The following is a 230,686-nucleotide window of genomic DNA, read 5'->3' on the forward strand; positions in this document are numbered from 1 at the left end:
GCCTATTGTCAGCTTGGTAATACAATTTGTTTTTATTTAAAGCGTTATGCTTTAGGTATACTGGATTTTGCTGACAAATTTTAAGTGAGTATCGATGAATGATGTAGTGCCTGAAATTAGCTTTAGGGATACCAAGCTTCCGGATGTTGGCTTTGAGGTTATTGAGCTTTCAAGCTTATATGCGAAAGCTAACAAAGGAGAGATAAATTTTATAGGTAGGCCACATCGAATAGATTTTCATAACCTGATCTTCTTTACGGGGGAGCAGGGAGATCACTTCGTTGATTTTAATACTATTCAGGTGAGTAAAGGTAGCGTAGTACTGGTTAATAAAGGCCAGGTGCATGCTTTTGATCTTATAAACCAACCCGCTGGTAAGGTAGTTATTTTTACGGATGACTATTTAGATAGAGTGGCTGCCGCCATCGACATTAAAATTTTTGCTCCCACTCACTTAGTGGCTTCATATCTGCAAAACTTCAGCTTATCTGTCGAGCAAGCCGCCTCATTAATCAGTTTGATGGAGTTAATTTTTACTGAGTATGGGTTAACCAAACCTAATGTAAGTTACCTACAGGTGCTATTTGCTGCGCTGCTCACTAAAGTGAGTGAATCCAGACCTGATATTTATCACCACCAGATGACACCGGCTCAAATAAAGTGTTTTGATCGCTTTACTGGGGTGCTTAACGTAGCCTTTACTCAGACGCGAGATGCTAAGGCGTTGGCCTTACAGATCGGTACGACATATAAGACACTTAATAAAGTTTGTAAGATGGCAACCAACCGAACCGCGAAGCAGTTGATAGACGCTTATACCATTTTGGAGGCTAAGCGACGTTTGTCTATTGATAATATTCAAGTTCAGCAACTGTCTGACTATTTGGGGTTTGATGAGCCTACCAACTTTATTAAGTACTTCAAGAAACATACGTTGATGACGCCTAGTCAGTTTAAACGGATAACTTAAGGTTCGATATTTACCATTTGTCAGCTTGATTTCACCTGCTCAACGCCGTGAGCAAACCCTACAATGCCTCCGAATTCAATTGTTAGGGATACACAATGAAAACCCAATTACTTGCAACATTACTGGTTAGCACAAGCCTATTGGCAGGCTGCTCAACTCTTTCTACAGATTCGGAGTCAACAATGGATATTTCAAATAAAATAAAAGCAGTAGCCTTACTTAACGCAATAGAAACAGGTGACAGCAAAGCCATCGGTTATGTGAATTCGAATAACTACACCCAACATAATTTAGCGGTTGCAGACGGTTTAGCTGGATTTGGCGAAGTTTTACAAGCGCTGCCAAAAGGCAGTGCAAAGGTTAATGTGGTACGTGCATTTGAAGATGGCGACTATGTCTTTACGCATACAGATTACAACTTTTTCGGGCCAAAAGTAGGCTTTGATCTATTCCGATTTGAAAATGGTCAAATTGTTGAACATTGGGATAACTTAGCTGAAAAGGCTGAGCAACCTAACCCAAGCGGTAGAACACAATTAGACGGTACAACGACGATAGTAGATTTGGATAAAACGGCAGAAAATAAGCTATTAGTCGCTGACTTTGTGGAGACTATTCTGGTTAATGCTGAGTATAACAAGCTTGCTAAGTATTTTGATGGCGACAATTATTTACAGCATAACACCGCAATCGCTGATGGCTTATCGGGATTAGGTCAAGCAATTGAAGCTATGGGTATACAAGGGATCACCATGGAGTACAGCAAAAGCTATAAAGTACTCGGTGAAGGTAATTTTGTATTAGCCATAAGTGAAGGGCGTTTTGCTGGGGAAGCTACCGCCTATTATGACTTGTTCCGTGTTGAAAATGGTAAAATTGCAGAGCATTGGGATGTAATGGAAACCATATTAAATAAAGAACAATGGAAAAATACTAACGGTAAGTTCGGCAACTTGTAGTCTTAAGTCATATTCAAAGTATGCCTACTCACTGAGTTTAGGCATACTTTGTGTTGGGGAGGGAGGTTTCACTAGTTTTTATCTGTGTTGATATTTACCTCTAGCAGTAATAAAAACTTAAGAGGAATAAGGGTGTACCTATTTGTAGGTATTACTAAATTAGTATGCAGTGATGATCTTGCTCACAATTGCGGAAACAATAATGCAATCATTTAGTAACATTGTTCTAGATCACGTTTTCAAACTGGCATCAGTTTTATAACGTCTCTTGAGAATGATGAAACTAAAGGATTAAAATAAATGAAAGTCAACGCCCTAGCATTAGCCGTACTTGCAAGTTTAACTTCTACTGCCGCCACAGCCGACACGGTTGATCCACTAAAAAAAGCCTTTATTGATGACTCAAAAGTTAAAGTTCAGTTCCGCCTTCGGTTTGAAGATGTCGATGTAGCCAACGTTGACCAGCAGAATCAAACCACCTTGCGTACACGATTAAACTACCAAACTGGCGATATCTATAACCTGTTTGCGGTTGCTGAGATTGATGATGTTCGCTCTACGGATAATGAGTCACTTATTGCCGATTATGCTTATACACAGATTAACCAAGGGTTCATTGGCTATAAAGGTCCAGCCGAAACACTGGCTAAGTTTGGCCGTCAACGTATTCTTCTCGATAATCAGCGTTTTGTTGGTGGCGTAGGTTTCCGTCAGAATGAGCAAACTTATGATGCATTTTCAGTAAAAAATACCGCAATTGAAGGTCTAACAGCTTACTACGCTTATGTTGCTACGGTTAACCGTATCTTCCCAGAAGGCTCAGGTAAAGATGAGCATGAGAATGAAACCAACCTGGTAAACATTAATTACTCAGGCTTAGACTTTGCAAAAATAACAGGTTATGGCTATTTAATTGATAATCAAGACGTTGCAGCGTTCTCAACCGATACCTATGGTATTCGTGCAACGGGTGATGTGAAATTTGACGCACTTAAATTAACTTATGAAGCGGAGTTTGCACAGCAATCTGAAGCGGCCGACAACCCTGTTAGTTATAGTGCTTCTTACTATAAGTTAGCTGCGGGTATTAATTTAGCTAGCTTCGGTTTTAAAGCTGGCTACGAAGTACTTGGTTCTGACGACGGCAAGGCTGGTTTTATCACACCGTTAGCGACCCTACATGCTTTTAACGGTTGGACAGATAAGTTCCTATTCGGTGGTAAAGGTAACTGGGAAAATGGTCTTGTTGATGCCCATGTTATTTTGACGGCAAAAGTTGCAGGTTTAAAACTATTAGCTAAATATCATAAGTTTGATTCAGATTTTGGCGATATCGACATGGGTAAAGAGTGGGGTGTAGCCGCGACTTATCCGTTTGCTAAGCATTATAGTGTTGGTGTTAAGTACGCCAGCTTTAGTGGCGCAGATGCAGGATATGGCTTTTCAAATGATACCGATAAGCTTTGGCTAACTTTACAAGCTAAATATTAATAAGTAATAGATTTGCAGCTGCTAGTATTTCCATGCTGAGGTATAGGATCAATCTAGTTAGCTGCTTGCGCTCCCTTCAGAGCAGGATGGTTATTTTGTTCCTGCTTTTTTTCGTTGCTTTAAAGTTGAAATGTATTGTTGGAGCACTGCCAGATTAAGCTGCAAGGTTTATAGGGCTAACACATTCATTATCAGAGAGTTGATTCTGTTATGGGGAGTTAGATTAGTGTAGCCAAGTTGTGGGTGTTACTATTGCAACAGATGTTCTTGTTGAGAGTATTGTTGAATGGTGTTTGTCATTGAAGTTTAATTCAATCCCTCTTCTCTCTATTGCGAGCTTTATCTTTTTAGCTCCCGTTTTTGCTGCTGACAAAGCATTGTTAGAGTATGACACGCACGTAAAAGCTAACCGTAAAACCGATGCCTCAGATATAACACAAAGCTCGACCGCTGAGAGTGCTATAGACAGCAGTGCGGGTGTAGCACAACAAGATCCCTGTTTTAGCCTATCGCAAAATGATCATGCTATTGATCGAGCCTTTGATTACCTCAACACTAAGTTTTGCCAGCCCGCTATTTGGTTTGATAGTTTTTTTGTCGATGAAAGAGTAGAAGATGATGCGAGAGCCGGTACCATTATTCGCTGGTTTAATGACTTCTCTTTTTACCAGAAGGAGGACTTTAGTTACCGAGCCAACTTTAGTGCGCGCTTAAACTTACCGGGTGTCAATAAACGTCTCAAATTGGTATTAGAAACGTCGGATGAAGACGATCCATTTGCTCCCTCTAAAGGGCCTAATACAGAAAGAGAAGCGGAAGTTGGCCTTCGTTATGACTGGTATGCTAAAGGACGTAGCAGCTTTAATATTCAAGCTAGCTTTAATCCTAAAATTGAGGCTCGCTGGCGCTACACTTATCCATTATCAGAAAGCACCATCACTCGTTTTACCCAAAAACTATATCAAGATAAAAAGGTCACCGGAGAGTCTAGTGAACTGGATATAGAGCATTCATTTAATGAAACTTTCTTAATTCGCTGGAGTGGCGCCGCTCAATACGAATCTCGTGGTATTGGCTGGGAGTTAGGATCGAGCGTCCAGCTTTATCAATATATCAGCAGCAAGCAGGCGATTAGTTATCAAGGGGCAATACACAGTGTCGATGAGTCCTACTACTACATTAAGAACGCCAATATCGGTTTAACTTACAGGCAGAATTTTGCCCGAGATTGGCTGTTTTTTTCAGTGACACCGGAATATAACTGGAGCAAAGAAAATGCCGAGTCTGAACGTATTAATCAGGTAGTCATCACCTTAACGTTAGAGATTTTATTTAACAATGTATAGCCATCGCTGGATCTTGATTGTCATCAGTCCACAATAATGACAGCGTCGGATATTACAATTTGATCTAACTCTGGCTCTAACTCTGCTTCCTGTGATGGCGGTTGCTGTGTTTGTTCAGCTAAAATAACCAAGCTATCGGTATAGGAAAATCCATAACCATAACCACCTTCGGTCGTGACGCCACTGCCAAGCAGATGATTATCACTGACGTGATCACTAAAATGATAATCACCTGAGGTTATCGAGGTGATCTGCATAACGCGATAACCTTGTTGATTTAGGCTTTCAATCGCTTGTTGCAGGTCATTATTCAACCTTTCTGAGTCGACCTTACAGTTTGAGTATTCCCATTCAGAGGTTTTAGGTTTAGCAGCCCACATCTCTTCACGCTTATCAGTCTCAATTTTTGCAAAGTAGCTCTTTACTAATATGCTCTTTTGTTTCATGTGCTTGTTCATTATCTCGTTAGATTTGTTGTCTAAATCTACCCTATTTGGATGAGCGTAGGAATGATTTGCTTAATGTTATGTTGAATTTTATCGATTGAGTTTTTTACATCAGAGATAAACACTTATTTAACGTCAGTCGTTAATCGGCGAGTGTGATTATTTTTAGGTTTAGGTATTTCATTATCTAAATAGCAAATTAAATATTCTATGTTAAAAAATGGAAAATGCGAACCCGACCTAGGTCTAACACTTTGTTACTTGACCGCACTATAGGATGTGCCTGACACTTTAATCACAATAATTACCCTACAAAAAATGGATTAACAAAAAATGCTAATTTTCTTTATTTGTATTGCGCTGTTAGTGCTCGCTTACAAGTTCTACAGCCCGTTTGTAGAGCGCCAAGCAGGGATAGACCCTAAAGCTCAAACGCCTCAAGCTCGTTTTGACGACGGGGTGGACTACGTCAAAGTTCATCCTGTTAAAGCTTACCTGATTCAATTTCTGAATGTGGCTGGTGTAGGACCGATATTTGGGCCTATCTTAGGCGCATTGTATGGACCCATAGCACTGGTATGGATAGTGCTAGGTAATATCATTGGTGGTGCTGTACATGACTATTTCTCAGGTGTTTTAAGCATTAAAGAGGACGGTAAGAGTCTTCCTGAAATTGCAGGGCACTATTTTAATGTTTACTTCAAAGGCGTAATGCTCGTCTTTACCGCGATGTTGTTATTCTTTGTCGGTGTTGTATTTATCATGAGCCCTGCCGGGCTGTTAAGTAGCTTGGATTACTTTGAAGGTACTATTTTTGCCAATAATACTTTTTGGGTGTTGGCAATTTTAGGTTATTACTTTTTAGCGACTATGTTACCTATCGATAAAATCATCACTAAGCTCTATCCATTCTTTGGTTTATTGATGATAGTGATGACTCTCTCTATTGCAGTGGCACTGCTAATTAGTGCGCCACAGCTACCTGAGGTTGGTGATATTTTTGCTTACTTCGACCATAGTCATTATAACAATGATCTTTTAGCGCCTAATCCTGATGGTTTACCTGTGTGGCCGCTGCTATTTGTGACGATTACTTGTGGTGCGATTAGTGGCTTTCATTCAACCCAAGCCCCGATCATGGCGCGTTGTTTAACCAATGAGAAATATGTTCGTCCGGTTTACTATGGTGCGATGATGTCTGAAGGTATTGTAGCTTGTGTTTGGGCGTTGGCGGGTATTGCGGCGTTCCCTGGTGGCTATGTAGAGCTTAAGAGTATTCTCGATGCTGGCGGCCCAGGTCTTGTTGTGAATCAAGTCGCTTCAACTTACCTCGGTGTAGCTGGTGGTATTATGGCGATTATCGCGGTGGCGATATTCCCAATTACTTCGGGTGATACTGCATTCCGTTCATTACGTTTAACCATTACAGACGCATTTAAGATCCCACAAAGCATGCGTAACCGTTTGCTTTTAGCTATTCCAATTTTAATCATTGCCTATTTTATGACTAAAATTGATTTCTCATTGATTTGGCGCTATTTCGCATTCTCCAACATGCTGCTGTCTACTAGTGTGCTGTGGTTAGCGACTAAGTATTTGTTCGACCGCGGCACATTCCACTGGATCGTGAGCTTACCAGCTATTGTTGGAACGAGTATCACTGTGTCATATATTATGACGGCAGGGATTGGTTTAGGCTTGCCTCAATCCATGAGTCAGCCAGCGGGTATTGCAGTGGGGGTGATTTGTTTAATTGGACTGGTTTTAGCCCACCAAAAACGTAAAGTTATCGCCGAGTCATAACGCAACCTCTATGTGTTAAAGGGCTGCCATGGCAGCCCTTTTTATTATCACTTATATTAGCCATTAACCCAGTGATTGATTATTGAGTTACTCTTGCAACATGGATTGTTTACTAGAGGAGTACTGCTTGAAACTTGCCCTATTTGATTTTGATGGCACGCTAACCCGCCATGACATGTATACGCGTTTTATCCTTTATTCAGCTAGCCCTGTGCGTCTGGTACTCGGTTCTATTTTCCTTTCTCCTTTGTATGCACTTTATCGGTTACGGATCATCCCCGCGAGAAAGCTACGACCTTTGGTTAGCTACTGTGCTTTTGTGGGCAGAGATAAAGCGGTTATAACCACTCTGGGTAAACAGTACGCGCTCAATGTTATTCCGCTCTCTATTCGCCCCGAAATGCTCGCTGCGCTAAAACGGCACCAAGCCGAGGGTGCTGATGTGGTATTGGTATCAGCCTCGTTAGATCTCTATCTACGACCATGGTGTGAATCAATGGGAATAACGCTAATCTGCAGTGAAATGTCGGTTAAGAGGGGACGCTACAGCGGGTTTTATGTCTCCGGTGATTGTAGCTGTGAGATGAAAGCAACCAAGGTGCAAACCCAGTTTACATTGAGCGATTATGCTGAAGTTTTTGCCTATGGAGATACCGACGAAGATTTGGCTATGTTAGCAATAGCGGATCATGCCTTTATGAATGGTATAAAGCATGGATCTAATTGACCGGCTGGGAGTAAGAGTTCGCCGGCATAACATCACCTTGTGTAGAGTCGTAAAACATCAAATGCAGTTTGATGCCTTACTCACTCATAATACGGCCAAAAAATTTAGTTTGCCGAAAGCGGCTGTATGAATCTAACTAATAAAGTTACCGCTTACATTTCTTCAGTAACAGTACAAAGGCCAATAACAGCGTCTTCGCCGTAGACTTGTACTGTTGCGCGTAACGCGTGGTCAGCGAGTGGATACTGGCTGTAGTATAGATAGGTAGGTGTTTCGCTAATGTCTTTACCATCAACGCCATCGATGCGGTAGATGTTACTTAGCACTGCTGATTTGTAACCACCATCAATCTTAACAATTGACTCATTTGAACGTAAGATTTCAATATTGGTCATATTGATATCGTCACCACCGGTGACCTTACATTTTAGATCACTTGCCTGTGCAGTACCTGTTATCGCTGCCATGCTCAAGGTTGAAGCGAGTAGTAGTTTATTGAATGTGTTCATTGGGTGTTACCTCATTATTTTAAATTGGTTCATATCTGACATGGTAGCTTGCAATGCTAACTAATATTAGCCTTGAATTACGCTAGTCGAAAAAACTAGGTATTAGTCAAGCTGAATATTCGTTAAAGCTTATCTATTGCTTTGATGTTACTTTAAAAATAGCTTATCGCACCATGCTTAGCCCTGTTTTGTGAACTGAGTCATCAGCTAAGCTGCATTTAAATTGAATGTTAAGTTAAGAGGCTGAAAATAGGGCATATAACCGCATTAACCCTAGGGGGATTTAAACAATCAGTCTCCTCTTTTTAATCTTAAATTCAGAAGTCAGTTCGAATTGGCTTTAGGGTTTATAGGTCACTAAATTATAGACATGAAAAGCTGCTAGAGTGTTTTTAAGCAGGCTATCAAAGTTAGCGCCACTCCAAGACTCGAACTGCATTAGTTGATGACGATTATGCTCTTTGGCTTAGCTGCGTTTCCCCAGCCTAGGAATTCCAGACATGAAAAAGCCGTATGAATTTCTCCATACGGCTTATCAAAATTGGTGGCCCTCCCAGACTCGAACTGCGTGCATTGATGACGATTATGCTCTTTGGCTTAGCGGCGTTTTCCCAGCCTAGGAATTCCAGACATGAAAAAGCCGCTTGAATAAATTCAAGCGGCTTATCAAAATTGGTGGCCCCTCCCAGACTCGAACTGGGGACCTGACGATTATGAGTCGTATGCTCTAACCAACTGAGCTAAGGGGCCGACTTAAGATAGTCGTCACTACCGAAAGCGAAAAGAAGTATACGAGGTTTAAAAGCGCTTGTCACCTGAGTTTTTCGTAGAATCCACCTCTAACTGCTCAACTGCTTATCTGTTAATCAATATCCAGCCGATTCGCTTGAATTGATACAAAAAAAGCTGCCAATTGGCAGCTTTTTAATCAGACTTTGAGTCTTGAGTTTAAGACTATTCGCCCTAAGTTTAAGGCTACTCGTCTCTTACTCTTAGACTATTCGTCTAGGAAAGACTTCAAAATCTCTGAACGAGAAGGGTGACGCAATTTACGTAGCGCTTTCGCTTCAATCTGACGAATACGTTCACGGGTTACATCAAACTGCTTACCTACTTCTTCCAACGTGTGGTCGGTGTTCATGTCGATACCGAAACGCATACGCAGTACTTTAGCTTCACGAGCGGTTAAGCCAGCAAGTACTTCGTGTGTTGCATTACGCAAGCTTTCACCTGTCGCTGAGTCCAATGGCAACTCAAGAGTCGTATCTTCAATAAAGTCACCTAAGTGCGAATCTTCATCGTCACCAATTGGTGTTTCCATGGAGATAGGCTCTTTAGCAATCTTTAGTACCTTACGGATCTTGTCTTCAGGCATTAACATGCGCTCAGCAAGCTCCTCAGGAGAAGGTTCACGGCCCATCTCTTGTAACATTTGACGAGAGATACGGTTTAGCTTGTTGATCGTCTCAATCATATGTACAGGAATACGGATGGTTCTTGCTTGGTCAGCAATTGAACGAGTGATAGCCTGACGGATCCACCATGTTGCATAAGTTGAGAACTTATAACCACGACGGTATTCAAACTTATCAACCGCTTTCATCAAACCGATGTTACCTTCTTGAATTAGATCCAAGAACTGTAGGCCACGGTTGGTATACTTTTTAGCGATAGAAATTACTAGACGTAAGTTCGCTTCAACCATCTCTTTCTTCGCACGACGAGCTTTTGCTTCACCGATGGACATACGACGGTTAATATCTTTTATCGCACCAATAGCTAGGCCAGTTTCTTTCTCAATGGCATCAAGCTTTGAACGACAACGTTGCACGTCAAACGAGACGACTTTTAAGCCTTCAGCATATGACTTGCCAGATGCGAGCTCTTCGTTGAACCACTCAATGCTGCTTTCGTTGCTGGTATAAGCCTTAACGAAGTTTTTCTTTGGCATTTTTGCTTGTTCGACACAAAGTTTCATGATCAAACGTTCTTGAACACGGACTTTGTCCATCATGGCGCGCATGCTTTTAACTAAGCGGTCAAACTGCTTAGGCATTAAGCGGAACTCTTTAAAGATCTCGCCGATTTCAAATAGTGCGACAGTCGACTCTGGGTGACCACGACCTTTTATCGAGATGATCTCTAATGCTCTTTCATGAGCTAGACGAAGCGTAGTGAATTTCTCTTTAGCTTCTTCAGGATCGGGACCTTTTGGACCTTCCTCTTCTTCATCTTCGTCGTCATCTTTGTCATCAGCATTTTCTAATTCTGCTTCAGACAGAGCTGAACCGACGTGAGTTGCTGCTGGAGCAACATCTTCAGCATTTGGATCGATAAAGCCAGAGATGATGTCAGATAGTCTAACTTCTTCCGCTTCATAACGATCGAATTGCTCAAGGATCATCGAAATTGCTTGCGGGTATTCGGCGACCGAAGCCTGAACCGTGTTGATCCCTTCTTCAATACGCTTAGCGATTACAATCTCGCCTTCACGGGTCAGTAGTTCAACGGTACCCATTTCACGCATGTACATACGTACTGGATCGGTAGTACGACCTAGTTCAGCTTCTACTGTAGCCAGTGCGGCGGCAGCTTCTTCGGCAGCATCATCATCGGTGCTGTCTTCAGACATCATGATTTCATCAGCATCCGGAGCCTGTTCATAGACTCGAATACCCATGTCATTGATCATCTGGATAATATCTTCGATCTGGTCTGAGTCGACCATGTCAGCAGGTAGGTGATCGTTCACTTCTGCATAGGTTAAATAACCTTGCTCTTTACCTTTAGCAAGCAACAATTTAAGTTGCGACTGCGGAGTATGATCCATAGATATCATCCAAGTTGGGAAACAGTTAAAACGACGGGCAAAAAACAGCCACGCAAGTCGTTAATTATAGCCTTCGGTTCTACGCTGTGCTAGTCCAAGTGTTTACTTTTGAGGCAGAAACTACCTTTAAGCTTGCTTTTGGATCACTGCGATTAGCTTTTTAAGCTGCAACCGTTCTTCTTTCGTGTGGTTCTGTTTTAAACTCAGCTGTTGATAACGTTGCTCAATATACTGGTTATTTAGCCACACGAGTGTACCTTTTAACTCTCGGAGCAAGTTTTCGTCCGCCACTTGATGATCCCATTGGGTCAGTTTTTTTAGGGTGCTGAATTTATTATCGCCCCTGAACTGTTCAAGTAGTTGTGCGCTGCTCATGACTTTGCCGCGAGTTAAATCTAATACAAGGGTTAGCAAATCAATGCCAGCCATCTGTATATGTTTTAGCGCTGGTTGCTCTGGTAATTTCTCACCCAAGCGTGGATGTTGTACCAACAATGCGATGGCTAATCTCATTGGGGTGCCACGTCCTTTTAACGCTTTGTGCTGTTTAGGCTTATCGGCCGTCTTAGTCGAAAAGTTAAATTTCCGTTTAAGCTCGTCAGCACCGTTCATTCTTAGCTTGTGTGCCAAATCTTCAAGCAGTAGACTTTGTAATACAGTGTCTTGCACTTTTTCTATAAGTTTAATGGCATTTTTAGCCAAAACACTTTTGTCTTCTTTGCCAAATTTTTTCGCCAAGTTTTCAAACATAAACTCAGGTAGCGCCATGGCTTGGGCTATATTTTCTTCGAACTTCTCTTTACCAATCTGTCTAACTAGCGTGTCTGGATCTTCGCCTTCAGGCAGGAACATAAAGCGAACCTGATTACCTGGTTTCAATAGTGGTAACGCAGTTTCAAGCGCACGCCAAGCCGCCTCTTTACCCGCTTTATCGCCGTCGTAACAGCAGATCACTTCTTTGGCACTACGTAACAATAACTGAAATTGATCCGCCGTTGTCGACGTGCCTAATGAGGCTACTGCATAATCAACGTCAAATTGTGCCAGTGCAACCACATCCATATAGCCTTCAACAATGAGTACTTGTTGTGGATCACGGTGACGCTGCTTTAGCTCATATAATCCGTAGAGCTCATGGCCCTTATGAAATATGGGCGTTTCTGGAGAATTCAAGTACTTTGGCGTACCTTCTCCTAAAACTCGACCACCAAAGCCGATGACTCGTCCACGTCTATCCCTGATTGGGAACATTAGTCGGTCGCGGAATCGGTCATATCGCTTACCACTGTCATTTTCAATGACCATACCGGCAGTAAGCAGTTTGTTCTGTGAATCTTGATTCTGACGATAGCGGCTTAACAGGCCATCCCAACCATCGGGGGCAAAGCCAATATTAAAGTGTTCAACTACGTCTTTTGAAAGTCCTCGATGAGATAAATAATCGAGCACTTTTTGTTTGTCATTGTGTTGTCTTAGCTGACTTTGGAAGAATAAACTTGATTCCTCCATCAGTTGGTATAAATCGCGACTTAACTCTTGATCGCGAGGCTTACCTGTACCTTGTTCCTGAGGAACTTCAAGTCCTAGCTGTCCGGCGAGTTCTTCAATCGCATCCACGAAGTCGAGTCGGTCATATTCCATGACAAAATCAATAACATTTCCGTGTGCGCCGCAGCCAAAACAATGATAAAACTGCTTGTCTCTGCTAACGGTGAAAGAGGGAGATTTTTCGCTATGAAAAGGACAACAGGCAGAGTGATTTTTACCCGCCTTCTTTAGGGGCACTTTAGGGTCGATTAAGTCGACAATGTCGGTGCGAGCTACTAGCTCATTGATAAAATCACGAGGTATCGCCATTAGTGTTGTTAAATGCCGCCTTTAATTACGTGAAGTTAAATTAGAGAAAAACGAAAACAAACAAGCCGCGCAAAAGCACGGCTCATTCATCATTAAAACTAAAACTACTTGAGTTTTGCACGGATCATAGCGCCAATTGCCGCCATATCTGCTCTACCCATTACTTTCGGTTTTAATGATCCCATCACTTTACCCATGTCCGCCATGGAGGATGCGCCCATCTCTAAGATGCTAGCATCAACTAACGCAACAATTTCCTCTTCAGTAAGAGGCTGAGGCAAGAAGTCTTCAAGTACTTGAATCTCTTCTGCTTCTTTTTGCGCTAATTCGTCACGACCTGCTGCTTCATATTGAGCAATAGAATCGCGACGCTGTTTAACCATTTTGGTTAAGACCGCTATAGCTTGGTCGTCATTCAAAGATTCGCGGGTATCCACTTCAATTTGTTTGACGGCGGCTAGTGCCATACGAATAGTCCCCAAGCGTACCTTTTGTTTGGCACGCATGGCGTCTTTCATCTGTTCTTTTAGCTGATCAATTAGGCTCATAATGAGATTAGTATAAACGTACGCGACGTGCGTTTTCGCGAGAAAGCTTCTTAGCAAGACGCTTGATAGCAGCGGCTTTAGCACGTTTACGTGCAGTAGTTGGCTTCTCGTAGAACTCACGAGCACGAACGTCAGCTAAGATACCAGCTTTTTCACAAGAGCGCTTGAAACGACGTAGAGCTACGTCGAATGGTTCGTTTTCACGTACTTTAATAATTGGCATTAGCCATCACCCCTTAGGTGTCGGTTGCATTGAGACAATTACTTGACTCAGATAATTTAAAAATGGTGCGGAATTCTATACCGACTCTGCCCCAGTTGTAAACCCCTTATAGCGATCAGAATGACGTCTATTTAGCAATAATGCGCTTAGAACGTTATCGGGCTATGGAGTAATTAAAGCACAGCAGGTAGAATTGGCGGCAATTATATGAAGTAAAGATGAGAGAAAATGCGGGTTTTAGGAATAGAGACATCTTGTGATGAAACAGGAATAGCAGTTTATGATGATAACAAAGGGCTTCTGTCACATACCCTTTATAGTCAGGTAAAATTGCATGCAGACTACGGCGGCGTAGTGCCTGAGTTGGCGTCTCGGGATCATGTTCGTAAAATAGTACCGTTAATTCGTCAAGCATTGGCTGATGCCGATATGACGATTGAAGATATCGATGGTATCGCTTATACCAAAGGCCCCGGACTTATTGGTGCGTTACTCGTTGGGGCATGTGTTGGTCGCGCGTTAGCTTTCTCCTGGGATAAACCTGCCATTGGGGTGCATCACATGGAGGGGCATTTATTAGCGCCAATGTTAGAAGATGACGCTCCAGAATTTCCCTTCCTTGCGTTGTTGGTTTCCGGTGGACACTCGATGTTGGTCGGTGTTGAAGGCATCGGTCGCTACGAAGTATTAGGTGAGTCAGTTGATGACGCCGCGGGTGAAGCATTCGACAAAACAGCTAAATTGTTAGGACTCGATTATCCCGGTGGGCCGAGATTGGCAAAATTGGCCGCTAAAGGTGTTGCAAAGAGCTATCGCTTTCCAAGACCAATGACTGATAAACCTGGGCTTAATTTTAGTTTTTCTGGTTTAAAAACCTTTGCAGCCAACACAATTGCAGCAGAACCTAAAGATGAGCAAACCCGCGCGAATATAGCTTGTGCCTTTGAAGAAGCGGTTGTCGACACGTTAGCGATAAAGTGTAAACGCGCATTAAAACAGACAGGTTATCAACGTTTAGTGATAGCGGGCGGTGTTAGCGCTAATACTCGCTTGCGCGCCTCGCTCGCTGAGATGATGCAGAACCTCGGTGGTAGAGTGTATTACCCTAGAGGTGAGTTTTGTACTGATAACGGCGCTATGATCGCATATGCGGGCTTACAGCGCTTAAAGGCGGGTCAAACTGACGACTTAAGCGTTAAAGGTCAACCAAGATGGCCTTTAGACACCTTAGAGCCTATCGATTGATCTCGCTTAGTCGATAATGACGGCGCTGTTAAGCGCCGTTTTTTTATGCCGTTTTCTAGTGCAGGCTTGGATATTTAGTTTGGCTTAAGAAGTTTTATTGCGGCGCTTGCGTGACACTTTAGACTCTTCACCTTTAAGTAAACGCTTAATATTGTCTTTATGACGGATAACGATCAGTGTCGATAGCATTGCCACTGGGATGGTAAATCTATCGTCAAGCCACCAGGTGTATACTGGCGCGAGCAATGCTGTGCAAATAGCCGCAAAAGAGGAGTAGCGAGTGATTAGCACTATTACCGCCCATGTCAGCATCAAGAAAAGTGCAAGAAAGTGGCCAATGGGAGCCATAGCGCCAAATGCTGTCGCAACACCTTTTCCGCCCTTAAATCCAAAAAAGATGGGAAAGATGTGACCTAGGCAGGCAGCAATAGCGATAACTCCGAGCGCGATGGGATCGACACCTAATCTAAAGGCAAGATAAGCAGGGGCAGCGCCTTTGAGCATGTCGAAGAAAAGTACCAGTATGGCTGAACTAGCGCCGCCAATTCGCAGTACATTGGTGGCTCCGGGGTTGCCTGAACCTGCGGTTCTGGGATCGGGTAGACCGCGCATTTTACACACGAGTACAGCACTCGATATTGAGCCTGCCAAATAGGCGCCCACTATCATCATTATTGTTAGCACTGTTGTGGTCAAATTGGTTTCCTTATCCGTCTTAGGGTATTATCGCGCCACACAAAAAAATGCTCTTTAGACTCAGCTGACCGGCTTGTATATTCGTGAGCTAATTGGAGCACTAAAGACAGCTTCTGAATGCTTTATTCGCTACCTTGCATATAAAGCTGCTGTTTTTATAAATTCTTTGTTTACGGGAAATTATCCTACTTGGATTTTCTCTCGTTCGAAAGAGCCATAGAGTAATATCTTAGCTTTGCGACGGATTATATCCTTTTTGTTCGCTTTAGCTTATCAGACCTCAGTGGCAAATATTAAGGTTTTGGAGGGAACGTGGATAAAGTACTGATTAGAGAGCTTAAAATAGAAACCGTCATTGGGATCTATGACTGGGAAAAGCAGATCCATCAAACCTTGTTACTGGATTTAGATATGGCTTGGGATAATCGCTTAGCCGCTGCGAGTGACGCTTATGAAAATGCGTTGTGCTACGAAACCGTGTCAAATCGACTCACGGCTTTGATCACGGAAAAGCCTATAGAGCTTATTGAGACGGTTGCTGAGCGTGTCGCACATTGCGTTATGTCCGAATTTAACGTGCCATGGGTAAAGGTGAAAGTAATGAAGCCAGGCGCGCTACCTACGGCTGTGGCTGTTGGTGTTGAAATTGAAAGAGGTCATGCATAGATGGCTAGGGTTTACATTAGTTTAGGCAGCAACATTGAGCCTATTCGTTATCTTAAGGCGGCCTTAATTGATCTGGAACTCCATTTTGATGAGCTGCAGCTTTCATCAGTTTTTGAAAGCGAAGCGGTAGGGTTTGACGGTACCAATTTTCTTAATATGGTGGTGGCAGCGAGCACGACGCTGCCAATAGAGGCTGTTGTTGCGAGGTTTAAGCTGATTGAACAAGACCATGGCCGTGTTAAAGGGGCTAAGAAGTTTGCTGCAAGGACATTAGATCTCGACTTGCTACTTTATGATGATGTGGTTTGTCAGGCACCAATAGCGTTGCCGCGAGCAGAGATTTTGTACAACGCATTTGTGCTTTGGCCGCTGGCTGAAATTGCACCGCAGCTAACTCACCCCGTAACAAACGAGTCATATCAAATCCTTTGGGATAAATATGACAAGACTCAACAAAATTTATGGCCTATTGAGTTCGACTGGTCAGCATAAAGCGCTGTTAGATATAGGATAGTTATGGACACTTTTCAGGTGATTATATTGGCGCTGATCCAGGGCCTCACCGAGTTTTTACCGATTTCAAGCTCTGCACACCTTATTTTGCCTGCTCAGTTGTTGGATTGGCAAGATCAAGGCTTATCGTTTGATGTTGCAGTCAATACTGGCTCGCTGCTGGCCGTGGTTATGTATTTTCGTAAAGAGCTACTTTCCATGTTTAAGGCGTGGACTGGCAGCATTGTCAGTGGTAAGCAAACCGAAGAGAGTAAGTTGTCTTGGTGGATTATCTTAGCCACCATTCCAGCTGTAATTGTTGGCTTTACGGCAAAAGACTTTATTGCAACTCATCTGCGTAATATAGAAGTGATAGCGGCAACGACGATCATTTTTGGTTTACTACTTTGGTGGGCTGATAGAATGCAGCGCCAGGGCTTTAATGAGTTTCAAGTGGGTTGGAAGAAGGCGCTTATTATTGGTGTAGCACAGGCGATGGCGCTTATTCCAGGTACATCACGATCTGGCGCTACCATTACGGCAGCGTTGATGCTTGGCTTAAGCCGCGAAGCTGCAGCAAGGTTTTCATTTTTAATGTCGGTACCTGTTAGCCTAGGTGCGGCAATTTTAGTGACTAAGGATCTTATTTCCAGTGGTCAGGCTATCGACTATCAAGCGCTAGGATTAGGCATTGTCGTGTCATTTGCAGCAGCCTATCTTTGCATCCACTATTTCTTGAAAATAATCAGCAAAATGGGCATGACGCCGTTTGTTATTTACCGTCTAGTTTTAGGGGCGGTATTGTGTGGCTTTATCTTCCTATAAAGCTAGATACTTTTATCTCTTATTTTTTTAAACAGCGAGCGTGTCATGAACAGTATCTATCTTTGTCCTACTTGCCAATCACCATTAATGGTGCACGAAGAGTCAAAAGGGCTGCATTGTGAAAACAAGCACCACTTTGACAAAAATGAGCAGGGCTATTGGCTCTTTGGGCAGGTAAAAAAACCTAAAATAGACTCTCGAGCGGTTATGCGTGCTAAGCGTTACGTGCTTGAGTCTGGGATCTATGTGCCGCTGGCAGAGAAGCTGGCTGAGATGATAGCTAATCTGCCTCAGTTTGCAGCAGAAGCGACATTATCGCAGTTAGATTATGATTGTGGCGAAGGTTATTTTTTAAGAACAGTTAAGGATATCTTAACTGAACAACAACCTGAAACAGCGCTTGAACAAACAGGGATCTCAGAGGCGGAAAATGCCATCTTCGCGGCGGCAAAGTCACAAACCGGGCCAACGTATATCGTTTCAAATTTAAAACATCTGCCGATAAAGGATGAAAGCTTTGACCTGATCACCTTAATCGACAAGCCTCTTAAGGGAAAGGAGCTCACTCGAGTGCTTAAGCAGGAGGGGATTTTATTGCAGGTCGCAGCAGGCCCTAGACACTTATGGCAAATAAGAGAGTTTATCTACCCAGATCTGAGTGAAAAGCCTGTTAGTAATAATCTACCGAAAGAGCTTGAACTATTAAACAGTGAACGCCTATCGATCACAGTGAATGTCTCAGGAGAGCAAGCTATCGCACTTCTTGAGATGACGCCCTATGCCTGGCGTGCTAATGACAATGTGCGGCATCATATCCAAAATGCAAAGTTTGACTCGTTAGAGATAGACTTTGTGATTAACTTGATGACTAGAAAATAGTCGCGACTCAGGGTAATCTTTATATATACCCATCCCACTGAATCCTGCATTTACAGGTAAGATGGGGATACATATTCACTCCAATGGAACTCTAAATACTGATGATGCGTATATTGCTGTTGTTCATCTTAGCTGCTTCGCCGCTATTTTCATTTGCTAATGTTTATCAAATTCCCCAAGGCGGCAGTCGTTTGGTTGGCGACTTACAAGAGCATTTGGTTAAAAAGGGTGACTATTTTCAAACTATCTCTAAACAGTACAACATTGGTATTTTGGAGTTAATGGAATCTAACCCTGGCGTTGACCCTTTCCTACCAACGCCTGGAAGCCGCTTATTGATCCCTACGCAAATGTTGCTACCGGATGTACCTCATAAAGGGGTGGTGATTAACTTGGCAGAACTAAGACTGTACTACTTTCCAAAAGGCGGTCAGGAAGTACATGTTTTTCCAGTAGGAATTGGAAGGATTGGCCGTGAGACACCGGAGATGGTGACTAAGATTAAATCTCGCATTCCGAATCCAAGTTGGACACCACCAGCAAGCATTCGAAAAGAGCATTTAGAAGAGCGCGGCGAAGTGTTACCAAGAGTGGTGCTTGCTGGTCCTGATAATCCGCTAGGCAAATTTGCGATTCAGCTGTCTTACGGTGATGGAAGTTATCTTATTCACGGTACCAATAAAGACTTCGGCGTTGGCATGCGTGTGAGTGCTGGTTGTATTCGACTTAATCCAGATGATATTGAATGGTTATTTAATAAAGTTAAGTATGGTGAAACTGTCACTATCATTAACCAAACTGTCAAAACCTCAGCAGAACCTGACGGGCAGCAATTAATCGAAGTTCACTCGCCATTGTCTGAATCTGAAGAGCAAAGTAGTCGATTGATTGAGATGAATCGCGATGTGGTTGAGTTTATTGGTCAAGATGATGTCGATTACACCAAAGCCAATGATGCGTTACTGACGCAAAGTGGCATTCCAACTAATATTCAAATCTAGCGTTAACGATAGATTGATTAAGGCGTCCATCTTGGGCGCTTTTTTATGGTTGCTGGAAAGTGAACGCTTGGGTCAAGAGGATTGAGAGGCTGTAGTTTAGAGCTGATAAATTTAAGGCTTGGTCAAGTTACCTTGAGCCAAGCCTTGGGGAGTAGCTTAATGACTAAGCTAGTTCCTAAACGTAATTACTTCTTGTAAGAAGATGCTACGTTGTCGATACGGTCGTTAGCACGCTTAGCTTCTGCTTGTGCGTCCATAGCTGCTGCTTTTGCATCATTGATGTCAGCAGACATTTTGCCGTGATCTGATTTTAGAGAGCTAACTTCAGCAGACAGCTGGTCAACTTTGTTACCTAGGTTTGCAACGCTTTCTTCAAGAGCAGTAGTGTTTGCACAGCCACCTAGAAGGGCAGTCATTGCTACACCAGCAATCAAAAGTACTTTTTTATTCATCGGGAATTCCCTTTATGTAGGTTGGATTTAGTCAGCACAGCTGTACAAAACAACTGAACAAGTTAATTATGTCATAGACAAAAAAATTTGCTACGCATTTTAACGCTAAGGTCTGAATACCTTAGCGAATATTTGCTCAATTGCAAGCTAAGTACAATTTTAATGCTATGTAGCACAAATTTAATATTAGACTATTTATACAATTCAACGATTAGTTTTTGAATTTTGCCTTAAGTTGGAAGGCTGTTTTTAATATTTTGCACTGCTGCAATGCGTTTAATTGTCAGCTGCTCTCTAATCTCAGCGCCTTTAAAACCGTCATCAATGATGCTCTTTACCGCGACAGTTGATGCGGCATCAAAGCACCGTAGTATATAGTTCGCTTGAGGGTAGTCATTTAGCTCAAGACCTTTACGACCTCGAGCATCAGCTTCACAACTGAGTAATAACTGCTCTATGCGTTGCGGTTTACGCCAAAAATCAGCTTTGTCGAACAGCTTAACAATGGTGTCAGCCCGTAGCTCCATCGCATTGTGGATGTTTTGATGTTGGTCGCTAACCAGTAGTGCTAAATCCCGGTAGTCATTTGGCACTCTAACGCGATTACAGAGGGCTTTGATCAGAGACAATCCTTTTTGGCCGTGACCATGATGTTTCGGTAGCGACTCTTTAGGGCTTAATGCCTTGCCTAAATCATGTACCAGCGCAGCAAACCTTACGGCATTGTCATTAGACAACTTGGCCGCTTGCTCTAGTACCATTAACGTATGGATACCAGTGTCGATTTCAGGGTGCCACTGCTTAGGTTGGGGCACGCCAAACAGTGCATCAATCTCTGGAAACAGTATACTCAAAGCACCGCACTGTTTTAGCACGGCAAAGAATACCTGCGGGGCATCGCTCGATAACGCTTTATCTAGCTCTATATAGACTCGCTCTGGTGTTAAGGCTTCGAGCTCACCACTTTGGCTTATTTCACCCATTAACGCGAGAGTCTCCTCTGCAATGGTAAAACCCAGAGTATGAAAACGTGCAGCAAAGCGAGCAACCCGCAGTACACGCAGTGGGTCTTCTACAAATGCCTCAGACACATGCCTTAGTACTCTGCTATTAATATCGGCAATACCTAAGTACGGATCATATAGCTTGCCATCATCATCCTGGGCGATTGCATTTATGGTCAGATCCCTGCGGAGCAAGTCTTGTTTTAACGTCACATTAGGCGCAGCATCGACGCTAAAACCGCCATATCCCGCCGCCGTTTTTCGCTCGGTTCGAGCAAGGGCGTACTCTTGTTGGCTACTGGGATGCAGAAATACCGGAAAGTCCTTGCCGACTTGCTTGTAGCCTTGAGCTAGCATCTGCTCCGGCGTGGAACCTACCACCATATAGTCACGATCTTTTATCGGCAGGTTTAGTAAATTATCGCGGACAGCGCCGCCAACGAGGTAGATTTTCACAACAAAACTCACTTATGGACATATACTCATCTTACCTGAATCCAGCATCTTCAGATAGGATGGGTATAGGCCGTTAGACCTCTTACTTTAGCGGTTTTAATTGTAGCAAGTTTTGACAACTGATCAGCTTGGCTTTAACGTGAGTGTAATTTCTAGATTATTGTCAAAACGTAGAGCGTTAAACTGATAGGTTAGCTGCACTCAGGTGCAACATTTCAGTCATTCAAACGTTTTCTAAATAGCAGAGTGAATAATAGCTCAATAGGCTGTTAAGCCCTTCTAACAAGGATTAAAAGCAGTATGTATAAGGCTTTTTTTGGGTTGAATGATAACCCTTTCTCTATAGCGCCAAACCCACATTACCTGTTTCTGAGCGATCGCCACAGAGAAGCGTTAGCACATCTAACCTATGGATTAGGCGAAACGGGGGGCTTTGTGTTGCTGACGGGCGAGGTGGGTACCGGAAAAACCACAGTGTCGCGTTGCTTACTTAATCAGCTGCCAGAGAACACCGACACCGCCTTTATTCTCAACCCGTCTTTGACTGAGTTAGAGTTACTAGCGACCTTATGTGATGAGTTAGAAATAACTTATGGTGAATCACCCAGCCTTAAGCAGTTGACGGATCGAATTAGTTCATTTCTACTTACTAATCATAGTAATGGCCGTAATACCGTACTGATCATTGATGAGGCACAGCACCTTAGGGCTGAAGTGCTTGAGCAATTGAGGTTACTGACAAATTTAGAAACCGATACCAAGAAGTTATTACAGGTGATTTTAATTGGTCAGCCAGAGTTACAGCAGTTGCTTAGACGTCAAGAGTTACGTCAGTTAGCACAAAGAATAACAGCACGTTATCACCTGCTGCCGCTAACACTCGAAGAGGTCGCACTCTATGTTCAGCATCGTTTGCAAGTTGCAGGCCGACATGAACCTTTATTCCATAAGAGTGCCATTAAAGCGTTACATAAGCACAGTGATGGCATTCCTAGACTGATTAACCTGTTATGCGAGCGTGCCTTAATGGCCAGTTACGCACAATCAAAAGTGCCTATTGATAGTAAGATGATCAATATGGCGTCACGGGAAGTGTTAGGCGAAGAGCCAGAAAAGAAAAACATCTGGCTGCCAACGGGTTTAGCAGCATCAATCGTATTGACCTTTTCGGCAGCGCTTTACCTTTTTAGCCAACAATCAGCCGAACCGACGAATTCAGCTATTAACAACCAAACTGTTGCACCTGTGGCTGATAGACGTGCAAATGACGACATGGAGTCGGTGAATACAGCGGCAGCTAAATTCAATAGCAGCCAGCAAGCACTGAGAAACGCCATTGGGCAAAGTCGCGATATCGATAGTGCATATGCCAGTATCCTAGGGCTTTGGGATAAAACACCTTATATCGGCTTGTCAGCCTGCCAATCAGCGAAACAACAAGGCTTAGCTTGTTATCAGCAGCAAGGTAATTGGAACTCTATCGTAAGGTTAAACTTTCCTGCGGTGGTTTACCTTGTAGATAGTCAGCAACAAGCATTTTATGGCACCGTAGTCGCAAGACAAGGTGAGCAGATGCTGCTGCAACTTAATGAGCAGCAGCTATGGGTTAAGCGTGATTGGTTTAATCGACACTTTAGCGGCACCTTTGAAATACTGTGGCAAGCGCCTAACAATCAAGTGAGTGAAATAGGAAAATCTGCTAATCAAGCGCAATTGCAGTGGTTGGAGAATAGTTTAGCCATTGTGAGCGAGTCATCACCTCGATTAGTGTCTGAGTTTGACAGCCAGTTAGAGCAAAATTTAAAGGCATTTCAGCGTCAACATGGGTTAACTGCTGACGGAATCGCAGGCGCACAAACACTAGTACAATTAAATCTCTATTTGAGTGATGTTGGGCCGCGCCTAGGTCAATCTAAGAGGTTGTATTAATGTCAATTTTACTTGATGCTGTCACGCGAGATAAACAGCAATCACAAGGCATACAACATGATGTTGTATTAACACCTCGCGCACAGTACCAGGCTGTTAATCATCAACATAAAGCAGCTAAGCGTGCTGCTATATTCGCGCTATTGTTATTATTAACAGTTGCTGTAGCTTGGTTGTTGAGCCAAGTAGTGATGCAACAAAACTTGGCGAACTCAAAGCTGGCGGTGGCATCTGAGCAGAACGTAGCGAGTACGCAGTTTAATCGTCAATCAGCGTCGAGTGATCAGTTTCAGGCGAATGACAGCAGCGTTAAACTTGCCGGGAAAGTTGCGCTGCCTGTCGCACGAGCTATGCCCTACACTGGAACTCCAGTCAGTCAAATATCGTTGTCAGCCACCAGTAATCAGCTAAAGCCAAGCGACACTGTGGTAACACAAACTAATGCCGAAGGTAACGATTTACTGGCGGCATTACTTAAAGCGCAACAGAGTGTTGAAGCAGGCGAAAGTCCCGCTCAAGTTAATCCGCAAGCGATGAGTAATGAGGACGCCATTATATTGGGGGCAAACGCTAACCAACGCGGTCAAGATATGTTGGCATCGCTGCAATATGAGGTCGATCTCGCCGCTGCAGACGTTGGTTTAGATTCAAAAGCTAAACCACAAAGTGACAACAATCTCGTTGCCGCTTTTGAAGCCGCACTTAAAGATATTGAGCGAGAAAATGCGATAGCCACGCCAGTGACGCAGCCAGAATTAGACCCTATCCCGACGACGTCTAAAGTTGACGCCATTCCTAAATATGGGCAGTTGCCGGCAGGTTTACAGTTACAGGTACCTGAATTTACAATTAATGCCCATGTATACTCAAGTGTTGCGGCAAATCGCTGGTTGAATGTGGACGGCGCTGAGCTGCAGCAGGGGGATGCGATCCAAGGTAAGTTAACAATTGTGGAGATTAGACCTCGGGATGTCGTGCTGTCTATACAGGGCACCGAGTTTAAAGTACCCGCTATCTAGCATCAATTAACACTCACTGAAGATAGCTATAAAAAAGCCTAACAACTGTTAGGCTTTTTTAATGCTTACCACTTTTCGTTGTTATGCATGCTAGCCATAGAAATGGTAAGCCATCAGTAAGGTAAGGGCGTAACCAACTGAATAGCAAAGAGCAAGCGCGGGCACATACCTAAGGTAGCTAACGAAGGTGAGTTCCTTTACTTTACTCATGGCGATAATGCCAGCAGCTGAACCGATAACGAGTAATGATCCGCCAACACCAACAGAGTATGTTAATCCTAACCATTCAGGCGTATTGAGTACGGGGTCGGCTTTTAACAATGCAGCGGTGAGCGGCACGTTATCGAGCAGTGCAGAGCCAATGCCAGCGACAAAGTTAGAGATGTTTGGGTCGAATTGAGAATAAACCTGAGTTAATAAATCCAAGGTGCCAATCTCTTTAAGCATGCCGACAAGCAGTAAAATGCCTAAGAAGAATAATAGCGTGTCGTATTCCACTTGACGGATGTACTCGAGGATCTGCAGTTCCTCTTTATTGCTGCGGGTAGTATGTCCAACAAGGAACATCACTGACAGTCCGGTCAAAAAAGTAAGTACTGGCGGGACCCCATACAGAACATTAAGCACCATAGTCATCACAATCGTGCTAAAGAAAATGATTGCGATGAGGATATCAACAGCGCGAACTTCGCGTTTTATTGGCGTGGTGCTGACTTCCCCTTCAGCTTTAAGCGAAAATAGTACAGCCAATAACATGACGCTAATTGCGGCGGGTACAAATAGCAGCAGTAGTTCTGACATATTGACATGGCCACCAAGGAAGATCATCAAGGTGGTCACATCACCGGTGATAAGTGCAACGCCGCCAGAGTTTACGGCGAATATGATGAGTACCGCCATACGCCGACGCATCTGCTTCTCGAGCTTAAAAGTGGTGAGTAAGCCTAAAGAAACCAGTGTCGCGGTCACATTGTCACAAATGGCGGAAAGCACCAGTGAAAATAGTGCTACTTGCAGCATTAACATCCGCACCGATACCCGTTGAGGGAATAGCTTTTGTACCAGTATTTGGATCATCCCTTTGGCATTAAGGTAGGCAACAAAGGTCATGGTAGACATTAGAAATAACCACAAGGTGGCAATTTCGAGTAGGTTTTCGTTTAGCTGTTCTTCAATTAACTTTTCATGGCTGGGATCTCCAGCGGCCATAAATAGCACGACCCAAGAGATACATCCAAAAAACAGCGTCGTTTTAGCTTTATTTAGATGGGTAACTTCTTCAAACACAATACTCAACAACGCGAGTACAGCTAGCGATATTAAAAATGCGTACAACATAGGGCTACTCACAGACAGATTTTTATATTGGATACTGAAATCAGTACTACTTTGCTGCAATTTAAGGTTTGTTTAAGCTTTCCTTGGTAGAGCGCGGCGATCAGACCACAGTGAAAAAAGGAACGCAACTGTTATCTGTGTCAGGTTTGCTGGGAAACTGTGATGTAAGTCTGTGCTGGCGGGGTTTTGTTGCAGCGATCTTCTTAACTAGTTTTTTTGCAGTTGTATGTACGGTATAACTAATGGTTGTTATGCGTTGAGGTTGTTGGGGATAACCTGAGGCAGCGATGAACGACAATTGCTAACATGAGGATAAACAAAAAAGGAACACGTTAGTGTTCCTTTTTAGGTGTATTGCCGAACCACCAAGTGTTGACTTAGCTTTTAGCCATTTTTGCAAAAACGCGGTCTGCAGCTGCTAATGTCGCTTCTAGCTCAGCTTCACCGTGGGCAAGGGATAAGAAACCAGCCTCATAAGCGCTTGGTGCTAAGTAAATACCTTCATCTAACATGCCATGATAAAACACTGGGAATTTATCAGCATCGCATTTAGTGACCTGCTCAAATGAAGTGACTTTTTCTTGGTCTGTAAAGAAGAAGCCAAACATGCCGCCAACGTAGTTGATTGCCATTGGAATGCCATGCTTGTTTGCCGCAGCTTTAAAGCCTTCTGCAATATATTGAGTTTTTGCAGCTAGTTGCTCATAGACGCCATCTTCACAAAGTGCTTCCATCTGCGCTAGACCAGCAGACATTGCAATTGGGTTACCAGAAAGCGTACCCGCTTGATAAACAGGGCCTGTAGGAGCAATAAACTGCATCACATCTTTACGGCCACCAAAAGCACCGACTGGCATACCGCCGCCAATCACTTTACCCAATGTTGTTAGATCTGGTGTTACGCCGTAGTGGCCCTGTGCGCCGCTCTTAGATACACGGAAACCAGTCATTACTTCATCGATAATCATCAATGCACCGTATTGGTCACAAATAGCACGTAGGCCTTGTAAGAAACCTTCAACTGGTGGAATGCAGTTCATGTTGCCTGCAACTGGCTCTAGGATGATGCACGAAATCGCATCTGGATATTGCTCGAATAGTGCCTTAACCGACTCAAGGTCATTATACGTTGCTGTCAAAGTGTGCTTAGCAAAATCTTCAGGAATACCTGGAGAGCTCGGCTGACCTAACGTCAATGCACCAGAACCTGCTTTAACCAGTAAACAGTCTGCGTGGCCGTGGTAGCAACCTTCAAACTTAAGAATTTTGTCACGGCTAGTGAAGCCACGAGCAAGACGAATCGCACTCATAGTTGCTTCAGTACCTGAGCTCACCATACGAACCTGTTCCATTGAAGGCACCATTTCGATAACTTTCTCAGCCATAGTGACTTCAAGCTCGGTTGGCGCGCCAAATGATAGGCCATTTTCAACCGCAGCAAGTACAGCTTGACGAATTTTTGGGTGGTTATGACCTAAGATCATTGGACCCCAAGAACCGACATAATCGATGTACTTGTTACCGTCGGCATCAAAAATATATGCGCCATCGGCTTTTTCAATAAAACGTGGAGAACCACCCACACTACTAAATGCACGGACTGGAGAGTTAACGCCGCCTGGAATAGTTTTTTTAGCCTGTTCAAAGAGTTCGTCGGAACGGGTCATTTTAGATCCTTAAAAGTCAGTAGCCTGATTAAAATTCAGCTTTTCGTGAATACCAATTAACTGGGCGCTCATATTGCTCTAATTGAGAGTCAACACCAAGCGTCAGTGCAAACAGTGCCATACGAATTAATAAACCGTTATCAGCCTGCCTAAAAATGGCGAGGTTAGGGTGGTTATTAAGATCGTTATCCAATTCATTTGCTTGCTTACGAGAATCTCGTGGCAGCGGATGCATGATCACTGTGTTCGATTTACAATGCTTTGTATAAATACTCTGGTTTAAGCGGAATTTACCACGGTATTTATTTGCTTCATCTTGTGAAGGGAAGCGTTCTTCTTGAATTCGCGTTAGATAGAGTATATCAGCGCGATCTAAATTGCCTTCAAGTTGGTCTGTTATTGTGATCTTATGCCCAGCATTTTCAATGTCATTGATCACATAGTCAGGCATTGCTAGCTCCTTAGGTGACACTAATGTGAAGCTGACATCTTTATACATGCACAACAAACGAGAAAGCGAGTGCACGGTACGACCAAATTTCAAATCACCCACCATAGCGATATGCATACCGCTAATATCACGTCCGCCAGATGCCAGTTCTTTTTGAATGGTAAATAGGTCTAACAGTGCTTGAGTCGGGTGTTCATTTGAACCGTCACCGCCATTGATGACTGGAACACGGCTGCCTTCTGCAAACTCTTTTACAGAGAACGCTTCAGGGTGACGCATCGCAATGACATCAGAATAGCTCGATAGCACTCTGGCGGTATCGTATAGTGATTCGCCTTTTGACAAAGAAGATGACGCCATACCAACGGTTTCATTCACCTTGCCACCAAGCAAACTAAACGCGCAGCCAAAGCTGATGCGGGTACGCGTACTGGGTTCAAAGAAAAGATTACCCAACACAGCCCCGTCTAAAACGGTGGTGCGTTTCTGCCGTAGGGCATAGGGGGTCATTCGGGTGGCAACATCGAATATGTTCTGTACGGAATCCAAACTAAGTTGGTTTACCGAAAGGATATGTGAACCTTGAAACTGAGTCATCAGCCTATATTTCCAATTTCTGGGGGGCTTTATAGCACGCATTAAATCGCGGCTCGTTAGCCCTAAATTTATGTAGGGTGGCTGAGGCGGCACTATAGCAAAAAATCTGTTGTAGTGGAATATCTGCGGTAAGTAACAGAAAGGTGAAGTCGTCAATTTTTCGGCAATTATGGGACTGCTGAAACATTCTGTTGCTGCAAATGTCGCTTAGCGCTTGCTAAATGCTTTCTGGCGCGTAAAACTGCGCATAAGAAATCATATTTACGATGTAAACCAACACACTTGGAAGGTTAAATTTGGACCATTTTATTTGGAATGTAGATCCTGTAGCGATTAGCTTTATGGGGCTTAAAGTACATTGGTACGGCATATTGTTTGCGCTGGCTATCGCCTCAGGTTTTCAGGTAATGAAGCGCATATATGTGCGAGAAAAGCTACCAGTGGAGTCGTTGGATAACTTACTGATGTATTGTGTGGTGGGTATTATTGTTGGGGCGCGTTTAGCGCACTGCCTCTTTTACGATCCAGCCTATTACCTTAGCAACCCACTTAAGATATTTGCCATATGGGAAGGGGGACTTGCAAGCCATGGTGGTGGTGTCGGTGCTATCTTGGCACTCTATTATTACCAGCGTCAGGTTAAGCTGCCGTTCCTGTTTCTACTCGACCGCTTGGCGATAGCAACTGCCATTTTTGGCTTCTTTGTACGCATGGCCAACTTCGTTAATTCAGAGATCTTGGGATTGCCAACAAACGCGCCGTGGGGAATTATATTTGAGCGAATTGATATGCTGCCTCGTCATCCTGCACAGCTCTATGAAGCGATTGCGTATTTATCCATATTCCTATTGTTATGGGCTATTTATAAACTGACAGAGATGAAACAGAAGCATGGTGCTATCTTTGGTTTGTTCTTGGTTTTAGTCTTTAGTGCGCGATTTGCTATCGAGATGGTTAAGGTCAAGCAAGCTGTGTATGCCGATGCATGGACATTTAGTGCCGGGCAGCTACTGAGTATTCCGTTTCTGTTGGTGGGTGTTGTGCTATTAGTTCTACCCTATGTGCGCAAAGCCAAAACGGGTTAAATAGAGCAACAGTCCAATAGGCAATAGAAATTGAGCAATAAAAAAACCGCTAGCGCGATGCGCTAGCGGTTTTTTTTATTTAAGCCGCTTAAACAGCGTTTAGAAAGGCAGAGTAAAACCTATGGTTGCTGTGCGGCCCATGCCTTTAAAGTAGCGGGTGTCTTTACCCACTGTTTGTGAGTAGTAAGTGTAATAGTCTTCATTAAGCAGGTTTTGAATACCAATGCTTAGGGTGCCGTCGTAGACTGGGATTGCGACAGATGCATCGACGGTGGTGTAGCCATCAAAATTGGCATACACATCGTTATCAGCGTTTTCGAAGTCTTTATCCATATAGAAGTTTGCTTGTATACGTGTGGAGATGTCGTTGTCGAAATTATGTGTCCAGAACAGGTTAATACGGTTTGGTGAGATATTGGCACCGTCTAAATCAGTATCGACGCTTTGATCGTCATTGGAATCATATTCACCATTTTGAATGGCAATATTAACGCCTACATCATCATGATCGCCTAGATAGGCTGTGATGTTTGACTCGATCCCTTCGATAACACTCTTTTCGCGTTTAATAACGAAAGAACCGCTACCATCGCCTTTATCGACCATGCGTGCGCCGTAATCACTTGAAGAGCGGTAATAGGCTATTTTTGCGGAGAAGTATTCACCTTGGTAATCAGCACCAAATTCAATATTATCGGTAATAATAGGATCTAATGCTAAGGTATCCTCAATGCTTGGATTTGCACCTTGGAAATTGTCGCCATCACGTAGCACACGGCCGACATCGGGCATACCAAAGCCTTGGTTGAAGCTGGTGTATACTCGCAGTGAAGAGTTTACTTTGTAAGAGGCGCCGATATTAAATAGTGTTTCAGTAAAATCAGGGCTGCCGCCTTCAATGTGCTTGTCACCATAACCATAAAGTGTTTTATAGTCATCGACATTGAGCTTGGCGTATTCATAACGCATACCGCCAGATAGCGTTAGATTGTCGATGATGTCGTAATCTATCTGAGCGAAAGGTGCAATGTTGTCGTAGGTACTTTCTGGTACCCAAGATGCGCCGCTGACAACCATATCTTGTTCTGTGGTATCACGGAAAACATCTAAACCGTAGGCAATGCTAACACCTGAGTTAGCGATATCTGTTGCAAGCATCGAGGCTTTCATGCCCCACTTAACTGACTTATTACGCGATTGTTCATAATAGAGTGACTCGCCATTACTGCCAGTGCCACATACGGTGACTTGATCGCTGCCTTCCATGCTCGGATCGTAGAAATCAGCCCAACAGCCACCGCCATAAACAGCTTCAAAGTTTTGATTGAAAAATTGTAGGTTTAACTGTTGGCCGGCAATGTTTTGATGGGTGTAAGTTAGGCTCGTGGTGGTGACTTGATTGTTCGCCGCTTCCCATGGTTGCTCTTGTTCAATAGCACCGGTTGGAATGTCATTTTCTTTATCGCCTTTAACGGCCATATAGTCACCATTATTTTCCATGTTGTAATGGTTGACCATTAGCTCAAGGCGCGACTCATCGAAATTGTGACCTAACTTAATAAAGAAATCCGCACTCTGGCTGTCCATCGACTCACCTTGAGTGGTATCAACACCAATCATGTCGTCGTTTGCATCGTAGTAAACGCCATTATTGCGGTAACTGACTGACCCAATCATATCTAAATTTTCAGATTCACCTGAAAACGCATAGCTAGTACCAAAACTAATCCCATCACCATCAAGGCTGTTAGGGACGGTGACATCGAAACTAACCTGATGCTCATTATCGCCAGTCGGTTTTTTGGTAATGTAGTTGATGATACCGCCTTGTGCGCCAAGACCATGCATCGCATTTGCACCATGAATGATCTCAATTCGAGCGATCATCGCTGGGTCGATAGTTTGACCAGAGCGTCCGCCACTGCGTAGCGGGTTTGACTGTGGTACGCCATCAATCATGATCAGTGGTGCTCTACCGCGTAATGTTTCACCGGTATTGCTCATTTTTTGACGGCTTGGAGAGAAGCTAGGCGCTAAGTTACCTATGATGGTTGAGAGATCCCTAGTGGTTCTAAACTGCTCTTCGAGCATATCTTGACTGATGATAGTCACAGTATTTGGGATAGAACTAACCGGTTTGTCCATTCTACTGGCGGTCACGGTAATGACTTCAATATCTTCATCTTGAGCTTGAGCGATATTGGGAAGAAGTGCAGCTGAGATAGAAAGCGCAACTAAGGAGGTCTTAAACTTCATGATAGATCCCGTTTACGTGGCGACACTATAGTAAATCAAGCTAATCCTTTGGCGAAGCAATCCCTGTAAGTGTGTTAGCCACTTTTTATAAATGATAATGATTATTGTTGGCGGCAGTATGTCGAAGCGTATTTGTTGAGTCTATGAAAAGTTCAACCTGTTTAATGCAAATGATAAGAGTTGTGATTTAGATCAACGAATAATGTGGTGTTGCTCATGTTTTAGTCAATATTAACTATTCACTGATACATTAAGCTGGTCATCGCGTTTTCTATCCCCAGTTCACGATTACAGGTGCTTATGATAAAGCGGTAATTATATCCATTCTGTTTTAGTTACTTTGTCGCTATGCTGTCGATAGACTGATTTAAGATTAAGGCGGAACTTGCGATATGAGACATAAACTACTCCTGCTAATGCTGCCATGTTTGCTGCTTTTACAATCGTGCCAAGAGGCGAATATTGCGCCTTTGTCGGCAAACGCCACCGTTGTTGCATTCGGCGATAGCTTAACCGCAGGTGTTGGAGCATCACGGCAGCATGACTATCCCAGTCAGCTTGCCGTTTTAAGTGGTCTAAACGTGATTAATGCTGGCGTGTCGGGAGAGACGACCACTGAGGGTGCAAAGAGATTGCCGACAGTGTTAGCAAAATACTCTCCAGAACTGCTCATTTTGCTTGAGGGGGGTAATGATTTTCTAAGAAATCAGCCTAAAGCGGGCACTAAAGCAAATTTAGCGGCAATGATTGAACAAGCTCAATCGCGAGGAGTGACAGTATTACTCATTGCGGTGCCGCAAAAAAGTTTGTTTCTGTCACCATCGCCCATTTATGCTGAGTTGGCCGAGGAGTACCAGATAGTATTGATTGAGGACGCCCTTAGCGAGCTACTGAAAACTGCGAGTATGAAATCTGATGCAATTCACCTCAATGATAGCGGCTACCTAGGACTTGCCAACGCCATATTGGCAAAGATAAGGTAAGGATAATGTATGCAAAGTGTGAGATGGTAAGTAGTGTTATCGATTTTAAATAGCTAAAATACTCAATATAAATTTCGATTTATGCTCAGGGGTAAATGAATTTTGGTGTATTGCTCCGTGATACTCCTGAAGTGGAGCTTTATTACTTGGGGTTGGATCTTTAAGCACTCTTTCTTTGGATTGCTGTTAGAATCACAGAACTATTAACTTGCGAAATTAAATGCGCAAAAGATGGCCGAAACTTGCTAAGCTAGTGGCAGAGGGGCAGGCCCCAAATGCCAATGGTTAATCGTTTTGAGCTGATTGCGCATATAGATAAATTCAATAAAAGGTTTAACGCTTCAAATGACAGATCTTGAGCAGCAGGTATTTACTCAAGTACGCGCTATTATCGGCAATGAAGAGCAGGTAATCGGCCGTAGGGGGATACTAATCCCGTTAAAAAAAGCCATCATTGCTGATGGTGATATCCGCAATGTGATTGACATTGTCTCATCAGATCCGGCGCTATCGGCACATTTATTGTGGCGCAGCAGCACGGCTAACCAGATCACGGCTCAATCAGTAAAGAATCGTTCATTGAAAGATGCTTTGGTGAGACTGGGGCAGGTGAATATTTACCGCTATGCATTTACCTTTTATTTGAAAGAAAGATTAGATGAGTTACCAGAACCCTATAAGAAGTTAATTCATGGCTACTGGGCACTAACGGAAGCTATCGCAGCTGACGCTGTCGATAGTCTCCATCAAATGAATAGTTTTGATATCAGTCCTGATGAAGTGCAAACACTGGCATTGTTTAGCGTATTTGGTGACATCATAGCGTTGACTGCTTTTGCTTATTTAAATAATGATAATGATGAGCCGTATTCGCTTAGCGTGCTTAAAGCGGTTATTGAAAACCAGCAACAAACGTTGACAATGGAAGCCTTTGAATCTTTGGGGCTCGATGAAGAGTTACGTGATGAGTTTTTAATAGCGCATAATTTACGTCAAACACATAATGCTGCGTCGCCCGGACTTGTTCTTAGGCGCACGCTCGCCAAAAGAAAGCTATTGCTACGACCGCTGTAACTTAAAAAAAGCCTGCTCGAAGCAGGCTTTTTAGTGGTTAAATTGGCTCGTTTATCTTTTGTTTAGAGATCCCTTCCTTTGCCACCATCTCTAGCCAGTGCTGCGCTAAGCGTGCATTGGGCCCATTTCTGCGGTAAGCCCCAAACAAAGGCCTTTTCACCCCCTCTGGACCGAGCTTGATACTGACTAAGTTTAAGCCATGACTTTCACTAATCGACCAGTTTGGCAGTGCCGCAATGCCGTCTTTGCATGCGATGCGCTGTAGTAACATCATTGTTAGGTCGCACTTGATCACCGGCCCCGCTTGAATACCGGCTGGCTCCATGAAATGACGATAAATGTCTAAACGTTCTAGCGACACCGGATAACTTAAAATAGCCAAGTTTTCTAGCTGTTTTGGTGTGACGTATTGCTGTGTCGCAAGCGGGTGATCGCTTGCGACAACAAGCCGCACTTCAAAGTCAAAAAGATGCTGATAAGCAATTGCTTGCCCCGGTACCGGATCTGACGTTAACACCACATCAAGTTCGCCTAACTCAAGCGCATTGAGAGAGTCGAAAAGATGGCGGCTAGAGAGGTCTAGATCAGCGAGCGGATACTCCTGTCTGAATTGTTCAATAACAGGCATTAACCAGCGAAAGCAGCTGTGGCATTCTATACCGACACCTAGTTTATTATCACCCTCTTCAAGTCCTTTTTTAAGGTCAAATTCCGTCTCAATGACTTTAGGTAAAATATCTTCAGCAAGGTTTAGCAATCTAGCCCCCTCTTGTGTGAAAGAGAGGGGCTTACTCTTACGCACGAAAATGGATGAATTAATCCTTGTTTCAAGTTCCTTGATCTGATGAGACAGTGCCGACTGTGTGACAAAGCGTTTCTTGGCAGCCCCTGCAAGGCTGCCACTTTCCTTTAGGGCAACTAATGTACGTAAATGTCTAAGCTCTATCATTTTATCCTCACATGAAGTTTTCTCATGTTGCTCTTGAATTCATTTCGATTGCGATGAAAGAGACTATCACAATAAACTTCTAGACGTCCAGACTTCCATATCGAGACTGAAATAATGAAATTCAGATGGACGGGTGTCTGAATTTTACTCATCTTAACACTAAAGGGTATACAATATGCAATTAAATAGTTTGGGTTTTCCTAGAATAGGTCGTTTACGTGAATTAAAGTTTGCAGTTGAAAAGTATTGGAGAGGGGAGAGTAGTCAAGCTGAACTAGTTGATATTGCCAAGGAATTACGTGAAAAACATTGGCGCTGGCAGGCCGATTCTGGTGTGTCATTAGTCCCCGTGGGAGATTTTGCATATTATGATCAGGTGTTAACATTAACTGCAACTTTAGACGTAATCCCAGCGCGTCATCGTGGTGTAAATGGTATCGACCTAGACACTTTGTTTAGAGTGGGGCGTGGCCGAGCTCCCACTGGAAAAGATGCCCCTGCTGCAGAAATGACAAAATATTTTAATACTAATTACCACTATATCGTGCCAGAACTTACTGAAACTCAGCAGTTTGGCATCGGCTATGAGCAGATATTCGAAGAGGTCGAAGAAGCACAAGCGTTAGGTTATCAAGCTAAACCTGTATTGCTTGGGCCTGTTTCGTTTCTTTATTTAGCCAAAACGGTCGATAGTGAGTTTGATAAACTGTCGTTACTTCCACAATTGCTCACTGCTTACAGTCAAATATTGGCCCGCTTTGCGGCGCAAGGTGTAGAGTGGGTGCAGTTAGATGAACCGATTTTAGCGCTTGAGTTAGACACAAACTGGGCTGATGCGATAGCGACTGCGTATCAAGCATTATCGAGCAGCGAGGTGAGTATTTTACTCGCAAGCTATTACGGCAGTATTGAGCATCACCATGCTTTAGTAGCAGCGTTACCCGTTGCAGGTTTACACCTCGACCTTGTGACTGCGCCTGAGCAGTTAGCGCCTTTTGTAGCCACATTAGGGGCAACGCAGGTGCTATCTGCGGGGGTGATTAATGGCCGCAATGTATGGGCGGCAGATCTGGACAATATTGCTGCATCAATCGCTAGCGTCGCCAATGATCTTAAACAACGATTCTGGTTAGCGCCTTCATGTTCACTATTGCATAGCCCTGTCGATTTAGATGTGGAAACTAAATTAGCCCCAGAGCTGAAACTGCAACTTTCTTTTGCCAAACAGAAACTAACAGAACTGAGCAAGCTTAAACTGCTGTTAACCGAGCCTAGTTCATCGCAAAGCCTTGAGATTGTTAAAGAGTGTGAGGCACGCAGAACTGCTCGAGCAAAGGCCGCTAATAAAGAGGTTATCGAAAGAGTAGCCGCGTTAAGTGTTGATGATTATCAACGTGATGATGAGTTCAGCGTACGTCAAACAGCACAACGGCAGAAATATAAATTGCCACTATTACCGATGACGACCATTGGCAGCTTTCCACAAACCCCTGCTATTCGTGGCTTACGTAGTCGCTGGCGTAAAGGCGAAATTACACTAGAAAACTACAATGAGCAATTACGTCAAGTCACCAGAGATACGGTTGAACGGCAGTTAAAACTCGGTATCGATGTGTTAGTGCATGGCGAGGCTGAACGAAATGACATGGTGGAATACTTTGGCGAGCAGTTGGATGGCGTCGGCTTTACGCAGTTTGGTTGGGTGCAAAGCTATGGCTCTCGCTGTGTTAAGCCGCCGCTTATCTATGGTGATGTGTCACGCCCAAGTGCAATGACGGTAGAGTGGGCTGAATTTGCCCAAAGTCTGACGGAAAAACCGGTCAAAGGGATGCTAACGGGTCCTGTTACCATCCTACATTGGTCATTTGCCCGTGAAGATATTAGCCGTGAACAGATAGCGACCCAGATTGGTTTAGCTATTCGTGACGAAGTGGTCGACCTGCAAAATGCGGGCATCGGCATTATTCAAATCGATGAACCGGCATTTCGTGAAGGGCTACCGCTTAAAAAGAGTGACTGGAAGCACTATCTAAACTGGGCTGTTAACGCCTTTAAATTGAGTGCAGCCGGCGTGGTCAATGAAACGCAGATCCATACTCACATGTGTTATAGCGAATTCAATGAAACCATCGCCGCAATAGCAGCCATGGATGCAGATGTGATCACCATTGAAACCTCACGTTCACGGATGGAGCTGCTAAACGCATTTGAAGATTTCAATTATCCAAATGAAATCGGTCCCGGTGTTTATGATATTCATAGTCCCAATACTCCATCAGTAGATGAAATTGTGGCATTAATGGAAAAAGCAGCGACGAAAATAGATGTACAACAGCTGTGGATCAACCCTGATTGCGGCCTTAAAACCCGTACTTGGGATGAAGTTGAGCCCGCGTTAGTCAATCTTGTTGAGGCAACTAAGTTACTCAGAAGAAAGCTGAGTTGATTAAAGTCGCATTTAGTTGACCGTTTTTGCTTCGCTCTAATGGTTAAAGAGTCCAATATTGTTCGGTTTTGTTGAGCTTATACTCGTCCTACTTGAATATGCACCTTCAGGTAAGATGGGTATTATTTATCGCCACTGCAAACTATTTTAATTTAGTGATGAACTAAATCTGCTAAAGCTCGGTCTTATCTTTTGCTGGCGCATGACGCCGGTAATAATTGACCGTTATGGAGTCCGCCATCCACTTTTTTTGCAGAACACAAACCGCTAAAAATTTGATCGTCATGGTATTTACTATGTTGGTCTTTTTGTGTTTGATGCAAAACAGTGGAATATTGCGCAGCATAAATCAGATTATTAGCAAAGTTGCACCGCAGATGAGCACGCAAAGCCAGACTGAATATCAGTCTTTAGAGGAGTTAACGCTAAAGCCTTGTGAACTATCTGAAAAGTCACTGCGGATTTGCATGGATGAACCCAATCTAAGTCTTGTTCTTTTATTGCTGTTTTTTATCCCGCTATTACCGATCGCTTTTCGCCAACTGCCTCGAATTCTCGATGTGCCGATTTTGCCTAAACCACGGCGAATACATCTCTGTTTCTGCCGTTTTCAAGAATAACCTCCTAATCAACATATACAGCCATTAGCTTTACGGCTAGATTGGCTTGATATAGCTTTTTTACCCATTTTATCAATATATTGTGCGCTTGCTATTACGAGCAGGCCTTTTAAAAATGCACTGATGGCATTTGATACCAATCAAATTAATAACAGAGTTATTGATGGCGATTGGTATCAGACTCAGCTCAAAAGTTCAGCCTCTTCATCAATTAGAGAGCTGAGGTTATGCATTGTTACGGAGACTAAATTGAAAATTATTAACCCCTTTTTACTGATGTTGAGCTTGTTATTATCGAGCTCAACTTGGGCGCAATCTACTGGGTGGATTGAAAACCCGAATCACCCACCAGTAAAAGTTAAGTTTATGCTGACTGGTGAGTTAGATCCGGTGAGCCAGACATTACCGGCTGTTTTAGAAGTTAAGCTTGAGGATGACTGGAAAACATATTGGCGCAGCCCTGGAGAGGGCGGAATCGCTCCCAGCATTAACTGGGACAAATCAGACAATCTTGCCCATGTAAGCTGGGATTGGCCCAAGCCTGAAGCCTTCTCGCTGCTTGGTTTGCAGACATTTGGTTATAAGCATGATGTGATATTTCCGATGCAGCTGCAGATAAAAGATTTTAATCAGCCGCTTAACCTAAAAGGACTGCTCACTCTGTCGAGTTGTACCAATATCTGTGTGTTAACCGATTATGAAATAAATTTAGATATTGATCTTAAGAGCATGACTGCGGACCCTGGTGCTATGTTTGCCTATAACAAGGCAACATCGAGCGTGCCGCAACGTAAAACAAGCGCAGATATTAATCTTGGTTGGGATCAAGCAAAGCAACAACTCGAAGTGGTCATCAACGAGGGCGATTGGCACTATCCGCAATTGATTATTGATGGTGAACCAGACGTTAGCTTTAAGCTTAAACATGTAGAAACAAATAGCGATGAACAGGGGAATAAACAGCTTAAAGCCATTTTTGATGGTAGTAGCTGGTTAGGTGAAACCGATGTTGTTGGTAAAGCGCTGAATGTCACGGTGATAGAGGCCGACACAGCAATTGAGTACAGTGCTGCTGTAACTTCGGTAGACATTATTGATAATGGCTCATCATTATGGACTATGTTGCTGATAGCGTTACTCGGCGGTTTGATATTGAATGTCATGCCCTGTGTGTTGCCTGTTCTCGGGATGAAGTTAAGCGCTGTTGTAGCGGCACCTTCGTTCAATAAAACTAAAATTCGCCAGCAGTTTTTGTCCTCCGCTTTGGGTATTCTGGTCTCGTTTTGGTTGTTAGCAGGCTTTATCTTTACCCTAAAAATCACCGGGCAAGCAATCGGGTGGGGCGTGCAGTTCCAAAACCCGTGGTTTATTGGCTTTATGGCACTGGTCACCTCAATTTTTGCAATAAATATGTTAGGTGCCTTTGAAATCAATCTTCCTTCGAGTGTGCAAACCAAGCTTGCGACCACTGGTGGCAATGACAACCGTGGTCACTTTTTACAAGGGATGTTCGCCACGTTATTAGCTACGCCTTGTAGCGCTCCCTTTTTAGGTACTGCAGTCGCATTTGCACTAGGCGCAGATGCCATCAGTCTATTTGTTATCTTCACCGCTCTAGCTGTCGGCATGGCGTTACCATGGTTGCTGGTGGCTGCAGTTCCTCAGGTGGCCAATTACTTTCCAAAGCCCGGGCGCTGGATGAATGTAGTTAAGGTCATTTTTGCTGGCTTACTGTTGATCACCAGTCTTTGGCTAATTAGTTTGCTAGCAAACTTTATTGCCATAACTATTTTATGGTTCGCCGCGGTGATACTAGTGCTGCTATTTATCACCTTGATGGCAAAGGTACATGGCTCAGCCGCGGTGATTGCTAGTATTAGCATGGCTATTCTTATTAGTGCGATAACCGCGTTTGCCACATCTGATAATTGGGCGAGTCCATTACCCACAGATCTTAGCTGGACTCCACTGCAACAAAGCGACATCCAAACAAAGGTTGCCAATGGGCAAACCGTTTTCGTTGATGTGACCGCCGATTGGTGTATTACCTGTAAAGCCAATAAAGTCGGGGTGATATTACAGGACCCGGTTTATAGCCGCTTAAAGCAAGCAGATATTGACCTTGTGATCGGTGATTGGACGAAACCCTCAGCACCTATTACTGACTATTTGCAACGTCATAATCGTTATGGGGTGCCGTTTAATGTGGTTTATGGACCCAATGCACCCGATGGGATCCAGCTCCCCGTCATCTTGACTGCGAAACAGGTGGTTGATGCTATCAATCAAGCTTCTGCTAAAGCTCCATTTTAGTTTATCCGACAAATGTAGCTTACTCGCTAGTGCTTGATTCAATAGCGCTAGCAGGCAAAACCCTAATGAGTGAGAACGGCCCAAGGGCCGTTCGAACATAGAATTTTCAATAGGGTCTTTGAAGAAAAACTTTTGCAGAGTTTGTTAACAAGAGTTTGTCGAAGACCGTTTGCGAAAATAGTATGTGACAGAGAGTATTCAAATGAATTTAACGGTAAAAACCAAGAGTATAATGGGCGTGACTCTAGCAGTCATGTTGGCATTTATCGCGATTGTAGCGATGAGTAGTACAAGCGTTAAAGCCGATGACAACAGCTTAAGCACAGCTCAGCAGCAACAGGTCAGAGCGATATTGAAAGAGATGTTGATCAATGACCCCGAACTACTAAAAGAGGCCATTATCGCAATGCAGGTACGGGAACAGGGATCCCAGCAAGCGAGTTCGACATCACTTATTGAACAACAGCAACAAGCACTGTTTAATACTAAAACCGATCCATGGAAAGGCGCTGAGTCACCAGAGTTCACCATGGTTTACTTCACCGATTTTAACTGTCCTTATTGCAAGCAACTAGAGCCTGAACTGGAGAAGTTAATGGCTGAGTTTCCGCAATTGAAAATCATCATAAAAATGGTGCCACTACAAGGACAAGGCGCAGTAGAAGCGGTTGAATTGGCACAAACAGTTTGGTTGAATGAACCCGAAAAATATATCGCGCTAAAAGATACCTTGATGTCGGCGCCTCGCAGGCTCGATTCGGCCACTATAGCTAAAGTAGCTAAGTTAACAAACACCCAAGGGTGGCTGAATAATAGTGATAGCAGAGTGGACGAAATTGTTGATAAAAATCTGCAGTTAATGCGACATCTTGGCATTCGAGGTACACCAAGTATGATTATTGGAGATCAAATTATTCCCGGTCTAGTACCATTTGAAACGCTTAAACAATCGGTTGAAAAAGCACTTGAGGAGCAGGGTTAATGACTAATCAATCTCCTTCAAAGTCTATGTTAAGTAGGGTACTTAATGGGGGAAAACAGATAGCCATTATGTTGGTGGTTTTTACCCTGTTTTCTGCAGCAATCGATTTGTGGCGCAGCAGAGATATTGTCACCGATAATCTACCGGACTTAAAGGCGATGACGCTTACTGGAGACTCTATTGATATCCTTGCAATGAGTCATCAAGAACCGGTTTTGTTGTACTTTTGGGGGACATGGTGCCCAGTGTGCAGTTTTGTTAGTCCATCGGTGGATATTATGGCGACACAATATTCAGTGGTAACGGTAGCGATGAGCTCTGGTAACAATGAAAAGCTTGCCCAGTATTTGCAACATAAACAATACGAGTTCCCGGTGGTTAATGATGATAAAGGGCTACTGTCCCATGATTGGTCTGTTAATCTTACGCCGACGTTGATGGTGATAAAAGATGGAGAACTACAGTTTTATACTAGCGGTTTTACCAGTCTCCCCGGGATGTGGTGGCGGATGTTGTTAGCTTAAACTGAGCCGGTAACGGTTTGATTGAATAAGCCCACAAACAAAAGCCACACGTATTTGTCTATACCCATCTTCAAGTAAGATGGGTATATGTGGCTTTATTGCTTTAGTGCCAGCACTAGATAGTCGATAAACGCGCGGATCACAGGCCGCATATGTTTGCCACCGCTGTAAAGAGCGTAGATATCGCCACTGGAATGCTCTGATAAAGAGGGCTGCCAATCAGGGAGGCAACGAACTAAGCTGCCGTCAGCGATTAAGTTGTCCATCATCCAACTTGATAATTGCACTATACCGCCATCGTGGATGGCCGCCTCCAAAATAGGGGTTCCTCCTCGTGAGATTAAATTGCCACGCACGGCAACCTTTTTATATTGCTTAGATTTACGAAAGTGCCAATAGGTCCGTTGCCTGTCTCGATCAAGTAGTAAGCAGTTATGTTGTAGCAGATCATCAGGTTTTTTTGGGGTGCCAAATTGGGCTAAATATGCAGGACTAGCGCAGAGCAAGGTTTGGTTTTCCATCAGCATTCTAGCATGCAGGCTTGAATCTACAGGGTTACCGATCCGAATGGCGATATCGACGTTTTCAGAGTGCAGATCGACGAGTTGATTATCCAAATCTATTTCAATTTGTACTTGCGGATATTTTGCTAAAAAACCTGACAAGATGGGGCATACCTTTACTCGGCCGAACCCCTCAAAGACTGAAATTCTTAATACACCTTCAGGCTGCTTATCTTGCTCTGATAGCGATGCTTTTAATGCTGCTTCATCGTTGACCAATTTGCGTGCGCCTGCTAGAAATTGTTCACCAGCTTCGGTGAGTAATAGCTGCCGCGTACTGCGTTTTAATAGTGTCGCGTTAAAATCTCGCTCTAGATTATCGATATTACGAGCGACACTAGAGGGTGCCATATTGAGTACATCGGCCGCCTTGGAGAAGCTGCCAAACTCCACCACTTTGATGAAAACCCGCATTTCACTGAACATGATAGCCTTAACGTTTATCTTTGCGTTATATGCAAAGGTAAAGCAGTTTTACCGTGTATTCCAGCTTTATCGTGTGTATGGATAATAGGGCGTGTTCAGTTAACTTAAATTATTCAAAAGGTGAAATAGATGACTCAATCGATTAATAAAAATCTTTCTATCACGGCACCGCTAAGTAGCGCACAGGTCTCCGGCAGTGTGATGGCTTGTATGCTAAAGACAGAAGAGCATGTTAATAACAGCGGCATTGAGTACGCTTTATTAGAACTGATTCGTTACCGCGTATCGTTAATCAATGGCTGCGCCTATTGTATCGACATGCATTTTAAAGAAGCCTTAGCCGCTGGTGAAACCGCCCAGCGAATGGCGTCGTTGTCCATCTGGCGTGAAGCACCTTACTACACCGATAAAGAACGTGTGCTATTGAATTGGGCCGAGGCTCTCACAGATCTACCCCATGGCGGTGTTACCCATGAAGAGTTTCGTTTGCGTGAAGCAACTATGGCACTGAAGGCATATTTTTCTGATAAGGAAGTCAGTGAGCTTACCTTGGCTGTGATCCAAATAAATGCATGGAATCGCTTAGCAAAAACGTTTGACTTTGATGTTGGCAGCTTTGAGGTGGCGGGCTAAATTATGTTGCATATTGGTCGGCAACATGGAATAAATCAGTGATGACCAATAGCGTTTTAGGCTAATGTAAAACGAGCTAACGCTATCGTTTATCCTTGAGCCTGACTAATACTGATGTTGTCCTATACTTAACATCATTATTTGAATCACCGTTGGAGCTAGTAATGAGTCATACCTACAAAATTATTGAGCTTACAGGTTCATCGCCGATCAGTTCGGATGATGCTATCAAAAATGCCATTGCTGCGGCAAATGAGTCTATACAACATATGCGTTGGTTTCAGGTGACGGAAACTCGGGGTCATTTGGAGGAGGGGATGATTGCGCACTGGCAGGTGACAATCAAAGTCGGCTTTACACTTAATCCCAAATAATGTTTAGAATACAAGGGCAGTTCTATTTTGAGCAGCCCTTTATGCATCTCGAGGTAACCCTTTCTCTACACTACGAATAACTCGCTGTGTTTTGCGGCTCAATTGACTCTGTTTAGCGCTTTGTTGTTCGAGTGCCCAGTCAATATGTTCTGCTACCATCTCATCAGCTTCAGTTGATAATTTACGCGCTTCAAGTGCCGATATGATCGATGGGTCGCTCGGTGCATTACCGAGTGCAATGGCGATATTTCTCAGCCAGCGTCGATGACCGATACGGCGGATGGCACTGCCTTCGGTTAACTTTAAGAACTCGGCTTCAGTCCAAGCAAATAGCGTTAGTAACTCAGGTTGCAGCAGAGGCGTTCGAGTATGAAAATCCTGCTCTGCAGTGATCGGTGCCTGACGATTGATAGGGCAGATAAGTTGGCAGTCGTCACAACCGTAGATTCGATTACCTATGGCTTGGCGAAACTCGACAGGAATCGCCCCTTGAAGCTCAATCGTAAGGTAGGAGATACAGCGACGACCATCAACAATATAGGGTTCGACAATGGCATTGGTCGGGCAAGATTTGATGCAAGCAACACAAGTATTGCAGTCGGCACTGATCGGCACATCAACGGGTAAGGGCAGATCAATAAACAGCTCGCCTAGAAAAAACCAACTTCCCGCTTCTTGATTGAGTAATAAACTGTGCTTACCTGTCCAGCCAAGGCCTGCTTTATCAGCGAGAGGGCGTTCTAGCACCGGGGCTGAATCGACAAAAGGACGGGAGTTGGACTTACTGAAGCCCATCTCTTTAAGCTCTAACTCTATGCGGTCACCTAGCTTTTTGAGGCGACTACGGATCATCTTATGGTAGTCACGGCCACCGGCATATCGAGAGATATAGCCCAAGTTGGGATCTTTTAGATTAGTGGCGAACCCGGCGTTAGGTGGCAGATAATCTAATCTTGCCGAGATAACTCTTCGGGTACCAGGGTGTAGTTCATGTGGCCGAGCACGCATCATGCCGTGATTAGCCATATAACCCATTTCGCCATGGTAGTCGTTGTCTAGCCACTGCTGCAATTTAGGCTCTTCAGCCGTTAAATCGGTATCGCAAATACCCAATTGAGCAAAACCTAGCTCTCTTCCCCAGGTTTTTATCTGTTCAGCAAGCTGACGCAGTGCGGCAGGAGTGAGCTCTGAGGTTGGTGCTAGATTATCGGTTGAGTTCGGCGTTGAGTTAGACATAGATACAAAAGCGATGAAGAGAGACGGCTAATAATAGCAGTATTTACTTCTAGGCAGTAATCTACAGCGATAAATAAAAAGATTACCATCAAGCCAACAGTAGGTAACGGCGGCTATGGCGTGTATATTAGCGGCTCTTTCTAGGCCGTATCGAAGAATTGTAATAGAGATTAAAAAATGACTGAAGTAAACGCTGAATATAGAGCTCGTGCTGAGCTGGTGGCTTTAAACGTGTGTAATACCGTTATGCCAATGGATCAGATCCCAGAAAACTTGTTGGAAGCCTATGCCAACCTCTGTAATGAGCTGATAGAAGATACTGACCTTAAGTTCAACAGCGGTTGGGACGCGTTACCTGCTAGTGCTAAAGCGCTATTGCCGAAAGAGGACTTTCACGGCTTCTATATCGCTAATGCTTGGTTTCAATTGAGCCGCGTTGCACAAGATATTGCCGAGATGGCTGACTCTGATGATGAGATCGCCGAGAAAGAATACAATGGTATTTTCACTCGTTTGTCTGAGGCATCGCTTAAAGAGAGTGTACGTAAGCTTAAAAAGGCTCGTACCGATCGCTCAATGCTAAATAGTATAAAAGCGGTTATCGAAGGTAAGTAAGCACTTTCGATTTTGCGATATGAGGTAAAGATAAAGGCCACGGGAAACCATGGCCTTTTTTGTTGCCGATACTCGTCTTCAGCTCGGCTGGCTATCCATGCTTTAATTTACAACAAGCGTTTCTTGTTTCGAAAGCAAGTGCATAAAATCATCAGTAGATTTAACTTTTAGATCTATATGCATAAAATCAGCTAAATCACTAATGCTACTGTTAACATTTTCATCGTTATCAATGGCGTTACTCATACGTTCAGAGATAGCCCTAAATTGAAGCCTATCCTTTGCGAGTTTTTCAATAGAAGCGCCTTCAAAGGCATCGGTATTTTCCTTTACTTGCCTAATGCGCATCGCAAAAACTTCATTAACTCGCTGAGTTCTTAATTCTGCTTTTGTTGAAAATAGATCTAGTTTATCTAGAAAGTACACAACTAAGCTCGAAGCAACTCCTGAAACCATCAATGTAATTATATCTTTAAGCATTTCGAAAGGTGTTCCACTTAGAAAACCAATCAATTGCTCTTGGAAGTATTCAATAACTAATGTGACTACGGTTGTTGCTAAAAGTTTTAAAATTGCATCTGCTTTTTGGGCTTGAGTTAGCTTTTTATCTTTACTAAAAGCTATTTTTATAGCCTCCACAATAGCTTTAAATCCCTTTATCACAAGAGAGATCGCTGTGGTAAATAAGGCAATAACGAGACCGCCTAGTGCGGTAAAGAAAAATGTAACAAAATCGCTAAAAAAACTTTTTAAGCTATCTAAGGCAAAAGGGATAACTTCCTTCATTAAAAAGTTTGAAACTCTTTTAAATCTAAACATGATTGCTGCAATCGCATCATCGGTACCAGTGTCATGACACAATCCATTTTTAAAAATATCTGAAATTTCAAAATAAAGCGGCTTAAAGCACAATAATATTAAATCGCCAACAGCTCTTGATTTTGCTTGGTTTATCGACGCTAACCCAGCAGCTGCTGAAGTTGAAACAGCACCCGCCTTGACGTCCTTGCCAAACATCCTCAATTTTTGCTCTGCCGAATAGCCTTCCCAGCTATTGTCTTTTTTACCTCTTAAGGCAAACTGTGTTGCGGTACTATCATTCTTACTAATATTATCCCCACCGACCATCATGGCATAGTTTTGTTCGATGTTTATGATGCTTTTAAGGTCATCATCGCTTAAGGGAAGATTTTTAAAAGCCTTATGCATTTTACTGCCAGGAAGAATGTGATCTACATGCGTTTTTTTAGCGGTGTTTTCTTGTCGATATTCATCAAAATCATCTTCAAACTGATCGCGATGAGCATCCATTTTTTTGTTATCTCTAAAATCTTTATAACCTTTATCCTCTTCGCCTTTCTCTACAGATTTATTATAGGAATCTTTGTTGCCATAATATTCATGTCTGTTTTTCTGTTGTTCCAGATCTTCATTTGAATATTTCCACTTGTCTATGTTTTCATGTTTTTTATATTGACTATAGTTGAAGCTCATTACTTCAGTTATGACTTTGCTAGGTGTTAAATTATGTTTTTCAGGTTGAAATATTTTTTTTAATTTCGGATGTTGAAAAGAAGCATCAATAATATTATAAAAAATGGGTGTTACTAACTGATCAACTACACTCGTTCCAGTGTCAAAATCGTCATAAATCTCTTCCAAAATCTCAATCGATGAGCGCTGATCATGCAGTTCCATATCAATCAACACACGACTAGCCTGAAGAGGAGAAGTGTTAGTTAATTTTGCTAACACATCCTCGGTAGTCAATTGCGGTTGATTATATTTGCTATTGTCAGACATTTAGCCATCCTTCTAGTTAAGCACACGCTTTTGATGCTACTGCTTGCTCAAATAAACTCACGGCCGCTTTTTTATCATCCTCGATAAGTTCGCCCGCTGCGTTCAAGTAGCCCAATGTTGCCATTTGCTTTAACACTATGGATAAATTGAATAAAGCCTGAAACTCTTCAATGTGCACTATTGGCATATGCTTGAAGTTTAACTTAAGTTCAAACACATTATCTGCTTGCGACATCTTCTTAAAACGCTGCGTCTGTATACCAAACTCAAAACGCTCTAATAGTGATTCGTAATGAGTAATTAACTGCTCAAAATACTCAACCACGTTGTCTATAGATTCAGCAATAACAGCCAGTTTCGTCTGCTGAGATCTCATCGTTTCAATTTCAGCGTTAACTCTAATCTGCTCCTGTTTTACTTTTTCTAACGACTCTTTTGCTTTTTTTCTACTAAAAAAACCTAGAGTTAAAATCATTCCAGCGGTATCTAAGAATCCCATTTTATTAAAATCTATTAAAAATAGGTCTTGTTTATGGCTAACACCGGTTTCATTTTTTATTTCTAAAATCGAATCATCAAATAACTCTGTAAATGGGACACCTTGCACTGTGACATTGTGAAGTCTGCTTGCAATTTTAATAAATCGATTAAAATGCTTTTGGTAAATATCAGTTTTAAAATTATTCAGATGACTAATTTTACTTTCGATACTATCACCCATTATTTTGACTGCGTCTTCATACTCTATTTTTGACTTCTTATACTTTTCATTGATCTCATCATAAATAGCCTCTGCTTCATCAGTATAGTATTTACCCGTAAAAGCATTCCAAACTTTAGATACCGTTTCTTTTACCTTGTCGATAACATTAGACACGGCATTTTTTATTGAGCGACATTTACTTGCTGCCCAGCTAAATAACCCCATAAATCACCCCTTATTTATTAAGTTATATCCTTCACTTACAATATCATTCATGGCCTCAACCCATCGTTGATAGCGTTTATATTCATAACTTTCAACATCGAAAGCATTGGCTAATTTAGTCATGAAAGCTTCTTCTTTGTCGCATATATTCCCATCAGCCAACAGTATTCCAAATAGCTCGATAAGTATAATGCGCTTCATTTTAGTTGCTGATTTAGCAAGCACTTTAATAACGTTATCAATGTTGTCTTGTTTTTGTAAGTCGTAAGACGATAATCCACACTCATAAATAAACGAAGTGAATACTTCAAGCTCTTCCTCTTTGTATTCACCGTTTAATCCCATAGCGTACTTAGTGATTTCTAGGAAGTTCTTCTTCTCACCAATATTTAATTCTGATAAATACATGATACCGTTCCTTTAATAAGTTTTTTCAATTTGTTTACTTTTTTTACCTGTGCCATCGTAGCTGAATTCAATACGCTTACTAATTTCACCTGCATCATCATATATATATTCAAAGGTGGTATTACCTTCAGAATCAAGCTCTATACCACGTTGTGCCTTACCTGTTGCATCATAAAACATTTGATACTTTAAGTTTTTGCCGGCAAAGGTGTCAGTACTTCTTTTTATGCCATTTTCATAATAAACCTGAGTGATTTGTCCCGAATGGATATCCTCAATTTTCAATACTTTACAATCACCAAGGTGCTTAATGAAATCAGAAGTCTCTACTTTTAGCTCATTATGTTTACCAAGCTCATTGGTTAACTCGATAACATTTTCAATCCTTAATGTTTTTACAAGGCTTGATAGTTGAGCTAGATTGGAAAGTTGCTCTTGTTTACTTGAAAACGCATTGGTTTTTTGTTCTTTTTCAGATTCGTTAAAACGCTTTTGTATATTTTTCTCGGTGGTTTTCACGGCTTGGTTTACATCGTTTAACTTCGAGTCTAAGTCTAAAGCCATTTTGTTTACTGCTTTATTTAGAGCTGCATTATTCTGTTCTAAGTTTGAATTACTTTTGTCACTAAGTTCATTCCATCTCTTAATAATGGACTTCATTTGTTCCTGGCTTTGGATTTTACTGCCTTTAAATTCAGACTGTAAGCTACTTTTAAAATCTAAAATAGTTTCATTTTGCGCTATTGTTAGTGTTTCAAATAACTTTTTAATGTTTGAATTTAAATCAGTTTGTACATTGATTAGTTCATTTCCTAACATCTGTGAATCAGATTTATTTTGTTGCTGAAGCTTTGTTTCCATTGATAGGACTTTATTTTTTAGAGAAAAAATGAAAGCAAGGTTAATAAGCCCTAGTGCTATTACTGCTGAGAATACGTACGTTAAATTAATTTCCATAAAAACCTCTGTTTATTTTATGTATTTCACTAAGTCTTCTTGAAGTTATTGCTTCGGTGATTTAGGTGTAATTGTGTGAATATTAGGAATCCACCCTTTTGTCAACGGAGGTTTTCGCTCATTATCTGAGCAAAGACAACGCTTGATTGCTGTATGTTTTTAACTCGCCAATGTCGATTGAAATGCCTCCAATTTCGATATTGTTCAGAAAGTAATGTCGTCCCTCTTTCTGAAGGAGTAATGACCAATGAATAAATAGCAGCTAAGGTTGAGATCGATAAACACGTTAAAAATTCTACATACAACGACTAAATATAACGTTAACTCTTTTGAGTAACATTAATATATTCTTTTGATAAAGTACAACGCTTATACTCATACAATTATGATTTATATCTACTTTTTGAGGATAAATGTTTCAGGTACTCTAATGTGTTCCCTCTCTACAACCCTGACAAAAAATCAAATTAGCCGTTAATCCGATAACGTTCGCACATAATGAGGCTGTTGCTTACTATCAGCTACCTTTTGTCACGTGGCGGTAATGGTGTCTTTCTGAAACATCCCAAGTATGGAGGTAATGCCAAGTTCTGTCGGCAACAGGGGTTGGCCTTGTCAGCTTGATAAAACGTATTGTCTTCGATGCCCGTCGCTGTATCTGTACTGGATTAGCAAAGTGTAATGGCACGTGAGTTAGCGCTAGAAACAGAAGAGGTAGATGCTCAACCCGGCCTCATTATCAAAAGTATCACTTGTGATAGTGAGGCGGAAGATATGCCTAGTTAAAGTGTCGTTGTAGACTCTGCCGTTTTTGTTTGTGATTGTTGTTGAATTTGAGCTTTTAGCGCTGGATCAGAAAGGATCTGTAATAATTGGTCATGATAAGCACGCAGAACGTTGTTCTGAGGTGACTCATTAGCCTCTTCCTCAATGACATCTCTTTCTTGTGTGCTCTTTTGATAAGTTAAACCTTGTTTTTTATCAAATAGGTACGTATCAACATTGGTGTCAAAATTAAATGATGAAACCCAGTTTAAATTGATGCTAAAGAACCATTCTTGCAAGTCGAGTACTAGAAGATGCTGTGAGTCTTGCTCTGTTAACGTATAGCTCGCTATCGTTTCAGTAGGTACCGTTTTGAAATCAGCGGGTTTTACTTGCCATCCCTTTTCAGTTAATCCTTTCACGATTCGGTTTTGTAGCCACTGACTTAAGGTTAATGATTTATCGTCTTTCTCAGTTGCCAATACGGTATTAACATCCCAGTCGACAGGAATACCAAAAGTTGCATGTACGCGTCCAATGAAGGTTTCAGGTTTGCCCTCTTTAACCTTTACACGGTTGTCGATAACACTGATAAGAATAGGCTTGTCGTTATTATACTCAGGGGTAGGGGTTTGCTCTTGTAAAGCCATTGGAGAAACGCAGCCCGATAACGTTAACATGGCAAGTGCCACTAATAAGATCTTGTACATTGTAAGTCCTTTTTCATTTGTAATTAGATTGTTATAGCGGCGATAATTATATACAACAAAATACTATTAACTCAATTTTATTAGTGCGTTACTGTGATTTTAGTCATCTATGTAGGGTGGGGCTGCAGGAGATTATGCCAGAACCTCATCACAGCAGGTCAATTGCCCTATGGGTTAGATATGAATCAATGGCTGTATAGACAATGAGAGGTGAAGTGGTGCAGTGTGCTCTGCCGTTAAGCGCTATCTCTAATATCAATGTTGCCGCCAATAAAAAGCTGTCAGTAAATACTGACAGCTTTTTTAGCTCAAGTGGCTAGCTTAAATTCAAGTCGCTGAGAGCAATCGCTCAATGCTAAAACTTAGAACGAAGTTCGTTTATAACGACGATACTCTGCCGTCCAAAAGTTATCTTCGATTGCCTGAGTCAATAACTCATCACTACTTGGTAGTGCATGACCCTCTTCAACGGCCACTTTAGCCACTGCAAAGGCGATATGTTTACTTACACTATGGATATCTTCAAGCTGTGGTAGTAAGGAGCCTTCACCATTAATTGCAAGAGGTGAACACTCTGCTAATGCACGGCTAGACGCCATTAGCATTGCATCACTGACACGCGAAGCACCAGCAGCTAACACACCAAGGCCGATGCCAGGGAAGATATAGCTGTTGTTGCACTGGGCTATTTCAAAGGTGGTATCATCAACTACAACGGGCTCAAACGGGCTACCGGTAGCCACTAATGCTTGGCCTTTGGTCCAATGCAGAATGTCTTTTGGCGTGGCTTCTACGCGACTTGTTGGATTCGACAGTGGGAATACAATTGGGCGTTCACAATGACTATGCATTGCTTTGATGATCTCTTCACTGAATAACCCTGGTGAGCCAGATACACCAATCAACACGGTTGGCCTAGCGTTACTGACGACATCGAGTAGGGATATGTTGTCGCTGAAATTACTCCAGCTCTCTACATCGCAGCATTGTTGTGCCAGTTTTTGTTGAAAAGGCAGTAAGTTGGGCATGTTTGACTGCAACAATCCCCAACGATCGACCATGAATACTCGTTGACGTGCTTGGGTTTCACTAATGCCTTCAGACACCATTTGCGCCACAATCGCTTCGGCAATACCACAACCAGCAGAGCCCGCACCTAAAAAGGTGATACGTTGCTGACAAAGTTGAGTGCCAGCCGCCTTACAGGCTGCGAGAAGTGAACCGACCGTCACAGCGGCAGTGCCTTGAATGTCATCGTTAAAGCAGCAGTATTGATCTTTGTAACGCTCAAGCAGTGGCATGGCGTTCTTTTGTGCAAAATCTTCAAATTGAATTAGCGCATCTGGCCAGCGGCGACTAACCGCTTGCATAAAGGCTTCGACAAACTCTTTGTATTCTTCGCCGCCAATACGTTGGTTACGCCAGCCCATGTACATAGGGTCTTCAAGCAGGTGTGGGTTATCGGTACCGACATCAAGCGTGATTGGCAAAGTGTAAGCGGGGCTAATACCACCACAGCTGGTGTAGAGCGAAAGCTTACCAATCGGGATCCCCATGCCACCAATACCTTGGTCGCCAAGACCTAGAATTCGTTCACCATCGGTGACTACGATGATCTTTACTTTTTGGCGAGTTGAGTTGTTTAGGATATCGTCGATACGATCTTTGTTCGGGTAAGAGATAAATAGCCCGCGGTTGCGACGGTAATCTTTAGAGAAACGTTCACACGCCATACCCACTGTAGGGGTATAGATAATAGGCATCATCTCAGAGATGTGATTTTGCACTAAACGATGATAGAGAGTTTCGTTAGTATCTTGAATGTTCCTAAGATAGATGTGTTTATCTAAGTCATTAGAAAAATTCTTATACTGATCATAGGCGCGTGATGCTTGCTCTTCGATCGATTCAATCACATGGGGCAATAGACCTTCAAGATTGAAAAAAATACGCTCTTCGTCGGAAAATGCGCTGCCTTTGTTAATCAAAGGTGCTTCAAGAATGGCAGGACCGGCAAAAGGAAGATAGAGCGGGCGTTTATTATCGTCCATTAGAAACCTTTTCTCTGTTTTTGTTAGTTTAGGGGGAGTGATGCTAATCACGGAAGATTAACACAAACCGTGATCGTTGTTGCGTTTTGTCTGCCGATAAGATGAATTTTTTAATGACGCTACTGTTTTAAACTGCCGCCAACGACAGATACAAAAAAGCACAGCAAATGCTGTGCTTTATCACCTAACTCAGGCTCAAACTAAAGCCTAAGCTTCAGCTGGTTTTGGACGATACTTTAGGGACAGACCCATTAGGAAGTTTCGCAAAACTTGATCGCCGCAAGCCTTATAGTGCTTGTGGCCAGGTTTTCTAAACAGTGCGCCAAGTTCCGATTTAGACATGTTAAATTCGGCTAGGGTCAATGCTTCAATAATATCGTCTTCACGTAACTCAAAAGCAACTCTTAGCTTTTTAAAGATAAGGTTGTTGGTTAGCTGTGATAATGGCTCTGGTACTTCTGCACCTGGCTTAAGTCCACGCTTATAAATCACGAGTCCATCAAGGAACATACACATGATTTTGTCGTTACAAGGCTGGTAGCCCTCTTCAGACTCTTTTTTCAACATGTTGATGACTTCTTCTTGAGTGATTTCGTGCTTAGCCTTAGCGAAAATGCGCAGCATTTTTGCATTGCTTAAATCAAGAATGTAGCGGACTTTACGTATTATATCGTTGTTAATCATATTGGTATTTTCTTTATGCTATTTGATTGCGCGGCTGCGTAATCATCGCTGCGTATTATAGCAGAGTCGTTTACTCATCAGCAATCAACGTGGCTGTGATAGCCTCTTTACCAGCTTGGTATAGCTTGGCCACCGGTCTATCTTCTAACGCCACAAGTTTACTGCTAATGCTATTGCGGATCTTGTCGTGTAGCCCAAAAGTGCGCTTGATATCGTGCAGATCCCAAGAGGTATTCTCTAAAATAACCACGTTGACGTTTGATTGTGGGTAATAGAGTGCAAGGCTGACATAACCTTGCAAGTATCCGCTATGGCTATACTCGGTGATGCCCTTTATGGTACTGATTTGAGTGCCATAACCATAACCGAGTGCTCCCCAACGATGAGGACGAGTGCTATGGACGTTGGTCATATCTTGCAGGCTTTTATCGCTAATGAGTTGACCTGTGAATAGTGCATATTGAAAATGACTATAAGCATCAGCCGAGGCTATCATGGCCCCTGCGCTGATCAGCTGCTGATTAATCTCTACATCCGATGCTGCGTAGTTTGAGACTTTATTACCGTCTGGTTGCTGTTGCCTTGTTTCTTCTCGGCCAAGTAACAGTCGAGGGAAGGTCTTCTTGATGGTCGATGTTTTACCTATGTGTGCAGCTAAGCCTTCGAGACCTGCTTGCTGGTTGAGTGTATTTACCTGCGCCGTTATCGGTTGATTATTGATATTTTCAAGTATTTCGCCAAGTAGAGCATAACCATAGTTAGAGTATTTAAACTGACTACCTGGCTCAAATAATGGTGGCTTACCCGCAGCAACTAACCCTGAGGTGTTGCTCAATAGGTGAGAGATTGTGACACTGGCGGGGATGTTATTGTGGCTGATTTTTGTGGCAAGGTATGTATTGGCGGATTGGTCTAACGCTAGCTTGCCGTTATCAACAGCTTTAAGCACTAAAGTGGCGGTGACCTGTTTAGACAATGAGGCAATAATAAACTCAGAGTGCAGGCTAACCTCATCACCGGATATATAGGTAAACAGGGGTTGGTTATTACGCTTTACCATAATAATGCCGTTAAAAGGGCGATCATTTTGTGTGATGATCGTCGGTAACTGTTTGGCTATATCACTGCTGGCTATGCGATTTGCACTGGCTTTGTTAGCAGCCCATAGGCAAAGTGTTAGTAATATAATGCTTAGAATTGTTTTAGTTATAAATTGCATTGCAGGTATCGTGGTCCGTTATTTAATCAACATCCAGTAGATGAATAAAGCCGTAAAACCAATAAGGTAAGTTAAGTTAAGCCAAACAATGAGACTACTCTCATCGCGCTAGCATACCTGTCTTCAACAGGAAGTGCAGTGCTTATCATCAACTTATAGTTAAGCCACGGGAAAATGACTGTGGATATAAATGCGAGGATAGTAGCAAATTCCAACCAAATTCAGCATCTTCTCCAGTAGATGCAAACCCACTAGAGGCATCAATGGTTATGGCGGCTATTAACAGCTTCAGAACCATGGCAGAGCCCACTGGAAAGGGGCTCAGGCGGGTCTTTTAATCTATATGTTATGGCTGTTTTTCAATGCGTTTAAGGGTATCAGAGATCTCTTGTAAAAGAGTGACCACATTGGTGTCATTATTTTCATCTGCCACAGGGCCACTCTCAAGTTGGTTGAGTGTTTCTTTTTGAGCTAAAACCAAGCTTCTGAAGTCGGCAGCATCGATAATCCCGGTTAAATTTAGTAGCGCACCACTCCCTGATTGCCCTGCGGTTTCAATCGTTAGCTTGTGTAGCTTAAAGAATCGCATCAATGGTCCTTGAATGAGTGCCATATCGGTGATCTTATCCAGTGGGACAGTGTTCTCAGTGCGGGTAAAAATCCCTTTGCGAACGATGAGCTTTCTGTCTGTGAGTTCGGTACTCATGTTGGCAATGTAGCGGCGGGTAAAAATACCTCCTATAGGGAGCCACAGTAGTAACAGTGGGATCCCAATGATGGATACGGTCAATACGATGGTTACTGGCGTTAACCAATATTGCCCCAAATTGCCGACAAACTGTGCATGTTTGATGCTTTTTTCTTGGCTATTTTGCATGGTATATCCTTCTGTTCTGATATTGGTATCAGCTAATGTCGGTGCGAACTCTGCTATTGATGTGGGCGTTTTTACAGTCTTGGGTTAACTTAAGCAAAATCGAATCTAATTTGAAGTTTTTTATCATTTTAGAATAACTTGCTGGTTTCAATCTTGCTGCCTTCGGAGTAGGTTAATACCAGTAAACACCATTCATGTTAAAGCAGCAAAGGAAGCGAGAAATGATTACTTTATATGGGGTTCCACGTAGCCGCTCACTGAGAGTGTCATGGACTTTAGAAGAGTTGGGACTCGAGTGGGAATATAGGTTCATCAACTTTTCAAAAGGCGATAGTCGCCATGCTGATTTCTTGGCCATTAACCCGTGCGGTAAAGTGCCAGCGCTGATCGATAATGGTAAAGCGATGACGGAATCGGCTGCGATTGCAGTTTTCTTGGCTGAAAAGTATGGTGAGGGTCGATTGCTACCTATAGCGGGCTCGGATGCATCGGCGCAGCATCACAAGTGGATAAGTTTTATCACCAATGAGCTTGAGCAGCCTTTGTGGACTATTGGAAAGCATAAGTTTGCCATACCTGAAGAGCTTAGGCTTGAGGCGATGTTTAAAGTGGCTAAATGGGAGTTTGATAAAGCGGCGGCCATTGCTGAGCAGTGGTTACCCGACACGCCATTCTTGCTCGGTGCTGAGATCAGCGTTGCCGATATCCTACTAGCACACACGCTGTTGTGGGCGACGCGATTTGAGCAAGCCATTCCGCCAAAGCTGGCTGAGTATCGTGATCGTGTTACCGCGAGAGAGGCGATGAAAAACGCATTAGCGAAAGAGGAAGCCGGAGCGGCGGCAAGCACTGTAGAAGAGTAGATATGACCAATAAAAAAGCATCCAAATGGATGCTTTTTTGTTTTTTAGTTTATCTAGAACCTAGAACCTAGAGCCATCTTTAATCTTTTCCGTCTCAGATTTTTCGGCAGTTCCGTCTTAGTTTGTAGTGTCTTTGCTTGTTCCTAGAACCTAGCTTTTATAACTTTGCTGCAGCCCATTTTGCACGATTTTCACGGCTCTCTTTTAGGCCGTCTTTATCGCGATAAGCTTTATAAGATTCGAAATCAAGCGCGACTAGGACGACTTCAACTTCAAGCATCAGCTTACACTCTTTTTTAATACGCCAAGCTGAAGTGTTGTACAATTCAGCTAGCGGTAAGGTGCCTAAAAATTCAGGATTATACTGTGCGTATAGTGCTTGCGTTGGGTAGACGACAAAACTTAAGGTGCGCTTAGGTTCTTTAGCAAAGAGTGCTTCAATACCATCACAAGTATTAAGTACCTGCATTTCAATCGCTTCATCAATCTCTATCAGCTTCTTTTGTGTTGGTACATGAGCTGGTTTTTCACCTGCTTCCCAAGCGATAACATCCGCTTCTGATACTTTGCCTATTTCAGCTACTTGCGCAGTGGACAGCGCTAGAGAGTGGCGAAGGTACTGCATTTCAATGGCATTGAGGCCAAGATCTTTAGACATGGTAGTTTCCTAATTAATTTTTATGGTGCAAGTGATTAGCTACGCATCCAAACATTCTCGGCCCATTCCCAAAATGTTTCCCAGCTGTCTTCATGGATTTCATCGTCTTGCCATAACTGCACTTCGCCCTCTTGGGTGATGAAGAAGAAACTATCACCCTGCTGACAGATAGGGATATATTCACGCGGTAAACCGATAGACCAGGCGTATGCAGTAACCTCTGATAAAAAGGTGTGCGAATGAGGATCGCTGGCGGTCACAGGCTCTAAGCTGCCAACGATAAGATCACTGGCTTCAAGTAGGTACTCTTTCAATGCCAAAGGAAGCGGCATTAAAATCTCCTCTTCTACTTCAACAATCTGTTCAAAGGTTGCAAGTTCCAACGGTACAGGAACTGTCTCACTCATCTCTTGTAGCTGCTCAATGATATCGTTCATAATTTTTTCGTGTGTTAAGGCTATTGGGCGGGAGTATAGACTTTTATCGAGAAAGGCACAAAGAAGCAGTGCAGAGAGTATTTGGGAGCAACGAGTGCTCCCGTAATTGACGTTATGCCGCGGTAAGCATATCAGCTTGGTCTAGACGCTTATATTTGAGCCATGCTTTGTGGTATTGCTTGTGTGATTCTTGACGTAGTTGCACGATTTTTGTGGATTCAAGCTCACTTAAATCACGTTGCTGCTGCAGGGCGTTATTTTGTATCTGCTGCACCTGCTCGTAAACCAAGTGCTCATCGCCGCTTTTTATCTCTGCAATATCGGCTAAGTGCAGTTGGATTTCGGCAATCATTTGCGATTTTGGCAGCTTAACGAGCAAGTTCAAATCTCTATATCCGGAGTCTTTAGGGTCAGCAAAACGATTTTTAACTTGCACTATTTGACTGTCAGATTTTACCAGTGCATAGGCTTGCATTAGATTATAGATATCTTTACTGACGATACTGGCTCTTACAAGATCTGTGAGTTGGCTAGCATCATTGCTGAGTTTATTTTGCAGTTTCATTTGCGCTCTGTCGCGACTTTTTATATCTGCAAGGATAGCGCTAGTTTGAGTTTGATTAGTGATATTGCCCAAGAGTTCAGCTAACTCTTGTTGTGCGTCAGGGGCAGTGGCATAAAGCGTATCGAGGTTGGCACTGGTTTGTCTTGGTTGTTGATATTGCATCGACTCAATCGCGGCGAGTCCATCGAGGTTGCTAGCGAAAGTAAGCTTGGTGCAAGAGTTACAGTTTGCGCCGTGAGCATCCTGCGCCAATGGGAACGTCTGTGCAAAAGCCGTGCGAGTCGACAGTAATAATAAGAAGATAAAAAATGTTCGCAATAACCGGTTCATAGCAGTCCTTTTTTGTGGCTGTGGACTTAATCTACATCGCTAATGCTTAAGCAATGCTGAATGACAAATTAACCTTTGTTCATAATGTGATCTATATACAGTGCAAATAAAAAGCCGTTGATGAGGAGTGTCATCAACGGCTTGTTGGCGTCAGATATTCTTAGATAGAATTACCAGATTTTTACACGTTTTTCCGGTGCGATGTACATAGCATCTGTCGGTTTCACATCATAAGTGCTGTAGAACTCAGGCATGTTAGACAGTGCACCAAGAGAGCGGAACTGTGCAGGTGAATGTGGGTCTGTTGCAACGCGGTTACGCATTGACTCTTCTTTGATTTTTGCACGCCAAATTTGCGTGAAACCAATGAAGAAGCGCTGATCGCCCGTAAGGCCATCAATCACTGGTGCTTCTTGACCGTTTAGTGACTTCTTATATGCACGATAAGCGATTGTTACACCTGATAGATCACCGATGTTTTCGCCTAGCGTCAATTCACCGTTAACGTTTAAGTCATCAAATACAGCATAGCCGTTATACTGTTCGATAAGGGCTTTACCACGAGCGGAGAACTCTTTTAAGTCCTGCTCTGTCCACCAATCGCGCATGTTGCCTTCGCCATCAAACTTAGCGCCTTGGTCGTCAAAACCATGGCCCATTTCATGACCGATGACTGCACCGATACCGCCGTAGTTTACTGCATCATCAGCTTCCATATTAAAGAATGGTGGCTGTAAGATAGCGGCAGGGAATACGATTTCGTTCATTGTTGGGTTGTAGTAAGCATTAACGGTTTGTGGTGTCATGCCCCATTCCCATGTGCGGATTGGACCACCTAGTTTTTCAAGATCTTGCTCATGGCTCAACTTGCTTGCGCGCAAGTTGTTACCCAATAGATCGTCAGCTTTAATCGCTAGTTTGTCGTAATTTTCCCAACGGTCAGGGTAACCAATCTTAGGGTTAAACTTCGCTAACTTATCTTTAGCAGCCACTTTAGTGTCTGCACTCATCCAGTCTAAAGACTCGATGCTGTCACCGTATGAACCGCGCAGATTTTCAACCAGCGTTTGCATACGTGTCTTTGCTTCAGGCGTAAAGTGACGCTTAACATAGACCTTACCAACAACTTCACCTAGCAGACCGTTTACAGATGCAACGCCACGCTTCCAGCGAGGCTGTTGCTCTTCTTGGCCGTTGAGTGTTTTAGAGAAAAACTCGAAGTTTTCAGTATCAAGTTGCTCGCTTAGGCTGCTTGCTGCATGAGTGAGTACCTGCCACTGCATGTAGGTCTTCCAAGTATCAAGATCAGTATTCTTGATAACGTCATTGAGACCTGAGATAAAGCTAGGCTGATTGATAATAATGTCAGCTTGCTTATCAGCCCCCAGTGTTGACAGGTAACCGTCCCAATTGATGTCAGGTGCAAGAGTCGCTAGGTCTTTAACTTGGTATAAGTTGTAAGTCTTAGTGCTATCACGAGTTTCAACCACATCCCAATGCTTTTCAGCAATTGAAGTTTCAAGCGCAAGTACCGCTTCGGCACTGGCTTTAGGGTTAGCAAGACCTGCCAAGGTGTACATCTTTTCGATGTGCTCTACAAATGCTTTACGGATGTTGACGAAGCGTTCGTCTTGGTTAAAGTAGTAATCTTTTTCTGGCAAACTGAGGCCGTACTGCCAGATATGCGTAGCATAACGGCTAGAGTTTTTAGCATCGACACTAATGTAAAATGCCATTGGCGTGCCACCACCAACAATTTGGCTACGAGCAAAGTAAGTCACGAGTTCATCTTTTGACTTAATCGCGCTGACATTATCAAGTTCGCCTTGGATGGGCTTTATGCCTAATTTGTTGAGGGTTTCAACATCCATGAATGAACGATAAAGATCAGCAACTTTTTGTTCGTCACTGCCAGCCTTTAGGTTTGGAGTGGCTGCAACTTCTTCGATAATAGCTTTTACATCATCACGTGACTTTTCGCGAAGATCGTAAAATGCACCTGAACTCGTGCGGTCACTCGGGATTGTCGTATTCTTTACCCAAGTGCCGTTAACGTATGAATAGAAATCATCCTGCGGGCGAACTGACTTATCGAAATTCGCAAAATCGATGCCTGATGAAAGGGCTTTTTGTACGGCAACAGCCGCTTCTGTTTTAGTTGTGTCTGGTGCCTGTGGTGCTGGCGTGTCGCTATTACAAGCACTTAGGCCAACGATAAGGGAAGCGCATAAGCCCCCAACGAGTACTTTTTTCATTTTTCTTCCTTTTCTATACCGTCAATTTGTTTTTATTTTTGAAATCAATGACAACTAAAACGCATGTTAATAAACATACAGGTTACATCGAGTCACACATGTTAAGGCTTTTTCCTTTGCGTAAACAAGTTTATGTTGATCACAACGCTAGATAATCGACAGATGATCTGTAAGAAAAGGTTTCCTTGAGGTCATTTTTCTCAATAAGGCCCTGGTAATCAGTTTTATATCGACTTCAGCCACTTTGCAGGGTTTCCAGCAACGACAGTCGCCGTTGGGACATCTTTAGTGACAACAGACCCCGCTGCAATCACTGCATCATCACCAATACGTACACCCGGTAAAATTATCGCGCCTCCACCAATCCACACTCGCTCTCCAATATGAATTGACAGTGCCGTTTCCAATCCTTGGCAGCGCAGTGTTGGGTCTAAGGGATGGTTGGCAGTGTAGAGTTGTACATTTGGGCCTATCATCGTTTGACGGCCAATGTGGATTGGGGCGTTGTCTTGCAAGGTAACGTTGGCATTAACAAATACTTGTTCGGCAATGAAAAGGTTAATGCCGTAACTGATAAAGAAAGGTGTTCGGATCACGCAGTCTGTCGCAATGTTAGGCAGCAAATCTCGGTTAATTTCGCAGGAGAGATTAACTCGATGATTAAGAGCCTGTTGCTGTTGCCAATAGCTTGATAGCTCAGGATCAAAACAATTGTATTGTTCACCCTTCACCATTTTATCAAATTGTTTATTTTTCACTGGAGTAAGTTGTGGTGTCATCTATCAATCCTTGTTTAGCGCTAGGCACAATAGTCTGTTCGTTGGAGACGTTATTAGCAAATCTTTGCCCTTTAGCCCTACTGGCCCCATAATGTCGGTCATTATGGTCCTATAGCTGAGTGTTACAGTGCGTTTAGATAAATATATTTGTGAGTCAACTTCCCATTCTCGTGTTTCAGCCAAAAAAGCGCTGCATCGTGGCGATGTCACGTGTAACGGTGAGGTGGTTAAAACCTCGGGGTTTAAAGTCACAGACGAGCACGAAATTCGTTTAGAGGGTGTGATACTTAAAGTTATTGGCCCACGTTATATTATGCTCAACAAGCCTGTCGATACTATCTGCTCAACGATTGATGAAGAGTATCCGTCAGTGATTGGATTATTAGATGTTATTCGACCTGAAGATCTGCACATTGCTGGCCGTTTAGATGCCGACACCACAGGTTTAGTCTTGATTACGACCGACGGTAAGTGGTCTCACAAAGTCACCTCGCCTAAGAAAGAGTGTGGCAAGCGCTACTTGTTAGAGACCGCAGAACCGCTTGCTGCTGAGTTGGTTGAACAGTTTGCCACTGGGTTACAACTCAATAATGAAGATGGTTTAACTAAACCTGCAATCCTTGAATTGTTAGGCACTCATCAAGCGCGTTTAACGATTACTGAAGGTAAATACCATCAAGTTAAACGTATGCTGGCGGCTGTTGGTAATAAGGTGACTAAATTGCACCGTGAAAAAGTGGGCGAAATTGAGCTCGATAGCACACTCGAGTTAGGTGAATGGCGCTTTTTAACTGACGTTGAAGCCAAGTCAGTAAAGTAAATCAGTAAAATAAGCTGACGCTTTTCGGATAAGTAATATCAGCTTACCCGAGCGCATAGTGGCAAATTAGATAGAGCACTGCACGTGGATACGTGCGGTGCTTTGTTGTATCTGGAGGCATCATTTGTCATTAATCAACCGCACGAGTTGATGAACTCCCTTTTTTAGTATGGAACAAAGCAGATAAAAAAAGGCCCTCAAAAGAGGGCCCAATGACAAGGTTAAGCAAATCGCAAATGCTTAACGTTAGTGCTATTACTGATTAATGTAGCTTCTTACGTGAGCTAGCCAGTAACCCAAGTAATGCTAGTGCTAGGAAACCTAAGCTACCACCTGAATCATTCGACTCACCTACCTCGTCATCTGGTGTTTCTGTCGCTGGTGGTGGAGTAGGCTCAACCCCATCAGAGTTAACCGTCAACATGAAGCTAGTGCTGGCTTGGTCAGAAGGGTAAGCCATATCGTGTACTGTTACTGTCACTTCAGTGGTACCGTGCCAGTCAGCATCAGGAGTAATGGCAAATGTTTCACCTGTAATCACAGCTGTGATGTTGTCACCAGTGACCGTCATGCCATTTGCTGTTCCTTTCACGTCGTTGTACATCACGCTCAAGCCTTCGATAGTGCTATTTTCTTCCATCACCATATCTGACATTGCTGCAACAGTTATGTTGCTTGGTGTTGATAAAGTGTGAGAGACAGAAACTAGCTCTGAGTCGGCATATTGAGTGTCAACCGCTACTATGTTGTCGCTACCAATTGCGGCAGCTGATACACGGGCAGAGAACTTAAGTGACAGGGCCGTTTGCTCCGGACCGCGGTAATCGGCACAAACCACCATACCTTCACTGACTTTTTCATCTACGTCGTTGAACGCAAATCCATCATTCAAATACCCACCTAGTGGACCAAATGGCGTCCGTTCACCCCAGTAACCGTGCAGACCAACTGAACCAAAGTGACCATTCGCTGATTTGAGTGTTTGATAAGCAAAGATCATCTCAGGTGTTTCAGGGTCAAAGCTAATTGAGTTTGAAATAATGGTTTGAATGTTAAACTTAGCATCAGGATCTGGGTTGGTGTTACCGACCAAGAAGCTGTTCCACTCTTCACCACCATCCCACTGGAAGATGTAGTGATCGTTAGTGACTACACCATATACCACGTTGATATAGCGGAATGTTGCCCAGTCAATCGAGCCCTGTGGCATCTGCACATCACCGCGCCATAGTGGAGCGATTACTGTGTCTGGGAAGGTTTGGAACATCTCCGTGAAGGGTTGGTTATAGTTCCAGAACTCAGGATTTTGATCCAGTTGGATATAACCGAATGGCGATATTCCTAGCGTATTCTGAGCAAAACGCTCAGGGTTTGCGTATAGAGGAATGTGGGGTAAACCATTTTCTTCCATTGGAATATATAGCATTTGGTTAGAAAGACCTGAAATACCTAAATCTTGAAAGCCTTGCATAGGTAAATCATAGAATGTCTCATCGTCGCCATAGGGCACCTTACAGGTCGCATCATCTAAGTTAGTGGTATAAACGTAATGACGCTTCATGTCACTTGAAGAGGCTTGAGCGGCGCTGATGCTGATAGCATTGCCATTCACTGTCAGGCCTGCTTCATAGTCACCTACACCACCGACAACGATCGAGTCTTCAATTAACTGCATCCCTTCAGAGATGGTTGCATTCAATGTGAACTCTCGCTCTGCACCCACTAGGTTTGGCGCTAAATCGATAACATAGTTAACCACGTCACCTACCTTGGCGGCAGTTTGTGATGCTGTAATTTCAGTGTCAGTGCCCATATGTTGTAACTTAACCGCGAAGTCGCCTAAGTTAGTCGCGTTATAGTCATCACTACCTAGTGCAACAACACCATAGTAAGTGTCACCATCGGTAGCACCTGGCAAGTTGTAGTTAAGCTGTAGCTGGTATGGAGTCATACCATCTGTTGTTGCTGGGCCTTCAACTGTCATGTTGGCTTCATCTGACTCACCCACAATACCTAAGCTAAGAACAAATTCATCAGCAAGGTTTTTAGGATCTTCAAAATCATATTTCCAGTTGGCCGCAATTGCCCAATAACGACCCGGAGCCGGGTTGTTGATGGCACAGAAATCACCGTTATCGGTAAAGGAATAGCAGATAGCTTCATCTAGCCATTGAATTTCACCATCTTCATTGATATCCATACCAAGATCGATAGAGGTATAGGCGTGTTTTGGTGCTGAGAGCATTTCCCAAACAATGCGTTGTGTGCCGGCTGGCACATCAAAGAAGTGAACTTTTGCACCGCCATCGGCTTCTATCTCTTCTACGGTTAAACCGTCAGAATAGAGACGTGCTTCAGCTCTTGGTAGTGCGTAGGTAAATGTTTCACCTTTAGTTAGACCAAAGACCTTAGAGTTAAGTGACTGGATCTCATCGGTGTTAAGCATTGGCGTTAAAGTATGCCCTTGCTCACGGTGGATGATCCCAGATACTTCTGGTGGTAAGTTGTCGCCGCTATAGCGTACGCCTACTGGTAGATGCTGCATTGGGCTGCTGCTATTTGCCGGTGTTAACTTAACAGAGCCTGTGAGCTGAAGCCCCGATGAATCGGCGCCAATAGCCTCAACTTCAAGTACTTTTGCTTTTAGGCTAATAGACTGAGACTCACCAGCTTTTAGGGTAAAGGTCTTTGGTGAAACCTCAAGCTCAAGCATAGGTGCGCCATCCATAGTGCCAGCTGTCGCATCAACCGTCCAAGTGCCATCTTCTGTCGCAGTAACCGTACGCATCCAGCTACAACTTCCCGCACAGTTATCTTGATAGAAATAAGGCAGGTTCAAAGTGTGGATGTTACCGCCATTATTCGGGTTGGCTGCGCGGTAGTTTTCAGCTGTCTCGCTTAACAATAAACCAGCATTATTAGCACGTGCTACGTTAATGACTCCGCTACCCGCATCACTATATCCTGCGGGCACAGGATCATAGGGAGAACCATCGCGCGAGCGAGTGGCATTATCCAATGAGGCTGTTGTCATCAATGCAGATTGAATTTGAGCGGGCGTCCACTCTGGATGAGCCTGAGTCAGCAAAGCCATTGCACCTGCTACGTGAGGCGCAGCCATAGATGTACCGCTAATTGCGGCGTAATCTGCTGGCATGCCTTGCATGCTAAATGGCATTTCATCTGCCCAAGCAGCAAACACGTCAACGCCAGGTGCAGCTAAGTTTGGTGACATCACATCAGGTGCTTCGAGGTTGGGACCACGGGATGAGAAATCTGCTACATAATCAGCGTCTCGTTCATTGGCAACAACTTCCGAGGCTGTAATGGTGATGCTGTGGTTATCACCAGCAGCAAGCCAATCTTGTAGTCCGAAATAGCCATTTTGGTAATTACCATAGTAAGCGTTGTAATCAATATGGATCCCTGGAATTGAGTAAGGATCATTGGCTGTGGTTTCGGCATAACCTGAGTTCCACAGAATAAAGCCACCAGCGCCGCCCTCCTCAACATTCGTCGCTTTGGTCACGCGGGCAATATCACCACGCTTACAAACCACAATTGGCGCAGTGGCGAATGGGTTTCCATCAGGATCTACCGAGAAAAAATCTGCAGGGAAGGGGTCGTTACATTTTTCAAATTCACTACCGTAAGCTTTAGCTTCAACAACTGGGCCTGTATAAGCGCCAGTAATGCCACCACCGACTAATTCAAGAGGTTGCTCTCCACCAATCGCATTGGTAAGTGTTTTACCTTCAACCGCTATTTCGCGGCCGTGGGTGGTGGCTGCTACAGAGGTGATCCAAGGTGAAAAGTGATCGATAGCCCCTCGAGCTTGGCTGGCATATTGCGGTGCATAGGAGTTGCCCGCAGACGCGGAAACCGAGATTCCAGCTTCACGTGCAGCAAGGAAACCCATCTCCATTGGGTCGTCCCAAGGGAAGGTGCCAAAAGGACTACCGATGGAGTAGTTAATTACATCAACGCCATCGGCAACCGCATCCTCAATGCCAGCAAGTAGGGCAGAACCTGGACAGCCACCATAGTTATCACCATAGCTGCCATCGCCTGGGTAGCAGACTTGATACATGATGATGTTAGCGCGTGGTGCAACGCCAGATATCTTGTCAAATTTAAGTCCTGTAGGAATTCCATCACCAGTTTCGCCCGTCATTGCGACAACATGTTCTACATTAAACAGTTCATTACCGGCTGCTGTTGAGGCTGTATGCGAACCGTGACCATTGTAATCTTCACCGTTTTGAGGGCGCTTAGGATCCGTTATATTCCAAGAGGGTTGATCGGGTTGGAAAGCGGCATCCATATAGCTTTCGGTGATGCTCTCATACGAGCGAATACCGATAAGTTTATCGTTACACATGCTGGCAAATTCAACTTTCTCACAGTCACCTAAGTAACTGTTATAGCGATCGGGCATTTTGTGGGTATAGCCATCGCCCGCAATCGCTGCAAAAGAGGCATGGTCGGAGTTGATACCTGTATCGAGTACCCCTACGACGATGCCTTCACCTTTGTATTTGTCATCTGCAGCACTTCCTGTCCAGATACCATCGGCGCCTATGTGTCCAGGACCGTTATCTGTGTGTAATTCGTACACTTTTTCAAGGCTAACATTACGAATGCCCGGAAGATTGGCAACATTAGCTGCTTGCTCCTGAGTCATGCGCAGTGCCATACCGTTAAACGCCAATGTATAGCGGTTTTTAATATCAAGGTTTGCACCAACCGTTGCTGATATTTGGCTAAGCAGCTGATCTTGTTTACCTGTTAGGTATTGACTGTATTGCTTAACAGAGCTGCTATTGGTATCGAGCTTGTTGTGGCCGCGAGGGCTCAGCATGCTCGGGATAGAGTTTAGGGTAGGGGATGTTGCTTTAAACTGCTCAACGCCGCCGCGATAGAGTGAAACTGGTTTATCGCTCAATTCTACAATATAAGTTTGCTGACCTTGCAGGCCTGCATGATGTTTAAATGGCGCTTTGCTGTTTTGGTTTGTTGCGATCGCCCGATGAATGTTTTGTGTGTTACTCGCTGGACGGTTTACGGTGTTACCGGCTCTGCTGTTACCACTTCGGAGCTCTTCATTATATTTGATAATAGCATCGGTAATTTCGATGCTGCGCATATTGTTATTATCATTGCCTGAAGCGGCAACGGAGCCTGCACCAGCTGCATATATCGCAGCTATTGTCATCAGACTTATTTTTTTAAGTTTCATTATTTCGCCTTCTGGTTGCATTTTTGCAACTAGATTGTTAACCGGAAGTTAACCCTGTGGCGAATAGGCAAAACGTATTATTCAATAGGTAACATGTATTTATAAAAAATATTAAGCGCAAAGTGAGTTTTCAATAGGCATTATTCTTCAGTTTAATATTTTAGTGCTGAGGTATGACTTTGTTGTGTCTTATAGGCTTAGCAATAAAACCCTTAGAAAGTTGTAATTTAAATAAACAAATATACTACCGATACACTTGATTCAATTTGTAACATCTTAAAATTGCGTCGCTTGTACTCAAGCGTTTTTTACAATAGTTTAAGGGCGACATTTCACGGTCTAGCAACTCTTTTACAAATAGAGGTTCTTGCTTAATAGCGACTTAAGGATTAGCTGTTAGAGTCTATATTCTATTTTTACACATTAAATTTTATTACAAGAATTAATCAGATTTTGGGAGGGGAATATGGAATTAAGACATATAAAACATTTCGTAGCGCTCGCAGAGTCTAGGAGCTACAGCGTTGCAGCAAGTAAACTCGATATTTCCCAACCCTCTTTAACTCGTAGCATTCAAAAGATGGAACAGAGCTTAGGCGTAAAGCTATTTATAAGGGACTCTAGACGGGTAGCACTGACTTACCATGGCGACTTAGTGTTAAAGCACAGCGACAAAATCCTTAATACAGTTTGTAATTTAGAAGCCGATATTAAAATTAATAGTGGCCGTTCAAGTGGTAGGTTAACGATTGGTGGTGGTACGCTTGCTTCTAGCAATATATTAAATGACATACTGCATAACTTTTCAAAACTGCACCCCAATGTCAGTGTCGAATTAAGAACACGTGATGTTGACGAACTGTGTTCATTACTATCAAAAGGTGAAATAGATCTCTTTATTTCAGAGATTAAAATATCTGGTCTCGCTGAAAGAGAGGAGTTACAGGTCATTAGTTATAAAAAATCTAGAGGAGTATTTTTTTGTCGGCCAGGCCATCCGCTGCTAAATGACAAATATCTTTATACTCCACGGTTAAAAGATTTTCCTATCTCTTTACCTAGAGCCACAACATCAGATATTGAGAGTTTATTTGGCGATCTTTTCGATGTGAACCGCAGCGCATTCTCAGGTCTATTTAAATTTGAATACTTTCATTCAGTGAGTAAAACGATTGCAGAAAGTGACATGATTGGATTAATACCTGAGATTGTAATTGCCAGCGAATTAGCTTCTGGTGAATTAGTTCTTTTGGATGTTATAGATATGCCAGATATTAAAGTTGATTATGGAGTGGTCTTTCATAAGTCTAGAGTTCCTGATGGGACTAACAAATTGTTTCTTGAATTTTTTAAGTCGCTTGTATCAAGTTCTTGCCACTGATTAAGCTCAAGGAAAATCAACACATAAACCAAATGGCATTATTTTCTAGTCAGTCGTTGTCTATGATAAGGCGCTTAATGGTGTGTTTTAGCGCCTTATCTTAAGCCTGCACTTTTAGAGTCTATCTGTGCTGCAGTTGTTGCTAGTTAGAGAGCTTGATATCACCGCTAATGGTTGAAGCATTGAGATCCGCGCTACCGTCTCCCGCTTGGAACTTTAGATATGTCTGCGGTGAATATTGCTCTTTTGAAACTTTATCTCCGCTGAGATTATTAGTGATACTGCCACCAGGGCCACCATTGATGTCGAACGAAACATTGATTTCATTGATAAAGTGAATATCAATATTGCCACTGACGCTGCCGAGTTTTGCTTTGTCTTTAAGACTGGCAATGGAAAGGTCTATATCACCGCTGACGGTCTTAATACTAAGGCTATCAATATTGGCAAGTGCTACCGTGGCATCACCCGATACCAGCTCGACGGCGACTTGAGTTGCAGTTGTGTTTGCCGTTAACTCACCGCTGACGAGGCGATAACCGACCTTACCTGAGCTATCGGTATCTTTAATTTCACCCGATACCGTTTCTAACATGATCTTGCCAGCGAGTTCACGGCTACTGATATCTCCCGATACCGTATGCAGCATGACTTTATCTTTTAACTGATTCGCCTTAATGTCACCGCTAACCGAGCTAATATCCATTTTACCGGTAAATGCATCGATACGAAAATTGGCCGATACCGCTTCTGCCTGAAGTTTAATTTGTCGTGGCAACATGATGGTCAGCTGAGAGCCATCTTTATTATTGCTATTATATTGCCTTGGCATCTTGTCTTCGATAACCACATGACTTCCTTTAACAGTAAAGGTTAGCCCTTCGCTTAGCTCATCTAGCTCGCCTTTAACGCTAATTTCGTTCTTGTCCCATGACTTAAAGACGATATCACCTCGTTGTACATTGACACTGACCTTGGGGCTTCCTTGGATCTGTTGAGACTGATCGACAGCGGTAGCTGCAAGTGCGGTTTGGCTGACAAACAGTGCAGTCAATGCAAAGCTGATAAGCGGTGTTTTATTCATATTAATGCTCCCTGATTTTGGTCGGCAATGGGCAGTTTCTGCCCTTGCTGCAATAATTCAATTTCTCTTTGTTGGGTCCAAAGCCAAAGCTGCCATAGCTCTTTGTCATGGGGTGTTTTAGTCAGTGTTTGGTAGATTTTTTCGGCCGCTTTTCTCAACTGTTCAATGCCTTTCTTCAGAGGTAAACCAAGCTCAGTGGCTTGCCAGTTGACCTTATGACTCTGCTGCAATAGTGCGACTTGTTGCTCGTGTTCTTGTTTGATACTCGTAAGCGTCATCAATAACGGAGAGTTAGCTGCTTGCGCCGTATAGGTAGGTGTTATAGCACTGTTATTCCACATCAAAGAGCCTAGTATTCCGCCCAACAAAATCACGCTAGCCACCGCAATGCGTCGCCAGTGACTGGACTGAGTATATTCAGGTTTATCGAGTTGCTTCTCTATATCGCTCCAAAGCTCGCGCTCGGGCGCTAATGATTTAGGTGCTTTGGTTATTAATTGCTGCAACTTATCTTGTGAATGACTCATCTGTGCATTCCTTTTAAACAATATTTAATTCAGTGCTTAAGCCAGAATTCAACCCAACATTTCGGCGAGTAGCTTTTGCGCTCTATGGTATTGCGCTTTACTGGTGCCTGAGGCTATTCCCATTAGCTGACCAATCTCTTCATGCTTGTAGCCTTCAAGTGCAAATAGTACAAAAACAATTCGAGCTCTTTCTGGTAATCTAACTAAGATCTTGTCGAGATCTTCGTATTCATCTTGTGCCGCTTCAACATCGATCTCAGCTGCTACAAATCGAGACCAGAAAGAACGATGTTTCTTCAGACTATTGAGTGCTTGATTCACTGATAGCGTGTGTAACCAAGTGGTAAATTGGCTTTGGCCTTTAAACTGTGGCAACTTTTGCCACAAGGTGACAAAGCAGTCTTGGGTGGCATCTTCTGCTAATGCGACTTGGCCAGTAATGCGAAAGCACAAGGCATAAACACGTCGATGGTGTTGTTGGTAAAGCTGTTTAAATGCCGCTTTGTCGCCTCTCTTAGCGCTATCGATAAGGTCAGGCTCATTGAATGAACTCTGCTCCAAGACCTTTATTTGTGCTGTCACTACATGTTCCTTATGTGCTCATCGATATAGATAAGACAAAGCTAACCCATAAAAAGGTTTAAACAGAAATAAAATATATTCTTATTGGCAGCATAGACGCTTTAACAAGTGAGACAAAATACGCTTTGATGGTAGGAGTTAAGGTTTAGCTAGATGAGAAATTGATGCATACAGTGAAGCTGGTAACATCAGCTTCACTGTATGAAAACACTTATAGTGGGTCTTGAGTCATTTTAGCGTAGACCAGTTGCGCACCGACAAGATCTGACAGTGCAGTGCCTACTGTTTTAAAGAGGGTGATCTGTTCAGCACTTTCTCTCGCCGATACAGTGGACTGGCATAATTGTGCCAGTTCACCCTTGACCCCATCGAGCGAGAATACACCCTCTTCAATCGGGATGAGCAGCTCTCCCGCCTCAGCAAATACATTGATTTTTGAATCAACAAATACAGCCGATTTTTGGATGAGGCTGCTGTCGCATTCACGGCGGTCATGGTTGTGGTTGCCAACGAAATCAGTATGAGTACCCGCTTGAACCCACTCTCCTGGGAATAGTGGTGCTGGCGAACCTGTAGCGCAGCTAATGATGTCAGCATCCCGCACACTGGCCTCTAGATTGTCACAATAGATCACCTCAACATCAGGGCGTTGATCACGGATAAGTTCGATAGTTGCTCGTGCTTTAGCTTCTGTTCGTCCCCACACTGTGATTTGCGTGATAGGACGCACACTTGCATGAGCCAGTGCCATAAAAGAGGCCAAATTACCGCTGCCACACACCAGCAACTTACTTGAGTCTTCACGGGATAAATAACGACTTCCCAGCGCTGAAACCGCTGCGGTGCGCCAATAGGTCACGCTGGTGCCATCGACCAATGCCTGTGGCTCACCCGTAGCTCGGCTAAAGATTAAAATTTTAGAATAGAGGCTGGCAAGTTGAGGATCTTTTTGTGGGTTTCCTGGAAAGTAGGTAAAAGCTTTAACGGCAATCGTCTTGTCGTTCCAAGAGGGTAATACTGCAAATGCATCACTATGGCTTGAAGACTCATCTAAACTGAACACTTGCCTTTGAGGCATTCCAGCGGGACGAGAGAAGGTTTCGTCGAGCGCATCGACAAGTTCGTTGAAATTTAATGACTGGTGCACAGACTCGGCATTGATAACTAACATGAGGGCTCCTACAGGAAGGTATATTTTATATTGTTTTGCATGGCAGTATGAGGCAATCAGCTTCATATTGCTATCCGATCACATGAACTTCAAACTATGGCGTACAAAAAACATTCAAATCAAAATGACCTATGTTGGTATTTATTGGAGAACAAACTTCTTTCAGATGTAAAAGCATGGGCTAAAGTTAAATTATTGGGTGTTTTTTTAACCATGAAAATAAATTTAAACTGCCTATGACTCAATATGTTAGTTTCGTTTAGCTCGCTGTTACTTTAGTGCTTAGCGCTGTATAAAACTGCCATGTTTACCCCAAGCAGTGTTAACGATTAAATATGCGGTGATAACTGGTTTAATGTTGTAGAATTGCGCCCCTCGTTAATGTTACTCACTAGATGTTCTCATCTTGCTGTTGGGGGTTATATGTTGATCCGTCACAAGTTACTTTTAAGCGCCACAGTGTCTATTACCGCACTCGCTGCTATGTTTGCTTTACAGCTGTATTTTGGTCAAGTTCAATCTGAGCTGTCTCAAGCATCTCAAGGGATCTCTAGTCTTAAAAGCGAAGTATTAAGCCTTCGCCGAGACGAGAAAGACTTTCTTGCCAGATTGGATCTTAAATACGTTGATAAGCACAAATCGAACAACAATGACATTGAGTCACTTACCCGTGAACTCGAGAGTGTATTTTCTAAGTACAAAATTCCGACTAAAGCTCTGACTAACTTCAACAATGATCTTGCTATATATAGCAACAGCTTTGGCAAGGTCGTTGTGTTGAATCAACAGATTGGTTTAACCCCAAAGACAGGTTTATACGGCACACTGCGTAATGCAGTACATCAAGTTGAGTCTCTGGTTAAGCAATATGACCAACCCGCTTTGATGGTGCAGATGTTGCAATTACGTCGAGCAGAAAAAGACTTCATGCTCAGGCGTAGCGAAAGTTATGTGGCAAAGTTTGATAGCAGTTTAAGTAATTTTGAATCGGTATTAGCCCTATCGACACTAGCACCGACGGCAAAGCAGCAAATCTCGATGCTGATCAAGCAATATAATACTGACTTTAAAGAACTGGTGTTAAAAGAGAAGCAATTGGGTTTATCTATAACCCAAGGCCAAATGGGTGAGTTAAGGCAAGCTGTTGCTAATACTGATAGCGCCTTGGCACAGCTTGAAGCTTTAGCAAGCACAGCGATTCAAGATAAAACACAGTCTGCATTTTACCTAGGTTTATCAATAGCAGTACTCATCGCACTGGCTTTAGCTGGGGCCACTTTTTTGATTATCCGCAGCATTATTGACCCTGTTAAGCAGATCACCGCGGTGATCACCCACATCGAAGTGAATAAAGACCTGTCGATGCGATGTGATGCTAGTAGTGATGATGAACTTGGACAAATCGCTAAACACTTCAACAGTATGGTGGAAAGCTTTCAAGAGCTGATTGAACAGGTAACGACATCTGTCGACAGCATGAATCAGTCTTGCCAAGATCTCGCCAGTAACGTGACCCTTGCATCCAATGGTGTCGCCAGTCAATTAAACGAAACAGATATGGTCGCGACCGCAATTACCGAGATGGGGGCAACGATTGAAGAGATCGCTAAAAATACTGAGCTTGCAGCAAATAAAGCCAGTACAACCCATGATAATGCCTTACTTGGTCAAAGAAGCGTTGAACATACCATTGAAAAAATTGAGTCTTTGGCACAGCAAATTAATGAATCTTCACTGGTCGTTAATGAGCTTGAAAATGATAGCGAAACCATTGGTCGCGTGCTTGGGGTGATTAAATCGATAGCAGAGCAAACCAACTTACTGGCGTTAAATGCAGCTATTGAGGCTGCTAGGGCTGGTGAACAAGGTCGTGGTTTTGCCGTCGTGGCTGATGAAGTTCGCAGTTTAGCGATGCGAACGCAAGAGTCTACCGAAGAGATCTCAGCCATTGTGCAGACCCTACAGCGTCGAACTCGCTCTATTGTACAGGTGATGGAAGCCAGTCGAGTACAAGGCGATGAAAGCGCGGTACAGGCAGCGTCTGCTGGGGCACTTCTACAGCAGATCAACTGCGATGTGACCAATATTATGGATATGAGCACGCAGATAGCCGCAGCGATTGAAGAGCAAAGCATGGTGGCAAGTGAAGTGAATAAAAACGTGGTTGTGATTAGAGATATCGCCCAGGAGACAGCTGATACCGCGCTAGATAACTCATCAGCGACAGAGAGTGTAAAAGAGCGGGCTGAGTTTTTACTGCAGGCTGTGAGGAAATTTAAGGTGTAGCTTCTTAAGCGCAAAGCTTTATGAAAAAGGGTTAGCCGAATAAGCTAACCCTTTTTTACATGTGTAGTGCTTTAGCTGAGTGCTACGACGTTAAAAACAGCACTATTGTTCAGCATTATTGTTCAGTGCCAGAGAGAAGGTGTAGTGGCGCAGAGTCACTTAAGTAAGCTTCGTCAACTTGGTCTAACTTGTTATAACTGATCATCTGCCGGATCCCATCTATGTAGGCTTGGCCTCTTTCTGAATATTTGTCTAAAGTACCCGCCAGCTCAATACCGGTGATAGGTGAGTTGCTAGCACGTAATTTAGCCCTTAGGCTACGCAACTTTTTATAGGCATTATTGGTGTTTAGATTAAGCATGTAGCCCTCAACAGATGCCAAAGGCGTATCGAAACGGGCTAAACCATAATTGCCAAGCTCTTTACGTTGTTGTTTGGGGATCATGCCGTTGCCACTAAAATCCCACTGGCCGAAAAATGCATTACCTTCAACAGTAAAGCGAGAGGTTGCCCAACCACTCTCTTCAGCGGCTTGTGCTAATACCAATGACGGTGGCAGTATGTCAATCTCCTCTAAAAGCTGTTGCCTTTGCTGCTCCGTAATCGTTCCATCTACGCTTTTTATAATGCGATATTTAACGGCAATGTTGAGCAATACAATGTCATCTAAAGGTGCTGATTCGATAAGGCGCCTTTCGAGTAAAATATTTTCATTTGCGACTAAAATCAGCGGCGCAATTAACCTAAAAAACACCATCTTCTTTTGTTGTACAGGAATGTTGTTCGAGGTCTCTTGCCAACGTTCGCTAACCGATTCAAATGTCAGTCTCGGCACCTCTCGATTGCCATCAATCCAGCTTTGAGTATTATAATTTAGTGAATCAAACAGGGCCGACAATTCATCGAGTGAGTTTAAACGTATCTCTTTAGGTGCTTTGGTTGGCCTGTCATCCGAGACGTTAATAAAGCTCATCTGGGTTGTAGTAGAATCTGCTGCAGTAGCAAGGTCTGCAGCTACTATGGGCTGCTCATTTAGTGCCACATTATCTGATTCAGATCTATTCTTATGCTTGTGGCTTTTGGTGATTAACTCTGAGTTTTCGGCTGGCTCAGTAGTCTTTATTACCGCACTACTATTGTCGGGGTTATACTGAGAATTAGCAGCATAAAGTAGCAATAGGACTGCAATCGTGAGCAGCGCAATTTGGGTTTGAGGTTTTCTAAGCATCGAAGCGTCCTTTCCGTGATAGCTATGAGGCGACATCAATTAATCGTTACAGTCTAAATTTAGTCGATCCTTATCCAATATTCCTTCATTGTTATCAACTTCTATGATTGCAGTTTTAATCTGGCTGAATATGCCATTAAACCTGTCCTGAACGAATCTCTTTTTGCAACATTGTCCAGTTGATGACACCGACAATATTGTCTCTATTTTCTTGGTAAATATACACTTCACCTCGCCGCTCTTTAGACAGCAATAAATACACTTCATTGAGCGTTGCGGTATCAGATACTCCTAGAATGGGGTGGCGAGTCAACGTTGTTGCATCATCACTGGCTTGAAGTTCAAGTTGTATCATTTCAACTTGGTTCATGGCATTACGGACTAATACCGAGCGACCTTCGGCTCGCTTAAGTACTTCTAATAGTAGCTCATCGTTGTCACCGACAATAATAAAACGCTTATCCATAAGGTGGCGAACGCCGACTTTTTGTAGCCCTAAGTTAACCGGAGCCACTTTATAACCTAGACCCATAATCTCAAGCTGTTTAAAGAAGATAGACTTGGTCTTAAAGCCTTGGTGTGAAATCAAAAATGCAGGGATAACCACAAACATTGACGGTAAAATAATAGAAGCATTATCCGTCAGCTCTATGAGTGCCACTAATGCGGCAAGTGGAGCGCTCAAACAGACGCCCATCATGCCCGTCATACCAATGATGGTGTATAGGCCAATATAGGGCGCAATGGATGGGAACCACATGGCGCAAACGAGCGCCAAAATCGTGCCGAGCAGTGCGCCTATGCCATAAAGGGGGCCGATCAAACCGCCTGGGATCCCCAATCCAATAGCTGCAATCGTAGCCACCATTTTGCCGATTAATATCGCGCCTAGAAACAGAATGCTGGGGTGTTCATTAATAGTTTCGGCAATGGCCAGCTCGCCGCTACCAATCGCTTCGGGCAAGATAAGGCCAACCAGGGTTGTGATAGCGCCTGCCAGCAATAATCGCTGCAGTAGTGGCCATTTTTGTCCTACGGCAGTCACGCTAAGTAGGCTGCGATTGAAAAAGGCGGCAATGCAACCCAAGACAATTCCAAACAGTGCCAGTAAGGGGTACTGGCTAAGAGGAATGACGGCTGCGCCAATCTGTTCAAATTCATGGATGTTGCCAAAAACAACTTGGCTACTGAGTGCACCGCAAATAGCAGATAACATCACTGGGAAGAAGTAGTGAATTTTGTATTCACGTAATACTACTTCAAAAACAAAAATCACCGCGGCAAGTGGGGCATTAAAGATAGCGGCGATACCTGCTGCAATACCACTGGCGCACATAATGCGCACACTGTTATCGGGCAGTTTGAATTTTTCAGCAAGAACACTCGCGCTAACAGCGCCAAGATGAATTGCGGGACCTTCTCGGCCGACAGAGAAGTTTGTGGCAAGTGCAAACAAGGCTTGGAAGAATTGGCCAGGGGCTGATTGCAGTGGAATTTTTCCATAATGCAGCTTAACGCGATGGATGACATAGGCTATTCCCATGCGTTTATAACGCTTGGATCCCATTTTTGCCACTCCCCAGATTAAAAAAGATCCAAAAAGTGGCAATAACACTCGCCAGTCATCGATGATATCCGTAAAATTCAGGGCTTGAGTCTGGGTATAGGTGTCAAACCACACTAAGAGCAATCTAAAAAGCAGGATGACACCTGACGCAAACAACGCAAAAAGCAGAGCGAGTAAACATAGCTGAACACTGACCTTCGCTTGAGAAAGCGTATCTTTGAGGTTGGTGTTTAGATACTTTTTAGTTTGCTGGCGTATTTTGACGATAGTTTGATACACAGACATTTCCAAAATTTTTGATTGTCACATTTAAATCAAAATGTGAGACTTTTATTAAGGGGCTGTTACTTAATGGCAAATTATCATCGTTGGATCGATCGCTTGCAAGTGATTGAGCGACAATTTCGTACCTCCAGCGCATATTTATCTTTGTTGATCGTGGTTTCATTCGTATTAGGGGCATTGTGCTTTGATGTTGGTTCGCCCTATTTTACCCCGAAAGTAGCACAGCAAATTGACCGAACAGTAGAGTTCTCGGAGCAGTTACAAGCGCAAGCCAATACGTTAGCCGCCCGTAATATTGAGTTGGCATTAGAGCGAGAGGCTAATGTTAATATGCAGGCGATGTTTGTTGAGCAAGAGAGCAAACAGAAAGAGTTAGCGCGAGAGCTGGCCTTTTATCGCAGCGTGATGGCGCCAGAAAACAGCGCCGATGGGGTTGCCATTAACGGCTTAGAGCTAACAGCAGCGTTGATGCCGCGCCAGTATCGACTTAAGTTAGTGCTTACCCAACTCGAAAAGCGTAAGCGTTCATTGTCTGGTCGCAGTGAAGTGACATTGATTGGACTTGAAGATGGCAAGCCTAAGTCGATTAAATTATCTGAATTAAGCGATGCCTCGTTTAAATTTAGGTTTAGATATTTTCAGGTGTTAGAGGCCGAATTTACTCTGCCTGCGGGCTTTGTCTTAGCCAGAGTTAAGGCCAAAGTTGTCGTGCCAGCAAGCCGTTGGACCAAAGGTTCACAAACCGAACAAGAATTTAGTTCACAAGAATTACTTGTGGATGAAAAAGAGCAGGTCATAATACTTGAACAAAATGGTCAGGTATTAGATAATTCTGCACAGCAATTAGATGTAAGAGGTAATAATGACTGAACAAGCTGAAGATGCTCTGCCAATCCGTTTTACTGATGCGGCAGCATCAAAAGTAAAAACCTTGCTTGATGAAGAAGAAAATGATGCACTTAAGCTACGTGTATACGTAACGGGTGGCGGTTGCTCAGGTTTCCAATATGGCTTTACTTTTGATGAAAAAGTAAACGAGGGCGACTTTACGGTAGAGAAGCAGGGTGTTCAGTTAGTTGTAGACCCTATGAGCCTACAATACCTTGTTGGTGGTGAAGTGGATTACACTTCCGGCCTAGAGGGCTCACGCTTTTTTGTGAAAAATCCGAATGCGACAACAACCTGTGGTTGTGGTGCCAGCTTCTCAGTTTAAACTGTTGAAAGCGCCAAGCACTTATGTTCATTCAATAAAAAAGCCGTCAATAGACGGCTTTTTTGTGTCTGCTAACTAACTAACTAACTAACTAACTAACTAACTAACTAACTAACTAACTAACTAACTAACTAACTAACTAACTAACTAACTAACTAACTAACTAACTAACTAACTAACTAACTAACTAACTAACTAACTAACTAACTAACTAACTAACGCATGATGTTGAGATTCACTTCTCGATTAAAGTATTGTCCGACTTTACGAGTGAAGGCTATCCACACTTGTATGATGGCTAACAAAATCAAAATGCTAAATATTATCCAGTCAGGAACATTTGCCTTAAAGCTGCCGATAGCGAAACTTGATGGGCCAGAGGCCGCTAGGTTTTCAGGATCGTAAAGAACCAAGGGTAACATGCTTACAATAGCCAGCTGCAAAGAGGTGTAAACGCGCAGCATGATTAAGCCAGCTTTTTGCTTGCCGATGATGGCGACCAGCATAAATAAGGTGAGAATACAAAACAGTACTCCTTGCTGAGCAATCAGGCCACTGACTGAGATCAGTAGCAGAAAAACGAGTAGGGCGATAAGACGTTTCGGCATGCTAACCTTGCTAAGCCTATTGGGATCTGCGGCAGTGTTATTAGTATCCACTTTGTATTCTCTTTTAGGCTGGCAAATAGTGTGACAGCGACTAGCACTACAGTGCTAGTCATGAAGCTTGGCTAAACTAGTGACGCTTTTTAGGCGCAAGGCGCTCTTCTAGCTCAAACGGTGCAATAACCACACCTAAGTCTTCTTGTACTGGGAATACGGCAACGAAAAGATCGTCATCTTGCATACCCGGAACCCAGCGCTCTAACCACTCATCAAGCGGAATGGCCAGTGTTTGGCAATCTTGCCAGTCATCAACAGCCCAAAGCGCAGCAGCTTCTTCTGTTGGCCACATAGGGATGCAATCTTCATCGTCGGTGGTTAGCATTACGCAACCGTCTGCATCTTGTAAAGACCACAATGTTTTGTGCTCTTTAACTTGCTCTACTAGGTAGTCGTAACGAGATTCTGGCGTCATTTCAGTAATCTGCTTTATGCTTTTGCTTTTGTTGCTCATGGTCTACATCTCTTCATTTTAAATGGGGCGGGCGTAAGCTATGCACTCAATGCGCCGAATTGAAACGGATAGTAACATTTAGCCGGGGAATGAAAAAGAAAACAGAGCCGAATAGGCTCTGCTTTTTATTATCAATCTGTTTTAGTGTTAAAGAACTTATAGATTACACCCGCTAATATTGCGCCGATTATCGGTGCAACCCAAAATAACCACAGCTGAGACAGTGCCCAATCACCGACAAAGAGCGCTGGCCCCGTGCTACGAGCTGGGTTTACCGAGGTGTTTGTTACCGGAATACTGATGAGGTGAATGAGGGTTAGGCCTAGACCTATGGCGATAGGGGCGAAGCCTTTCGGCGCGCGCTCATCAGTAGCACCCAGAATAATAATCAGAAAAAAAAGCGTCATCACAACTTCGCAAATAAGCGCAGCGGTTAAGCTGTAACCGCCAGGTGAATGCTCACCATAGCCATTTGAAGCAAAGCCTGCTGATAAGCTAAAGCCATCTTGGCCCGATGCAATGAGGTACAAAATACTAGCGCCTGCAATACCGCCTGCCACTTGAGCAATAATGTAGGGTGCTAGATCGGATGCTGGAAAACGTCCACCCGCCCATAGACCGAAAGAGACGGCAGGATTTAAATGGCAACCTGACACGTGACCAATGGCAAATGCCATGGTGAGTACGGTAAGGCCAAAGGCAAATGAGACACCGAGTAAGCCAATACCTACTTCAGGAAACGCGGCTGCTAAGACAGCGCTACCGCAACCACCTAATACTAACCACAAGGTGCCGATAAATTCGGCCGTCATTTTCTGAGACATATTCATAAATCTTAATCCTTTTGATTTGACCTACATACCTCAATGAAAAGACAGCATTAACGATTCACTATGTGGTTTAAGTATAAAACTTGCGCACTGGTTATTGAATATAAAGCATAATTCAAAGAAATGTTAATTTGATGACATTCGCCACGCTTATTTGAGTGCAAATATAAGCGTGACAAAGCGAGGGAGGTTAGCGGGCTATCATCTGCATCAAGGTGGTGGCGATATCGGTATTATCTTGATGACCGATAAAGGCATCTGAACCCATACCATAAGCAAAAACAGGCACATCGACAGCGTCGTGACCACTGGTCGTCCAGCCGGTAAAGGTGACTTCATCGATGAGTTTTTTGATTGAGGAAGTTAGTTTTCTTGTCGGTTCTGTTGCCGATTTAGCGGTTGCGATATTGGCTGTTAACTGCGTTTGCTGCTCCTTAGTCAGCGGTAATTGAGTCGCTTGTTGCCAGAGGGTAAGTGGTTGCTCAGATTTAAGCAGGCTTGCTGCAATAGCACTAGGCATCATGGTGACGTTTTTTAATAACTGCCCCTTCCATTGATAAGTACCGTCTCTACCCAAGCTTAATCCCCCAGTAGAATGATCTGCGGTCATAACCAATAAAGTATCAGGGTGAGTATCAATATAGGCTTTGATGACGTTGACAGTCTGGGATAGGTCATCCATTTCTGCCATGGCACAACTAATGTCATTACTGTGGCCACACCAATCTATTTGACTGGCTTCCACCATCATCACAAAGGGCTTTTTACTTGCGCTAACAAGTTGCAATGCTTTTTTTGTCATCTGCATTAAACGCACAGGGTATTTGCTACCTAATGCCGGCTCTAAGCCTTTTTGGGAAAATAGACCGAGGGCTGGCAACTGATCCAGTTGATCTAAATCCGCGATACTATCGATGTAGTGATAGCCATGCTTGTTAAAGCTTTTAGTGAGATCTTTATCATCGCGTACAAAATATTGCTGTCCGCCGCCAAGCATGAGTTCGGCAACAGGCTGACCATTAATTAGGTTAGTTAAATAGCTATCGGCAATTTCATCGTAGTTTCTTCGACTTTCATTGTGGGCTAAAAAGCTGGCTGGCGTAGCATGGTTTATCTGCGAGGTCACAACGATAGCTGTTGTTTTGCCCATCTCTTTTGCCACCTCCATCATAGTGGGGAGAGAGTCGTGCTGGTGATCGACAGAGATAGCACCATTATAGGTTTTGATGCTGGTGGCCAAAGCCGTTGCCGCCGCTGCCGAGTCGGTGACATAAGTATCATCATCGGGGTAGGTGCTGGACATGCCCACAAGAAGTTGGTCGAAAATCGTCTTTTCAACGGCTTTGGTATCGGGTCTATCGGAAAAATATCGATATGCACTGGTATAAGCTGGCCCCATGCCGTCCCCAATAAGATAGATGATATTTTTAGGGACCTCTTCATCCGGGATAGGGGTTTTATCATCGGCAGATAACGTAAAGCTAAGGCTGGCACTGATAGTGCCAATAAATAGCGCTAATGTGCTGATCGCTGACAGGCGAGGTCGGGGGTGGCTGAACTTAACTGCGTTCATAATGTGGCTCCAGAAATTGAGCGTTGAGCATTAATTTATGGCATACAGCGTCTATGTCTCACGCTGTATGCTGCTTTTGTTTAATACTTGTTTGTATAATGAGTTCGAGTTAATGGAAGCTAATCTAATGAAAACTGACCTTAGTTTCAGGCGCGCTAGGCTTATGACTGACATGCTTATCTAGCCACTCCTCCTGCTCCCACAACATATGCAGTATCGACTGTTTAGCTTTGTAGCTGTGACTCTCATAGGGGAATGTCACTAGCCTTGCCTGGCCACCAAGTCCTCTAATCGCTTTAAATAACCTTGCTGATTGCATCGGGTAGGTGCCGGAGTTTGAATCCATCTCGCCATGCATGATAAGAAGAGGTTCATCAATTTTATCGGCATGGGTAAATGGCGATATCTGCTGATAGAGGCTTGGAGCCTCCCAGAAGTTTCGCTTCTCATGCTGAAAACCAAAGGGTGTGAGGCTGCGGTTATAGGCACCACTTCGCGCGATTCCAGCGGCGAAAAGGTCTGAGTGTGCTAATAAATTGGCCACCATAAAGGCACCATAGGAGTGACCGCCAATGGCTATTCTTTCTCTATCAGCCACCCCCATCTCAACTAAGGTATCGATGGCCGCTTTCGCATTATCAATGAGTTGAGTACGAAAGTTATCGTTAGGCTTCTCCTTGCCAACACCAATTATTGGCATAGCCACTCGGTCAAATACTGCAAAACCTTTAGCGACAAAAGGGACGGGTCCCTTAGGGCTGATGTAACTGTATTGATTAGGAGAGTAGTTTACTTGGCTAGCAACTTCTGCATTTTTATACTCTCTAGGGTAGGCCCACATGAGTACGGGTAGGGGACCATCACTTGGTTGGTAACCTTGAGGGAGATAAAGGTTACCCGATAGAGGCAGGCCATCTGCACGCTTGTAAGTGATCAACTCACGAGTCATCCCCTTAAATGTGCTTAGTCCAGTTTTAGCAGGCTCAATCACGGTTTCAGTTTTAGATTGTTCATTGATAAAAACAAGGTGTGATGGGGTGTCTTTTGCCTGTCTATTGATAATCAGTTTCAGCGGCTCAGTGCTAATGACATAGCGGATGGTTTCAAGCTTATCAACTGATGATTGCCACAGTGTCTTTGAAGTATCTATGAGTGGTTGAGCCTTTGTAGACTGCAGATCTACTGCTAATGTCTTGAGGAAGGGCTGATAGCCTTTTGGTGAGGCACCGAGACCATAATGCAGTAGCTGATTGTTTTCTACCGTAAATAACCGACCAGCCTGCTGTCCATCAATCATCGCTTTATGGGAGACAAGCTTGCCAAGGTCTTTGTAGCTATCTCTTAATGCTTTTTGATACCAAAGCTTTAGTGGTGCATGTTGCTGAGTATTAAAAAAACTGACTCGCATCTGTTTTTTGGCGGAGTTTCTCTCTGTGATTAAACCAAGCTTGTCTTCGCCCCATTGAATATTGGCGATTCTCCAGGGGGTTTTTACTCGCTCAACGCCTTTATGGCTAAATGGTGCCGATAGCTCCATCAATTGATCGCGAAATGGCGCTTTTATGCTGCTATCGCCTTTATCTAAGGCCATGACATAAGCCAATGTAGCCGCTTTATCTGCGCGCCAGTGAATTAGTCGCGGTCCCTTTCTGACTGAATCACTACCAGAGGGTCTAAATTCGCTGCTTTCAAGTTTAGCGAGCGTCTTAAGGTGATCCCCACTAAGGCTATAGAGCTCAACATTTTGTGAAAAATCTCTGTACTTAACCACATGGGAGAAGGGGGGAGCGATCTGTTTAACCAGAATATACTCATTATTGGGTGATACTCTGTAACTGATATTGATATCTGGCGTGCCTATTGCGGTGGCCTTCCCCTCTAGAGAGATCAGGGTGAGTTGACTGCGGGTTAATCTGTTAAAGAGTTCATCATCTTGTGCATTTTTCAATAGATCTTGATAGGTTCGTCGAGGGGCTTTTTGGGCGTTGGTGACACTGATATTTGGTCCAACGTCACTGCTAGCTTCAGCCATAGGTGCAGTGTTAAGTGCAATGTTGGTGAGTAGACCTTGACTGTTATATAGCCATTTGTAGTTCAGGCCAAGCGTGGCATTTAGTCGACTCGGATTGAGTTTTTTGGTTTGCTTCTTTTTGATGTCATAGAGATAGATATCTGCGCCATGATCTGCAAGGGCGATAAAGCTTATATATTGACTGTCGGGTGAGAACTCTACCTTCGCAATTGATGTGGTAGGTAGCTTAATGGTTCGTTTCACGGGCTCACTATTTTGTGCGCTTGCAGCAAGCTCAATAGTCGATAGCTCGATAAGCTCTAGTTTTAGATACTGGGTTTTAAGGCGGCTTGGGACTAGTTGGGTTGGAGATAATCTAAGCCCGGCAAGTTTAAGCTCTGGTTTGGCCAATGACTCAATATCTTTGTGTGTCTTCGGGGTTAGCAGTGCCAACCACTGTTTATTATTCGATAGGCGAGTACTGACCTTTTTTTTCTGCTCTACCACCTGTTTAAGTGCTTGAGAGGGAACTTGATATTCTGCTGCTATGCTAGATGTGCTAAAAAAAGCTATCAGGGAATACATAAAGATGGACATACGAGACATTTTTATCTCCTGACAAAAGGGGGACTTAACTGTGGTAAGGGAGAATAAGCGCCCTTTGCAGGGCGCTACAACTTAGAGACTTCTTTGATTAATTCGTGCTTTGTGTAAATCGCACTTTGATTAGAACTTCTGTGAGTAACCTAAGAACAAGCTACGACCCTTTGCAGAGTAGCTGCTGTTATCGTCCTCATAGTATGGCCAGTCGTTGTGTTCGTCGTTACGAATATCGTAAAGTGGTGGCATCTCATCAGTCAGGTTTTTAACGCCCGCGGTGAATTTACCTTTCCAAGGTGCGTAATATGACAGTGTGATGTTGATAGTCTGGTATGGATCTAAAGTATCGGTCTCAATCGACTCGACATCCTCTCCATCAGCATCTACATATTCGAACAGATCGGTACCAACAGCTTCACCAGTGTAGTAGTAAGCAACTGTTGCTCTGAAATCTTCATAGCTCCAGCTTAGGCTGGCATTACCTTTCCACTTAGGGAAGTAATCTGTCTCAGTCTGCTCCTCAATCTCATCACCCTCTCTCTCTTGATACTCTTTCTTGAGTAGGTAAGAGGCTGCAAGCTTGAACTTAAACTCACCAGCAGCGGTTTCAGGGAATACGTAGTTGAAACTAGCATCGATACCTTCCGATGCTTCATAGGCGCTGTTGATAGGACCTTTGCGCATACAGGCGATATTTTGAATACCGTCATCATCAAACTCTGTCAGGTAACCTACTTCTGGCATTGTTGAGCAATCGGTATATTGACCATCCTTGTTATAGCTTGGGTCTTCTAGCATCTCGTCAGTTGAGATAGTCTTAACCGCACCCTCAAGTTCGATATTCCACCAATCAACAGTCAGATCGGCATTCTCTGTGATATTTGCAACTAAACCTAAGTTCCAGAATTCGCCCTCCTCTTCAGTAAGGTTAAGATTTCCTGAGTTAAAGCCGTCATAGCTATCTTCATAGATCTCATTTGGAATAGTTGGGTGGTCAAATGATGTACTACCAAAGCTTCTTGTTAATCCAGAATAGAGGCGATGCATATCGGGTGCTCTAAAGCTCTTACCCCAGTTTGCACGTACCATTACCTCTTCAATTGGGCGGTAACTAAGGCCAACTTGAGGTGTAGTTGCTCCACCAACATCAGAATCATCGAGATATTGGTCATAACGAAGTGCAGCCGAAAGATCCAATGACTTAACGCCTGTGATGTCAGCAAGTAGTGGGATCTGCAGTTCGCCAGCAACAGCAACGCGGTCACGGTCACCTTTACCGCCGGTACCACCCATACCGATAAAGCCACCACTCATGGTGGTTTCATCGAGGGTATCTTCATAGCTTTCACGTGCCCATTCGGCAGTGGTTGCAAAACCGACAGTACCCGCATCTAGCTCCATTAGGTCGCCAGTAAATACGGCTTGTAGCTGGTGCATGCTAGAATCTGATTTTTTGGTTGAGTCACCAATAAGCGCTTCGGCTTGCTCTGTGGTTAATTTGTTGTTTGGGTACCACTTTGAAGCATCAGTATTGTTAGGGTCGAAAGTTATCATGCCAAGTAGCGCATCTGCACTGACCATATGGTGGTTTTGTTTTTCATACAGCGCATAGCCACTAGACCAAGAGACATCTAACTCATAATCACCAATGATACCGTTAGCACCAAAAGCCAGCGATGCCTTGGTATTTTGAGTATCATAAGTACGTGGTCCAGGATACTCCTCCATACGGCGGCGCATCTGGAATTTGTTATCATCTTCAAATTCATACTTATCGTAGCTGTATGCACCTGTGACTTCATCTTGGTAGAAGTAATCCCCAAAACCTTTCTCATCTTTGTATTTTGTTGATTCTTTGTACGATGCATTTAGCATCCCGTACAACTGCCAATCATCGTTAAGATCGTAAGTGCTGTTAACCACTAGGTTAATTCTGTCATATTCAGATTGTAGGCCACGTTCGGCATACTTATCGTAGTAACAATCATAAGTACCTGCTTCTACATATATGCCTTTATCACCGAATAGGTTAGTACATTGAGCCTCATCGAGCGGGCTGTACTTATCATCGGTATAAACCTTTGAGTAATCTCTCACCCAAGATGCCCAGCTTGATGGTGATGAGTCACCATATGGACCAGAGCCCCAACGTGTATCACCATCTTCATCTTCATAATAGGCTGGGCTGTATAGGCCATCACGCTGATAAGTTTGAATCGCTTCAACCTTACGGTATTCAAGCATGATCAGAGTTTGGCTGTTTTCTGTGTTGATCCCCTGCAGGTACGATAGGTCTGACTGCGCACCACCACCTTGGGTTGTATCTGAGTATTTAGCTTCTACTTTTGCACCATCATATTGCTTTTTAAGAATAATATTAACAACACCACCAACGGCATCTGAGCCATAAATAGCAGATGCACCACCAGTAAGGATCTCAACACGGTCTACGGCAGCAGTTGGAATATCGGAAACATCAACAAAGTTTGAGGTACCGCCTGCCGCTGATGGGAATGAGGCTTGGCGACGACCATTAATCAGTACTAGCGTTCTGTTGGCTCCCATACCGCGAAGGTTGACTGAGCTTGCACTATCGGTGAAACCATCGCTGTCACCGTTAAGAGAACCACCAGTATTTGCCACTGACGCTTGAAGCACCTCAGCGATAGAAGATAGACCGCTATTAGCGATATCTTCAGCAGTGATCACCGTAACTGGCGCGACACCTTCAAAGTCGGCGCGCTTAATACGTGAGCCAGTCACTGCAATTTTTTCAATCTCTTCATTATTAGCGTCTTTACCTGCAGTTTGTTCTGCAGCTTGTAGCGATGACGTTGTTAGCGCAGCCATAGTCATGGCCAATGTCAAAGCTGATAATTTCATCTGATTTTTCATCTAATTCCAGTCCTTTTTTTTATAATTTTCTAGGAGTTTTAGTGACGTCCCCTAACTAGTTATCGCTGTCGATCTGCAAAATTTGACCTCATTCTGTCAGTTGCATTCAGTTGTAAAGAAAATGTTGATCTCAAGCAATGACCTGCGTGTCGTTTATATGCTGTTTATATGTCTATTTAATATCTATTGTTTTTATTATTAAAGTGTTATGCGCAGTTTCTTGCTGTTGTAAACACTTGCGTTTACGTGTTGACAGACTGTAAGCTGTTTATTGCCGAGTTGAGGTTTTATCAAAAGTGGCTGCATTAAAATTAAAAAATGAGCTTGGTGCTATTTGCGGAGAAAAGATGATAGAGATTAGAAAGGAGGCGGTTTTTACTTTAGCCGGGTGTGAAGTTACCCCTAGCGATAACAGCCTGAACTTTAAAAACTGTGCTCAGTTGGAGACCGGTTTAGAGGGCAGTGTATCGACAGACAAGATCTCTCTACAGCCAAAATTCATTGAATTATTAAGTTACCTTGCTAGGCAGTATCCAAATGTTGTTACTCGAGAGGAGTTGATCGAGAGTATCTGGGAGGGCAATAGCTATGTGGGTACTAAGGCGCTGACGAATGCGATATGGAACCTGAGAAAACACCTAACTCCATTAGTTGAGGACAGTGGTACTGAAGCGATAGAGACGGTGAGAAAGACAGGTTATCGTTTATTGATAGAGCCTGAGTTTAAGCCTGATGATCTTATTTCTAAGCCCGAAGTTTTAGAGGTCGAGCAAGCAAAGGTAAAGGCGCTACAAGAGAAGCTCCATAGAGGTGGGATTGCCATTGTTATATTGTTTATCCTTGTTGGGGTGGTGGGGGGCTTTCATCTGTACCAAGATGCTAAGCAATTAATGCAAACTGAACAAAACAGGCTAACAAGAGCATCAGGTGCTGAGTTATACCCGGCTGTCTCTCCCGATGGACGTTGGCTAGTCTATGGTAAAGGCTCAGACCTTTATTTGAAAGATCTGCATTCATCGACCGGTACACCAAAGCGTTTAACCTCTAACCGGACCAAAGAGCTAAGAGCTATTTGGACCCTTGATGGCAAGTCGTTACTTTATCCCAGTGAAACTCGTCAAAATGGTGAATGCCATCTGTCGCAATTTATTCTTGCTAGCCATGAAGTTGTTCATCTTGCACCATGCTATTCCTATAGTTCGGCATTAGATATATCACCTGATGGCGAGGCTATTATTTACATCTGGCATGATGAGCGCTATGAATATAGCGGTTTGTATGAGTTGGCGTTATCCGGTGATACAGACCCAGTTAGGATCTCATGTAAAAAAGGCTGTGACTACCGTGATCGTGACGTAGCCTATAGTCCAGATGGCCGCTGGATCGCTATTTCGAGGCGGTTTGGTAATATATCTGAAGATATCTTTATCCGAAACAGAGGCTCGGGTGATGAGATAAGAATTACTCAAGGTTTAGAGGATATTAGAGGACTAAGCTGGCACCCAGATAGTGATAAATTAGTGTTCAGCACCGAAAATTCTGGGGTGAGAGATGGATATCTAGTGGATATTAATAGTAAGAAAATATCAAGCTTATCTCTAGTTGGTTTTAGCTATCCGAAATTTGTACCTAACTCTACAGAACTGGTATTTTCTAAGTACATCAAAGACTTTAAACTTGCCTATTTAGAGCTTGATCAGGTAATACCAACAACGATATTCCCCCTATCTAACTCTGAATTTAGCCATAGGAATCCTGATTACTCCCCAGTCACTAAGCGTATTGTCTATGTTTCAAATGAAACCGGGAACAATGAAATCTGGAGCTCGGATGTTAATGGAAAAAATAGAAAACAGCATACAGACTTGAAAAGACGTGTTGCCTACCCAAGCTGGTCGCATGATGGTGCTAAGTTAGCGTTTCTTGCTCCTGATGATAAAAATGAGGGCAATAAAATCCATATTTTAGATCTTGCAACTGGAGGGATAAGCATACTCGCTTCTAAGTATCTCGATCACAGAAGGCCAAGTTGGAGTCAGGATGATAAGCGAGTACTTTCATCTACCTATGATGGATTACTGGCCTTTTCATTAACCAACAGCCGTCCGCAGTTGATCACTTCAACAGAAGTGAGGCTTGCTAAGATGGTTAATGGCTCTCAGATAGTGTTTACAAGAATCAGTAAGCCAGGCCTATGGATTTTAGATATTAACCAAGCGGATAACATGAGGGCATTGATCTCTTCAGAGGTGTTTGATGAGGATTATAATTGGGTTGTTACCGATAAAGGGGTGTATTTTAGAGAGAAACACTCCAGTTATCAGCTAATCAACTTTTGGAGCTTCAATACCCAGTTAATAACACCAATATTAAAACTGCCTTCCAGTAGCTTAACCTCATACGGTGCGATGAGTTTCATTGCCGATAAAAGGCGTCTTTTGATGACATTATCAGAATACTCAAAACGAGATGTGATATTGCTAAATCATAAATTGCTGCATTAACCATAGCGCAGACTTAACTTTAACGCCTCAATGAGGCGTTAAAGTTACTTGCTCTTAACCTGCGGGAAACAGAGCACCGAGTATTGCCTCTCTGCTTGCTCCTGTTACAGCAGGCAAATTACCTGGAAGTACTAAGTGGAAGCGCATAGCAAGCCAGGCAAAGGCAATGCCTTCAACCCATTGTGGGTTAATGCCAAGCTCAGCTGTGGTCACTAGCTTATAGTTTGGTAACAATTTTTGTAGGCGGTACATAAGCTCGGTGTTGTATGCACCGCCGCCGCAAACGTACATCTCAGCCTCTGTTGTTAGTGCTAATGCATCATTGGCAATGCTGTAACAGGTTAAATCCAGTAGGGTAGACTGAATATCGGCTTCAGTTAAATAACTAAACTCGGCAAGTTGCTGCTCTAACCACGCCTGATTAAACAGTTCTCGGCCAGTGCTCTTAGGAGCTGCTAAGGAAAAATAGGGGTGCGATAGCAGATGCTGTAGCATTTTTTCATCACTGGTCCCAGATTTTGCCAAAGCTCCCTCTTTATCATAGGGAAGATCTTGCTGATGCTGGATCCATGAGTCCATTAAGGTATTACCGGGACCGGTATCAAAACCCGTTACCGCTTCGGTATTACCGGGCAGGTAAGTGATGTTGGCGATGCCGCCAATATTGAGAATAATACGTTTATGGTTAGGCGTTGCGAATACGTGTTGATGAAAGGCGGGCACTAGTGGCGCACCTTGGCCGCCAAGTGCAATATCTTTACGCCTAAAGTCAGCGATCACATCAATACCTGTTTCGGCTGCTATGGTGTTTGGATCGCCAATTTGTAGGGTAAAACCCATCTCTAAATTCGGCATATGACGGACGGTTTGGCCATGGCTACCGACGGCAATAACCGCAAGCTTATCGACCCCCGCTTTCTCAAGTAGAGCATTGACGGCTTTCGCAAAGAGTTTTCCTACTGCGCGGTCTAGGTGCCCCAAGCGGTTTATCTCATCATTTCCAGGTAAACAGAGCTTCTGTAAGTTCTTTAGTAGCGGTGCAGGGATGGCTTCAGAGTGATGCTCAACCAAAGTAGGTGTGTCAGCGGAAAACTTAACTAGTACGGCATCGACACCGTCCATACTGGTGCCTGACATTAGGCCAATGTAATAGCTTTTGTGCATGGTATTGAACTCTTATGTTGGCGTTGATTAAATATATACCCAAGTGAATTTAAGTATAAAGACACGCTAATGCGATGCTATCTGTACCTGCTTATTATGCTCAAGCTCTGTCATCAGTTTTTTACTGACGATGGCAAATGGCGCTTTCTCTTTGCTAGCAATAGCTTCTGACTTAGGTAGTTTGACTGTGCGTGGGTTACGGTGAACGCCATTAACGATAAATTCGTAATGCAAGTGTGCGCCAGTGACACGGCCAGTAGAGCCAAGTGTACCTATGATCTGTCCCTGCTTAACTGAAGCGCCCGTTTTTACTTTGCGCTTTTTAAGGTGCAGGTACTTAGTGGTGTACGTATCGTTGTGCTTAATAAAAACGTAATTACCATTGTATTGATTATAGCCTGATTTTATGACTCGGCCCTTACCTGCAGCTTTAATAGGAGTGCCTACTTTCGCAACATAATCGACGCCGCGGTGTGCTTTTACTTGACCTGTAACAGGGTGTAAGCGACGCGGGTTAAAGCTTGAACTGACATATTTGAAATCAACTGGTGAGCGCAAAAATGCTTTACGCATGCTGCGGCCTTCGGCAGAATAATAGCTACCGTCTTTATACCTAACCGCAGTATAACTGTCACCTTGGTTGCTAAACTCAGCGGCAAGAATGTTGCCGTTGCGTAAGAACTCACCGTCAGCGTATTCCTCTTCAAAAAGTATCGCAAAGTGATCGTCTTTTCTTAGATCTAACGCAAAATCAATATCCCAACCGAAGATGGTCGCCAGCTGCATGATCTGATTTGGAGTTAACCCTGCAACAACGCCCGCATTCCAAAAATTACTCTTAATGGTGGCGTTGGCAAATTTATTGCGGATTTCAACTGTTTTGCTGGCGATACTTTCTTTATAGCCGTTATCGACGCGATTAACGACTAAGGTTGATATCTTGTCAATATGGTAGCGAAGTTGTACCAATTGGCCATCATCATTTTTAGCTATAACCAGCGCATCGCCAGGCATGATCTTTAGCAGGTTCTTTTTGGCTTTTGGTAGTTGAGTCACATCATAAACATCTTTCGCTGTTAGGCCCGCGCGGCTAAATAACGCAGCTAATGTGTCACCACTCTTAACTTGGAAGTGCTTCTCGTTTAATAATGGCGCAACGTCGGCCTGTGTGGCAACTGGGTTAGTCGTAGTTTGAACTTTGCGATGCACCGAAGGCTGTACTAATGGTTGCTTTCGTGACTCGGCATTTTCCATGCTAATGGCTTCAGAGCCAGAGGGTGGCGTGGGAGTACGAAAAGCTAGCGGCACTTCATAACGAGTATTTAAGCCGTATTCCCCGTTTGATGAGACCGTCTGCTTAGATGCTTGGACATCATCCGATGGCATTAAGATAATAATTAGCGTGACAAAAACTAAGATACATAAGAGTATTTGATGTAATTTTGGCAGTAATTTAAATAAAGTTATAACCTTTCCCATTGACCTTGGTACCAAATTCGCGCTTTCTTAGTGATCCCCTTAGTGTACACACTTTCATTTGTGCTGGCTAACAAGTAACATTAGTCCCCAGATTTTATGATTAGGCTCCCAGGAGTAACCGCCGACATGGCTGATTTAGAGCAAGCATTAGCAGAAATTAAACGTGGCACCGACGAAATTTTACTTGAAGCGGATCTACTGGAGAAGTTAAAAGAGGGTCGTCCACTGAAGATCAAATTGGGCGCCGATCCAACCGCACCCGATATTCATCTTGGTCATACCGTCATTTTGAATAAAATGCGTACCTTCCAAGAACTCGGTCATGAAGTGATTTTCTTGATCGGTGATTTCACCGGTATGGTTGGCGATCCAAGTGGCAAAAACAGCACACGTCCTCCGTTAACGCGTGAGCAAGTACTCGCTAATGCCGAAACTTATAAGCAGCAGGTTTATAAGATTTTGGATCCAGCAAAAACACGTATCGAGTTTAACTCTACCTGGTTAGAGCCACTCGGTGCCGCTGGTATGATCCGTTTAGCGTCGCAACAAACGGTTGCGCGCATGATGGAACGTGACGATTTTAAAAAGCGTTATGGTTCTGGTCAGTCGATTGCCATTCATGAGTTTATGTATCCACTACTACAAGGTTATGATTCAGTCGCACTTGAGGCTGATGTTGAGCTCGGTGGTACGGATCAGAAGTTTAACTTGTTGATGGGCCGCGAGCTGCAAAAATCTTCCGGGCAAAAGCCGCAAACTGTGATTATGATGCCACTGCTAGAAGGTTTAGACGGCGTTAAGAAGATGTCTAAGTCGGCGCATAACTATATTGGTGTCAGTGAGCCAGCCGGTGAAATGTTCGGCAAAATCATGTCTATCTCCGATGAGTTGATGTGGCGTTACTTTGAACTATTGTCGTTCCGCCCGTTAACTGAGCTTGAGCAGTTTAAAGCTGACGTTGCAGCTGGCGCTAACCCGCGTGATATTAAAATAGCGTTGGCAAAAGAGATTATTGCTCGCTTCCATGATGAAGCTTCAGCAGATGCTGCGCATCAAGAGTTTATCAATCGCTTCCAAAAAGGCGCAATTCCTGAAGATATCGAAGAGCTTGAGATTGCTGCTGGCGAAGGGATAGCGATTGCTAACTTACTTAAAGAAGCAGGCTTAGTTAATTCAACATCTGATGCGATGCGCATGATCAAGCAAGGCGCAGCCAAGATAGACGGGGATAAGATTGAAGATACCCGTATGCAGTTAACAGCCGGTACTACTGGTGTATTCCAAGTGGGTAAGCGTAAGTTCGCTAAGATCACCTTGGTATAAAGCGCTTTGTTGTAAAAACGGAGGTTTATTGTGCTTGGTGAATTAATTCGCTGAGCGCGTTATACCTGTTGTTATACTGATACTAAGTAAGCTGTTTAGTATTTTAACAACGGTCTGTACCAAAATGCAGACCGTTTTTACATTGCCAAGTTAACTTGGCACCCTCTAATGTCCACAAGCCTTTCTGTTTCTCCATAGACAAAATTAATAGCATTTTTGGATGTTTGTCACTTTGCTGGCTGACACTATAGGTGACAACCTTTCCCTGAAAGTTTTTAACTCTGGCTAAGGAAAAATTTTCTCCTGAATAATGAGCTGAAATAGACTCTGGCGCTTGAGTCCACTTAAGTGACTCTATTTGGGCCTGACTGAGTTGTTGATTAAAGTGGTTAATCGGCTGCACCGCATAAGATACAACCATCGGTTGTTCATAGGCAGAAGCGGAACTACAAAAGAGTACTGATACAGCAAAAATGGTGCGACGGATGTTCATAACGACCTACAGCAAAAAATAAAGTCCCTACTATTTTGACAGGCTGAATTGAAAAAGTTTCCTACAAAACACCTAAATGCGATCTAGCGCCCATTAAGGTTGAATTGATATGCTGCTGTAGCGGTGAAGTATTGAGCTTGCTATTGTGAATTCACCCTAGTTAATGATTATTTACTGAGTTGATAATTGATCGGACATAGTTTGGTAGTCCATTAAATCTTGGTGCTCTTTGATGCGGTTGTTGGTCATGTCGAGACTCAAGGTGGTCACGCCGGGAATGGCGATATCAATGATACGCCCAGGCTTGCCGAACTGCTCCCCTGGCCCCTTGTAACGATAGTTTCCTATTAGCACGACTAGAGAGCCCGAATTAAACATATGTTCAATACTAAAAGTGTATTCAAGTACGCCTTGATGGGCGCGCTTCAAGAAGCTTAATATATGGCGCTTACCTGTGTATTTCCGGCTAGCAGTTCTGTCATTAAACACACTGTCACGATTATAAAATGAGGTTAACTTTGCATAATCTTGGCTAGTAAAAGCCTGAATATACTTGACCGCTAACTGTTGCTCTTTGGGCATGTCGCCGCTGTTAGCAAAGGAAGGAAGGCTGAAAAAAACTAAGATCAAACTGAAAAATCGTAATTTCATTATTGTTGCGTCTTTAAGTCAAAAGCGGGTAAGGACAGATGCCAGCGAATTGCGGCTAATCTAATGATTAAGGCGGTTGCCATTGCAAACAGCAACGCAAACATATCGGGCGCTCCCCAATATAAGCTAACGCTGTAACAGATTCCACCGATTATTGATGCCGTCGCATAGATCTCAGTGCGCAGCACCATAGGTACTTGTTGGCAAAGTAGGTCGCGAATAATGCCGCCGCCAACCCCCGTGATAAGCCCCATTACCACTGCGATCATGCCGCCCAGTTCTAGGCTTAAGGCTTTCTCTGCACCAATAATGGTAAACAGTGCCAGTCCAAATGCATCAGCGACAGGGAAGATATACCGAGGTACTCGTTTCGGCTGGCGCACAAAAATAAATGTGAGTAGCACTGTGGCTAAAATGACAATGATATAGTTGGGATCTTGGATCCAAAAAACTGGCGTTGCGCCCAATATGGCATCGCGAATACTACCCCCACCGATAGCCGTTACCGACGCTAATACAATCACGCCAAACGGATCCATTTTGTGCCGACCAGCGGCTAATGCCCCCGACAGTGCAAATACTGAGGTACCACATAAATCAAAGAAATAGATCCAATCGATCATCTGTCCAGCTCTTTTAGATGGATGTTTAATGCATCAACAGAGATGCGGATCTCGATAACCGATAACAATAGAGAGTAAAGCAGTAATAGCAAACTACAGCCAAAAATAAGCGAGCCGACTTTATTAAAGCCAATATAGATAAAGATCATGCATAACACGCACAACGCAAAACTTAGAACACCTGACTCCTGCATGCGTTTGATAATGCTAATACGCTGACGCAAATTCTTAAGCTGGCTATCGTGAATAGGTTGGCCATCGGAGCTTAAGCTACGAATAAGCGCTGCTAACGCAAAGAAACGGTTGGTATAGGCCAGTAATAGCAAAGAAATTGCAGGAAAGAGCAACGCAGGTGTTGTGAGTGACACATGAATGTTATCTAACAAACGGATAAGCCTTTAATGAGATATTGACCAGAACAAGAATAATACCAACGCCAACAATTTATACAAGATGGTGAACTTTATCTGAGGAAATTAGTATCTAAGTGGTTAATTATAAGCCACTGAAGTCGTTACTGTGGTTTAACCGTTCAATACTCGCAGTGCTCCCCAGATAACAGGTAACAGCACTATCGAAATAATCCACAAGCCAAATGCTATCGAATTGAGCTTTAGGGCACGCTGAATATCACCATCTGCTGGCAGTGGCCCATATTTTAACTTTGGCATGCTGACCTTTTGTTCTGCACTTTTACCGGCCGAGAATTTAGCTGGGCCAGCGAGCTCAATATTTAATGCACTGGCGATAACAGCATTGGTTTGGTACTCAATAATCGGTGTGGCATTAATACGTGGGTTACACAGGGTGGCCAAGCTTTTTGGTCCACCTTGAATGGCAAGGGTAAAGCTCCACAGCTTGGCAGGGATAAAGTGAAGCACTGCACTGAGTGCATACGCGGGCATGCCAAAATAGCGATATTGAGGATTATTAACAGGCCAAGTACTGTCCAGCTGTTTTATCATTCTCGCTATCAGCAGCAGCGGGACTCCGCCAATACAGTAAAAAAATGCCGTGGATGCAATGCCATAAGTCGGGGTGTTGGCAACACGCTCTATGGTGACTTTACTCAGCCCGACACTCGATAGAGATTGGGTGCTGCGATTGAGCCAAGGCAATAGTAGCGCGCGTGCGCGTGCTTTATTGTCACGGCGGATTGAAATCGCCACTTCATTGGCGATATATCTAAAGTGATCATCTTGTAAGCAAACATAGATAATCAAGGCTTCGAAAAACCATGGGAATTCGGCGAGCTCAATGAAGAAGCTAATGATCAACCAAAAAGGCAGGACTAACAGTATTGTCGACAGCATGCCGGCTATGAATTGCTGCGATGATGCTCGATGAGTGTGGTTTACTTTGAGACTTAAACTCTTGGCTAGGTCCGTTAACCACTCTAATGGCTGTAACTGACGTGGCAACGGCGCCATTCTGGCGATAAGAATCGACATTAACAGCACTATAGCACCGATATAAAGTTGACTATCTTGCGAGAAGATTTTCGTAAACTCCGGAACCATAGCGTCTGTTATATCCTTAAATTTCTTCGGTAAGCGTTAGCTAGCTAACTGCTCAATAAGTGCGATAACCATTAATGCTGAATGGTGACCCGCTTTAACAATGTACTCGTCAAAATCGACAGCAGAATCGTCGTTAGCATTATCTGAAAGCGAACGGATAACCACAAATGGCATAGCAAACTGATGACAAACTTGGGCAATTGCAGCCGCTTCCATTTCGCATGCCGCCATTGTTGGGAAGTTTTCTAACATGGTCTTAGTGCGTACTGGGTCGCAAATAAAACTATCACCAGTACAGATTAAGCCTTCAATGGTTTTAACTTCGCCAAGGCTAGCAACCGCTTTTTTGGCTGCTGCAACTAACGCTGCATCTGGAATAAAGGCGGCTGGCTGCTGCGCCATTTGGCCAATTTCATAACCAAAAGCGGTTACATCAACATCGTGATGACGCACTTCAGACGAAATGACAATATCGCCAATCGTTAGGCTATCGACGAAACCACCTGCAGATCCGGTGTTAATTATCGCATCAGGTGCGTACTTTTCGATAAGTAGCGTAGTGGCAATGCTTGCGGTCACTTTACCAATACCAGAGCGAGTAACAATAACCTCTTTGCCAGCTAATTGACCAGTGACAAACTCGATACCCGCAATAGTGGTAGAGGTCGAGTTTTCCATCGACTCAACTAAATGCGCAACTTCTGGCTCCATAGCGCCAATAATACCGATTTTCATGAAATAACCTTTTAACTGCCTGAATGAATATGGGCGCTAATATACCACGGTGATCGGTTTTAGTGAAAAAGCCTTATGGGTAAGGTGGGAGGTTGTGCAAAGTATCGCTTTGCACATGTGCTGGCTAGCGGTAATTGGAACCGCTTTTGCTAAAGTTTAACCCAATAGTGCCCGAAAGAGTGCTGGCTGCTCTATCAGCAATTGTTTTTCCAAATCTAAATCCAAGTCGTGGCGCTTCCCCCATTCTTGTAATCAAGAGTCGAGCCAAGGGGTAAAGCGCTTGTCCCCACTGTTGATTTCACAAGAGTCAATCCCACAGCGCCCCGGCGAAGTTAAATGCATTAGATACGGGCCTCATACTCCAATAAAAATCGCCTAACGCTTCCGATGGGACATCTGATGTAAATGGAGTTACAAATGCCGTGATGGCATGGATGCCAAGGAACGGCCTGTCCCGCGAAAGCTATGCCCACATCCCTGATGGCTCTACGGCATTTTTATCTGCGCACTTCAGCAACTTCGATGGGGAATGGGTGTTTTCTGTTAGCGAGAAGTACTCACCTAGATCTCGGTCTTTAAATTTGAAAACTCAAATGCAGAGAGTTTGCGCTTTTCAAACTCAGTGTAGTCCGGCTGAGGCCTTCGGTTTCAGGGCCAATTCTGTTCCTTACAGAATTTGGCATTTCCTCCATCCCTGGAGGTCTGACGGCGCAAAGCGAGCCTCAGTTGCGTCTGCACATACGCTGACCGCAGGTCTTTGGAACCACTTTGGTCAGCAGCTAACGCATTTATGCCCCATTACGTGTTATCTCCAATAATTTGCCCTATGCAGCACTGACCTCTTTGTAATACTTTTTCTCATCAGTCGGAAAGGTATGGGTTCCGCCTAGCGAGAACCTTTTAGTTAACCAATGCTTGTACTTTTATACAGTAGTATCGGTTTTGTGCGGTTAATCTCTAAATTTTGCGTAATCAGTTCACGGTTTGCTATTGAGTGAAAAGAGAAATAGGCGTAAATTCAGTAAGATGTAAGTGTGCGTTCATGAAAAGTTCAGATAACCGGAAAGCAAAGTGTGCGACTCACTTTTCTCCCTAGGTGTATTGGATACAATCTTAAGCGTAAAGGTTTAATAAGCTGTTATTAATGAACTTTTCAGACTTTTTACTGTGCACGCTTTCTCAACATGGTTTGGCAAAACGCGCACGCCGTATATTAAAATGTTAAAGACGTCTGGGTAGCTTATTTTCGGCATTTGTAAAATCAGTTTTAGACCTATAAACAGATATTTCAAGTCGAAAAGGTGATTGGAAGCGGTCGTGTAAATATGCTAGCTTGACGCAACTCGTTTGCGCCGTTGAACGGGTTCAAAAGGACACAACGAGCACGTCAAGTAAGGATACTCCCTGAAGACAATAAGCTTCCCAGAGGGGCTTCAGTGGAACATCTATTTTTTAGGGATGAAATAAGTTGAACATAGCCTGCAGGCTTGCACTCCAGTCATCCTTAACAACTCGCTTCACGAGACCTGCGGCTCGTGAGCTAGATCGTTATGTTTCTTCTTCTCGGCCGTGTTCAATTAAATAGTAGGATAAAATGGTTAATACTTCTTCTTATCAATCTGACAGTTATGACAGACAATCTCAAAGGTTTGTAATTCCTTTATACACGAAAGACGAGCTTGGTAACTACCTATTCTCATCAACAGGAACTCTGGCAAAATATAAAGGTCATCACTATATCCTATTTGCGGCACATGCATTAAACGACGGCGTTAATTTTGAAAGTATGTATACGTTTGGCCTTGATGGTGATTTTTATCAAATTCTTGGCTTCGCAATAGGCCATCAAGTATTTGAAGACGAAGATTTAGTAATTGTTGATTGCTTCAATCAAGCTTTAGAAAGCAAAAACTATTTCAATTTGGATGAAACGAGTCTAAAAGGGTTTGAAAGAAAGGGATTTGCATGGACAGGTTTCCCTGCAAGTAAGTCAAAATCTAAAAAAGTTCACAAAAGCCATTCTAAAGATGGCTTAGCCAGTAAATTCGTTTACATTGACGAAAGCGGTAATTATTTTAAGAATGCTCGTTATTTTACAATAATTTCAAAAATTCATAAAAATAACAATGTAGAAATCACGGGGGAGTATATCCGTGAAAAGGTTAACTTGAAATATCAAGGTGATGTGAGTACAGGGCCTCATCCTCAAGGGATGAGCGGCGGCCCTATGTATTTCTTCTCTAAGAACCAAGAGTTAAAGGATTGCTTAGATGAAACTTTTAGATTCGCAGGCATAGGCATTGAATATAAAAAGGATAATACAATTATTGGTATTCCAAGAATTAAAGTTATCGAGCTTATCGAAAAGTTTGATAAAGAGAATCCATTGCAATTTTCTGTAGTCCCAGCGGGTGAAGTAGAGCAAGTATTAAGCGAAACATAACAAGCGCTTTAAACGGAACAAAAACAGTTGGTTAGGTTCCGCTTCGCTTCACATTATAACCAACAATTTTTGTCCGCTTAAGCGGGCGTTAGGTGCACATGGGTTCTCCATATCGAGTGCGACTAAAAACTAAGGTGAAAGTTAAATGGTTTGTTCTATTTGCCTTTGTCACAGCTTTAGTTTCAATAGTTATATTCAGATTTGGGAGCATAGGGACTTATTCTGTTTCTGAAGGCTTGTATTTTAAAACCGAAATTCTCTCTGTTAAAGAACACAGTGCAACTGGACCAGCTAGAACAGGATTTTCCGCTAAGTTAAATTTTACAGCTAAAGTGTTAAATGCAGAAAAAAAGCGGGTTGAAGTTGGTGGTATGTGGCAAACGGAAAAAGGTGATATTGTTTGTATTGCTGAATTAATTAACTCCGAAAGTAAAAAAGTAGTTAATTACCTTATAGTTACGGATGAAAAGTGCACCTAACAAGGCGCTCAAGAGGGAAAATTTACAGTTGGCTGTTTTCACTCCGTTCAACAATTTTAGCCAACTACAAATTTCCCCTTAGCGGGGCGTTATATTCTTAGAGGCATTATGAAGCAATTGCTACTCCTTTTTATATCGATGTCTTTTTATGTATCAAGTGCTTTTGGGTGCTCCCCTGGTGTACGATCTCACTTTTATGTAGATTTAGATGCGGAAATAGAATGGAATAGTCATTTATACCCACCTGACATAAAAAACTTAGATATTGTAAGAGGTAAATTTCCTTGTCAGTTTGGAAAAATTAAAATTGAAGTGTCATTTCCAAAAGATAGCTTTTATCTAATTTCAGACGTTGGTTTTTATTTCGTTCAAGAGAATGTTGATATTTTAGACTCTATTTTCCCTAGTTCTCCTTTGATTGCGGTTAAAGATGAAAATGGGAAATTCTACATAGAATTCGAATGGTCTGACTTTAAATTGGATACTAAATTAAATACTTCATTTCGGCTTATGACTGTACTTAAAGATTCAAGAATAAGTAGCGTAAGTAAATTAATGGTAGTTAGCGGCTAAGCCGAATATAACAAGCTAATAAATAAGGACAAATAACAGTTGGTTTTTGCTCCTTCGTCGCGTATTTTAACCAACTGAATTTGCCCATTATTAGGGCGTTAAAGACGTCTGGGTAGCTTATTTTCGGCATTTGTAAAATCAGTTTTAGACCTATAAACAGATATTTCAAGTCGAAAAGGTGATTGGAAGCGGTCGTGTAAATATGCTAGCTTGACGCAACTCGTTTGCGCCGTTGAACGGGTTCAAAAGGACACAACGAGCACGTCAAGTAAGGATACTCCCTGAAGACAATAAGCTTCCCAGAGGGGCTTCAGTGGAACATCTATTTTTTAGGGATGAAATAAGTTGAACATAGCCTGCAGGCTTGCACTCCAGTCATCCTTAACAACTCGCTTCACGAGACCTGCGGCTCGTGAGCTAGATCGTTAGGTAAATAGGCAAACACGGAGTGTTATGAAGTCACCAAAGGATGAAGCAGATAAAAAGTTTTCAGTTCGAGATAACTTAATACTACTTGTTATTGCTTTAGTGTTTGCTGGATTAGCATTCCTCAATATTATTGATGGCTATGCTTTAGGTCGAAATGGCAGGTATTACTTATCGGAAGAGCCTGTCATGTTTTATATCGTTGTAGCACCTAAAATTATTATTTCTTTTATGTGTTTCTATTACGCAGTAAAAAACCATTTAAAGTTTAGAGTATAAATTTACCTAACAAGCTAATAAATAAGGACAAATAACAGTTGGCTGTTTGCTCCTTCGTCGCTTATTTTAGCCAACAATTATTTGCCCATTATTAGGGCGTTGGTATGACTCCCCACGTCAAGCAGAACATGACGATACCGGCCTAAATACTTAAGCCTTTATCTTTTCTTCTCATCCAAATTGGATTGAGCTAACACAGTCGATGAAGCAAGCAATTTCGTCGGTTGTCATGCTGATATCCGTGGATTACTTATCTTTCAATAAGCAGCGCCTACCTTACATAATCCGTCGTGACACCTGTCTTCAGTCTATGTTCGTGGTTCAATACAGAGTTAACCGTATTGCCATCCTAACGCCCTCGGTGATCGTGTCACATCCGATGCTTGACCCACTGTATTAGCTCAAAATCGTTCATCATGCAGGTACTCTCGACAACCGTAGTTTAGGGTTAACATTTGTCAGTACCACTTCTCGTGAAATAGCCCAAATATAAGCAATAATTTCTCTGGCTATGGCTGTCACGACTACGTTGTTATGTTTACCTTTGTACGTGAGTTTTTGGTATCGACGACAAAGCCTAAGCTGCGCTTGCCATGCAATATCAATGATTTCTTTCGGTAAACCTTCTTGTCTTATTTGCATCTCGGTTGAGATCTTAGCGGGGTAGCGATAGGAGTGAGCCCCTTCGACTAATAGCCGCCTTGCTCGACCATTGCCGCATTTCGTTATCGCACCCACATGCCGCTTTCCACCACTTGAGTGTTCCGATGGAACTAGGCCTACATAACTCATTAGTTTTCGGGGATGATCAAAGCGAGTTAAGTCTCCCAACTCAGCAATGACACCTGCAGCAACCAGTAACCTCACTCCACGTAATGCTTGTATGGCTTTGATGACCGGATAGTAACGCCACTTTTTAACGTGATGCTCAAGTTCATTGTCTAGCCGTTTTAGCCTCGCGATCCGCTCTGAAATGGTTTGTAAGTATTCTTGCAAGACAATCTGTTGACTCGGGTGCGGCAATATCAGTTCAGTCAGCCAGCGTAAGTGCTTTAGCGACCAATTAGCGGTGCCCTTATAGTTGATGTTATTTCTAAGCTGAAGCGCTTTAAGCTGGTATTTGGCGTCTTTTAAATCTTTCATCGCGGTCTCACGAGCACGAGATAAATCGCGGATAGCTTCATCTTCAGGCTCTGGAACATAAATCGCGGTAAGATCTTCCGACTTAAGCAGCTTTGCTAATTTAAGCGCATCACGTTTATCGGTTTTAATTTTCTCACCAGGCTTTTTGGGAATAAGTGAAGGGGCTATAACATAGCAACAGTGACCTAGGCTGGTAAGCAATCGGTAGATCCAGTAACCGCAGGGTCCTGCCTCATACACAAAGTGTAAGGTTGCTTCTGGATACTTAGATTGAAACTGCCTAGCAAGTTTGATTATAGACGCTTTGGCACTTGAAACTCGCCCAAAATGAACCGCTTGCGCTCCTCTTTGATCTTCAATATAAGCAACTTCTACAAATTCTTTATGTGTATCAAGGCCAATAAAAAGTATGTTATGTTTATTCATGCTGATCTCCGATTTAGTTTCTTTAACAAAACTATTATGGCTCTGGCTTTCAGCTAACCCACGATTGATTGGAGATCAGCATCTTTAGTGGGGAGTCATTATGTCTAGTAGCCAAGGAGGGGGCAATTGAAGTTTGACGATTTGAAGTCAATTATTGACATAGAAAACGATCTTGAATTGAACCTTATATCTAGTGATTGGGCAATGATTCAAGGTGAAAATTCAGAGCTAGACAATTGGCTAACCAAAGAAGATTTTGAACAATTATTCTCACCCCTCCCTGAATTTAAGAGTAATGAGACTGTATTTGCTTTTGAGACATTTGAACGGATATATAAGTCTACTGGTGAAATCAGGCGGTTGAGTGGTAGCTTTCATTTAAATTGGAAAGATTTTTCTGATTTTCAGGATACTACCGATATTTTGTGTTTCTATTTAGTATCCCCGAAGCTTAGCTGGGTTTTATATGCAAATAGAGATGTTTGGCTGTTTGCAAAGGCTACTAACAAGCCTCTGAATTAAAATTCTCCAAGGCTGTCATGCCATTTGCTGAGCAAATCGCCCGCCAGCACATGGTTCACTTATTAGAGGGGCGTTAGGTATACAAGGAGAGTATGATGAAAAAATCTATATTAGTGTTATTTGTCTTTCTTTTTTCATTTTCTAGTCATGGAAAAGATAATTACACGCCAGAGCAATTAATCGATAAAGCTAAAGCATTTGTCGCAGCTAAAAATGCTCGTCAACAACCCAACACCACAATCAAAGAAATAGAAAATTATATCTCGCTACTATCAGATGACTTCATTGATGAACACGTTAAGTTTAAGTTTACTTACACAGATAAGGCTAAACTCCGCGAGGATATGATCAATAAATTGAAAGATGAAGTCATACATAGCTCAATCGAAGTAAATGAAATAATGGTTGGTGCAAATGTGGTTTTTGTAAAAATGACTGAATCAGGTAAAGTTAAACCTTCTCATATAGACAAAACTATCGAGTACAGTAAAACTAATATTGTCTCACTTGAATTTGATAAATCAGGCTTAGTTAAACATATCCGTCGACATCACGGATAAGTATACCTAACAAGCTAATTAATAAGGACAAAAAACAGTTGGCTGTTTTCGTTCCTCAACATTTTAGCCAAGCATTATTTGCCCATTATTAGGGCGTTAAATAACAAAGAGTTGAAGGCATATTCGGAACGCTTAGCATTTAAGGGGTAGTGATGACGGCACAATAGCTTAGGTTCAGTGGTTCAATGGTTGAGTTACTCACAACTTGACGCAGCGTTACCGCATAATATTTGAGTGCCATACTTTCCCTAATGGCTATCGTTGCATTCAAAGATTAAGTACTAACCAATTTCTGTCCAAAAGTGAGTCGCACATGGTATGTCTATAGTAGGATATTAAAGTCAAAGAGTAATACTCAAGTTTGATGAATAACAAATCTGATGTGGCTACTAAAACCTAAAACCTAAAACCTAAAACCTAAAACCTAAAACCTAAAACCTAAAACCTAAAACCTAAAACCTAAAACCTAAAACCTAAAACCTAAAACCTAAAACCTAAAACCTAAAACCTAAAACCTAAAACCTAAGGCTAATATGCAGATCCGAGTTGGACAATTAGATAGTGAGCAAGTGCTGGTTCTATTACTGGAACATCATCAAGATATGCTGTCGCACTCTCCCGCAGAGAGTGTGCATGCGCTGGATATTAGTGGGCTCGAAGCTGATAACGTCACTTTTTTTGGACTGTGGCAGGGCGAGTTGCTAGCTGGTATTGGGGCACTTAAACAACTTGATAAGCAACATGGCGAGATCAAATCAATGCGCACTTCGGCGGACTTTTTAAGGCAAGGCGTGGCGCATAAAATCTTAGCGCATATTATTACCGAGGCTACGCAACGCGGTTATCAACGTTTAAGTCTTGAAACGGGCTCAATGGCCGCCTTTGAGCCTGCTAAGAAGTTATATCAACAGTTTGGTTTTAAGCAATGTAAGCCGTTCGCTGATTACCAAGAAGATCCCTATAGTGACTTCATGTCTAAATCAATGGCTAATCTACTTTAACTATATTTTTCATGCTCATATAGCATCAGGGTGAGGGCGCAAGCCATTCACTCTGTAGTTTTAAATATGCTCAACGTCAAATATCTGCTTTACTGTTTATTTTTTCTATCAACTCATTCTCAAATTACTCTCTACCCACGCTTAACTCACTTTCACCTTGTCTCGACTTACTCTGGTTTTAACTTCTGGATTGAGCTGAGCTGTCCACTAAGCTGTCTATTACCATTACCCTCAGAATAGACAAATTACGTAAATGCTAAACAAGTAAATTATGTAAGCGGTATTTGAGATCTCTGTTTAACCATGTTAGATTTAAATGATAATCAATATCATTCGCATTGGGTTGGTGGTTAGATGGAAAAATGGCAAGATGTTATGCAGTCGGGAAATCAGCACTATAAAGAATCTGCTTGGATAGATGCTCAATACTGTTATCAACTTGCGGTCTCGATGATTGAGACACAATGGTCGACAGAGGAGGGTGATCGGCAACTGTTGTTTGCATGGATTGCGGGCATGCATAACCTAGCTCATCTGCACGAGCGTCAGCAGCAAAGCGAGATGGCACTACATTTCTTAAAAAATGCCCACGAAAAAGTACTGCAGATGTCGTCTGACAACGCGTTATCTGATCACATCCGTAGCTCAGCATTCCAAAGTTTAAGTTTAACCATTCCTGCGTTGCTTGATTTTGCTAAGCGTCATCCCATTTGCGACTCTTGTGTCGATGCTTTAGAGCAATCCGCTGCGCGAATTGGTGCAGGAACAGCGCAGCTGCATTAACCATAAGCAGTCACCGAAGGGCTTTAAAAGGTCCTCTATTGATACGTTTACATAAGGATTATTTATGAATAATTTCAAAGCTATACCTTTCTTACTTTTGGCATTAACGTCGTCATCGGCGATTGCGCATCCAGGCCATGACCATAGCGCGCCATCTGCTGACTTACTGCACTTATTGTGGGCGGCACCTGTGGCACTGGCTGTTGTTGCAGCAATAGTGGTGATAAGAAAAAGATTAGCTTTAGCAGTACACAAATAGGAGAGCCCATGTTAGCTAAAATACTAAGCAAAATAGATGCGCTTTATCCGCTTGAAACTGTATCTGCACATTGTGATATTCCCTGCAAAATCTACGATCCTATTAGTGCGCAGCTTGCGGTATTAACCATGATTAGAATGGTCGACTTGTTAGATGAGTTACCACAAGGGTCGATGCTAACGGCTAATCAGCAAGCGCAGTTTAGCCGCCTAGTGGCAGATAAAGAGCAGCATGGCCGCAAAGTAAAAGAGGAGATAATAGTCATCTGGGGTGATTACATTAAGCAGCCTCAACTGGAAGCCTACCCAGAGTTACATGAGTTAGTGCATAGCATAATGTTAGCCGCGTCAAAGGCTAAACAACATATCGACAGAGAGGTGACGCTAGATCTACTAACTAAGGTTAACCGCTTTGCTGAAATATTTTGGCTCAGTAAAGGTATAGATGTGTATCGTGCAGTGAGCCCCTATCCGCCTGCGGAGCATGTTGTTTATCCGAAACTGTAATAGGGTATTGAAAGTATGTTTGGTCTTAACGTCAATAAAGTCTCAGGTGACAGCATGTTTCCTAGGCTTAAAAGCGGTAACTTTGTTCTACTTTCTAGTCACTTTAATCTACAGCGATTAAAAGCTGGCGACATTATTAAACTGTTTCACCCTCGCTACGGCTACATAGTCAAAACACTGGTTGGCGTTGACCACTCAGGGCGTTTCTGGTTTAAGGGCGAGAATAAATACAGTGTCGGTATCGATGACATCGGCCCGGTTAATGCCTCGCAAATAAAGAGCAAAGTGATATTTGTGCTGGGTTAATATATCCAACTCAACTAACTCTTAGCAGCGTCATCCGCTTGAATTTGGCCAACCAATAGAACGGGGGCTGCATCTAGCTCATTGGCATCCATCATCGAGGCGATACGCTCAACCGATGATAGCAGTTGGCTTTGCTCCCACTGTTCAAGGTTTTGATAGTGTGTAATAAAATGCTCTTGCAGCGGTTTTGGCGAGCTACTTAATAAGGTTTTACCTGATTCACTTAATGAAAGGTGAACTCTACGCTTATCGGTTTCGCTGCGGGTTCTTATAACTAACTGACGACTTTCCAATTTATCGACTATCGTGGTGACAGTTGCGGGGCTTAGAGACACCTCCTTGGCTATCTCTTTTGCCAATGGCGCATCAAGCTGCTCAATATTTTGCATCACCATCAGCTGCGGGCCAGTTAGGCCTGACTGCTTATTTAATTGGCGTGAATGGATATCAATGGCACGGATCACTCGACGCAATGAGATCAATAATTGTTCATACTTTTCCATAACTTTCCCATGCAACTGATATTAAATTGAAGGCACTATGATGCCATATATAAAAATACGGTATAACGACAGAGCGTTATACCGCATTTTTGACTGCAGGTACAAGAGTATATCGAGTACTGGACTAGTTAAAAGTTAAAGGTTCTTGCAACCGACAATACTGCACGGGTATCGGCGGTGTCGATATCCATACTGGTGTCTTCAACGGCGAGGTTAAAGTCAAAACCTTTCCAGCTGGTCATATACTCAGCACGGTAATGGTTATAGGCTTTTTCGCCATCCCATGCCCACTTGTTCTCATCTGTCGATGTTGAACGGTCAAAGCTGATACGAATATCATGACCATCAGCGACAGTAAATGTGTGTGCAGCCATCATGATGTAGTGACCAGTATCAACACCAAAGTAATCCCATGTGTACCAGAAGTTTAACTCTGACTGACCCAATGAAGAACCATAACCAAACTTAGTATAAACCTCAGGATACTGGTACTCGTCTGAGAATGAGTCGCCATGGTAAGTATAGTAAGCAATACCGGCGTCAAGAGACACGCTCTCACTTAGCTGGTAGAACATGCCGCCGTAAAAATCTAGCTCTAACCAAGTGTCATCACCTGAGCCGTAATCAACGTTTGATGCCCAAGTTCCTACATACCAACCTGCGTCAGCAGCGTAATCAAGGCTAGCCTGTAAAGCGGGGCCATTATCTGTTTGGCTCACACCGTTAAAGGTGTAATCAGATGTTGCGTTGATTGTAGTACTAACGCCTGCAAATGCAGTTGTTGGCAAGGCAATAAGCCCTACTAGTGCAAGATTTTTAATTGTAGTTTTCATCATTTCCCTTTGTTTCTTATTAGTTAGCTAATTCAATTTTGCTAAAATCAATTTTGTTTTCTTTTGGTGAACGCTCAATAGCGGCTACTTTCTTATACTTAGTGGCTAAGATATAACCGAAGCAAGCCAGTATCAGACCAATCGCTAGCGCACCTACCCACTGAATTTCTAGGAAATTTAGTTGGAACAATAAAGTCAGGCCACTCATCAATACGATATTGCCGATGATGTATTTAGTCTTGCCGAATCGCTCAACGGTAAGGTTAAGGTTGTCGGTATAGAGGCGGATCAAGGAGTCGAGTGAGTTGACCACAAATGTGATGCCGACAAACACCATGGCGAGGTTGTAGAAACCTGTGGTGGCGATCTCATTGGCGCTGTAGTAATAAAGCACGGTAAACCACACGGCGATTGGCAGTGATGGGAATACCATCATCGCTATCAACACTTGATAAGTTCGCATCCCGCCAACAAAGCGTGAGGTGAACTGGCCGATCATGATGCTCCAAGCAAACCACCAGAATAGATAAAACTCATGGTAGTCATTCAGTGGCAGTACAAAGTGATGGATATTGCCAAAATAGTCGCCAATCAATGCAAAGGTTGAAACAAACTCACCAATACCACTACCGTCAGATAGGAAAGCGCCAGCCCACATAAGTCCGATCAAGCCTATAAATAACCAAGTACTGGCTAAGCTAAGAATGCGTACATAGCGAATGCTGGTGCTTGAGTACACGGCTACCGCAATAATCACAAATACGATGAGATAGAAGCTGCTGACAATGGTTTCGCCGTCGCCCATTTCGGGTAGATACCAAGGCAAGTTGGTTAATAACAGGTATGCGGTAAAGGCACAGGTACCAATAATCACTACGTTGTTAATAAACTTGATCAGCGGAATTTCGAAGAACTTCACTCTTGGTTCTATGACACAAAAATAGAAACAAGTTAAAAAGTAAAAGGCCCAGATTAGAAATGCCCAGAAGCCAAACTCAATCGCTAATGGGTTGGTAAAACCATATTCTGGACTGGCACCTAAATCGGCATAACCAGCAAACTCTGTTAATGGGAACATGATCAGTCCCACATCTAAGCCTGAGGTAAATAAGATAGCGATAAAGGTAAAGGTACGTACTGGTGTAACACCAACACATTTCACATTACCCCAGCGATAAATTACAAAGGCGATGGCGGCAAAAGTGAATAATATCCCGATAGTAAGCCAAGTAGTCATTATTGATCTCCCAACTTATTCTTAAGATAAAACATAGGTTTAAATCCTTTTTTATTTTATATTTGCCACTTAACAGTAAATTTTGGCTGCAAAAATCCCTCAAGCCTTAACTATCGTTTTAACGAAAGTTAAGGTTTGATAAATTAAACGTGGCGATTAAGACCATTTAGCCCTACTTGGCTTAGGCTGGTCAGTTGCCCATACCCAACAATTTGAAGATGCAGCAGAATGATTGCCGAGCATCTTCAGGTCGTTGGGGACATCGTATTAATTTGCCAATGCAAGGCACTGATAAATTATACGCGCTATCTTGTTGGTGCCTTATTCCGCTGTTGCTGTTGCCAGCCATTAGCGGTAATAACAGCCGCACTACTTGGTGCAAGTGGTGCTTTACCCAAAATCAAGTCTGCGGCGCGTTCCGCTAACATAATGGTGGGTGAGTTTAAATTGCCGTTGGGAATGGTAGGGAATATTGAAGAATCTACCACTCTCAGGTTTTGTAATCCGTGTACTCGCGTTTGCGAGTCTACGACTGCCAGCGCATCTTCGCCCATTTTGCATGAGCATGATGGATGGTAGGCGCTTTCAACTGAGCTTCTAACAAAGCTATCGATCTGTTCATCGGTTTCGACCGCCGTACCCGGTTGGATCTCTTCGCCGCGGTATTCATCCAGCGCAGGTTGATTGATGATCTCGCGAGTCAGGCGCACACAAGCACGGAACCCTTCGATATCATCTTGATGCGATAGATAGTTAAACTGAATACTCGGGGCAACATGAGCATCTTTTGATACTACTTTAACGCTACCACGGCTCTTAGGCTTGTTATGGCCAATATGCACTTGGAATCCGTGACCTGCAAAGGCTTCTTTACCGTCATAACGCATCGCTGCAGGTAAAAAGTGGTATTGAAGATCCGGCCATTCAAGACCCGCTTTAGAGCGGATAAAGCCGCAAGACTCAAAGTGATTGGTCGCGCCAAGTCCTGATTTATTCAATATCCAGCGAGTGCCAATAAACAGCTTGTTCAGTGGGTCAAGTTTGCCATTAAGTGATATTGGTTTTAGGCACTTAAACTGGAAATAGAACTCAAGGTGATCTTGCAAGTTCTCGCCAACACCAGGGAGCTCGTGCACCTGTTCAATGCCTGCACTCGCCAGTGTTTTTGCCGCGCCAACACCAGAGAGTTGCAGTATATGTGGTGAACCAATAGAGCCTGCAGATAACACCACTTCTTTATTGGCATTAACTTCTAGTTGCTTACCCTTTCGCTCAAAATGAACACCAACCGCTTTTTTACTCTCACCAGCTTTGGTTGAAAACAGCACCTTGTGCACCAAAGCATGGGTGATAACGGTGAGGTTTTCACGCTTCATTGCCGGTCTTAAGTAGGCGTTAGATGTTGACCAGCGCACGCCATTTTTAATGGTCATGTGCATTGGGCCAAAGCCTTCTTGCTGGGCGCCGTTATAGTCTGCCGTTGCCAGATAACCCGCATCCACTCCCGCATCGACAAAGGCTTGGTACAGTGGGTTTTTCATGTTATTGCCGTTATTGACCGCTAAAGGTCCGTCAACATCACGATAGTCATCTTTGCCAAAAGCCCAGCTTTCCGCTTTTTTGAAGTAGGGGAGGCAGTGGGCATAATCCCAATCTTTAGCACCCTCTTGCTGCCATTCATCGAAATCCCGCGCATGACCACGTACATAGACCATACCGTTAATCGATGACGAGCCGCCCAATACTTTACCGCGTGGGCAATGCATACGACGATTATCAAGATGTGGCTCAGCTTCAGTTTCAAACTGCCAAGCATACTTACCCGTATTCATTGGAATTGAAAGCGCCGTGGGCATCTGAATAAAGATGCTTTTATCGCTACCACCCGTTTCGAGTAACAATACCTTGTTACTCGCATCTGCCGATAAACGGTTAGCCAGCACACAACCTGCGCTGCCAGCACCGACAATAATGTAATCATATTCTGAGTTATTAGATTGGGTCATGTTAGCTCCTTAAAATGGACTTTCAAGAGGCTGCATACCAACATATACGGCTTTGATTTGGGTGTAAGCTTTGAGTGTTTCACTGCCATTTTCACGGCCAATACCAGACATCTTAAAACCGCCTACTGGCATTTCAGCAGGTGATGCACCATAGGCATTAATCCAGCAAATGCCTGCCTGCATTTGATGAATAACGCGATGGGCGCGAGTAATGTCTTGGGTAAATACCCCAGCGGCTAAGCCTAAGCGGGTGTCATTGGCGCGGCTAATGACTTCATCTTCATCGCTAAAAGGCAGTACTGACATTACTGGGCCGAAGATCTCTTCTTTGCTCAAAGTCATCTCATCGGTGCATTGACCAAAAATAGTTGGTGCAACAAAGTAACCGTTAGGGCTGTTGTCTGGGGTGAGTGCGTGGCCACCGCTAAGTAGCTCAGCACCTTCACGCTTGCCAATTTCAATAAGGCTAAGCACTTTTTGTTGATGCGCTTTTGAAATTAACGCGCCAAAGTTAGTCTCTGGATCCATAGGATCGCCACAAACAATGTTGTCTCTGGTGCGTTGCAGTAGTTTTTCAATAAAGCGAGGGTAGATATCTTGCTGCACAAACACTCGGGTGCCGTTAGTACAGATCTCGCCTTGGGTATAAAAGTTGCCTAGCATGGCGGCTGAAACAGCGTTGTCGATATCGGCGTCATTAAAGATAATTAGCGGTGATTTGCCGCCAAGTTCCATGGTGACATCTTTAAGTGAACTTGCCGCTGCGGCCATCACTTTTTTACCGGTGCCAACTTCACCAGTGAAAGACACTTTAGCAATGTCTTCATGGTGAGTAAGCCAAGCGCCGACACGGCCATCTCCCTGTACCACATTAAATACGCCATCGGGAATGCCTGCGGCGCTAAAGATTTCAGCCAGCTTTAATGCGCCCAGTGGAGTTTCTTCCGATGGCTTAAAGATCATCACATTTCCGCAAGCAAGCGCAGGCGCTGACTTCCAGCATGCTATCTGTAATGGGTAGTTCCAGGCGCCAATGCCGGCACAAATGCCCAGAGGTTCGCGGCGAGTGTAATAAAAATCATCACCAACGGTTTGTTGATTGCCTTCGATACTTGGGGCTAGTCCGGCAAAAAACTCAATAGAGTCTGCTCCGGTAACAACATCAACCACTGAGGCTTCTTGCCATGGCTTACCAGTATCTTGTACTTCAATGGCGGCTAGCTCATCGTTACGTTCTCGAAGTAGCGCAACGGCTTTAAGCAAGATGCGGCTACGTTCTATAGCGGTCATCTTTGACCAAGTTTCAAAACCTAATTTGGCACTTTTAATGGCGGCTTGTTGGATCTTCTCATCGGCGATTTCGACTAAGTAGCTCACTTCACCATTGGCTGGATTGATGACTTCAAAGGTTTCGCCTGTTTCATTGGAGAGCGCCTGCCCGTGGACGTAATTTGGGTAAACAACTAATGACATCGATTTGCTCCGTACTGCATGATAACGGCCTCGATAAAGGCTTTACATAATATTTGGGCCTGTTCGAACTCTTTCGCTGGAGAGTGACTTAATGCACTACGTAACCAAAAGCCATCGATCATCGCTGCGGTCTGTTTAGCAGCAGCGGTGGCATCATCTTGAGGAAGTAGTTTTTTAAAAGAGAACAAAAGGTTGCTGTATAAACGTTGACTGTTGATATGTTGCAATCTAGCCAGTCCTGGCTCGTGCATCGCTTGCGACCAAAAGCTCAACCAGGTTTTTGTTGCCGGTCGAGAGCGTTGTAGCTCGGTAAAGTTGGCTTCAACAATCGCGTGTAACCTCGCCAGTGGCAGCAGATTTTTATCTGCTGTTCTACTCAATAAGGCCTGTTTCAGCTGATCGAGTAGGTATTTCTGCGTCGCCTCGATTAACCCCTGTTTACCGCCAAAGTAATGGCTAATCAATCCCGATGATAATCCTGCCAAGCCACTAATGGTATTGATGGTGGTGTTATGCAAACCATGTTGCTCAACAGAGACTAATGTAGCGTCTATGAGCTGTTGCTGTCGGACTGTTTTCATTGGTGGGCGCGGCATAAAAGAGGGGATCCTGAGCACTATTATTATTGGCTAAATGTTAGCTATTTTGTACGTTTAATTGTTAATTGAACGTTCAATTAATAACAACTCTAATGGTTAGAGCTGTAAGTATCAACCTTTATTAAAATTTGAGACTTGTGTCACGGATTTATTTTGCTGATTTATGCTTGGAGTGGTGGTGTCGCAAGTCTTTGTTTAATAACAAACAAAACTAGTGGCTGATAATTATCCAAAACAGATAAGTAAGGGGAAAATAAAGTTTGAGTAAAAATTAGTTTCAACCGAAATCTTTCTATAATTTTTAGGTTTGGACTAAATTGCGAATTAGCCGCATGGAAGCGGTATCAATGCAAGTGAGTATTTTTCTGGGCGCTATAGCGAGCCGACATCAACTGGTCTTTCTAATTTGGATGGAGGTGTGAGGTGCCATTAACTATGGCTGCTATTGAGTTAAAATAGGGCGCGTTAACACGAGTGGTTAACTGGTGCGTAACATTTTGCTTACAATTGATTTGAATAAAGTATACAGTATCCTTGATGTTGAAAGTTGATCACTTCGGTAAGTGAGAGAACATCAAAATCATCAAAAGACTAATTATAAGTCTGAATAACCAATAGACCTTGTAATCAAATTACATTTTAAGGAATACTCATGAACACCCGTTTTATTGGATTAATGGCCGCAACTCTGCCATTGCTATCGTATGCAGGCGATACTTCTCAAGCGAACATAAATGGAGCTAACTCAGCTAGCTCTTCAGTGATTAGCTGTGGTACGGACGAGAACGGCCAACTTTGGCAGTCTAGCAACTTCACTCCCCAGCAACTTCAAAAATTGGATGCAAAAAAAGCCGGGCTAGATGTAGCTAAAAGCTCTGTGGCACAGTTGAATGCTGTCGATCCAATGGCAGCTGAAAATCGCTACTACATTCCGGTTGTTGTACATGTATATGGTCAAGATGTACACAACTGTACTGCTGATGATGACAGTTACACTTGTGTGACTGACGAGACTCTTATCGATGCCCTCAATAAGACCAACGAGGACATACAGGGTCTTAATACGCTGGACGGCCCCATATTGGCTGAGTTTCAGGAGATTCGAAGTAATCTTAATGTGGAGTTTGTGCTGGCAAAGGTTGACCCTGATGGCAACCCCACTAACGGCATTATCCGTCATAACGACGGTTTGATCTCTGGTTATGGAGATAGTGATAAAGCCGACATTAATGCAGCAATCGCAGCTGATGCTTGGGATAATTACAAGTACATGAATGTGTACGTACAGCATGACTTGTATAACGATGGCAGTAAAACCAACTCTGGTGTTGCTTGGTACCCATCGGAAGACATGTCAGACAAAAATCTTGCTCGTGTGGTTTACAATGGGGCTTACCTCGGCACAAATGCTGAAGTAAGAGGTGGAAGTCGAGACGTTCCTTATGGGGAGAACTTTCGCTCGGTACTGACGCACGAATTCGGTCATTGGCTAAACCTAAAGCATACCTTTAATGGTGAGAGTTGCTCGACTGAAGATGCACTATTTTGTGGTTTATCTGGTGATAACGTCTGTGATACCCCACAGGTGGACTGGAGTGGTTATCAAGACAATTACAAAAACTGCCTTGGTCAAAACACTAACACCGAAAACTTTATGCATTATTCCGACAACTACGCTATGTTCACCCAAGATCAGAATAAGCGTACTACGGCGGCTCTGCATCATCCGGCACGACGCACATTGTGGAGCGATGACAACCTAATCGCAACTGGCCTTGGCGAATATGCTGCCATCGGAGAGCATGAATGGGACGGCAGCGGTTTGGACGAAATGCCTGAGGGCACGCTGCTATTTGAAGCCACGGAACTCGCTGCTGATAAAGATAGCATTACACATTACCCTGTTGTTGTTGATGAGAGTGTTGAACTGCTTGCTGTCTTTTTAGACAACTACACCGAAGACCCTGATATGTACGTTCGTTTCGGTACTGAAGCCGTTTTAGGTGACGATGATAATTGGACCACTGACTTTACCTCTTTTGCCGCTGGTGGTAGCCCAGAGTTTGTTAAAGTTTTTGCGCCTACTCCGGGTACGTATTATACAACTGTGCATGCTTTTAGTGAGTACTCTAATGCGAGATTACGTATCGTCGCTTTGGACGATCCAACCCTTTGTGAAGGTTGTACCCGAGTAAAGCTGCTAACCGAAGACATAAAAGCTAATAACGGTGACGAGCCGAAACTCTACGAATTCAGCATACCTGAAGCTGCAGTTCGCGTTAATTTTCAGATTCCTAATGGCTACGATGGCGACCCTGATATGGCTGTTAAAATCGGTACCGGCGTTATCATGGATGAAGATGGTAACGATTGCTTGCCATATTCAGCTCCTGGCATTCTGGAAGACTGTATATTTGATGAGCTCGCATTAGGTTCAGACGGCGAGCCAGTAGTGCCAGCGGTTGAAGTTGGCGGCCTATACAGTGTTATGATCGACCCCTACAAAGATTATAGTGGTGCCAAGTTCCTCGTCACTTACGACCTACCTTGGTCTGAAATGCCGCTTGCCAATGCTAATGGTCCCTATGCAGGTGTAGATAAAGACCCAATTAGCTTTAGTAGTGCAGGGTCTAATTATGACAGTGGGATTATTGAAAGTTACTTGTGGGAGTTTGGAGATGGTGTCAAGAGTATAGAAAGTAATCCACTGCACACTTACGCCGATGCTGGGGTTTATACTGCAACGCTAACGGTGACCAATAACTTTGGTGCCAGTCGTATTGCTACAGCACAAGTAACTGTAGCAGCTTCAAAATCACCAACGGCGAACATAGTCGTTGTTGGCGAAGCAGAAATTGGCGAAGCGATAGCATTTTCAAGTGAGGGTACTCAAGCGGGAGATGCTGAGATAGTGTCTTATCTGTGGGAGTTTGCCGACGGCTCAAGCTCTGATAGAAAAGATCCTATTCATTACTTTGCTGTTACGGGAGAGTACGAGGTGACGCTGACAGTTAGCGATGAAAAAGGTAATCAAGGTGCGACTAGTACCGATATCATAATAAGTAAAGCTAGTGTGGAACCTACAAAGAGTGATAATGATTCAGGTGGTAGTACTGGATTGCTAAGCTTGATTGGTCTGTCATTAGTCATGTTACGTCGACGAACCGTGAAATAACGAGCTCTAATTAAATTGGATGAGGTGTCTCTACCTCATCCATTTCGCATTAAGCTTTAGTTATTATATAGCTTTGCTCTAAGTGAACCATGGCAGTTAAATTTTGTATTTTAGCACTAGTGCTAAAAGCCATTTACAATCTCTATAGCAGGCGCCAGTCGCTTAGTGCTGCGTGATTTTTTGTGTGGTGATGAGTGAACTGCTGCATATAACAAAGTAAAGCGTGCTCAGACAGTGAGGTTGTTGAGTTACATGGACGACGTCATTTTTAAAATCGTCGTCTGTATATGCAAGTAGGTCAGATACCAAGTCGCTAGCTCAAAACTACTTTCCTGAATGAAGTCGCAGATTCAACATCTTAAATTTTTTTACTCCTTACCTCTCCGCTTTCTAGAGCTATTTTGCTGCGACTATATTGAAAGCGGCAGGGATAAAATTGAATAGACACTGAGCGTTAATATCGGTTAGAAAGCTAGTTATGTTATCGACTATTTTGGTTTGGCATTTCATCTGTATTGGTGCTAGCAATATGGGTAGCTTAAACTCACCAATCGACTGCCATTAGCGCGATAACGCTATGGCGAACACCTAAACGACGCATTCAGCGCTAGCCGTGTGAGGAGCTCGTATTTGCCCAGGCCGGTTTTGAGACTTGGTAGACGATACCTTGGGTTAAACGAACTTAGTTGTTCTCTTTTTTGCGGAAGTTAGCGCATCTATCACACTCATTGTTTGGTTCTACTCGTATAATTTTTTGGCTCCACTCGCATATTTAGCTATCTGGAGTAGGGTATGAGCTAACACTTATTTGCAGCAATAGGCGATAACTTACCTATGGTGCTTAAGTCGATGCTCAATAAGCATGCTTAAGCTGCTAGACTTTTTATTAATGCATTCTTTACCTTCTTTTAACCCTAAGCAGGGAGCTAAAGAATGAAACATGTATCAATTGATATACCAATTAACAGGATGATAGATTCAATGGTAAAAAAAATAATACTAGACACAGATCCGGGTATTGATGATGTTATGGCGATCCTGTTCGCTGAAGCGCATCCGGAGATTGAGCTCAAAGCCATCACCACAATATACGGCAATGTGACCATTGCAGGCGCGACCCACAACGCGCTTTATCTGAAACAGAAATATGGCTTTGAAGCCGATATAGCCGAAGGTGCAGGCAAGCCCTTGGTTAGACCTCCAGTTGGCCCTACTGTTGCAGTACACGGCGAGAGCGGTTTCGGTGATGTTCAAGTGCCAGCCGAGGTTGAAGGTAAGGCAGACTCTCGTCCTGCATATCAATATATTATCGATGCAGTAACGGCAGAGCCGAATGAGATCACTATTGTGGCTATCGGCCCATTAACTAACTTGGCCTTAGCGCTGCAAGCCGAGCCTAATATTGTCAATTTAGTTAAAGAAGTTGTCATCATGGGCGGCGCATTTGGTGTTAATGATCACCGTGGCAATGTGACCCCTTATGCTGAAGCGAATATTCATGACGACCCCCATGCCGCCGACATCGTGTTTGGCGCTTCTTGGCCAGTAGTGATTATTGGACTCGATGTTACTGAGCAAAGCTTCTTCACGGCAGAGTACCTAGATAAGTTACGTGATGATGCAGGTGACGTCGGCCAATTCATCTGGGATGTTAGCCGTTTCTACCTTAAGTTCTATAAAGAGAAGGTCGGTTTAGATGCTTGCCATGTGCACGACCCGTCAGCAATTGCCTATGTGATAAAGCCTGAGCTGTTTACCTTAAGAGAGGGGCCAGTTCGCGTAATCACCGATGGCCCCGCTGAGGGCATGACGGTACAGAAGTTTGATGGTCGAATTTATATGCATGATGAATGGGAAACCCAGCCATCTCAGCGCGTGGGAGTTGCGGTGAAAGATGCCGAACTACTAGACATTTACCGCCAGAGCATTATCGATTACAGCCATAAAAAGGCGTAGTGGTCTGAATCCAAGTGGGCTTTAAAAGGGTTTTAGTAAAGCTCTTTTAGGAGCATTTGGTAAAAGCACTCTGTAAGAGTAAGTAGAACAAAAAAGCGTAGTGCTTAGCACTACGCTTTTTTATTGAGAGGAGTTATCTGTTTGCTAAAAGCCGCTATAGCCGTGCAGCAACTAAGCTAGCATCTGGCATATTCGCCGCACCTTCACGTTCAACTGCCAAAGATGCGTATGCATTAGCGTATTTTGCCGCTTCGAATAGTTTGGCTCCGGTTACCATTTGCGCCACTAGTGCGCCGTTAAAGGCATCGCCTGCACCCGTAGTATCAGTGACTACGCATTTTATCGCGGCAACTTCGCTGAAACGCTCGTTTTCATACAGCAACACACCTTGCGCGCCACGGGTGATAACCACGGTATTAACGCCCATCTGATTAATCTTCTGTGCCGCCAGTTTGGCGCTGTTAAGGCTGTTCACTTCAATGCCCGTCATTAAAGAGGCTTCAGTCTCGTTGGGAGTGATCACATCGACATACTTTAATAATGATGGGGTGTCGTCATGATAGGGCGCGGGATTCAGTACCACTTTAACCCCGTGGGCATGGGCTATCTGCATCGTTTGCTCGATGGCGTCGATATTGTTCTCTAGCTGCGTCAGTAGCAGGTTAGCACCGATAATATGTTGCTCGGCCTGTAAAACCTCATCTTGGGTGACTTCGGTATTAGCACCAGAGTGCACCGCAATCATGTTTTCGCCAGTGGCTTCACAAACATAAATAAGCGCGTTACCGGTGGGGCTGATATCGGATTCGACGATAATGGTTTTTTCTATGCCTGTGCTGGCGAGATGCTCTTTGGCAAAGTGGCTGAACTGATCTTTGCCTATCTTGGTCATGAAGGTAACGCTCGCGCCCGCTTTGGCTGCGGCGTAGGCTTGGTTTGCGCCCTTGCCACCAGCGCCGATATTGTTACTCAGTGAATGCAGTGTTTCACCGGGTTGTGGGAATCGTTCCAATGTAGAGACGATATCGACGTTAAAGGAACCGAGTATAAAAACCTTATTATTCATTTTGTTGACCCTATTGTTAATGGGAGTCTGGGACATAAGACCCGATAAGGTGTTGCTGGAGGTTAGTTGAGAGAGCAAACTATCCAGGCAATATTTATCGGCATCAAATTGTGCAGAAATTTGAACACCACCATGTGTCCTTATCACTTGTTGCTCGCTTTCTAGGTACACCAGATCACAACGAATGGTCTTTGGCGTTACCTGCAGTAACTTGGCAAGTTGTGCATTTGATAAGGTTTTATGTTCGCTGAGCAGTTTTAAGATAACAGTCAGTCTTTCATTTCGGCTTAGTTTGTTCATAGGGTCGAATATACGCGTAGCGGTTTAAAGAGGCTGTGATTTAGATAAAAGCTTAGCATGGGAAACGCACCAATTGGTTTGTTTTTTAGCAAGGGTGCTAATATCCTTTTGGTTAGTCTACTCATAGGTTGAACGTTGTTGGTAAAGGTTTAGATAATTGGGTGTTCTACTATTCGTGATTAAAGCTGCGGCCTTACGGCCGAGGTGAGTCGTGGCGCTTCGCCCACATCCGAGGCTGAGATAATCAAACTTCGTTTGATAAAGGTCGTGAGCTTTCAGCTCACACTCGGCCAAAAGGGGATCAACAGCAACCCCCTCTTGCCTAATTCTTTCATAAAGAGTCCCTGCCGCCCCGACGAAGTTACATGCGTTGAGTACAGGCCTCATACTTCAACAAAAATCGCCTAACGCCTCAGATTGTACATCTGATGTGAATGGATTCACGAATGCCGTGATGGCACGGATGCCAATGAACGGCCATGTACCCCCGAGCCTGAACCATCATCTGATAGGCAGGATGCCTGAATGTCTTGAAGTGCATGGATGCACGAGAAAGCCCATGATGGTTCTACAGCATTTTTGTCTACGCACTTCGGCAACTCCGATGGGGAATTGGTGTTATTCGATAGCTTTGGGCTCCGTTTTGAGTAAGTGGGGTCTGAGTATGGGGATCGTACAGGGTCAGAGTAAAATTTAACCTTATATTCTACCAATTAGTCATAAACCAAGGTTGGGGACTGGTCTAATTCGGACGTAAATCGTCAGTGAAATTAAACGTTAAGGCCTTCTTTGACAACATTGCTATGTGCTAAAAATGTCAGGGGTTAAATCCACAGATTTACATAGGGACGGGATATCAATCAGCGTCATATTATTACCCGATTCAATGATATGGCCACCGGCTTTGAGTTTTTTTATTGCTCTTGAAAGCGTTTCGGGAGTCATACCTAACTGCGTCGCCAGCAACTTCTTAGTGACCAATAGGGAGACGCGGCCCTGCTTGATATTTTGTGAGCGGTAAATATCTGCAAGTTTCATTACCAGTCTCTGGTTAGCGTTCACCTGAGTAAGAATGTTCATCGTATCCATTAGCTGGCAGATTTTATTACTCATAAATGCCATTACCTTCACCGAAACCTCTGGTGAGCTCGATACGATACTGAGAATACTCTGGTAACAAAACGCGGAGAGTTCGCTGTCCTGCTCGATTCGGGCACTCATAGGATAGGTTCTTGGCTGCATAAACATCGCCATCTCTGCGATAAGCTCTCCGGCCAGAAACACCTTGAATAGTTTCTCATCGCCATTTGGCATCAGGCGATATATTGAAACCTTGCCTTTATCCACCAGATACATGTTGTCTGCACTGTCTCCCTGATTAAAAAGCTGATAGCCCGAGCTGTACTCGACCTTTTTGCGGCTTTCAAATAACTGCTTTTTTTGCTGTTTATCAAGTAAAGAGATGATGGATTCCGGCACGTTAAATTCCTTGGCTTGATAATAATCAAGCGGTGAACCTTCTTACGTAAGATATAGTGCAAATGATAATCATTATTAATAATAGTGCAACACGTAAAAGGAGCTGCTATGAAAACGATAAGCCCTGCTTTTCGATGGATAAGCTTTATAGCGACGATGGCTATATTGATCCCTGTTGTACTTTTTGCCTAGGAGTCGATATGTCAGAAAAGCTGGCTATGCCAAATGAAAACAGAAATGTATCAAAAACCCCGGGGCATTGGGTACTTGCTCAGTTAGGTAAAAAGGTGCTTCGTCCCGGTGGTAAAGAACTCACTGAAAAAATGTTGCAGGCGTTAAAAATATCCCCTGTTGATCGTGTCGTAGAGTTTGCTCCGGGCATGGGGTATACAGCACGCCTTTGTCTGGAAAAGGCGCCGCTAAGTTACACTGCGATTGAGCAGAATGAGCAAGCTGCTGATATTGTTCGATCCTATTTAAAGGGCGCAGAGCAGCAGTGCAAGGTAGGAAATGCCCAGCAAACAGGACTTGAAGAGGGGGTCGCGACGGTTGTTTATGGTGAGGCAATGCTAACCATGCAATCTGATAGCCGAAAAAATGAAATTATTGCTGAAGCGTCGAGAATTCTGGAGCAGGGCGGGCGCTATGGTATCCATGAGCTGTGCATCTCCCCGGATAGTATTGATCCCAGTGTAAAACGTGCCATCCAGAGGGAGGTTTCTGAGACGATTCAGCATCCTGCAAAACCCGTAACGCCGGCAGAGTGGAAACAACTGATGCTGGATAATGGTTTTGAGATTGAATTTGAAGCGGTTGCACCTATGCACTTGCTGGAACCGAAGCGAATGATCGACGATGAAGGTGTGATGGGTTTTCTCAAGATTGCCAAAAACCTGCTTACTAAGCCTGATGCGCGGGCGCGGGTCATTGGTATGCGTAAGGTGTTTAATAAATACCAACAAAACCTGGCAGCGATTACTCTGGTAGCGAAGAAAAAGGAAAACTAATCAAGTTTGAATACGACTATATGTTTAAATAACTGCAAATCATTTGCAGAAAGATTCCGTTTAAAGCGATTACATCACATTTGTTCAAAAAATGAGTTTTCTAATCGTGAATTCAATGTTGAATTTACAGACCCCCAGCCTTAATGGTGAGTGTTGAGTTGCCTACTAAGCTTGACTGATGAACTTCAGTAGAAAGTTACTATGGCCAAGGTCAAGAGGAGCGCTGATTCGCAGTGAAGTTTCCATTTAACAAGTAGAGCATATTCCAAGGTTAAAGCGTCATTTGTTAGAATCTTAGCTCTAACAAATAGGAATCGTTGCCGCGCAACCGACAGCTTTAAGAACACTTTTCTCTGCTAATCCTAAGGGGAAGTGGTCTACATCCCCAATCTCACTATTTCACTGCTTTACCGGTATTCATCTGCGGCAACTCTATTGAAAATAGTTGAAGTTCCTCTTCGGTAAGGTGTAAAGCTGAGTCTACGTCTTTAGCTTGCCATTTATATCCCCATCCTCCTGAATCCTGCATCTTCAGGTAAGATTGATATTGAGAATGATCCGCTTTGTAAGCTTGGCTTTCCAGTTTCACCTTGCTGCTTATTTTTCTATAAATGATCTCGATCAAGCTCTATGAGCCTAATAACAACTAGCCTGCCGACATTATTATGAACAGCGGGTGGCTTGTGGCGACATCAATCGAACAAAATTTTGGCAATGAATATTACCGTCAACTGCCCCTTTTAGGCGCAAGTTTAGGTGAGCTATTCGCTTTTTTTGGGGTTAAGCGAACCTATGGCGTTGGTGGTGATTTCGTGGCGAATTTAATTAATGCGCTGGAATCTTATGTGGAAGTATTACCGTCGAGCAACGAGATGCATGCCGGCTTTAGCGCCTGCGCTCAGGCAGAGTTAAACCCATTAGGCGTTTGTATGACGACCTATACGGTCGGTAGCTTACCTTGTATCAGTGCTGCAGCATTGGCCAGAACCGAAGGGTTACCCGTGGTTTTTATCTCCGGTGCGCCAGGGGAAAATGAGATAAACAGCCATGCACTGCATCACAGTGTCCACCCGCATACGGCATGGGCTACCGATCTCGATGCGGCACTCAACGCCTTTCGAGCGCTTGGGATCCGCGCAGAGCGTCTTCAAGGGCAAAGACACAGTGGCCAACCCAATATTGCGGCTGAGCAGTGTCTAGAGCTGCTCACTTATGCATACTTGAACCGCCAACCAGTATTTATTGAGATCCCACGAGATTTAATCAGTCAGCCGACACAGTCTTTACATCTACCTAAGCATGTTACTCAGCTAAGGCGAGTGCAGCCCTTGAGTTTAAGTGGTGCCGAGCTAATTGCGAGAGAGATTGAATTTAAATTAGCTCAAGCTAGATCTCCTTTGGTCTTTCTAGGGGAAAAACTGAGATTAAATCAAGAGCTACTCGAGCAAATAATCTCATTTTGTCAGCAGTTAGGTTTGCCCTATGCAACGAGTTGGTTTGGCAAAGGGATGCTGGATGAAAGCGACCCCCTCTGTTTAGGCAGCTATAACGGTGCATTTAGCGACATTGAGGGAAAAGCCTATATCGAGTCAGTCGCGGATTACGTGCTTGAGCTGGCAACGGCTATTTCCCCAAGTGATACCAACAATGCCTTTAGCAGCCAAACTCACGCCGTGGATAGTCATCCCAATAAAACCATGCTTAAAGGGACATCGAAATGGGAGCAAGATATCTCTGTGGTGATGACTTACCTTCAATCTGCCGCTTTAGCACCCAGAACATTGCTAGTTGAGCCCTCAAGCACTGTTGCCGCTGCCAAAACAGCAAGCGTTTTACTCGGGTATCATAACTTGGCGGCGACCATAAACTTAGCGCAGCAAGCATTATTTAAGCCCTATATATTTGTTCCTGAAGTCGGCAACTCCTTATTTGCTAGCTTTGAACTTGAGGTGCTATCGAGTGATATTGGCCGAAGTTACCTGGCTAATCCTTGGTATGCTGCAATGGGAACAAGTTTGCCCTATGCTCGAGCAATTGCAGATCAGCTGGCTGAAGTGGATAGTAGCCAACCTGTACTGGTGTTAACTGGAGATGGGGGGTTTAACTTCCAAGCCAATGAGCTAATCAATCTGCAGAAGCTCGGTGCGAATGTCACCATTATCTATATGCGCAACAATATCTTTCATTTGGGTAAGGCTGGAGATGCGCCGGTATATGAGTGTAACCACCTTGAGTTTGACCCTAAATTATTGATCTCTGCCTATGGTGGACAGGGTCACTTATGTGAAACGACTGGGCAGTTAATCGATAGTCTTGTACAAACCGCAACGGCAGGCGGATTGCACCTGATTGAGATACCGACTTCTACGGAACCTGAGCATCAGAGCGAGATCACTAAGAAACTTAATACCTATATTGGTTTTCGAAATGGTGATGTCGCAGCAACATCAGCCTGGAATACATTATGTGAGCGATAAATGCAGCTTGCTCACTCTTTAGTCTTTACGCAAAAAAAAGCGCTCCATTCGGAGCGCCAATCACAAACTGTAGAACTTAACGCTTAATCTTCGAAGGTGTTGAGGATCCCGAGCGCGGCATCGCGACCTTCGGCAATCGCGGTGACCACTAAATCAGACCCTCGGACCATATCGCCTCCGGCAAACACTTTCGGGTTACTGGTTTGAAATGGATTGTCGGCGACTTTTGGTGCTTTAACTAAACCCCAATCATTGAGCTCGATATTAAAGTCAGCTAACCACTTGGCAGGGCTAGGCTGGAAACCAAAGGCGATAATGATGGCGTCAGCTTCAAGAACCTGTTCGCTGCCCTCAATCGGCACTGGACGGCGACGACCACTGGCATCGGCTTCACCGAGCTGAGTTTCAATGCACTCAATACCGACCACTTTGCCATCGACTGTTTTAATCTCGCTTGGCTGACGGTTAAAGAGAAATTCAACCCCTTCCTCGCGAGCATTTTGCACCTCGCGGCGTGAACCGGGCATATTGGCTTCGTCACGGCGATAGGCACAAGTCACTTTAGTTGCTCCTTGACGCACTGCTGTACGAACGCAATCCATGGCGGTATCCCCACCACCGAGTACCACCACTCGCTTACCTTTAAGGCTGAGGTAAGGGTTGTCGCTGCACTCAGTGCCCATCACATTATGGGTGTTACCGATAAGGTAGGGCAGTGCTTGATGTACGCCTTGAGCATCTTCGCCAACAAGGTTAGCTTTCATCGCGGTATAGGTCCCCATACCGAGGAAAACCGCATCGTAGTTTTCAATCAACTCTTTAAAATCGATATCTTTACCGACGGTCACGCCGAGCTTAAATTCGATGCCCATGCCTTCAAGCACGTTGCGGCGAACTTGCATCACCTCTTTGTCGAGCTTGAACGAGGGGATACCGTAAGTCAGTAGACCACCAATCTGCACGTTTTTGTCATAAACCACAGCCTGCACACCGTTACGGGCGAGTATGTCGGCGCAACCTAGACCCGCAGGGCCTGCACCAATAATGGCGACGCGCTCTTTACGCGGGGTCACTTTGCTCATATCCGGGCGCCAGCCTTGAGATATCGCGGTATCGGTAATGTATTTTTCCACATTACCGATGGTTACGGCGCCGAACTCTTCGTTAAGGGTACAAGCCCCTTCACACAGTCTGTCTTGTGGGCATACACGGCCACAGATCTCGGGCAGAGTATTGGTCTCGTGCACTAAGTCTGCGGCTTCCATAATACGCCCCTGCTTGGCGAGTTGCAGCCAATTCGGGATGTAGTTATGCAGTGGGCATTTCCACTCGCAATAGGGGTTACCGCAATCAAGACAGCGGTCAGATTGCTCTTGTACCTGTTGCTGAGCAAAAGGCTGGTATATCTCGATAAATTGCGTCGCACGTTGCTTGGCAGCGTGTTTAGTAGGGTCTTTGCGCCCAACTTCAATAAACTGAAAATCATTGCTCATTTTTACTTACCCCGCTCTGACTGCTAGTGCAGGTGCTGATGGCGTTAACTTTAACAGATCGCTTAGCTCAACATTTTTTGGTTTCACTAAAATGAAGCAATCTATCCAGTTCTCGAAATCACTTAAGATCATCTTGGCGTGTTCACTGTTGGTCTCTTTAACATGCTGCTCAATCAACTCGCGTAGATGTTGCTGCTGAATCGTTGACTGCACTTTATGGGTGTCGACCATCTCAGTATTGACGCGGCGATTAAAGCGGCCGAACTGGTCAAATACATAAGCAAAGCCACCTGTCATACCTGCGCCGAAGTTCACCCCGGTTTTACCCAGTACCACCACGATGCCGCCGGTCATGTATTCACAACCGTTATCACCTAACCCTTCAACCACGGCAATCGCGCCTGAGTTACGCACCGCAAAACGCTCGCCGGCTTGACCCGATGCAAACAACTTACCGCCTGATGCGCCGTACAAACAGGTGTTACCTAAAATGGTTGAACGCTCAGACTTGAATGGGCTGCCCAGCGGCGGATACACGCAGATCTTACCGCCTGACATGCCTTTGCCGACGTAATCGTTAGCGTCGCCGCAGAGCAATAACTCAAGCCCTGGAGCGTTCCATACGCCAAAGCTTTGGCCAGCACTGCCGTTAAATTTAAGTGTAATTGGTGATTTAGCACCATCACGGCCTGCATGGGTTGCGATGTAACCCGAAAGGCTAGCACCCACTGAGCGGTCGGTATTGTTGATGTTGAACATCTCACAGATGGATTCGCCCGCTAATACCGCCTCTTTGCAATCTTCAACAAGACGTTGATTTAATGTGCCAAGGTCTGATGGTGGATTGGTCTCTTGCCATGTTACAGCCGATGTTGCAGGCACTTGCGGACGATATAGAATTGGCGATAGATCCAAACCTTGCTGCTTAGCAGTTTCGCCCTCTAATGCCGCTAACCAATCACTACGGCCAACCAGTTGTTCAAACTCAGTGACGCCTAAGTCCGCCATGTACTCGCGGATCTCTTGTGCGACAAACTCAAAGTAAGTCATTACTCGCTCAGGCAAGCCGTGGTAATGCTCATTACGCAGTTGCTTGTTTTGGGTCGCGACGCCGGTAGCACAGTTGTTGAGATGACAAATACGTAGGTATTTACACCCCAGTGCAATCATAGGCACTGTACCAAAACCGAAACTTTCAGCGCCAAGCAGTGCAGCCTTAATCACGTCTTTACCGGTTTTTAAACCGCCATCGACTTGTAAGCGAATTTTATGGCGTAAGCCGTTAGTTACTAGCGACTGGTGCACTTCTGCAAGGCCCAGCTCCCATGGACTTCCGGCATATTTTACCGAGGTAATTGGGCTAGCCCCTGTGCCGCCGTCATAACCTGAAATGGTGATCATATCGGCGTAAGCTTTTGCTACACCGGTGGCGATAGTGCCGACGCCTGGCTCAGATACCAGTTTCACCGAGACTAAGGCCTTAGGGTTTATCTGTTTTAGATCAAAGATCAGCTGGGCCAAATCTTCAATCGAGTAGATGTCGTGATGCGGCGGCGGAGAAATTAGTGTGACACCAGGACGTGCATTACGCAGCGCGGCAATTTCTACGCTAACCTTGTCACCCGGTAGCTGTCCACCTTCACCGGGCTTAGCACCTTGGGCTATTTTGATTTGTAATACTTCGGCGTTAACCAAGTAATGCGCTGTGACACCAAAACGGCCAGAGGCAATTTGCTTGATGGCTGAGTTACCTTCGCTGTTAAAGCGACGTGGGTCTTCTCCACCTTCACCTGAGTTTGAGCGACCGCCAAGACGGTTCATTGCCACCGCTAATGCTTCGTGAGCCTCTGGGCTAAGTGCGCCAATACTCATGGCTGCGCTATCAAAGCGAGTGAACAGAGTTTTTGCGGCCTCGACGTTGGCAACATCAACTGGTGGCAGTTCACCTTTAACTTCAATCAAGTCTCTTAAGGTGGCAATAGGGCGATTATCAACTAATTCAGTAAAGCGTTTGTAGTTGACATAATCTTGGTCGCGAAGACTCGCTTGCAAGGTGTTAACCACATCTGGGTTGAAGCAGTGGTATTCGCCACCTTCAACGTATTTGAGTAGTCCGCCTTGGGGCAGTTGCTGATGCGCTCTAAAGGCATTTTTATGCAATAGTTGCTGGTCTTGTTCAATCAGGGCAAAACTGGCACCTTGAATACGGCTAATCACGCCGTTAAAACACAACTCAACCACTTCATCGGCTAGGCCTACCGCTTCGAACTGTTGACTACAACGATAAGAGGCTACGGTACTAATGCCCATCTTCGACATGATCTTACGCAGACCTTTGTCTATGCCCTGGCGGAAGTTGAGCATCAGGTCGCGGGTGTTTTCAACGCCATTACGTTTAGCGAGATCTGAGATGCACTCATACACCAAGTATGGGTAGATGGCGGTGGCGCCAAAGCCAAGCAGTACCGCAAAATGATGTGGATCACGCGCCGATGCGGTCTCTACAATAATGTTGGTGTCGCAGCGTAGGCTCTTATTAACCAGTATTTGCTGTACGGCGCCGACAGCCATAGCTGCTGGAATAACTTGCTTAGACTTAGCGGTGGCGCGATCTGACAATACCAGCAGTGTGGTACCTGTTCTGGCCAGTCGCTCTGCTTCATCACAAATACGTTTAACCGCGGCTTCAAGGCCTTCGCTTAAGTCGTAATTGAGATCGATGGTGTTAGCGCGATAGTAGGTGCTATCTAATGCCATTAGCTGATTAAAGTCGCTAAACAGCAGCACCGGTGAGTTGAACATTACGCGATAAGCGTGGCCAGTGGTTTCATTAAATAAGTTTTGCTCACGACCGGCGCAGGTGGTGAGTGACATTACATGTTTTTCACGCAACGGATCGATGGGTGGATTGGTTACCTGAGCAAACTTTTGGCGGAAGTAGTCGTAGATAGTGCGCGACTTTTTCGACAACACGGCCATTGGCGTATCATCGCCCATTGAGCCTGTGGCTTCTTCGCCTCGTTGCGCCAGCACCCAAATAACTTGTTCTAGCTCTTCACGGGAATAACCAAACTGCTTTTGATATTGCAGCAGCTGCTCGTCACTGTATTCGCGTGAGCCTTGCTCGCTCGGACCAAAGTCTTCTGCAGGCTTGAGTATTCTACTGTTCTTAGCCATCCACTCTTTGTATGGGTGGCGACGCTTAAGGTCGTTATCAATCTCAAATGAAGAGTACAGCTGACCATTTAAGGTATCGAGTACCAGTAGTTCACCTGGGCCAACACGGCCTTTCTCAATCACTTCATCTGGCGCGTAGTCCCAAATACCAACCTCTGAGGCCAGAGTTAAAATACGGTCTTTAGTGATGACGTAGCGTGATGGGCGCAAACCGTTACGATCGACGGCGCACGCTGCATGGCGGCCATTAGTCATTACAATTCCGGCAGGGCCATCCCAAGGTTCCATGTGCATAGAGTTAAAGTCGTAGAATGCTTTTAACTCGGCATCCATTTCTGGATTACTCTGCCATGCTGGTGGAATAAGCAAGCGCATGGCACGGTACAAGTCCATACCACCGGCAAGTAGCATCTCTAGCATATTATCTAATGATGATGAATCTGAACCGGTTTCATTCACGAATGGCGCGGCTTGCTGTAAGTCAGGCAATAGCGGCGCATGAAACTTGTAGGCACGGGCTCTTGCCCATTGACGGTTACAGGCTATGGTATTGATCTCACCATTGTGGGCCAAATATCTGAATGGCTGTGCCAATGGCCATTTCGGTGAGGTATTGGTAGAGAAGCGCTGGTGGAATAAACAGATAGCACTTTGCAGGCGTATATCGGCCAAGTCGCTATAAAATGAGGGCAGATCTGCTGGCATCATCAAGCCTTTATAGACGATGACCTGACCAGACAAACTGGCAATATAGAAATCTTTATCATGGCTCAGTTGCTGCTCTACGCGGCGTCTTGCCATATAGAGGCGGCGTTCCAAGTCTTTTTCGCGCCAACCAATGGGGGCATTAATCAGTACTTGAACTATTTGTGGCTGACTTGACTTGCCGATAGGACCTAAGACGTTAGAATTAACTGGCACATCTCGCCAACCTGCAACACTCAAGGTTTCTTTCTGTAACTCTTGCTCTAGTAGGTGTTTGGTTTGTGATGCCTGCTCTTCATCTTGGCTAAGAAAAAGCATTCCCACAGCAAAGCGGCGGCTTAAATGCCAATCATTCTCCACAGCAATTGCTTTAAAAAATTCCGTAGGCAGTTGCATCAATAATCCACAACCATCACCGGTACGTCCATCTGCGGCAATACCACCACGGTGTTTCATGCGGTCCAATCCCTGAATCGCGGTACGTACTATACGGTGACTCGCTTCACCGTCCATTTGAGCGATAAGCCCAAAACCACAATTGTCCCGTTCAAAACTTGGATGATATAAGCTCATTGGTACACTCCCTAACTTCAACTGATACTACTCGGGAGATAAAGCACAAAATATCTATATATATGCACCCGAATCAATCAAATTAACCCTAAGCGCACTAAAGGTCAAACCAATTTATTGCATAACATTTACACTAAACTAGTTAATTCATACGCTTGTTCCATAAGGTTTACCTTTACGTAAACTGTGAAAAAGCCTGTATAACCTTATGAATAAAAAGAATTTTAAATTTTACGTTTGTTTTTGTTTACCTGGTTGTAACAACTGTGGTGATTGTAGCCTATTTACAGAAAGTGATTTTTATTGCAAATACAGTGAAATGATAGTCACTTTAGGGTCTGACTAATTATGCATAAGCTAATATAATTACTCAGGTAATGTGTACAGGATAAAGATTGCAACGAAATTACGGTTATTTGAGCTAGCGCTAATTAATGATCTGCACAAATGAATAGAATGGCGCAAATTTTTAGGTTAGGTGGTTTGCTTTGGGCTTGGATAGTTACGTTAATACGTTTGGCAGTGTATGTAAGCAGCGATATGGGGAGCGGATCCGTAAGCTGACAATTGACGCTAAATTTACCTGTCCAAACCGAGATGGCACACTTGGCAAAGGTGGATGCACCTATTGTAACGTAGCCTCGTTTAGCCATGAGCACAAAACTGAACTGTCGATACCTGCGCAGTTAAGCCAAGGCCGTGAGCGACTTTCAACTAAACCCTCTAAGTACATTGCTTACTTTCAGGCGTACACCAGTACTTATGACGAGTATTTAGTGTTAAAGCAGAAATACGATGAAGCGATACAAGACAGCGATATTGTCGGCTTATGTGTCGGCACGCGTCCCGATTGTGTGCCAGATGAAGTGATTACCCTCTTGGCTGAATATCAGCAACAAGGGCTAGATGTTTGGTTAGAGTTGGGATTGCAAACGGCGAACAATCGAACCCTAAAGAAGATCAATCGCGGTCATGATTTTGAAACCTATGCAGATACAGTAAAGCGCGCCCGAGAAAAAGGTATTAAAGTCTGTACTCACCTGATTTTGGGCTTACCTGGTGAAGGCCATGCTGATTACCTCAATACGTTAGATAAAGTGTTGGACGCGGGTGTTGATGGGTTAAAGCTGCACCCGCTACATATTGTAGAAGGTAGTACCATGGCTAAAGCCTGGCGCAACGATAAAATGGATCTGTTAGCCATAGAGGATTATGCCTATAGCGTGGGAGAGTTAATCCGCCGTACTCCTGTAGATATTATCTTCCATCGAGTGACAGCTTATGCGAAAAAACCTATGTTATTAGCACCAGATTGGTGTGCTTTTCGTTGGGATGGTTTAGTGGCTATTGTCGATGATTTGAAAGCTAAAGGTGCGCAGGGCAGCAGTTTAGCTATAGTTCGAGCAAAGGTGACTTAAGTGGATTGTAATACTGTTAAATCTCCCGGGGTAAAAATCGCTACATTTGGCAATTAGTGATGCTTTTTGATTAAATCTAGGTTAATAAAAGGTTAAATTGGCAATGAATTTAGCTACATATGTCACTAGTAGTTGCGCCCACCATTTTAGCGGGTATTATGTGGTAAAATCGTCTTTTAAATACACGGCAAACATTTTGAGAGGTGCCTAGATGGCAACAGCTGAATTAGAATCAATTTTGGATCTTAATACACTGGAGCAGTACTGCAGTGCAATTGGCGCAGGTACGCTACTTAAAAGTGTCGTATTGTTTGAACAGCTAATGCCAGAATATGTTGGCAATCTAGTTAACGCATATGAAGCGAAAGATAAAGATACACTATGCAGTGAGGCTCATAAGTTTAAGGGAGCTGCTGGTTCTGTAGGCTTAAAGCGCATTCAACAGTTTGCGCAGTTATTACAGCACGGTGAAGAAGCTGCATGGGACAATGACCATTCAGCTTGGTTAAACGAAATTGTTAACCATGGCCCTAGCGATCTGCAAGAATTAAAGTTATATCTAGAGTCAAAAGCATAAGCTCTAATGCAAATATTGAGATGGCGCTGTTTAGGTAACTAAACAGCGCCATTTTTTTTACTCATGATTGTGTTCAAAAAACAGTTTGCGCTGCTTCACACTCTACTGCCGTTATTAAAGTGAAGGCATGGTAAAGTGTGATAGAGTTAAATAGAACCTTTCGATAAATAACGTCATTGGTAATCTGCTTTATGAAACATCTTCCGAGTCTAAAAAACCTGTTTTATTTGGTCAATTTACATCAAGAACAAAACTTTAATCGTGCTGCTAAAATTTGCCATGTTAGCCAGTCTACGCTCTCAAGCGGGATCCAGAACCTTGAAGAACAATTAGGGCATCAACTTATTGAGCGTGATCACAAATCATTTATCTTCACTGCCATTGGTGAAGAGGTGGTGTTGCGTTCACGAAAATTGCTAACGGATGTTGATGATTTAGTCGAACTGGTTAAGCATCAAGGTGAACCCATGACTGGCGAAATCCGCTTGGGCTGTATCCCCACGATTGCTCCATTTTTATTAAGCAGAGTGGTTCAGCACTGTAATGAAGTTTATCCTAATCTGACTTTGTTGTTAAAAGAGGACACCACCGACAGACTGGTCGATGCATTGGGTAAAGGTGAGCTGGATCTACTGCTACTAGCATTGCCCGTAGATACCAGCGGTTACCATAGTATGAAAGTGGGTATAGACCCGTTCAAAATGGTCGTGCATGAAGAGCTAACGGACGAGATCCATGAGCCGATTGATTATCAAGATTTGCCAGATGAGAGTATTTTCTTGTTACAAGCCGAACATTGTATTACTGGCCATGCTATTAGCGCATGTCAGTTAGCTGAGAGCACTAAAATTAATCCGTTTGCGGCGACAAGTTTGCATACTCTAGTGCAGATGGTGAATTGTAAGTTGGGCACCACATTCTTACCGCAGATGGCGATAGATGCAGGGATTTTAAGTAATACTGATTTGGTAACGATGGCGCCGCCTGGCGAAACACCCTATAGAGATATTGGTCTTGTTTGGCGTCAGACATCTAGCCGCATCCTGACATTTAGAACCTTGGGCCTAGAGATCCAGAAGTTGCTTGAACAGACTCACTAAAGTGATTTATCTCTGTGTTTAGTCCTGAAACTAAAAAAGCCGATAGATAACTATCGGCTTTTTTATGTGGGTTTTATACGGGATTTTTAGGCGTGACACCATAAACATCAATGGAGTGCTGTTTACCTTTTAGCTTAATTGGGCCAAGGTTATTGAGATTATAGCGGGTGTCAGGATAGTCGAGGCGTGATTTTAAAGAGCCTGAAATCAGCATTCTCTGGCCAAGTGGATTGCACTGATCTTGTAGTCTTGCCAAGGTATTGAGCACATCACTAAAGAAACTAATCTCCTGTTTTTGAACCCCCACGACAGCAGCTACAACTTGGCCACAATGCGCCGCAGCTTTAAACTTGGGTACAAAACCGTATTGCTCCTCAAAATATAGCCTCTGCCAGCTTAATTGCTGAGAAAAATCATGATAGATATTAAAGCAACGATCTTGCTTCACACCGTCTTTAAGTGGCCAATGTATGAGGACGGCATCTCCCATATAACGGTAGATCTCAGCTTCATTATTGGTGACAGTATCTGCCAATAGGCTAAAGCTATCTTGGATCAAACGGCTAAAGCGGTAATCGCCCAATGATTCTGCATGGGTGGTAGAAGCTACCATATCGAGATAAAGAAAAAGTCGTTGCTCATATCGAGGCTTATGATATTTGCCTAGACCAATGTTAAATAGCACTCTCGGGCCAACGAGTAGCGCCATCTGCTCGATAAAGGCGAGTCCCACTCTAACCACTACTAAGTAAACGATAAGAGCTTGGAAAGCTGGGCTATAAAGAATGTGGGCCGTGAGCATCTGACGTAAGGTTGTCATGTGGTTTTCGATTGCCCACATGTTGAGATACTGGGTGATATAAGCAAGCGTAGTTGCTCCCAGTAATAGAAATAGACCTTTAAAGATGACTGAGAACACATAGGGTAAGCGGTTGATGGCGCTAAAATCAGCAATTAGGTTCGACATCCAATGCAGGCTGCCAAAAATAATCCCCATATAAATCGAAAGCGTCGCTAAGTCAGCTGAGCCAATGGCCCACTGAGGAAGTTCTGGCGTTTGTGCGTATCTGAAAAATACGAAGGCCGCCATAGCTACAGTCCAAGCGAAAATAGCGAAGGCTAACTTCTTCGCTTGTATACGTGCTCTCACGATTTAGGGGGTATCCAACAGCTGCTGTTTTTACGATGGGCTAGTTTATAGAATATCACCATACTATTTCCAGTAGTATTTGTGATCTAAGTCAAATGATTGTGAGTTTTTGCGCCAAATTTACCTAAATATGGCCAGAAAGGATTTTTTGAGTGAATTGTGTCTTCAAATAAAAGCCACGAGGGTTGGTTTTAGACAATGCACCATTATGGTCAATACTTTGGGTGAGTACCTGACTGTTGGCAGCTTTTGGGCGTAATTGCAGTACTTCACCATGGCGCGCTGTAATTGTTTCGACTTTGCCCATGGTAATGAGCTCCATTATCTCTTCCCAATCTTGCTTTAATAGTGCCGTCTCTTCAGCGGATGGACACCACAATATTGGCGAGCCTATCTGACGCTCTGAAAGTGGGATCTCTCTGGCACCTTGAACAGGGATCCAAAGTACGCTTTGCAGCTTATGGCAAACGACGCTGTTCTCCCATGTTAGCCCTTGAATATTTGTCAGCGGCGCGACGGTAACATAGGTGGTTTCGAGTACTTTGCCGACTTGGTTAACAGGGATCGTTTTCAACTCTACCCCTAAATGAACAAAATCGGGTTCGGGCCTTGAGCCTGCAAGAGCGCCAAGTTCTAGCTCTATTAACTGACCGACCCAACCTTTGTGTCGCTTTAGATCTTTTGGAGATTTAATTTGATGGTAGTTGGCCAGTTGTCCAAGCGTAAGTCCTGCCATCGCTTCTGCGCGCGCCATGAGCTCTTCAAGTGTACTGGGTGGTTGAGTAGATTTTTTCATAGCAAAGATTTTACTAAATTTTTGCCATATAGCAAATGTGGTTAAAATATAAGCTAAAGTTTCTACGCTAGAAATACAGCGGGTTAAATAAATGTAAGTTATTGAATATAAATGTTTAAAGCCATTATTGATTTTAGTCCCAGTGTGACTTGTTCAGCTTACTCCTGTGCTTTAGCTATTTTTCCAACATAGTTATCCACAGTTTTATTGGATAACTTCAGTTTTTTGTCGCTCTACTGCAATGAATGTGATCTGTCAATGCCATTTTAAGCGGATTAACAGCTTTTTTCTGGCTATGTATACTTGAATTTGTGAATAACATCATTATGACTGTCTTCATTTTTTAGATTTTTAATTGACTGGTTAAATATCGTACCGTCAAGATTTTACCAAGATCGCTGCTCATTATGTTGCGCTTTAAATTGTTGTTTTTGAAAGCTTTAATGTAATTGTCAAATCAGTGCTTCGTTTTGCTATTTGATGATTTTTGTGAGGTTATTTGGGCTTTTAGATAGTTTCCAACAGAGATATCCACAGATTCTGTGGATATAATTGGCTTTTACCGATCACTCCTGTTGATAAGGTTGGTAATTACTTAGATTTATCCAACGAATATGCGGAACAGATATTTGCTGCAACGCGAGCTTTGTGAAACAATCAATTCATTAATAGTTAATAGTTTGGAGTCCATGTGATTGATAGTGACGGCTTTCGCGCAAATGTGGGCATCATTATCTGTAATCGCTCTGGGCAGGTTATGTGGGCTAGAAGATTTGGCCAACATTCCTGGCAATTTCCTCAAGGTGGCGTTGATGAAGGTGAGTCAGCAGAAGAAGCCATGTATCGTGAGTTATACGAAGAAGTAGGATTAAAGCCAGAACATGTGCAAATTCTAACATCTACACGATCTTGGTTACGCTATAGGCTACCGAAGCGATTGATCAGACAAGATAGTAAACCCGTTTGTATTGGGCAAAAACAAAAATGGTTTTTATTGCAGTTAAAAAGTGCTGAAAGTGCCATTAATTTAAATGCCAGTGGCCACCCTGAGTTCGATGGTTGGCGCTGGGTAAGTTATTGGTACCCCGTTAGACAAGTAGTGTCATTTAAACGCGACGTTTATAGAAAAGTCATGAAAGAGTTTGCGCCGACAACTCTGCCTTTGCAGATTAAAGAGTCGATACCGAAAAGAAGAGGTATGCGCAGGAGCTAAGGGAGGTTTGCGTTAGTGCTAAAAACACTTAGGGATATAACACAAGTTGTTGCTTCAGCCAGAGATCTAGAATATGCGCTGCAGCAGCTTGTAACGCAAACCAAATTAGCCATGGCAACGGAGTGCTGCTCTGTCTATATATTGGAAGAGCAACGACTTGTCCTATCTGCAACAGATGGATTAGAACCCGATGCTGTTAATCGTGTGAGTCTGCCACTGACTCAAGGGTTAGTTGGCTTGGTGGCACAGCGTGAAGAAGCGGTAAACCTTGCCGATGCATCTGCTCACCCTCGATTTAAGCTACTTCCACAAGTGTCAGAAGAAGCTTATAGCGCATTTCTGGCAGTTCCCATCGTGTATCAAAAGTCTGTTATAGGCGTTATCGTCGTTCAACAAAGCCAAGCAAGACTATTTAGTGAGGGAGAAGAAGCCTTTTTAATGACGCTTGCGGCGCAGCTCGCGATGGCGATTAAAGGGCTAAAGCGCAAGGCCGTGGTGAACCACACTGCACTGCAGCCGCTATTTTACGAGGGTAAATCAGCCTCAAAAGGGATTGCGATTGCTAAAGCATTGCTACTCGGTGGGCAGATATCGTTTAATCTGACAGAAGTTAAGATAACAGCGGTTAGCCAGGAAGAGGTGCGGCTTAAATTGGCGATGAACCGTTGTAAGGACATTCTTGGTGGCTTATCTCAACGTTTTGATAGAGAAAAAGATCAAGAAGCAGCTTCGATTTTTACTGCATTATTGCTGTTACTCGAAAAAGCTAGTTTAGGCGGCGAGTACATAAAAGAGATTAGGTTAGGCTGGAGTGCTGAAACGGCAGTATGCCGTGTTTCTAAACGATATATTGCTCATTTTAATGAGATGGAAGATCTCTATCTAAAAGAGCGTGCTAGCGACATCAAAGATATTGGCCGGCGTGTACTTCGGCAATTGATTGAGCCAGAGAAGATAATTCTTGAGCCAGAAACTCCGGTTATTTTGATTGTTCGAGAGGCGAGTACTACGTTACTGGCTGAATTCCCAAGGCAGAAACTCGCTGGTATCGTCACCGAACTCGGTGGGGTTAACTCCCATGCAGCGATATTAGCTCGAGCATTAGGCGTGCCCGCGATCATCGGCGTTAATGGCATTTTGAATGCAGACCTTGATAAACGACAAGTGATTATCAACGCCAATAGAGGCCAGTTGCTGGTTGAGCCTTCCGCGACCATACTATCTGAATATAAGAGTCTAATCGCGGCTGAGAAAGCGCTGCAGCGTCGATATGCCGCAGAATTACCTTTACCGACGGTGACGGTTGATGGCTTAAGAGTCTATCTTTATATCAACAGTGGTTTGATTAGCAGTATTGATTCCGATACAGGCTGTGATTCTGACGGTATCGGCTTATACCGCACCGAAATTTTATTTATGCTGAAGCAGTGTTTCCCTGGTGAGCAAGAGCAGTTAGAGATCTATCGAAAAGTACTCACAGCAGCCAAAGGTAAGCCGGTAGTAATGCGTACATTGGATGTTGGTGGTGATAAGCCGCTTGAATATTTCCCGATCGTTGAAGATAACCCCTTTCTAGGTTGGCGCGGAATAAGGCTTAGTTTAGATCACCCCGAGCTGTTTTTAGTGCAGTTAAGGGCGATGCTACAAGCGGCAAGTGATCCTGACCAGTTACATGTTTTGCTGCCGATGGTAAGTAACTTAGAAGAGATTGACCTTGCGTTAGTCTACTTTGAACAAGCGCATCAAGAGCTAACGGCTGAGCTCGGTAGAGTCATATCTATGCCGAAGATCGGCATCATGTTGGAAGTCCCTGTATTACTTTATCAGTTAGATGAAGTTGCAAAGCGGGTCGACTTTGTCTCTGTTGGCTCAAACGATTTAACCCAGTACCTGCTTGCAGTGGACCGTAACAACCCTAACGTAAATGCGCTGTTTGATAGTTATCACCCTGGCGTGCTTCGGGCGCTTAAATTTGCCGTTGACCGCTGCAAAGCCAATCAACTGTCTATTAGTGTGTGCGGTGAATTGGCAGGCGAACCTACAGGTGCAATGTTATTAGTTGCCATGGGGTACGATCAACTCAGTATGAACCAAGCGAGTTTATCTCGGATCAATTATCTACTGCGTCGAGTATCAAAAAAAGAGCTCAGTACGCTGTTAGATGAAGCGCTTATGCTTGCCTCTGGAGAGGATGTAAGGCTACTTATCAGCGATTATTGCGAGAAAAAAGGCTTAGTGGCTCTGCTTAACTAGCGTTCGCTATTAACTAACTGAGCCGATTGCTTTAAGCTTTGGGCACTAATTGATGATTTTAAGGGTATTAGCGTGGAAAGCTGGCTTGTAGTATTTAGCATATGTCTGGCGCTTGGTGCTGTTATCGGTTTCATGGCCGGGTTATTGGGTATTGGTGGTGGGCTAATTGCTGTGCCGGCCTTACTGCATATTTTGCCCAGTGTCGGGGTCCCAGCAGAGCATCTACCGCATGTTGCCATTGCGACGTCGCTCGCGGCGATTATTTTGACCTCTTTATCTTCTGCTCGTGCCCATCACAAACGTGAAAATATCCCTTGGCAGCTGTTTCGAACCATGTTGCCAGGGTTTGTACTTGGTGCAATTTGTTCCGGCTTTATTTCAGAATTAATTGCAGCGACTCTGTTACAGCAAATTTTTGCTGTTTTTGTCATGTTGATGGCTATTCAGATGGCTTTCCCGATGAAGCCAAACTCAAGTCGTGAAATGCCCAGTGCTATGAACCTATTTTTAGCTGCGGTAATGATTGCGCTAATCGCTGGCTTGATGGGAATTGGTGGTGGTGTGCTCATTATTCCGTTCCTGACTTGGTGCGGATTACAGATGCGCTATGCAATAGGCTTGTCATCTGCAACGGGTTTACTCATCGCGCTATTTGGTAGTATTGGTTATACATTGGCTGGGTGGAATGTTGCTTCATTGCCGGAGGGGACATTAGGCTTTATCTATCTACCTGCATTACTCGGCATAGTGGCCACATCGATGTTAGTTGCACCATTAGGTGCCAAGGCTGCGACTAATTGGCCAACTGCTAAGTTGAAAAAAATATTTGCCATATTCTTGGCCATTGTTGGCCTGAAGCTGGTACTAACATAATGCTACTACAGCAATAGAGTAGCTTGTCATTGAAATTGAACCGGCGCTAATTCGGTCATTTTGTTTTTATAGGTAAATTGTCATGAAACAGTATTTAGCACTTTGTCAAAGGATCCTTGACGAAGGTACATGGGTTGAAAACAGTCGTACAGGTAAACGCTGCCTAACAGTTATTAATGCTGACCTGGTCTACCATGTTGATAAGAATGAGTTCCCGTTAATCACCACTCGTAAGAGCTTTTGGAAAGCGGCGATTGCAGAGATGCTTGGCTATATACGTGGTTATGATAGTGCGGCTGATTTTCGTCAAATTGGTGCTAAAACTTGGGACGCAAATTCTAACGATAACCAGGCTTGGCTCGATAACCCCTATCGTAAAGGAACTGACGATATGGGGCGTGTATATGGTGTCCAAGGCCGCAGTTGGAACAAACCTGACGGTGGCTCAATTGATCAATTACGTAAAATTGTCGATAACTTATCTAGAGGAGTTGATGATAGAGGCGAGATCCTCAGCTTTTATAATCCTGGTGAGTTTCATATGGGGTGTTTAAGACCTTGTATGCACACCCATAATTTTTCGTTACTTGGCGATACACTGCACTTAACGAGCTTTCAACGCTCTTGTGATGTGCCCCTTGGGCTTAACTTTAACCAAGTGCAAGTGTTTACGCTATTGGCGTTAATAGCACAGATTACTGGCCTTAAAGCCGGTACTGCCTATCACAAAATTGTTAATGCCCATATTTATGAAGATCAATTAGAGTTGATGCAAAATGTGCAGCTAACCCGTAGTCCATTTGAATCACCAAAGTTATCCATAAACCCAGATATTAAATCATTAGAAGATTTGGAAACATGGGTAACAATGGCTGACTTTGAAGTGACAGGCTATGAGCATCATGACGCTATCCAATACCCATTTTCTGTTTAATTAAAGCCACAGGGGCTCGCTTTGTTCGATATTTTCGAGGCGAGTCATTTTATGGAAGTGAATATTTAGTCATTTTTTTAGTCAAAAAGTTGCTGCTTAATAGATAGTTCATGTATTTCATCGCTTTAACTTGTACATTTTCAACCGAATATCCGCTTATTACTTACCCATATTTAATTATATACTCTTCTGATTGATATTTAGTCATCTCAGGCTCATACTTGATACCTCGGATATTCCGACGTATGAAGCTGATGCAAACGATTATTCAGATCGTATGTAATCGGCTACACTCGTTACATTGAGATTTTATGGAGCGTAATATGGAACGGGCTATTAGGAACTTTTTAAGCCAAGAGTCAGCTGGCGGCATTCTTTTGATGATCGCAGTTGTACTAGCAATGATTTTAGCTAACTCGCCACTAGCGGGAATGTACCAAGGTTTTCTTGATACAGAGATGCAAGTGCGTGTGGGCACTTTAGATATAGACAAGACATTAATTCACTGGATTAATGATGGACTGATGGCTCTTTTCTTTATGCTTATCGGTCTAGAAGTAAAAAGAGAACTTCTAGAAGGGGCATTATCGAGTAGAGCGCAGGCGTCATTACCGACCTTTGCTGCCATCGGTGGCATGGTTTTCCCTGCTGCTGTGTATCTTATTTTTAATTACTCAGATCCGATCACACAGGTTGGCTGGGCAATTCCTGCTGCGACTGATATCGCATTTGCATTAGGGATCATGGCGCTTTTAGGTAGCCGTGTTCCGGTTTCATTAAAAGTGTTCTTGCTAGCATTAGCCATTATCGATGATTTGGGAGTAGTTGTTATTATTGCTCTATTCTATAGCACTGATTTATCGACTATAAGCTTAATGGTGGCAGCTGCAGCGATTATCGGCTTGATAGGACTTAACCGAAAAGGCGTTACTGCACTCGGCCCCTATGGCGTATTAGGTATGATTTTGTGGATAGCAGTGTTGAAGTCAGGTGTTCATGCCACGTTAGCCGGGGTTATTATCGCTTTCTGTATTCCGCTGCGTGCTAAAGATGGTTCATCACCGTCGGAAAGTTTAGAACATAGCCTACATCCGTGGAGTACGTTCATCATCTTGCCTATCTTCGCTTTCGCTAACGCTGGAGTTGATTTAAGCGGCATGAGCTTAAGCTCATTGTTATCGCCTGTACCGTTAGGGATAGCACTTGGTCTGCTCGTCGGTAAGCCACTGGGTATTATGTTATTTAGTTTCCTTGCGGTAAAACTTAAGCTCGCTGTTTTACCTGAAGGCGTCGGTTGGAATCAGATCACTCCAGTGGCAGTGATGTGTGGTATTGGTTTTACAATGTCTATGTTTATCTCTTCGCTTGCCTTTGTTGGTGAGGGTCAGGTGCATGGTGACTATGCGAGACTGGGCATTCTGTTAGGTTCATTTGCTTCGGCAACGATAGGCTACTTTTGGTTATCTAAAGTGTTACCTCAGAAAGGAGAGAAAGCATGAGAATAGCCCTATTAGCACTGATATTAACATTAGGTTTTAGTACTGCAGCTTCTGCCTCGCAGATTAAGGCCTGCAATGAAGATACACAAGATGCTCATTGTCTGAATTACTTAGAGGGTGTCGTTGATGGAGCTCTTATGTATAAAGGCGCCGCAGTTGGTGAGCGCTTAGAATCAGATAGTTATGAGTCTCGAGCACTTAAATATCGCGGGGGTAAGCGTTTTCAAGAAGCGAACCGTACCTTCTGTCAGAACCGAATCCCTGACAGAGACGTGTTAGTCGCTGGACTTGCTGAAGCGTTTAGCGTTGGCAAAATTGAAAATACGGAAGATCTGTCAACGGCGATGTTTGGCTTGATGGATTGCCAACGTCTGAAGTAGTTCAATAACAAAAAGGGTGGCATTTTTGCCACCCTTTTCGTTTTAACAATGGCACCTTACTATGGCAAATCTCAACTATAACCATTTGTACTATTTTTGGATGATCCAAAAGAAAGGCTCGGTGGCAAAAGCCGCTGAAGCATTATGCCTAACACCGCAAACCGTAACGGGGCAGATCCGCGTGTTAGAAAGCAGTCTCAAAGGTAGTTTATTCAAACGTGTTGGCAGGTCCTTGGAACCTACAGAACTCGGTGAGCTGGTATTTCGTTACGCAGATAAGATGTTTAGCCTTAGCTATGAGATGCTAGATCTACTCAATTATCAAAAAGATGAAAATATTCGCTTTGAAGTGGGGATTGCCGCTGCACTGTCAAAGGCGCTCACTAGTCGAGTATTGCTGTCAGTCGTTCCTAGTGATGGCTCGATGCATTTGGCCTGCTATGAGGCAACGCATGAAAGCTTAATGGAGCGGCTTAGAGCTCATAAGCTGGATATGATATTGTCTGATTGCGCCGGTGAGAGTCTAAAATATCCAGAGATCCTCTCCAAACAATTAGGCGAGAGTGGTATTGCTTTTTTCTCTGCTGAGACCTATTCAAAGCCCTTTCCTGAATGTTTAGAGCAAGGCAAACTTCTTATACCTAGTCGAGGAACGTCTTTAGGGCAACAACTTGTACGTTGGTTTGATGAAAAGAATTTAAATATTAGTATATTAGGTGAGTTTGATGATGCTGCTATGATGAAAGCATTTGGTTTTTTCAAGCAGGGGATATTTGTTGCTCCGTCAATATACAAGCAAGATATTTTGGCGCACGGTATGACGTTACTTGGTGAAACAACTGATATTAAAGAGGTGTATCACGTGATGTTTGCTGAGCGGATGATACAACATCCTGCGGTGAAGCGTTTATTGAGTACCGACTTTTCAGAATTGTTTGCGGGTAACGATGTAAAAGTTCAGCAACTATAATCATACTCTTTTGCTAGGTGTATCCAGAGGCCATTTCGGTATACACTATCGGCATTGTCAAAGATTGGAGTAACAAACTTGTCAGAATTAATGCCAGAACCCATGAAAATAGCAAGAGTTAGATGGGCTTGTCGTAGAGGCATGTTAGAGCTAGATGTGTTGTTTCAACCTTTTGTTGAGCTGCACTATGAAGCTATGTCTAATGCTGATAAAAATATTTTTGTCAGGTTGTTAGAGTCTGAAGACCCAGAGCTTTTTGCGTGGTTTATGGGACATGAGGTCTGCAAAGACCCTGAGTTTGCAGAGATGATCGTTAGAGTTCGTGGTCGCCCAGCAGCATAGTTTTCACCTTTCCAGTTCTTTCGACCAACGATTCTCGTTGGTCGTTGTTGCGAGTCTCTGCTTCATCTCTTTTATGGTTTGGCCTTATGGTGAATCATTCAGCTATCTTTTTTGTAAATCGCTAATCTTTATCCTGAGTATTAGCTATTTCAGTTGGCAGTTTTGGCAACTAAAACACTGGTCTTGTCAGTTTATATTATCTGCAGAAGGTAATGGTCGACTTAACCAAAAGCAGGGCTTTGTGATCAAAGGTAAACCAATGATCACTCCGTTTGCGTTGATGTTTGATATCCAGTGCGAGACTGAAGTCAAAAGACTGGTGGTGTGGGCTGATATGTTAGACGACACAAGCTATCGCCATTTGTGTCGTCTGTTGTTGCAATCGAATCAAAGGCGGCTTAACTAGGCCTTATTAAGCTTGCTTATTTGGGCTGTAATATTGTCGGTTTAGACAAGGGATCTTTATTCGGATGATCGATGTTGTAGTGCAAGCCCCGGCTCTCTTTTCGCTCCATCGCACAGCGGATAATAAGTTCTGCAACTTGGACTAGGTTACGCAGCTCTAGCAAGTTATTACTGACTCTAAAGTTACTGTAATACTCTTGGATCTCTTGCTGTAGCATGACACACCGTCTTAAGGCACGCTCTAAACGTTTATCGGAGCGAACGATACCAACGTAATCCCACATAAATAACCGCAGCTCATGCCAGTTATGCGCGATAACAACCTCTTCATCTGAATTTGATACCTGGCTTTCATCCCAAGCTGGAAGGGTACCCGGCATAGGGATCTTTCCCAGTTGGCTTTCAATATCTTCAGCCGCGGCTCTGGCAAAAACAAGACATTCAAGTAATGAATTACTGGCAAGGCGGTTGGCCCCGTGTAAGCCTGTATAGGCGACTTCTCCGATGGCATATAAGCCATTTAAATCAGTTTGCCCATGCAGGTCGGTCATCACGCCACCACAGGTATAGTGCGCAGCGGGCACGACAGGAATGGGATCAGTGGTTATATCGATACCAAACTCAAGGCAGCGCTTATGAATGGTCGGGAAGTGCTTAATGATAAAGTCGGCGGGTTTATGAGTGATATCCAAATAGACACAATCAGAACCTAAGCGCTTCATCTCATAATCAATTGCGCGAGCGACAATATCACGTGGTGCCAGCTCTGCTCGATCGTCAAATTCAGGCATAAAGCGGCTGCCATCGGGTCGGCGTAAAAATGCGCCTTCGCCTCTTAAGGCTTCGGTGAGCAAAAAGTTACGTGCATCAGCGTGATAGAGGCAAGTCGGATGAAATTGATTAAATTCCATGTTGGCAATTCGGCAACCAGATCGCCAAGCCATAGCAATGCCGTCGCCTGAGGCAACATCAGGGTTTGATGTGTATTGGTATACTTTCGAACAGCCACCCGTCGCTAGTGCGACGAAACGCGCTTTTACGGTCTCGACCTGTTCTAAATTACGGTTCCAGATATAAGCACCTTGGACTCGATTACCTGGACGATTTAATTTACGAGTGGTGATTAGATCAATGGCGTTGTAGCGTTCTAGTACCTGAATATTCGGGTGACGGCTTGCCTGCTCTTGCAGCGTGACTTGCACTTCTTTACCCGTGGCATCAGCGGCATGCAAAATACGGCGATGGCTATGACCGCCTTCACGGGTTAAATGATAAGGTGCATCTTCTGGACTGCCATCTGTCGTTTCCTCTTTATCGAAGGCAACACCGCATTCGATTAACCATTGCATGGAGGCTCTTGCATTTTCAGCGGTAAACTTAACGACTGGCTCATCACAAAGCCCTGCTCCTGCCACTAAAGTATCAGCGACATGGGACTCAATTGTGTCATCTTCATCAAAAACAGAGGCGATGCCGCCCTGAGCGTAATAGGTTGAACCTTCGCTAAGTGGACCTTTGGAAAGTAAAATAACCTTAGATTTTTCAGCAAGATGTAGAGCTAAGGTGAGGCCGGCAGCACCACTGCCAATAACCAAAATGTCAGATTGGTGTTCAACTACTTGTTTCATCAGGTATCATAGAGTGATCTGGGAGTTAGACTATGTTAAACCAAGATGCTGCATATGGATACTTATCAGGGGCCATTTCTGTTTGGTTTAGATTTTACACTGACTTTATCTTTGTTATGTTAGGTACATATTGTCTCATTCTCCTCTGATGCATTTGCAGGTATTCAGTAGCTTAAAATAGCAAGGTAGCGTTAATTACAAAGTGGGAAGTGCGTATCGTGTGTTGATATGCCAGTGATAAGAAACAAACTGTCCAAAAAAATCGTGACTGAAAGCGATTTGCTAGCCTGTTATAAGGCCATTGATAGTGTAAAAGTTTACTCCCGCAAAAAATAAATGATGTCTTTGCAAATTTTTATAGAACTTTTTTGAAACTCGCTAGTCTACATAAGTGAATATGATTCGAGCGGCTGAGAAATCAGTATTAGATTTAGGAGTAGTCGGCTCGGATGAGTGGACAAATAAGTGATCAACAGTTAGTTGAGCGCGTACAGCGTGGTGATAAGAACGCTTTTAACCTTTTGGTGCAAAAATATCAAAACAAGGTCGCAAATTTGATATCGCGTTATGTGCGAAATCAAGCAGACGTTGCAGATGTGTCGCAAGAAGCTTTTATTAAAGCCTATCGAGCGTTACCGAACTTTAGGGGCGAAAGTGCGTTTTACACATGGTTGTACCGCATTGCAGTTAATACTGCGAAGAATCATCTGGTCGCACAAGGGCGTCGAACGCCTGCGAATGATGTCGATGCTGAAGAAGCTGAATATTATGATGGCAGTGACGCGTTAAAGGAGTTTGCATCTCCTGAACGGTTAGTCTTGTCAGAAGAGATTCAAAAGGTCGTTTTCGACACTTTAGATACATTGCCAGAAGAATTAAAGATGGCGATCTCACTACGAGAACTTGATGGTATGAGTTACGAAGAGATTGCTAATGTCATGGATTGCCCTGTAGGCACTGTAAGATCGCGGATCTTCAGAGCGCGAGAGGCAATCGATAAAAAGCTTAAGCCGTTGCTAGAACACTAGCACCCTTGATAAAGATAGGTGAAAAATGGATAAATTAGGTCAGGAATGGGTATCTGCTGCAGTCGATGGTGAACTCGACGAGCAAATGTTAGCTGAGTTAGCGGCTGACGCAGATTCCCATGAACAGTGGCGTGATTATCATATGATTGGTGATGCAATGCGTGGTGAATTACCACAAACTGTATCAGTGGATCTCAGTGCCAGTATTATGGCTGCTATTGATGAAGAGCCCGCAATTATCGCTCCCAAGCAATCGACAGTTAAAGTCAAGCCTGCCACAAGTAACGTTGTGCCATTTTTCAAACAATTTGGCCAATACGCTATTGCTGCATCGGTTGCTATGGTCGCAGTGGTTGGTGTACAGAATTATAATCAAGAGACATTACTTGATAATTCACCATTACCAGTTTTGAATACTCGTCCATTAATCGGTAGCGCATCGCCTGTAAGCCTGCAAACTGGGGCTGTTCAGCAGAACCAGAGCTATACAAATGAACAAGTTGTTGACCAGCGTCGTCGTATCAATGCTTATATTCAAGATCATATGTTACAACAGAGATTGAATAATGGTGTCAATATAGAGGACAATAGCGAGGTAGATACAATACCTGTCAATCAGTAACAAGGAGTTAGCTTGCGTCTAATCCTATTGGCTATCTTAGCCATAAGTCTTCCCGCGATGGCGCAGGAAGACATATCCGCCAAAGCTTGGCTAGAAAATATGAGCCAAGCACTGCGTGAACAAGAATTCAAAATATCCCTTATCCAAATTCAAGCCGATCATATTCGTCCGTTGGTGTATATCCATGGCAAAGTAAATGATCAAGAAGTGGCTTTTTTAGAGCATCTCAATGGTCCACCTAAAAACGCGGTACGTGTCGGAAATACCGTCACCTTTATTGAGCACGATCAACCCGCCTATAGTGTCCATGCTAACCGTATTCAAGGTGTTATTCCTGCCGCTTTTGCTGATGATGTCTCTAAGCTTGAAGCGGGTTATAAGTTTGTGTTGGGTGGCCGTAGCAGAATAGCTGGTAGACCAGGGCAGTTAGTGCGGATTATTCCAAATGATACTAATCGTTATGGTTATCAAGTCTGGTTAGATATGGACACCTATTTACCATTACGGTTCGATATGATAAACGGTGATAAGCAGCTTTTGGAGCAACTTTTAGTGGTTGAGCTGCTAGTGTTAGAAGAGGTTCCTGCTATATTGAAAGAGGCACATAAGCAAGAGTGGCCTGCCGTTATGGCGCAGTCAGAGCGTGCTGGTGCTGAAGATTGGAAGTTCGGCTGGTTACCAGTAGGCTTTAAAGTACTGATAAAAGATCAGCATCGACTCATTGGTAGCAAAGAGGCGGTTGAGTACATTGCCATTAGTGATGGATTAGCCAGTATCTCCGTCTATGTTGCTAAAGCTGGTGAAGCACCACTGCCGGATGAACTTGTCACTCGAAATGGCTTATCACTTGCCACTGAACGCGTCGGTAATGCTGAGGTGGTTGCTGTGGGTAAAGTACCAGCAGAAACACTGAGCCGGATTGCCAAGAGCATCATGCTGCAATAAGGAGTCTGGGGAATGATGGAAGAGATCGCCAAAGTTGTCGCTAATAGCAACTCTGGCTGGGTCGTTGTAGAGGTGGAGATGAAGAGTGCCTGTAATCACTGCGAAAGTGGCGATTCCTGTGGCACATCTGCAGTCGCTAAAGCCTTTTCTGCAAAAGTTCAGCGTTTTTCGATTCAAACGGAACGAGTTTTTACTAAAGGTGAGCGCTTAAAACTTGGCCTTCCTGAAAGCGTCATTCTAAAAGCCGCTTTATTGGTTTATATCCTGCCATTATTAGGTTTCTTTATCGGCGCTTACAGTGGCAATCTCTTAGCAATAGCTGTAGAGATAAATCAAGACCTGTTATCGATTGCTGGGGCGCTTATTGGCGGTGTCAGCGCTTGGGCTATAGGCAAAAGATGGGCTAAGGCTGTAGAGGAAATGGCTCTGCCTGTCATTATTAAATCGCTTGGCAGACCAATAGATATAGCGCAATAACCGCAGTTACGTAGCCGCAGTTTTAATATTCCATTGCAAAACCATTTTAAAAATTGGTATTAAAGCCGCAATCGGGTACAATTCTGCACCTTAAAAATTGTTTTCAACTTCGAGTTTAGTCATCCCAGCATAATGAAGCACATTAGAAACTTTTCGATAATTGCCCATATTGACCACGGCAAATCAACACTCTCAGATCGCCTTATCCAGGATTGCGGTGGTTTATCCGATCGTGAAATGGCTTCCCAGGTTTTAGATTCAATGGATCTAGAACGTGAGCGCGGTATTACTATTAAAGCACAAAGCGTCACCTTGGATTATAAGGCTAAAGATGGTGAAACTTACCAGCTGAACTTTATTGATACCCCAGGTCATGTCGATTTCTCTTACGAGGTGTCACGTTCTTTAGCGGCTTGTGAAGGCGCATTATTGGTCGTTGACGCAGGGCAGGGGGTTGAAGCACAAACGCTTGCCAACTGTTATACCGCCTTAGAGATGGAACTGGACGTCGTTCCTATCCTGAATAAAATCGATTTGCCACAAGCTGATCCAGAGCGCGTAGCAGAAGAGATTGAAGATATTGTAGGTATCGAAGCTGCCGATGCCGTGCGCTGCTCCGCTAAAACTGGTGTGGGTATCGCAGAGGTACTTGAGACCATCGTGGCACAAATTCCGCCACCAGAGGGTGATCCTGAAGGACCGCTGCAAGCCTTGATCATCGATTCTTGGTTTGATAGCTATCTGGGCGTCGTTTCACTTGTGCGTATCAAGAACGGTAAGCTGAAAAAAGGCGATAAGTTCAAAGTTATGTCTACCGGGCAAAACCACACGGCCGACCGCGTGGGTATATTTACCCCAAAACAGACAGATACCAATGAACTCAATACCGGTGAAGTTGGCTTTGTCATTGCTGGTATCAAAGAGATCCATGGCGCGCCAGTCGGTGATACGCTGACTCTTGCAAAGAATGGTGCCCTAGAGCCATTACCTGGCTTTAAGAAGGTTAAACCACAGGTTTACGCTGGTGTTTTCCCAATATCTACTGATGATTACGAGAGCTTTCGTGATGCATTGAATAAGCTAAGTCTTAATGATGCTTCGTTGTTTTTTGAGCCAGAAACATCTTCAGCACTTGGTTTTGGTTTCCGTATCGGTTTCTTGGGGCTGCTCCATATGGAGATTATCCAGGAGCGTTTAGAGCGTGAATACGGCCTAGATTTGATCACTACTGCACCAACGGTAGTTTATGAAGTTGTCGGTACTAAAGGCGATATAATTTACGTTGATAATCCGTCTGACCTGCCGGCGATTAACAACATTGAAGAGATGCGTGAACCAATTGTAGAGACCAATATTTTGGTTCCTAAAGAGTACTTGGGTAACGTTATTACTTTATGTGTTGAAAAACGTGGCGTACAGACCAATATGGTTTATCACGGTAATCAAGTAGCTATCACTTACGACATGCCGATGGCCGAAGTTGTGATGGACTTTTTTGACCGCTTGAAGTCAACGAGTCGTGGTTATGCGTCACTTGAATACAACTTTAGTCGTTTTCAGCCTGCAGACATGGTTCGCCTTGATATCTTAATTAACGGTGACCGAGTCGACGCCTTGGCGATGATCACTCACAAAGATAGTGTTCGTCATCGTGGTCTTGCTCTGGTTAATAAAATGAAAGAGCTTATCCCTAGGCAGATGTTTGATATTGCGATTCAGGCTGCCATTGGTAGTCAGATTATCGCTCGTTCATCGATTAAAGCTTTGCGTAAAGATGTCACCGCTAAATGTTATGGTGGCGATATCTCACGTAAGAAGAAGCTTTTGCAGAAGCAGAAAGACGGTAAGAAGCGCATGAAGCAAGTGGGTAACGTTGAAGTTCCACAAGAAGCGTTTTTAGCCGTGTTAAAGCTTAATGATTAAGCTCATTGGTTAAGATTTGTTAATATATCGCTAGAGTTTGCGCCGCAGTTTGCGGCGCTTTCATTACTGGCGTATAACCTTAGTGGCAGCGGTATTTTGGTCGCTACCCAATTATGTTCGGCAGGAGTTAATTAATAATGGCAGCCTATTTTTCTCTTATTTTAGTCTTTATCACACTAGGCAGTGGTTTGGTGTGGATGGCGGATGCGTTTTTGTTTGCGCCTAAGCGACGTGAGAAGTTGGTAATGGCTCAAGCTACAGACGCCGATCTTAGTGAAGACAGCGTTGAAGTGATAATGCGTGAATCAGCAATCGTTGAAACTTCAAAGTCAATCTTTCCTGTTATCGCCTTTGTGCTTATTCTGCGCTCCTTTATTTATGAGCCATTTCAGATCCCGTCAGGCTCAATGATGCCGACGCTATTAGTCGGTGATTTTATTCTGGTAGAGAAGTTCAGTTACGGGATTAAAGATCCCGTATGGCGCACAACGCTAAAAGAAACTGGCAAGCCTGAGCGTGGCGATGTGGCGGTATTCAAGTATCCTGAAAACCCAAAGATTGACTATATCAAGCGTATTGTCGGTTTGCCAGGCGACAGAATTGTCTATCGTAATAAGCAACTTTCGATTCAACCCGCTTGTGCTGAGGGCCAAAGCTCTTGTCCCGAGTTAAAAGCAGTTGAGAGAGCTTCAGTTAACCGCGGTGAGTTTTCGCAAAATGGTACGCCATTGTTGCGTTTTAAAGAGCAGATTGGTGATGTCACTCATGACATCTTAATTAACCCATCTCGCCCTGATATGATCAATTACTATCATCGCCAACAGAATGTACCGCTAACCGAGTTTATCGTACCTGAAGGGCAATATTTTGCGATGGGCGATAACCGTGATAACAGTACTGACAGTCGCTTCTGGGGATTCGTACCAGAAGAGAATTTGGTCGGTAAAGCAGTGGCGATTTGGATTAGTTTTGAATTTGATAGAACACCGGCTGACTTCTTGCCAGCTTGGATCCCAACAGGGGTACGTTTTAACCGTGTAGGCGGAATTGTGTAATATGGAACCAATTAAAAATATCGCTAGACTATGCCGTACATTAGGTTATGAGTTTGCTGACCAAGCATTTTTAGATCAGGCGCTAACACATAGAAGTGCCTCTAATAAGCATAATGAGCGACTAGAGTTTTTAGGTGATTCAATACTTTCAATTGTGATTTCTGATGCGCTATACCATCAGTTTCCGAAAGCTACTGAAGGTGATTTAAGCCGTATGAGAGCAACATTGGTCTGCGGTAAAATGCTAGCCGAAATCGCAATCGAGTTTAAGCTTGGTGACTACTTAAAGCTGGGCCCTGGCGAGCTTAAAAGTGGCGGTTTTAGACGAGAGTCTATTTTAGCCGATGCTGTCGAAGCTATTATTGGTGCTATCTATCTCGATTCAGAAATCGAGAACTGCCGCAAACTGGTACTCAATTGGTATGCGTCGCGTTTGGACATTATCGAGCCAATTAATCAGAAAGACCCAAAGACTTTGCTTCAAGAGCATTTGCAGAAGTTCAGAAAACCGCTGCCTGTTTATAAAGTCGTCCATACTGAAGGTGACGCCCATGAGCAAACCTTCACCGTTGAATGTGTCGTAGAAGACTTGAAAAAAGCCGTTGCTGGGGTTGCTAGTTCACGTAGAAAAGCAGAGCAAAGTGCAGCCGCGCAAGTGTTGGAGTTATTAAAGAAATGAGTAACAACAAAGATTTACCCAAGAGCAATGAGCCGAGTCTAGATGACTTGCTTGCGCAGATGAATAACCCTTCATCAGCGGTTAAGTATGCAGTTACTTATTGCGGTATGGTGGCGATAGTTGGGCGACCAAACGTTGGTAAATCGACTTTGCTTAACAAGCTGTTAGGTCAAAAAATTAGTATTACCTCTAAAAAGCCACAAACGACTCGCCACCGTATTATGGGGATCCATACAGACGGTCCGCGCCAAGTGGTGTTTATTGATACGCCTGGTCTTCATATGGAAGAGAAGCGCGCCATTAACCGCTTAATGAACCGTGCTGCATCAAGCTCGCTTGCTGAGGTTGCATTAGTCGTCTTCGTCGTTGATGGCATGACATGGACTCCTGATGATGAAATGGTACTGCGTAAACTGCAAAGCCGTAATGATGGCCGAAAAACCATATTAGCCATCAATAAAGTCGATAATATTAAAGATAAAGAAGCGCTGTTTCCATATCTTGAAGAGTTATCGAAGAAGTTTGAGTTTGACGAGATCTTACCTATTTCAGCAACCCAAGGTACTAACGTTAAACGCATCTTGGATATGTCGGTAGAGGCAGTGCCTGAATCTCCGCATTTCTTCCCAGAAGATTACGTTACTGATCGCTCGCAAAAATTTATGGCGTCAGAAATCGTCCGTGAAAAACTAATGCGCTTTTTAGGTGATGAACTACCTTACGATTGTACGGTGGAGATTGAGCAGTTTAAGATGATGGAAAATGGTGTCTATCAGATTAACGCACTTGTGCTTGTTGAGCGTGAAACACAGAAACGTATGGTCATTGGTAACAAGGGCGAACGTATTAAAACAATCAGTTCAGCAGCGCGTGTCGATATGGAAACTCTGTTTGATAATAAAGTTTTCTTAGAAATGTGGGTTAAAGTAAAGTCTGGTTGGGCTGATGACGAACGCGCACTGCGTAGCCTAGGCTACGGCGACGAGTAACCGTCACTACAATTGAAAAACATGCCTCTTTTTAGTAATAGAAAGGGGCATTTTTATGCCTATAAATACCGTATAGTGATTAATATTGTAAAGGATGTGCACTTACTTCTGCGCTGACTTTTTACTGTTTAAAATTGGAATGAGATAATCATGGAGCGTGGCTACGTTCTTCATAGCAGACCCTTTCGAGAATCGAGTGTACTGGTTAACTTGCTGGTTGATGGCAAGGGACGCGTTGACGCTGTCGCACGCTTAGGCAGTAGCAAAAACTCAATCCGTAGTATTGTACAACCATTTCAGCCGCTTATTTTTCAGCTGCAGGGTAAGTCAGATCTAAAGAATTTAAAGCAAGTTGAAGCTGCAAGCCCTGCGGTGCCGCTAACGGGGCACTGCCTGTATTCGGGGCTCTATCTTAATGAACTGCTTATTCGCTGCTTAACGGTGCAGCATAGCGCCGAGGATCTATTTTTCAATTACCACCAAACACTCATCGCAATGGCTAAAGAGTTTAACCAAAGCCAGCTGCGTTATTTTGAATTAGCACTGCTGCAAGAGCTTGGCACAATGCCGTCACTCGAAAATGATCCGTCAGGTGCTTTCATTACTGGGAGTGGTTTCTACCGTTTGGAAATAGACCATGGTTTTATGCCCGTAATTGCCACAGCTTATAATCAGCATAAGTTCTTTACTGGTGCGATGTTAGTCGCGCTTAAAGAGCAAAGCTTATTAACCGAGCATGCAAGTGAGGCTAAAAAGTTGATGCGCCAGCTATTAGCACCAACCTTGGGCAGTAAGCCATTACATTCACGCAGCCTGTTTATTAAGAAGGCTACAGCTACTTTTAACCCTCCGGCTAAAAGTTAAGTGTGCTCTGCTGTTATTGTTTTCTATGCTATTACAATCAAATAATTCACTAGCGTAACAATGGCCTCTCGCTAGCAAAACGTTAAGTCTCACAGTACAATAACCGCTATCTATTTTTGTCTATTTAAGGAATACACATGAGCCGGATCTTACTGGGCGTAAACATTGACCATATTGCTACTCTACGCCAAGCTCGCGGTACTAATTATCCTGATCCTGTTCATGCCGCAGCCGTTGCCGAACATGCTGGCGCCGAAGGTATTACTATTCACTTGCGTGAAGATCGCCGTCACATCGTCGACAGAGATGTATATACGTTAGCAAAAACCTTAAAGACGCGTATGAACTTCGAGATGGCTGTAACGCAAGAGATGCTCGATATTGCCTGTGAGATCAAACCTGCTTACGTTTGCTTGGTGCCTGAGAAGCGTGAAGAACTCACCACTGAAGGTGGACTTGATGTTGCCGGTCAGCAGGAAAAAATTTCAGCTGCAGTAGAGCGTTTGGCTAAAGAGGGCATTAAGGTGTCGCTATTTATCGATGCCGATAAAGCACAGATTGATGCTGCCGTTGCTGTTGGTGCGCCAGTGATTGAGATCCACACCGGTTGTTACGCCGATGCGCAAAATGATGCCGATGCGGCCGCCGAACTTAATCGTATCAGTACAATGGCCACCTATGCTCACGATAAAGGGCTTGTCGTCAATGCGGGGCACGGTTTGCATTATCATAACGTTAAGCCGATAGCCGCAATTCCAGAGCTTTATGAGCTTAACATTGGCCACGCGATTATCGCCCGAGCTGCTATAGACGGTTTAGCAACAGCGGTACGTGATATGAAACAGTTGATGGTCGAAGGTCGTCGAGGCGAATAAGCTGTTAGCCAACATTGATTATGCCAACAAAGCCGAGGATAGTATTTAGCTATTCTCGGCTTTTGTATAACTAAGCTTTACACTTAAGAGGGGATTTATGATTGTTGGTCTAGGCACAGACATCGTTGAGATTGCACGTATAGAGATGCGAGTCCCAGCAGCAGGCGAAGAGGCCTTAAAGATCCATCGCTTGGCTAAAAGAGTGTTAACGCCATCTGAGTTTAGCTTGTTTGTAGCATCTTCCTGTCCAGGCCGATACTTGGCTAAGCGCTTTGCCGCAAAAGAGGCGGCAGCAAAAGCACTAGGCACTGGCATTGGCCGCGGGGTGTCATTTCAACATATTGAGATCAGCAATAACGATAATGGTGCTCCTATTGTAACCTTTAATGGTGGTGCGGCAGAGAGGCTGGCGGCACTTGGTGGCGTTCGAGGTCACTTGTCTATTGCTGATGAGAAACACTATGCAACCGCAACTGTTATATTAGAGTCTTAGCGTAATAGAGCGTTGTTACAGCTTATTAAAATGGTACATTTAACTAAATTAGTCGAGTGGGTGACGCTCTTCAGCCTGCTATTAACGGAGATATTATGACATCTAGAGTCTATGTATTAGCGCAGTTTCAAGCAAAGGAAGGTAAAGAGGCGGAGTTATTTGAGGTGCTAAAGGCACTAGAACCTGACTCTTATCGAGAGCAAGGTTGCATTCAATATATGTTGACGCGCCAAATTGACCATCCGAGTGCATCAAGAACAGATTATTCCATCGTATTTAATGAGATCTGGCAAGATGCCGATTCATGGGCAGCTCACGGTCGCAGAAAACAGATCCAACACTTTTTTGAAACTCAAGTTAAAGCTGACAACGGCTTGGTGAAAGATGCAATTGTCACCGCCTATACAGATGAAGGTTATGAGTACGATAAGCCGATTTTCGAGTAAGTAACATTAATTGCGTTAACAATGGGGTATTAGATAAGTTTTTATCTTGCTGTCGTTGCTTGGAAGTATTTGTGGCGGTAGTTAACTTGTTTGTACCTCAAAGCTATTCGATTTGTCGAGCTGTGCCTGACATTTAAGAAAGCTCAACGCCGTGGTGCTTCGCCCATTCTTGTAATCAAGAGTAGAGCCAAGAGGCAAAGCGCTTGTCCCCGCTGTTGATTTCATAAGAGTCAATCCCTCAGCGCCCCGGCGAAATTTAAACAGCGAAATTTCCAACGGGGGAGATTGCTGTCTGGTCTTTGGCTACTTAAATGTAATTCTGATGTTCACTGATGTGGCGGTTTATCTAATTTAAAGGCTTTTATTGATAACTCTAATGCTGAGAGCTTGCGCTTTTATAACCCAGTGTAGGTACGGCTGAGGCCTTCGAAAACAGGACGTTTTCGTTGAGCCCACAAGGCCAATTCTGTTCCATACAGAATTTGGCACTCCCTCCGTCCATGGAGGCCTGATGTGTTTGCGGCGAGCCTCAGCAGTATCTGCACATACGGTCGTTCATTCACATCTGACCCATAGGGAGATGGGAAATGTCGTTATGATGTCGGGAGCATCATCGACCATGTGATCACGACATTCGGATACCCAGTCCAGCACCACTGCAGGTCATTGGAACCACTTTTACCTGGAGGTAACTCTCTTCTGCCCATTGACGAGTTCCGTGACCCTAACTATGTCAGCTTGTGAATGAAACAAGAGGTCGCTACAGACTATTCCGATCAAGCGTACATCGGGTTGATACCGGCCTGAATATTTGCTCTATTAATAGTGAGCAAAATCCTTTAGGTTAAGGAGAAGTTAAATATAACTATAATTAGACTTGATAAAGTATGGAGACACTCAGATGAAATCCGCCGTAGAGCAGCTATCAACTTATAAAAGTGTGCACTTAAATCCCAGCAACATAAAGACCCATTTTTTTGGTGTGCCACTGATTATCTGGTCGGCCTTTGTTGGTTTTAATCTTATCCCAATCAATTTTGCAGTGTTTGATAATCCAGTGGTTAGCTTTAATGCCGCGACTGTTTTTGCGGTGGTGGTATTGGCCTATTACTTCATGTTGCACGTCAAGTTGGCAGTCGGTTTGACTCTATTTATTATTCCGGTGCTATACACCTCTAGCATCGTTGCCCAATATGATGGCGCTGGATATCTCGCTATAGCAACCTTCGTCATAGGGTGGATCATTCAATTTATAGGTCACAAATATGAGAAGGCAAAACCTGCTTTTGTTGATGATTTGAATCAACTACTCATAGGGCCATTCTTTTTAATGGCAGAAGTCTATTTTAAACTTGGTTTTGAAAAAGAGCTTTTAGCGGAGATTACGCCAATTGCTCGGGATAAACGCAGAGCGCTAGAAGCAGCGAAGAAAGCCAAGGCTGTTTAAATGTTGCAAAAAAAACGCTAAACCAGTGGTTAGCGTTTTTATTCGTTAAGCCTTTGGCTGCTCATAATGTTTAGGCAGGACTCGCACGGTTTTAACCATATTGTCACCGAGCTCAATGACTTCAATTGGGTAACCTGCGATACGCATGCTGGTTTTGATTGTTGGGATCTCTTCCAGATGCTCTAATATCAAGCCATTGAGCGTTTTGGGGCCATCAATCGGAAAGTGCCATTCCATCTCTTTGTTCAATTCACGAATGTTAATAGTGGCCTCAATAAGAAAGCTACCGTCTTGTTGTTCGCTGATGTCTTCGCTCGGAGTGGTAACCATTGAAGTGGTGTAATCACCAACAATCTCTTCCAGAATATCCTCGAGTGTGACCAATCCTTGAATATCACCATATTCATCAACGACGAGACCAATACGCTCTTTGTTTTGCTGAAAGTTGCTCAGTTGCACATTAAGCGGAGTACCCTCTGGAATAAAGTACAACTCTTTAACTGCACGCAATAAGGACGATTTACTGAACTGCCCCTTAGACTGCAACCGCAATGCATCGCGTAGATGGACAAAGCCTACTGCGTCATCAACGGTGTCTCGATACAATAGAACGCGAGTATGTGGACTCTGAATAACTTGTTTGTTAATGCTCTTAAACTCGTCATTAATGTTGATGGCATATAGCTCTGAACGCGGTACCATCACATCTTCAACGGTCACCTTTTCTAAATCCATAATAGACAGCAGCATCTCTTGATGTCGTCTTGGGATTAATGCGCCAGCTTCGTGTACAACGGTTCGTAGCTCCTCTTGGCTTAGCGCGTCAGAGGTTTTTGTCGAATTGATCCCAACGAGTCTAAGTACACCAGAGGTGATGAAATTGACAATTTTTACGAATGGAGATAGCACTATGAGCAGAAAACGCAATATGTAGCTAGATGGAAAAGCGATACGTTCTGGGTGCAATGCGGCAAAGGTTTTAGGAGTAACTTCGGCAAAAACCAATACTACTAGTGTCAGTACACCGGTTGAGATAGCAATACCCACATCACCAAATAGGCGTAATCCGATTATAGTCGCAATTGACGAGGCAAGGATATTGACTAGGTTGTTGCCAATTAAGATGAGTCCAATCAGCCTATCGGGCCGCTCCAGCAGCTTAGTGGCTCGAATCGCCCCCTTATGTCCGCTCGATGCCAGATGGCGTAGACGATATCGGTTTAAGGTCATCATGGCTGTTTCAGAACCTGAAAAATAGGCTGAAAGTAAAATCAAGACGGCTAAAACAGACAATAGTACGCCAGTGGATATTTCGTCCAAAAGGTGGAGCTCCGCTGTGGATAAAAAAAGCTGTAAAAATTAGTAATTACAGATATTTCGAAAGTATGTCAAGTTTGGCTCAATGCTAAACTGATTGAGCCACTTGGCGTAGATTAGATTTAGTTGAGGATCAATTCTTTAACAATGCGGGCACCAAAGTATGCCAGTGACAATAGTAGTCCACCAGTTAAGGTGTAAGCAACCGCGGTCCTAATCTTACAACCCACCCAATATTGTTGGGCCAACATAGCAATGTAGACGCACCAAGCGAGGATAGACAAGACTGCTTTGTGGCCTTTACCCTCTTCAAACATATCGTCGAGGAAGATAAAGCCGGTAGCGAGCGCTAAGCTTAATAAAATCACTCCGACAATCACAAGGTGATACAGCTGCTTTTCGACCGTCATCAGCGGCGGCATATGTGATGCCATGACCAGTTTTTTATTCTTGAGTCGATTCTGAATAATGGCCAACTGGATGGCATAGAGTGCCGCAATCATTAACGCACTGTACGCCATTAGTGACAGAACGACATGCACTAGCACATCAGGGTGGATCTCAAAGTGGATAATATATTCCGGTGGTACTAACCATAAAAGAGCAACTGATATGACCGAACAGGCGTAAACCACTGGCACAACGACGATGACTTTAAGACGGAATAGTAAAATGGTGAAACTAAAGGTGATGATCCAATTCACCATTGAGATGACATTGGTCAAACTAAAGTTCTGTCCGTCTCCGGTAAAGGTAGCTTGTGACAGTGCCGCTGCATGTAAAACAACACCTATGGCCGCTACAGCTGCAACTAATTTTCGGTTTGGTCCGTCTGCGTGAAAAAGACGAGTCGCGACGAGAACCAAAGCAATACTGTAAAAAAACATGGCTGACGCTGAAAAAATAACCATTGAGTATTAACCTATTGTTTTGTGAACTTATTGTTCTATTAACTTGTTGGCGAGCCAAAAAGTTAAAGCAGACTAAACGACACTTATACTAACTTGATTCATACATAAGTTGAATGACTGAATCACAAATCGTAATGCGCTATGTTTCCATTCGAAACTGAATCGATTTTAATCACGGAAACAGCGAACAACGCTTAGCATTAGAATAACATGAGGTCGGGTTAATTGGGCAGTGACATTGGTTGCAAAATTAAGTGGATTCTATGTCTTAGGTCAGTTTTTTTGCAAAATGTTACCTTAAGATGCAAATGTAAGCCAAGTTACTTGGTTCATTGAGTAGCATAATATCTGGGCATCGCTATAATACGGCCCATCTATATCAATTTTAAACGGTAAGAACTGGATAATGTTTGAGAACTTAACTGACAGATTGTCACGTACGCTGAAAAATATCAGTGGCCGTGGTCGCTTAACGGAAGAGAACGTTAAGGAAACCTTGCGCGAAGTTCGCATGGCACTACTTGAGGCCGACGTCGCCTTACCAGTTGTACGCGACTTTGTTAGTAGCGTAAGAGAGCGTGCAGTAGGGCAGGAGGTATCTAAAAGCCTTAGTCCCGGCCAAGCATTTATCAAGATTGTTCAAAGCGAGCTAGAAAATGCGATGGGCGAAGCTAATGAAGCTTTGGACCTATCAGCTCAACCTCCGGCAGTGATTATGATGGCCGGTTTGCAAGGTGCAGGTAAAACCACCAGTGTTGCAAAGCTTTCAAAATTCTTACGTGAACGCGAAAAGAAATCTGTGCTAGTGGTGAGTGCCGACGTCTATCGTCCTGCAGCAATCAAGCAGCTAGAAACATTAGCTGCAGAAGTTGAAGTTGAGTTCTTCCCATCAGATGTCAGCCAGAAGCCGGTTGATATTGCCAAAGCTGCGATTGCGCACGCCAAGCTTAAGTTTATTGATGTAGTGATTGTCGATACAGCAGGCCGTTTGCATGTTGATGAAGCGATGATGGACGAGATTAAGGACCTTCACGCTACAGTAAACCCAGTTGAGACACTGTTTGTGGTTGATGCCATGACCGGGCAAGATGCGGCAAACACAGCGAAAGCCTTTAATGAAGCATTGCCGCTTACGGGTGTCGTTCTCACCAAGGTTGATGGTGATGCACGAGGCGGTGCTGCACTGTCTATTCGCAATATTACCGGTAAGCCGATTAAGTTCTTGGGTGTAGGTGAGAAAACTGACGCACTAGAAGCTTTCCATCCAGACCGAATCGCTTCACGTATTTTGGGTATGGGCGATGTCTTGTCGCTTATCGAAGAAGTTGAGCGCGGCGTCGATCAAGACAAGGCGATGAAGCTTGCTGCGAAAGTGAAAAAAGGCGGTAACTTCGATCTAGAAGATTTCCGTGAACAGCTGCAGCAGATGAAGAACATGGGCGGCATGATGAACATGATTGAGAAGCTTCCTGGCGTGGGTCAGTTACCACCAGAAGCACTTGCTCAAGTTCAAGACGGTAAAATGACCGGACAGATGGAAGCGATTATTAATTCAATGACGCCAGGTGAGCGTCAGCGACCTGATATTATTAAGGGGTCACGCAAACGCCGTATCGCAATGGGCTCGGGTACACAAATTCAAGACGTAAACCGTTTACTTAAACAGTTTACCCAAATGCAGAAGATGATGAAGAAGATGTCGGCCAAAGGCGGCATGAAAAAGATGATGCGTGGTATGAGCGGTATGTTACCACCAGGCATGAAAATGCCGGGTCGCTAGTCTATTATTAATTGTTCTGTACATAATTTTACAGGTTAGGATGAGTTTTCGTTCTAGCCTGTAAATCGTTTTTGGCGTAATAAACGTCGATTACGGTTGCATTCGCTGGTCAGTCAGGTAATATCTGCCAGCTTTCTATCTGGGGCTCTCCGCGAACACGGAGTTTCAGTTTTTATTTTTGCTTGATAAAAAGCAAATCATTAGAGGATACAAAACGCATGGTTACCATTCGTTTAGCTCGTGGCGGCGCAAAAAAGCGTCCATTTTATAACATCGTTGTTGCTGACAGCCGTAACGCCCGTGACGGTCGTTTCATTGAGCGTGTTGGCTTTTTTAACCCATTAGCTCGTGGCCAAGAAGAAGCTTTACGCTTAGATCTTGACCGCGTTGAGCATTGGGTTGCTAACGGTGCTGCTACATCTGATCGTGTAGCAAAATTGATCAAAGACGCTCGTAAAGCAGCTGCTTAATAGCGTTAAGGTATAGATTGATGAGCAGTAAACAAGAACCCGTCGTACTTGGTAAATTAGGTTCAAGTCATGGCATTAAAGGTTGGTTGAAGATCACTACCTATACCGATTCTGTTGAAGGTATTTTTGATTATTCTCCTTGGTTGTTAAAAGAGCAAGGTGAATGGCGTGAGGTTAAAGTCCTCCAGTGGCGCATGCAAGGTAAAGCCGTAGTTGCTTGTCTTGAAGGTGTAGAAACACGGGATCAGGCTCAGGCGCTTACAAATTGTGAGATAGCCGTGACTGCGGAGCAGATGAATGTTTTGCCAGAAGATGAATTCTACTGGCGAGATCTTATCGGCTGTGAAGTGGTTAATACCAAAGGTTATAACATGGGCAAGGTGCAGGAGATCGTGGAAACAGGATCAAATGACGTGCTTCTTGTTAAAGCTAACGCAAAAGATGGCTTTGGCAAAGCGGAACGAATGATCCCCTTTGTCACCGAACAGTTCATCATTAAGGTGGATTTGACGGCAAAACAGATTTTAGTGGATTGGGATCCGGACTTTTAAGTCGAGGTAGAGCAGATGTGGTTAGGGGTAGTAACCCTGTTTCCGGAGATGTTTCGTGCCGTAACAGACTTTGGTGTAACGGGTCGTGCAGTTAGCAAGGGTTTGCTAGAGATGCAAACGTGGAATCCTCGTGATTTCACCCATGATAAACATAAGACAGTGGATGACCGCCCATACGGTGGTGGCCCTGGCATGTTAATGATGGTGCAACCTCTACGTGATGCCATCCATGCAGCAAAAGCTGCAGCTGGAAAAGAGGCAAAGGTGATCTACCTTTCTCCTCAAGGTCGTAAGCTTACACAGCAAGGCGTTGAAGAGTTAGCTAAGTCATCCAGTTTGATTTTAGTGTGTGGACGATACGAAGGTGTCGATGAGCGTATTATTCAAACTGAAGTGGATGAAGAGTGGTCGATTGGAGATTACGTGCTTTCGGGCGGTGAGATACCAGCGATGACTTTGATTGATTCAGTATCAAGACTTGTTCCTGGCGTGCTGGGAAAAAAGGCTTCGGCAGAGCAGGATTCCTTCTCTGACGGTTTACTGGATTGTCCCCACTATACGCGTCCGGAAAGTATGGATGGTTTGGAAGTTCCAGCCGTATTGTTAAGTGGCAACCACGAACATATTAGACGCTGGCGTTTGCAACAAAGTCTCAGTAGAACTTTGTTAAGACGACCAGAATTACTTGAAAATCTAGCTCTGACTGGCGAACAAGAGAAGCTTTTAGCTGAATTTGTAGACAGCATCAAACAAGATGATTAGTCGAAGCGTAGTTATTACTAGAATGGAGTTTATTTAATGAATAACATCATCAAAATGCTCAACGAAGAGCAAATGAAAACCGACGTACCAGAATTTGGTGCCGGTGATACAGTAGTTGTTAAAGTACGTGTTGTAGAAGGCGGTAAAGAGCGTCTACAGGCGTTCGAAGGCGTTGTAATCGCTAAGCGTAACCGCGGCGTTCACTCTGCATTCACAGTACGTAAAATCTCTAATGGCGAAGGTGTTGAGCGTGCGTTCCAAATTCACAGCCCAATCATCTCTAGCATCGAAGTTAAGCGTCGCGGCCGTGTTCGTCGTGCTAAGCTTTACTATCTACGTGAACGTTCAGGTAAGTCTGCACGTATTCGTGAGAAGCTAGCTACTAAGTAATTACTTTTTGTAATAATTAGTTTAGCTAAAAAAAGATGCAGTGTTCGCATGAGAAACCGCCTATATGGCGGTTTTTTGTTGGCTGCGATTTAGTGAAGACAACTGAACTACCTGTCTTATCATCGTTATATTTTATCAATTAGCCTAGTCACCGCTATGAGCATCATTTGTTCAAGTTTGTTGATTGAAGCCAGCAATAACACCTTAAAGCACAAATTTTCTCATTTACCCTACTTATGCTTGATCTTCAACTGACACACAGGCATAGTGCTTTCAAGGTGTAATGGTGTAGCATTACGCAATTACGGTTAGTCTCATAGGACAGACTTCTAATTTGGTCATGGCGCCAATAGATATTAGAAGGTGAAAACTCAAATCAGGTGATAAGCATGCAGCAAGATACGATAAACAACGTTCATATTAGTTCAGAGAAAGTGTTGGTGACTCCAGAGGAGCTAAAGCGCGATCTTCCCCTATCTGCCCATGCTAGCCAGTATGTCCTTAATGCACGTAAAACAGTGGCAGACATCGTACATAAGCGAGATAACCGAGTCTTAGTCATCTCCGGACCTTGCTCTATCCACGATATCGATGCCGCTAAAGAGTACGCTCTTAAGCTTAAGAAGCTGCATGATGAACTAGGCGAGCAGTTTTACGTGTTGATGCGAGTTTACTTTGAAAAACCGCGCACTACCGTAGGTTGGAAAGGGATGATTAATGATCCTGATATGAACGAGTCATTCGACGTTGATAAAGGTTTGCGCAAAGCGCGTGAACTGATGATTTGGTTGGCAGAGCTTGAGCTCCCTGTTGCCACTGAAGCGCTTGATCCTATTAGTCCACAGTACATGTCAGAGCTTATCACTTGGTCCGCTATTGGTGCTCGTACTACCGAATCGCAGACACATCGCGAGATGGCATCTGGGCTTTCTATGCCTGTCGGCTTCAAAAACGGTACCGATGGCAAACTAGGTGTCGCAATTAACGCGCTAGAGTCAGCTGCAAGTGGTCACCGCTTCATGGGGATCAATCAGAAAGGTCAGGTCGCATTGTTACAAACAGCCGGTAATCCTGATGGCCACGTTATTTTGCGCGGCGGTAAAGCGCCTAATTATGATGCGACCAGTGTCGCAGAGTGTGAAAAGCAGTTGCATGCAGCCAAACTGAATGCCCGTCTGATTGTTGATTGCAGCCATGGTAATTCATCAAAAGATCACAACAAACAAACGCCCGTGTGTGAGAATGTATTCACTCAAATTGTTAATGGTAACCAATCTATTATTGGAGTGATGCTTGAGAGCCACCTTAATGCAGGTAAGCAAAGCAGTGATCTGCCATTTAGTGAGTTAGCTTATGGCGTGTCAGTGACTGATGCGTGTATCGATTGGCAATCAACCGAAGCATTATTACGTACCGGCGCTGCAGACTTAGCTTCAGTATTACCTACAAGGTTTGATATGCTGAAAGTAGCAAACGGCTGATGGAAGAGAGAGTAATGAACGAGAAGACCACTGCAGAACTTGAAAACCTTAGGGGCTTAATTGATGGCGTTGACCAACAGTTACTTCATCTACTTAGAAAACGGTTAGATCTAGTGGCTCAAGTCGGCGCTGTTAAGCACGGCGCAGGATTACCTATTTATGCTCCTCAGCGTGAAGCATCAATGCTGGCAAAGCGTCGTGGCGAAGCTGCAGCGATGAATGTTGAGCCGCAGTTAATTGAGGATATTCTAAGGCGCTTAATGCGCGAATCTTACTTGAACGAAAAGGATGTTGGTTTTAAGCAGGTTAATACCAATCTCGGTCATGTGGTTATTGTGGGTGGTGAAGGCAAGCTCGGCGGTCTGTTTTCGCAGATGCTGACCTTGTCAGGATATGAAGTTAAGTCTTTAGATAAAGACGACTGGGTTAATAGTCAGACGATTTTTGATGGAGCTGGTTTGGTGATCGTGACAGTGCCGATTAGCATTACCTGTGATTTGATTGCTAGTAAGCTAACGCAATTACCAAGTGATTGTATTCTTGCGGACTTAACGTCGATTAAAGCTGCACCTGTCGAAGCCATGCTAGCAGCGCACTCTGGCCCAGTTTTAGGCTTACACCCGATGTTTGGGCCTGATGTTGGCAGTTTAGCTAAGCAAGTGATCGTTGTGTGTCATGGTCGTGATAAAGCCCAATACCAGTGGTTGATTGAACAGATCGAGATCTGGGGCGCACGTATCGTCGAAGCTGAACCCGAGAAACATGATAAAGCGATGCAGCTGGTACAGGCTATGCGACACTTCTCCTCTTTTGTTTATGGGCTTAACCTCTATAAAGAGGAGGCTGATATAGGTTCTCTACTGCAGTTTAGTTCACCTATATATCGTTTAGAGCTAGCAATGGTAGGACGTCTATTCGCCCAGAGCCCTGAGTTATATGCAGATATAATTTTTGCTCAAGAGGAAAGCTTAGTCGCTATTAGCGACTACTTAGATAATTATTCGCAAGCACTGTCGATATTAAAGTCAGGAAACCGAGAAGCATTTGTTAAACAGTTCGAAGAGGTTGCACAGTGGTTCGGTGACTTCGCACCACAGTTTCAAAGAGAGAGTCGGGCAATGCTGCAATCAGTCAATGATATGAAAACAGATTAATGTGATATAAATTGATCAATAAAAAAGGAGCTTAGGCTCCTTTTTTTTTGTCAAAACGAAGGTGAATAGTAATGAGAGTGAATAGCGTTCCGAATGCTATTTTTAGCCCGCCTCAGTATCGGTTTAATTTTGACCAATTAGTCAAAATTAGTGAATGCTTAAGGTGATCTTATTCATAGTTTTCACCATTACCCGTACAAAATACTTTTGCAATTTCTCAATCGGCGTAAACTAATTCTAAAGATGCAAATTATATGCATGTATTAAGTCGTAAGTATTAGGAGTAAGAGTCGTGTTTTGTATTCAATGTGAGCAAACAATTAGAACGCCAGCGGGCAATGGCTGTAGTTACACCCAAGGTATGTGTGGTAAGTCGTCTGATACATCAGATCTACAAGACCTTCTAATCTACATTCTTCAAGGTGTATCGTCATATGCTGTCCGCGCTCGTGAAGTCGGTGTTATCGACCACGAAATCGATACGTTCGTACCTAAGGCATTTTTTGCAACGTTAACTAACGTTAACTTTGATGATGACCGTATTATTGGATACACAACACAAGCAAACGCTTTCCGTAGCCGTTTACAAACAGCGTACGAAGCTAAGTGTGCTGAGCTAAACATTGAAGCAAAATCGCCAACAGCGACAATGCAGTTAGTATTAGGTGCTACTAAGCCTGAAATGCTATCTCAAGCTTCACAAGCTGCGCCTAACCGCGGCAAAGACGAAGTTCATGAAGATATCATGGGACTACGTTTACTTTGCTTATATGGCCTTAAAGGGGCTGCTGCATATATGGAGCATGCTCGAGTACTTGACCAAACCAACGATGAGGTTGCTGGCGAGTTCCACGAAATCATGGCATTCCTAGGTGAAGACTCTGTTGATGGTGACAAGTTGTTTGATACTGCAATGCAGATTGGTCAGCTTAACTACCGCGTAATGGCGATGTTAGATGAAGGCGAGACTCATGCATTTGGTCACCCAGAGCCTACTCAAGTTAATACCAAATCAGTAAAAGGTAAGGCGATTTTAGTGTCGGGTCACGACATGAAAGATCTTGAACTTATCCTTGAGCAAACGGAAGGCAAGGGCATTAACGTATTCACTCACGGTGAAATGTTACCTGCACTTGCTTATCCAGAGCTGAAAAAATACCCGCACCTTGTAGGTAACTACGGTAGCGCATGGCAGAACCAGCAAAAAGAGTTCTCTACATTCCCTGGTGCAGTCGTAATGACTTCTAACTGTATTATCGACCCTAATGTGGGCGATTATTCAGATCGTATATTCACTCGTAGCATTGTTGGCTGGCCTGGTGTTAGTCATATTGTTGGAGATGATTTTAGTGCCGTTATAGCTAAAGCTGAGTCTTTAGAAGGCTTCGCCTATGATGAGATCCCCCATCTAATCACTATAGGCTTCGCTCGTAATGCACTAATGGCTGCAGCGCCAACCGTGATTGATAATGTGAAAAGTGGTGCTATTAAGCATTTCTTCTTGGTTGGTGGCTGTGACGGCGATAAGGAAGAGCGTGGCTACTTTACTGATATTGCTACGCAAGCGCCTGCAGACTCCGTTATTCTGACACTGGGTTGTGGTAAATATAAATTCAACAAACTTGAGTTTGGTGACATTAACGGTATCCCACGTCTATTGGACGTTGGCCAGTGCAACGATGCTTATTCTGCTATTCAGCTTGCTATCGCATTGTCTGAAGCGTTTGAATGTGACATCAATGAATTGCCATTGACCTTAGTTCTCTCTTGGTTTGAACAAAAAGCGATTGTTGTGTTACTTACACTACTTTCACTTGGCGTGAAGAACATTTTGACTGGCCCAACAGCGCCAGCATTCCTAACAGAAAACTTGGCTAACGTCTTAGAAGAGAAGTTTGGATTGCGTACAACTACAACAGTTGAAGCGGATCTTAATCGCATTCTAAACGTGGCTTAAATGCCTGTTTAGTGGGTGATGAGTAAGTAAAAATGGCCACTCAAATGTGGCCATTTTTATGTCAGTAGTATTTTAAATATTAGGTTGAAGCGATATGGCTAATAATATAAATGTGTCGGCGGCAGTGCCGTTTGAAGCTAAGCAGTGGCAGGCGGGCGAACATCAGTTAGTGTGTGTTGAAAAGTGGAACGAAACTCATGATGTAATCAGTTTTCGCTTTCAAGGCATCAAACCGGTCAAGTTTCACTTTAAACCAGGGCAATTTCTAACATTATTATTAGAGATTGATGGTGAAAAAATCGGTCGTAGTTACACCATTAGCTCATCACCTTCACGGCCATTTTCTGTGGTACTGACGGTCAAGCAGATTGAAGGTGGCAAAGTATCTAACTACTTGGCAAATAACCTAGAGGTTGGCCACGTTGTGCGTGCGCTTGGGCCCGATGGTGCATTTAACCTTATTGATATTGAGGCTGATAATTATCTGTTTTTAAGTGCAGGCTGCGGCATTACACCTATGTACTCAATGTCTCGATGGTTAGCAGATACTCAAATCAGCCCTGATGTTTGCTTTCTACACAGTGCAAAATCAACTCAAGACCTAATTTTTAAACAATCTCTTGAGCAGATTACTGAGCGTAGTCGTCAATTTAAACTCAATTATATTTTAGAACACGTTGACGCTGAGCCTTGCGCCCATGTTGACATGGAGGCGGGTCGTTTATCTGCCGATAACTTGCAGCGCCTAGTGCCAGACTTTCAAGCTAGAACCGTGTTTGTTTGTGGCCCTGAGCCATACATGGTTGCTGTAAAAGCATTGCTCGAGTCGCTTAATTTTAATATGGCGCAATTTCATCAAGAAAGTTTTGGCTCATTCAAAGGTGATCTTGGAGAGCTTGCTGCTGCAAAAGAAAGTTCGGCCAGCGTAAAGAGCGACGATAGTGGCTTTATGTTGCGCATTGGCGATAGAAAACGCTCACTGAGCAGCGCGCAAACGGTGCTCGATGGCGTTGAAGCTGAAGGGTTACCCATCATTGCGGCTTGTCGCTCTGGTGTTTGTGGCGCGTGTAAATGCAAGGTGGTCGAGGGGGAAACTGAATCTTCAAGTCAGATGTCGTTAACGGCCGATGAAATAGCGCAAGGCTATGTATTGGCATGTTCGACTAAGTTGAAGTCAGATGTGACGCTAGAACTATAGTCACAAAGCGCCATCAATTGTTAATAAATTTGAAATAAATCAGTGCTGAAAGTTGCGTAACTCACAATGAGAAAGTAAGGTTAATGACAGGACGTGATGCAATTACGCCTGTCTTTTCTTTCTTGACGGAGTGGCTATGACATCGACAACGCATTTGGCAGCATTACCTCTAGAAGATAAAAGCCTTGCTCATATGCTGTATGGGCTTATGGCCTGCTTTCCTGTGCTGTTACTCCCCGCCGTTCTGAGTCTATTGATTAACTTAAATCAGCGTCAAAACACCTTAAGTTCAGTTTTAGCTTCTCATCTTAGATGGCAACGCTGGTCAATTATCGGCATGTTACTGCTTATGTTAGTCGGTTATTTAAGTAATCAACCTTGGTTAAGTGGCACGCTTTATGTGGCTGGTGCAGTTTGGTTTAGTGGCCGTATTTTTAAAGGATGGCTGAGCTTAATCGAAGGCCGTTGTATTTAGTCCCCTTTTCATCTATTCCCCGTTTAAATTGCTGAGTACTGTCTGTGACTAGTTACGAAATTCTCTGTCTTCTTTCTGCACTATCTTTAGTTATATCGCTTATCTCTTCACGCTTACACCGCTGGCAAGATACCATCACGATTACCGCGCTTGCACTGCTTCTAAGCCTATTAATATTGGCGGCAGGCAAGGTGTTTGGTGTCTCTGTTTATTCGAGTTTGGTGACCGACCTTGAACAGCTAGACTTTAAAGCCTTGCTGCTAAACGGAATGTTAGGTTTTCTACTTTTCGCTGGTGCCCTACAGATTAAATTGCATGTGCTTAAAAAGCAGAAGTGGGAAATATGTATTCTGGCATTGATCGGCACCCTCATATCAACAGTGGTGATTGGCGGAGTGTTGTATTGGGTCGCAGGCTTATTAGGTTTGCCGTTAGCATTTAGCTATTGCTTATTATTTGGGGCGCTGATTTCACCAACAGATCCTATAGCGGTATTGGCTATTATTAAACAACTTGGTGCGCCAGAAGATATCGCAACTCAAGTTGAAGGTGAGTCACTGTTCAATGATGGTATCGGCTTGGTTATTTTTGTCGCTATTTCACAAGTGGCCTTTTCTACTGAGCCATTAACGATGGCGGGTATAACGGGTTTATTTTTGCAAGAAGCGGTAGGTGGAGTTCTATATGGGGCTTTGCTTGCTGGCGGATTACATTTCATGTTGGGCTTTTCGGAAGACCGCACTCAATTTTTACTGATGACGCTACTGATCCCCACAGCGGGATATGTGGTCGCCGATATGATTGGCGTGTCAGGGCCACTAGCGATGGTGACGTCTGGGATCATTGCAGGCAATCTAAGCATACCGAAACTCCTAAAAGAGTCTGAATGCGTGACGTTAGAGAGTTTCTGGGGACTGATCGAGTCTTTCTTCAACTCGTTGCTATTTTTACTGCTGGGTTTGCTACTGCTGCTTATCGATTTTGATGCCGAGCTTTGGTGGTTTATGTTGCTCTCTGTGCCCATCGTATTGTTAGGCCGAGTTGTTAGTATCTACTTACCCTATTTGGGCTTTCGTCGAGTAAAGCGTTACAACTCATATGCCGAGAGAATCCTTGTTTGGGGAGGGCTGCGTGGCGGTCTAGCATTAGCGATGGCGATGAGCTTACCGACTGGAATAATGTTAGCAGATAGTAACTCTATCGACTTAAGAGAGTTATTGATGGTCATGACGTACGCGGTGGTGGTGTTTTCTATCCTGGTACAAGGAACAACAATTCCTAGCTTGATTGATAAGAGCAATGCGGAAGAGGAAGATAAGAGGGCTGGTGAACTTTAAAACATTCGATATAAATTTTAATAACGACCGCCAAGAGATATTAGCGGTCGCTGAATGAGGGCTTTTATGGCGCTCGCAACACGTAATAGACTATCGATACAGGTTGTTGAGTAGATCGTTAAGCAGTGTTTGTTGCTCTTCGTTCACACCCACTTGTTCAATATTAGCAATGTTAACCACAATTCCATCACCACCAAGTTGCTTAATCGCTTTGGTAAAGTCAGGTAGTTTCAGTGTATCAATTGCATAGCAAGGGTTTACTAATATAGGTAAATGGCTAGCATTTTTAAGCTCAACTAAAGCGGCTAGATCGAGAGAGGGTTTCCCCGAATTATTGAGTGTGCTTACGCCTGATTCACATAAGGCTAATTGCTGATTCCCCTGGCTTAATACAATTTCTGCCGCATTAAGGAAGTCATCGACGCTGGCCATGGTGTTGCGCTCTAATATGATAGGCAGTAACAGAGATCCCATTTGAGTGAGTATGGCTTGGTTGTACATTTGCGTGCCTGACAACATGATCACATCACCAAGTTGTGCGGCAATGGCTAAGTCAGTTTCATGTTCAACCATTAAGATGCAAACCAGACCAAACTGATCCAAGGTATGCTTGAACTGGCTGAGAGAGCCTAGTAAGTCACTTTGTTGACTCAACCCTTGGATTACAACCGCTTGGAAGCCTGATTCTTTAAGTGCTTTAGCGCGCTGTTCAAATTGACTGATTTCGAATGGCAATTGCAATTGAGCTATCGCTGCAGATTGATTATTGCCGATGCTCAGTTGACCGCAGATTATTTCTGTAGCCTTCGTTTTATAAGCTTTGCTGTAACGCTTCTGTTTATTGCTTACAGTGCTTGATGTTGTCGTTGATTTAGAGGTGCTTGGCTCAATCATTAGTTGGCTATTGCTGAGCTGAGTAGGATTAACCGTTTCACATGGATAACAGCCTAGCACTTTGATGAAACGTGTGGTTCTTTCTAATTCTTTCAGCGCAGCCTGCATAGGTTCACTTGACAGGTTAGCGTCAATATCAAGGTAGAACATCTCCTCCCAAGGTGTACCTGGGATAGGACGAGATTCTAGCTTACTCATATTCAGGTTTCTGGCTTTCAATACCAGTAACGCTTCAACCAGGGCGCCGGGCTTTTGCCCTGTAGCCATAATGAGTGTGCATTTTGCGGGTAATTGCTCTGGTACATCAACCGCTTTGCGTGCAACAACAATAAAGCGGCTTTGGTTAATTTTTTGGTTTGCTAAACCGCTATCGATCGCTTCGAGCTGGTATAACGCGCCGCCTTCACTACTGCCTATAGCTGCCACACTATTGTTGCCAGCGTTACACACCATCTCCATCGCTTCAGCGCTGCTTGAACAGTACTCTAACTTGAAGTCGCCATGTTGGCTTAGATAGCGACTGCATTGGCTTATCGGTTGTGGATGGGCATAGACGGTTTTTATATCATTAATATTTGCGCCATTATTGGCCAGTAAACAGTGGCCAACTTCGATAGTGGTTTCACCGACAATTGCTAGACTGGTATGTTGCAGCACATCATAAACTTCGTTGATGGAACCTGATGAAGTGTTTTCAATCGGTAAAAAGCCATAATCAGCATGGCCGGATTCAACTGCTTGGACTATCTCATCAAAGCTTTGGCAACCCAAATCTTGCATTTCGACTTGGCGTCTGTCGCAATAGCGGCTGGCGGCTAGGTATGAATAGGAACCGCGAGCGCCAAGGTAAGCAACGCAATACTGCTGTTGCTGAGTTTCTGGGTTAGCACGCCCATGAAGGTAGGCTTGTTGGTTAAGTACTGAGTCTTCAATAATGCTCTGGTATAACGAAATTACATAGTGTGCATCCAAGCCCTGTTCACGGCCTTGTTTTACGAGGCGTGCGAGCAGCTCTTTTTCGCGAGTCGTATCACGTATAGGCCTAACGTCGACTTCTTTGCTGCGAGCAACATCTAAACTTAATTCTCGGCGTTTTGCCAATAAAGCCAAAAGGTCGTTGTCGAGAGTCGTTATCTGCTCTCGAGTGTGGTTTAAAGGTTGTGGTTTGCTCATTTTTGCCTCTACATCTTGTTTTGCGCACTTAGAATTAAAAAAGCCTCCCGTGTGGGAGGCTTTGGAATTTTCACTTTCGTTTTTACACCGAAATTCCGCCTCCGAGGGTGGGGGGCATAAAAAAGAAAGTAAAAAAAGTGGTTTGGATTATATTCATGGATTTAAACTAAAGCCGAGGCGGTTTACTGTCAATCAAAACTTAGCCAATTTGAAAATTTTGTAATAAAAAGCGCACTCGAGGTGCGCTTTTGAACAAAAGTTAGTAAATAATATCAAGCTGCGTATTCCTCCTCATTGCTATCGTCAAAGCCGTCATCAATTGCATCATCTTCTCTTTTAAGTGTTGCATGGCGTTGGCTTTCGGGTTTATGTGTTAGGCGATTTAGCTGTTTCTCCAGCTTTTGTCCCATTGCAGTAATTGCTGCGTATAGGTCTTCATGTTTCGCCTGGGCAAATAACTTGGCACTAGGAATGCCAACTGAAGCTTCAATCTTAAAACCTTGTTTCTCCTGCTGTATGATTACGTGTGGATTAATAAGCTGCACATCGTGTCGTGCTAATTTCTCTAATCTTGCTTCAATACGTTCGCGGATAGATTCAGTAACTTCGAAGTGCTTGCTAGTAATCTTTATCATATTTCGAACCTTTTGTTGTTTCCTTGAATTCAGACTACCAATCTGACTAACGAAAGTCGTGATCTAAATCACGTTTTGCAGGCTCTTCTAATCTGTTCGCTTTTTATTTGATCACTTAGACAAATATAGTCAATAACTGTCGAAATTTCCTTGAAAACGCCGAAAAACAGGTTCATATTTGAATGGATAAGGGGCGACTGAAATGGCCTTTTTGTAAAAATCTTAGCGTTAATAACCTCATAGCTCTATCCTCCTTGCCGATATATAATGCCTACAAAAGACCAATTCATTTGTAAGAGTGATTATCCATGACGCAAAACATAGTCAAAGTAAAAGTATGGGACGTTCCAACGCGACTCTTTCATTGGGGCATGTTGTGTTTGCTTGGCGGCTTATGGTGGACGGCGGAGTCGGGAGAGATGGAGTGGCATCAACTTCTGGCCTATAGCTTGATGATCCTGCTTGGAATGCGTTTGCTGTGGGGATTTATCGGCAGCGACACTGCTAAGTTCAGCCATTTTGTACGCTCACCAAAAACAGTCTTTAACTATTTGCAGAAAACCAAGCAACATGGAATATCGGCTTCTATAGGGCATAACCCCATCGGTGGCTATATGGTTGTAGCTTTAATCTCTTTAGTCACACTACAGTTAGTTACAGGGCTTTTTGCAACGGATGAGATTTTTACAGAGGGTCCTCTTTATGCAACTGTTAAAGACGATACAGCTTTATGGCTGACTTGGCTGCACAAGCAGAATTTTGACTTGATTTTAATCTTGGCTGCAATTCATGTATTAGCTGTTGGTGTGCATATGTTCAAAGGTGACAAAATTATCGCGGCGATGTTCAGTGGCTATAAACGTTTACCTAGTGAACTTGAGCAACCGTTAGTATTCGCTTCTGTAGTTAAGGCAGCTATTATTGTAATGGTGATTGGGGTCTTGGTAGTCAACTACTTCATGCTACCAATTATTGAGATGTTGTAGTGGCTGTCTACAGACTAAAAACCTTTTGCTAGATTAGCTGTCATTTCTCAAAGGTGATTGTTTAGAATTGCTTGAAGAATAGAGCCAGCATTGTATCAATGCTGGCTTATGTTTTAACTAGTCTTTCTTGTAGACGTCATGACAGCCTTTACAGCTTTTACCTGTATTCATAAAGGCTTTCTTCATCTCTTTTTTATCACCTTTCTGAGCAACTAAAGCAAGCACTGCTGCATTTTCTTGGAAGGTCTTCATTTTGGCGTCAAAATCGGTTTTGTCGCTCCAAATTTTTGCCAATGCTTCAGTTTCGCCGTTGTCAGACCCAGCAATGAAACCTTCAAGAGGCAGCATAGATAGTGCTGCTACATTAGTTGCTCGCATTGCAAATACGCTAGCATCGTAATCTTTCTTGCCTTTTAGCATTGCGCCCATGTCACCAAAGTTATAGGCAATCATCCCAAAAGCAGATTGACGATAATGAATGGCATCATCAGCTTCTTTAAAATTATTAGCTTGCACACTGGTTGCTATAGTAGCCGTTGCAGCTAGTGCGACTAGACTCATCTTTAATGATTTTTTCATGGTTACTCTCACGTTTTTATTATGTTGTGTGACTCGTTTCACGCCATTGTACCTATTTTTAGCTAGTTGACTCCATTGGTTTTTTGCCAAAATTACGCTTGGTTACAAATCAATTGTTTTAGCCATGTGATTTACTTATAGCAAAGTACGTGACTGAGGATTGATTCCTGATAAACTAACTGTAATGTTGCACTAGTACACCGTTGAGGCTGAAATGCGAGCAGAGTGGGATTTAGTTTTAGATAAAGTGATGGCTCAAAGCGATCATAGCGCCCTAGTGACGTTATTCGAGTTATTGCTAACGGAAGAGGAGCGCAGCGCTGTCGCAGGTAGGCTTAAAGTTTTCCAAACATTATTGCACGAGGAAATGAGCCAGAGGCAAATCGCCCACGAATATCAAATAAGTATTGCAACAATAACGCGCTGCTCAAATTACCTTAAACATATGTCAGAAGAGCAACGTGAGCAGATAAAATTGCTAACGCTGTAGAATGTTGAGCATAAAAAAACGCGCTCCATTGTAGTTAATGAAACGCGTCTTATATCGGACTAAAGAGTCAGATGAGCTTAGTGTCTACAACCACAGCCACCGTTGCCATCGCAACCTTCTTTTGCTTCTTTAGCTTCATCATCACTGCAGCATCCACCTTCATGGCTGTGATCATGTTCGCCACCACAACATCCACCTTCATGTGAATGTTCATGAGCATCACCACCACAACTACCACCAGCATGAATGTGGCCGTGAGCGATCTCTTCTTCAGTCGCAGCACGAACATCAAGCACTTCAACATTAAAGCTTAGTGTCTGGCCTGCTAATGGGTGGTTACCGTCAACAATTACCACGTCATCCTTCACTTCAGTAACCTGTACCGGACGTTGTCCCATTTCAGTTTCTGCAATAAATCGCATACCAGGTACGATATCTTCGATATCGCCAAAAGCAGAGATAGGTACTTCTTGGCACAAACCGTCATGGTAGGCGCCATAACCTTGTTCAGCATCAACGGTAACGTCAAGAACGTTGCCTTGCTCCTTGCCTTCAAGAGCAGCTTCAAGGCCTGGGATCATATTCTCTGCGCCGTGCAAATACAGCATCGGCTCGCCTTCAAAAGAGCTTTCAACAAGCTGGCCTTTTGCATCTGATAATCGGTAATGGATGCTTACAGCACATTTTTCGGTGATTTTCATATTGGCTCCAATCGGTAATTTGGGCGCATTCTAGCTTGGATTGTTTCAATTTGCGACAGGTGGAACTCACTTCTGTTACCTAAGCCACATCTTTATTAGACAAAATAGGCATTCTAAAATCTTCATTTATTACTGCTTATATCCAAACATAATAATTCGTACTTTTTTATTTGGTTTGCACCTTAGTCTAAAGTGAGTAATGAAAATTGAACCAAAATGATAAAAATGCTCACTTCTGTGAGCTTGTTACCAATAAGGCGATAACTTTTATTATTCCTAATAATAAAATGCAAAATCATGTAATTTTGTATAATTACAATGTTTTACGTGGGATTATTGTTTTCGCTTACGTAAAGGTAACATGAACTAATGGCGCCGTTAGTTTATGGGTGCTTATCTAAACTACTATTTATGACGTTTAATCGCTGATTGCTTAAGCTAACGTGTATTAATAACAATAATGAAAATTTAGGGGTTGACACTTCTTAGTTAAAAAGCAATTCTGTTAGTACGCAAATTAATCCAATTGGATGAAACCTAATTTACATGTTTAGCCACGTTTTAATGATCACCACGATTATTACAACCACCACGATTACCATCGTGGGGGCGGGCTAAGCACAACCTGATATAAGTTAAATATCAAGCCCGCTCCCCACAAAGGAGCGGGCTTTTTTGTTTCTTTAGTGGCGCGGCACAAGGAGTTTTCGATGAAAGTAATGAAATTTGGTGGTACCTCGCTTGCGAATTGGCAGCGATTTAAAGCAGCGGCAGAGATTGTTGTTCAGTCTGCAAAGAGTGAAAGTACTGCTGTTGTGCTGTCCGCGCCAGCTACGGTAACCAATGGGTTAATTGAAATGGTCGAAGTCGCCGTTAATGGCGGTGATTACAAAGTGGTGTTGGCTAAAGTCGAACAGGTGTTCAATGCTCTGTATGGCGAAGCGGCAAGTACCTTAACCGAAGCGCAAAATCAGCGACTTGCAGAGCGTTTACAACTGCAGATGAAGTTTTGGGGCGATAAGCTTGCGGGAATGAGCTTGCTTAATGAATGTCCAGAGAGCGTCGAAGCCGCAGTGTTAGTCGGTGGAGAGAAACTATCCGCTGCATTGATGGTTGAGGTGATGAAAGCGGCTGATTATTCTTCCGCCATATTAGAGCCTGAATCTCTTTTAGTTGGCTATGGTCCACGTTTAGAGTCTGCTGTTGATATTGAGGCCAGTAAGGTGCGTTTTAGTCGTTTAAACCTAAATGATGCTCATGTTTGGGTGATGCCAGGGTTTACCGCAGGAGATAGCGCTGGAAAGATAGTGACATTGGGGCGTAATGGTTCCGATTACTCTGCCGCTGTATTGTCCGCTTGCCTACAAGCGAGCTGCTGCGAGATCTGGACAGATGTTGATGGTGTTTATAACACCGACCCACGTGTTGTCGCAGATGCTAAACTGTTGTCTCAAATGAGTTATCAAGAGGCGATGGAGGTTTCTTACTTTGGCGCCAAGGTACTGCATCCAAAGACTGTCGCACCTATCGCTCAGTACCACATCCCTTGCTATATCCGTAATACCCTAAATCCAAAAGCCGTTGGGACTTTAGTGTCCAACGAACTAGATCAAACAGGACTTAATGTTAAGGCCATATCCAATCTTGACGATCAAACGATGTTTGATGTGTCTGGGCCAGGCATGAAAGGTATGGTCGGTATGGCCAGCCGTATATTAGGTGCAATATCACGCTCTGGTGTGTCTGTATCACTAATTACCCAAAGCTCGTCTGAATACAGCATTAGCTTCTGTGTCTCCACTGAGGATTCAGAGAAAGTGAAATATTCACTAGAGCAAGAGTTTGACCTCGAACTTAAAAGTGATCTTTTAGAACCGATTGAGATGCGTCACGATTTAGCCATCGTGTCACTTATAGGCGATGGTATGCGTACTCATAAAGGTGTTGCGGCTAAGTTCTTCCAAGCACTTGCCCAAGCAACCGTTAATATAGTCGCCATTGCTCAAGGCTCTTCAGAACGTTCAATCTCAGCGGTTATTGAACAGCGTAAGACTAAGCATGCAATTTCAGCGTGTCATCAGTCTTTCTTCGATGTGCAGCACTATCTAGATGTCTTCCTTGTTGGCTGCGGTAATGTTGGTGCTGGGCTACTTGAGCAGATTAAGCAGCAACGTCAAATGCTTAAAGAGCAACATATCGTCATGCGTGTGTGTGGTATTGCAAATTCTAAGCGGATGTTATTGGATGCTCAGGGCATTGATTTATTAAGCTGGCAGGGCTTATTAGCGGAATCAAACCAAAGTGCGAACATAGAGGATATGTTGCAGTGGGCTAAAGAGCAGCAATTACTCAATCCGGTACTAGTTGACTGCACTTCTAGTGAGTTTGTCTCAGATCAGTATTTAGCGGTGATGAATGCGGGCTTGCATGTCGTTACGCCAAATAAGAAGGCTAACACTCGCGACATGGTTTATTACAAGGAATTACGTCAAACAGCACTAAAGCAACGTCGTCAGTTTTTATATGAAACAACGGTTGGCGCGGGTTTACCTGTTATCGATAACCTTAAAAAATTGTTATTCGCTGGCGATAAGCTACAGCGCTTTAACGGCATTTTATCTGGCAGTCTTTCATATATTTTTGGCATGCTAGATGAAGGAATGACGCTATCTCAAGCGACGAACATTGCCAGAGACAAGTGTTTTACTGAACCGGATCCACGCGATGACTTAAGCGGTATGGATGTTGCGCGTAAAGTACTTATTTTGGCGCGTGAGGTCGGCATGGAGCTTGAGTTGTCTGATATCAGTGTTGAGTCGGTATTGCCTAAGTCTTTTGATGCATCAGGCGATGTTGCGGCGTTTATGGAAAATTTGCCCGCTGCAGATGAAGTAATAGCGCAACGAGTTGAAGCTGCTAAAGCAGAGGGGAAAGTACTGCGTTATGTAGGCCAAATCGATGGTGAAGGCTGCAAGGTTAAGATCGCAGAAGTCGATGCGAATGATCCGCTATATAGCGTTAAAGGTGGTGAGAATGCGCTAGCATTTTATAGCCGTTATTATCAGCCTATTCCCTTTGTGCTTAGAGGTTATGGCGCGGGTACCGATGTGACCGCAGCAGGCGCGTTCGCCGATATTTTAAGAACATTAAATTGGACTCGTGAGGTTGGCGTATGAGCGTAACAATTTATGCCCCGGCATCAATGGGAAATGTAGGTGTTGGTTTTGACTTGCTCGGTGGGGCGTTAGCCCCTATAGATGGCAGCTTGCTTGGCGATAAAGTCAGCGTAGAGAGCGCTGAACAGGGGCTTGAATTAACCGTTATCGGCCACTGGGCAAATAAATTACCAGCGGATCAAAACGAGAATATTGTTTATCAGTGCGCTGTGTTCTTTCTTGCGCATTTAGGCAAAGAGGTAGGGCTTAAATTGACGCTAGAGAAGAACTTGCCTGTGGGCAGCGGTTTAGGCTCTAGTGCTAGTTCAGTCGTTGCAGCATTAATGGCGTTAAATGAGTATTTTGATAGTCCGTTTTCTGAGCAAGAAGTGCTTAGGTTGATGGGCGACTTTGAAGGCAAAATCAGTGGTTCAGTACATTATGACAATGTGGCTCCCTGTTTCCTTGGCGGCATGCAACTAATGCTGGATACACCGCAGGCTATTTGTGAACCCATCCCTACGTTCAAACAGTGGTACTGGGTAGTATCCTATCCAGGGATCTCGTTATCAACGGCACGGATGCGTCAGTTGATGCCTGAGCATTATTCAAAGCAAACAGCTATCGATTTTGGTCGCTATCTCAGTGCCTTTGTGCACGCTTGTTATAAGCAAGATGATGCGCTAGCAATTTCAGTGCTAAAAGATGTACTCGCTGAGCCATATCGCGCCGCAGAGATCCCAAATTATCAGCAAGCTAAAACAGCCCTTGCTGATATAGGGATGCTAACAACGGGAATTTCCGGTAGCGGGCCGACCCTGTTTACGATTACAGATGATATAGCAACGGCAAAAGCCGCTAAACAGTGGTTAGATGAACACTATATTGATCAAGCGCTAGGCTTTTCGCATATTTGTCAAATCGATGATTTTGGTGCGCGTCGAGCTTAGGTGACAAAGAGTGAATTAGCAGTAAAAGTTTGCCATAGAGAGCTATTGGTTAGTAACAATTATTAATACAAAATTTGGAATCAAAGGAAGTCGTCATGGAATTGTACAATTTAAAGCATCCATCTCAGGTGGTCAGTTTTACACAAGCGGTAAAACTTGGACTTGGAAAAGACCGCGGGCTGTTCTTTCCAAAACATATTCCGACATTAGGTGATATTGACGGTTTACTTGCATTGCCATTTGTAGAGCGCAGTAAGAAGATTATCGGTGCTTGGCTAGCTGAAGAGTTGGGTCAAGATACGGTTGATCGCATCGTTGAACGGGCATTTAATTTCGATCTGCCGCTGGTACAAGCTGAAAAGGACTTGTACAGCTTAGAGCTATTCCATGGTCCGACATTAGCGTTTAAAGATTTTGGCGCGCGCTTTATGGCGCAATGCTTAAATGAGCTGGCAAAAGATGAGAAAATTAATATCCTAACCGCGACCTCTGGAGATACTGGCGCAGCGGTGGCGGATGCTTTTTACGGGCTGGATAATATCAATGTGGTGGTGCTATACCCTAAAGGTAAAATCAGTGTACTGCAGGAAAAGATGTTTACCACTCTAGGTGACAATATTCATACCGTGGCTGTCAGTGCTGATTTCGATGCCTGCCAGACCTTAGTTAAGCAATCATTTGAAGACGGTGATATTCGAGATGGTTTGCACCTTAACTCTGCCAACTCAATCAATATTAGTCGTCTATTGGCACAGATTTGCTATTACTTTGAGGCGGTGGCGCAGTTTAAACAAAACAATAACTCAGATCCGGTTATCGCAGTGCCCAGTGGTAACTTTGGCAACCTAACGGCAGGGCTTTTTGCCAAAGCAATGGGTCTGCCGATTAAACGCTTTATCGCTGCCACAAACAGCAATGATACTGTGCCTCGTTATCTCGATGATGGCGAATGGTCACCGCATTTAACAGTAGCGACCATGTCTAATGCAATGGATGTTGCTGAACCAAGTAATTGGCCGCGAGTTGAAGCCATTGTTAAAGCGATGAACTGGTCATTAGCCGATATTAAAGGGATTGGTGTGACAGAATCCGATACTGTTGATTCTGTCAAAGCACTTCATGCAGTGGGTTATCTATCTGAGCCACACGCGGCTATTGCAGCATTTGCCTTAAAGCAAACGCTATTAGCAGATGAAAAGGGGATCTTTCTTGGCACAGCCCACCCAGCAAAATTCAACGAAGTGGTTGAGCAGATCTTGGAAGTGGATTTGCCATTGCCGGCCGAGCTGGCGGCTGTGGTACCCAAGACTATTTTGTCTGCCAATCTAGCAGCAGACTTTGAGGCATTAAAGCGGCACTTGTTTACTATTTTAGCTAAATAGCCTGAGGTATCACGGTGTAGCGTTGAAAAGAGAAGCTGTTATGGCTTCTCTTTTTTTGTGGGTGAAATGTACATTCGCTGTGTTTTTGTTCGCGACGAGTAAAGTTGCCGCAGCAAGGTTGGTGTATTTAATTAGAAGTATTAACATGTGCAGCCGGATGTATTAGTTAGATCTACTTTAGCGTGATCTGTGTCACGTTGTTAGCTTGAAATATTTTATATTGTGCGGCGCAGTTTTTACTAAAGGTGTCGTATCGGTGTTACGTTTTATAGTCAGTGTATTGTTAATCAGTTTGTTAAGTGGTTGCGCCAGTGAAGAGTTTCAACTGTACCACCGGATAAACGAAGCATATGACTTTGAAGTCACCCACTGCGATAGCTTTGCTATGGTAACAGGCATAGGGCGTGGAGAAACCGCCCTAGCAGATGCTAAGCTCAGTGCTATTAAACAGGGTGAAGAGATCGAAGGAACGCATATAGTTTGGTTGCAAGTCGACTTAGGTGAGCCAACTAAAGTGGTTGCGGTTATCTATAAGTGTTTAATGTAATCCTCTGTAATATCCCAGTGTTCATTGCGCTTTAGTCATACTGCGTAACCAGTTAATCTCTTCAGGCCACAACTCGGCACTGGTCGTTTCTAGGATCAGTGGTATCCCTTTAACAGCTTCAAGTGTCATTAGCGTCGCAAACGCTTCTGCACCTATCTCTCCCTTCCCTAGAGATTCATGACGGTCGACCCGACTGTTAAGTCCAGTTTTACTGTCGTTTAAATGCATCGCTTTGAGATATTGGTTACCAACAATGTTATCAAACTCAGCAAAAACGGCTCTGCAGCTTTCTTGGCTGCGAATATCATAGCCAGCGGCAAACATATGGCAGGTGTCGATACAGATACCGACTCGTGACTTATCTTCAACGGCGTCAATTATCTGAGCGAGTTGCTCAAAACTATGGCCTAGATTTGAACCTTGACCCGCAGTATTTTCGATCACCGCAGTCACAGTACTTGAACGCGCGAGGGCAAAGTTTATCGAGTCACTTATTCGCCTTATACATTTATCGGTGTCAATCTTTCTTAAGTGGCTACCGGGGTGAAAATTGAGTAGGGTTAAACCAATTTGTTCACATCTGGCTATCTCATCAAAAAAAGCTTCACGTGATTTTGTTAGTAGCTCGTCATCAGGGTGCCCTAGATTAATTAGGTAACTGTCATGGGGTAGAATGGCATCCATTGAAATGTTAGCTATTTGGCAGTTTTCTTGAAATAGCTCGATTTGCTTTTCATCTAGTGCCTTGCTTACCCAACGTCGCTGATTTTTGGTGAACAGTGCAAAAGCGTTAGCGCCTATAGCGGCTGCATTTATCGGTGCATTTGCGATGCCGCCAGAGGCACTGACATGCGCGCCTATCAAGTAGTTCGGTTGCATTACTCTTATTCCTGTATTTTTATTGACTGAGTGATGCTGTAAGCAGCTCACAGTTATTTTAGCGCTATTAGCACCTATGTAGGGTGTTATCAGCAAAATAAGTGATTGTAAGTTAGTCTAATTTTGTTGATCTCTGTCACGATGATACGCATTAGCATTTTGTTATAGTTGGATGTTATTCGTACGGTTTACTAATATTGTATCTAGTGAGGGTTAATTCGGGTGGAGAAAACTATGCTAGCCAGACTCATGCACGATCACAAGCATATTGGTATTTTGCTTAAGATTTTAAAGACCAAGCACATTAAGCTAGCGGCAGGTGAGGCGATTAACTATAACTTAGTCCGTGACATAGTTGAGTATATGCAAAGCTATGCCGAGCACAGCCATCACCCCTTAGAGGAGGTGATTTCAGAGTTTTATTGGAACAAGTTAGGCAGAGCTCATATTAATGAAACACTCACAGCTGAGCATAAAAAGCTGGTTGATGCGTCAGCATCGTTAATGACAACGCTTAATTTAATCTTGAGTGATGTTGTCGTTTCAAAAGAGCTGCTCGTTCGTGACTTAGAAAGCTATGTCGAACTACAGCAATCACATATGGAGTTTGAGGAGTCAACGGTATTTCCAAAGTGGTCTGATGTGATTACCGAGACAGATTGGCAGACAGTAGTAGAGATGTGCGATGCTAGACTCATCGACGATCCGTTATTTAGTGAAAATGACAGCCTGCTGTTTGAGGAGCTTAAAGAGTACATCGAGATAGCTGATTAATGTATTAATTGGTGCGATCAAAAAGAGCGCATATGCGCTCTTTTTAATCTAGTTGCTTACATTAGGAGGGTGTCTAGCTCACAGTTAAAGCTGTTATCTATATCTTGAAGTTCTTTAAGCAAACGATGCTTTTCTTTTAAAGCTTCAATTTCACGCCATTTTCGCTTTTTATTGGAGCTCCTTGAGCGGCTTGCAGGCTTCTCAACGATACTATCTAGCGCACTACCATAATCAAGTCGATTCATGGCAACCTCCTATTGTTTATTTTGTCTTCAATGTAATAGCATGCTTTTCAAGTATGGTGCAACATAAATGTTTCATTTTTGTTAACTTGATGTGAAGTTTAATTTTATTCTAGGAGGGGAAGTGCGGATAAACATGAATAATATTTATGTTTATTGGAGTTGTTAGCTGCGAAAATTAAAAAAGCCAGTCGAAACTGGCCTTTTAAATAAGAATAGTGAATTAACTACTTATATTTTGCGCTGTTTAAATAAGTTAATTAGCGCATTGCTCGACGTATCTAAATCAGTGGCGTCTGTATTGGCGGTTAATCTGTCGAGCACATCATTACCTAATTGCTTGCCTAGCTCAACTCCCCATTGATCAAAAGAGTTTATCTGCCATATGGCGCCTTGAACAAAGGTCCTGTGCTCATATAGCGCAATTAGAGCGCCTAATGTCGAAGGAGTTAGCTTGTCCATTAACAATGTATTGCTTGGCTTATTACCAGGCATGACTTTGTGCTTGGCAATAAGTTGTTTCTCACTGTCTGACAATGCACTGCTACTCAGTTCTGCAAATGCTTCATCATGGGTTCGACCTTGCATCAATGCTTGGGTTTGCCCGAAACAGTTGGAGGCCAGTTGCACATGATGCTCACCGATAGGGTTATGACTGTTTAGCGGCATAATAAAATCGGCAGGGATAAGCGCTGTACCTTGATGTAAAAGCTGGTGGTATGCATGTTGTCCATTAGTACCTTCACCGCCCCAAATCACCGGCCCTGTGCTGTAGTCAACATCGGTGCCGTTTAGGGTGACTGACTTACCGTTACTTTCCATATCCAGCTGTTGGAAGTAAGCGGGTAGACCGCGCAAGTAGTGATCGTAAGTGAGCACTACATGAGATTGAGCGTTAAAGAAACTGCCGTACCATAGGGAGAATAGCCCCATAATGACCGGCATGTTATCTTCTAACGGTGTTTGCACAAAATGGTTGTCCATCTCATGTGCACCCGCCAACAATTCACGGAAGTTATCCATGCCCACTAATAGCGCAATAGGTAGTCCAATTGCAGACCAAAGCGAGTAGCGGCCACCCACCCAATCCCACATTGGGAAGATATTATCTGCATCGATGCCAAATTCAGTTGCTTTAGCCACATTGGAGCTTACGGCAACAAAGTGCTTAGCAACATCTGCTTGAGTAGCACCTTGGGCTAAGAACCAACTCTTAGCACTTAATGTGTTGGTCAATGTCTCTTGGGTACCAAAAGACTTTGAGGACATAACAAACAGGGTTGTTTCTGAATCGAGTCCTTTAAGTTTTTCAGTAATTGACGTGCCATCAACATTGGCAACAAAATGACAATTTAACTGACCCGTCCAATAGGGACGCAGTGCTTGAGAGACTATTTTAGGACCTAAAAATGACCCACCGATACCAATACTGACAACATCAGTAATAGTCTTACCAGTATAGCCTTTCCATTCACCACTCGTTACTGAGCGAACAAAGCTTGCCATCTTGTCTAAGGTTTGCTGAACTTCAGCAACAATGTTGACACCGTCAACATTAATAACCTTACCTTTTGGCGCTCGCAAAGCGGTATGGAGTACTGCTCGTTGCTCGGTATTGTTAATGGTGTCACCAGCGAACATTGCTTTGATTTTTTCTTCAAGTTTAGACTCTTTTGCCAATGCAAAAAGCAGTGACAGAGTTTCTGTTGAAGCTCTATTTTTAGAGTAATCTAAAAGCAGTCCACATGCCTTGGTAGACATGTCATCAAATCGCTGTGGCTGTTGCTGAAACAGTTCTCGCATATGCGGCACTGTTGTACTGTGTTGTGCTAGCGCTTGCCAACTAGCAAGCTGAGTCAGTTCGGTCATTTTAGTAGTCCTACTCCCTTAAGACGTTAATTCTGCTTTTAGCATGACTTCAAGTTTACCTTGGTCAATGGCAAAGTTACGGATCCCTTCAGCAAGTTTTTCTACAGCCATTGGGTCTTCGTTAAACTCCCAGCGGAATTGTGCTTCAGACATTGCAGGCTCTGCTGCAACAACTTCAGTTGCTGGAAGTAATTTTTGAACAATAGGTGTATTGCTATTAGATAACTCTTCTAATAATGCAGGACCAATGGTTAATCTATCGCAGCCTGCTAATTCAATGATCTCACCTGTATTACGGAAGCTTGCTCCCATGACTACGGTGTTAAAACCGTGGCGCTTATAGTAGTTGTATATGCTGGTGACGGACACAACACCAGGATCTTCACTTGCAGAATACTCAAGACCAGTATCTTTTTTGTACCAATCTAGAATGCGGCCAACAAATGGTGAGATGAGGTAAACACCGGCTTCAGCACATGCTCGTGCTTGAGCAAAACAAAATAGTAGCGTTAGGTTACAATTTATGCCTTCTTGTTCGAGCTCTTTTGCTGCGCAAATGCCTTCCCAAGTAGACGCTAACTTAATCAAAATACGTGATTTATCAATACCTGCTTCTTGATACAGTTTGATTAGCTTGTGGGCTTTTGCTATTGAGGCTGTTTTGTCAAAAGAGAGACGAGCATCAACTTCCGTTGAAATACGACCTGGAACAATTTTAAGGATCTCTAGACCAATGTTGACGGCGAGTTTGTCACCGGCATCTTCAATCTGTTGCTCTACATCATTACTTTGGCTTTTTGCCCAAGTAATCGCATTCTCAATCAAGCCACTATATTCAGGGATCTGCGATGCTTTTAGGATTAGAGATGGGTTGGTTGTAGCATCTTCTGGCTGGTAACGTTTTATCGCTTCAATATCACCGGTATCCGCAACGATGGTTGTGATGGGTTTAAGTTGTTCTAAAGTGTTAGCCATGTGAATTACATCCTTCTCAATGAGCAGCATAAGTTTGATAGTTAATTAGCAGGTATTAAAAGCCATTTTAATGATCATTCCAACTAAATATGAAAAAAAATTACAGAAAAGTTGTAAAAAATCAGTAAAAGCGCTTTTTTTAGTAATATAGTAACCAATATTAATGTTCAAATCTTGCAATCTGATGAAACACCTGCGTCATGGACTGGTATAACGAAAATATTGAACAATGAACTAAACCTTAGTTGTTGAGCATTGTGACTGCAATGAGCATTTAAACAAAAAGCTCACAGCGATTAATGCTGTGAGCGAGTCCGAATCATCTATTTAATCACTATATCAAAAATTATCGAGATAATGAGGACAATACTTGTATCGGTGTCTATTTAAGCACGGGAACTTTTTCAGTGCCTGACACATGTGCTTCGATACGGCGATTAGCTTTGTTGGCTTCTGCAGAGCGGCCTTCAATTAGGGGCTGTGTTATACCGTAACCCATAGAAGAGACCTTTGCTGGGGCAACGCCGTATTCATTAATTAGCACATCAGCAACGGCAATAGCTCGGCGCTCAGACAATGCCATATTGTAATCTGCCGCGCCAGTATTAGAGGCATGACCTGCTATGGTCACCTCGGCATTTGGATGCTTAGACATGAACTCTGCTAGTGCTTTTATATCACCATAGGAAGACTCCTGTACGATTGCTGAGTTAGTGGCAAATTTGGCTTCAATATCGAATTTGTCTTCAAGCTCTTGGTAGATAGTACAACCATTAGAATCGACTTTATGTGTCGAGGGGGTATTAGGGCACTGATCTATGTCATCGTTGACGCCGTCCATATCAGCGTCTCCTACAACGACTGCAACGGGTACTACAGGCTTAGATTTACTACCGAAGCGGTAACTCAGTTCGAGTCCCCAGTAGTTGCTTTCCATCTCAAGTGTTTTCCACTTATCTTCATCTAAGTTTTCATAACGACGGTATTTAGCTTGTACTTTTAGGTTATCGGTGATGTTGTAGCCAATACCCGCCCCGATGTACGGGGCTACGCCGCTATCACTATAGTATTCGCTGCCGTAGTTCTTATTGTTAGAGATAACGTAGTTTAACGCGCCTGCTTCAGCCGATAAGCTCCAGCGGTTGGCAAATGGCCAAAATGTGACTAAACCAAGATTCATTCCTCTAGCGCCGACATCATTGAGCTTGTTTGAATAGTCAACCCATTCTGCGCGACCTAGGTCCCGGTAGCCCAGCTCAACACCAAAGTTGTCATTGAACAGATAGCCACCAAATACATCCCATGCATAGGGGTCATCATCACCGCAGGTTTTCATGGTCTTTTGATCGCAATTCGGTTCGTAGTTGTTGATCCCAACACCGCCGCCAATGTACCAGGGGCTCATGCCCTCTGCAGCGCTAGCTGCAAAAGGTAGCATTGAGGTCAGTAGTACAACCTGTAGAGTTTTGTTCATCATTCAAAGTCCTTATGTTTTATTTATATCCCCGCTCTATCTGAACATGCCAGCAGTTATCACGGGGTTCCTTAGTTTTTATAGCTGGCTGTGGCTATTATTGGCTGAAAATGCGATATTTTCCACTTTGATGTTGATGTAATTCCTTAAGTTGGAAACAAAAAAAAGGTGCCTTCTTGAGAAGGCACCTTAAAATTCGATTAGCTTAAGAAGTGGGTTATCGAGTCCATACCCAGTTTTCAATGCTTATAGGGTCTACACCGTTAGCCTTGATATAGTTTCTGTGGTCAACTAAGCGTTGCAGCATGTCGGTAGTAATAGCGATATGTTGGCTTTCGTCAATGACGCCTTGCTGGAACAGTTTGTATGCCATGTCGATAACAAGGTGGTAGCGCGAGGTACCGTTACGAACACCCATATCAAATGGAGTCGTGGTTGAACCTTCCTCTTCATAGCCTTTAATTCTAAAGCGATCACTACCCTTATAGTCGAATACCAGTTTCTTGATGGTGTTCGGGTATCCGTGATAGTTAAATACCACGCCTTTATCAGCTGTAAAGACTTCGTCCATCAACCATGGCTTGCTTTGGAACTTCAAGCTACCCAAACCGCTGCTGGTTAGCTCTGTTACGCTGACGAAACGGATACGTACACGCGGTAATAGCTCTCTGATCAGTACCAGTGACGCCATTGCTTCTTGAGTGACATAATCACCACAACCTACAAGTACAACGTCTGGGTTTTCGTCTGAAGCAAAGTCCCACACCATCACACCATCTTTAGCCTGACTGCGAGCTTCATCTAGTGTTAACCATTGTGGAAGGTCTTTCTTACCGGCCACTAAGATGTTCAGCTTGTCTCGATCGGCATAAGCACGTTCGGTATAAACCAAAGTACTGTTACCGTCAGCAGGTAGATAAGCTGAGATGATCTTTGGATGCTTCTCTAACATAGCGCCCAAGAATGATGGGTTCTGGTGCGAGTAACCATTATGATCTTGACGCTCTAACAGCGAAGACAATACCACGTTACAAGCAGGTACAGGCTTACGGAAATGTACACCTTGGCTTGCATAAACGTATTTACAATATTGGTCAGCCATTGATGAAACAACTTGCGAGAATGCCTCATAAGTCGGGAACATCGCGTGACGTCCGGTTACGGTATAACCGTGCAGCATACCGAAGAGTAAGTTTTCAGATAGCAACTCAATGACACGACCGTCGCGAGACATATCTTCATCCCAGCTTTCGATAGGCCACTGCCATGCACGATCTGTTTCTTCAAATACTGCTTGCAGTTGGTTTGAATAGGTCTCATCTGGGCAGAAAATACGCAGGTTACGCTGATCACGGTTGAGTTTGAATGCATCACGCATCCACTCACCCATCTTGAACATTGATAGTCCACGTTGACCACGAGGTGTTTCAGCGCCATAGGCGAGTTTTTCAAGATCTGGATTGGTTAAAGCACGAACCACTTCACCGCCGTAGCTTAAGTGCTGACGACCACAAGCTAACTCTTTTGGTGGCATTAACGACTGTATATCTTCATCGAAGATCAGTTCGCCCTTATCGTTGATAGTGTATAGCTCATCAAACTTGTAGCTGGCCAACCAAGTGTTAAGCGCGTCAAGGTGGCCTTTATCAGTAGCACACTTGTTGACGATTACTTGGTGAGACTCGCAGTTACCTTCAAGCTTTTTACCATTATATTCAGCAGTACCAGTCCAGCCTTTAGCTGTACGCATTAGAATGACAGGCCAGCGTGGCTTAACAACATCTTCACCCGCTCTTGCACGGGTTTGAATGTCATTAATCATTTTATATGACAAGTCCATCGCTGCAGCCATCTGCTCATAGACATCTTGTTCAAGCTGGTCATCGACCATGATTGGGTGGTAGCCCAAGCCTCTGAATTCAAGATCTAACTCTTCGTGGCTCATTCTGCCCATGCGAGTTGGACCAGAGATTTTATAGCCATTGATATGCACTATTGGTAAAACAGCACCGTTGTTCTTTGGTGAAACAAGACGGTTCGCATACCAAGATGCAGCAAGAGGACCGGTTTCTGATTCACCATCACCAATAAGGCAGGCAGCAATCAAATCAGGATTATCAAGCACGGCACCCCAAGCAACTGAAAGTGAGTAACCAAGTTCACCACCCTCTAGAATTTGTCCTGGCGCTTCAGGGTTTGCGTGAGAAGGGTAACCATATGCCGCAGAGAACTTCTGGCATATATCAGTGATACCCTCTTCATTATAAGGAATAGTTTCAGGGTAGAAGTGGCTTAGCGAACCTTCCATAAACAAGTTAGCTTGCACTGCAGGAAAACCGTGACCTGGGCCAACAAGGTAAACAAATGAACGGTTGTGCTTAGCAATCAACCTATTAACGTTAGCATAGACAAAGTTAATACCAGGACATGTACCCCAGTGACCAAGTAATCTTGGTTTAATATCAGTGTGAGCCAAAGCGCGTTTGTGTAGTACGTTTTGCTTCAGGTAAATTTGTGATGTCGCCAGAAAGTTAGTTGCTCTAACAAATTTCTTTAAGGAAACGATCTCTTGTTGATGTGACATAAACAACCCCATTTACGTAATCAGAAAGTTAAACAAATTTTATGTGACTTACTATATTTGTAATTTTATTACAAAAATGTGCCCTATATCTTATTTATAGAAAGTTTTTTGCACTAATAAATGTAGTAAAACTAGATGTAATGGTGGTGTTATTTAGGTTAATTTTCTTGAGCTTGTTTGATATCTTGTGTGATTCGGTTGTCAGCTAAATGATGATGTGTGATCTGTATCACTCAGGGTTGAACCAATGCTATGCTATTTTGCAGCGCGGAATGCGGCAGACGTGATAGTAATTTAATCACGAATAGGATAATTCAAAAAGAAAATCTGTTGTCATTTAAATACTTAGGAAGGAAAAAATAGGCCAAACCAAATTCAGTGTGAGAGCGCTCGATTATGTTTGGCATGGGGATAAGAATAATTATGTTTGAACCGTTAGTTAATGCAGTTGAATCTGCCGTCAATGCCGTCAATGGCTTGTTGTGGGGAAGCCTGCTCATTTATGTACTCGTAGCAGCGGGTGTGTTATTTACTTTTCGTCTAGGTTTTATTCAGTTCAGATTATTTGGCCATGGTGTCAAATTGGTGATTCAGGGCCGTGAAAAAGTTAATGGCATCTCCTCTTTTCAGGTTTTTTGTACCTCGATGGCTGCACGAGTCGGTACCGGTAACATGGCCGGTGTTGCGGTAGCGATAACCGTTGGTGGTGCGGGGGCGATTTTTTGGATGTGGCTTATTGCGCTGCTCGGTATGGCGACAGCCTTTATTGAATCAACGCTAGCACAAGTCTATAAAGTTAAAGATAGTGAAGGCCAGTATCGTGGCGGCCCTGCATATTATATGGAGAAAGGCCTAGGTAAGAGATGGATGGGAACCTTGTTCTCTATTCTACTTATTATCGCTTTCGGTTTTGCTTTCAACGCAGCACAAGCCAATACCATGACCGATGCGCTAAACAATGCATTTGGTTTTGATAAGACGATTGTTGGTTTAGTCATAGTATTGGCTTCGGCTTATATTATTTGCGGTGGCTTGAAAAAAGTCGCTCGTGCGTCTGAGTTGATTGTTCCGGTAATGGCTGTCGCCTATCTAGGCATAGCAATGGTCGTGTTGGTATTGAATATTGAGCAGGTCCCAGCCGCATTAACGCTAATTGTTAAAAGTGCATTTGGCTGGGAAGAAGCGGCTGGTGGTGCAATGGGCGCAATGTTGGCCGGTGTTGCACGCGGTCTATTCTCAAACGAAGCGGGCATGGGCAGCGCGGCAAACATTGCAGCGTCTGCGACGCCAAACCCGAATCACCCTGCCTCACAAGGTTTTGTACAGATGATAGGGGTATTTGTTGATACTATCGTGATCTGTACTGCATCTGCGGCAATTATCTTATTGTCGGGCGTGTTAGATAATCCTGGTGAGCAACAAGGTATTGGCCTATTACAGCTGGCGCTAAGCAACGAGCTTGGGAGTTGGTCTGCTTATTTCATTGCATTCGCGATTATACTATTTTGTTTCTCGTCGATTATTGCTAACTATAGCTATGCAGAAAACAACATTATGTTCCTGACTAAAAGTAAGAAGGTGCTATACGTTTTCCGTGGCCTAGTATTAGCGATGGTGATGACAGGCTCTGTGGCCTCTTTGCAGCTGGTGTGGAACTTCGCTGATGTCTCTATGGGGCTGATGGCGTTAGTTAACATCGCTGCGATAGTCATGCTGTCTAAAGTGGCTTTTGCGGTTGTGAAGGATTATGAACGTCAAATAAAGGCCGGTGTTTCTCCAACGTTTGATGCTAGTGAATTCCCGGAAATAAAGGGTATTGGAACTGGTGAATGGGCGGATGATGCGCCTATGGCAAATAAATCCTAATATAGGGTAAACCGCTTGATGCGGTAAGTTGAATTAACACAATCTAAAAAACCACGCTTTATAAGCGTGGTTTTTTTGATTTTGATCAGTATGATTGTCTCAGTTTAACAATATCTCTGTATAGGACATCATAATGCTAATCTTGGTTTCACCTGCAAAAACGTTAGATTTCGAAAACCCAGCGGGCACTGACAGTTACTCTATACCGACGTTATTGAGTCAAAGTGAACAACTTATTGATGTCTGCCGTACATTATCGCCGAGTGATATAGCATCGTTAATGAAAGTGAGCGATAAAATCGCTGGCTTAAACGCTGCTCGATTTGGGTGCTGGCAGTCCGACTTCACCCTTGAAAATGCCAAACAAGCCGTATTTGCGTTTCGAGGTGATGTTTATACTGGCCTAGATGCCGATACCTTGTCAGAGGCTAGTCTTCAAAAAGCGCAACAACAGCTACGTATTCTCTCAGGTCTATATGGTTTGCTAAAGCCGTTGGATTTAATGCAAGCTTATCGATTAGAGATGGGAACGCGTTTGAGTAACGGTAGAGGGACTAATCTGTATCAATTCTGGGGCGATATCATCACCGAAGAGATAAACCAGACGACAGCAGCAGCACAAGGTGATGAGTTCATTATTAACTTGGCGTCAAATGAGTACTTTAAGGCAGTTAAGCATAAGCAGTTAACTGCAAATCTGATCACCCCAGTCTTTAAAGATAAAAAGAACGGTCAATACAAGGTTATTAGCTTCTTCGCTAAAAAAGCGAGAGGCATGATGGTGCGTTATATATTAGATAACGATGTCGACTCGTTAGATGCGCTGATAAAATTTGATAGTGCAGGTTACTATTACAGTGAAGCGGACTCAACGGTGAATACACCGGTATTCTTGCGAGAAGAACAATGACTGAATCAGGTCTAATTATCGAAAAAAAAGCAGCCTAGAGGCTGCTTTTTTTATATGAGTTAACCATGACTATTTGGCAACAATTGGTCGTAAGGTAATTGTTGATTGTGCCATAAGGTAAGCAAATTGTGCATAGGCGGCTACATTTTGCTGTAGAGCTGCGGGATCAATTTTGTCCAAGGTGTCATTTGGCGTGTGATGATAGTCGAAGTAATCAGTACCATCTTGTCTTAATGAGGCGACCGGCACTCCCTGTGACGGTAACATAGAGACATCAGGACCGCCTGAGGCTTTATTATGGCCCAAAACAACACCATTATTGGTCATTGATGCTGTTAGAGCTAATAACTCGATATAAGCAGTTTCACTGGCTCTGAAGTCAACTTGATAGATCCTACCAGCCCCAAAGTCTGACTCTGCGGCAATGTAGTGCTTATCTAGCTCTGCATGATGTGCTTTGGCGTAGGCTTTACCGCCGACTAAGCCAAGCTCTTCAGCAGCATATAAAACGACGCGAACGGTTCTAGCGGGTTTTACTGGTAGGTCTTGAATTAGCTTTCCTGCTGCAGTGACAATACCCACACCTGCACCGTCATCAATCGCACCAGTGCCTTCATCCCAAGAGTCTAAATGAGCGCCAATAAGTACTATCTCGTCGGGCTTGCTGGAACCTGTGACCTCTGCAATGACATTGTAAGAGGTGGCAAAGCCTTGGTTTTGTGCCGTTAATAGCAGGTTGATAGTAATATTTGCATCACGCTTAAGCATCGCATTAATGAGATCGGCATCGGGGCTAGACATTGCTGCGGCCGGAATTCTAGTCACGCCGTCTTTATATCTCATCATGCCTGTATGTGCCATACGGTCGTGATCTGTTCCAATAGAGCGGATCATTACGGCAAGGGCTCCTTTCTCTGCCGCTGCAATAGCGCCTCGTGAGCGTCCGCCAACACTTTTACCATATCCTTTACCCGTAATATGGCGTTCGGTGATGTGATCGATAAAAACAATCTTGCCTGTTACATCTTCAACCGAAGCAGCCTGCAGTGCCGCTAAGCTATCAAAGCGAATAATATTGGCTTCAATACCATTTTCTGGTGTGGCAACACTGCCGCCTAGCGCTGTGATAACTAATGGTTGTGGGAAAGGGGCTACAATTGAAGCTTTGGCTTCACCACGGAGCCATACAGGAACTTGTACAGGCTCTTTATAGACTTTATCAAAGCCAAGTGACTTGAGTTTAAACTCGGCCCATTGCACCGCTATAAGGTCTTTGCTGCTACCCGCTAGTCGCGGGCCAACTTCGACGGTAAGTGATTCAACCAAATCGTAAGCAAGATCTGAATTGAGTGCTTGTTGCTTAAGTTGCATCACTGTTTGTTCGTTGGTGCTGTTTATTTCGTTAGTTTGACAACCAATTAAACTGGCCAAAAATATACTGACAGCAAGTTTGATATAGACGCTTTTCATGAGTTTCCTTTGTTTTTATTACTTATGTCCCATTTTTGAAAACAATCTAGCAAAAAGTGTGCTTCAAGTCCCGACTATATCTGTAAGGCAACGCTATATTAGGCCGTCGGTTTGTTTTAGGAGAAATGGCTCGTAATGAATATAGAACTAATACAGCAACGAGCAGACCATGCCGTTGTATTATTGAAGGCGATGGCGAATGAGCGTCGCCTATTTATCTTGTGCTATCTTCTTAACGAAGGGGAAATGTGCGTTGGCGAAATGAACAAGAAATTGGGATTAAGCCAGTCTGCTCTTTCGCAGCACCTTGCGTGGTTACGTAAAGACAATTTGGTTGAAACACGTAAAGAAGCTCAAACAGTATATTACTCGTTAAAGAGTGAAGAAGTGGCCGAGATCATCAAGCTACTTAATAATATTTATAGTGATAGCTTACAAACGGTAGCGTAATAGCACTACAGACTACAAGTGAGTTCATATCTCACTTTACCGTTACAGTTTCTATCGTTGTTACAAATAGAGAGGCATGCCTCTCTATTTTTTTGTCTGAAATTTGTGAGCTAGCATCTTGTCACTGCTAGCTCTCAAATTTCAGACATAAAAAAACCGGCCGAGGCCGGTTTTTAGTTGCTTTAAACTAAGACTTAAGCAGCAAGTGCTTTAATTTTAGTGTTTAAGCGAGACTTATAACGAGCAGCCTTATTCTTGTGAATAAGACCTTTTGTCGCCATACGGTCGATAATTGGTTGTGCAGTTACGAAAGCGGCAGTAGCTGCTTCGTGGTCGCCTGCATTAATTGCAGCAATTATTTTTTTAACGTAAGTACGTAACATTGAGCTACGGCTAGCGTTATGCTGGCGACGCTTCTCAGACTGAAGCGCGCGCTTCTTTGCAGACTTGCTATTAGCCAAGGTGCAACTCCTAAAACTGGGTTTGGTATTTTTGAGGTCGAGGAATATGCCCTATTTATGTCACTTTGTCAATGACAATGACTGAATCAGTTTGATTAACTCAAAATAATCCAACCAGCTTGGCTTTCTTCAACCTAACTCGTGTAATATGATGCGCAATTCTAGCAGGTATTGCTATGAGACAATAGGGGGAACGTATAATTTATGCGTGATACCGCCCATTTTTAGCTCTCGGGGGGCGTTTTGAGCAGAAAGCTATTTAGGTCTGGCATGATTGTCAGTGCTATGACATTAATCTCACGTGTTTTAGGTTTAGTGAGAGACGTTGTAATTGCCAATCTTATGGGCGCTGGCAGTAGTGCTGATGTTTTTTTCTTTGCTAATAAAATCCCTAATTTTTTAAGACGCTTGTTTGCAGAAGGTGCTTTTGCTCAGGCATTTGTCCCGGTTTTAACCGAATACCAAGAAAAAAACAGTGATGAAGAGATAAGAGAGCTGCTGGGTAAGGTTGCCGGAACACTCGGTGTACTCGTCAGCGTTGTGACCTTATTTGGCGTCATCGCCTCACCTGTGTTGGCGGCATTGTTCGGCGGTGGTTGGTTTTATGCTTGGTTGAATGACGCACCGGGTGGAGAGAAGTTTGAGTTAGCAGCGTTAATGTTGAAGATAACCTTTCCCTATTTATGGTTCATCACTTTTACCGCATTGGCAGGTTCTATTTTAAATACTCGCGGGCGCTTTGCCGTTTCAGCTTTTACCCCTGTATTCCTTAATATTGCTATTATTTCTGCTGCGCTATTTTTGGCACCTAATTTAGACCAGCCTGAAATCGGTCTGGCCTGGGGGGTGTTTTTTGGTGGTTTGATTCAATTCTTGTTTCAAATACCGTTTCTTCTTAGAGAAAAAGCAGTTGTAAAACCGAGCTGGGGCTGGAGCCACCCTGGTGTGACTAAGATTAGAACGTTGATGATCCCTGCGCTGTTTGGGGTGTCTGTGTCACAAATTAATCTACTTTTCGATACGTTTATCGCCAGCTTTTTAATGACGGGCTCAATCAGTTGGTTGTATTACTCTGATAGATTACTTGAATTTCCTTTAGGGTTGTTTGGCATCGCAATTGCGACGGTGATATTACCCGCGTTATCAAAACGTCATGTTAATGCTGAAAGTGAAGGGTTTTCACAGACCATGGACTGGGGCGTTAAAGCGATTGTTTTATTGGGGTTGCCGGCAATGTGCGGCTTGATTATGCTGGCCAAGCCCATGCTGATGGTGCTGTTTATGCGGGGGGCGTTTACTTATGACGACGTTGAAATGGCGTCATACAGTTTGATGGCATACGGTAGTGGCTTGCTGAGCTTTATGTTGATTAAAATCTTAGCTCCAGGTTATTACTCTCGCCAAGATACCAAAACGCCAGTTCGTTATGGCATTATTGCCATGGTCAGCAATATGGTGTTTAACCTCATTTTTGCTATCCCTTTTGGCTATGTGGGTCTGGCTATTGCGACTTCAATGTCAGCGGCGCTTAATGCTTGTCTGTTGTACAGAGGGCTTCATAAAGCTAATGTGTATAAGCTTAGCGCATCGACCATTCTATTTTCAGTTAAAACCTTGGTGGCGGCCCTAATCATGTTGGCCGTTATTTACTATTTGCAGCCATCGATTACAGCTTGGTTAGATTTTTCGTTGTTGGAGCGAGGAGTAGAGCTGGTTAAATTGATTGCAATTGCAGCAGTCTGTTACTTTATTTGCCTCGTTTGCTTCGGAATTCGCCCTTGGAAGATGAAAGCTGCAGTTTGAGTGCTGATTATAAAGACTAGCTAGTATATAATCCGCCCATTTACTCTCATGTGTCGTGTAGGATAATGGAATTAATCCGCGGTATTTATAATATTTTGCCTAAGCATCATGGTTGCGTATTAACAATAGGCAACTTCGATGGCGTTCATCGTGGCCATGCGGAAGTGATTAATCGACTTGTGGGTAAAGCACAACATTTGGGCTTACCTGCTGTTGTTATGACATTTGAACCGCAGCCACAAGAGTTTTTTCAGGGCGAAAATGCACCGGCTAGGTTGAGCTTATTACGCGATAAACTCATGTTGCTTGATGAGCTAGCGATTGACCGGGTGCTCTGTGTGAATTTCAATAAGAAGTTTGCCGATTTTAGCGCTGAAGATTTTATTGAACAGTTATTGGTTAAAGCACTTGGTATTAAGTACTTAGTGGTGGGCGATGACTTCTGTTTTGGTAAGCAGCGCCAGGGTAATTTTGACATGCTGCGTAAAGCCGGAGAAAAATACGGTTTTGTGGTCGTGAGTACACAAAGCTTTATTCTAGGTGACAAGCGTGTGAGCTCTACAGAGGTAAGGCAACTACTTGCTAATGGTAATATGGAACAAGCTAGGCGTTTGCTTGGACATCCCTTTATCCTTAGTGGCAAGGTGGCCCATGGTCAAAAAATAGGAAGAACGATAGGTTTCCCTACCGCTAATATCGCGTTAAAGCGCAAAGTCACGCCTGTTAGAGGTGTTTTTGCTGTTAAGCTTTATTGGAATAATAGTGATATATATGAAGGTGTAGCAAACGTCGGTTTTAGACCAACAGTGAATGGTCAGGTATGTCAGTTAGAAGTCCATCTGTTTGATTTTGATGGTGACCTTTATGGTAAGGCTGTTGAAGTTGAGTTGGTGGCAAAGATTAGAGACGAGCAGCCATTTGGATCACTAGATGCGCTGAAAAAACAAATTAAAAATGATGCCGACAGAGCGAAAGCTCTACTCGGCAGCGATGCAGGCTAATAGCTTAGCGAACAAAACGGTAAAGGATCAATGAGCGACTATAAATCTACTTTGAATTTGCCGGAAACAGAGTTTCCGATGCGTGGTAATTTGGCTAATCGTGAGCCAGAGATGTTGAAGTCCTGGAACGAGAAAGGACTGTATCAACAGATCCGTGAGAGCCGTAAGGATAGCAAGCCGTTTATTTTGCATGATGGTCCTCCATATGCAAACGGTGATATTCATATTGGTCACTCAGTTAATAAAATTCTTAAAGATATTATTATCAAGTCAAAGACCATGTCTGGCTTTGATGCGCCATACATTCCTGGTTGGGATTGTCATGGTTTACCTATTGAGCTCAAAGTAGAGCAAAAAATCGGTAAGCCTGGCCACAAGGTTACCGCAGCCGAGTTTCGTCAAAAGTGTCGTGAATATGCGGCTAAGCAAGTTGACGGTCAGCGTGATGACTTTATCCGTTTAGGTGTGTTTGCTGATTGGCAAAACCCTTACCTAACAATGGATTTTAACACTGAAGCAAACATTGTCCGCTCATTATCAAAAGTCGTTGATAGCGGACATTTGCACAAGGGTGTTAAGCCTGTGCATTGGTGTACTGATTGTGGTTCTGCTCTGGCTGAAGCTGAAGTTGAATATGAAGACAAGATGTCTCCAGCTATCGATGTGGCTTTTTCTGTTGTTGATAAGAGCGCATTGCTTGCTAAGTTTGGTTTGACTGAATATCCACATAACATCTCTATGGTTATCTGGACGACAACGCCTTGGACTTTGCCTGCAAACCGAGCATTAGCTGTTGCAGCTAACCTTGAATATACTTTAGTTGAGATGGTCAAAGACGGCCAAACTCAAGCTCTGGTATTAGCAGAAGAGCTCGCTGAATCGTGTGTTGAGCGATTTGGAGCGCAGTCGCATAAAGTACTGGCTAACGTTTTAGGCTCAGAGCTTGAATTATTACGTTTTAACCACCCATTTTATGGTTTTGATGTGCCCGTTATTATAGCTGATCACGTTACTGTTGATTCTGGTACGGGTATTGTTCATACCGCTCCAGGTCATGGTCAAGACGATTTTGTTGTTGGTCAAAAGTATGGTCTAGAAGTTGCCAATCCTGTCGGTGATAACGGTGTTTATAAAGCCGATACAGAGATATTTGCCGGACAACACGTCTTCAAAGCTAACAAGAGTGTAGTAGCACTGTTAGAAGAGAAGGGCACACTGCTTAATCACATTGCGATTAATCATAGTTACCCACATTGCTGGCGCCATAAAACCCCCATTATTTTCCGTGCGACGCCGCAGTGGTTTATCTCAATGGATCAAAAAGGGCTACGTACTCAAGCTCTCTCTGAGATAGAAAAAACAAAATGGATCCCTGATTGGGGCCAAAGCCGTATTGAAAAGATGGTTGAAAACCGTCCAGACTGGTGTATTTCACGTCAACGTACCTGGGGCGTACCAATTGCCTTATTTGTACACCGTGAAACAGATGAGCTGCATCCCGATAGCGTATCCTTAATGGAGCGTGTTGCTAATCGTATCGAGCAAGAAGGTATACAAGCTTGGTGGGATCTAGATACTGCTGAGCTGCTAGGTGATGAAGCTGACCAATATCGCAAAGTGACTGATACGCTAGACGTATGGTATGACTCAGGTTCAACATTCTCAACGGTTGTCGCCGCGCGTCCTGAGTTTAAAGGCCATGAAGTTGACCTTTACTTAGAGGGTAGCGACCAGCATCGTGGTTGGTTTATGTCATCATTGATGATCTCTACTGCGATGAATGGTAAAGCGCCATATAAGCAAGTGTTGACTCACGGGTTTGCCGTTGATGGTAAAGGCCGCAAGATGTCTAAATCTGTCGGTAACGTGATTGCTCCACAGCATGTCACCAATAAGCTGGGCGCAGACATCCTTCGTTTATGGATCGCAGCAACAGATTACAGTGGCGAAATGACGGTTTCTGATGAGATCCTCAAGCGTAGCGCCGATGCTTATCGCCGTATTCGTAACACCGCTCGATTCCTGTTGGCTAATATTAATGGCTTTAACCCTGAAACCGATATGGTCGCGGTTGAAGACATGGTTGCACTGGATCGTTGGGCTGTTCGTCGCGCTACTGCTCTGCAGCAAGAAATTGTTGAAGCTTATGACGAATACAACTTCCACTCTGTAACACAAAAGCTGATGCAGTTCTGCTCTGTTGAACTTGGTAGTTTCTATCTTGATATCATTAAAGACAGACAGTACACCGCAAAAGATGACAGTATTGCCCGTCGCAGCTGTCAATCAGCGCTATACCTTATCTCTGAGGCTATGGTTCGTTGGATGGCACCAATCTTAAGCTTCACCGCTGATGAGATCTGGAAGCTACTTCCTGGTGAACGTGGGGAGTTCGTATTCACAGAGACTTGGTATGAAGGGCTAACGTCTGTAACGCTTGATTCAGACCTTAGCGATGAATACTGGGATCAGCTGTTAGCTGTTCGCGCTGAAGTGAATAAGGTGATTGAAAATGCCCGTCGTGAAAAACAGATTGGCGGATCATTGGAAGCTGAAATCACTCTATTTGCTGATGATGCTCTGGCTTCAGTACTGAACACCTTAGATGATGAATTACGTTTTGTGTTGCTGACCTCTAACACTGAAGTTGTTGCACTTTCTCAAGCACCAACAGATGCTATTGAGACCGAGCTTGCGACTCTGAAGCTTGGACTCAAAAAGTCTGCAGCTGAGAAGTGTGAGCGTTGCTGGCACCATAGAGAAGATGTTGGCCAGGTAGCTGAACATCCAACATTATGTACTCGTTGCGTCACCAATATTGAAGGTGAAGGCGAAACTCGTCAGTTTGCATAAAGGAGCTGTAATGCCCACTTCTTGGAAAGACAGTGGCCTACGTTGGTATTGGATAGTTGTGTTGGTGTTTCTTGCCGACCAGCTGTCTAAGCAGTGGGTGTTGTCCAGTTTTGATCTGCATGAGTCGGTAAATTTACTGCCGATATTTAACTTTACCTATGTGCGTAATTATGGCGCAGCATTTAGTTTTTTAAGTGATGCCGGTGGCTGGCAACGTTGGTTGTTCACTTTTGTTGCGGTTGGTTTTAGTGTGTTACTTTCAGTTTGGTTGCGTCAGCAGCCAAGTAAAATGTGGCGCTTAAACCTCGCTTACACATTGGTAATAGGCGGTGCTTTAGGTAATTTGGTTGATCGATTGCAACATGGCTTTGTGGTCGACTTCTTAGATTTCTATTGGAACACTAGTCATTTTGCGGCATTTAATATTGCCGATTCTGCAATTTGTGTTGGTGCAGGACTCATCATTTTAGATTCTTTTGTCTCTGGAAAAGATGACAAGAGATCAGATGATATAAAGGGGTAATCCAGGTGTCAGAGATACATTCAATTTTGTGCCATATGAACATTGTTCTAGAAGATGGTTCAACCGCTGAAAGTACTAAAGCGGCAGGCAAACCTGCTCGTTTTAATATTGGTGATGAAAGCCTAAGTCCAGCATTTGAAGCTGAAATTAGCGGTTTAGCGGTGGGCGATAGCCATAGCTTTACCTTACAAGCTGTAGATACCTTTGGTGAGTCTAACCCAGATGCTGTGCACCATATGGACAGAAGTCGTTTCCCTGCAGATATGAAGCTTGAAGCGGGTGTGATTGTCGCTTTTGGTGGTCCTGGTGGCAGCGAAATCCCTGGTATGGTACGCGATGTGGTCGGTGACTCTGTCACTGTCGACTTGAATCATCCTTTAGCGGGTCAAGTGTTAACATTTGAACTTGAAGTGGTACAGGTACTGTAATTATGAACATTCTTTTAGCAAATCCTCGCGGTTTTTGTGCTGGTGTTGATCGTGCTATTAGCATTGTTGAGCGCGCACTTGAGCTCTTTTCGCCGCCTATCTACGTGCGACACGAAGTGGTTCACAACCGCTATGTAGTGCAAAATCTTAAAGACCGTGGTGCAGTGTTTGTTGAAGAGTTAGATCAAGTACCTGATGACAGTATTGTCATCTTTAGTGCCCATGGGGTATCGCAAGCGGTTCGTGCAGAAGCTAAGGCTCGTGGCCTAAAAGTGTTTGATGCTACATGCCCGCTAGTCACCAAGGTTCATTTGCAGGTGACGCGTGCCAGCCGCAAAGGTGTTGAATGTATTCTTATTGGTCATGCTGGTCACCCTGAAGTTGAAGGTACTATGGGCCAGTATGATAATCCAGAGGCAGGGGTTCATTTGGTTGAGTCTCCGGATGATGTCGCTAAGCTTGAAGTTAAAGATCCTGATAACTTATGTTTTGTGACTCAAACAACATTATCAATGGATGATACCGCAGACGTTATTGCATCGTTGCAAAAGAAGTTCCCTGCTATTGAAGGGCCGCGCAAAGATGATATCTGTTATGCAACGCAAAACCGCCAAGATGCGGTGCGTAATATATCTGAGAATGCAGAGCTGTTTATTGTGGTTGGTTCTAAAAACAGCTCTAACTCAAATCGGTTGCGTGAATTGGCACAAAAGAAAGGCACCAATGCCTATTTGGTTGATAATGCCGATGATGTTAACTCTGCATGGTTTGATGGGGTTAAACGTGTTGCGGTAACAGCCGGAGCATCGGCGCCTGAAGTTCTGGTAAAGCAGGTCGTTGACGCGATAGCAGATATGGCCCCCAGCGTGATTACTGAAGTCGAAGGGCGATTGGAAGATACTGTTTTTGCAGTCCCAGCCGAATTACGCTAAACAGCGTATTTTTATGAAACAAAAAAGAGGCTAATGCCTCTTTTTTTTATGCTTAAAATTCAGACACATCTGTGGTATTCATCCTAAACAGCTCTCTTCCTTTGGGCTAATATTCGACTAAATACACATTAACCTGTATGCTAGTTAAGTTGCGCTAAGTTACAGATTTTAAACACTAAAAATATAAAAGCATTGTCAAAAATATGACTAAAGCAAAGGAATTGACAGCAATGAAAAATCAACAGCGGGGTCTTTCTTTAATTGAAGTAATGGTCTCTTTAGTTATTTTAGTTGTTGGTCTCATTGGTATTTTTAATCTGCACATTATAGCTAAACGCGGTAGCTTCGAATCCTTTCAGCAAACCCAAGCGACGTACCTTGCTAACGATATAGTTAATAGAATGAAACTCAATCGCAGCGAGCTATCAAGTTATGCTGACACCTATACCGGAGCAAAGACAGCCGTTAAGTCGTGTGAAACCAATATTTGTACCACAGGTGAGACGCTCCTTTGGGATAAGTATCAATGGGATCAATCTTTAATTGGTGCGGCGGAGCAGATAGGAGAGCAAAATGTGGGTGGACTAGATTCCCCAGTTGCTTGCATAACGGAAAGTGCAGGGACTATTTCTGTCATTATCGCGTGGCGAGGGATCCGTGAAATGAGCGCATCTTCAACAACGGAAGCAGATTGTGGCTCCTCTTTAGGGAAAAGACGAAGAGTCTTTTCCCTAAATACGATGATTCTTTAGGGATATGACAATGAGAAATAGTAAGGGGATGTCGCTAGTTGAGTTAATGGTTGCCATGGTGATAGGGCTGTTTTTAACGGCTGGCCTATTTTCAATGTTTGTAATGTCATCGACGAATGTCACCACCACCAGTCAATTTAATCAGCTGCAGGAAAATGGTCGTATAGCATTGACCTTAATGGAGCGAGACTTAAGCCAACTTGGATTTATGGGGGATATTACCGGCACCGACTTTGTTATCGGGACAAACACCCGTGTTGATGCCAGCGCGACTATTGGAACCAGTGGCGATTGCGTAGGCGCTGGACTTAATAATGCAACACTCCCAATCGATATCGCAGCGCATTTTAGACGTCTGTGGGGTTATGAGAATGGTGTCAGTTCCGAGAGTTTAGGGTGTTTGTCAAATGTGAATGACAAAACAGATGTGATTCAAATGAAACGCTTGTTAGGGCCATCTGTTGCAGCGGGCACCACCGATGCTTTTTATATTGAAGCCAATGCCACTCAAGCTATATTTTTTAAATCCGCAACTGCGGCAGTATTGGGTAATAGTCGTATTTGGGAGTATCAGCACCATATTTACTATATTGGTGATGATGCCGATGGTATCCCCATCTTACGCAGAAAGAGCTTGTCTTCAACTGGTATGGGTAATGATGAACAGCTCGTTGAAGGGATTGAAAATATGCGGGTAATGTATGGATTCGACAGCAATGGTGACAGTACTGCTGATCGCTATATGCCCGCCGAGGATGTGACCTCTTTGATGTGGGATAATGAGCTTTTTCAACGATTAGTGGCCCTAAGGGTGCACCTTCTTGTTAGAGCCTCTGAAGCAGATAATAGTTATACCAATAAGACGACTTATACCTTGGGTGATAAAACGATAGGCCCGCTAAACGATAATTTTAGGCGCAAAGTATTAACGACAACAATTGTACTTGAAAACCCAGTGTTGATTTAGAGAGGACTACTCATGAAAAAACAAAATGGAATGGTGCTTTTTGCCTCTCTTATCATACTCATTATTATGACAGTGATTGGGGTCGCACTGGCTACCAATTCCAACATGTCGATGAAAATGGCCGGTGCGGGCTCTGAAAGAATTGAGGCCAGCATTATTGCCAATGGCGCCCTAGATAAGGTCATCGATGATAATGAGGGCGCTAGCTTTGCCAATATGACCGTTGAGACCACCGCTAATGTCATGGGGGAGTCTCAGTCTATGCAGCCACTGCTTATCAACGGTACCGTTCAAGATGTTGAGTGTCTGCGTAGCCCCAAAGCTAATGGTTCCACCACTGGGATCAGCTGCCGTAGAATTGAAATTTCAAGCAGCGCTAGTTTTGGGAAAAATGATATCGGAAATCTCACCGTTATATTGGGTGTAGAACAAGAAGTAATGTAAGTTGTAAAAAGAACTATGTAGCCACATTTTAGCAGTCTAAAGGGCGTTTTATGAATGACAGTGTCGATGTACTCTGGAGTATATTATGAATATTAAGCATCTAGCGTTTGCGGTTGTAACAGCGTGTGTTGCTATTTCTAGCGCGTCATTTGCAGATGATAGTGATCTTTATGTTGTTAACTCTACCGCTCGTGAAGGGAACCCACCTAAGGTGCTCATTATTTTCGATAACTCAGGAAGTATGAGTACCGAAGTTGAAAATACCCCAGATGGTTATGACCCGCTTGAAACATACCCTGCATCTGGCAATAGTAACGCCTACTCAGACGATATGTTGTATTGGACATCGGGAGGCATCGACAACACTAGTTTACCAACCCCTGACAGTCCATCTGAGTCACGTCGGTTTCTTAATGGCATCAACGGCTGTGCCGAAAGTAAACCAATTCTAAAAGATTACGGTCGGTTTACGGGTTATTTAAGAGAATACTCTTCGCAAGGACAGTCCGGCTCTTGGGACGAAGTAAGGCAAAATAATGGCGCTAACTATGGTTATTTCGATTGTTGGGAAGATATTGACGCTGAGAACCCTGGCAATGCGACAGGAACCGATAATAAACATCCCGCACTAGCAGATGGCTTTCCGATTAATGGGCAAGATAAATACAATTTTAATATCGGTACGAAAGATTCTACTGAGTGGAATGCGGCTGTTGAGGCATCCAAACTGACAGAGTTTGGTGTCGGCAACCCAATCACTCTTTATACTGCAAATTATCTACGTTGGTATCATGCAGTGCAAAATGGCGACATTGATAGCTCTAATAGAAGTCGACTGGAAATCGCTAAAGAGGCAATCAACGGCATTATTACGACAATGCCAACAGTAGATTTCGGCCTGGCAATATTTAACCTTAACTATGACGATGAAGGCGAGAGAGATGGTGGCCGAATTGTCGCAGGTATCAAGTCGCGTACAACCAGCGAAGTCGATGCCTTAACATCACTTATCGAGTTGACGCCAGCGGAGACAAACACGCCACTGTGTGAAACGCTATATGAAGCCTTTCAGTATTTCTCTGCTGGCCCAGTGACATTTGGTAATAAAGACTCTGATTATCATTTTGGCCGTGGAGATAAATATTCCGCCAATAACCCCGCTAGAGATCCTGACATTGAGTCGAGTGGCAGTTATATCACTCCCTTAAAAGCTTGTCCTGACGTGGCTTATATTATTTACATTACCGATGGAGTGCCAACCCTAGATAATTCAGCCGACGGCTTTATCACGACGTTGACTGCTGGTGCGACAGAGACTGGTGACTACAGTGATTTTTCTGAAGGTTTACCAAGTGGCCAAGTCAGTTACCTGCCTGCACTGGCCAGTTACATGTATAACAATGATCTTGTAAAGGGGGTATTGGATTCGTCGGGCACAGACAATAAGCAAACCGTACAAACCTTTACCATTGGCTTTAGTTCGGGGGCGTTGGCGGCGGCTCCTCTATTGAAGGAAACGGCAAAAAGAGGCGGAGGGGAAGACCAATATTTTGATGCAAGTAATCCCATCGAATTAGAGCAGCATCTAAATGATGCTTTAACGTCAATAATGGCTATAGATTCAAGTTTTACATCCCCCAGTATTGCCAGCAATAACTTTGATCGAACCCAGACGTTTGATGCTGCCTATTACGCAATGTTTTTACCTGGGAAGGGGCCAAGATGGAGTGGTAACTTAAAGAAACTTAAAGTTGATTCATCAGGAGTTTTGGTTGATAGCAAAAATCAGACTGCGATTGCGGATAATGGCAATATTAAAGATGATGCTTGCACATTCTGGAGTGATTGCGCTCTAAAGGATGGCAATAAGGTTAAGGTAGGCGGCGCTGCCGCCATGCTTGCTGAGAAACTTAAACAGCGAACTATTTACGTTGATCAGTCTAACGGCCTAACATCACTGGCTCTAGTGAGTGCAAGTACCCTCGCTACCGCTATGGCGATAGAAGAGGCCGAAGTGGCGACAACGGTTGAATGGTTATATGGTGTCGATGTGGATGATGACAATAATAACAGCAGTGTTAGTGACGCTCGTGTCGATATTATGGGCGACCCGTTACATTCGAAGCCGCTAGCGTTAAATTTTGGCTCATCAGGAAAGCCGGATATTCGCATTTTGTTAGGGACCAACCAAGGTCTGGTACATATGTTCAAGGATTCTGGCTCAACTGTGGATGAAACTTGGGCGTATATTCCCGCCAGCCTGTTAAGTAACGTGCCATTGCTGAAGACGAATAAGGAGGGGCGACACTCTGTTTATGGCATGGATGCTTCTCCAATTGCTTATACGGAGACTAATGCTGATGGACAAGTCACTAAGGCCTATGTTTACTTGGGAATGCGCCGAGGCGGAAGTTCATATTACGCGCTCGATATTAGCTCTCCTGATTCACCAAAGTATATGTGGGCTATTACTCCTGAAAGCTCAGGCTTTTCTTTGTTAGGGCAGACCTGGTCAGAACCTGTGGTGACCAGTATTCCTGGGCATGTTGGTCCAGTGTTAATATTTGGCGGCGGTTATAATTCAGCTTACGATAGCGCAGGAACGCCAGAGTCAAGCATGGGGGAAGCTGTCTATATTGTAGATGCAGTAAAGGGCACGCTAATACACTCATTTACAGCCGAAGGTATCGGCGGAACGGAAGTTGCTGGGATGAGCGATAGCATTGCAACATCAGTCGCAGTGCTCGACAGTAATAATGATGGTGATACCGATAGAATCTACGCCACAGATGTCGGTGGCAATGTGTGGCGTATGGACTTACCTAGCGCAGACAAAAGCAAGTGGTCAGCCTATAAATTTGCTGATTTGGGCGGTGATACAAATATAAATGATCGTCGTTTCTTCGCGGAAGCTGCTATTGCGCAAACCGTGTTTAGTAATATATCCACTGTCACTACGACCATTGATGGTGAGTCTAGTACCACAACCGCTTACCAAAATATACCTTATGACGCCGTCGTTATCGGTAGTGGAAATAGGCCCAATCCAACCAGCAAAACCGCTGCAGATATGTTTTTTGTACTACAAGATAGAAATGTAGTGACAAAAACAATCACTTCTAAGCCCGCTCCAATTACTTGGGATATGCTTTATGATGTGACTTCAGCGTCGCCAGATCCTGATTCAAACTCTGAAAATATCGCCTTTGGTCAAAAGCTTGGTTGGTTCTATGAGTTCTCGGGCCCTGGGGAGAAAAGCTTAACTGCAGCGCTTATCGTCGATGGAAACGTTTACTTTACATCATTTGTTCCGCCTGCTGAAACTGTGGCAGACATTGACAATAACGTTTGTGGTGTATCAGGCCAAGGACGCTTATATATTTTTGGTTTACACAAAGGAACGAGAACGAGTAATCAGCTCTACTACGAACTAGGCGAAAGAGTCCCCGATACGCCACAGATCGTGATACCAGCACCAGAGTCCGGCGAAGATCCGTATATTTATATTATTGGAGTGGGCAAAGGTGAAAAGGTTGGTGATGATTATTCCGGAACTATTAATATAGGCGCCGGCCTAGGGGTCAACAAGATTTATTACCATATAAATGAGTAACTATATGAGCGATTCAAGAAGAGTTAACCAAAGTGCGGGCCGGGGCTTTACCCTCATTGAAGTCATGATCGTCGTCGCTATTGTCGGTATACTCGCGGCGATAGCATATCCGTCTTATAGCGATTATGTGACTAAGGCGGGCCGCTCAGATGGCGTTACCGCCGTGATGAATATTTCCAATTTACAAGAGCAATATTATTTAGACAATAGAAGCTATACCACAGATTTAACTGAGCTGGGCCTAGCAGCTTCATATGTGACTGAAAATGGACATTACAGCGTTGCCACTACAGGTGGCAGCAGCTTTACCATTACAGCATCTGCTGAAGGCACACAAAAGGCGAGAGATTCAACTTGTCAGACAATTACCTTGACCGATATTGGCGTCAAAGGACCTAGTGCGGAGTGCTGGAAATGAAGATCATTAACCTGTATTTGTTGGCGATGCTGCTACCTGTTTTTTCATGGGCCGAAACCTCAGCAAAAACTGAGAGCATGGACTACAAATGTTATATTGAGTCCTCTGTCGGTAACAAAGTCCTATTCTATCGGTGGCCAATAAAAGAGCTTGAATTGAAAGTAGCAAGCCTACCTGGTAAGCAATTTATTAATAAGAAGGGGCGTAAAATCTTCATTCAAGATGTGGAAGAGTGTGTACGTCTAGATGATGTGTTTACGTCCAATAAAGCTCAGAAACAAGATAAATTAACACTTAGATAATGCTGTTAATCTGGGATATTTACTCTACCAGATGCAGCTACCACCAATGACTTACAGTTTGTTCTTGTGGATCCGCCTGGGCAGTAAGTCATGGTGCCTGAAGTAGACGCGAGTCCATCAGGGCTAAAAGTAACGGCTGTCGGCGCAAATGTTAGCCTGTCTTGAGAGTTAAACTCATTGATGACTTTGAGTGATTCATTCGTCCCCGCATTATCATAGAGAACGGTAATGCCATCCATCCATGTGCTACCACAAGTGTTTGAGTCACTGCCCAGTGGGCAAACAGTGGTTTGCAAACCGTAGCTAATAGCCTGATTTCTAGCAAAGACAAATATCTGCTGAATTTTTCTTATTTCACTATCACTACGTGAAGCTTCATACATCGAAGTTAATGAGGGCATTGCGATAGCAATGAGTATTGCTGCGATGGCGATGGTAACCATTAACTCTACCAGCGTGAATCCTTTTCTCTTTGCTATCATGACTATTTCCTGTCAAATTCCAGCCTAATTATAAGTAACTTTACACTAATTTTCAGCAAATTAGCGCTTAAAATAATAGCCATTTTTTTGGCTTTGACTGTTTTTTGGCGGGGAATATAAAAATCGAATTTAATTCGAGCAATTGATGTCATTGCTCGAAGAAAAGCGAGCTCTACCTGAACGGTTTATAACAATCGCTTTAGCATAGGAACCTAGCGAGGAGTCAGGGCAATACTTTAAAGTACCATTAGATCCTGCTGCAAGCCCATCAGGCTGAAATTTAATAGCAGCTCTATTGAAAAGGATTGAATCTTGGGGATTAAATGGGCCAAGTGAGTAAATTAATCGGTCGCTACCATCGATAGTATTAGCTTGGCCCGTATCGGTAAATACACTAATGTTCTGTTGCCAATCAGTTGAACAGCGCTGAGATTCAATAGGGCAAACGGTTACCCTCATCCCGTAGGTAATAGCATGATTCCTAGCAAGTTGAATGGATTGTTGAATTTTTCTAATGTTGATATCCGCTCTTACGTAGGCATATAAGGAGTTAAATGATGGCACCGCAATGGCCATTAAAATTGTACTTATGGCTAGTGTGACGATAAGCTCAATTAGCGTGAAGCCAGTTTGCCGTTTAATCATGTTGTATCTTCCCTGAACAAGCTATATCGCATCCTGCGACTGAGCAACTGCAGGAATTATAGTGATCGCGTCGGCTCAACCTAGGTTGATTTAATAGATTGTTCCGTTATAAGAAGACTGCATTTACTTTTAAGGTCAGCACTAAATCACTTTAGACTTCAGAGTTTTGCGGCTGCATGTTAAACTACAAAGCTGTAAATTTAGTCAATTCAGCAAGTTTTTAGGAGTTCTACAATGAAAAAGGTCGAAGCCATTATTAAACCATTTAAGTTAGATGATGTGCGCGAGTCACTTGCTGATATTGGAATTACCGGAATGACGGTGTCTGAGGTTAAAGGCTTTGGGCGTCAAAAAGGTCATACTGAACTATATCGCGGCGCAGAATATATGGTCGATTTTTTGCCAAAAGTTAAAATAGAATTGGTTATTCAAGATGAACAACTTGATCAAGCTATAGACGTGATCGTTGATACTGCTCGTACGGGTAAAATCGGCGATGGTAAGATCTTTGTAACCGATATAGAGCGTGTTATCCGTATTCGTACTGGCGAAGAAAACGAAGAAGCTGTTTAAGCTAACGGAAGTCTTTTCACATGGTTTGGCTTTCAAATCATGTAAAAAGACCACTATTATTTTTTAGGTGAGGCCGAAGAGTCGCGAATGACGGGTTCTGGAACAAAGACTCTCGATTGTTCTGAAGCTTGAGCACGACGCTTGGCGATTAATAACTCAGTCGCGATATGTGCTATTTTTTGATTTGGCTGGTGCACTGTGGTGAGCTTAGGCCAGGTTTGACGTGAAAAAGGGCTATCCTCAAAGCCGACAATCGAAATATCTGCTGGAATATCAACTCCCTCAAGTCTCGCCGCAAACAGTGCTCCAGCGGCGATTTCATCGTTACAAGCAACAATGGCTGTTGGTTTTTTAGTTTGGGCTAACAGCTTTTTAGCACCTTCCACTCCCGACTCAAACGAATACTGCCCATCAATGATAAAGTGATTATCGATGGTAATATTATTGTCGTTAAGGGCTTGTTTAAAACCAGCTAAGCGCTCTTTAGTCGATTCATGTTGTTCATCACCACTTAAAAATGCGATCTGCTTATGACCGAGATCGATTAAATGCTGGGTAATTGATATTGCGCCAGATTTATCATCGACAAGAACGGCTAGGCCATTGTTATCTTCAAGTTTCTCTCCTGCAATAATGCGTACATAGCTCGCCTCAATTTTATCAAGAGCGGCCAGGATCACCGGATCTTCAGATAAAGGAGGGGTAAGAACTAAGCCTGACAATCTATTGTGCTTGACCAATTTAACCAACTCATCGCAAATATCTGCTGATTTAGAATCACACGGGTGGATCAATAATTCATAGCCGAGATCTTTACAAGCAGACAAAATACCGTTTTGCATATCAATAATATAATAAGCATTAGGATTATCATAAATAAAGCCAATAACGTAAGAGCTTGTTCCTGCTAAATTTCTTGCTGCAAGGTTGGGTTGGTAATTTAACGCTTTAATCGCTTCGTTCACTTTATCGATTGTAGCTTGTTTTACCGAAGGCTCGTTATTGGTGACGCGAGAGACGGTTTTTATCGATACGCTTGCGTGTTTAGCGACATCATTAATAGTGACTTTCATAAAACTGATTTCTCGTTAATAAGAGAGCATAGCAATCAAATTATTGTAAATAACATATCGTCAACATCTTGAGCTTTGACGACCATAATTGTTATCGAATTTAGCCGTATAGTGCGAACTTTTACGCTAATTAGCAATCATCTGATGCTGATTTTTTGTATTTAATTCCTATATTGAAAAAAATGTCACTCTTGTGATCGAACCCGGATGCCCATTTAACCAACTGTATTTTAACGATAATAATGTTCTTTGCTTTGTTCTGTTGTTGTTTTTTGTGAATATAATTGACGCAGCGGTTATTTTGTTGTGGCGTAGCTGTTAAATATTGTGTAATGTTTGCTCTAGACATGACAGCGTTGTCATTCCGGTTGGGGAATGGTTATGGATATAAAAAAAGATAATAAGTTATGGAAGGGAAACGAGATGCGACCATCTACTTTTAAGAAGACTCTACTAGCTACAAACATTGCACTACTCCTCGGAAGTGCGGTATCGATGTCTGCCATGGCAGCTGATGCTGATGCAACTGCCACAGATGAGAATATAGAAAAAATTGAAGTGCGCGGTATTCGTGCTTCACAAGCTGCCAACTTGAACCAAAAGCGCTTTTCTGATGGAACGGTTGATGCTATTACCGCTGAAGATATCGGTAAATTTCCAGATAAAAACGTAGCTGAGACTCTAGCTCGTATCCCAGGCGTAACAATCGATAGAACTTTTGGTGAAGGTCAAGGCGTAACTATTCGTGGTGTACAGCCGGATCAAAACTTAACGCTGCTCAATGGTCAAGCCGTTGGTACAAGCCAATGGTTTGTTCTTTCTGATGCAACACGTAACTTTAACTTTGAACTGCTAGCATCTGAAATGATCGCTGGACTTGAAGTGTATAAAACATCTCAAGCAGATATTGATGAAGGTGCTTTAGGTGGTACGGTTATTTTACATACTCGTAAACCTCTTGATTTAGAATCTAATACTTTTAATGCCTCAGTCGAAGGCCAATATGGCGATCTCTCTGAAGAGTGGGACCCAGGCCTGTCAGGTCTGTATAGCTGGAAAAATGAAGAAGAAACATTTGGCATGTTAGTTTCTGCATCATATCAAAAACGTTCAGTCCGTCGTGAAACGACCGAAGATTTTGGTTGGTTTGGACCATCGATAGAACGTATTGACCCACTGATGGAGCCACCGAAAGGTGCTGACGAGAAAGGTGCCACCCCTTGGGGCATAGGTTCAGCCTTGTTCGAGCAAGAGCGTGAACGTGTAGGCTATGACGTTACGGCGCAATGGGCGCCAACTGATGAACTGGACATGACGCTGCATTATCTTAGCTCGACAATGAAAGCGGATAACGTCAACTCGAATCTTATCGGTATTCCTTTCCGTGGCGTAGCCTTCTTAGGCGAAGATACTAACGAAGGTACAGTGACTAACGGTATCGTTGATTCACTGGATGTCACCGGTTTACCTCATCGTCCAGGTTGGGCGCGCCACATGGCGTACGACAATATTTTCCGTGATGGTTCTGAAATGTCGACTCAAGTTATCGATTTTGATGGTAACTATTCACTCGATACCGGCAAGCTACATTGGCAAGTGGGTATGACGGAAGGTAAGGGAACTAACCGTGATTTCTTCACTGAGTTTTGGGTTGATGCTACGGATCCACGTGCGGCATTTGACTTCACTAACCCAGGCGGAACAGCTCCTGCTATCGACTTTACCGGCGCTAGTCCATGGTTAACAAACCCCGGTGACGAAATGTGGTTGGGTGGTATTTTCGACCAGTTAAATGAAACAACAGATAAAGAGACTTATGCCCAGCTAGATTATTCTTGGTATGTCGACTTTGGCGGTGTACAAGAGATTAAAGTCGGTGGTAAGTACCGAGACCGCTCTATGGAGCAGAATCGTTGGAAGACAGACCTTCAAGGTCTGGCGCCAACGGGTGAGGGGAGCTTAGGCCCTGCAAGTGATTTCTGGTCAGGCGATATGGTTAATGTCGATCACGCAGATACCAGCATGCCATCGCAAAGCTATTTCATGCCAGACCGTGACACTATGTTCAATGCGCTTTATGCAGTAGATGAGTGTACAGCTAGCAGCACCGATCTGTGTCGTAATACCAATGTATTCCAAGGTAGCTCGTCTTTCGATGTATCAGAAAAAATCAGCGCGTTATACGCAATGGCAAAATTTGATGTTGAAGGTGTACGTGGTAATGTTGGCCTGCGTTATGTAGAAACAGATACGACTTCTGAAGGCACAGCAGCTGGCGACCCTGTTAAATATGAAAGTGATTATTCTGAATGGTTGCCAAGTATTAACATCGCATACGACTTGTCATCAGATGTTATTTTACGCGCCGCAGCAAGCCGAGCGTTAACACGTCCAGCTCCATTTCAGTTAGCGCCAGCGGTTAACTTAACACCTGAGACGAGTTCTGGCTCTGCCGGTAACCCATTCCTAGAGCCGCTAACAGCAGCTCAATATGAGTTGGGTGCTGAATGGTACTTTACACCTGAGTCTATACTTGGTTTAACTGCATTTAAGAAAGATATTAGCAATTTCATTTATACCACGACTGTGTCTGCTGAAATTGAAGGCGAACAGATCAACCAGCTAAGAACACCTGTTAATGGCGGTAATACGTCAATCGACGGTCTTGAATTCCAGATGCAGCATGCATTTGATAATGGTTTTGGTGGTTATGTAAACTACACCTACACAGATGTAGCCGATGCAAAAGTGACTGAAGCTGTATTGATTACCAATCCAGATGGAAGCGTGGTTGCTGCAACACAAGACAGCTTTGTTGAGTTACCAAATACCTCTAAAAATTCCTATAACTTAGGTGCTTACTACGAGGATGATCTGTTTAGCGCTCGCGTTAACTATAACTACCGCAGTGAATATTTCATGGCTAAAACTGAGATCGGTAACCAATATCGTGATGAGCAGCAGCAAGTGGATGCGCAGCTAAGTTGGAATGCGACAGAGAACATTACCCTAACGTTTGAAGCTCTAAACATTACCAATGAAATTTGGGAAAACTACTACGAGCGTGATTCTGATGGTGCTCGTCTAGGTGGCACGCAAAGCTCAAACGGCCGTCGTTACTACCTTGGTGCAAGCTTCCGTCTGTAAGCCTAGCTAGAGTAATGATTGTTAGATAAAAAGTAATAGAAGCCAGTCAGTTGACTGGCTTTTTGTTTTCTTTTTATAGATTCGTGATTAGTAATTAGAATACAAAAACAGTGGTATTAATCTAGATGTTATAGGGTGATTTTATGGAGCGAAAAAATATGAATACTCCCCCAAATCATATCGTCATTGTTGGCGGTGGAACAGCGGGTTGGATGGCAGCAAATTTAATGTCTCATCAATGGGCTAAGTTCAATTGCACTATAACGTTAATTGAGTCACAGGCCATTGGTAGCGTTGGTGTTGGCGAAGGCACCACGCCTTTTTTTCAAGGTTTTTTTGACCGATTAGGTATTCAAGAGTCTGAGTGGATGCAAGCGGCTAATGCAACGTATAAGTGTGGTATTCGCTTTCCTGATTGGGTTTCAAACGTTAATAAAACCAGTTATTTCCATCCTTTCTACTCACATATTGATACTCCTCAAGTGCCACTATTTTTTGCAAATGCCAACTTTCGCCGCGAGGGGATGGAGGTAGATGCACATCCCGATGATTTCTTTGTCACTGCTAAACTGGCTGATCAGTGCCGCTCTCCTATTGCCAAATCAGATAGCCTGCAACGCTTAGATTATGGATACCACTTTGATGCGGGACTATTAGGCGAGTTTCTCAAGAAGAAAGGGATACAAAGGGGGGTGAGACATATCGATGATAAAGTCTCAGACGTCCGCTTAGATGCCAATGGAGACATTAGCAGTGTCATTGCGGTTAATGCGGGAGAATTGACCGCAGACCTCTTTGTCGATTGCTCAGGGTTTAAAGGGTTACTAATCCAGCAAGCCTTAGGTGAGGAGATGGTCAGCTATCAATCGCAGCTATTTAATAATAGTGCGGTGGCGATCCCAACGGCAATCGATTGTTCTAAGGGGCTTCCCTCTGAAACGGTTTCAAAAGCACTTAGCAATGGTTGGGTGTGGCATATACCTTTAGCAAACCGATTTGGTAATGGCTATGTATATAGTGCGGATTATCTTTCGCCCGAAGAAGCGGAGCTGGAGTTAAGGCAACATTTAGGTAGCAAAGCTGACGGAGTTAAGGCGCTGCACCTAAATTGGACACCTGGGCGAATCACTCACCATTGGAAGAATAACTGCATCGCGATTGGACTGTCTCAGGGATTTCTAGAGCCTCTTGAAGCACCGATGTTGAACATTATTCAAAGAAGCATTGAGAACTTTGTTGAACTGTATGAGAAATCAGGTTTTACACGGGAGTATCAACAGGAATTTAATCAGGATATTAATTCGCTTATTGATGGAACAAGGGATTATTTACAAGCGCATTATAAACTTAATAGCCGTGAAGATTCGCAGTATTGGAAAGATTGTAGAAGTAATATAAATCAATCTAAAGAACTTAAGGCTATCTTGGATGGTTGGCTTAGTAACACTAATTTTGACCAAGTATTACGAGATAACATACATAATCAAGTTTACTTTAAAACATCTTGGTATTGCATATTAGCGGGTATGGACCATTTTGAAGAGGTCAACAAACCCGCTGTTAGGGCGGCTAAGCGTAATCACCACAGGGCTAAAGAAGCATCTCTAGCGAAGGCTGAGAGATTTGTTGAGCACAAAGAACAATTGAAGATTATCTATAACTGCTAACTTATAAGCTCTGTGCTTATTACACTGAGCTTATAAAGCAAGCACACTGGTTGGCTACCATTGTGCTTGTTTATTGTAGATTCACCTTTGATAAACCTTATCTAGTTGCGCCTTATGGTTTAAAAAGTATTCATTGGCTATCTTGTGGCAATACTCTTTTGCTTTCAATGCGGGCACCGATTGAGGATCTTTGATTACATTGGAGGGGAAGCGTCCCATTCCTGAAAAAATGCAATACCAAGAGGGGCGCAGATATACCAGAGCATCTTGTTGTTGCTTAAGCGCCTGTTCGAAATCAGCGCCGCTATCCCAAGTTGCAATCAAGTTCGCTAATGAGTCAGGTGTTATTGCATCTTCTCGACAAGCTTGCCAGTAACGGCTGTCATTGCGAGTATTTAGCTTATAGTGAGCAACCACATAGTCTCTGACACCATCGAAGGTTCTGTTTAAGTCTTTGTTGTAAGCTATTTGAGTAGACTCAATAGACTTTGACTCGTCATCAAAACTGCTAATAAAACGCTCGATTGTAAATTGTATTAGCATTAAAGCGGTGGCTTCTAGTGGTTCGATAAACCCCTGTGACAGCCCGACGGCTAAACAGTTTTTGTGCCAGTGTTCGTTTAGGCGTCCAACACGCATTTTTAAGTGCCGGGCTTCGATATCAGTATCTAATAACCCCAGCTGAGCACGCAGTTCAGTTTCAGCATTATCGGGGCTGATAAAGTCAGAACTGAATACATAGCCATTGCCCCACCGAGAGGTTAACGGAATCTTCCATGACCAGCCATTACTCAATGCCCTTGAAACTGTTTGGGCAGGAATATCTGCAGCCAAGTCTAATGGTGTAGGCATAGCGACTGCTGCATCATTAAAAAGTGACTCTTTGTAACTGTTGAATTTGAGTCCTAAGGTTTTATTAACAAGTAGCCCAGCAAAACCGCTGCAGTCGATAAAAAAGTCAGCACTACGGGACTGTTGAGATTCAATATTTACAGATGTTATATGGCCACTAACTGACGTATCTACACTTTCGACGTTACCAATGACATGCGTAAGTCCAAGCTTAAGAGCACGTGCCTTTAAAAAGCGGCCTAACTTCGCAGAGTCAAAGTGATAGCCGTAATCGACATCAAATGGCAGGGCTATTTTAGGTACTGGAGACCTATTTAAGGCAATCAGCTGTGATGATACAAAGTAATGATCAGGTAGGGCGTCAACCTCCTTTCCTCTTCGCCGTAAGCCACTATTATGGAAAAACAGCTCTGCAGGCTTTAGATCTAATTCTGAAAAAAAGGGGTGGAAATAGCTTTCGTATCCAATTTTGGTTGACCAGTCAGGAAAGCTGATGCCTGCTTTATAGGTCGCATCACAAGCTGGCATCCATTCTGATTCAGTAATCCCTAGGCGAGTAAAATATTGTTTTAGATAGGGTGTGGAGCCTTCACCAACACCAATTATGCCAATATCTTCGGATTCAATGAGAGTGATGTTAACGGTATCTCCCCATGAAGTTAGTAAGCTGTTTGCTGCCATCCAGCCTGCTGTTCCGCCACCGATAATGACGATGCTTCTTGGTTTCTTTTTCACAAACACTCCCATCGCAAACAGTCTAAAAATACGCTGAAATAGATACCCTATCTTGTTACTTCATTAGTAAATCAACCTGCCCCAAAGAGGAAAGGTGAGCGTAGATAGGACCATAAACCCCTTGCTTAGCAAACATTAACAACTTGTCATCAGCGAGGTTTTTAAGGCGTTCTTCATCAACGGTATAGATACCTTGAATTTTATGATCTTTGCCGTCAGTGCCTTTAATGGTTAGTACTTTTTGCTGTAAAAGCTCATTGTCAGTTAACTGTTTGATAAAATGTGCTGTTATATGATGACATTCAGCCAATTTACCCATGAAAGAGACCTGTTGCTTTAGATAATCCGTCTGTTCGCCATTATCATCGAATAGACGGTGGCCTTCAGTGGTATTTACAAGGGATGAATTGCTATTAAAACCGATCATTACGCTTTGCTGTTCATTTTCTCTAGCAATAAAAGGTTGCCCTCTTAAAACCATTGGGACATAACGAGCAGTCCACTGGCCTTTATTTACAAATTGGTTTGCCTCCGGCTTTAGTGCAAACAAAGCGACCGCTTTAAAAACGCCTGAGTTGGGATCCTTGGTGAAAATAATGGGAAAAGAAGCTGCAGCCGGCATAAATTCTTGCACCATCAATGGAGCCATATGCTCCTTGCTAAACTCTTCAAAGTTTTGAACGTCTTTTATACGAACGTTTTTATGTTCTTTATTATTCAAAGCGACGTATTTAGCTTCCATTTCTAATTCCTTAATTTTGATGATATTTTTTATTTTCTATGCTGGGTGAGGCCGATTTAAAACGGCTTGTAAAAAACACTTCGCAAATTAGTTACCATCTGAAACATTATTTAGATGTGTCCAAGATGTTACTCATTTTGGACAGCGTTGTCATTACTTTAAACTGCCAGTCTTGTCGTAAAAGCTGCTAGGCATAAGGAGGATCGTTTTTTACCATTTTATATCTTCGATACGGATAAAAATAATTGTCATAAAAATGTAGATATCTTGTTCCCTCTTGTGTATGTTTGTGAATGACAGCGTTGTCATCTGCTTGTGTGACCGTTGTTTGTAAGGTCTGCATGGATAGGATGAGGTCTCCTAATTCGTGTTTTTTTAACAAACAAATTGTGTTTGTTATTCCTATAGTCTCTCCCCAGAAACTAGTGTAGGCCGAGTGCTTGATAAGTACTCGGCCATTTTTTTCTACAGGGACTCGACCTGTTTTAATCATTAGATAATAAAAAATAGCTCTAACCTAACGTCGGCTATCGTAGCCATGATTAGGCCATCAATGGAGTGGCTAATATGAACAAAACAGCTGTTATGTTAATACTGCTAACGAGTGCAATGCTTATGATTAGCAAAGCGTCTGCGCGTGCAGTGGTAACAACCATTCCTCAAGGCTGGCAATTAACACTAATGGAAACCGCGTTAAAGCGAATTGATAGCCAGTATCACTCCAAGACTATAACTACCGAAATGAATCAAAAGCGTAAAGTAGAGGAGTCACTGGCGGGTAATGTTGATGTGTTTTGGAGCATGACTTCCGCTGAGCTTGAAGAGCAAGTCTTGCCTATTCGGATCCCTATCTTTAAAGGTTTACTTGGTAATCGACTGCTCATTATTCGTAAGCAGTCCCAAATGGATTTCAATCGTGTCAGTAATCAAGTGGACTTTGAACGATTCACAGCAGGTCAAAACCATTATTGGCCCGATGCGGATATCATTCGCTCTGCAGGTCTTCCTATTGTCACTACCTATAAATATAAAAACTTGTACCCGATGCTTGAAGGTGGACGCTTCGACTATTTAGCTCTTGGGGCGCAAGAGATTTGGGGGGAATTAGACAAACACCCAGATCCTAGCTTAAAAGTGGATGAGCGCGTGTTACTACAGTATCGCTCACCGGCCTATTTTTTTGTTTCTCCACAGCAACCACAACTGGCGAGAGATCTATTAAAGGGGTTAGAACTAATGGTTAGAGATGGCAGTTTTGACAGGTTGTTTAAGCAGCACCTTAAGATAGATGAGCTTTATGCTAAAGCTCATTTTGAGCAACGGGCCATTATTCGTTTGCAAACACCAGGGTTAAGCTCACTAACTCCAATCTCTCGGTCGGAACTTTGGTTAGATCTATTTAGTATCGAAGGAGCCTTGTAATGATATCTTTGTCGACCCGAGTATTAATCGGTTTAGCTTCGGCGTTATTTATCGTGGTGACGATTCTCTTTAGCAGTGCATATTTGCTTGAGAAATCTAAGCTTGAGCAGCAATTTGTCGATTACCAATTAAACACCTTGGCAAATCTCGAAGTGACCCTAGCACAACCAATATTTAACTACGATTTTGAACAAATCAGTGCGGCTCTTTCTACATCGCTTAAATCCAGCAAAATTTACGCTATCTCAGTCCTTGATCACCGCGGAAAAACGATGGCTGAGACTAGGCAGACATTTATCGTCGATACGAGTGAGCTTTTAGATCACAGTATTAAATTTACCGATAACGGCAAAGCGACAGGCCAGTTATCGATTGAGTTTTCCGCTGTACCTATCCATACGGCAATGAATGAATTAATGACGACCTACATTGCTATGGCGCTACTCATTCTAGTGTTCAGTGTCGTGGCGATATTTTATATTTTGCGAGTGCTAGTGATTGTACCCTTAGCGCACGTTGTTGAGGCAATGAATGATATTGCGACTGGTGATGGTGACTTAAGCCGTAAACTTCCTGTACAGAGCCAAGACGAGATTGGTCGGTTAGCTTTAGCCTTTAATCAATTCATAGCGCAGATCCATGGCACCATTACTAAAGTGAGTGAAACCTCTGAGCAGATTTTAGCCGACGCCACTGCATTAGATACGCTGTCAAACACCAATAATCAGCGAGTACAGTCGCAATTGGTCGATGCTGAAGCTGCAGTAACGGCTATTACCCAGTTAAGCGGCAGTGCTTTTGAGGTGGCAAATAGCGCCAAGTCAACGGCTGATGAAGCTTCTAGAGCTGATCAAGAGGTCGAGCACAGCCAAGCTCAGTTTGATGCTGGGTTAGCACTTACTGACCGCCTAGCCAACGAGTTAACGCTATCTGCGTCATCGGTCGAGCAGTTACAGCAAGAGACTCAGAAAATTGATGAAGTGGTAGTCGTGATCAACGCTATTGCCGAGCAGACTAATTTACTGGCTCTTAATGCTGCTATTGAAGCTGCAAGGGCTGGCGAGCAGGGAAGGGGGTTTGCGGTTGTTGCTGATGAAGTGAGAACGTTAGCAAGCCGCACTCAGCAGGCGACTGGAGAGATCCAGAAGATGATCCAATTGGTACAACATCGTGTTAAAGAGACTGTGACTGTGATGCAGTCTAGTCAGAGCTTATCTAGCGATGCGTTAACTCATTCTAAAGAGATAAAACTTTTACTAGGTAAGGTAACGGAAATTGTATCTAATATCAGCAATATGAATTTGGACGTTGCCAGTTCAGCTAAAGAACAAACTGAGGTAACCGCAGGGATCTCAAGAAGCTTAGATGAGCTTGTTGCTGTATCAGGCTCAGCTTCAATAGACAGTGAAAAACTTGCAAAATCAAGTGATCGTTTATTTCACCAGGGGGAGAAATTACGCGACTTGGTTAAATCGTTCCACCTATAAAAAAGAATATGGAAATGAGGCTAGTAATGAAAAAAAGATTAATTGTAGCGGCCGTTAGCCTAGTATTGGTGACGAGCGCGTGTTCTCAAAAGGATGTTGAATCAACTGCGGCTAAGGACGTCCAAGAGATATCCCCCACTGTACTCACTCAAGAAAAGTTGAATCGTATTGGTCAACAACTCGCGGTAAATTATCGAGTGGTTACTAACGTTGCTGATGAAAATTGCGATGAAGATTCAGCGGATGGCAGGTGTTTTGTGGCAGAAATCGAACTAACCTTTCCTGTTGATATCACCTCTAAAGATTGGGCTATTTACTATTCTCAGATGAGGCCTGTTCAATCGATTGAAGGCGATGAATTTACTATTTCCCGTGTTAAAGGTGACCTACACAAAATTGAGCCTGCAATTGGCTTTAAAGGATTGCTTAAAGGAGAGACTAAAACCATTCGTTTTAGAGGTGATAATTGGCAGTTGGCAGAAACCGATGCAATGCCTAATTACTATATCGTTGCTAACGACTCCGAGCCAGTATTGATTGACAGTACCCAGGTTAAAATTGATAGCGACACAGGGATAGAGCTTCGTCCCTATGCCGCGGATTTTACCGATGCTAAAAAGCAGTATAAGCGCACCGAAACCGATAAAGTAGAGTGGGCAACCTCAAGTGTTTTATATCGTAATAACTTGTCAACGCAAATAAGCCCTAAACTGGCTGAAAACCGTATTATACCGACGCCGACGTTGGTTGAGGTGAAGAGCAACGCTAAGCAAGCATCGCTCAAGAATGGGGTTAAGTTAGCCTATAACAAGGTTAATCCGGAGTCTGTTGCGGCAGCATTGAAACGTCTAGCACGGCTCGGTGTGGTTGAATCAGATGACGGGATCTCGGTTTCATTGTTACCATTATCGCTCGAAGGTGTAGCGGGTAGCTATCATCTAGATATTAGTTCACAGAAAATAACCGTTTCGGCTAATGACGCTGCTGGGTTTTCTTATGGTTTGGCATCGTTAACATCACTGGTTGACGTTGAAACATTAGCGGTAAATTCAATGTCCGTGCAAGATTCTCCCCGCTATAATTTCCGCGGAATGCATATTGATGTCGCTCGAAACTTCCATAGTAAGCAGTTGATATTAGATCTATTAGATCAAATGGCTGCTTATAAGTTAAATAAACTGCACTTACATATGGCTGACGATGAAGGTTGGCGATTAGAGATAGAAGGACTCGAAGAGCTTACTGACGTTGGTAGTAAACGCTGCCATGATTTGTCAGAGGACAGCTGTCTGTTACCTCAGCTTGGAAGCGGCCCTTTTAGTGATGTAAAGGTCAATGGCTACTACAGCAAAGCTGACTATATCGAAATATTGCAATATGCAGACAAACGTCAAATTCAAGTCATTCCATCTATGGACATGCCGGGTCATTCTAGAGCGGCAATCAAGTCCATGGAAGCGCGTTACCGTAAACTGCTAAAGCAAGGTTTAACCGCCGAAGCTGAGCAGTATTTGCTATCCGATAGTAACGACAAAACAATTTATTCATCGGTGCAGTATTATGACGACAACACTTTGAATGTGTGTATGGAGTCTACGTTTACCTTTATCGATAAAGTCATCGATGAAATTGCGGCACTCCATAAAGCCGCAGGCGTGCCACTTTCGCTTTACCACATAGGTGCTGATGAAACCGCGGGTGCTTGGCTTGAATCTCCTATGTGTAAAGCTTTTATCGCGAATAATGATAGAGGGGTTAAGGATAGCAGCGAACTCGGAGCATATTTCATCGAGCGCACCTCACAAATGTTGGCAGATAAAGGCATTGAAGCTGCTGGCTGGAGCGACGGTATGAGCCACACCCGTCCTGAGAACATGCCAAAAAAAGTGCAGTCTAATATCTGGGATATCGTCGCCCACGCAGGCCACAAACGCGCTCATCAGCAAGCGAACTTAGGCTGGCAGGCTGTGCTAAGTCAACCAGAGGTACTCTACTTTGATTTCCCCTATGAGGCCGATCCTAAGGAGCACGGATATTATTGGGGAATTAGGCATAACAACAGCAAGCACGTACACAGTTTTATGACTGGTAACCTGCCCGCAAACGCTGAGCAGTGGGTTGATATTGAAGGGCTCCCATTTGAAGCTGATGATACGGTTAAGCGTGATGACCAAGGCAACTTGCTGAGCGGTCCTCTGGCTAAATCGGCTAAATTTAGTGGTATTCAAGGACAGCTCTGGAGTGAAACTGTTCGCAGTGATGAGACGGCTGAATACTTGATGTTCCCACGAGTACTAATGTTAGCCGAGCGAGCATGGCATAAGCCTAGTTGGGAGGTGCCATATCAATATCAGGGCGCGATATATAACCAACAGAGCGGCATGTTTACAGAAAAGATGCGTGAGCAGCAATTACTAGAGTGGCAAGCAATTGCAAATACTTTAGGGCACAAAGAATTGATAAAGCTAGATAAAGCAGGCATTAGTTACCGAGTGCCAACGGTAGGTGCTGTTATAGAAGAGGGCAAGCTATACGCAAATCTAATCTATCCTGGACTATTGATAGAGTATCGCGTCAATGGCGGTGATTGGCAGATTTATAAAGCGGGCACGCTTGTTACAGGTAATGTCGATGTTCGTGCAATCGCAGCAGACGGGCTTCGAAAAGGACGAACATTAAGAGTGCAATAGCGCTCTCATTACACTGAATTGGATCTTGGTGTAAGTATTTACTTAGATTAAATGCGGTAACTAACAGGTGTTACTGCATTTATTTTTGTTTAAAAGCATTATTAAAAAACAAATGACAACGCTGTCATTATTGTTGTAACATACAGTTAACTTAGTGGCTTTCTTAGTTAAGTTTACCAGCTCAACACTAAATATTAGAACGATAAAGAGGTTTGTCATGGGCATAGGCCAGGCGAAAGAAGCATCCTTGTATATAGGTATTGATGGTGGTGGCAGTAAGTGTCGCGCAACCATATATACGAGTGATTTCAGCATTGTGGGAACGGGCGTTGCAGGGCGTGCCAATCCGCTACATGGTTTAGCACAGACATTCCAATCTATTGAAGAGTCGACTCATTTGGCGTTGGCTGATGCAGGGCTTAAAAGTACAGACGGTAGCCGTTTAGTTGCGGGAGTGGGCTTAGCTGGCGTTAACGTATCGAGATTGTTCCAAGATGTGATGAACTGGCAGCACCCATTTGCTTGTATGTATCTAACGACAGATCTGCATACTGCGTGTATCGGCGCACACGAAGGTGGCGATGGTGCGGTGATCATCACTGGAACAGGGTCTTGTGGCTATGCTCATGTTGCAGGTAAAGAGCTTTCCTTAGGCGGCCATGGTTTTGGTTTAGGTGACAAAGGTAGTGGCGCTTGGCTCGGGCAAAAAGCCAGTGAACATGCGCTGTTAGACTTGGATGGTTTCGGCGAGAAAACCATACTCACAGAGCGATTATTTACCCATTTCAATGTGAACAGTGCTATGGGGATTGTTGAGAACTTGGCGGGCCAATCTTCAAGCACTTATGCAAAATTGGCGCGTATGGTATTTGAGTCGGCTCAGCTTAAAGATGGTGTCGCACAAGATATAGTGCGCGAGGGTGCGGGGTATATAAGCGAGCTAGCAAGAAAGCTTTTCGTCATTGAGCCGCCACGTTTTTCAATGATTGGCGGGCTGGCTGAACCGTTAGCGCCATGGTTGGATGACGATGTTACTGCGAGAATATCTCCGACATTAAGACCTCCTGAATGGGGCGCAGCATTTTATGCCCAGCAACAGAATGCTAAGAAAAAGGCAAAATAAGCTAGTTTGACTACGTCGAGTGTACCGTCAATATATAGAGTGAGTTCGAAATGAAGCAAACATTAATAGCAGACCGTATTTTTGATGGTCAGCAGTTCCATCATGATCTACCTGTTACCTTCGAAGACGGCCATATTCTTGCCTTTGATACTACGCAAGGTGCGAATGAGTCCAGAGTTGCTGGGACTATTTGCCCAGGCTTTATCGATGTCCAAGTAAATGGCGGTGGCGGGGTGTTGTTTAATGCAACACCGAGTCGTCAAGGTATCGAAGCTATTGGTCTTGCCCATGCTAAGTTTGGTACTACAGCTTACTTGCCGACGCTGATAACCGACAATGTGAGTGTTATGCAACATGCTGCTGATGCAGTTGCTGATGCTATAGCGTCAGGAAGTGCTGGAGTATTGGGAGTGCACTTTGAAGGGCCACATCTGTCGGTGCCGAAGAAGGGGGTTCATCCCGAGCCACAGATAAGACGAATTTCAGATGCTGAGTTAGCGGTCTTTAGCCGCCAGGACTTAGGGATCAAGGTCGTCACTCTCGCCCCTGAAAATGTCTCTGCAGAAGTCATTTCTGCACTAGTTCAGGCGGACGTAAAGGTGTGTTTAGGCCACTCTAATGCCGACTATGATACCGTCAAAGCGGCGTTAGATGCTGGTGCGACGGGTTTTACTCATCTCTTTAATGCGATGTCTGCTTTTGGTTCTCGCAGCCCTGGTATGGTTGGTGCTGCACTCGAGAGTCGTGACAGTTGGTGTGGGCTTATTGTAGATGGTCATCATGTACACCCTGCAGCAGCCAAAGTGGCAATTAATGCCAAGCCGCAAGGAAAAGTCATGCTGGTCACCGATGCTATGCCCCCAGTTGGGCTCGATGACGCGGTGAGCTTTGAGTTGTTTGGCACTCAGGTTTTACGTGTCGGCGATCGACTCAACGCAGTAAC

199 protein-coding genes, 1 tRNA gene and 1 other annotated feature (1 of these 201 running past the window's edge) are annotated in these 230,686 nt (G+C 43.6%); of the genes, 114 read left to right on the plus strand and 86 right to left on the minus strand.

The annotated features are described in order from the left end of the window. The first annotated feature begins 94 nt into the window (after positions 1–94). The 4 genes from JK628_RS05565 to JK628_RS05580 all read left to right on the plus strand — a co-directional run bounded on the left by JK628_RS05565 (position 95) and on the right by JK628_RS05580 (position 4,766). Positions 95–970: an AraC family transcriptional regulator gene (locus JK628_RS05565; protein WP_202288354.1), complete on the plus strand. Its 876-nt coding sequence runs from the start codon at positions 95–97 to the stop codon at positions 968–970. A gap of 95 nt (positions 971–1,065) precedes the next feature. Further along, positions 1,066–1,929 (plus strand): nuclear transport factor 2 family protein, encoded by an 864-nt coding sequence (locus JK628_RS05570; protein WP_202288356.1) that lies wholly within the window; start codon positions 1,066–1,068, stop codon positions 1,927–1,929. Positions 1,930–2,229: 300 nt separating this feature from the next. Beyond that, on the plus strand, positions 2,230–3,420 hold the full coding sequence (locus JK628_RS05575; protein ID WP_202288357.1) for an alginate export family protein: 1,191 nt from the start codon (positions 2,230–2,232) through the stop codon (positions 3,418–3,420). Between the two features lie 299 nt (positions 3,421–3,719). Beyond that, positions 3,720–4,766 carry a hypothetical protein gene (locus JK628_RS05580; RefSeq protein WP_237524154.1) on the plus strand — a complete coding sequence of 349 codons (1,047 nt, stop codon included), beginning with the start codon at positions 3,720–3,722 and terminating at the stop codon, positions 4,764–4,766. 23 nt (positions 4,767–4,789) lie between these two features. On the opposite strand, the gene JK628_RS05585 is transcribed toward JK628_RS05580, so the two are convergent. Next, positions 4,790–5,212 carry a hypothetical protein gene (locus tag JK628_RS05585; RefSeq protein ID WP_237524155.1) on the minus strand — a complete coding sequence of 141 codons (423 nt, stop codon included), beginning with the start codon at positions 5,210–5,212 and terminating at the stop codon, positions 4,790–4,792. 333 nt (positions 5,213–5,545) lie between these two features. Between JK628_RS05585 and JK628_RS05590 the strand changes: the two genes are divergently transcribed. Beyond that, the gene (locus tag JK628_RS05590; protein ID WP_202288358.1) at positions 5,546–7,015 is read left to right on the plus strand and encodes a carbon starvation CstA family protein; all 1,470 of its coding nucleotides are present in this window, start codon (positions 5,546–5,548) and stop codon (positions 7,013–7,015) included. A 127-nt stretch (positions 7,016–7,142) separates the two neighbouring features. Continuing rightward, complete coding sequence (locus JK628_RS05595; RefSeq protein WP_202288359.1) at positions 7,143–7,742, plus strand: HAD-IB family hydrolase; 600 nt, start codon at positions 7,143–7,145, stop codon at positions 7,740–7,742. Positions 7,743–7,894: 152 nt separating this feature from the next. Here JK628_RS05595 and JK628_RS05600 read toward each other — a convergent pair whose 3' ends face one another. From JK628_RS05600 to rpsU, 6 genes are all read right to left on the minus strand, one after another. Further along, a complete protein-coding gene (locus JK628_RS05600) occupies positions 7,895–8,251 on the minus strand; it encodes a hypothetical protein (protein ID WP_202288360.1) in 357 nt (118 codons plus the stop codon). A 673-nt stretch (positions 8,252–8,924) separates the two neighbouring features. Further along, a tRNA-Ile gene (locus tag JK628_RS05605) sits at positions 8,925–9,001 on the minus strand. A gap of 247 nt (positions 9,002–9,248) precedes the next feature. After that, positions 9,249–11,081, minus strand: coding sequence for an RNA polymerase sigma factor RpoD (rpoD, locus tag JK628_RS05610; RefSeq protein ID WP_202288361.1), 1,833 nt, complete (start codon positions 11,079–11,081; stop codon positions 9,249–9,251). Between the two features lie 126 nt (positions 11,082–11,207). Further along, on the minus strand, positions 11,208–12,938 hold the full coding sequence (dnaG, locus tag JK628_RS05615; RefSeq protein ID WP_202288362.1) for a DNA primase: 1,731 nt from the start codon (positions 12,936–12,938) through the stop codon (positions 11,208–11,210). Between the two features lie 104 nt (positions 12,939–13,042). Further along, the gene (locus JK628_RS05620) at positions 13,043–13,486 is read right to left on the minus strand and encodes a GatB/YqeY domain-containing protein (protein ID WP_202288363.1); all 444 of its coding nucleotides are present in this window, start codon (positions 13,484–13,486) and stop codon (positions 13,043–13,045) included. A 7-nt stretch (positions 13,487–13,493) separates the two neighbouring features. After that, positions 13,494–13,709: a 30S ribosomal protein S21 gene (rpsU, locus tag JK628_RS05625; protein WP_020911290.1), complete on the minus strand. Its 216-nt coding sequence runs from the start codon at positions 13,707–13,709 to the stop codon at positions 13,494–13,496. A 228-nt stretch (positions 13,710–13,937) separates the two neighbouring features. Between rpsU and tsaD the strand changes: the two genes are divergently transcribed. Then, on the plus strand, positions 13,938–14,954 hold the full coding sequence (gene tsaD, locus JK628_RS05630; protein ID WP_202288364.1) for a tRNA (adenosine(37)-N6)-threonylcarbamoyltransferase complex transferase subunit TsaD: 1,017 nt from the start codon (positions 13,938–13,940) through the stop codon (positions 14,952–14,954). A gap of 84 nt (positions 14,955–15,038) precedes the next feature. On the opposite strand, the gene plsY is transcribed toward tsaD, so the two are convergent. Next, the gene (gene plsY, locus JK628_RS05635; RefSeq protein ID WP_272931646.1) at positions 15,039–15,650 is read right to left on the minus strand and encodes a glycerol-3-phosphate 1-O-acyltransferase PlsY; all 612 of its coding nucleotides are present in this window, start codon (positions 15,648–15,650) and stop codon (positions 15,039–15,041) included. A 312-nt stretch (positions 15,651–15,962) separates the two neighbouring features. On the opposite strand from plsY, the gene folB reads away from it, so the two are divergent. The 5 genes from folB (at position 15,963) to JK628_RS05660 (ending at position 19,513) form a co-directional block, all read left to right on the plus strand. Then, the gene (folB, locus tag JK628_RS05640; RefSeq protein ID WP_202288365.1) at positions 15,963–16,316 is read left to right on the plus strand and encodes a dihydroneopterin aldolase; all 354 of its coding nucleotides are present in this window, start codon (positions 15,963–15,965) and stop codon (positions 16,314–16,316) included. Beyond that, positions 16,317–16,808, plus strand: a complete 492-nt coding sequence (folK, locus tag JK628_RS05645; RefSeq protein WP_202288366.1) for a 2-amino-4-hydroxy-6-hydroxymethyldihydropteridine diphosphokinase — start codon at positions 16,317–16,319, stop codon at positions 16,806–16,808. Positions 16,809–16,832: 24 nt separating this feature from the next. Next, positions 16,833–17,633 carry an undecaprenyl-diphosphate phosphatase gene (locus JK628_RS05650; protein ID WP_202288368.1) on the plus strand — a complete coding sequence of 267 codons (801 nt, stop codon included), beginning with the start codon at positions 16,833–16,835 and terminating at the stop codon, positions 17,631–17,633. A gap of 45 nt (positions 17,634–17,678) precedes the next feature. Further along, a complete protein-coding gene (locus JK628_RS05655) occupies positions 17,679–18,512 on the plus strand; it encodes a putative RNA methyltransferase (protein WP_202288369.1) in 834 nt (277 codons plus the stop codon). 101 nt (positions 18,513–18,613) lie between these two features. Then, positions 18,614–19,513, plus strand: coding sequence for a L,D-transpeptidase family protein (locus tag JK628_RS05660; RefSeq protein WP_202288371.1), 900 nt, complete (start codon positions 18,614–18,616; stop codon positions 19,511–19,513). A 185-nt stretch (positions 19,514–19,698) separates the two neighbouring features. On the opposite strand, the gene JK628_RS05665 is transcribed toward JK628_RS05660, so the two are convergent. Both JK628_RS05665 and JK628_RS05670 read right to left on the minus strand, forming a co-directional pair. Next, complete coding sequence (locus tag JK628_RS05665) at positions 19,699–19,965, minus strand: Lpp/OprI family alanine-zipper lipoprotein (protein ID WP_202288373.1); 267 nt, start codon at positions 19,963–19,965, stop codon at positions 19,699–19,701. Positions 19,966–20,195: 230 nt separating this feature from the next. Then, entirely contained in the window at positions 20,196–21,425 is a 1,230-nt protein-coding gene (locus tag JK628_RS05670) for a multifunctional CCA addition/repair protein (protein ID WP_202288375.1), read from the minus strand. Positions 21,426–21,725: 300 nt separating this feature from the next. On the opposite strand from JK628_RS05670, the gene JK628_RS05675 reads away from it, so the two are divergent. Both JK628_RS05675 and JK628_RS05680 read left to right on the plus strand, forming a co-directional pair. Further along, positions 21,726–23,354 carry an ExeA family protein gene (locus tag JK628_RS05675; RefSeq protein ID WP_202288377.1) on the plus strand — a complete coding sequence of 543 codons (1,629 nt, stop codon included), beginning with the start codon at positions 21,726–21,728 and terminating at the stop codon, positions 23,352–23,354. Beyond that, complete coding sequence (locus JK628_RS05680; RefSeq protein ID WP_202288379.1) at positions 23,354–24,373, plus strand: general secretion pathway protein GspB; 1,020 nt, start codon at positions 23,354–23,356, stop codon at positions 24,371–24,373. The genes JK628_RS05675 and JK628_RS05680 overlap by 1 nt, the downstream gene beginning before the upstream one ends. Positions 24,374–24,463: 90 nt before the next feature. Here the strand turns inward: JK628_RS05680 and nhaD are convergent, their stop codons facing one another. The 3 genes from nhaD to JK628_RS05695 all read right to left on the minus strand — a co-directional run bounded on the left by nhaD (position 24,464) and on the right by JK628_RS05695 (position 28,426). Next, entirely contained in the window at positions 24,464–25,711 is a 1,248-nt protein-coding gene (gene nhaD / locus JK628_RS05685) for a sodium:proton antiporter NhaD (RefSeq protein WP_202288389.1), read from the minus strand. A gap of 377 nt (positions 25,712–26,088) precedes the next feature. Next, a complete protein-coding gene (gene hemL / locus JK628_RS05690) occupies positions 26,089–27,378 on the minus strand; it encodes a glutamate-1-semialdehyde 2,1-aminomutase (protein ID WP_202288391.1) in 1,290 nt (429 codons plus the stop codon). A 28-nt stretch (positions 27,379–27,406) separates the two neighbouring features. After that, the gene (locus JK628_RS05695) at positions 27,407–28,426 is read right to left on the minus strand and encodes an aspartate carbamoyltransferase (RefSeq protein ID WP_202288393.1); all 1,020 of its coding nucleotides are present in this window, start codon (positions 28,424–28,426) and stop codon (positions 27,407–27,409) included. A 296-nt stretch (positions 28,427–28,722) separates the two neighbouring features. Here JK628_RS05695 and lgt point away from each other — a divergent pair, with 296 nt between their 5' ends. Beyond that, on the plus strand, positions 28,723–29,511 hold the full coding sequence (gene lgt, locus JK628_RS05700; RefSeq protein ID WP_202288395.1) for a prolipoprotein diacylglyceryl transferase: 789 nt from the start codon (positions 28,723–28,725) through the stop codon (positions 29,509–29,511). A gap of 99 nt (positions 29,512–29,610) precedes the next feature. Here the strand turns inward: lgt and JK628_RS05705 are convergent, their stop codons facing one another. Continuing rightward, positions 29,611–31,767 carry a TonB-dependent receptor gene (locus tag JK628_RS05705; protein WP_202288396.1) on the minus strand — a complete coding sequence of 719 codons (2,157 nt, stop codon included), beginning with the start codon at positions 31,765–31,767 and terminating at the stop codon, positions 29,611–29,613. Positions 31,768–32,159: 392 nt separating this feature from the next. On the opposite strand from JK628_RS05705, the gene JK628_RS05710 reads away from it, so the two are divergent. Both JK628_RS05710 and JK628_RS05715 read left to right on the plus strand, forming a co-directional pair. Beyond that, positions 32,160–32,750, plus strand: a complete 591-nt coding sequence (locus tag JK628_RS05710) for an arylesterase (protein WP_202288398.1) — start codon at positions 32,160–32,162, stop codon at positions 32,748–32,750. A gap of 345 nt (positions 32,751–33,095) precedes the next feature. Continuing rightward, on the plus strand, positions 33,096–33,824 hold the full coding sequence (locus JK628_RS05715) for an HDOD domain-containing protein (RefSeq protein WP_202288399.1): 729 nt from the start codon (positions 33,096–33,098) through the stop codon (positions 33,822–33,824). 37 nt (positions 33,825–33,861) lie between these two features. Here the strand turns inward: JK628_RS05715 and JK628_RS05720 are convergent, their stop codons facing one another. Next, positions 33,862–34,773 carry a LysR substrate-binding domain-containing protein gene (locus JK628_RS05720; protein ID WP_202288401.1) on the minus strand — a complete coding sequence of 304 codons (912 nt, stop codon included), beginning with the start codon at positions 34,771–34,773 and terminating at the stop codon, positions 33,862–33,864. Positions 34,774–34,948: 175 nt separating this feature from the next. Here JK628_RS05720 and metE point away from each other — a divergent pair, with 175 nt between their 5' ends. The 5 genes from metE (at position 34,949) to JK628_RS05745 (ending at position 41,658) form a co-directional block, all read left to right on the plus strand. Next, a complete protein-coding gene (gene metE / locus JK628_RS05725; RefSeq protein WP_202288403.1) occupies positions 34,949–37,219 on the plus strand; it encodes a 5-methyltetrahydropteroyltriglutamate--homocysteine S-methyltransferase in 2,271 nt (756 codons plus the stop codon). A gap of 296 nt (positions 37,220–37,515) precedes the next feature. Then, entirely contained in the window at positions 37,516–37,839 is a 324-nt protein-coding gene (locus JK628_RS05730) for a hypothetical protein (RefSeq protein WP_237524156.1), read from the plus strand. Between the two features lie 276 nt (positions 37,840–38,115). Continuing rightward, positions 38,116–40,152 carry a protein-disulfide reductase DsbD family protein gene (locus JK628_RS05735; protein ID WP_202289725.1) on the plus strand — a complete coding sequence of 679 codons (2,037 nt, stop codon included), beginning with the start codon at positions 38,116–38,118 and terminating at the stop codon, positions 40,150–40,152. 202 nt (positions 40,153–40,354) lie between these two features. Further along, positions 40,355–41,134, plus strand: a complete 780-nt coding sequence (locus JK628_RS05740) for a DsbA family protein (RefSeq protein WP_202288407.1) — start codon at positions 40,355–40,357, stop codon at positions 41,132–41,134. Next, entirely contained in the window at positions 41,134–41,658 is a 525-nt protein-coding gene (locus JK628_RS05745) for a protein disulfide oxidoreductase (RefSeq protein ID WP_202288409.1), read from the plus strand. Before JK628_RS05740 ends, JK628_RS05745 begins: the two co-directional genes overlap by 1 nt. Positions 41,659–41,753: 95 nt before the next feature. Here the strand turns inward: JK628_RS05745 and JK628_RS05750 are convergent, their stop codons facing one another. After that, on the minus strand, positions 41,754–42,647 hold the full coding sequence (locus tag JK628_RS05750) for a LysR family transcriptional regulator (protein WP_202288410.1): 894 nt from the start codon (positions 42,645–42,647) through the stop codon (positions 41,754–41,756). A 129-nt stretch (positions 42,648–42,776) separates the two neighbouring features. Between JK628_RS05750 and JK628_RS05755 the strand changes: the two genes are divergently transcribed. Both JK628_RS05755 and JK628_RS05760 read left to right on the plus strand, forming a co-directional pair. Further along, positions 42,777–43,280, plus strand: a complete 504-nt coding sequence (locus JK628_RS05755) for a carboxymuconolactone decarboxylase family protein (RefSeq protein WP_202288411.1) — start codon at positions 42,777–42,779, stop codon at positions 43,278–43,280. A 164-nt stretch (positions 43,281–43,444) separates the two neighbouring features. Beyond that, entirely contained in the window at positions 43,445–43,654 is a 210-nt protein-coding gene (locus JK628_RS05760) for a dodecin (RefSeq protein ID WP_202288412.1), read from the plus strand. A 39-nt stretch (positions 43,655–43,693) separates the two neighbouring features. On the opposite strand, the gene queG is transcribed toward JK628_RS05760, so the two are convergent. Further along, entirely contained in the window at positions 43,694–44,890 is a 1,197-nt protein-coding gene (gene queG / locus JK628_RS05765) for a tRNA epoxyqueuosine(34) reductase QueG (protein WP_202288413.1), read from the minus strand. Positions 44,891–45,067: 177 nt separating this feature from the next. Here queG and JK628_RS05770 point away from each other — a divergent pair, with 177 nt between their 5' ends. Continuing rightward, positions 45,068–45,505: a DUF3069 domain-containing protein gene (locus JK628_RS05770; RefSeq protein ID WP_202288414.1), complete on the plus strand. Its 438-nt coding sequence runs from the start codon at positions 45,068–45,070 to the stop codon at positions 45,503–45,505. 102 nt (positions 45,506–45,607) lie between these two features. On the opposite strand, the gene JK628_RS05775 is transcribed toward JK628_RS05770, so the two are convergent. The 9 genes from JK628_RS05775 to JK628_RS05815 form a co-directional block, all read right to left on the minus strand. Then, entirely contained in the window at positions 45,608–47,308 is a 1,701-nt protein-coding gene (locus JK628_RS05775; RefSeq protein WP_202288415.1) for a hypothetical protein, read from the minus strand. A 16-nt stretch (positions 47,309–47,324) separates the two neighbouring features. Beyond that, complete coding sequence (locus JK628_RS05780) at positions 47,325–48,236, minus strand: DNA repair protein (protein ID WP_202288416.1); 912 nt, start codon at positions 48,234–48,236, stop codon at positions 47,325–47,327. 3 nt (positions 48,237–48,239) lie between these two features. Beyond that, complete coding sequence (locus JK628_RS05785; protein ID WP_202288418.1) at positions 48,240–48,644, minus strand: TerB family tellurite resistance protein; 405 nt, start codon at positions 48,642–48,644, stop codon at positions 48,240–48,242. Between the two features lie 12 nt (positions 48,645–48,656). Then, complete coding sequence (locus JK628_RS05790; RefSeq protein ID WP_202288420.1) at positions 48,657–49,601, minus strand: hypothetical protein; 945 nt, start codon at positions 49,599–49,601, stop codon at positions 48,657–48,659. 782 nt (positions 49,602–50,383) lie between these two features. Next, positions 50,384–51,076 (minus strand): hypothetical protein, encoded by a 693-nt coding sequence (locus JK628_RS05795; RefSeq protein WP_202288422.1) that lies wholly within the window; start codon positions 51,074–51,076, stop codon positions 50,384–50,386. A 362-nt stretch (positions 51,077–51,438) separates the two neighbouring features. Continuing rightward, complete coding sequence (locus JK628_RS05800; protein ID WP_202288424.1) at positions 51,439–53,127, minus strand: NAD-dependent malic enzyme; 1,689 nt, start codon at positions 53,125–53,127, stop codon at positions 51,439–51,441. 207 nt (positions 53,128–53,334) lie between these two features. After that, the gene (locus tag JK628_RS05805; RefSeq protein ID WP_202288426.1) at positions 53,335–53,811 is read right to left on the minus strand and encodes a DUF1456 family protein; all 477 of its coding nucleotides are present in this window, start codon (positions 53,809–53,811) and stop codon (positions 53,335–53,337) included. A 70-nt stretch (positions 53,812–53,881) separates the two neighbouring features. Next, positions 53,882–55,030 carry a serine hydrolase domain-containing protein gene (locus JK628_RS05810; RefSeq protein ID WP_202288428.1) on the minus strand — a complete coding sequence of 383 codons (1,149 nt, stop codon included), beginning with the start codon at positions 55,028–55,030 and terminating at the stop codon, positions 53,882–53,884. Positions 55,031–55,376: 346 nt separating this feature from the next. Beyond that, positions 55,377–55,907, minus strand: coding sequence for a PH domain-containing protein (locus JK628_RS05815; protein ID WP_202288429.1), 531 nt, complete (start codon positions 55,905–55,907; stop codon positions 55,377–55,379). 221 nt (positions 55,908–56,128) lie between these two features. Here JK628_RS05815 and JK628_RS05820 point away from each other — a divergent pair, with 221 nt between their 5' ends. After that, positions 56,129–56,770, plus strand: a complete 642-nt coding sequence (locus JK628_RS05820) for a glutathione S-transferase family protein (RefSeq protein ID WP_202288430.1) — start codon at positions 56,129–56,131, stop codon at positions 56,768–56,770. A 157-nt stretch (positions 56,771–56,927) separates the two neighbouring features. On the opposite strand, the gene JK628_RS05825 is transcribed toward JK628_RS05820, so the two are convergent. The 5 genes from JK628_RS05825 to JK628_RS05845 all read right to left on the minus strand — a co-directional run bounded on the left by JK628_RS05825 (position 56,928) and on the right by JK628_RS05845 (position 61,794). Continuing rightward, positions 56,928–57,428, minus strand: coding sequence for a DUF4447 family protein (locus JK628_RS05825; RefSeq protein ID WP_202288431.1), 501 nt, complete (start codon positions 57,426–57,428; stop codon positions 56,928–56,930). A gap of 35 nt (positions 57,429–57,463) precedes the next feature. Next, positions 57,464–57,865, minus strand: coding sequence for an SMI1/KNR4 family protein (locus tag JK628_RS05830; protein WP_202288432.1), 402 nt, complete (start codon positions 57,863–57,865; stop codon positions 57,464–57,466). 112 nt (positions 57,866–57,977) lie between these two features. Then, positions 57,978–58,760, minus strand: coding sequence for a RelA/SpoT domain-containing protein (locus JK628_RS05835; protein ID WP_202288433.1), 783 nt, complete (start codon positions 58,758–58,760; stop codon positions 57,978–57,980). 170 nt (positions 58,761–58,930) lie between these two features. Further along, positions 58,931–61,015 (minus strand): M13 family metallopeptidase, encoded by a 2,085-nt coding sequence (locus JK628_RS05840; RefSeq protein WP_202288434.1) that lies wholly within the window; start codon positions 61,013–61,015, stop codon positions 58,931–58,933. Between the two features lie 224 nt (positions 61,016–61,239). Further along, positions 61,240–61,794 (minus strand): sugar O-acetyltransferase, encoded by a 555-nt coding sequence (locus tag JK628_RS05845; RefSeq protein WP_202288435.1) that lies wholly within the window; start codon positions 61,792–61,794, stop codon positions 61,240–61,242. 127 nt (positions 61,795–61,921) lie between these two features. On the opposite strand from JK628_RS05845, the gene rsuA reads away from it, so the two are divergent. After that, positions 61,922–62,614 carry a 16S rRNA pseudouridine(516) synthase RsuA gene (gene rsuA / locus JK628_RS05850; protein ID WP_202288436.1) on the plus strand — a complete coding sequence of 231 codons (693 nt, stop codon included), beginning with the start codon at positions 61,922–61,924 and terminating at the stop codon, positions 62,612–62,614. Positions 62,615–62,876: 262 nt separating this feature from the next. Here the strand turns inward: rsuA and JK628_RS05855 are convergent, their stop codons facing one another. Next, positions 62,877–67,853: a S8 family serine peptidase gene (locus tag JK628_RS05855; protein WP_202288438.1), complete on the minus strand. Its 4,977-nt coding sequence runs from the start codon at positions 67,851–67,853 to the stop codon at positions 62,877–62,879. Positions 67,854–68,319: 466 nt separating this feature from the next. Here JK628_RS05855 and JK628_RS05860 point away from each other — a divergent pair, with 466 nt between their 5' ends. Beyond that, positions 68,320–69,234, plus strand: a complete 915-nt coding sequence (locus JK628_RS05860) for a LysR family transcriptional regulator (RefSeq protein WP_202288439.1) — start codon at positions 68,320–68,322, stop codon at positions 69,232–69,234. Positions 69,235–69,376: 142 nt separating this feature from the next. On the opposite strand, the gene JK628_RS05865 is transcribed toward JK628_RS05860, so the two are convergent. From JK628_RS05865 to JK628_RS05880, 4 genes are all read right to left on the minus strand, one after another. After that, on the minus strand, positions 69,377–70,318 hold the full coding sequence (locus tag JK628_RS05865; protein ID WP_202288440.1) for a DUF4097 family beta strand repeat-containing protein: 942 nt from the start codon (positions 70,316–70,318) through the stop codon (positions 69,377–69,379). After that, positions 70,315–70,845: a hypothetical protein gene (locus tag JK628_RS05870; RefSeq protein ID WP_202288441.1), complete on the minus strand. Its 531-nt coding sequence runs from the start codon at positions 70,843–70,845 to the stop codon at positions 70,315–70,317. The genes JK628_RS05865 and JK628_RS05870 overlap by 4 nt, the downstream gene beginning before the upstream one ends. A gap of 48 nt (positions 70,846–70,893) precedes the next feature. After that, positions 70,894–71,427, minus strand: a complete 534-nt coding sequence (locus JK628_RS05875; RefSeq protein WP_202288442.1) for an RNA polymerase sigma factor — start codon at positions 71,425–71,427, stop codon at positions 70,894–70,896. A 211-nt stretch (positions 71,428–71,638) separates the two neighbouring features. Further along, the gene (locus JK628_RS05880) at positions 71,639–72,598 is read right to left on the minus strand and encodes an ornithine cyclodeaminase family protein (protein WP_202288443.1); all 960 of its coding nucleotides are present in this window, start codon (positions 72,596–72,598) and stop codon (positions 71,639–71,641) included. Positions 72,599–73,021: 423 nt separating this feature from the next. Here JK628_RS05880 and JK628_RS05885 point away from each other — a divergent pair, with 423 nt between their 5' ends. Beyond that, the gene (locus JK628_RS05885; RefSeq protein ID WP_202288444.1) at positions 73,022–74,884 is read left to right on the plus strand and encodes a methyl-accepting chemotaxis protein; all 1,863 of its coding nucleotides are present in this window, start codon (positions 73,022–73,024) and stop codon (positions 74,882–74,884) included. A gap of 115 nt (positions 74,885–74,999) precedes the next feature. Here the strand turns inward: JK628_RS05885 and JK628_RS05890 are convergent, their stop codons facing one another. Both JK628_RS05890 and JK628_RS05895 read right to left on the minus strand, forming a co-directional pair. After that, the gene (locus JK628_RS05890) at positions 75,000–76,112 is read right to left on the minus strand and encodes a glucosaminidase domain-containing protein (protein WP_202288445.1); all 1,113 of its coding nucleotides are present in this window, start codon (positions 76,110–76,112) and stop codon (positions 75,000–75,002) included. A gap of 136 nt (positions 76,113–76,248) precedes the next feature. Continuing rightward, the gene (locus JK628_RS05895) at positions 76,249–77,964 is read right to left on the minus strand and encodes a chloride channel protein (protein WP_202288446.1); all 1,716 of its coding nucleotides are present in this window, start codon (positions 77,962–77,964) and stop codon (positions 76,249–76,251) included. 66 nt (positions 77,965–78,030) lie between these two features. Here JK628_RS05895 and JK628_RS05900 point away from each other — a divergent pair, with 66 nt between their 5' ends. Together JK628_RS05900 and erpA are read left to right on the plus strand one after the other, a co-directional pair. Continuing rightward, complete coding sequence (locus JK628_RS05900; RefSeq protein WP_202288447.1) at positions 78,031–78,834, plus strand: DUF6776 family protein; 804 nt, start codon at positions 78,031–78,033, stop codon at positions 78,832–78,834. Further along, entirely contained in the window at positions 78,827–79,177 is a 351-nt protein-coding gene (gene erpA, locus JK628_RS05905) for an iron-sulfur cluster insertion protein ErpA (RefSeq protein WP_202288449.1), read from the plus strand. The genes JK628_RS05900 and erpA overlap by 8 nt, the downstream gene beginning before the upstream one ends. Positions 79,178–79,392: 215 nt before the next feature. Here the strand turns inward: erpA and JK628_RS05910 are convergent, their stop codons facing one another. The 6 genes from JK628_RS05910 to JK628_RS05935 form a co-directional block, all read right to left on the minus strand. Continuing rightward, on the minus strand, positions 79,393–79,836 hold the full coding sequence (locus JK628_RS05910; protein ID WP_237524157.1) for a hypothetical protein: 444 nt from the start codon (positions 79,834–79,836) through the stop codon (positions 79,393–79,395). Positions 79,837–79,912: 76 nt separating this feature from the next. Beyond that, the gene (locus tag JK628_RS05915) at positions 79,913–80,293 is read right to left on the minus strand and encodes a DUF2750 domain-containing protein (RefSeq protein ID WP_202288451.1); all 381 of its coding nucleotides are present in this window, start codon (positions 80,291–80,293) and stop codon (positions 79,913–79,915) included. Positions 80,294–80,424: 131 nt separating this feature from the next. Further along, the gene (gene aqpZ, locus JK628_RS05920; RefSeq protein ID WP_202288453.1) at positions 80,425–81,123 is read right to left on the minus strand and encodes an aquaporin Z; all 699 of its coding nucleotides are present in this window, start codon (positions 81,121–81,123) and stop codon (positions 80,425–80,427) included. 190 nt (positions 81,124–81,313) lie between these two features. Continuing rightward, a complete protein-coding gene (locus JK628_RS05925; RefSeq protein WP_202288455.1) occupies positions 81,314–82,696 on the minus strand; it encodes an alkaline phosphatase in 1,383 nt (460 codons plus the stop codon). A 124-nt stretch (positions 82,697–82,820) separates the two neighbouring features. Further along, positions 82,821–85,313: an alpha/beta hydrolase family protein gene (locus JK628_RS05930; RefSeq protein WP_202288457.1), complete on the minus strand. Its 2,493-nt coding sequence runs from the start codon at positions 85,311–85,313 to the stop codon at positions 82,821–82,823. A gap of 120 nt (positions 85,314–85,433) precedes the next feature. After that, positions 85,434–88,202, minus strand: a complete 2,769-nt coding sequence (locus tag JK628_RS05935; protein ID WP_202288458.1) for a TonB-dependent receptor plug domain-containing protein — start codon at positions 88,200–88,202, stop codon at positions 85,434–85,436. Positions 88,203–88,549: 347 nt separating this feature from the next. Between JK628_RS05935 and JK628_RS05940 the strand changes: the two genes are divergently transcribed. Further along, entirely contained in the window at positions 88,550–90,706 is a 2,157-nt protein-coding gene (locus JK628_RS05940) for a winged helix-turn-helix domain-containing protein (protein WP_202288460.1), read from the plus strand. Positions 90,707–90,760: 54 nt separating this feature from the next. On the opposite strand, the gene JK628_RS05945 is transcribed toward JK628_RS05940, so the two are convergent. Both JK628_RS05945 and JK628_RS05950 read right to left on the minus strand, forming a co-directional pair. After that, positions 90,761–91,870, minus strand: a complete 1,110-nt coding sequence (locus JK628_RS05945) for an anhydro-N-acetylmuramic acid kinase (protein WP_202288462.1) — start codon at positions 91,868–91,870, stop codon at positions 90,761–90,763. 66 nt (positions 91,871–91,936) lie between these two features. Beyond that, on the minus strand, positions 91,937–93,349 hold the full coding sequence (locus JK628_RS05950; protein ID WP_202288464.1) for a peptidoglycan DD-metalloendopeptidase family protein: 1,413 nt from the start codon (positions 93,347–93,349) through the stop codon (positions 91,937–91,939). 126 nt (positions 93,350–93,475) lie between these two features. Between JK628_RS05950 and tyrS the strand changes: the two genes are divergently transcribed. Beyond that, positions 93,476–94,672 (plus strand): tyrosine--tRNA ligase, encoded by a 1,197-nt coding sequence (gene tyrS / locus JK628_RS05955; protein WP_202288466.1) that lies wholly within the window; start codon positions 93,476–93,478, stop codon positions 94,670–94,672. Positions 94,673–94,775: 103 nt separating this feature from the next. Here the strand turns inward: tyrS and JK628_RS05960 are convergent, their stop codons facing one another. The 6 genes from JK628_RS05960 to mtnN all read right to left on the minus strand — a co-directional run bounded on the left by JK628_RS05960 (position 94,776) and on the right by mtnN (position 98,694). Further along, on the minus strand, positions 94,776–95,165 hold the full coding sequence (locus JK628_RS05960; RefSeq protein ID WP_202288468.1) for a hypothetical protein: 390 nt from the start codon (positions 95,163–95,165) through the stop codon (positions 94,776–94,778). A 171-nt stretch (positions 95,166–95,336) separates the two neighbouring features. Further along, positions 95,337–95,816 (minus strand): nuclear transport factor 2 family protein, encoded by a 480-nt coding sequence (locus JK628_RS05965; RefSeq protein ID WP_202288470.1) that lies wholly within the window; start codon positions 95,814–95,816, stop codon positions 95,337–95,339. Next, positions 95,816–96,439: a trimeric intracellular cation channel family protein gene (locus JK628_RS05970; RefSeq protein WP_202288472.1), complete on the minus strand. Its 624-nt coding sequence runs from the start codon at positions 96,437–96,439 to the stop codon at positions 95,816–95,818. The genes JK628_RS05965 and JK628_RS05970 overlap by 1 nt, the downstream gene beginning before the upstream one ends. Next, complete coding sequence (locus JK628_RS05975) at positions 96,436–96,813, minus strand: DUF2721 domain-containing protein (RefSeq protein ID WP_202289727.1); 378 nt, start codon at positions 96,811–96,813, stop codon at positions 96,436–96,438. The genes JK628_RS05970 and JK628_RS05975 overlap by 4 nt, the downstream gene beginning before the upstream one ends. A 150-nt stretch (positions 96,814–96,963) precedes the next feature. After that, entirely contained in the window at positions 96,964–97,959 is a 996-nt protein-coding gene (locus tag JK628_RS05980) for a cobalamin biosynthesis protein CobD/CbiB (protein WP_202288474.1), read from the minus strand. Between the two features lie 36 nt (positions 97,960–97,995). Continuing rightward, positions 97,996–98,694, minus strand: a complete 699-nt coding sequence (gene mtnN / locus JK628_RS05985) for a 5'-methylthioadenosine/S-adenosylhomocysteine nucleosidase (RefSeq protein WP_202288476.1) — start codon at positions 98,692–98,694, stop codon at positions 97,996–97,998. A gap of 1,594 nt (positions 98,695–100,288) precedes the next feature. On the opposite strand from mtnN, the gene JK628_RS05990 reads away from it, so the two are divergent. From JK628_RS05990 to JK628_RS06005, 4 genes are all read left to right on the plus strand, one after another. Beyond that, positions 100,289–101,137 (plus strand): hypothetical protein, encoded by an 849-nt coding sequence (locus JK628_RS05990; protein WP_202288478.1) that lies wholly within the window; start codon positions 100,289–100,291, stop codon positions 101,135–101,137. 98 nt (positions 101,138–101,235) lie between these two features. Continuing rightward, positions 101,236–101,616 (plus strand): hypothetical protein, encoded by a 381-nt coding sequence (locus JK628_RS05995; RefSeq protein WP_202288480.1) that lies wholly within the window; start codon positions 101,236–101,238, stop codon positions 101,614–101,616. A gap of 108 nt (positions 101,617–101,724) precedes the next feature. Continuing rightward, positions 101,725–102,189: a hypothetical protein gene (locus JK628_RS06000; protein WP_202288482.1), complete on the plus strand. Its 465-nt coding sequence runs from the start codon at positions 101,725–101,727 to the stop codon at positions 102,187–102,189. A gap of 453 nt (positions 102,190–102,642) precedes the next feature. Further along, a complete protein-coding gene (locus JK628_RS06005; protein ID WP_202288484.1) occupies positions 102,643–102,894 on the plus strand; it encodes a hypothetical protein in 252 nt (83 codons plus the stop codon). 414 nt (positions 102,895–103,308) lie between these two features. On the opposite strand, the gene JK628_RS06010 is transcribed toward JK628_RS06005, so the two are convergent. Continuing rightward, positions 103,309–104,463 (minus strand): IS110 family transposase, encoded by a 1,155-nt coding sequence (locus tag JK628_RS06010; RefSeq protein WP_202288486.1) that lies wholly within the window; start codon positions 104,461–104,463, stop codon positions 103,309–103,311. Between the two features lie 126 nt (positions 104,464–104,589). Between JK628_RS06010 and JK628_RS06015 the strand changes: the two genes are divergently transcribed. From JK628_RS06015 to sodX, 7 genes are all read left to right on the plus strand, one after another. Beyond that, the gene (locus tag JK628_RS06015) at positions 104,590–104,985 is read left to right on the plus strand and encodes a hypothetical protein (protein WP_202288488.1); all 396 of its coding nucleotides are present in this window, start codon (positions 104,590–104,592) and stop codon (positions 104,983–104,985) included. Positions 104,986–105,077: 92 nt separating this feature from the next. Beyond that, positions 105,078–105,545, plus strand: coding sequence for a nuclear transport factor 2 family protein (locus JK628_RS06020; protein WP_237524158.1), 468 nt, complete (start codon positions 105,078–105,080; stop codon positions 105,543–105,545). A 533-nt stretch (positions 105,546–106,078) separates the two neighbouring features. Then, a complete protein-coding gene (locus JK628_RS06025) occupies positions 106,079–106,546 on the plus strand; it encodes a GNAT family N-acetyltransferase (RefSeq protein ID WP_202288490.1) in 468 nt (155 codons plus the stop codon). A 354-nt stretch (positions 106,547–106,900) separates the two neighbouring features. Beyond that, positions 106,901–107,329 (plus strand): DUF2753 family protein, encoded by a 429-nt coding sequence (locus JK628_RS06030; RefSeq protein ID WP_202288492.1) that lies wholly within the window; start codon positions 106,901–106,903, stop codon positions 107,327–107,329. Between the two features lie 64 nt (positions 107,330–107,393). Continuing rightward, positions 107,394–107,588: a hypothetical protein gene (locus JK628_RS06035; RefSeq protein ID WP_202288494.1), complete on the plus strand. Its 195-nt coding sequence runs from the start codon at positions 107,394–107,396 to the stop codon at positions 107,586–107,588. 8 nt (positions 107,589–107,596) lie between these two features. Then, positions 107,597–108,094 carry a superoxide dismutase, Ni gene (gene sodN / locus JK628_RS06040; RefSeq protein WP_202288496.1) on the plus strand — a complete coding sequence of 166 codons (498 nt, stop codon included), beginning with the start codon at positions 107,597–107,599 and terminating at the stop codon, positions 108,092–108,094. A 15-nt stretch (positions 108,095–108,109) separates the two neighbouring features. Next, positions 108,110–108,400: a nickel-type superoxide dismutase maturation protease gene (gene sodX / locus JK628_RS06045; RefSeq protein WP_202288498.1), complete on the plus strand. Its 291-nt coding sequence runs from the start codon at positions 108,110–108,112 to the stop codon at positions 108,398–108,400. A 14-nt stretch (positions 108,401–108,414) separates the two neighbouring features. Here sodX and JK628_RS06050 read toward each other — a convergent pair whose 3' ends face one another. The 6 genes from JK628_RS06050 to betI all read right to left on the minus strand — a co-directional run bounded on the left by JK628_RS06050 (position 108,415) and on the right by betI (position 115,048). Next, positions 108,415–108,903, minus strand: coding sequence for a MarR family winged helix-turn-helix transcriptional regulator (locus tag JK628_RS06050; RefSeq protein ID WP_202288500.1), 489 nt, complete (start codon positions 108,901–108,903; stop codon positions 108,415–108,417). A gap of 128 nt (positions 108,904–109,031) precedes the next feature. Further along, positions 109,032–109,736 (minus strand): TorF family putative porin, encoded by a 705-nt coding sequence (locus tag JK628_RS06055; protein WP_202289729.1) that lies wholly within the window; start codon positions 109,734–109,736, stop codon positions 109,032–109,034. 19 nt (positions 109,737–109,755) lie between these two features. Beyond that, positions 109,756–110,973, minus strand: coding sequence for a BCCT family transporter (locus JK628_RS06060; RefSeq protein WP_202288502.1), 1,218 nt, complete (start codon positions 110,971–110,973; stop codon positions 109,756–109,758). Positions 110,974–111,278: 305 nt separating this feature from the next. After that, positions 111,279–112,979 carry a choline dehydrogenase gene (gene betA / locus JK628_RS06065; protein ID WP_202288507.1) on the minus strand — a complete coding sequence of 567 codons (1,701 nt, stop codon included), beginning with the start codon at positions 112,977–112,979 and terminating at the stop codon, positions 111,279–111,281. A 9-nt stretch (positions 112,980–112,988) separates the two neighbouring features. After that, the gene (betB, locus tag JK628_RS06070; protein WP_202288509.1) at positions 112,989–114,452 is read right to left on the minus strand and encodes a betaine-aldehyde dehydrogenase; all 1,464 of its coding nucleotides are present in this window, start codon (positions 114,450–114,452) and stop codon (positions 112,989–112,991) included. Next, positions 114,443–115,048, minus strand: coding sequence for a transcriptional regulator BetI (gene betI, locus JK628_RS06075; protein ID WP_202288511.1), 606 nt, complete (start codon positions 115,046–115,048; stop codon positions 114,443–114,445). Before betI ends, betB begins: the two co-directional genes overlap by 10 nt. A gap of 655 nt (positions 115,049–115,703) precedes the next feature. On the opposite strand from betI, the gene JK628_RS06080 reads away from it, so the two are divergent. Next, positions 115,704–118,226 carry a M43 family zinc metalloprotease gene (locus tag JK628_RS06080; RefSeq protein WP_202288513.1) on the plus strand — a complete coding sequence of 841 codons (2,523 nt, stop codon included), beginning with the start codon at positions 115,704–115,706 and terminating at the stop codon, positions 118,224–118,226. A 981-nt stretch (positions 118,227–119,207) separates the two neighbouring features. Continuing rightward, positions 119,208–120,182, plus strand: coding sequence for a nucleoside hydrolase (locus tag JK628_RS06085; RefSeq protein WP_202289730.1), 975 nt, complete (start codon positions 119,208–119,210; stop codon positions 120,180–120,182). Positions 120,183–120,336: 154 nt separating this feature from the next. Here JK628_RS06085 and JK628_RS06090 read toward each other — a convergent pair whose 3' ends face one another. After that, positions 120,337–121,548 carry a PfkB family carbohydrate kinase gene (locus tag JK628_RS06090; RefSeq protein WP_202288515.1) on the minus strand — a complete coding sequence of 404 codons (1,212 nt, stop codon included), beginning with the start codon at positions 121,546–121,548 and terminating at the stop codon, positions 120,337–120,339. Between the two features lie 801 nt (positions 121,549–122,349). Continuing rightward, on the minus strand, positions 122,350–123,027 hold the full coding sequence (locus JK628_RS06095) for a Crp/Fnr family transcriptional regulator (protein WP_202288517.1): 678 nt from the start codon (positions 123,025–123,027) through the stop codon (positions 122,350–122,352). A 200-nt stretch (positions 123,028–123,227) separates the two neighbouring features. Between JK628_RS06095 and JK628_RS06100 the strand changes: the two genes are divergently transcribed. Next, positions 123,228–124,034, plus strand: coding sequence for a class I SAM-dependent methyltransferase (locus JK628_RS06100; protein WP_202288519.1), 807 nt, complete (start codon positions 123,228–123,230; stop codon positions 124,032–124,034). 394 nt (positions 124,035–124,428) lie between these two features. Here JK628_RS06100 and JK628_RS06105 read toward each other — a convergent pair whose 3' ends face one another. Then, on the minus strand, positions 124,429–124,659 hold the full coding sequence (locus JK628_RS06105; protein WP_202288521.1) for a hypothetical protein: 231 nt from the start codon (positions 124,657–124,659) through the stop codon (positions 124,429–124,431). A 58-nt stretch (positions 124,660–124,717) separates the two neighbouring features. Between JK628_RS06105 and JK628_RS06110 the strand changes: the two genes are divergently transcribed. Beyond that, positions 124,718–126,511 carry a thiamine pyrophosphate-dependent enzyme gene (locus JK628_RS06110; RefSeq protein ID WP_202288523.1) on the plus strand — a complete coding sequence of 598 codons (1,794 nt, stop codon included), beginning with the start codon at positions 124,718–124,720 and terminating at the stop codon, positions 126,509–126,511. Positions 126,512–126,594: 83 nt separating this feature from the next. Here JK628_RS06110 and JK628_RS06115 read toward each other — a convergent pair whose 3' ends face one another. Both JK628_RS06115 and gltB read right to left on the minus strand, forming a co-directional pair. Beyond that, positions 126,595–128,004, minus strand: coding sequence for an FAD-dependent oxidoreductase (locus JK628_RS06115; protein ID WP_202288525.1), 1,410 nt, complete (start codon positions 128,002–128,004; stop codon positions 126,595–126,597). Positions 128,005–128,010: 6 nt separating this feature from the next. Beyond that, positions 128,011–132,459 (minus strand): glutamate synthase large subunit, encoded by a 4,449-nt coding sequence (gene gltB / locus JK628_RS06120; protein ID WP_202288527.1) that lies wholly within the window; start codon positions 132,457–132,459, stop codon positions 128,011–128,013. 488 nt (positions 132,460–132,947) lie between these two features. On the opposite strand from gltB, the gene JK628_RS06125 reads away from it, so the two are divergent. The 3 genes from JK628_RS06125 (at position 132,948) to oxyR (ending at position 135,554) form a co-directional block, all read left to right on the plus strand. Then, the gene (locus JK628_RS06125; RefSeq protein ID WP_202288529.1) at positions 132,948–133,877 is read left to right on the plus strand and encodes a TIGR01212 family radical SAM protein; all 930 of its coding nucleotides are present in this window, start codon (positions 132,948–132,950) and stop codon (positions 133,875–133,877) included. A 211-nt stretch (positions 133,878–134,088) separates the two neighbouring features. Then, the gene (locus JK628_RS06130) at positions 134,089–134,454 is read left to right on the plus strand and encodes an Hpt domain-containing protein (RefSeq protein ID WP_202288531.1); all 366 of its coding nucleotides are present in this window, start codon (positions 134,089–134,091) and stop codon (positions 134,452–134,454) included. Positions 134,455–134,645: 191 nt separating this feature from the next. Further along, entirely contained in the window at positions 134,646–135,554 is a 909-nt protein-coding gene (gene oxyR / locus JK628_RS06135) for a hydrogen peroxide-inducible genes transcriptional activator OxyR (protein WP_202288532.1), read from the plus strand. Positions 135,555–135,627: 73 nt separating this feature from the next. Here the strand turns inward: oxyR and JK628_RS06140 are convergent, their stop codons facing one another. After that, a complete protein-coding gene (locus JK628_RS06140) occupies positions 135,628–136,704 on the minus strand; it encodes an adenylate/guanylate cyclase domain-containing protein (protein ID WP_202288533.1) in 1,077 nt (358 codons plus the stop codon). Positions 136,705–136,828: 124 nt separating this feature from the next. After that, positions 136,829–137,500: a DNA mismatch repair endonuclease MutH gene (gene mutH / locus JK628_RS06145; RefSeq protein ID WP_202288534.1), complete on the minus strand. Its 672-nt coding sequence runs from the start codon at positions 137,498–137,500 to the stop codon at positions 136,829–136,831. A 691-nt stretch (positions 137,501–138,191) separates the two neighbouring features. Between mutH and rppH the strand changes: the two genes are divergently transcribed. The 9 genes from rppH to JK628_RS06190 all read left to right on the plus strand — a co-directional run bounded on the left by rppH (position 138,192) and on the right by JK628_RS06190 (position 146,370). Continuing rightward, positions 138,192–138,713, plus strand: a complete 522-nt coding sequence (gene rppH / locus JK628_RS06150) for an RNA pyrophosphohydrolase (protein WP_202288535.1) — start codon at positions 138,192–138,194, stop codon at positions 138,711–138,713. A gap of 15 nt (positions 138,714–138,728) precedes the next feature. Next, entirely contained in the window at positions 138,729–140,966 is a 2,238-nt protein-coding gene (gene ptsP / locus JK628_RS06155) for a phosphoenolpyruvate--protein phosphotransferase (protein WP_202288536.1), read from the plus strand. Positions 140,967–141,038: 72 nt separating this feature from the next. After that, positions 141,039–141,839, plus strand: a complete 801-nt coding sequence (locus tag JK628_RS06160; RefSeq protein WP_202288537.1) for a sulfite exporter TauE/SafE family protein — start codon at positions 141,039–141,041, stop codon at positions 141,837–141,839. Between the two features lie 82 nt (positions 141,840–141,921). Further along, positions 141,922–142,773, plus strand: coding sequence for a thymidylate synthase (locus JK628_RS06165; protein WP_202288538.1), 852 nt, complete (start codon positions 141,922–141,924; stop codon positions 142,771–142,773). A 323-nt stretch (positions 142,774–143,096) separates the two neighbouring features. Next, positions 143,097–144,272 (plus strand): Na+/H+ antiporter NhaA, encoded by a 1,176-nt coding sequence (gene nhaA / locus JK628_RS06170; protein ID WP_202288539.1) that lies wholly within the window; start codon positions 143,097–143,099, stop codon positions 144,270–144,272. Further along, entirely contained in the window at positions 144,269–144,652 is a 384-nt protein-coding gene (locus JK628_RS06175; RefSeq protein ID WP_202288541.1) for a hypothetical protein, read from the plus strand. Before nhaA ends, JK628_RS06175 begins: the two co-directional genes overlap by 4 nt. 61 nt (positions 144,653–144,713) lie before the next feature. Continuing rightward, positions 144,714–145,622: a transcriptional activator NhaR gene (gene nhaR, locus JK628_RS06180; protein ID WP_202288543.1), complete on the plus strand. Its 909-nt coding sequence runs from the start codon at positions 144,714–144,716 to the stop codon at positions 145,620–145,622. A gap of 90 nt (positions 145,623–145,712) precedes the next feature. Then, positions 145,713–145,964, plus strand: a complete 252-nt coding sequence (locus JK628_RS06185; RefSeq protein ID WP_237524215.1) for an FAD assembly factor SdhE — start codon at positions 145,713–145,715, stop codon at positions 145,962–145,964. Next, entirely contained in the window at positions 145,945–146,370 is a 426-nt protein-coding gene (locus JK628_RS06190) for a protein YgfX (RefSeq protein WP_202288545.1), read from the plus strand. The genes JK628_RS06185 and JK628_RS06190 overlap by 20 nt, the downstream gene beginning before the upstream one ends. Before the next feature lie 16 nt (positions 146,371–146,386). On the opposite strand, the gene nadB is transcribed toward JK628_RS06190, so the two are convergent. Further along, a complete protein-coding gene (gene nadB / locus JK628_RS06195; RefSeq protein ID WP_202288547.1) occupies positions 146,387–147,997 on the minus strand; it encodes an L-aspartate oxidase in 1,611 nt (536 codons plus the stop codon). Between the two features lie 449 nt (positions 147,998–148,446). On the opposite strand from nadB, the gene rpoE reads away from it, so the two are divergent. The 13 genes from rpoE (at position 148,447) to JK628_RS06260 (ending at position 159,840) form a co-directional block, all read left to right on the plus strand. Further along, positions 148,447–149,025 (plus strand): RNA polymerase sigma factor RpoE, encoded by a 579-nt coding sequence (gene rpoE / locus JK628_RS06200; RefSeq protein WP_202288549.1) that lies wholly within the window; start codon positions 148,447–148,449, stop codon positions 149,023–149,025. Positions 149,026–149,050: 25 nt separating this feature from the next. Further along, positions 149,051–149,647, plus strand: a complete 597-nt coding sequence (locus JK628_RS06205; RefSeq protein ID WP_202288551.1) for a sigma-E factor negative regulatory protein — start codon at positions 149,051–149,053, stop codon at positions 149,645–149,647. A 12-nt stretch (positions 149,648–149,659) separates the two neighbouring features. Beyond that, positions 149,660–150,592 carry a MucB/RseB C-terminal domain-containing protein gene (locus JK628_RS06210; RefSeq protein ID WP_202288553.1) on the plus strand — a complete coding sequence of 311 codons (933 nt, stop codon included), beginning with the start codon at positions 149,660–149,662 and terminating at the stop codon, positions 150,590–150,592. Between the two features lie 12 nt (positions 150,593–150,604). Further along, positions 150,605–151,069, plus strand: a complete 465-nt coding sequence (locus JK628_RS06215; RefSeq protein ID WP_202288555.1) for a SoxR reducing system RseC family protein — start codon at positions 150,605–150,607, stop codon at positions 151,067–151,069. Between the two features lie 132 nt (positions 151,070–151,201). After that, positions 151,202–152,992, plus strand: a complete 1,791-nt coding sequence (gene lepA, locus JK628_RS06220; RefSeq protein ID WP_202288556.1) for a translation elongation factor 4 — start codon at positions 151,202–151,204, stop codon at positions 152,990–152,992. A gap of 137 nt (positions 152,993–153,129) precedes the next feature. Continuing rightward, entirely contained in the window at positions 153,130–154,047 is a 918-nt protein-coding gene (gene lepB, locus JK628_RS06225) for a signal peptidase I (RefSeq protein WP_202288558.1), read from the plus strand. A gap of 1 nt (position 154,048) precedes the next feature. Beyond that, positions 154,049–154,726: a ribonuclease III gene (gene rnc / locus JK628_RS06230; RefSeq protein WP_202288560.1), complete on the plus strand. Its 678-nt coding sequence runs from the start codon at positions 154,049–154,051 to the stop codon at positions 154,724–154,726. Beyond that, positions 154,723–155,715 (plus strand): GTPase Era, encoded by a 993-nt coding sequence (gene era, locus JK628_RS06235; RefSeq protein ID WP_202288562.1) that lies wholly within the window; start codon positions 154,723–154,725, stop codon positions 155,713–155,715. Before rnc ends, era begins: the two co-directional genes overlap by 4 nt. Positions 155,716–155,865: 150 nt before the next feature. Then, positions 155,866–156,579, plus strand: a complete 714-nt coding sequence (gene recO, locus JK628_RS06240; RefSeq protein WP_202288564.1) for a DNA repair protein RecO — start codon at positions 155,866–155,868, stop codon at positions 156,577–156,579. Between the two features lie 137 nt (positions 156,580–156,716). Next, positions 156,717–157,454 (plus strand): pyridoxine 5'-phosphate synthase, encoded by a 738-nt coding sequence (pdxJ, locus tag JK628_RS06245; RefSeq protein ID WP_202288566.1) that lies wholly within the window; start codon positions 156,717–156,719, stop codon positions 157,452–157,454. Positions 157,455–157,551: 97 nt separating this feature from the next. Then, a complete protein-coding gene (gene acpS / locus JK628_RS06250) occupies positions 157,552–157,947 on the plus strand; it encodes a holo-ACP synthase (protein ID WP_202288568.1) in 396 nt (131 codons plus the stop codon). Between the two features lie 95 nt (positions 157,948–158,042). Further along, positions 158,043–158,393, plus strand: coding sequence for a putative quinol monooxygenase (locus tag JK628_RS06255; RefSeq protein WP_020913800.1), 351 nt, complete (start codon positions 158,043–158,045; stop codon positions 158,391–158,393). A 901-nt stretch (positions 158,394–159,294) separates the two neighbouring features. Next, positions 159,295–159,840 carry an Mpo1 family 2-hydroxy fatty acid dioxygenase gene (locus JK628_RS06260; protein WP_202288570.1) on the plus strand — a complete coding sequence of 182 codons (546 nt, stop codon included), beginning with the start codon at positions 159,295–159,297 and terminating at the stop codon, positions 159,838–159,840. 45 nt (positions 159,841–159,885) lie between these two features. Here JK628_RS06260 and JK628_RS06265 read toward each other — a convergent pair whose 3' ends face one another. Next, positions 159,886–161,160 carry an HlyC/CorC family transporter gene (locus JK628_RS06265; protein ID WP_202288576.1) on the minus strand — a complete coding sequence of 425 codons (1,275 nt, stop codon included), beginning with the start codon at positions 161,158–161,160 and terminating at the stop codon, positions 159,886–159,888. A gap of 119 nt (positions 161,161–161,279) precedes the next feature. Beyond that, positions 161,280–162,068, minus strand: coding sequence for a cytochrome C assembly family protein (locus tag JK628_RS06270; RefSeq protein ID WP_202288585.1), 789 nt, complete (start codon positions 162,066–162,068; stop codon positions 161,280–161,282). A gap of 406 nt (positions 162,069–162,474) precedes the next feature. On the opposite strand from JK628_RS06270, the gene ffh reads away from it, so the two are divergent. The 11 genes from ffh (at position 162,475) to JK628_RS06325 (ending at position 173,623) form a co-directional block, all read left to right on the plus strand. After that, the gene (ffh, locus tag JK628_RS06275; RefSeq protein ID WP_202288587.1) at positions 162,475–163,848 is read left to right on the plus strand and encodes a signal recognition particle protein; all 1,374 of its coding nucleotides are present in this window, start codon (positions 162,475–162,477) and stop codon (positions 163,846–163,848) included. 218 nt (positions 163,849–164,066) lie between these two features. Then, on the plus strand, positions 164,067–164,318 hold the full coding sequence (gene rpsP, locus JK628_RS06280) for a 30S ribosomal protein S16 (protein WP_101090472.1): 252 nt from the start codon (positions 164,067–164,069) through the stop codon (positions 164,316–164,318). Between the two features lie 20 nt (positions 164,319–164,338). Next, a complete protein-coding gene (rimM, locus tag JK628_RS06285; RefSeq protein ID WP_202288589.1) occupies positions 164,339–164,869 on the plus strand; it encodes a ribosome maturation factor RimM in 531 nt (176 codons plus the stop codon). Positions 164,870–164,884: 15 nt separating this feature from the next. Then, positions 164,885–165,631 carry a tRNA (guanosine(37)-N1)-methyltransferase TrmD gene (gene trmD, locus JK628_RS06290; RefSeq protein ID WP_202288591.1) on the plus strand — a complete coding sequence of 249 codons (747 nt, stop codon included), beginning with the start codon at positions 164,885–164,887 and terminating at the stop codon, positions 165,629–165,631. 36 nt (positions 165,632–165,667) lie between these two features. Further along, on the plus strand, positions 165,668–166,021 hold the full coding sequence (gene rplS, locus JK628_RS06295; RefSeq protein WP_202288593.1) for a 50S ribosomal protein L19: 354 nt from the start codon (positions 165,668–165,670) through the stop codon (positions 166,019–166,021). Positions 166,022–166,410: 389 nt separating this feature from the next. Then, positions 166,411–167,502, plus strand: coding sequence for a 3-deoxy-7-phosphoheptulonate synthase (locus JK628_RS06300; protein ID WP_202288595.1), 1,092 nt, complete (start codon positions 166,411–166,413; stop codon positions 167,500–167,502). Between the two features lie 14 nt (positions 167,503–167,516). After that, positions 167,517–168,656, plus strand: a complete 1,140-nt coding sequence (gene tyrA / locus JK628_RS06305) for a bifunctional chorismate mutase/prephenate dehydrogenase (protein WP_202288597.1) — start codon at positions 167,517–167,519, stop codon at positions 168,654–168,656. 292 nt (positions 168,657–168,948) lie between these two features. Further along, on the plus strand, positions 168,949–170,613 hold the full coding sequence (gene hcp / locus JK628_RS06310; RefSeq protein ID WP_202288598.1) for a hydroxylamine reductase: 1,665 nt from the start codon (positions 168,949–168,951) through the stop codon (positions 170,611–170,613). Positions 170,614–170,707: 94 nt separating this feature from the next. Continuing rightward, the gene (locus JK628_RS06315) at positions 170,708–171,811 is read left to right on the plus strand and encodes a hybrid-cluster NAD(P)-dependent oxidoreductase (RefSeq protein ID WP_202288600.1); all 1,104 of its coding nucleotides are present in this window, start codon (positions 170,708–170,710) and stop codon (positions 171,809–171,811) included. Positions 171,812–171,947: 136 nt separating this feature from the next. Further along, a complete protein-coding gene (locus tag JK628_RS06320) occupies positions 171,948–172,286 on the plus strand; it encodes a hypothetical protein (protein ID WP_202288601.1) in 339 nt (112 codons plus the stop codon). A 44-nt stretch (positions 172,287–172,330) separates the two neighbouring features. Then, positions 172,331–173,623, plus strand: coding sequence for a cation:proton antiporter (locus JK628_RS06325; RefSeq protein WP_202288603.1), 1,293 nt, complete (start codon positions 172,331–172,333; stop codon positions 173,621–173,623). Between the two features lie 90 nt (positions 173,624–173,713). Here JK628_RS06325 and JK628_RS06330 read toward each other — a convergent pair whose 3' ends face one another. Both JK628_RS06330 and hpf read right to left on the minus strand, forming a co-directional pair. Continuing rightward, complete coding sequence (locus JK628_RS06330; RefSeq protein ID WP_202288605.1) at positions 173,714–175,690, minus strand: chorismate mutase; 1,977 nt, start codon at positions 175,688–175,690, stop codon at positions 173,714–173,716. 33 nt (positions 175,691–175,723) lie between these two features. Continuing rightward, positions 175,724–175,842, minus strand: a sequence feature (Phe leader region). Between the two features lie 120 nt (positions 175,843–175,962). Next, complete coding sequence (hpf, locus tag JK628_RS06335) at positions 175,963–176,325, minus strand: ribosome hibernation-promoting factor, HPF/YfiA family (RefSeq protein WP_202288607.1); 363 nt, start codon at positions 176,323–176,325, stop codon at positions 175,963–175,965. Between the two features lie 308 nt (positions 176,326–176,633). Between hpf and JK628_RS06340 the strand changes: the two genes are divergently transcribed. Beyond that, complete coding sequence (locus JK628_RS06340) at positions 176,634–177,311, plus strand: cytochrome b/b6 domain-containing protein (RefSeq protein ID WP_202288608.1); 678 nt, start codon at positions 176,634–176,636, stop codon at positions 177,309–177,311. A gap of 117 nt (positions 177,312–177,428) precedes the next feature. Here the strand turns inward: JK628_RS06340 and JK628_RS06345 are convergent, their stop codons facing one another. Beyond that, positions 177,429–177,872, minus strand: coding sequence for a c-type cytochrome (locus JK628_RS06345; protein WP_443020007.1), 444 nt, complete (start codon positions 177,870–177,872; stop codon positions 177,429–177,431). A gap of 232 nt (positions 177,873–178,104) precedes the next feature. Here JK628_RS06345 and trpR point away from each other — a divergent pair, with 232 nt between their 5' ends. Continuing rightward, entirely contained in the window at positions 178,105–178,380 is a 276-nt protein-coding gene (trpR, locus tag JK628_RS06350; protein ID WP_202288611.1) for a trp operon repressor, read from the plus strand. 77 nt (positions 178,381–178,457) lie between these two features. Here trpR and slyD read toward each other — a convergent pair whose 3' ends face one another. Further along, entirely contained in the window at positions 178,458–179,081 is a 624-nt protein-coding gene (gene slyD, locus JK628_RS06355) for a peptidylprolyl isomerase (RefSeq protein WP_202288612.1), read from the minus strand. 710 nt (positions 179,082–179,791) lie between these two features. Here slyD and thrA point away from each other — a divergent pair. The 4 genes from thrA to JK628_RS06375 all read left to right on the plus strand — a co-directional run bounded on the left by thrA (position 179,792) and on the right by JK628_RS06375 (position 185,115). Then, positions 179,792–182,257 (plus strand): bifunctional aspartate kinase/homoserine dehydrogenase I, encoded by a 2,466-nt coding sequence (gene thrA / locus JK628_RS06360; protein WP_202288613.1) that lies wholly within the window; start codon positions 179,792–179,794, stop codon positions 182,255–182,257. Further along, positions 182,254–183,186 (plus strand): homoserine kinase, encoded by a 933-nt coding sequence (gene thrB / locus JK628_RS06365; RefSeq protein ID WP_202288614.1) that lies wholly within the window; start codon positions 182,254–182,256, stop codon positions 183,184–183,186. Before thrA ends, thrB begins: the two co-directional genes overlap by 4 nt. A 95-nt stretch (positions 183,187–183,281) precedes the next feature. Then, positions 183,282–184,568, plus strand: coding sequence for a threonine synthase (thrC, locus tag JK628_RS06370; RefSeq protein ID WP_202288615.1), 1,287 nt, complete (start codon positions 183,282–183,284; stop codon positions 184,566–184,568). 256 nt (positions 184,569–184,824) lie between these two features. Next, a complete protein-coding gene (locus tag JK628_RS06375; protein ID WP_202288616.1) occupies positions 184,825–185,115 on the plus strand; it encodes a hypothetical protein in 291 nt (96 codons plus the stop codon). 21 nt (positions 185,116–185,136) lie between these two features. On the opposite strand, the gene nfo is transcribed toward JK628_RS06375, so the two are convergent. Beyond that, positions 185,137–185,994, minus strand: coding sequence for a deoxyribonuclease IV (gene nfo / locus JK628_RS06380; protein ID WP_202288617.1), 858 nt, complete (start codon positions 185,992–185,994; stop codon positions 185,137–185,139). A gap of 234 nt (positions 185,995–186,228) precedes the next feature. Between nfo and JK628_RS06385 the strand changes: the two genes are divergently transcribed. Beyond that, positions 186,229–186,768, plus strand: a complete 540-nt coding sequence (locus JK628_RS06385; RefSeq protein ID WP_202288618.1) for a hemerythrin domain-containing protein — start codon at positions 186,229–186,231, stop codon at positions 186,766–186,768. 56 nt (positions 186,769–186,824) lie between these two features. Here JK628_RS06385 and JK628_RS06390 read toward each other — a convergent pair whose 3' ends face one another. From JK628_RS06390 to JK628_RS06410, 5 genes are all read right to left on the minus strand, one after another. Continuing rightward, positions 186,825–187,013, minus strand: a complete 189-nt coding sequence (locus JK628_RS06390) for a DUF3545 family protein (RefSeq protein WP_202288620.1) — start codon at positions 187,011–187,013, stop codon at positions 186,825–186,827. A 228-nt stretch (positions 187,014–187,241) separates the two neighbouring features. Beyond that, a complete protein-coding gene (gene pgi, locus JK628_RS06395) occupies positions 187,242–188,879 on the minus strand; it encodes a glucose-6-phosphate isomerase (RefSeq protein ID WP_202288621.1) in 1,638 nt (545 codons plus the stop codon). 18 nt (positions 188,880–188,897) lie between these two features. Next, complete coding sequence (tal, locus tag JK628_RS06400) at positions 188,898–189,854, minus strand: transaldolase (protein WP_202288622.1); 957 nt, start codon at positions 189,852–189,854, stop codon at positions 188,898–188,900. 382 nt (positions 189,855–190,236) lie between these two features. Then, a complete protein-coding gene (locus tag JK628_RS06405) occupies positions 190,237–191,331 on the minus strand; it encodes an OmpA family protein (protein ID WP_202288623.1) in 1,095 nt (364 codons plus the stop codon). 214 nt (positions 191,332–191,545) lie between these two features. After that, entirely contained in the window at positions 191,546–193,912 is a 2,367-nt protein-coding gene (locus tag JK628_RS06410; RefSeq protein ID WP_202288624.1) for a phosphoketolase family protein, read from the minus strand. A gap of 423 nt (positions 193,913–194,335) precedes the next feature. On the opposite strand from JK628_RS06410, the gene JK628_RS06415 reads away from it, so the two are divergent. Together JK628_RS06415 and yaaA are read left to right on the plus strand one after the other, a co-directional pair. After that, the gene (locus JK628_RS06415) at positions 194,336–195,778 is read left to right on the plus strand and encodes an alanine/glycine:cation symporter family protein (protein ID WP_202288625.1); all 1,443 of its coding nucleotides are present in this window, start codon (positions 194,336–194,338) and stop codon (positions 195,776–195,778) included. A gap of 133 nt (positions 195,779–195,911) precedes the next feature. Continuing rightward, on the plus strand, positions 195,912–196,688 hold the full coding sequence (yaaA, locus tag JK628_RS06420; protein ID WP_202288626.1) for a peroxide stress protein YaaA: 777 nt from the start codon (positions 195,912–195,914) through the stop codon (positions 196,686–196,688). 69 nt (positions 196,689–196,757) lie between these two features. Here the strand turns inward: yaaA and JK628_RS06425 are convergent, their stop codons facing one another. Beyond that, complete coding sequence (locus JK628_RS06425) at positions 196,758–198,158, minus strand: M28 family metallopeptidase (RefSeq protein ID WP_202288627.1); 1,401 nt, start codon at positions 198,156–198,158, stop codon at positions 196,758–196,760. 135 nt (positions 198,159–198,293) lie between these two features. Here JK628_RS06425 and JK628_RS06430 point away from each other — a divergent pair, with 135 nt between their 5' ends. After that, the gene (locus JK628_RS06430) at positions 198,294–198,608 is read left to right on the plus strand and encodes an ArsR/SmtB family transcription factor (protein WP_202288629.1); all 315 of its coding nucleotides are present in this window, start codon (positions 198,294–198,296) and stop codon (positions 198,606–198,608) included. A 194-nt stretch (positions 198,609–198,802) separates the two neighbouring features. Here the strand turns inward: JK628_RS06430 and rpsT are convergent, their stop codons facing one another. Next, positions 198,803–199,069 (minus strand): 30S ribosomal protein S20, encoded by a 267-nt coding sequence (rpsT, locus tag JK628_RS06435; protein WP_202288631.1) that lies wholly within the window; start codon positions 199,067–199,069, stop codon positions 198,803–198,805. A gap of 243 nt (positions 199,070–199,312) precedes the next feature. Here rpsT and murJ point away from each other — a divergent pair, with 243 nt between their 5' ends. The 12 genes from murJ to JK628_RS06495 all read left to right on the plus strand — a co-directional run bounded on the left by murJ (position 199,313) and on the right by JK628_RS06495 (position 213,105). Beyond that, the gene (murJ, locus tag JK628_RS06440) at positions 199,313–200,872 is read left to right on the plus strand and encodes a murein biosynthesis integral membrane protein MurJ (protein WP_202288633.1); all 1,560 of its coding nucleotides are present in this window, start codon (positions 199,313–199,315) and stop codon (positions 200,870–200,872) included. A gap of 65 nt (positions 200,873–200,937) precedes the next feature. Then, complete coding sequence (gene ribF, locus JK628_RS06445) at positions 200,938–201,873, plus strand: bifunctional riboflavin kinase/FAD synthetase (protein ID WP_202288635.1); 936 nt, start codon at positions 200,938–200,940, stop codon at positions 201,871–201,873. A 30-nt stretch (positions 201,874–201,903) separates the two neighbouring features. Next, the gene (gene ileS, locus JK628_RS06450) at positions 201,904–204,726 is read left to right on the plus strand and encodes an isoleucine--tRNA ligase (RefSeq protein ID WP_202288637.1); all 2,823 of its coding nucleotides are present in this window, start codon (positions 201,904–201,906) and stop codon (positions 204,724–204,726) included. 10 nt (positions 204,727–204,736) lie between these two features. Then, entirely contained in the window at positions 204,737–205,249 is a 513-nt protein-coding gene (gene lspA / locus JK628_RS06455; RefSeq protein ID WP_202288639.1) for a signal peptidase II, read from the plus strand. 5 nt (positions 205,250–205,254) lie between these two features. Then, positions 205,255–205,677, plus strand: a complete 423-nt coding sequence (gene fkpB / locus JK628_RS06460; protein WP_202288641.1) for an FKBP-type peptidyl-prolyl cis-trans isomerase — start codon at positions 205,255–205,257, stop codon at positions 205,675–205,677. Positions 205,678–205,679: 2 nt separating this feature from the next. Then, positions 205,680–206,609 carry a 4-hydroxy-3-methylbut-2-enyl diphosphate reductase gene (ispH, locus tag JK628_RS06465; protein ID WP_202288642.1) on the plus strand — a complete coding sequence of 310 codons (930 nt, stop codon included), beginning with the start codon at positions 205,680–205,682 and terminating at the stop codon, positions 206,607–206,609. 230 nt (positions 206,610–206,839) lie between these two features. Further along, positions 206,840–207,361 carry a type IV pilus modification protein PilV gene (gene pilV, locus JK628_RS06470; RefSeq protein ID WP_202288643.1) on the plus strand — a complete coding sequence of 174 codons (522 nt, stop codon included), beginning with the start codon at positions 206,840–206,842 and terminating at the stop codon, positions 207,359–207,361. Positions 207,362–207,371: 10 nt separating this feature from the next. Next, positions 207,372–208,328: a PilW family protein gene (locus JK628_RS06475; protein WP_202288644.1), complete on the plus strand. Its 957-nt coding sequence runs from the start codon at positions 207,372–207,374 to the stop codon at positions 208,326–208,328. Between the two features lie 12 nt (positions 208,329–208,340). Then, positions 208,341–208,772 (plus strand): pilus assembly PilX family protein, encoded by a 432-nt coding sequence (locus JK628_RS06480; RefSeq protein ID WP_202288645.1) that lies wholly within the window; start codon positions 208,341–208,343, stop codon positions 208,770–208,772. Between the two features lie 85 nt (positions 208,773–208,857). After that, positions 208,858–212,385, plus strand: a complete 3,528-nt coding sequence (locus tag JK628_RS06485) for a pilus assembly protein (RefSeq protein ID WP_202288646.1) — start codon at positions 208,858–208,860, stop codon at positions 212,383–212,385. Positions 212,386–212,389: 4 nt separating this feature from the next. Continuing rightward, positions 212,390–212,803 carry a type IV pilin protein gene (locus JK628_RS06490; protein WP_202288647.1) on the plus strand — a complete coding sequence of 138 codons (414 nt, stop codon included), beginning with the start codon at positions 212,390–212,392 and terminating at the stop codon, positions 212,801–212,803. Beyond that, positions 212,800–213,105 (plus strand): TapY2 family type IVa secretion system protein, encoded by a 306-nt coding sequence (locus JK628_RS06495; RefSeq protein WP_202288648.1) that lies wholly within the window; start codon positions 212,800–212,802, stop codon positions 213,103–213,105. The genes JK628_RS06490 and JK628_RS06495 overlap by 4 nt, the downstream gene beginning before the upstream one ends. A 5-nt stretch (positions 213,106–213,110) precedes the next feature. Here JK628_RS06495 and JK628_RS06500 read toward each other — a convergent pair whose 3' ends face one another. Next, positions 213,111–213,587: a GspH/FimT family pseudopilin gene (locus JK628_RS06500; RefSeq protein WP_202288649.1), complete on the minus strand. Its 477-nt coding sequence runs from the start codon at positions 213,585–213,587 to the stop codon at positions 213,111–213,113. A 129-nt stretch (positions 213,588–213,716) separates the two neighbouring features. Then, complete coding sequence (locus tag JK628_RS06505) at positions 213,717–214,232, minus strand: GspH/FimT family pseudopilin (RefSeq protein WP_202288650.1); 516 nt, start codon at positions 214,230–214,232, stop codon at positions 213,717–213,719. A gap of 234 nt (positions 214,233–214,466) precedes the next feature. Here JK628_RS06505 and JK628_RS06510 point away from each other — a divergent pair, with 234 nt between their 5' ends. Continuing rightward, the gene (locus JK628_RS06510; RefSeq protein ID WP_020913743.1) at positions 214,467–214,805 is read left to right on the plus strand and encodes a P-II family nitrogen regulator; all 339 of its coding nucleotides are present in this window, start codon (positions 214,467–214,469) and stop codon (positions 214,803–214,805) included. A 56-nt stretch (positions 214,806–214,861) separates the two neighbouring features. On the opposite strand, the gene JK628_RS06515 is transcribed toward JK628_RS06510, so the two are convergent. Then, on the minus strand, positions 214,862–215,878 hold the full coding sequence (locus JK628_RS06515) for a LacI family DNA-binding transcriptional regulator (protein ID WP_202288652.1): 1,017 nt from the start codon (positions 215,876–215,878) through the stop codon (positions 214,862–214,864). Between the two features lie 381 nt (positions 215,879–216,259). Here JK628_RS06515 and JK628_RS06520 point away from each other — a divergent pair, with 381 nt between their 5' ends. Then, positions 216,260–219,025, plus strand: a complete 2,766-nt coding sequence (locus JK628_RS06520) for a TonB-dependent receptor (protein WP_237524159.1) — start codon at positions 216,260–216,262, stop codon at positions 219,023–219,025. Between the two features lie 158 nt (positions 219,026–219,183). Continuing rightward, positions 219,184–220,692 (plus strand): tryptophan halogenase family protein, encoded by a 1,509-nt coding sequence (locus JK628_RS06525; protein WP_202288654.1) that lies wholly within the window; start codon positions 219,184–219,186, stop codon positions 220,690–220,692. A gap of 81 nt (positions 220,693–220,773) precedes the next feature. On the opposite strand, the gene JK628_RS06530 is transcribed toward JK628_RS06525, so the two are convergent. Together JK628_RS06530 and JK628_RS06535 are read right to left on the minus strand one after the other, a co-directional pair. Then, entirely contained in the window at positions 220,774–222,279 is a 1,506-nt protein-coding gene (locus JK628_RS06530; RefSeq protein ID WP_202288655.1) for a tryptophan halogenase family protein, read from the minus strand. Positions 222,280–222,334: 55 nt separating this feature from the next. Next, a complete protein-coding gene (locus JK628_RS06535; protein ID WP_202288657.1) occupies positions 222,335–223,021 on the minus strand; it encodes a SapC family protein in 687 nt (228 codons plus the stop codon). 585 nt (positions 223,022–223,606) lie between these two features. Between JK628_RS06535 and JK628_RS06540 the strand changes: the two genes are divergently transcribed. From JK628_RS06540 to nagA, 5 genes are all read left to right on the plus strand, one after another. Continuing rightward, a complete protein-coding gene (locus JK628_RS06540) occupies positions 223,607–224,443 on the plus strand; it encodes a transporter substrate-binding domain-containing protein (protein ID WP_237524217.1) in 837 nt (278 codons plus the stop codon). Continuing rightward, positions 224,443–225,930 carry a methyl-accepting chemotaxis protein gene (locus JK628_RS06545; protein ID WP_202288660.1) on the plus strand — a complete coding sequence of 496 codons (1,488 nt, stop codon included), beginning with the start codon at positions 224,443–224,445 and terminating at the stop codon, positions 225,928–225,930. Before JK628_RS06540 ends, JK628_RS06545 begins: the two co-directional genes overlap by 1 nt. A gap of 26 nt (positions 225,931–225,956) precedes the next feature. Then, positions 225,957–228,620: a family 20 glycosylhydrolase gene (locus tag JK628_RS06550; protein WP_202288662.1), complete on the plus strand. Its 2,664-nt coding sequence runs from the start codon at positions 225,957–225,959 to the stop codon at positions 228,618–228,620. Between the two features lie 217 nt (positions 228,621–228,837). Beyond that, the gene (gene nagK / locus JK628_RS06555; protein ID WP_202288663.1) at positions 228,838–229,743 is read left to right on the plus strand and encodes an N-acetylglucosamine kinase; all 906 of its coding nucleotides are present in this window, start codon (positions 228,838–228,840) and stop codon (positions 229,741–229,743) included. A 50-nt stretch (positions 229,744–229,793) separates the two neighbouring features. Beyond that, a protein-coding gene (nagA, locus tag JK628_RS06560) for an N-acetylglucosamine-6-phosphate deacetylase (RefSeq protein WP_202288664.1) crosses the window boundary here: on the plus strand, positions 229,794–230,686 show its 5' portion. Its footprint extends 244 nt past the window's final position; 893 of the gene's 1,137 nt are visible here — the first part of the coding sequence; its start codon is at positions 229,794–229,796; its stop codon lies beyond the right edge, outside the window.

Origin of the sequence: Shewanella sp. KX20019 (assembly GCF_016757755.1) — a bacterium.
GTDB lineage: Bacteria > Pseudomonadota > Gammaproteobacteria > Enterobacterales > Shewanellaceae > Shewanella.

What these genes read in the sequence shown, in the direction of transcription:
- yaaA (WP_202288626.1), top strand. Translation starts at nt 195,912, where the DNA reads ATGCTAATCTTGGTTTCACCTGCAAAAACGTTAGATTTCGAAAACCCA.
- tsaD (WP_202288364.1), top strand. Translation starts at nt 13,938, where the DNA reads ATGCGGGTTTTAGGAATAGAGACATCTTGTGATGAAACAGGAATAGCA.
- JK628_RS06055 (WP_202289729.1), bottom strand. Translation starts at nt 109,736, where the DNA reads ATGAAAACTACAATTAAAAATCTTGCACTAGTAGGGCTTATTGCCTTG.
- JK628_RS05660 (WP_202288371.1), top strand. Translation starts at nt 18,614, where the DNA reads ATGATGCGTATATTGCTGTTGTTCATCTTAGCTGCTTCGCCGCTATTT.
- JK628_RS05990 (WP_202288478.1), top strand. Translation starts at nt 100,289, where the DNA reads ATGGTTAATACTTCTTCTTATCAATCTGACAGTTATGACAGACAATCT.
- nfo (WP_202288617.1), bottom strand. Translation starts at nt 185,994, where the DNA reads ATGCAACCGAACTACTTGATAGGCGCGCATGTCAGTGCCTCTGGCGGC.
- slyD (WP_202288612.1), bottom strand. Translation starts at nt 179,081, where the DNA reads ATGAAAATCACCGAAAAATGTGCTGTAAGCATCCATTACCGATTATCA.
- JK628_RS06185 (WP_237524215.1), top strand. Translation starts at nt 145,713, where the DNA reads ATGCCAGAACCCATGAAAATAGCAAGAGTTAGATGGGCTTGTCGTAGA.
- JK628_RS06080 (WP_202288513.1), top strand. Translation starts at nt 115,704, where the DNA reads ATGAACACCCGTTTTATTGGATTAATGGCCGCAACTCTGCCATTGCTA.
- JK628_RS06425 (WP_202288627.1), bottom strand. Translation starts at nt 198,158, where the DNA reads ATGAAAAGCGTCTATATCAAACTTGCTGTCAGTATATTTTTGGCCAGT.
- JK628_RS05900 (WP_202288447.1), top strand. Translation starts at nt 78,031, where the DNA reads ATGGCAAATTATCATCGTTGGATCGATCGCTTGCAAGTGATTGAGCGA.
- sodN (WP_202288496.1), top strand. Translation starts at nt 107,597, where the DNA reads ATGTTAGCTAAAATACTAAGCAAAATAGATGCGCTTTATCCGCTTGAA.
- JK628_RS05590 (WP_202288358.1), top strand. Translation starts at nt 5,546, where the DNA reads ATGCTAATTTTCTTTATTTGTATTGCGCTGTTAGTGCTCGCTTACAAG.
- JK628_RS06500 (WP_202288649.1), bottom strand. Translation starts at nt 213,587, where the DNA reads ATGATAGCAAAGAGAAAAGGATTCACGCTGGTAGAGTTAATGGTTACC.
- JK628_RS06315 (WP_202288600.1), top strand. Translation starts at nt 170,708, where the DNA reads ATGGCTAATAATATAAATGTGTCGGCGGCAGTGCCGTTTGAAGCTAAG.
- JK628_RS05860 (WP_202288439.1), top strand. Translation starts at nt 68,320, where the DNA reads ATGGAATTAAGACATATAAAACATTTCGTAGCGCTCGCAGAGTCTAGG.
- JK628_RS05760 (WP_202288412.1), top strand. Translation starts at nt 43,445, where the DNA reads ATGAGTCATACCTACAAAATTATTGAGCTTACAGGTTCATCGCCGATC.
- JK628_RS05950 (WP_202288464.1), bottom strand. Translation starts at nt 93,349, where the DNA reads ATGGGAAAGGTTATAACTTTATTTAAATTACTGCCAAAATTACATCAA.
- thrA (WP_202288613.1), top strand. Translation starts at nt 179,792, where the DNA reads ATGAAAGTAATGAAATTTGGTGGTACCTCGCTTGCGAATTGGCAGCGA.
- JK628_RS05925 (WP_202288455.1), bottom strand. Translation starts at nt 82,696, where the DNA reads ATGAACGCAGTTAAGTTCAGCCACCCCCGACCTCGCCTGTCAGCGATC.
- ribF (WP_202288635.1), top strand. Translation starts at nt 200,938, where the DNA reads ATGGAATTAATCCGCGGTATTTATAATATTTTGCCTAAGCATCATGGT.
- JK628_RS06270 (WP_202288585.1), bottom strand. Translation starts at nt 162,068, where the DNA reads ATGGTTATTTTTTCAGCGTCAGCCATGTTTTTTTACAGTATTGCTTTG.
- JK628_RS06020 (WP_237524158.1), top strand. Translation starts at nt 105,078, where the DNA reads ATGATGAAAAAATCTATATTAGTGTTATTTGTCTTTCTTTTTTCATTT.
- JK628_RS05705 (WP_202288396.1), bottom strand. Translation starts at nt 31,767, where the DNA reads ATGAAGTTTAAGACCTCCTTAGTTGCGCTTTCTATCTCAGCTGCACTT.
- queG (WP_202288413.1), bottom strand. Translation starts at nt 44,890, where the DNA reads ATGTCTAACTCAACGCCGAACTCAACCGATAATCTAGCACCAACCTCA.
- JK628_RS05810 (WP_202288428.1), bottom strand. Translation starts at nt 55,030, where the DNA reads ATGCAATTTATAACTAAAACAATTCTAAGCATTATATTACTAACACTT.
- pdxJ (WP_202288566.1), top strand. Translation starts at nt 156,717, where the DNA reads ATGAGCCGGATCTTACTGGGCGTAAACATTGACCATATTGCTACTCTA.
- JK628_RS06545 (WP_202288660.1), top strand. Translation starts at nt 224,443, where the DNA reads ATGATATCTTTGTCGACCCGAGTATTAATCGGTTTAGCTTCGGCGTTA.
- JK628_RS05775 (WP_202288415.1), bottom strand. Translation starts at nt 47,308, where the DNA reads ATGTCTGACAATAGCAAATATAATCAACCGCAATTGACTACCGAGGAT.
- JK628_RS06390 (WP_202288620.1), bottom strand. Translation starts at nt 187,013, where the DNA reads ATGAATCGACTTGATTATGGTAGTGCGCTAGATAGTATCGTTGAGAAG.
- JK628_RS06540 (WP_237524217.1), top strand. Translation starts at nt 223,607, where the DNA reads ATGTTAATACTGCTAACGAGTGCAATGCTTATGATTAGCAAAGCGTCT.
- ffh (WP_202288587.1), top strand. Translation starts at nt 162,475, where the DNA reads ATGTTTGAGAACTTAACTGACAGATTGTCACGTACGCTGAAAAATATC.
- JK628_RS06515 (WP_202288652.1), bottom strand. Translation starts at nt 215,878, where the DNA reads ATGAAAGTCACTATTAATGATGTCGCTAAACACGCAAGCGTATCGATA.
- tal (WP_202288622.1), bottom strand. Translation starts at nt 189,854, where the DNA reads ATGGCTAACACTTTAGAACAACTTAAACCCATCACAACCATCGTTGCG.
- JK628_RS05880 (WP_202288443.1), bottom strand. Translation starts at nt 72,598, where the DNA reads ATGTTAGTTATCAATGCCGAGTCTGTGCACCAGTCATTAAATTTCAAC.
- JK628_RS05695 (WP_202288393.1), bottom strand. Translation starts at nt 28,426, where the DNA reads ATGACTCAGTTTCAAGGTTCACATATCCTTTCGGTAAACCAACTTAGT.
- JK628_RS06215 (WP_202288555.1), top strand. Translation starts at nt 150,605, where the DNA reads ATGATGGAAGAGATCGCCAAAGTTGTCGCTAATAGCAACTCTGGCTGG.
- JK628_RS05735 (WP_202289725.1), top strand. Translation starts at nt 38,116, where the DNA reads ATGTTGAGCTTGTTATTATCGAGCTCAACTTGGGCGCAATCTACTGGG.
- JK628_RS05790 (WP_202288420.1), bottom strand. Translation starts at nt 49,601, where the DNA reads ATGGAAATTAATTTAACGTACGTATTCTCAGCAGTAATAGCACTAGGG.
- JK628_RS05715 (WP_202288399.1), top strand. Translation starts at nt 33,096, where the DNA reads ATGACAGATCTTGAGCAGCAGGTATTTACTCAAGTACGCGCTATTATC.
- erpA (WP_202288449.1), top strand. Translation starts at nt 78,827, where the DNA reads ATGACTGAACAAGCTGAAGATGCTCTGCCAATCCGTTTTACTGATGCG.
- thrB (WP_202288614.1), top strand. Translation starts at nt 182,254, where the DNA reads ATGAGCGTAACAATTTATGCCCCGGCATCAATGGGAAATGTAGGTGTT.
- lspA (WP_202288639.1), top strand. Translation starts at nt 204,737, where the DNA reads ATGCCCACTTCTTGGAAAGACAGTGGCCTACGTTGGTATTGGATAGTT.
- JK628_RS06505 (WP_202288650.1), bottom strand. Translation starts at nt 214,232, where the DNA reads ATGATTAAACGGCAAACTGGCTTCACGCTAATTGAGCTTATCGTCACA.
- JK628_RS06035 (WP_202288494.1), top strand. Translation starts at nt 107,394, where the DNA reads ATGAATAATTTCAAAGCTATACCTTTCTTACTTTTGGCATTAACGTCG.
- acpS (WP_202288568.1), top strand. Translation starts at nt 157,552, where the DNA reads ATGATTGTTGGTCTAGGCACAGACATCGTTGAGATTGCACGTATAGAG.
- rimM (WP_202288589.1), top strand. Translation starts at nt 164,339, where the DNA reads ATGAGCAGTAAACAAGAACCCGTCGTACTTGGTAAATTAGGTTCAAGT.
- nagK (WP_202288663.1), top strand. Translation starts at nt 228,838, where the DNA reads ATGGGCATAGGCCAGGCGAAAGAAGCATCCTTGTATATAGGTATTGAT.
- JK628_RS05915 (WP_202288451.1), bottom strand. Translation starts at nt 80,293, where the DNA reads ATGAGCAACAAAAGCAAAAGCATAAAGCAGATTACTGAAATGACGCCA.
- sodX (WP_202288498.1), top strand. Translation starts at nt 108,110, where the DNA reads ATGTTTGGTCTTAACGTCAATAAAGTCTCAGGTGACAGCATGTTTCCT.
- JK628_RS06520 (WP_237524159.1), top strand. Translation starts at nt 216,260, where the DNA reads ATGGATATAAAAAAAGATAATAAGTTATGGAAGGGAAACGAGATGCGA.
- JK628_RS06510 (WP_020913743.1), top strand. Translation starts at nt 214,467, where the DNA reads ATGAAAAAGGTCGAAGCCATTATTAAACCATTTAAGTTAGATGATGTG.
- JK628_RS06115 (WP_202288525.1), bottom strand. Translation starts at nt 128,004, where the DNA reads ATGAGCAATGATTTTCAGTTTATTGAAGTTGGGCGCAAAGACCCTACT.
- JK628_RS05785 (WP_202288418.1), bottom strand. Translation starts at nt 48,644, where the DNA reads ATGTATTTATCAGAATTAAATATTGGTGAGAAGAAGAACTTCCTAGAA.
- rpoE (WP_202288549.1), top strand. Translation starts at nt 148,447, where the DNA reads ATGAGTGGACAAATAAGTGATCAACAGTTAGTTGAGCGCGTACAGCGT.
- JK628_RS06340 (WP_202288608.1), top strand. Translation starts at nt 176,634, where the DNA reads ATGACGCAAAACATAGTCAAAGTAAAAGTATGGGACGTTCCAACGCGA.
- JK628_RS05600 (WP_202288360.1), bottom strand. Translation starts at nt 8,251, where the DNA reads ATGAACACATTCAATAAACTACTACTCGCTTCAACCTTGAGCATGGCA.
- nhaR (WP_202288543.1), top strand. Translation starts at nt 144,714, where the DNA reads ATGGCAAATCTCAACTATAACCATTTGTACTATTTTTGGATGATCCAA.
- JK628_RS06260 (WP_202288570.1), top strand. Translation starts at nt 159,295, where the DNA reads ATGAAATCCGCCGTAGAGCAGCTATCAACTTATAAAAGTGTGCACTTA.
- JK628_RS05720 (WP_202288401.1), bottom strand. Translation starts at nt 34,773, where the DNA reads ATGATAGAGCTTAGACATTTACGTACATTAGTTGCCCTAAAGGAAAGT.
- tyrS (WP_202288466.1), top strand. Translation starts at nt 93,476, where the DNA reads ATGGCTGATTTAGAGCAAGCATTAGCAGAAATTAAACGTGGCACCGAC.
- JK628_RS05940 (WP_202288460.1), top strand. Translation starts at nt 88,550, where the DNA reads ATGATAGAGATTAGAAAGGAGGCGGTTTTTACTTTAGCCGGGTGTGAA.
- recO (WP_202288564.1), top strand. Translation starts at nt 155,866, where the DNA reads ATGGAGCGTGGCTACGTTCTTCATAGCAGACCCTTTCGAGAATCGAGT.
- JK628_RS06405 (WP_202288623.1), bottom strand. Translation starts at nt 191,331, where the DNA reads ATGATGAACAAAACTCTACAGGTTGTACTACTGACCTCAATGCTACCT.
- JK628_RS05890 (WP_202288445.1), bottom strand. Translation starts at nt 76,112, where the DNA reads ATGCTTAGAAAACCTCAAACCCAAATTGCGCTGCTCACGATTGCAGTC.
- nadB (WP_202288547.1), bottom strand. Translation starts at nt 147,997, where the DNA reads ATGAAACAAGTAGTTGAACACCAATCTGACATTTTGGTTATTGGCAGT.
- JK628_RS06385 (WP_202288618.1), top strand. Translation starts at nt 186,229, where the DNA reads ATGCTAGCCAGACTCATGCACGATCACAAGCATATTGGTATTTTGCTT.
- JK628_RS06415 (WP_202288625.1), top strand. Translation starts at nt 194,336, where the DNA reads ATGTTTGAACCGTTAGTTAATGCAGTTGAATCTGCCGTCAATGCCGTC.
- JK628_RS06000 (WP_202288482.1), top strand. Translation starts at nt 101,725, where the DNA reads ATGAAGCAATTGCTACTCCTTTTTATATCGATGTCTTTTTATGTATCA.
- JK628_RS06485 (WP_202288646.1), top strand. Translation starts at nt 208,858, where the DNA reads ATGAATATTAAGCATCTAGCGTTTGCGGTTGTAACAGCGTGTGTTGCT.
- JK628_RS05745 (WP_202288409.1), top strand. Translation starts at nt 41,134, where the DNA reads ATGACTAATCAATCTCCTTCAAAGTCTATGTTAAGTAGGGTACTTAAT.
- JK628_RS05675 (WP_202288377.1), top strand. Translation starts at nt 21,726, where the DNA reads ATGTATAAGGCTTTTTTTGGGTTGAATGATAACCCTTTCTCTATAGCG.
- JK628_RS06175 (WP_202288541.1), top strand. Translation starts at nt 144,269, where the DNA reads ATGAGAATAGCCCTATTAGCACTGATATTAACATTAGGTTTTAGTACT.
- JK628_RS06130 (WP_202288531.1), top strand. Translation starts at nt 134,089, where the DNA reads ATGGCAACAGCTGAATTAGAATCAATTTTGGATCTTAATACACTGGAG.
- JK628_RS05575 (WP_202288357.1), top strand. Translation starts at nt 2,230, where the DNA reads ATGAAAGTCAACGCCCTAGCATTAGCCGTACTTGCAAGTTTAACTTCT.
- JK628_RS05710 (WP_202288398.1), top strand. Translation starts at nt 32,160, where the DNA reads ATGAGACATAAACTACTCCTGCTAATGCTGCCATGTTTGCTGCTTTTA.
- JK628_RS06205 (WP_202288551.1), top strand. Translation starts at nt 149,051, where the DNA reads ATGGATAAATTAGGTCAGGAATGGGTATCTGCTGCAGTCGATGGTGAA.
- JK628_RS05960 (WP_202288468.1), bottom strand. Translation starts at nt 95,165, where the DNA reads ATGAACATCCGTCGCACCATTTTTGCTGTATCAGTACTCTTTTGTAGT.
- betB (WP_202288509.1), bottom strand. Translation starts at nt 114,452, where the DNA reads ATGTCATTAGTTGTTTACCCAAATTACGTCCACGGGCAGGCGCTCTCC.
- oxyR (WP_202288532.1), top strand. Translation starts at nt 134,646, where the DNA reads ATGAAACATCTTCCGAGTCTAAAAAACCTGTTTTATTTGGTCAATTTA.
- JK628_RS05650 (WP_202288368.1), top strand. Translation starts at nt 16,833, where the DNA reads ATGGACACTTTTCAGGTGATTATATTGGCGCTGATCCAGGGCCTCACC.
- tyrA (WP_202288597.1), top strand. Translation starts at nt 167,517, where the DNA reads ATGAACGAGAAGACCACTGCAGAACTTGAAAACCTTAGGGGCTTAATT.
- JK628_RS05895 (WP_202288446.1), bottom strand. Translation starts at nt 77,964, where the DNA reads ATGTCTGTGTATCAAACTATCGTCAAAATACGCCAGCAAACTAAAAAG.
- JK628_RS05755 (WP_202288411.1), top strand. Translation starts at nt 42,777, where the DNA reads ATGACTCAATCGATTAATAAAAATCTTTCTATCACGGCACCGCTAAGT.
- JK628_RS05995 (WP_202288480.1), top strand. Translation starts at nt 101,236, where the DNA reads ATGGGTTCTCCATATCGAGTGCGACTAAAAACTAAGGTGAAAGTTAAA.
- JK628_RS06480 (WP_202288645.1), top strand. Translation starts at nt 208,341, where the DNA reads ATGAAAAAACAAAATGGAATGGTGCTTTTTGCCTCTCTTATCATACTC.
- JK628_RS06090 (WP_202288515.1), bottom strand. Translation starts at nt 121,548, where the DNA reads ATGAACAAACTAAGCCGAAATGAAAGACTGACTGTTATCTTAAAACTG.
- JK628_RS06495 (WP_202288648.1), top strand. Translation starts at nt 212,800, where the DNA reads ATGAAGATCATTAACCTGTATTTGTTGGCGATGCTGCTACCTGTTTTT.
- JK628_RS05805 (WP_202288426.1), bottom strand. Translation starts at nt 53,811, where the DNA reads ATGATTAACAACGATATAATACGTAAAGTCCGCTACATTCTTGATTTA.
- lepA (WP_202288556.1), top strand. Translation starts at nt 151,202, where the DNA reads ATGAAGCACATTAGAAACTTTTCGATAATTGCCCATATTGACCACGGC.
- ileS (WP_202288637.1), top strand. Translation starts at nt 201,904, where the DNA reads ATGAGCGACTATAAATCTACTTTGAATTTGCCGGAAACAGAGTTTCCG.
- JK628_RS05655 (WP_202288369.1), top strand. Translation starts at nt 17,679, where the DNA reads ATGAACAGTATCTATCTTTGTCCTACTTGCCAATCACCATTAATGGTG.
- trmD (WP_202288591.1), top strand. Translation starts at nt 164,885, where the DNA reads ATGTGGTTAGGGGTAGTAACCCTGTTTCCGGAGATGTTTCGTGCCGTA.
- dnaG (WP_202288362.1), bottom strand. Translation starts at nt 12,938, where the DNA reads ATGGCGATACCTCGTGATTTTATCAATGAGCTAGTAGCTCGCACCGAC.
- JK628_RS05770 (WP_202288414.1), top strand. Translation starts at nt 45,068, where the DNA reads ATGACTGAAGTAAACGCTGAATATAGAGCTCGTGCTGAGCTGGTGGCT.
- JK628_RS05825 (WP_202288431.1), bottom strand. Translation starts at nt 57,428, where the DNA reads ATGTCTAAAGATCTTGGCCTCAATGCCATTGAAATGCAGTACCTTCGC.
- JK628_RS05800 (WP_202288424.1), bottom strand. Translation starts at nt 53,127, where the DNA reads ATGGACGATAATAAACGCCCGCTCTATCTTCCTTTTGCCGGTCCTGCC.
- gltB (WP_202288527.1), bottom strand. Translation starts at nt 132,459, where the DNA reads ATGAGCTTATATCATCCAAGTTTTGAACGGGACAATTGTGGTTTTGGG.
- ispH (WP_202288642.1), top strand. Translation starts at nt 205,680, where the DNA reads ATGAACATTCTTTTAGCAAATCCTCGCGGTTTTTGTGCTGGTGTTGAT.
- JK628_RS05945 (WP_202288462.1), bottom strand. Translation starts at nt 91,870, where the DNA reads ATGCACAAAAGCTATTACATTGGCCTAATGTCAGGCACCAGTATGGAC.
- JK628_RS06010 (WP_202288486.1), bottom strand. Translation starts at nt 104,463, where the DNA reads ATGAATAAACATAACATACTTTTTATTGGCCTTGATACACATAAAGAA.
- betA (WP_202288507.1), bottom strand. Translation starts at nt 112,979, where the DNA reads ATGACCCAATCTAATAACTCAGAATATGATTACATTATTGTCGGTGCT.
- JK628_RS05840 (WP_202288434.1), bottom strand. Translation starts at nt 61,015, where the DNA reads ATGAAAAAAGTACTCGTTGGGGGCTTATGCGCTTCCCTTATCGTTGGC.
- JK628_RS05965 (WP_202288470.1), bottom strand. Translation starts at nt 95,816, where the DNA reads ATGAAATTACGATTTTTCAGTTTGATCTTAGTTTTTTTCAGCCTTCCT.
- JK628_RS05795 (WP_202288422.1), bottom strand. Translation starts at nt 51,076, where the DNA reads ATGTACAAGATCTTATTAGTGGCACTTGCCATGTTAACGTTATCGGGC.
- metE (WP_202288403.1), top strand. Translation starts at nt 34,949, where the DNA reads ATGCAATTAAATAGTTTGGGTTTTCCTAGAATAGGTCGTTTACGTGAA.
- JK628_RS05620 (WP_202288363.1), bottom strand. Translation starts at nt 13,486, where the DNA reads ATGAGCCTAATTGATCAGCTAAAAGAACAGATGAAAGACGCCATGCGT.
- JK628_RS06165 (WP_202288538.1), top strand. Translation starts at nt 141,922, where the DNA reads ATGAAACAGTATTTAGCACTTTGTCAAAGGATCCTTGACGAAGGTACA.
- JK628_RS06490 (WP_202288647.1), top strand. Translation starts at nt 212,390, where the DNA reads ATGAGCGATTCAAGAAGAGTTAACCAAAGTGCGGGCCGGGGCTTTACC.
- JK628_RS05680 (WP_202288379.1), top strand. Translation starts at nt 23,354, where the DNA reads ATGTCAATTTTACTTGATGCTGTCACGCGAGATAAACAGCAATCACAA.
- JK628_RS06320 (WP_202288601.1), top strand. Translation starts at nt 171,948, where the DNA reads ATGACATCGACAACGCATTTGGCAGCATTACCTCTAGAAGATAAAAGC.
- JK628_RS06475 (WP_202288644.1), top strand. Translation starts at nt 207,372, where the DNA reads ATGAGAAATAGTAAGGGGATGTCGCTAGTTGAGTTAATGGTTGCCATG.
- JK628_RS06005 (WP_202288484.1), top strand. Translation starts at nt 102,643, where the DNA reads ATGAAGTCACCAAAGGATGAAGCAGATAAAAAGTTTTCAGTTCGAGAT.
- JK628_RS06085 (WP_202289730.1), top strand. Translation starts at nt 119,208, where the DNA reads ATGGTAAAAAAAATAATACTAGACACAGATCCGGGTATTGATGATGTT.
- JK628_RS06060 (WP_202288502.1), bottom strand. Translation starts at nt 110,973, where the DNA reads ATGACTACTTGGCTTACTATCGGGATATTATTCACTTTTGCCGCCATC.
- JK628_RS05780 (WP_202288416.1), bottom strand. Translation starts at nt 48,236, where the DNA reads ATGGGGTTATTTAGCTGGGCAGCAAGTAAATGTCGCTCAATAAAAAAT.
- pilV (WP_202288643.1), top strand. Translation starts at nt 206,840, where the DNA reads ATGAAAAATCAACAGCGGGGTCTTTCTTTAATTGAAGTAATGGTCTCT.
- trpR (WP_202288611.1), top strand. Translation starts at nt 178,105, where the DNA reads ATGCGAGCAGAGTGGGATTTAGTTTTAGATAAAGTGATGGCTCAAAGC.
- JK628_RS05570 (WP_202288356.1), top strand. Translation starts at nt 1,066, where the DNA reads ATGAAAACCCAATTACTTGCAACATTACTGGTTAGCACAAGCCTATTG.
- JK628_RS06430 (WP_202288629.1), top strand. Translation starts at nt 198,294, where the DNA reads ATGAATATAGAACTAATACAGCAACGAGCAGACCATGCCGTTGTATTA.
- rpoD (WP_202288361.1), bottom strand. Translation starts at nt 11,081, where the DNA reads ATGGATCATACTCCGCAGTCGCAACTTAAATTGTTGCTTGCTAAAGGT.
- JK628_RS06100 (WP_202288519.1), top strand. Translation starts at nt 123,228, where the DNA reads ATGTCAGAAAAGCTGGCTATGCCAAATGAAAACAGAAATGTATCAAAA.
- JK628_RS06255 (WP_020913800.1), top strand. Translation starts at nt 158,043, where the DNA reads ATGACATCTAGAGTCTATGTATTAGCGCAGTTTCAAGCAAAGGAAGGT.
- JK628_RS05885 (WP_202288444.1), top strand. Translation starts at nt 73,022, where the DNA reads ATGTTGATCCGTCACAAGTTACTTTTAAGCGCCACAGTGTCTATTACC.
- nhaD (WP_202288389.1), bottom strand. Translation starts at nt 25,711, where the DNA reads ATGTTGTACGCATTTTTAATATCGCTAGCTGTACTCGCGTTGTTGAGT.
- hemL (WP_202288391.1), bottom strand. Translation starts at nt 27,378, where the DNA reads ATGACCCGTTCCGACGAACTCTTTGAACAGGCTAAAAAAACTATTCCA.
- JK628_RS05980 (WP_202288474.1), bottom strand. Translation starts at nt 97,959, where the DNA reads ATGGTTCCGGAGTTTACGAAAATCTTCTCGCAAGATAGTCAACTTTAT.
- nhaA (WP_202288539.1), top strand. Translation starts at nt 143,097, where the DNA reads ATGGAACGGGCTATTAGGAACTTTTTAAGCCAAGAGTCAGCTGGCGGC.
- JK628_RS06330 (WP_202288605.1), bottom strand. Translation starts at nt 175,690, where the DNA reads ATGAGCAAACCACAACCTTTAAACCACACTCGAGAGCAGATAACGACT.
- JK628_RS05565 (WP_202288354.1), top strand. Translation starts at nt 95, where the DNA reads ATGAATGATGTAGTGCCTGAAATTAGCTTTAGGGATACCAAGCTTCCG.
- JK628_RS05865 (WP_202288440.1), bottom strand. Translation starts at nt 70,318, where the DNA reads ATGAATAAAACACCGCTTATCAGCTTTGCATTGACTGCACTGTTTGTC.
- aqpZ (WP_202288453.1), bottom strand. Translation starts at nt 81,123, where the DNA reads ATGAATATGTCTCAGAAAATGACGGCCGAATTTATCGGCACCTTGTGG.
- pgi (WP_202288621.1), bottom strand. Translation starts at nt 188,879, where the DNA reads ATGACCGAACTGACTCAGCTTGCTAGTTGGCAAGCGCTAGCACAACAC.
- JK628_RS06030 (WP_202288492.1), top strand. Translation starts at nt 106,901, where the DNA reads ATGGAAAAATGGCAAGATGTTATGCAGTCGGGAAATCAGCACTATAAA.
- JK628_RS05740 (WP_202288407.1), top strand. Translation starts at nt 40,355, where the DNA reads ATGAATTTAACGGTAAAAACCAAGAGTATAATGGGCGTGACTCTAGCA.
- rpsP (WP_101090472.1), top strand. Translation starts at nt 164,067, where the DNA reads ATGGTTACCATTCGTTTAGCTCGTGGCGGCGCAAAAAAGCGTCCATTT.
- JK628_RS06300 (WP_202288595.1), top strand. Translation starts at nt 166,411, where the DNA reads ATGCAGCAAGATACGATAAACAACGTTCATATTAGTTCAGAGAAAGTG.
- JK628_RS05845 (WP_202288435.1), bottom strand. Translation starts at nt 61,794, where the DNA reads ATGACACCACAACTTACTCCAGTGAAAAATAAACAATTTGATAAAATG.
- JK628_RS05730 (WP_237524156.1), top strand. Translation starts at nt 37,516, where the DNA reads ATGTTGGTCTTTTTGTGTTTGATGCAAAACAGTGGAATATTGCGCAGC.
- JK628_RS05830 (WP_202288432.1), bottom strand. Translation starts at nt 57,865, where the DNA reads ATGAACGATATCATTGAGCAGCTACAAGAGATGAGTGAGACAGTTCCT.
- rnc (WP_202288560.1), top strand. Translation starts at nt 154,049, where the DNA reads ATGGAACCAATTAAAAATATCGCTAGACTATGCCGTACATTAGGTTAT.
- JK628_RS05820 (WP_202288430.1), top strand. Translation starts at nt 56,129, where the DNA reads ATGATTACTTTATATGGGGTTCCACGTAGCCGCTCACTGAGAGTGTCA.
- JK628_RS06025 (WP_202288490.1), top strand. Translation starts at nt 106,079, where the DNA reads ATGCAGATCCGAGTTGGACAATTAGATAGTGAGCAAGTGCTGGTTCTA.
- JK628_RS06345 (WP_443020007.1), bottom strand. Translation starts at nt 177,872, where the DNA reads ATGAGTCTAGTCGCACTAGCTGCAACGGCTACTATAGCAACCAGTGTG.
- thrC (WP_202288615.1), top strand. Translation starts at nt 183,282, where the DNA reads ATGGAATTGTACAATTTAAAGCATCCATCTCAGGTGGTCAGTTTTACA.
- JK628_RS06525 (WP_202288654.1), top strand. Translation starts at nt 219,184, where the DNA reads ATGAATACTCCCCCAAATCATATCGTCATTGTTGGCGGTGGAACAGCG.
- JK628_RS05585 (WP_237524155.1), bottom strand. Translation starts at nt 5,212, where the DNA reads ATGAAACAAAAGAGCATATTAGTAAAGAGCTACTTTGCAAAAATTGAG.
- JK628_RS05855 (WP_202288438.1), bottom strand. Translation starts at nt 67,853, where the DNA reads ATGAAACTTAAAAAAATAAGTCTGATGACAATAGCTGCGATATATGCA.
- lepB (WP_202288558.1), top strand. Translation starts at nt 153,130, where the DNA reads ATGGCAGCCTATTTTTCTCTTATTTTAGTCTTTATCACACTAGGCAGT.
- JK628_RS05930 (WP_202288457.1), bottom strand. Translation starts at nt 85,313, where the DNA reads ATGTCTCGTATGTCCATCTTTATGTATTCCCTGATAGCTTTTTTTAGC.
- JK628_RS06550 (WP_202288662.1), top strand. Translation starts at nt 225,957, where the DNA reads ATGAAAAAAAGATTAATTGTAGCGGCCGTTAGCCTAGTATTGGTGACG.
- JK628_RS05815 (WP_202288429.1), bottom strand. Translation starts at nt 55,907, where the DNA reads ATGCAAAATAGCCAAGAAAAAAGCATCAAACATGCACAGTTTGTCGGC.
- JK628_RS05750 (WP_202288410.1), bottom strand. Translation starts at nt 42,647, where the DNA reads ATGTTCAGTGAAATGCGGGTTTTCATCAAAGTGGTGGAGTTTGGCAGC.
- JK628_RS06410 (WP_202288624.1), bottom strand. Translation starts at nt 193,912, where the DNA reads ATGTCACATCAACAAGAGATCGTTTCCTTAAAGAAATTTGTTAGAGCA.
- mtnN (WP_202288476.1), bottom strand. Translation starts at nt 98,694, where the DNA reads ATGAAAATCGGTATTATTGGCGCTATGGAGCCAGAAGTTGCGCATTTA.
- betI (WP_202288511.1), bottom strand. Translation starts at nt 115,048, where the DNA reads ATGCCGCGCCCACCAATGAAAACAGTCCGACAGCAACAGCTCATAGAC.
- hpf (WP_202288607.1), bottom strand. Translation starts at nt 176,325, where the DNA reads ATGATAAAGATTACTAGCAAGCACTTCGAAGTTACTGAATCTATCCGC.
- JK628_RS05870 (WP_202288441.1), bottom strand. Translation starts at nt 70,845, where the DNA reads ATGAGTCATTCACAAGATAAGTTGCAGCAATTAATAACCAAAGCACCT.
- JK628_RS05970 (WP_202288472.1), bottom strand. Translation starts at nt 96,439, where the DNA reads ATGATCGATTGGATCTATTTCTTTGATTTATGTGGTACCTCAGTATTT.
- JK628_RS05665 (WP_202288373.1), bottom strand. Translation starts at nt 19,965, where the DNA reads ATGAATAAAAAAGTACTTTTGATTGCTGGTGTAGCAATGACTGCCCTT.
- era (WP_202288562.1), top strand. Translation starts at nt 154,723, where the DNA reads ATGAGTAACAACAAAGATTTACCCAAGAGCAATGAGCCGAGTCTAGAT.
- rplS (WP_202288593.1), top strand. Translation starts at nt 165,668, where the DNA reads ATGAATAACATCATCAAAATGCTCAACGAAGAGCAAATGAAAACCGAC.
- mutH (WP_202288534.1), bottom strand. Translation starts at nt 137,500, where the DNA reads ATGAAAAAATCTACTCAACCACCCAGTACACTTGAAGAGCTCATGGCG.
- JK628_RS06535 (WP_202288657.1), bottom strand. Translation starts at nt 223,021, where the DNA reads ATGGAAGCTAAATACGTCGCTTTGAATAATAAAGAACATAAAAACGTT.
- JK628_RS06050 (WP_202288500.1), bottom strand. Translation starts at nt 108,903, where the DNA reads ATGGAAAAGTATGAACAATTATTGATCTCATTGCGTCGAGTGATCCGT.
- folK (WP_202288366.1), top strand. Translation starts at nt 16,317, where the DNA reads ATGGCTAGGGTTTACATTAGTTTAGGCAGCAACATTGAGCCTATTCGT.
- rpsU (WP_020911290.1), bottom strand. Translation starts at nt 13,709, where the DNA reads ATGCCAATTATTAAAGTACGTGAAAACGAACCATTCGACGTAGCTCTA.
- JK628_RS05835 (WP_202288433.1), bottom strand. Translation starts at nt 58,760, where the DNA reads ATGAACCGGTTATTGCGAACATTTTTTATCTTCTTATTATTACTGTCG.
- JK628_RS05935 (WP_202288458.1), bottom strand. Translation starts at nt 88,202, where the DNA reads ATGAAAAATCAGATGAAATTATCAGCTTTGACATTGGCCATGACTATG.